Here is a 230,686-nt window from a genome sequence, read left to right as displayed (position 1 = left end):
TAGCCGTGATGGATGGCTATTCAGTTATGGACTATGTTTTCAACCGGAAAAATTCGGGTTTTGGGCTAGATCTAGGAATCAACTGGAAAATTAATCCATACCTCACATTTACAGCCAGTGTGTTGGATTTAGGAGAAATAACCTGGAAAGAATATCTGTACAAACTCAACTTTGACGGCGGTTTGTATGAGATTCAGAACGTTCATCTCGATCCCGACAGGAACGTGCTGATAAAAGAAACCGACGAAGTAAATCTTGTGGACAATATCGATCAGCTATTTGAAATTGCCAACCAGCAAAACCAATATAAAACAAAGATTCCAACGACTTTTTATGCCGGCCTTAACTATAAGCTATCTGAAAGCTTGAGTCTGGGAATTGTTAACCGGTATATTCAGGTTGAGAAAATGGGACACAACAGTTTTTCTGCCTTGGCAAACTATAAACGATCCGATAAATTAACAATTATAGCAGGATTGGGAGTTTACGGAACGTCATTCAAGAATATTCCGATCGGTATTCAATATCGTTGGCGGGCCGCACAATTTTATATCGGAACCGACAATGTTTTGTCGCTATTTGCACCTGACTTCTCGGACTACAGCAGTCTTACTTTTGGTGTCGATTTTAATCTCTTCGGTCCGAAAGTGAAATACAAAAAGGTCAAATACCTTCCTTTCTTTAAACTGAAAAAGCAAAGACGTAAACGGTCAGACGGACTTATTTTTAAGGGATCCTCATAATCGATCAGTCTCTGTCGCGTTCCTTTCTATCTAAAATGTGAAAGAAAAGTTGATCTGGCTGGCTTTATTGACCCTGACAGTGCGTTGTACGCATAAAAATTTTAATTTTGGGATAAGTAAATTTTAATTTCCTCTGCCTAAACAAAGGTTTTACGGGAATTCCCGAGCAGCAAGAGGCATGAAACAACTATTTTAGAATACTTTTAAGTACGGTATGCCATCTCAAAAACTTAGTCTACAGCAAAAATTACTGCAGAAGTTATCACCTCAGCAAATACAGGTGATCAAACTTCTGGAGATCCCTACCGTGCAGTTGGAGCAACGCATAAAAAAGGAGCTGGAAGAAAATCCGGTATTGGAAATGTTGAATGAATCGCCCGATGAAATTGGCGATACACAGGAGGAAAATTCCAACGATCAGGATAATGACGAGTTCTCGCTGGAAGACTACATGGACGAAGATGACATTCCGGAATACAAGCTTGCTGCCAACAATTACTCGAAAGATGACAAACAAATTGATATTCCATTCTCATCAGGAACCAATTTTCACGAGTCAATGCACGAACAGCTGGGATTAGCCAATTTAGATGAAGATAAACGCTTACTGGCCGAATACATCATTGGAAACATTGATGATGACGGTTATCTAAGACGCGATTTACTCTCCATCAGCGACGACCTGGCTTTTAATCTGAATTTGACCGTCGAAGAATCCGTGCTCGAAGAATTGCTAGAAATCATTCAGGAGTTTGATCCGGCTGGTGTAGGAGCCCGTGATTTAAGAGAATGTCTGTTGTTGCAAATTCAACGCAGGAGAGCCAATCCTGCCACAATGTTAGCAGAAAAAATCATTGCCGATAATTTCGACGAATTTACCAAGAAGCACTACGACAAAATTCTTCGGAAATACGAGATTAGTGAAGAAGATTTGAAAGATGCTATTGCCGAAATCCTCAAACTAAATCCGAAACCCGGAGGTTCGTACAGCAATCCGCTCAGTAAATCGAACCAGGTAATTGTACCGGATTTCATCCTTGAAAATCACGATGGCGAATTGCAGTTATCACTTAATCAACGCAATGTTCCCGACCTACGCATGAATGGTCACTATATGGACATGCTACGATCGTACAGCGAAAACCGGAAAAATATTTCGCGCGACCAAAAGGATGCCATGATGTTTGTGAAGCAAAAACTGGACTCCGCTAAATGGTTTATCGACGCCATTCGTCAGCGTCATCAAACGCTACTGGTTACGATGTCTGAAATCATTGACTTCCAAAAAGAATATTTTCAGGATGGTGATGAAACGAAGTTGAAACCGATGATTCTGAAAGACATTGCAGATCGTACCGGGTTGGATATTTCCACCATTTCACGTGTGTCGAACAGCAAATACATTCAGACCAATTTCGGCATTTTCGCCCTGAAATACTTCTTCTCAGAAGGCATGCAGAAAGACACCGGTGAAGAAGTCTCGACGCGGGAAATCAAAAAGATACTGGAAGACTGCATTTCGGCAGAAGACAAGCGAAAACCTTTAACTGACGACAGACTCGCTCAAATACTGAAAGAGAAATCATATCCCATTGCCCGACGAACGGTCGCCAAGTATCGCGAACAACTGGGTATTCCGGTTGCCCGAATGCGCAAAGAATTATAATTTGAATAAGCTTTGAAAACATGATGCAAAAACTCGCGAAGGCAGTTTCCTTTCTATTTCATCCATTGTTAATGCCAACATTGGGTTTCTTACTATTAATGAATACTGGCTTTTACTTCGCCCTAATTTCATTCGAAGCAAAAAGAGTGATTCTGCTGATTGTTGTCATGAGTACTTTTTTGTTGCCGCTGATCAGTATTGGCTTGATGCTTTTTTCACCCCGCTTTAAACTAAACCTCGATAAAAGCTCTGACCGGATTTTTCCCATGCTGAGCACAGCAGTATTTTATTACCTGGGATATTATTTTCTGGGGAAAGTGCCAATCTATCCTATTTATCGCATTGTTTTAGTCTCAAGTATCCTGACCATCGCCATCCTGCTACTCATATCGACCAAATGGAAAATCAGTGCTCATTTAGCCGGAATTGGTGGCTTAATTGGAGCCTTTTTAGCTTTGTCGTTTCGCTTAAATATTGATAGTTCTGTCTTGCTGGCTGCCTTAATTTTAGTTGCCGGGGTAGTTGGAACTGCACGCATTTTGCTGGGAAAGCACAATCCGATTCAGGTCTATGCCGGTTTTTTCCTGGGCTTTGCCATCAATTACCTGATAATAAACTACATTTGATCCTCCCCGCTTAAGATTTCACCGAACCCCCAGCGAATACTGTTTTTACTGAATACCAATCACTTGCGTACTGAAATATTGAACAACCAAACTATTCCCCCACAGTGTAAAGGTTGGTTTGCAAAATAAAAAAGCATGACCGGTAAGAGTCATGCTTCTGTTATAGTGTTACAATTAGTTTGCTATTCAACAAATTTGTATCCTATCCCTTTCAGGGTTTTGATGTGATCGTTCCCAATCTTTTCACGCAGCTTGCGAATATGCACATCTATTGTGCGGTCACCAACCACTACATTATCCCCCCAAACTGAATAATAGATTTCTTCGCGAGTGAAAACTTTGCCAGGTTTTGACACCAGCAACGAAAGCAGTTCGAATTCTTTCCGCGGAAGAACCATTTCTTCACCATTCATTTTAATCAGGTAACGTTCTTTGTCAATCACCAAATCACCAATGGCCACTGTATTTGTATTTTCGATCGGAGCTGCAGCAGTGCTACCATTTCCTCCGGTACGTTTCAACAAAGCCTTCACACGGCTCACCAATACTTTCGGACGAATTGGTTTTGTGATGTAGTCATCAGCTCCTGCTTCGAAACCTGCTATCTGCGAATAATCCTCTCCGCGTGCAGTCAGGAAAGCAATGATGCAACTCTGAAGAGCCGGAATCTTCCGCAGTTCTTCGCATGCTGCAATACCATCCATTTCAGGCATCATAACATCCAAAATAATCAGGTGCGGAATTTTTTTCTCGGCGACTTTAATCGCTTCTGCGCCATTCTGGGCTGTATAAACTGTAAAACCTTCTTTCTCGAGATTATAACTAATGAATTCTAAGATATCGACTTCATCGTCTACCAAGAGGATTTTGTATTTTTCTTCACTCATATCAGGTTTGTATTACAAAGGCTAATGTATTTTTCCAAGGCAATATTTCAGTTGCACTTCAATTTAAATTGAAGTGCAGGAAATTTACCAAAATCATTTGGCTTTTTCAAGTGTGAATGTAAAAGTTGTTCCTTCATCCACTTCCGATTTAACGTTTATTGTTTGTTTATGGGCCTCAATGATGTGTTTCACTATTGATAAACCCAATCCAGTACCGCCTTGTTCACGCGAGCGTGATTTATCGACGCGATAAAATCGTTCAAAAACACGAGGTAAATCATTTTTATCGATACCAATCCCGTTGTCCATTACTTCAATCATCAAATGGTCTTTCAGGTCATAAAAGGTCACCTTTACAAAACCCTTTCTACGTCCGTATTTAATCCCGTTGGCCACCAAGTTCGAAACCACCTCTGTCATCCGCTTTTTGTCGGCGCGAACCAATACAGATTTATCGGGACGCTCAAATAGCAACTGCATTTTGCGTTCGTTGGCCATCATCTGTTCCATCTCAAGCACATCTTCGACCAACTTCACGATATCAAAACTCTCAACTCGCAAACGCAGCACACCTGATTCCAGTTTTGTGATCGATTCCAGATCCTCCACAATCGAGATCATCCGGTCGATACTTTTTTCTGTTCTTTTTAAATACAGCTTGTTAATCTTTGGATCGTCCAAGCCTCCCTCAAGCAGTGTCAGAATATATCCCTGAATATTGAAAATCGGGGTTTTCAACTCGTGCGATACATTTCCCACAAACTCTTTCCGATAGCGCTCCAAATCTTTCAAACGCGTGATTTCCTGCGTTTGATTTTTGGCCCACAATTCCACTTCCTTGTGTACATCGGCAATCTCATTAACATTTTGAGTGTCGTTTTTGGCAGCTTTCCCTTGCAACGGAATCTCCCGAATCACTTTGTAAATCGGTTCAATTTTATCGTTGATGTAGCGAGTCAATAAAAAGACAGTCAAAACATACACTGCCCCCAGCAACCCGACCATCAATATTAACTTCAACCAAAGCGAGCCTGGAAGAACGCCGAGAACCAGTCCTTCAAGAACACATAAACCCGCAACTAATAATGTGAGATAAAGCGATAAACGCTTGATAGGATATGTTTTCATTCAATATTACTTTTCGATTGTTAATTAGGATAAAAAAGATCATACTTGATATCGCCCCTTAAGTCAGTCCACTCAAAATCTGATTCTCAAAAATAAGTCCTTAAGCCTGATATCTAACTGAAATCACAGTCAATTTCACAGAAATTTCAATTTCTATCTAAAATTAGGAGAAAAATTAGTTATTTCGTCTTTAATGATTTATTAATAATTGTTTAATAGTTTTTTAAATTTCTATTTCCACCTACTGAGTTATGAGCGGTTATTTTTGCCCGCGATTCTAATTAAAATCAAAAATGGAACAATTTTATCTAATTCTTGTGGTCGTGTTATTTGCCTTGGCAATCTCCGATTTGATTGTTGGTGTAAGTAACGATGCTGTCAATTTTCTCAATTCCGCTATCGGATCCAAAGCCGCGCCTAAATGGTTGATCTTTGGTGTAGCCAGCTTGGGTGTCCTCGCCGGTTCAGTTTTTTCAAGCGGAATGATGGAAGTCGCTCGTAAAGGGATTTTTCATCCTGATATGTTCATGTTTTCAGAAATCATGATCATCTTTCTGGCCGTGATGATAACTGATGTTATCTTACTGGACATGTTCAATACCTTCGGACTCCCTACGTCCACAACCGTATCAATTGTTTTTGAACTACTTGGCGCGGCTGTTGCTGTTTCATTTGTCAAAATCAAACTCGCAGGACAAAACATTGGTCAACTATCGGAATACATTAACAGTGAAAAGGCATTAGCCATTATTTCCGGGATTTTGATCTCTGTGTTCATCGCATTTATAGTAGGTGCGCTTATTCAATATCTTGCCCGTCTAGTATTTTCTTTCCGTCAACACCGTACGCTAAAATACTACGGCGCCATCTTTGGTGGTTTATCAATTGCCGCGATGACCTACTTCATGATCATCAAAGGTGCCAAAGGAGCTACTTTTATAACCGAAGGAATGTTGGATTACATGAAAACCAACATGTTTGAGATATTGCTGTACAGCTTTATCGGTTGGACAGTTCTCCTTCAACTCCTCACCTGGCTTTTTAAAATTGACATCCCAAAAATGATCGTTCTGGTTGGTACTTTTGGATTGGCCATGGCTTTCGCCGGAAACGACCTGGTTAACTTTATCGGTGTTCCATTAGCTGGCTTCAATTCTTTCAAAGCCTGGATTGCAGGAGGCGCAATCGCTCCAGATGCCTTTTCAATGGAAATGTTGAAAGGAAAAGTAGGCACACCTTCGTATATGCTTCTAATTGCCGGTTTCGTAATGATTATCACGCTGATAACATCAAAGAAAGCGCGCAATGTTGTTGCCACGACGGTTGATCTTTCAAGACAAACTGAAGGTGATGAACGTTTCGGATCATCTGCACTATCGCGTTTAATTGTCCGCAATACTATCCAGATCAACAACAATTTTCGTAAAGTTTTACCTGGAAGCCTGAACAGATTCATCGATTCTCGCTTTGAGCATCCGAAAAATGAACGAATCCTGACCATGGAAGAGGAAGCAGCATTTGATAAGATTCGGGCTGCCATCAACCTGATTGTATCCGGAATTCTGATTTCAATTGGTACCTCCTTGAAATTACCACTTTCGACTACATATGTGACATTCATGGTCGCCATGGGTACCTCTTTATCGGACAGAGCCTGGGGACGTGAAAGTGCCGTATACCGCATATCCGGAGTATTTGCAGTAGTCGGCGGTTGGTTCCTGACTGCTTTAGTCGCTTTTACAGCTTCACTTATTGTTGCCTTGATCATCTCAATAAGCGGAAACTTTATGATTTTCGTCTTCATCGCTCTGGCAATTCTTACAGTTGTTCGCACCCATGTTGTTTTACGTAAAAAAGCAGCTAACAAACTGAACGAAGATGAAGAGCATGTAAACGAAACTGACGAGGCCGATAAGGTGATCGATAAAACCAAGAAACAGGTCCTTAACGCAGTTCTTACGATCAATCAGGTATACTCTGTCGCCACGGAAAGTTTCCTTAATGAAGACCGTAGCCACCTCCGGGAAGCTGTTGATATGAAAGTGACCTTCGATAAAAAGACCAAGAAAATGAAGAATAAAGTTTCTGCAGTAATTGATAAATTACAGCAGAGCGACTCGTTAGATGTTGGTCACTTCTATGTACAATTAGTCGATTACATGCGCGAAGTTTCACATTCACTTACCTATTTGGTTGATCCGCTGTATGAGCATATGGAAAACAACCACAAACCATTTACCGAGGCTCAAGTGAATGAACTTAGCAACTTTCTGATTGACACGACCAACTTTGTAAACCTGACTCTTCATGTAGTTAAAGAAGAGAAATTTGAAGAGTTGGATAACGTCATTAAACAAAGAGATGATTTGATCACTAAATTATCTCAGCTCGAGAAAGCACAAATTAAACGAATCAAGAACAAAGAGGTCAACACACGCAATTCCGTGTTGTTCTTCAACATTGTTTCGGAAACCAAGAACCTGCTGATGCACTATATCAATCTGATCAAGGCACAGCGAGATTTCTTCTCCAACGCCCGCAAATAGCAAAATGATTATAAAGAAAAATCCCGGTTGAAAGCCGGGATTTTTTGTTTTATCAGGTATTGTATTAATCAATCTTTTTAAGGCCAACGGTAAAATGGCGCATAATCGGTGCCTCATGTTCAATCAGGTAACCATGCCGAATAGAATCACGTCTTTCGAAGATGTTTATCAGGGCGGCAGCAACCACATCCATGTGATTGTTTGTGTAGGTACGGCGAGGAATCGCTAAACGCAGAAACTCGGTACTCGGATAGCGGTTTTCATGCGTAACAGGGTCACGATCGGCAAGTAACGTTCCTACTTCAACGCCCCTTATTCCACCTTCCACATACAACTCAACAGCTAAGGTTTGAGCTACGTATTCTTCTTTTGGAACGGCGGGCAAAAACCGCCGGGCATCAACAAACACGGCATGACCACCCAACGGTTGCTGAACCGGCACACCAGCTTCAATCAGCTTATTCCCGAGGTAATGAACCTGTCTGATTCGAGCCTCCAGATAATCGGCCTCAGTAGCTTCATTTAAGCCGACAGCAAGCGCATTCATATCGCGACCGGCCATTCCGCCGTAAGTTAAAAATCCCTCGTACATGATGTTGTAAACCGTAGCCTCATCGTACCAATCTTTTCGTCGCATAGCAAGCAAGCCGCCAATGTTGACGATCCCATCTTTCTTACTGCTCATGGTCATCCCATCAGCGTACGAGTACATTTCGGTCACAATTTCCTTGATTGACTTATCCGCATAGCCTTCTTCCCGCTGTTTGATAAACCAGGCATTCTCAGCAAAACGAGCCGAATCGTACACAACCGGAATTTCATATATATCGGCGAGCTGTTTGACCTGACGCATATTTTCCATCGATACCGGTTGTCCTCCGGAAGTATTGCAAGTAACGGTAACAATAATCATCGGAACTTGCTCCTTCGGATATGAATCCAGCACCAACTGAAGTTTTTCAAGGTCAATATTACCTTTAAACGGATGATTAATCGTTGTATCAAAAGCTTCATTAATGGTGCAATCAATGGCTTTGGCTTTCCGAAATTCGATATGTCCTTTAGTGGTATCAAAATGTGAATTTCCGGGAACGACATTCCCTTTTTTCACCAAAACCGAAAACAGCACATTTTCGGCGGCCCGTCCCTGGTGAACCGGCAAAAAATAATCGAAGCCAAAGATTTGCCTCACCCGGTCCTTTAAGTTGAAAAAAGAGGATGAACCTGCATAACTTTCATCGCCGGTCATCACAGCAGCCCATTGCTGGTCGCTCATAGCTCCGGTTCCGCTGTCTGTCAGCAAGTCAACATAGACCTGCTCACTACGCAGGTTAAACAGGTTATAATCCGCTTCACGAATCCATTTTTCACGTTCTTCACGGGTACTACGGTAGATCGGTTCTACCATTTTTATACGGTAATTCTCTGCAAAAGGAAGTTCCATTTCCAATCGTTTTAAAATTTCTTAAATTCAATTTATTTAAATAAGAAGCTGCAGCAAATAAACATGTACAGCAAAATTTCACTCACCGGAGCGAAACATAAAGGCGTAAGAATTTTAAGCGACTAGAATGGAAATGAATCGCGTTTTTTGATGTTTATATATCGATGTCCGACTAGTGTAGTTTGTACATCAAAAAGGTACATAAATCAATGAATTTGGTGCAAAGGTAATCCTGTTCTGCGTTTTATGCGATGTTATTTGTCAGTTTTTGATTAATTCTCCATGCTTAGAAACCAGGCAACTGTTTTCAAACCAAACGGAAGAACACCCCCGGTATGGTCGGCGCCAGTAATCGTTGTCAATGAAATCATATCGTCATTAACTCCCAACTCCCGAAAATCGGAGATAAAATCATTGGAGATCTCAACCGGGACATATACATCTGCATCGCCATGAAAAAGCATCGTCGGTGTACTCAGATTCCATGCAGAAATACTGTTGGCAGCGAGTGCTGATTCCACAGTCGAAAATTTACTGTCCGAGCTAAACCCACTGATGTAATCGGCTTGAAAAAGCTCATCAATATTATCCGTCAACTCAGCATTAATTGCTCCTCCAGAGGTCACAAAATCGAATAAGCCCGGTATTTTGGGGGCATAAGTCGCTGCAAATAAATCGGAAAGTGGGTTACTAATTAATCCGTGCAACTCATAGGCATGAAGCAGGTAACCAAAATAATAAGGCATGGAATAAGTATCCTGCGCTAAAACATACGAGTTCATTTGGCTCAAATTATAAGGGCCTGCACCACAGGACGCAGCTTTTAGATTAAATCCATCCAAAGGGTTTTGATCCAATTCCTTCAGCAATTGCATGGTGCTCCAACCTCCCTGTGAGTAGCCTGCGATAAACAAATCTCCATTTAGTTTGGGCTCCAATTCCTCTTTTGCCAACAACTCACCAGCCGCCAATATCATATCGGTTAAAGCCGGAAGGGTATTTTCCTTTTCCAGATAGGGATGAAAAACCGCCTCGGAACTACCGAACCCCGGGTAATCGGGGATGACAACAACAAAGCCAAGCGAAGCCATACTTTCTAAAACAACTGTTGTGTTTTCAAGATCGTCAGGATTGAATTTGTAATTTTTAGTTGGAGCCTCACTGTACAAAACATTCGTCCCGTTTTGGAACGACAGAACCGGGTAATTCCCACCAGCAGCAGGAACAGCAACCAAACCGGAAGCAATTAATTCCACCCCGTGAAAAGTCGTTTTATAAGTGATCGTATAAACATTTACACCCGATTTTACCGCAGATGTCAACCCGGCGGCATCAGGGTATTGAGCTGATAAAAGCCCAATTGAAGACTGAATGAAAAGTTGGCTGATACTTGTTCCCAGCTCGTTACTGACAAGCACCTCGTCAGCTATCTGTTCAACGTCTTTACTATCGTTCTTGCATCCGGCAAAACCAACCAAAAGAATAATTAACAGCGACCAGGTTATTTGTTTCAGTGAGTTCATAGGAGCTTATTTGGGACATTAATTCTGACAATTGTTATTTGATGAACCCAAGACTTGCAACTGCATCGCGCAGAAAGTCGCGGGTAAAGTAATCATCGTCTATGAGTTGTCCATTCCAGACGACAATATCTAAATCCATGGTTCTGGGCCCAAATTTTGGAAGTGTCCGGTCCCGCCCCAATCGGTCTTCAACAGATTTGAGGTAAGCCTTAAACTCGATCTGTCCCATTTCCGTTTGAAGCGAAGCAGCACCATTCACAAAATCATCCTGCTCTTCGATTCCAATTGGCTTTGTTGTAACCAAATCAGATACTCGCAGCTCTGCACAATCAGCCTGCAAAATCGCCAGCATCTTCCGGATATTCTCGGTCGGGTTGATATTGGAACCAATGGAAATAATCACAGCATTCAACGACGTGCCTCCATTTCGTATGAAACAGATTCGGCGAAACGCAACGCATGCGGTTTGTCGACCTCAACTTTGGCATAAGTCACGCGATCGTCTTCCATTATCATATTCAGTAAGTTCGAAGTCAACACTTCGAGCAGCTTAAAATGCCCGTCCTGAACATGAGCAATGACTTTCTTAGTAACCAATTTATAATCGTAGATTCCGTTGGGCTCGTCAGATTCCAAAGCTGACTCCGGTACCGGTGCCTCTATTTCCAGGTTAATCACTACATCTTGTTTGTTAACCAATTCGTCCGGATTAAAACCGATGTAAGTGCGTAACAAGAGATTTTTTACACGAATTTTTGCCATATCAAATAATTGGATCGTTGACCTGTTTATTGTTTATTCAACCACACGACTGGTTTTCTTAGACAACATCAAGTTGTAAAGAATGTTCCCTTCGATCAGATTGTTTGCCCCAGATTTTCACCACCATCACAAAAGAGGAGTTGTCCCGTAAGATGATCGTTTTCTAAAATGAAGTCCAAACTTTTCAAAATCGGTTCAATTCCGCTTGGCTTTTGCATGGGTGTCTTCTTCGCTATTAACCATAAGTAAGACTCGTCTTTATCTTCCGGAGGCAAGGTCGCTCCGGGAGCAATGGCATTAACGCGAATATAAGGCGCAAATTCGAAAGCGGCCATTTTGGTTAATTCCCACAGTGCCTTTTTGGAAAGACTATAGGCTGCATAATCCGTTTTAACATTGGTGATACGCGTATCTACAAAGTTAACGACCAATCCTTTACCGATATGCCGGGCAAAATCGCGAATAAGGAGAAAGGGAGCCCGATAGTTAATCATCATCAATCGATCCAATAAGTCGAAGTGCGTTTCAAAAATAGAAGCACCTTCAAAAATCGCAGCGTTATTGACTAACAAATCCAACTGTCCAAAAACCCGAAGGACTTCCGGAATTAAACTTTCAACCGCAAACGGATTTTGCATATTCGACTGAAACAAAACAAATTCCTGCTCCGGATATTCCTTTTGCAATTTAGTAATCAACTTATTGGCAGCTTTCTCAGATGAATTATAGTGCAGGGCAAGATTCCATCCTTTCGAAGCCAGATGGAGGGCAACTTCTCGTCCAACTCGTTTCGCTGATCCGGTAATTAATGCTGTTTGGCTCATTTTCTGAATTTCTGTGGCTATACTGTTCGGGGAACGAAATTAGCAGAACCTTTTGAATTCCGCCAACGATTACTTCTTGTTTGAAGAAGATTCATTCCACTTATTTACACGAAAAAAAGATAACTAATTTCAACTAATTAATAATCATCATTGAATCAGGAATTCTGTTTCGTCAAGAATTCATCACATCAAAGTAACTTAAAAAACATTTTAACAAAGAAATAGGCTTATGTTTGAAACCAAAGAGCTCTGAAATTCGAAATAATAAATAAACCCGTTTATTTAAAACCTGAAGCTATGGAAGAAAAACTAGTCACAATCGCACTTCTTCCTTATTCCAAAGCTGAAATTCTCCGCTCAATGTTGGAATCGGAAGGTATCGAATGTTTTCTTGAAAACATAAATCTGATTCAGGGGGCTGTTGCTTCCGGTGTTAAAGTCCGGATTTATGAAAGGGATATCAAACAAGCCTGGCCTATCGTAGATGAGTTATTAGGAAAAGAAGATAAAGAACAAGCAAAGTCGGAAAACACCGTTTTGGTGCCTGTCGATTTTTCGAACTACTCCTTTAAAGCCGCATTAATGGCCTTTGAAATTGCGAACAAACTGCAATCGAAATTAATATTTTACCACGTTATCCAACAACCCGATTTCTTCAGCATGCCCTATTCGGATGTGATGGCGTTTAACACCGGACTTTATGACCACCTGAAAGAACGCGAGGAATTTGCCGATGAACAATTCAGCCAATTTCTGAATAAACTGACGGATTATATTGGTGCTAAAGTCTGGGAAACGGTTGAATCGGAACACATGATAAAACTGGGCTATCCGGAAGACGATATTCTGTATTTCACCGAAAAACATCCACCACGCCTGATCGTAATGGGAATAAAAGGACCAGAAGAAGACGATCTGGATATCATGGGAAGTACCACAGCGGGAGTTATTTACAAATCGAATGTGCCTGTACTCGTTATTCCCGGAAAAGCGCCGCTCCTGAACCTGGCTTCGATGAAGAAAATCGTCTATGCCACTAATTTTGATGAAAAAGATTTAGTCTCAATCGACAAATTATTGGGTCTTTTGAAGCCCTTCAATGCCAAACTATGCTGTTTACACATTGGCCCAAGCGCAGCCCGCGAATGGGACGAAGCCAAATTGGAAAGTCTCCACAACATGCTCAGTAACAAATATCCCGATACACCAATTGAGTGTATCATCAGGCATGGTTCAAATATCCTAATCGATCTGGAGGAATTTATCGAAGAAAACGATATTGACGTACTTTCGCTGACAACGCATAAGCGAAACTTGATAACACGGATTTTTAATCCAAGCATTGCGCGAAAGATGGTATTTCATGTGAAAACACCGCTTCTGGTTTTTCACTCCTAAAAAAAAGCAAAAAGATCCGGTCGCTGGGCCGGATCTTTCTATATGCTAAAATCTGAATCTCTTATTTAAATGATGCCAGTTTGGCGAGGTACTTACCGATGATATCAAACTCTAAATTTATCACGGTACCTTCTTTGAACGTGTGAAAGTTCGTTTCCTGATAAGTATAAGGAATGATTGCCACCTGGAACGAATTATCTTTCGAGTTCACCACCGTCAAACTCACGCCGTTCACGGTAACTGAACCTTTTTCAACAGTCATATATCCTTGCTGAGCTTTGCTTTTATCAAGCTCATATTCAAAGGTGAAATACCAGCTTCCTTCGGCTTCTTCCACTTTTTTGCAAACAGCAGTCTGGTCAACATGTCCCTGAACAATGTGCCCGTCCAATCGACCATTCATCATCATACTACGCTCCAGGTTTACTTTCGACCCTACTTCCCAATATCCTAAATTGGTTTTCAAAATGGTTTCTTTAATGGCCGTAACCGTATAGGTTTTTGCTTCCTGATCCAGTTTTACCACTGTCAGACAAACGCCGTTGTGCGACACACTTTGGTCAATTTTCAACTCGTTCACGAAAGAACAAGTCAGGGTGAAATGATAGTTCTCCTGTTCCCGTTCGATGGCTTTCACCACACCATATTCTTCAACTATTCCTGAAAACATGCTAATTGGTTTTTAATTTGGGCGAATTTACCGAAAAGCTGTCAATCGCGGAAATATTAACCAGCTTTTAAACCGACGCTCAACAGCTTAGCCGATTGTTGATTTAAAACCGGGAGATTTCCGGTGTTTCGTCTTTTGCTCATAGGCGTAAGCCAGCTTTAGCAATGTTGGTTCACTCCAGGCTCGTCCAAAGAACGAAATACCAATCGGCAAACCCTTCACAAAGCCCATCGGCACGGTTATACTCGGATATCCTGACACAGCGGCCGCATCGCTGCTACCGCCTGTGTAATTGTCGCCGTTAACCCAATCAATTGGCCAGCTTGGCCCATTTGTTGGCGCAATCAGCACATCCAACTGATGTTCGTCCATTAGTTGATCAATCCCCTCTTTCCGTGATTTCTCTTTTGACGTTTTCAGGGCAGACAAATATTCTGGGTCATCCAACCCTTTTGTTTGTTCGGCCTGCTCAAATATCTCCTGCCCAAACCAAGGCATTTCCTGGGCGGCATGTTCCTTATTGAACTGGATTAAATCAGCCAATGTTCTGAAAGATTGATCGGTTCTGCTCTGGAGATAAACAGCCATATCTGCTTTCAATTCCGTCAACAGTACCGTCCATTCTGCCTCTTCCCATTCCGAGCGGGATTTCAACTCCAGTTGATCCACAACCTCGGCACCAACAGCTTTCAAATCGGCCATCGCCTTTTCCATCAAAGCTGTCACATCGGTGTTGGACACAAACATATTTCGCACAACGCCAACCCGAATCCCCTGCAAAACATCTTCATCTAGAAACCGGGTATAGTCAACATAAATTGTTCCCTCCTCCAGGTGAGTTTCCGCATCATTTGTATCCGACCCGGCCAAAGCACCCAGTAAAATGGCAGCTTCCTTCACTGTACGGCACATCGGTCCTGCAGTATCCTGACTGTGAGAAATAGGAATAATCCCGTCACGGCTCCACATTCCCAGTGTTGGCTTAAGCCCTACAATCCCATTAATTCCTGACGGGCAAACGATGGAGCCATCCGTTTCAGTTCCGATTCCAATCGCGCACAAATTAGCAGAAATAGCTGCTCCTGTGCCAGAACTGGAACCGCAAGAGCTGCGATCCAAACAAAAAGGATTCCGTACCTGTCCACCGCGTCCGCTCCACCCGCTCGATGATTTGGTTGAACGAATATTGGCCCATTCACTCAGATTGGTCTTCCCCAACAGTACGGCTCCTGCCTGACGCAGTTTCTTCACAATAAAAGCATCATCGGGAGCAGATGTACCCGCCAAAGCCAATGAACCGGCAGTGGTCATCATTTGATCATCTGTATCAATATTATCTTTTATAACAATCGGGATACCGTGCAACGGCCCGCGAACTTTGCCCTTCTGTCTTTCTATATCCAATTGCTTTGCGATCTCCAAAGCTTCAGGATTCAACTCAATAATCGAACTCAATAAGTGATCGAGCGCTGCAATACGATCCAAATATTGCTGACAAATCGCTACCGAGCTCATTTTACCTTCAGTCATCAGTTGCTGAAACTGATCGATGGTAAATTCATTGAATTCAAAATCAAGGAGTACGCTGACTTCGGAACTTTTTGAGGACGATTTTTCAGATGGGGTACATGCCGACAAACCAACCATAGACAAAGCTGATCCCCCGGCAATTGTGGATTTAACAAAGTTGCGACGTTTCATAGGATTTCATTTTTCAGAATCCCAATTTAGGTAAAGCCCTGTTGTTTTGCAACAAGAAAAAAGGGGCTCGCTGGCCCCTCAATAATATTTATTCGCTAAAAATCAGCGTTTCTGATATTGCTCCTCATAATACAACTGGTAGTCTCCACTGGTCACATTCAGCATCCACGATTCGTTCTCCAGATACCAATCGATGGTTTTCTCCAAGCCTTCTTCAAACTGAAGACTGGGCACCCATCCCAACTCCTTTTGCAACTTGGAGGAGTCTATTGCATAGCGCAAATCATGACCGGCGCGATCTTTCACATAGGTAATTAGTTCAGCTGAAGCTCCCTCTTTGCGCCCGAGTCTGCGATCCAATATTTTACACATTAGTTGAATTAGGTCAATATTGGTCCACTCGTTATGGCCTCCAATATTGTACGTCTCACCGACTTTGCCCTGATGAAAAATCACATCAATGGCACGGGCATGGTCTTCCACCCACAACCAATCCCGGATATTTTCACCCTTTCCATAAACAGGCAGTGCCTTATTGTATCGAATATTGTTGATGAACAAGGGAATCAACTTTTCCGGAAATTGAAACGAACCGTAGTTGTTAGAACAATTTGACACCAACGTTGGTAAGCCGAAAGTATCGCAATAAGCCCGCACAAAATGATCAGAGCTGGCTTTCGATGCCGAATAGGGACTGTGAGGATCATATTTAGTTGATTCGGTAAACATCCCCTCTTTACCCAATGACCCGTAAACTTCGTCGGTTGATATGTGATAGAAGAGTTTTTCTTCAGTGTTGCCTTTCCAAACATCCAGAGCCGCATTCAACAGATTAACCGTTCCAATAACATTGGTGAACACAAATTCGGTTGGGTTAGCAATGGAACGGTCGACGTGAGATTCAGCCGCAAGATGGATCACTCCATCAAACCGGTACTCACGAAACAAACTCAATATTTTGCCGCTATCCACGATATCCGCTTTCACAAACTCATAATTCGGCTTGTCTTCTACATCGCTTAAATTAGCCAGGTTACCGGCATAAGTCAACTTATCGAGATTGACAATTTTATAGTTTGGATATTTATTGACAAACAGGCGAACTACATGAGATCCGATAAATCCGGCGCCACCTGTAATTAGAATAGTCTTCATTAGTTTTACTTGTTATTTTGTATTCAAAATTAGCTCTTTTCAAAATCAATAAAAAAGAGATTGAGTAGTTTGGCCAATTGAATTTAAAAAGTCTCGTCCTTTATTCGAAAATTTTTATTCCACCATTTGAGCAAATGACAAGAATTTCTAACTTACGAACACAAAACTTTCATCTGCATCAATTTCATGGTAAGTAACAAAATTAAACCCGCATTGATTCTTACAACCGGTTCCATTGTTGGGCTATTATTGATCCTTTTAATATCGGTACTGCTCTTATTTTTATTGAACATCGAAATCATTGATAATGCCGTAATCGGGATCCCAACAATCCTCGGCGGGTTCTCAGGGTTGATTATCGCCTACTTATTGATGAAAAACAACCGGCAGAAACGGGAACTTAAAGCCAATGAATTAAAACTACGCACCCTCATTGATCTGTCGTTGGATGGAATTTACCTGGAAAATGAGAAAGGTGAAATACTTGACTGCAATACGATGGGGCATAATATGTTTGGTTACACGCGCGAAGAAATGTTAAAACTCAGCATTCGTGATTTGGTTCCAACTGAATTTGCCGGCCTCCTTCCCGATATTATTCCGGAAGAAATGGCTACCGGCGACGTTTATCTGGAGCGAGAAAATATGAAGAAGGACGGAACCATCTTTCCGACCGAAATCAACACCAAGTTTGTCAACCTAAACGGACAAAGAAGATTAATCGCATATGTGCGCGACATCTCGAGGCAGAAGAACACAGAAGCTATCTTAAAAGACATGATTACCACCAAGGATAAACTTTTCTCCATCATTGGTCACGACCTGAAAGGATCCCTAAATTCTATCCAGGGATTCAGCGAGCTATTAATCAGTGATATTGGGAAACTTCCGAATGAGGACATTCAACAATATCTGCAATTTATCTACCAATCTGCCGACCATGCGAATTCGTTGTTAGCAAACTTGCTAAACTGGGCCTTGATTCAAACTGACCGGATTCATTACTGCCCGCGCCAGCTATCAATCAATTCCATTATCTCCAATGTTTTCAATCAAATCAGTGATCAAGCTGACTCAAAAAACATCCTTTTAAAAAACAATTCCGAAGCGGATTTGAAAGTTATGGCTGACGAAGAAATGCTAAAAACAATTCTCCGCAACTTACTTGCAAATGCAATTAAATACTCCTACCCAGAAGGGAAAATAAGGGTAAAAGCACACAGCAAGAAAAATAAAGTTGTACTCTCGGTTGTCGATCAAGGGACAGGAATGACTTCTGACATCATTGAGAACCTCTTCAACATGAATCAAAGCAAAATCCACCCCGGCACCAATTACGAATGCGGCACTGGGTTAGGATTAATTATCTGTCAGGAATTTGCTGAAAAACACGGTGGACGGATCCATGTTGAATCCAAACCGGGCAAAGGCACTATTTTCTATCTCGAGTTACCTATCAATCAGGAGCTAGAACAATTTCAGGAAACTGCCGGGAATCGATGTTTCGAAACGGAGCATTTTACCACTGACCGGATGACGGAAAGCCAAAACCCAGGCATGTAGTCCCAAACGTCCAATCGGGTTAGTCGTTGATCCGTATTTTTTATCCCCAACAATTGGGTGTTCTAAATCCTTCATGTGCACCCGGATCTGGTTTTTACGACCAGTTTCCAAATTCACTTTCAACAAGGAATAGTTGTCGTTACTCTTCAGGGTCGAATAGTGCGTGATAGCTTCCTGACCACGTTCGGGATCCTGAGTTGAGTAAACAATAAAGACTTTACTCTCGAATAAATACGACTTATGTGTTCCTTCCGGCGGATTAAGTTGACCGTCTATCAAAGCCAGGTAGCTACGTTCGGCAATAGTTTGTTTCCAGGATTCCTGCAAAAGATCCTTCATTTCTTTGCTTTTGGCAAACATCATCAAACCACTGGTTTCGCGGTCGAGGCGATGTACGATGTATATTTTGTTTTTCGAATCCTGAGCCTTCACATAGTCACTAAGTATGCTATACACCGTTTGGCGTTTTTCCTTGTCGGTGGCAATGGTCAGCAATCCGGCATTTTTATTTACGATAATCAAGTCCTTGTCTTCATGAACAACGACAATGCCATTCATCTTGGGGGCCGAAGGACCAGGTTTCCGGCTCAGTGAAACAACATTGCCCGATTTCAACAGGTGGTTGAACTGACTAACAGCAGCACCATTTACCAACACTTGCTTTTTCTTAAGCATGGTTTTAATGTTGTTCCGGTTTTTATGCGGCAGTTGCTCAATCAGAAATTTCATTAATTCCTGATCCTGCTTCACTTTAAACTCAATATTTTGTGGTTTCCCGCTACGTGGTTCTTTACCCTGCCCTTTTGTTACTTTTCTGTCTTTCATTAAATACGATTTGCTTTTGGTCGAGAATCAATAAGCTGACCTAACCGCCACAAAGATAAAGCTATTCTTCATTCTTTTACAGGAAAAAAGAACCGGACTATTTTACTGTAGAAACTCACCCAAAATCACAAAAAAACGGGTTCTGCAAATGCAAAACCCGCGATATTTCTGATTATTTCGGTTGTCTTAATTCATTCAGCAACAAAAAGGCCGACTTTTTATTCAATTCCCCGAACGCGCTTTTCCCAATTCCAAGCCGAGAGCAACGTTTCTTCCAATCCTTTTTCCGATTTCCAACCTAACTCTTCATTGGCATAACTTGTATCAGCCCATATCTTTACAATATCGCCGGCCCGACGGTCAACGATTTTGTAATTCAGTTTCACACCGGTCACTTTTTCAAAACCTTTCACAATCTCCAAAACCGAATAACCATTTCCTGTTCCAAGGTTGAATATTTCGTATCCTTCCTTATTTTTACTTTTCAACAAGCGCTCAATGGCAACAACGTGTGCTTTAGCCAAGTCAACCACATTGATGTAATCGCGAATTGCAGAACCATCCGGAGTATCATAATCGTCACCAAAGACCTTCAGCTCGTCACGCAAGCCAGCAGCCGCCTGGGTAATAAACGGAACCAAATTCTGAGGTACACCTAATGGTAACTCACCAATCAAGGCTGAAGGATGCGCTCCAATCGGGTTAAAATAACGCAGGGCGATTCCTTTCAGTTGCGGGAACGCTTTAATGCTGTCACTTAAAATGTCTTCGTTAACCCGTTTTGTATTTCCATAGGGAGATTCAGCATCTTTACGAGGTGTTTTTTCTGTTACCGGCAATACTTCGGGCTGTCCGTAAACCGTACATGACGATGAAAAAACAATGTTTGCGATGTTGTATTTCAGCTGACAATCCAAAATATTCATCAAGGAAACCAAGTTGTTACGATAGTAATGCAATGGAATTTGAACCGATTCACCAACAGCCTTCGAAGCTGCAAAGTGAATGATCGCAGCTATATCCTTATTCTTGCTAAAAAACTCGTCTGTTTTTGCTGAATCAGCCAGGTTCAATTGTTCAAATTCAGGTTTAACACCGCTAATTTTTTCAATGTTTTCTAAAACATCAATACTTGAATTCGACAAGTCATCAACAATGATCACGTCATAACCTGATTGCTGTAATTCAACGACAGTGTGAGAGCCAATGTAACCAGTTCCGCCGGTTACCAATATTTTTGTTGCCATAATTTGGTTATAAATTTTTGCCCTAAATTAAGCATAAATTGGGTAAGCTAACCTTATTCACCCCATGTAGTTTAGACATTGAAGGTTCAGAAACCCCTCAAAATGTTGAAAACTTTATGTTGTAAGGGCATTAATTTTTCCTTATTTTTGATTTCAAACGCAAAGTACTGTGGAACTATTAGCCTATATCAAAGAATTATTATTGTTGAATGACTGCGTTATCATTCCTGGCTTTGGGGGTTTTGTAACCAACTACAAACAAGCCGGATTGCATGCATCGCAGTTTACGCCTCCGGGGAAATCGGTAAGCTTTAACAAAAAGCTGAATTTCAACGATGGTTTATTCACCAATCATATCGCCTCGGAAGAAGGCTTGAATTATATTGCAGCACGCAAAAAGATCGACCTGATGGTTCAGGAACTGAACTACCGCTTAACCGATGGTGAAGAAATCACCATCACCGGATTGGGTAGTTTAGCTTACGACGAACAACAACATTTGGTCTTTACTCCCAAAGTTGAAGGCAACCTGAATTTGGATGCTTTTGGTTTCGATTCGTTCTCTTACGAAAGCTTGTTTTCTCGCCAAATGGCGCGTAAAGCAATCTCTCAACAAGAACGTCAGGCAGTGGAAGTTCTCTTCCAGAAGCGCAGCCTGAAAAAAGTATTGGTAGCTATTCCTCTGCTTTTTGCCCTGGCTGTTATCCCGCTGAAAAACAACACATCGAACATCCAAAAATCGGATTTGGGTTACATCCGTGAGATGATGACTACAACTCCGGCACCAACAGTGAAGGAAGAAGTTGCAGCTGAGGAAACTATCGAGATTACCAGCGAAGCGATTGAATCCGCTCAACCGAAAGAAGTTGTAAACGAAGGCGAAGCTGCAGCCCGCTATTTTCTGATTGTAGGAAGTTTCCGTAATGAGGAGAATGCCCAAACCTTCATCGGCCAATTGGACAAAGAAGGATACCAGGGAACTGACTTGGGTGTCATTAAAGGTTTACACTACATTTCACTTGGAGGTTACGTCGCAATTGATGACGCACTTTCTGCCAGAACAGATTATTTAAGCCAAGCAGGCTCGGGAGCCTGGATTTATAAAAAGAACTAAAATTAAATATGCCGAAGCCCCTTTCACAGGGGCTTTTTTATGGCCGACAGGTTCATTTATTTTATCAACTTGAAAGCGTGCTCCCACTCATGTCTTAAAAATCCGGGAATACACCACAAAACAGCGAGCATCTCAATTGGTCGGGCAGCCTCTACTCCTCCCATATCTGCAAATTCCCAGCCAAATTGGGTCAAAATAATTTTCACTTCACTTTTTGCTTTCTCATCATTGCCACAGATAAACATTGTCGGCTTTTGTCCTTTAAGCTCCGGGTTGACCATGAGGCCATTACCAACACTATTAAAAGCCTTCACAAAATGAATGCGGCTATATTTCATCTGCAGATGTTCCATCAAAGAAGAATTTTGCGGCGTGAAATAGCGTAAGACGCCATTTTCCGGCGGCTCATTACTTATCGGGTTACAGGTGTCAATCACTGTTTTTTCATGCATATTCGCCGCACCTGCCAAATCAAGCACATACTCGGCAGAGCTCCCTTTCACCGCCAAAACCACAAGATCGCCGAAGCGAGCCGCATCTTGAAATGTACCAACCGAAGCCATGTCTCCCGCCTCAGCTAACCATTCTTTTAGATTATCCGGTTGTCGTGTTCCAACCATTACCTGGTAACCATGTTTCAGGAAACCATTTGCCAAAACCCGGCCTACAACACCGGATCCCAGTATACCTACCCGATTTCTCATCGTTTTAAAGTTTTTAACTATTTGACAAAGAACTACTCAAACGGTTTTACGTTCAATTCTTCATATAAGTTAAACTTCCTTTAATTGAAGATTTGTATCTTCAACTTCAAATTGAAAATCATGCTACAACCCTCGTTTTTAAATCCAGGAGATCGAATACGAATCGTTTCTCCTGCCGGAAAAATAAAGGACGAAAAAGTCCTCCCTTCTGTAAAATCACTTGAATATGAAGGGTTTGAAGTGCTAATAGGCAAACACATGCTGGCTTCCCATTTTCAATTTGCAGGAACTGACCAAGAGCGACTGCAGGATTTACAAGAAGCACTGGATGACCCAAAATGTAAAGCCATCATCTGTTCGCGTGGTGGATACGGGGCTATTCGAATAGCTGGTCAATTGAACTTTAGCCGTTATCGAGAAAATCCGAAATGGCTCGTCGGGTTCAGCGATATTACGGTACTGCATGGATTGTTTCAAAACCAGGGTTTTTGTAGTGTTCACGGGCCAATGCCCGCATATTACAAAAAAAAAGAACATCCAACAGAAAGCTACCATCAACTGATCCGTCTCCTTCGGGGTGAAATCCCGGCCTATGCTTTTGAGAGCCATCCTCTCAACCGAACCGGAAAAGCAGAAGGTGAGTTATGCGGGGGTAATCTTTCAATTGTTTATAGCCTGCTAGGAACAAACCTTGAGGTCAACACGGAAGGAAAAGTCCTGTTCATTGAAGACTTGTCGGAATACCTATACCACCTCGACAGAATGATGCAAAGCCTAAAATTTTCAGGCAAACTAAAAGGACTGAAGGCCTTGTTGGTTGGAAGTTTCACTGAAATGAAAGACAACGACTCTCCATTCGGGCAAAGTGTGGAAGAAATCATCTTAGAAGCCGTTAAAGACTACAACTACCCGGTTTATTTTAACTGTCCTTCGGGTCACATCGACGAAAATATGCCCTTAGTTTTCGGTCACAACTATTCATTAAATCAGCAAGACGAAATAGTCAGGCTGAAGCCGATTCCAAAATAACGAGAAGGCGGCATGCGACTTAGTTGCCAATTTTTTCCAAAAACCGGATGGTCTCACCAAGCCCTTGTTCATATGACGTTGGCGTGAATTTAAAGTAGGTATTGAATTTCGTCGAATCGAAATGGTAATTCATTTCTTGTTGGTAAATCATCTCATAAACTTCGCCAATTGTCTTATTCAGCAAACCTGCCAAGCTTACCATCCAATTCTTCAGAAGCGTATACTTAGGATCTGATTGGTAAGCATCAGCAATTAGCCGCACCCATTCTTCAGCTGTTAAGCCGGGATTGCTGGTGGGCAAATGCCACACCTGGTTACGTGCTTTAGGATCATCAGCCAAAAGTTTGAGTCCCTTGGCACAATCAAGTGTATAAGTAAATGAATGTGGTTGTTTCATACTTCCCATCCATTGCGCTTTCTTACCTTTTTTCAGATTTGCAATCATCATCATGTAAAGCACACTGGATTGTACCGAGTACGGTCCATACAAATCAGCAGCACGGGCAATAATCGCCCGGATATTTCGCTTCATCATTTCCTCTTCCAGCATGAGTGAGATCCGAGCCCTGACTTCGCCCTTCTTACTGCACGGATCGTAGGGTGTCTGTTCGGTCATCTTTCCTTCAACCCGACCATACATGTACACATTATCAAAAAATATCAGAAGTGCATTCTCCTTGATACAAGCTTCGATAACGTGATCCATAATTTTGGGCCACTGCTCTTTCCAAACCTCGTAGCGATAAGGTAAGCCCGCACATAAATACACAACATCTGCCCCCTTTACAGCCTTTACCGTATCGGGAAACGAAAGCAAATCACCTTTGACAGTATCCGCTCCCGGCATGCTGAAACCACTTCGGGAAACCAACTTTACTACCTGATTCTGACGAAGTAGCTCATCGGCCAAACTATTTCCGATAGAGCCACCTGCTCCCAAAATCGTATGTGTTTTCACTTCTGTCCCTGAAATCGAATTGCTATTCCCCATAACGTAAAATCTTCGTGGTTTAAATTTAAAATTAGGCAAAACAGATGTGATACTAATTAAGGTCTAATTAAATTGAATACCGAAATGAATAAATCACCCAGCAATTACAAATATCAAACATCCTTACCTGCAGGCTTTTTTCGCCCCTCAACCCACATATAAATAGTGGGTAATACCAATAAAGTAAGCAAGGTTGAAGTGATCAAACCACCAATAACCACGGTCGCCAACGGTCGTTGAACTTCGGACCCCGGACCGGAGTTGAAAGCCATTGGTATGAAACCCAAACTGGCTACCAAAGCCGTCATCAGAACCGGACGCAGTCGGTCGCCCGACGCTTCGACCACCAGGTTTTTCAACGATCCTGCTTTTTCCTTTCGCAATTCATTGATATGATCGAGCAACACAATACCGTTTAAAACAGCAACCCCAAACAGCGCGACAAAACCAATACTGGCTGATACGGAAAGATACATGCCACGCATCCACAATAGGAAAATGCCACCAGATAAAGCAAATGGCAAGTTGAGTAAAATAATCATTGCGAAACGCATGGCACCAAAATTCAGATACAACAAACCGATGATAATAAACAACGATAAAGGCACAACCAATAACAAATGGTTCATAGCACGGCGTTGGTTCTCGAAGGTGCCACCGTATTCCAGGAAATATCCCGGCGGAACATCGGCTTTTTTATCAATTGCATTTTGCAAATTGGCCACATAAGTACCGATATCAATATTCTTGATGTTGACGCCAACAATCAAACGACGCCATCCGTTTTCGCGTTGAATTTCACGAGGCCCTTCCTGCGCGATAATTTTACTCACCCGCTTAAGGGGAATAAATTGCCCATTGGCCAGATAAACCGGGATTTCCTGTATTTGCTGCAGTTGTTCCCGGATGTCATTCGGATATCGAACCAGTATATCGAATCGGCGCTGCCCCTCATAGACTTGCCCTGCAATTTGGCCGCCAATACCAGCTTCAATTACTTGCTGTACCTCGTCGACATTTAAGCCAAATGAAGCCACAGCCTCCCGGTCTATTTCAATGGTCAGATAAGGCTGACCGATGGGTTGCTCTACAAAATAATTGTCCGTTCCTTTCATGGTCGACGCAATTTTCGAGATCGACTCTCCAACCTGATTCAATTCATCCAAATCTTCACCATAAATTTTCACTGCGAGATCAGATTTTACGCCGCTTGTCAGCTCATCAACCCGCATAGCAATGGGTTGCGTAAAATTATAAGCCAATCCGGGCTCCGTTTTCAGGTAAGGCTCAATTTGGTCGATAATATCTGTTTTTTCAATTCCTTTGCGCCACTCCTTTGGGTCTTTAAGTACCACCCAAACATCGGTTTGATGAACGCCCATCCAGTCGTTAGCCAAATCGGAACGCCCGGTTTTGGGCACCACCGTTTTTATCTCAGGAATATTTGCCATAAGCTGACCAGCCAGCCAATTGGCATTTTCGATCGACTCTTCCAAAGTGACCGATGGCATGCGAACCTGTTCTACTAAAATAGACCCTTCTTCCAACTCAGGAAGAAACTCACTGCCCAAACGAACCATCACCCCAATCGAAAACAGAAATAAAAGAATCGCTGAAGTCACCACCATAAAACGTTTTTCCATATGCCATCCCAGCAGACGCAGGTATCGCGGTTTCAACCAATCGATCAGGTAATTCCTACGGACTTTCACCCCTTTGTGAAAAATTAAAGCTGAAATTGAAGGGATAAAAACCAACGCCAGAAGCAGCGACCCGAATACAGCAGCTGCAACCGTAATCGCCATTGGCCGGTACAGAATACCTTCCATCCCACTGAAAGTCATGATAGGGACATACACCAAAAGGATGATCAGCACCCCAAAAAAGATTGGCCGAACAACTTGTTTGGCTGCCTCAACAATCAGATCATCGGGCTTCTCACCTGTTTTTCTACCTTGCAGACGATGGACGATATTTTCAACCATCACCACCGAGCCATCTACAACCATCCCGAAGTCAATCGCTCCCAAGCTCATCAGGTTAGCAGCCAAACCAAACTCCCGCATACCAATGAAAGCAAACAACATGGACAACGGAATAACCATCGCAACAATCAGCGCTCCCGATATTTCGCCCAGCAACAAAAGCAAAACAACAATCACCAAAAAACCTCCTTCAAGCAGGTTGGTTTTAATGGTTCCGGTTGTGCGATTAATCAGATCCGACTGATCGTAGAACTTTTCAATCTGCACACCTTCCGGCAGATTTTTATTAATGGATTCAATCTTCGACTCAATATCTGCTATTACCTCTCGCCCATTTCCGCCACGCAACATCATCACAATTCCGGTTACAACTTCTCCTTTTCCATCGCGGGTAACACCCCCCTGGCGAATCTGCGTTCCGATTTCCACATCGGCTACATCCTGGATAAATACCGGTGTATTCTCGCGTTTTGCAACAACAATATTCAAAATATCCTCTTTCTTGTTTATCTGACCAAAGCCCCGCACAATGTATTGTTCGCGATTGTGCACCAGGTAATTTCCACCCGAAACCGAATTGTTTTGAGCAATTGCGTCAATAATATCCTGAATGTTGACTTTGTACATCCGCATCTTCCCGGGTTGAATCAAAACATCATATTCCTTCACATAACCGCCGAATGAATTGATTTCGGTTACTCCCTTCACCACTTTCAACTGCGGAGCAATCATCCAATCCTGAAACTCGCGCAACTCTGTTAACGAATAATTTTCACCTTTGACTTCGTACTGATAGATTTCTCCCAACGCAGTCGAAATTGGCCCCAATTGCGGCGCTGATACATCCGCCGGCAAGTCATCGGATATAGACTGCAAACGCTGGCTTACCATTTGCCGGGCAAAATAAATGTCCGTGTTCTCCTGAAATTCGACAGTAACTGCCGACAATCCAAATTGAGAAATGGAACGAACCTCTTTCACATCAGGCAAACCGTTCATCGCTGTTTCAATCGGATAGCTGACCAGTTTCTCAACATCGTAGGGCGAATAGCGACCAGCCTTGGTAATAACCAAAACCTGAACCGGCGTTACGTCGGGCAATGAATTGATAGGAATCTGCATGAGCGAATAAACGCCGGCAGCAGCCATTAACACAACCAACGAAAGTGCAACAAACTTTTGGCGAACAGAAAAGACAATTATTTGGTGTAGCATGATCGGTGGCTTGGATTATTCTTCGGCAATTAATTCGTAACGAGACAACGCTTTCAAACTGAAAACTTGGGAAACAGCGACTTCTTCGTCTTCCTTCATACCCTCTCTGACAATCGCATATTGGTCGCGGATCTCCGCAATGTCGACAAATCGCTTTTCATAGACCGAGGCATCTTTCTTCACGAAAACCACTGCCTTATTTCCATCGTAGGTAATCGCCTTTAGGGGAATCGAGTAGACCCCTCCCGTAGAACGGGACGAGATTTCAAGCCTGACATTTTCACCCGGTTTGGGCCAACTATTTTCAGGAGTGACTTCAACATTTATAACCACAGAGCGATTAGCTTCATCCAATCCCGGATTTATAGAAGAGATATAAGCTGCAATTTTATCCCGATCATCTTCCCGCTGTGAAATCGCAACGGTATCGCCAACATTCACAAAACGAGCCTCTTCAGGACTCAAATAACCTTTAATCAGAACTTTATCCAGATCGATGATTCGCCCTAACTGTTCCAACGCATTGACCGACTGTCCCAAATCAACTTTTAAATGATCGAAACTACCTGAAATCGGGGCGTGTATTTTTAAACTTGGATCAATTTGATCAGTATTGCGAATCGCTGCAATTTCATGATCAGGAACCCCTATTGCCTTTAGCTTAGCAACAGCCGCAATAGAAGCAGTTCTGGCACGATCATAGTCCGACATAGCACGGTCCAATTCAGATTTAGAGCTGATGGTTTGAGCCACCAACTGTTTCATCCGTTCCAGACGGGTTGTTTGAAATTTTTCTTCGGCAATAGCCTGCAGATATTCCGAAACCAAATTACCGAAAACAAGACTTTCAAGTTTAAAGAGCTCTTGCCCTTTTTGAACAGCTTGCCCGTCTCGGATCATAATTGCACTCACCCTGCCATTAATTGGTGTACTAATAACACTCACATGATTTGTTGCCGGAAAGACAACGCCCGATGCCAGCAGACTGTAGTTTTTGATGTCGCTTGAAACCTTTTGTGTTTCGATCTTTAACTCTTTTACTTCTTTGTCTGACAAATGAACAATCAACATCTCCGGCTGATTTCCTGAAACGGACGGAGGGGTTTCATGGATTTCCTCCGATGGTTGCTGACGCTCCTTGCCCGAAGAACAGGAAGCCAGCGCTGTTGCCAGTAAAAAGGCTCCGAACCAAATCGATTTATTGTAAATCATATGCTTTGTGGTTAGTAAACTAGTTCGAGATTCAAATATTTTTCAAGCTGTGTTAGCTGCAGGTAAAAATCATGAAGCGCAGAAAGATATCTTTCTTGATTGTTGAGATAAGTTTGCTGAGCCAAGATGAGATTCATCAGGTCAATTTCGCCTAGTCGATAGGCTTCAATACTCAGTTGTTGCAAGCGAGACGATTTAGCACTCATTGTTTGATTGTATCGATCAATGATTTGTTTACTGGAAGTATAACTGTGCCAGGCATGTTCAATCTGTTCCTTCATCGCTTGCTCGATCCCTTTTTGCTGCCATTCAATCTCTGTTTGTCTGGCTTGGGCCATTTTAATTTTCCCGCTTTGCTCAAAGGGTAACCAAATCGGAATGCTCAAGCCAACTTCGAAACCATTGTACTTAAAACCATCGCCGTAATTTTGCTTATATAAGTTGAAGCGAATATCAGGCAAAATATTGCTTTTCGCTTCGCGTATTTTATTTTGAGTCGCCTCCTGCTCAGCTATCGCGGCTAAATATTCCGGTTGCTCATGCAACACCGATAGCGCGGTAATCTGGTTCACGACCACTTCTTTGTTATTCAATGTATCTGAAAATAGGATGCCATAATTGATTTCAGAAATTTCAAGTCCCATCAAGCGAAACAGACTGTAACGCCCCATATGCAACATGCGCTCGGCTTCATTTTGAAAATTCTCAGCTTCTGCCACCTGCAACTCCGCTTTAGTCAGGTCAATCCCGTTACCCATTCCGGTTTCGAACTTCGTATAGACTGCATTATAGAGTTCATCAGCCAACGCTTTTTGCTGTCGACCAAGCTCTTGTAGATGCAAAGCATAAAGAATGTCAATATACCTGGATTTGACTTCAGCCCGTATTTCATTTTGCTGGGCCTGAACCAGGTAATTCATCGCCTCCGCTTCCTGTTTCAGAGCCTTTAATCGGTAAACCGTAGTCAGCGGAAAATCGATAGTTTGAGAAATTGTCCAGCGACGCTCTTCAAAGGGCTTCGTTGCAGAACTGCTTTTGCCTTCTTCGAAGTAACTGACCTCCGGAGCTTCAACCCCGGTTAACGTCCGCCACTCATTCCTTTTTTGCTCAACGATTGCTCTTGATTGATTAAGGATCGCATTATTGGCAAAAGCCGAGTCCACCGCGGCCCGCATGGTCATCAAATTATCTTGACCAGCAACACAAAAAGGGGCCCACAAAAAAATAAAGGTTAGAATTTTGGTCATATCACAATTTAAAACAAATGTTTGAATTAATTCAACAAACTACCTGATTAAAAGTTCCTCTATAATTTACAACATTTGATTCTTTCATAAAATGCCCTAACTTCCTTTTTTAAATAAAACCAATGACCAAACAAAAAGAATTAGGCGATAAAGGAGAACAAATTGCCCGGGAGTATCTTCAAAAACTAGGTTACAAGATTCTGGCGACTAATTGGCATTTTCATCATTACGAAATCGACATCATTGCTAAAGACGGAGATGAATTGGTAATCGTTGAGGTAAAAGCCAGAACCGGCACAGCCTTTGAACATCCTAGCGAAGCTGTTGGTACCCGAAAAATTCGCTTTTTGATTGAAGCCGCTGAAGCCTATATTTTCAAAACCGATAGCCATTGTGATACGCGATTTGATGTGATTGCCATCATTTTTCAGAACGATGCATACGAATTGGAGCATTATAAGGACGCCTTTTACCCAACCGCCTGAAATAATCTATAATTTTACCCCATGAACATTGAAGAACTTCGAGCGTACTGTATCTCAAAAAAAGGGACAACAGAAGGTTTTCCTTTCGATGAAACTACCCTTGTTTTTAAAGTCATGGGGAAAATGTTTGCTTTGACAGATATTGAAAGCGACCTGAGCGTCAATCTGAAATGTGACCCGGATGAAGCCATTGAATTGCGTGAAAAGTACTCGTGTGTCAGTCCTGGCTATCACATGAGTAAAATTCATTGGAATACGATCCGCATCGATGGATCAGTAAGCGACAAACAAATAGAGGAATGGATTGACGATTCGTACAACCTGATTGTTGCTAAGCTTACGAAAAAACAAAAAGAAGAATTACAAAAGCTATAGATAGAAAATATGATTGAATTTGAATTAACCACGGAATATATCGAATTGATAAAATTACTCAAATTGCTTCACTTGGTAGAATCAGGCGGACAAGCAAAATTATTTGTTGAAGATGGTTTTGTGAAATTGAACGGAGAAACGGAATTCCGAAAACGAGCAAAAATCCGTACCGGAGATATTATTGAGTTTGACGGACAACAAATCCTTGTAAAATAAGTAAGCCGGCAGAGAGACTGCCGGCTTGGAATGCTTGTGCGCTTAAGAGTGGAATGAAAGAGAAAAATAAAACTGGTTTAACTATACGTGGTATATTCTAAAAGCAAGACTAAGGTACTTCAAGGACTGATGTCAGTCAAGTGTATACACCGTCAATTGTACCAATAAGCTATTTCAATAAACGAAGACCATTTTTCAACACATGAATAGGCAATTCCAGTTATCAGGAATTTGCCCATTTTCGGTTCGATATATTGAAAATGCCACTTAAAATTGAAGAAGGACGCATAAATCAAGCGAATACGTCAATATTACAATAAGTATTTGTGTGAAATTCCCAGAGAAAATTAACTGAAAACTCCTGATCAACTCGTACAAAACTCTAATCACAATAACATCAATGGGACAAGAAAAAAGCCGGTAGGAGTCTACCGGCTTGGAATGCTTGTGCGCTTAAGAGTGGAATGAAAGAGAAAAATAAAACTGGTTTAACTATACGTGGTATATTCTAAAAGCATAACAAAGTTAAGTCATCAAACCCATTCAAGTCAAGAGATATTTCCCGGAAGTTACGGAAAAGCAATTCCATTGTTCGAAGTAGCAATTTCAGAAGCTGAAACTATCATTTCAGCTATTAAAATAATTTAGTCATGCACGCGACTTACACCGAAGAGTTATTTCGCAATCCAATCGTGCCTGAAACATTAGAATCCATGCTCTGAAAGCTTCAGCTATGCTTAATGGATTCGCACTGAAATTGCGGAAAGAAAAGACAAGAAAAAAGCCGGTAGGAATCTACCGGCTTGGAATGCTTGTGCGCTTAAGAGTGGAATGAAAGAGAAAAATAAAACTGGTTTAACTATACGTGGTATATTCTAAAAGCATAACAAAGTTAAGTCATCAAACCCATTCAAGTCAAGCGATATTTCCGGGATTGTGTGAAATGTCGATTCCATTGTTCGAAGTAGCAATTTCAGAAGCTGAAACTATCATTTCAGCTATTAACATCTTTTAGTCACTTACTCATTCTGCACTGAACGGTTATTTTACTGTCCAATCGTGTTTGAAGCATTAAAATCCGTGTGCTAAGAGACTCAGCCATGCTCGATGGTTCCCACTAAAATTGCGGAAAGAAAAGACAAGAAAAAAGCCGGTAGGAGTCTACCGGCTTGGAATGCTTGTGCGCTTAAGAGTGGAATGAAAGAGAAAAATAAAACTGGTTTAACTATACGTGGTATATTCTAAAAGCACAACAAAGTTAAGCTATGAAACCCATCCATGTCAAGCTATTTCCAGAAAATTATATGAATGCGCTGTATCAACGTTCAAACTATCACTTTCAAGATATGAACGAATGCTTTGGCAGATCAAAACTTCAAATTAAGACCAATACCAAAGAGCTCCTTAAACTGAACCCGAGGTCCTTTCCGATCAACAACACCATCTCCATTGTCGTCGAACTCGATCTTAATATCGTTATCATAGATCAGGTTTGTATTAAGGTTAGCTGATAGATAGTCATTGATTTTCATGTTAATCTTCACGTCCCAACTGACATCCATATTTTGTGGCTGATCAATATAATTCGAGAAAACATCAAATTTAGAATCCAGAGAAACATTCTTCATAATCTCATATTTCACAGCGGCCTTAAAATAGGCTCCCAGCTCCCATTTGGTTTTACTCCCCGGATCAACACCAAAATCACCAGCCGCCGACAATAAATCATCGGTGACAAGGGTAAGCTTGCCAGTTAGAGGAGAAACAAACAGCGAAAAATGATCGCTGGGTTTATAATCAAGACCCAATGCCAAGGTAAAATACCCCGGTGCCAAAAAGCGGGAAATTGGCGTATCCGTATCAGGATATTTGTACCCCTTCGTAAACTGAGATTTAAAATTAAACAATGCCGAATAAAACATATTTCCTTTGGCCTGATAGCCGAACTTAGAACTCAGGTCAATCTTATCATCCGACTTTACTGTCTTGCTATCTTCTTCCTTTAAAAGACCATAGCCAAGGTCCAACGTATTTTCCCAACTAACTTTATCCTTTTTATAATTACTGAATAAATTAACCAGAAAAGTTCCCGAAGCCGAACTTTTACCACCAGCAACCCAATTCGACAGAGACACCTGGCTAAAATTCGCAGAGACCATTCCCCCTCTCGTCCAAACCTTAACAGTATCAGCAGGAGTTTGTGCTGTCCCCAAAAGAGGCAGCATAAAAACTAAGATCAAAAATTTCTTCATTGTAAGTTATTTATCCAGATGAACATCCATTTGTGGGAAAGGAATGTGCAACCCGTTCTTATCGAATTCCTTATAAACCTTTTCATTCATATCGAAAAATACGCCCCAATAATCTCCGCTCTTCGCCCAAACACGAACAGTAATATTGACCGAACTATCAGCTAAGGCACCCAAAACGATAAAAGGTTCCGGAGTTGTCAGAATACGACCATCCGCTTTAATCAATTTTAAAAGCAATGCTTTAGCATCATCATAGCTATCACCATATGCAATACCAAAGGAAAAATCGACACGACGTGTTGACTCTGCTGAATAGTTAATTAACGAGCCGGTAGACAAGCCGCCATTGGGTATAATAATTGTTTTATTGTCTGGTGTTTTCAGAACGGTAATGAAAATCTGAATTTCAGAAACGACTCCGGCATATCCTTGCGCCTCGATGAAATCGCCAACTTTAAAAGGCTTAAATATTAACAACATAACTCCACCTGCAAAATTCTGAAGCGTTCCGGAAAGTGCCATACCAACTGCCAAACCAGCAGCACCAAGAATAGCAACAAAAGAAGTCATTTGAATCCCCAGCATACTAATGACAGTAATCACCAACATTACTTTCAAAAGAATTCCAGTCAGACTGTTAATAAAACCACGGAGAGAAGGATCCACCTCCTTTTTCTCCATTAATGCTGCCAGTGCCTTAACAATTACCTTGATGACCCAGAGACCAATAATTAAAGCAATTACAGCCGCGATAGCTTTCAAACCATAAGTCAATGCCAGTCCCTTGATGAACTGGGAAAAATTGTCAAACATTTCCATAATAAAAAATTAAATTGATTGTTTTGAATTAGGAACAGAAGTTATGGAATATGGTTCGATTAAGCAATCGAATGAATAAAAAAAAGGGCTATTTCTCACGAAATAACCCTTCTTAACTAACTAAACTAAATATACCCTTTAGGCAATGTTTTCTAATAATTCCAATGAATCTTTTACTTGGTGAAGTTTAATCGCCTGATCGTCTTCAATGGCGATGTTAAACGACTCCTCCAGATAAAATAGAAACAATGTCCAATCTAACTGATCGAACTTCAAGTCTTCCTGAAATGAGGCATCCAGTTCAATATCATCCCTGGACACCCCTGTCTTCCGAAGTACTTTGTACAAGGTTCTTCTAGTTGTCTTATTTTCCATTTTCCTTAATTTTCCGATAATCAAATGGCTAGAATGATTATCAAATTCTGTTCAAAATTAAAAAATCGAACAAATTATTAAACGATTCTAACTTTAAAATATTGAATGCTGATCATCTAAGAGAAAAAACAAAAGTCTCAATTCGACATAAAAACAAACACAACCTGCCTATTAGGTTATTTTTAGCAGTATTTTGAACCATATGATATATAAAGAAGATTTATTCAACTTAATGTCATGTCTGTTTTCACCTTTTGCCGTAATCGTTCTTTAACAAACTGTAAACTTCGAGATCAATAAACGATCTCTGATGCTTCTCGCCATCCCGCTCAACACCCTCAAAAGTAAATCCGAGCCTTTTTGGGATGGCTGAACTACGGTAATTTCCAACACCACACTTTATTTGTATGCGATTCATGTTCATCGAACCAAACAAAAAATCTATTAGCGTTTTAACCGATTTGGTCATAATTCCTTTTCCGGTCATGCTTTCAATGAGCCAGTAACCAATTTCCGTTTTCTGGTTGAGATAATCCGTTTCTTTCAATCCAATTAAACCGGCAAAGCGCGATTTGTACCACACCGTAAAAACTTCATCTTTGGGCTCTCCGGATTCAGCCAAAATAGAGCGAATAAATGACTCCGTGTCTTCCTGCGATCTTGTTTGCTGCACAAACGGTAACCAGGGTGTCAAAAATTTCCGGTTGGAATCAATGGCCTGAAAAACCTGAAATGCATGAGAATACTTTATCTTCTCCAATCGAATCGATCCGTCTACAACCAATACTTGCATAACAATAGTCGTTTCCACAAAAATAGCCTTTTCCGACTGATATATTATTCCAGACCTTTTATCCTTCAATTTTTTCGGCCATACAGAATAATTATATTTGTGACTCATGAAAAATGTCGGAATCTGTATTATATAATCCTCAAAGGTTATTGAATCACAAAGACTCCGGTTTTTCCAATCTCGTTTACGACGAAATGGTTCTTTAAATTGACACGCAGATGATGACAAAAATTTACAGCTCACTCCTTCTTTTCTTGTTCCTTTTTCAGATTTCCTGCGCCGGAGATCAAACTCAAGCAAAAGGAACAAAGGTTGAAATTGACACAAACTACGGGAAAATGGTTTTCCTGCTGTACGATGAAACACCTCAACACCGCGATAACTTTATCAAATTGACGAAGGATGGCTACTACGATGATCTGCTCTTTCACCGGGTTATCCATCATTTCATGATCCAGGGCGGCGACCCAAAATCGAAAAACGCGTCTGCCGGCCAGCGTTTGGGCAATGGCGCTCCTGATTACACTGTTCCGGCTGAAATTCGACCGGAACTAATTCACAAAAAAGGAGCTTTGGCCGCAGCTCGTAAACCAGATAATGTAAACCCGGAGAAACGCTCATCCGGATCACAATTCTATATTGTGCAGGGTGAAGTTTTTACTGAATCAGGTTTGGACTCGCTCGAAATGCAAATGAACTACCGGAACACGCAGCAAATTAACCAGAAGGTTTTTAATGAACACCGGGCAGAACTGGATGAATTGATGAAAACCGGACAGCGAGACAGTTTCAATGTTCGAATTGCAGAACTAAAAGAGCTGGCCAACCAAAAGGTAAACGAAACCGAACCGTTCAAATTTTCGCCCGAACAGCGCCTTGCTTACACAACTGCAGGAGGTTATCCATCGCTGGATGGTAACTACACTGTTTTTGGCGAAATGCTCGAAGGATTTGATGTGTTGGATAAAATTGCGGCAGTCAAAACAGACCGATTTGACCGCCCGGAAGATGATATTAAAATAGAGGTGACGATTTTAAAATGAGGTATTTTCTATTCTTTATAAGCTTTCTATTGATTGGCTCCTTCAATGCTCAGGCACAGATTGAGCACCAGGTCGAAATACAGACGAACCTGGGAAATATGCGCTTTAAGCTGTACAATGATACGCCGAAGCATCGCGATGCATTTTTACAATTGGCTAGAGAAGGTTATTACAATGGAACGCTCTTTTACCGGGTTATTCAGAATTTCCTGATTCAAGGCGGGTCCAAATCATCGCGCAATGCTGAACCGGGAAAACGAATTGGATACGGATCGCCGGAACACACCGTTGATGATGAAATCATTTTGGATCATATTCATAAAAAAGGCGCTTTATGTGCTCCTCGTCAACCCGACGAAGTGAACCCGTTCAAACAATCAGACATTTCACAATTCTATGTCGTAAAAGGTCAGGTACTCACCGAAGGACAACTAGATACGATGGAAATGGCCGTTAACCGACCTATCCAGAAAAAGATCACCAAAGAAGTATTTACACCCGATATCCGGCAAAAACTGAAGCAATTGAAAACAGAGAAAAAAGTAGCAGAATTTCGGGAAATAGCAGACAAAATAAAACAGGATATTGATGCTAAGATGGAGCTTAATCCAGATGTGTTAGTTTTCACCGAAGCCCAACGAAAGGCCTACACAACTGTTGGCGGCTACCCTGACCTGGATGGGAAATATACCATTTTCGGAGAATGTATCTCCGGTTTTGATGTTATTGACAAAATCGCCGCTCTGCAGACAGATGAAAATAATCGTCCGCGGACTGACGTGAAAATAACGGTTAAAATCATTCAATGAAGATTATAAAACACCTCAGCATATTGTGCCTGGCGATCTTGATTACCGCTTGTTCAACCGGTCCTAAAAAGTCATCTGAAGGTCAGGAAAACGCAGTCAAAGAAAAGACGTCGCAAACACCAAGCAATTACCTGGAATTCGTCCCGTCAATCGTTCGCATTGAAACCTTCGACAAATCTCGTTTCCTCGAAAGCGAAACTGCCTTTTTTGTCGACAGCAATCTTATTGTGAGCCGGCTAAGTCCACTTATAGAGGCAACCAATGCAATGGTCATTCCCTGGGATGAAAAAACAAAATACAAGGTTGACGGCTTTGTTGCTGTTGACCGAATTAACGACCTGGTTTTACTCAAAACAAGCCAGGTTATAAGACCGGGAATTCCGCTGGAAAGCAAGATAGCGGTGAAAGATCAAAAAAGTATTTACCTGACCAAGCCAACAGGAAACGCCCTGCCCCTCCACAATGGGAAAGTAGCCAAACACGGAAATGTTAGTGGTTCAATGCGCTACAGCGTGACAAATAAATTCCGTTCGCAAAGTTATGGAACACCTGTCTTTGCCGGTGAAAAATGCATTGGTCTGGGTTATGCCGATGTGATTGATTACGAAAATCGCAACCTGGTCATCCCCTCCGATTTAATTATTGCTTTGCTGCAAAAACAAAACGAAGCGCCGCAACCACTCATTCAACTTAAATCGTCGACCGACAAAGCGACCAGTGAAGCCAATAAGCACATAAAAGGCTTACTGATTGAAACGGACTATGGCAACATCAAAATCCGGTTATACAACAAAACACCCGAATACCGGGATAATTTCATCGCCTTGGTTAACGAAAATTATTACGACAGCCTACTCATCCATCGCGTTATTAAAGGCTTTTGTATTCAAAGCGGAGCTGCCGACACACGCTATGCCGGGAAAACCGATGTTATCGGTTGGAAAGGCCCCGGATATACGCTTCCTGCTCATATCGTCCCGGGCTTGTTTCACCGCAGAGGAGTCATCGGATCGCCACGAAAACCTGACCGCGGAAACAGTAAACGACGCTCCGATGGATCCCAGTTTTACATTGTTACCGGCCGAACCTATTCCGACCTCGAACTGGATGAAATCGCCAAAGAAACAGGCTTCAACTTCACACCGAAACAAAGGCAAGTTTATAAAACAGTGGGCGGTGCACCGCATATCGATGGCTCGTACACGATTTTTGGTGAAGTTACCGAAGGAATGGACATTGCCGACAAAATCTCCGCTGTAGCGGTCGACAGCGAATTTCGCCCATTAGAAGATATTCGGATTCGTCGAATCAGCATCATCAAATAAATAGACATTCGTTTAGTTATTCAATCAGCAATAATTATCTTTGCGCCTTCATTCAACAGCATAAGAAGATGTTAGAAAAAATTAAACAGTTAAAGGAAGAACTTGAAAATATCAGTGTTTCGGCCAAGCAGGAAGTCGAAGACCTTCGCATAAAATATATCAGTAAAAAAGGGTTGCTCAATCAATTGTTTGCTGACTTTAAAAATGTGGAAGCTGATCAAAAGAAAGCTGTTGGACAAGCCATTAACGAGTTAAAAGAATTTGCACAAAACAAAATAAACGAACTCAAAGAGAGTTTCGAAAATGCCGAGCATGCCGGTGGTCAAACCGACTTAAGCATGCCCGCAGAGCCGCTCAGACCGGGTACCCGTCATCCACTGTCGATTGTTCGCAACGAGATCATCGAGATTTTTGCGCGCTTAGGTTTCACTGTAGCCGAAGGACCTGAAATTGAAGATGACTGGCATGTATTTTCAGCCTTAAACTTTCCGCCGGAACATCCCGCACGTGATATGCAGGATACCTTTTTCATTCAAAAAGATCCGGATGTGCTGTTGCGGACTCACACCTCCAGTGTGCAGGTTCGGGTGATGGAAAAAAGTCAGCCGCCAATTCGCGCTATCTTCCCGGGACGTGTATTCCGTAACGAAGCAATTTCAGCACGTGCACACTGTATTTTCCACCAGGTTGAAGGACTTTACGTGGATGAAAACGTGTCGTTTGCCGATCTGAAACAAACGCTGCTTTATTTCTCTCGTGAGCTGTTTGGCGAGAAAACTCAAATCCGTTTACGCCCTTCATACTTCCCTTTTACAGAACCTTCTGCAGAGATGGATGTCAGCTGCTCAATCTGTGGTGGTAAAGGATGTAATGTGTGTAAATACACTGGTTGGCTGGAGATTTTAGGTTGTGGTATGGTTGATCCTAACGTACTCGATTTGTGTGGTATCGACTCGAAAAAATACAGCGGATTTGCCTTTGGAATGGGAATTGAACGTATTACCATGCTGAAGTACGGTATTAAAGACATTCGCCATTTCTTCGAAAATGATGTCCGGTTCCTGCGCCAGTTCGAATCAACCATTTAATTTTCAAGCGACATACCAGATTCCGATATCCTTCCGTTAGAAAACAGTGAAAGAGATATTTCCATTCGAACAATAGCGCGTTATGCTAATTTTTTAGTTTATTTGAGGTGGAATGTTTTATTGTGTGTCTTAAGGTTTAACGGTATGGAACTAATCATGTATATCAGTGCAGCTGTGCTTTACAGCGTATTTGCTGCATACACATCAGCTTACTTTGCAGCTACGCAATACTGGGGGCTAAAGCTGACTTACACAAAATCAACAATTGACAACCTCGTTGCCAACGCCAAAATAAACCATTACATGAGCACCATCAATGTAAATGGCTTACAATCGGCAATTACCACAAAACGGCAGAAATATAAATCGTACTTTCGTTTCTCGTTAAATTTTCCATTATTCATTGTCGGCGCATCGCTTTTTGAATGGTATGTCCCTATTATAGCGTTGATCGGCGTTTTGTTCCTGAAAAACACCTTAAGGCAGTTTTTACCACCTGCAAACTCAACGACCTATTTAAAAAAGATCATTCACGACTTAGAAGATCAGTCACACCAATTTGAAAATAAGCTCCGGATGGAAGACAAAGCCGCATCCGACTTTTTCATTCAGCAACTACGAATTAATCATTCAGCCTAGCAGAATTTCAGTTAAATCGTCTACATCTTCAGCGAAATAGTCGGGTTCGAGTTCTTCCATTTCGCCAGCCTGTCCATAGCCGTAACCCACTGCTATGGTCGAGATCTCATTGGCTTTTCCTCCAACAATATCAAATTTGGTATCGCCAATCATCACAATGTCTTTCGACGGGAATAAGCGGTTTCGATCCATCAGTTTTGTAATCAGTTCGGCTTTGGTTTGCAAATCTTTGCCGCTTGATGCTTCAAAATCATCGAAATATTTATCCAGCTCAAAATGCCGGAGGATGGTCGGGATAAAAACGCTGTTTTTAGATGTCGCCACATAAACCTTCTTGCCTTGGGCAATCAATTCTTCCAGTAAAATATGCAAGCCGGGATAAACCGCTGCTTCAAACAAACCACGTTCGCCATAATAATCACGGAACAAACGTGAACTGACTTCAATCTGATTTTCATTGAACCCCAAAACTTCTTTCATCCCCTGTTGAATTGGCGGTCCAATCAGCCGGTCAATAATCTCTTCCGGCCGATGGTTCAGGCCCATCTGTCTTAACACGTACCGCAGTGCGTTCAATAAACCGGGTTTGGAGTCGATTAACGTTCCGTCAAGGTCGAATATGATGTGTGTGAAATCGGACATATTTAAATCTTTTAGACAAAGAAAGAAGAAAATTAGTCTTTAGTAAAAGACGAATCTTCAAAATATCCATTCAAATTATTCTTCAGCCCGAAAATATAATCGACAATGCCCCCTATTAACCCCCAATAATCTGAATGTCAAGGCGAATAAACAATAACCGCAAGACTATTGTTAAATCAGCCACAACCTTAACTCCGTTTTCGATATGAAAAAATTTAATCCGTTAATGAACATCATCACCATGGACCTGGACGGATATTCCAACAATGAAACCCCATACGATGGAATTGAATACACGCTAAACCATTTGCAACTCACCAAAGAGATTAAGAGCAATATCAGCCTAAAATAATACCCAACAGGACACATGATCTACCTGCATCAACCCTCGATGGCGAAATTTAAAGCCGATTTAGCCGACTTTATCAAAGCACAATTGCAGTAATGTAATTTTCTGGTTACGAAAACAGGATTTTACAGGCATGTGTCAGGAAAGTACAATTTGAAATTTAACTTTACGAACAAACCTTTTTTTAAACGCAATTATTTATGAACGATCATTTTCTCGAAACGATTAAAAAATCAACGGGAGCAGAGGAACTGGGAAAAACAGAGAACATTCAAAATCTCTGGAGTGGGTATGGTAAAATCATTCGTTATCATTTGAAAAATGCGCCAATGAAGTCGGTCATAGTAAAACACGTGCGACTTTTAGATGGAGGTAAAAATCCTCGTGGTTGGAACAGCAATCTGTCTCACGAGCGTAAGTTGAAATCGTACCGGGTTGAAAGCTTTTGGTATGAAAAATACAGTAACAAATGCGACGATCAGTGCCGGGTGGCGAAATGTTTGGCCATTGAAACTTATGATGACGAAGTGTTAATGGTTTTGGAAGACCTGAACGAAGCAGGATTCCCGAAACGAAAAGACCGGACTAGCTGGGCTGAGGTTGAGCTTTGCCTGGATTGGCTGGCAAATTTCCACGCAACTTTCTTAGGTGTTGAGCCCGAAGGACTTTGGGAAACCGGAACGTATTGGCACCTCGAAACACGTCCCGAAGAATTGGATGTGCTCAAAGATATGGAGTTGAAAGGTGCTGCTGAAACCATCGATAAAACATTGAAAGATGCCACTTTCAAAACCCTTGTACACGGCGATGCCAAGTTGGCAAACTTCTGTTTCTCGCCCGATGCAAAAGCTGTAGCAGCAGTCGATTTTCAATACGTTGGCGGCGGCTGTGGGATGAAAGACGTTGCCTATTTTATTGGCAGTTGCATGTTGGAGGAAGATTGCGAGATTCTGGAAAGCCAGATACTGAATACCTACTTCATTGCCTTGCAGCAAGCCCTGAAAAAACAGCAAAAAGAAGTTGACTTTGTAGCACTTGAAAAAGAATGGCGAGCACTGTATCACGTTGCCTGGACCGATTTTCACCGCTTCCTGAAAGGATGGAGCCCCGGTCACTGGAAAATAAACAGCTACAGCGAACGGATCACACGCCAGGTAATTGATAAAATACACCAATAGAAAATATGATGGAACTAACCCCGCACGATCTTCAAAAGCTTTGCGGATCTGCTGTCTCAGCAGCATTGAAAGCTGGCAATCTAATTTCTTCGTACGCCGAGAAAGACTTAGAAGTGAAAAATAAAGGAGTTGGCGACACGCTGGCATCCCAGGTCGTTACTGAAGTCGATGTGATGGCTCAGGATATCATTCTGGGAATGCTCAAAAAAGTCACCAAAGAATACGATTTAGGAACCTTGGGCGAAGAAAGTCCTGACAACCACGAACGGTTCGAAAAAGAGTATTTCTGGGCCATTGACCCAATTGACGGCACACTGGCGTTCATCAATAAAGAAGAAGGCTATTCCACCTCAATCGCCTTGGTTTCAAAATCGGGCGAACCGATTATCGGCGTTATTTTCGACCCGATTAACAAAACCATCTACCAAGCCATAAAGGGACAAGGTGCCTTCATGAGTGGCCGGGAATGGACCGTAGAGTCCGAAGAAGATGCACCCCTTTCCTTTATCAATGGTAAAAGTTTCCTGGAACACCCATTGAAAGAAGCTACGCTGAAAGAAATGGAAGCCATCAGCCAAAAGCTGGGCTACAAAGGGTTGGCCGAGAAATACCAGGGGGGAGCTGCGATGATCTCAAACTGGGTGCTCGAAACCGCACCAGCCTGCTATTTCGCCTATCCCAAAAAAGTGGATGGCGGTGGCAGCATCTGGGACTTTGCAGCCAGCGCCTGCATCTTCAAAGAAGCCGGTGCCTGGGTGAGCGATATCGATGGCAACCCGCTCGACCTGAACCGTCCGGATTCAACCTACCTCAACCATCATGGTGTGCTGTATGCGACGAGTGAAGAATTAGCGAGGGAAATTATTGCAATGGCGAAGAAATTGATCGAGTAGCGAGTCCTGAGATTTGAGACACGAGTAAAAAGATAAAAGTCATCCCGAACTGGTTTCGGGATGACTTTCATCAAAAGATGCTCTAGTATCCCTAAAGTTGGATAGAACGAGAATTATTGGCTATCAAGTATTTTCAACATCGCCAGCACCGGAAATTAAAGTATAAGTTGACATTGGATATCGAATAAGTTCCAATAAAAAGACAAAAATTCATCGAAGCGAGTGCGTAGGCCGTCAAATCGCCCGGGCGAGGGTTCGATTTGACAAGATTTTTGCAAACTTTTCATCGACTGGAAAAGTTTGAGCCCGTCCGGTTAGAGGACAAGAATGGCTAGAGATCCTGCAACTAGTTCAGGATGATGTAAACCAGCACCATCCCGGCCATCATTACAACAGTTGCACTTGTATTCACATAAGAAGTAAACCAAAAGTCGCGACTGGCTATTCGCTTTTGGTTGTGGCCGATGTAAGGTTTCTCCACCAACTTGCCATGGTAAACATTTGGCCCGCCGAAACGGCATTTCAGGATGCCGGCCAAAGCGGCTTCGGGGTAGCCAGCATTGGGGCTGGCGTGTTGGTGTCCGTAGCGGAAGATGTGCGTAAGGCCACTCCAGCTAAAGCTCACCAAAACCATCAGCAAAGCGGTGAGGCGCGCGGGAATCAGGTTCAACAAATCATCCAGGCGGGCGGCAAACCAGCCATAGCTCTTAAAGCGCTCGCTTTTGTAAGCAATCATCGAATCGAGGGTGCTGGCCATTTTAAAAGCGAAAAGCCCGGGAACGCCGCCTAAGGCGTAAAAAAACAAGGGTGCAATCACGCCATCGCTGAGGTTTTCAGCCATTGTTTCCAATACGGCAGTGCGGATCTGTTGCTCGTTCAGTTTGGTTGTGTCGCGACCAACTATGTAGCTTAACTGTTTGCGACCGGCTTCCAATCCATCTTTCTCCAAAGCACGGATCACCAGCCACGACTCGTAAATCAAGCTGCGGTTGGCCAGGCCGAAAAAGACGAAAACCGACGCGACCACGATAAAGGCAGTTGGAAAACTCTTCAACCATCCAAACAAAAGGAACAATAGCATCCAGGTGCCTCCCACCAGTAAAACCGTCGACATCGCACCTTTCAACTTCCGGTAGCTACCCCGGTTCAACCGTTTTTCGAACCAGCTAATCAACCAGCCAAACAATCGGATGGGATGAGGCAGCCAACGCGGATCGCCCAGCAGGCAATCCAAAGCAAAACCAATGAGAAGAGGTAGTATGAGGAGTTCCATTGTAATTCTTTGTCACTATTCGTCCAACTGCATCACCGAATACACATAGTCCATGTTCACATAGCCACGAACGTGATCGGCGAGTTTGTTGTATTGTTCTTCCTTGAACTTCGCGTAGTCGAACTCGGTAACTTCAGCCTTGAGCTTGTTGGCTTTGAGCATTTCTTCAACCACAGCTTTGTTGTCGAGGATGCCGTGCAGGTAGCTGCCCCACAGCTTGGGCGACGCCAGGCAACCATCAGTACTGCCATCATTCAGGGTGCACAAAGGCTGCCCGCCTTTCAGCTCGGTCGTGCCCATGTGGATTTCGTAGCCCGAACAGCTTTCGTCGCGACCGGCAAATCGGAATTCTGTTTGCACCGTGCGCTTTTCCTTCGTCAAGGTTGTAACTACCGGCAGCAGGCCAAGACCCGGAATGGCTTCAATATCGCCTTCCACATGGTGCGGATCACGAATTTCTTCCCCCAAAATCTGGTAACCTCCGCAAATGCCGTATACCCCTTTACCGGCTTCAGCAGCTTGCAGAATGGCTTTGGCCAGTCCGCGTTCGCGCAGGTACATGAGGTCGGAGATGGTATTCTTCGATCCCGGCACGAGCACCAAATCAGCCTTGGCAATTTCTTCCGGATTGGCCGAATAATAGAGGTTCACATCGGGCATGCGCTCCAACATGTTGAAATCGGTGAAATTGCTCATGTGCCGCAGCAAAACCACGGCCACATTCACCTGCCCGTTATCCTGAACACTGCCGCGTTTGTAGTCAATCACCACGCTGTCTTCCTGCTCCACATGGATATCGGTGAAGTAAGGCACCACGCCAATTACCGGAATGCCAGTCAAATCTTCGAGCATTTTACGACCGTCGTGAAAGAGCGCAATATCGCCCCGAAACTTATTGATGAGAATCCCCTTGATCAGCTTTCGCTCGGCTTCGGGCAACAGCTTAATGGTGCCGTAAACACTGCCAAACACGCCTCCCCGATCAATATCGGCGATCAAAATCGTGGGCGAGCCTGTTTCGAGGGCGACCCGCATATTGGTGATGTCTTTGTCCCACAGGTTGACCTCGGAAATGCTTCCCGCACCTTCCATTACAATGGGATTATACTTCGCATCCAGCGAGCGCCAGGCTTTCATGGCCTCAGCAAACAGGAAATCGCGATCGGTTTTCAGGAAATACTCCTGGGCCGTTTGATCGCCCATCGGCTTACCATTGAGCACCACCTGCGCCTTGGTATGACTGGTCGGTTTCAGCAAAATGGGGTTCATGGCGCTGAGGCAGGGAATGCCACAAGCTTCGGCCTGCACCGCCTGTGCACGACCAAGTTCCAGACCCTCGGCACTGGCAAACGAGTTCAGCGACATGTTCTGCGCCTTGAAGGGCGCGGGGCTGTAACCATCCTGTTTGAAGATGCGGCAAAAGGCCGCGTTAATCACCGATTTGCCCACATCGGAGCCGGTACCGACAAAAAGAATGGGTTTGAGTTTATTCATTGTTTCTAGTTCCAAGTTCTAAATTTCAAGTTTCAAACAGTCGTGAGACAATCAATTCGATACATTTTTTTACCCCTAAATCCCCTGAAGGGGACTTGGCTTCGCCTTTTCAAATTACTCTTGGCGCACTCGCCACGCAGTACTTGTTTGGTTCTCCCTTTAGGGAGTCAGAGGATGAAAAACAAGGACGAGCATTAATGACCACTGAATGACCACTAATGACCTCTTCCCACTGATCACTTCCCAACCACTTCTTCAAACCGGATGTGGCTGGTATTGATCACCTGCGCTTCCTCGAAGCTTGTCATTTCCGACAGCACTGCCACCGCGGCTTGCATCATCGGGTACGCCAATGCTGCGCCGGTTCCTTCACCCAAACGAAGGCCGAACGCCAACACCGGATCAGCGTGCATATAGTCGAGCATTTTGCGGTGCCCCTGCTCGTCCGACACGTGCGCAAAAACCGCATAGTCGCGCACCCGTTTGTTCAGCTGCTGAGCCACCAACATGCCCGCCGTGGTAATGAAACCATCGACCAGAATGACCATGCGCCGGGCAGCTGCTTCGAACATTCCACCGGCAATGGTCGCGATCTCGAAACCACCGAAACGCGCCAGGTTTTCGAGCACATTCTCCGACACACCGTGTCTGGCAATGGCCTGCTCAATCACCCGGCCTTTATGCGAAACACCGGCCTGATCGAGACCGGCACCCGGCCCGACACAGTCCTTCACCGGCAGCTGGCAAATAATGGCCATCAAGGCCGAAGCAGGCGTTGTATTCCCGATACCCATTTCGCCAAAACCGATGATATTCGTGCCTTTCGCGTTGAACCCGGCGACGATCTTCCGGCCGTTATTGAACGCCTGCAGGCACTCGTCCATGGTCATCGCCGGCTCGTACAAAAAGTTGCGCGAACCTTTGCGAACCTTGGCATCAATCAGTTTCGGGTGTGGGTTGAAATCGAAATTCACCCCTGCATCCACCACGTGCAAATCCATGCCGCAAACGCGCGATAAAAGGCCGATTCCGCCCCCGCCCTGCAGGAAATTCAGCACCTGTTGCCAGGTAATATCCACCGGACAGGCACTCACGCCCTCGGCACAAATCAGGTGGTCCGACGCCACCGTTAACATCACCGGTTTTTGCAATTCCGGTGTCAGTGTATGTTGAGCGAGCGCCACCTGCATAGCCAGCGATTCGAGCCGGCCAAGCGAGCCAACCGGTTTCGCTTTGTTGTCGAGTTTATGCTGAATGGCCCCGCGTAATCCCTCATCAATTGCGGGGATCTCAAATTCGTTGTGTTGCATTTGGTTTTTGTTGATTTATCCGGAAGAAAGGCTCCGGGCTCCAATCCCGCAGCCCCGCTTCGAAAGTGCTGCCAAAGATACAGTTTTCAGACTGAAACAGGCCCAAAATCCGGCTCGAACACCACTGCGTTAAGCCAATTTAACCAAGCCGAAAAACAAGACAACGGTCATTGTCCGGCCGGCGAAGCGAAAAACTGAAAAAGCAACTCCTTGTTTCACGATAACTTTATCATTTTGCACATTTTCATAAAGTTATCATCCGAATACTTTATCAGATTGTACATTTTTATAAAATAGCGCTTGACCCATTCCTTCAACCGCTCATCTTTCACCGCATGGTTCGTTCAATATTTTATCATTTTTCCCATTTTTATAAAGTATCAGTTGCAATATTTAACCGAAATGCACACATTCCTAAAATTTCGTCGTAACTTAAGGCAAAAACAGCCCATGACGCCTATTGAGTACCCCTTAATCACCCCCGACAACGTCTACAACGGACTTGTTGCGCTTGCCGAAGCATCAAACCATCGCTTCTCCACCATCACGCAAAGTCATCAACCGACCGGCAACAGCTACATGGATTTGTTTGCCGAACAGGTTCGGAAGTACGGGAAACAAAGCTCGAAATGGTACGCCAAACTGATGCAGGCAGACACGCGCCAGTTCGATGGCGCCATCAGGTGCATGTCGGGCATGAGCACGCACGACTGGATTAACGAGTACGTGCGGCTGGTTGCCTGCGATTTACTTGTGCAAACGGATTGGAGCTTTAAGGAGGTCGGCAAAATGATGGGACTGTCGTCGAGTAGTTTCAGCCAGTTTTTCAGGGCTTACCAACACATGCAACCCTGGGAATACCGCAGCCTCAGGAAACATGGCCGCCAATCGAATTACTTTTACGACTAAAAACCGCCCGGCGAACGGCTCACAAAGCTGATTTACCCAGCGAACAACGAAGCCTGATTTTCTCTACCTTTAAACGTACTAACCGAAAAATCACTCATCATGAAACAACTTATCCGCATTTTTGCCGGCGTGCTCACGGCCATGCTGCCGGTTACCGGCGCTGCCATGTTCAGCTTTTTAATTTACAACGAACTGCAATCGGTCGCGGGATTTATCATTGCAGCGGTGCTGCTGCTTGGAGCCATTTGGTTTGGAGTGATTGTTTTTCGGGCCATTTACCGCCAGGGCTTCCTGAAATTCATGACGCCGGTGTTTTCCACACCCGATCTGGACAAGCTGGAACCGGCCGACAAGGTCGAAAAGTAACTAAAGGTTGAATGCAATGACGTCGCCGTAATCCACCTGATTTTTAAAGGCATCGAGCGGGGCTGTTCCGTTGAGCAGACAGTCGAGGGCCCGCAGAATACCACCATGCGCGACCATAGCCACTGCCGTGTAGTTCATCGCTTCCAAATCTTCGAGGAAAGCTGCCGTGCGGTTAATCTGGTCGCGAAACGACTCGCCGCCATGCGTCCGAACCTCCACAAAATCATTGAACCAGGCTTTCGCTTCCGGGCTGTCGCTAAGATCGTTCCAATGCTGCATTTCCCAGTTGCCGAAGTTCAGTTCTTTCAGGCGTTCATCAAACTGAATCGTTTCACGTGGAAACAAATCCGCGGCCAACTGCCGGCAGCGCGTCAGCGGACTGCAAAATACCGCGTCAAAAACCTGTCCGTTAAGCTTCGACTGCACCATTTGCAATTCATCGGGGTAAGTCCCGTTTAAAGGCACGTCCGTCTGCCCGTAACAGATTCCGGCAGCAACAGCAACCCGGGTATGGCGGATAGCGGTAATTTTCATGTGATTGTTATTTGTGCAGCAAATTTAAATATTCAGACAAAAATAAGGTAACAAGGTATGTTAAAGCGTGTCATCTGCATTTTCTACTAAGGTTGAATACAGGGAATAAGGTTAAAAGGCAGGAAACTAAAACCTTATTTTCATTCCATAACCTTAGTAGAAATGGTGACTTCCCTTTATAAAGCCAACCCGCTTACGCCCAGCAAACACAAATAGAACAACACCTCGACGAGCTGTTGCAGGGCTCCCAGGCCATCGCCGGTGTAACCGCCAATTTTGCGCTCGGTGTATTTCTTAAAGAGGAATGTCAGCAACAACGCGGCGGGTAAAGCCACGGCCATGAGCTGCCAGGGCAGGAAAGCCATCGGTACTAAAGCGACAATTATGGCTATGATCAGATCGCTGTTCTTGCCTTTTTTACCGATCGGTTTGCTTTTGCTCGATTCATCGTCGCGCGAGTACCAACTGTTAAAAATGATCAGAACCGGCATCAACCGGCTGAACGCGTGTGCAGCAACCATGGCCATCGGAATCTCATAAACAGGCATGGATTGAAGCGCCAAAAACTTGGTTCCCAACATGCCAATCAATCCAACCGAACCATAAGTTCCGATGCGGCTGTCTTTCATGATGGTGAGGATCTTCTCGCGGGTATAGCCGCCGCCAAAGCCATCGCAAAAATCGGCAAAGCCATCCTCGTGAAAAGCACCGGTCAGGAAGATTGTTGCCAGCATACTTAAAAATACGCTTAGCTGAAGCGGCAGGATCTGCACTAATCCATAGAAAACAGCGGCTCCTGCTCCACCCACAATCCAGCCGATGAGCGGGAAATAGCGTGTTGCCCTGTTTAAACGCTCGGGTGAATACTCCAGTGTAGCCGGAACCGGAATGCGCGTATAAAACATGACGGCTGTGAGAAAGAGTTGGACTTGCTTCTTCATTTAAATCAGATTTTTAGCTGTCAGACCTTAGACACCAGACAAAAACAACAAAAAAGCTATCTATTATCCGACGTCTAAGGTCTCCTTATCTTGCTTTATTCTTTATTCGAAACACCGGCGTCTTCAAAGCTCGACATTTGGTTTAGGAAGTTCACTGCCGACTGGATAACCGGATAGGCTACCGCAGCGCCGGAACCTTCACCCAAACGCATCGCTAAACTCAATACCGGCTCAGCGTCCAAATGCTCCAGGATCATCTGGTGCCCTTGTTCTTCCGAAGCATGGCAGAAAATACAATTCTCACGAACTGACGCGTCAAACTGAATAGCTGTCAATGTCGCAGCAGTCGTAATGAAGCCATCCACCAGGATAATCATTTCCTGTTTCTTGGCCTCAAGCATGGCACCAACCATCATGGCAATTTCGAAACCACCAAAGGTAGCCAAAGTTTCCTCAACAGTTTCCGGCTTATACTTCTCCGAAACGGTTTTCAGCACCGACGTTTTAAAGTCGAGCTTCTCGCCCACCATACCCGCACCGCGCCCGGTACATTGTTCAATCGGCAAGTCCATAAAACGATGCATCAACAGGGATGATGCCGAAGTATTGGCAATTCCCATTTCTCCGAAACCGATCACATTGCAACCGGCAGCAGCTTCTGCTTTCACCAGCTCGGCACCCAGGTTGCGTGCTTCGCGACATTGCTCTACAGTCATAGCCGGTTCATCCAGCATATTTTTGGTTCCCATGGCCACTTTACAGTCAACTACCGGAAGGTCCTTTGGAAAGTAGAAATCGACCCCGGAATCAACCACTTTCAGATCAATCCCGTTCTGCTTGCAGAAAACGTTAATCGCTGCACCGCCCGCGCAGAAGTTCATCACCATTTGCCAGGTTACTTCCTTCGGATAAGGACTCACACCGGCATCGGCCAGGCCGTGGTCGCCGGCAAAGACCAGCATCGCCGGCTTTTTCAATTCGGGAGTCAATGTATTTTGAATAGAACCGATTTGTAAGGCAATCCGTTCCAGTTGGCCCAAGGCGCCGGTTGGCTTTGTTTTCAGGTCAATCTTTTGTTGTAATTGGTCTTTTAGTTTCATAGTTTTAGATTTATAGCCTTCAGATCTTAGAATACAGACAAAAACCGTCTCATGTCTAAAATCGATTGTCTTCTTGTCTCTTATTTTATCTTCACCGGAATACCGGAAACCAGCAAATAAACATCGTTGGCACCCTTGGCGATGTGTTGATTCATCCAGCCTTGCAGGTCGGCAAATTTGCGAGCCGTTTCGTGCTCCGGATGAACCCCCATGCCCAACTCATTGGTCACCACAATCAGGTCCATGTCCTGCTGAATAAACTGCTCCCATTCGGTTTTGGCAGCTTTAAGCGCTTCATCGAGTTTGTAGCCGCTGTCGTGAAAAAAGTTGGTTAGCCATAGCGTGACGCAATCCATCAGCACTACTTTGCCGCTGAAATCGTGTTTCGACAGTTGCTTTTCTTCTTCCACATTCTCCCAGCGCTCATCGCGGTCGCTTTGGTGGCGTTTCACCCGCTCAGCAAAGTCTTCGTCCCAAATGCGGGCCGTAGCCAGGTACACTGGCCGATCGCTTTTCGACTCGGCCATGTGCTGCGCAAAGCTACTCTTGCCCGACCGGGCACCTCCTGTTACGAGTGTTATTGTTGCCATTCTTTGAGTTTCGAGTTTAAAGTTTAAAGTAGTGAGTATTGAGTTAAGAGACGAAGCACTCGCAGTCATCATTTTCAACCACAGAGGACACGGTGTTCATCACAGCGTTCCACAGAGTGTTACTGAGCACTGTGACTGATCACTGATCACTTCTTATCAACCGTGCAGGAGCAAACGTCCTTCACGTAACGCCAGCTAATGGTATCACCGGCTTTCACCGTTTGGCTGATCGCAAGCTTCGGTTTCTCGCCGTTCACGGTGTAGTACCAGGCCTTATCGCCACGGACACCTTCAACACCATTAATACCAGTTACAAATACGTAGTTGGCTACCGGATGAGTTTTAACATTGGCAGCATGTTGCAAGGCTTCGAGGGCTGTCATCGCTTTTGTGCATTCGACTTGAATTGTTTCTGTTTTCTGTTGCTCGCCATAGTTAATCTCAACTGTGATCGATTTTGCTTTTCCGGCCAAGGCTGAAAACGCAATTAGGAAGGTAAAAATCAGGGTTGATAAAATTCTATTCCGTTTCATTTGAATTGGTTTTTGGTATTTTTTTTGAAAAAGGAAAACTACCCCTGGGAAGATGGGGTAGCTTTCGTTCGAGAGTCAAAATATACTAATCGAGGAAGATCACTTCCGATGGGTTTGCACCGACTGTTTCTTCAGCCTTCAGCGTATGATCAGCTGAATAAACGTTCATTTCACCTTTAGTTAATCCACCAGTACTAATCAATACATACACATCACCGTTTTCAGGATCTACTGAGACAGCATTAATACCCGTAACATTACTAATCAGTGGAGTTTCCTCAAACGTTTTGGTCGCTGTATCAAACACCTGTATCCCTCCTACCATGTTCCAATTTGCGTCATAGCCTGCAGCAACGACGTACACTTTAGAATTGTCTTTGCTAACCGCTACGATAGATGCCGAATTTGAGCTAACCGCATCCAGTTTGTACAAGCTTAGTTCGTCGGTATTTGTATCAATAACGCCTAGACCGATCTCTGTGGAAACATCGGAATAGGAGCTCAGCAAAGCCACATAGACATTATCATTTGCATCTTTCACCACGCTTGACGATACTGCTTCTGTCGCGATATAAGAAAATTCTTCGGTACTTAGATTCATCACAGCAATTTGATGACTGTAGTTCAGGGCTGCATATAATTTGCCATTAGCAATGGCGAGACCTTCCGGTCCGCCCGGCAAACTTATTTTTTCAGAAGTCCCAGTAACCATGTTATATTTTAAAATATAGGTGTCCGGCATGTCCGTCCAATCAGGGTTCTCTCCCCAGCACGATACATATAGGTAGTCTCCTTGACTCGCAAAACAGCGGGGACGAACCACATTGGTAGTGATTGTGTCTTGTCCTTGCCAAAGCGAATTATAAACAACGACCCGGTCTGGCTCATTACCTGCGACATACACTTTATCGTCGAGCTCATAAACATCCTGTGGAGCCGAAGTCATCACTGCTCCATTATTTTGAAGCTGATCATAATATTCAGTTACATTACCTTCGTCATCATACTTTGTAATCGAAGCTGCATCGTTCGAATAGAAACCGGCATTTACAACATAGGCACCTTTAACTAACTCGCTTGAGTCGAGCTCGTCATTGTCATCGTCTGAACACGATACTAAAAGAGTCGCAAGTGCCAAAAATGCTGGCAATAATTTCATCAATTTTTTCATGGATAGATATTTTATTTACTTGTTATTTAAAAATTTCAAATCGGTAGCCAGGCTAAACTGGAAACTCCTTCTGGGCATGGCATAGTTCAGCTGATTTTGATAGTCCTTATCCAACAGATTACGAACACTAAAACGAAGATTAAACGATTGTTTCCATAGCTCGATCTTCCGGTTCAGTCCGGCGTTGAGCAAAAAATAAGCATCAAGCACATTCCCTTCAGGATTGTAAACATTGCCTGAATAATCCACCTGTCGGTTGCCTGTATAGGCACAGTCTGTATAAATTCCCCATTGCCGGTAGCTTGCCATTAGAAATACATTTCCGACATGCTCGGGGGTATAGATCAATCGTTGCCCAATCATCGATTTCAACGAATCTTCTTTTATTTCAGTTGGATTGAAGCTGTAATTCAAGCGCAGGTTGAGACGAACCTGGTTCCAGTTCAATTCGTTGTTTGACTGAAATTCGATGCCTTTGCTAACCACCCGCGAGCGGTTTTCAGCTTCAAATTCACTATTGGTTCCTGTTGGACGCCATTCGATCCAGTCGTCGACATCCATATAGAACGCATTCAACTTAACATCCGATTGAAGCCAGGACGAACAGTACTGGTACTGAAAACCTATTTCGTAATTCATTCCCTTTTCCGGATTCAAATCAGGATTACCCTGCGTCCCCCAGAAACGGTCATTAAAAGTCGGAATCCTGTAACTGCTTGCGACATTCCCAGTCACTTTCAAAACCTCCTTATCGGTCATAAAAAGCCTGTATTCGGCTCCAATCGAAGGCGTAAATGGTACCGTAAAATTGCTGACAAACTGCTGCCGTAGATTTAAGGTAAGTTTCATGCGGTTGAACGGACTGTAAAATGCGGAAGCATAGAGATCGGTCCGTTGTTCATACTCAATCACATCAGACGAATACGCATACACGTCGGGTTTAACGTAGACATATTTAAGCCCGACTTTGTATCCTAGCCGAACGTTAAAATCCTGTTTCCCCTCCAGCTCAGCGATTAGTCGGTCAGTGCCGATTTTTTGAGCTGTGCGACCTGCATCGACCTGCATATCGTGAACAAAACCCAGCCCCGCCTTATATTTAAATGCACGTTTGCCGTTTTCATATTCCGACCAAAAGCGAATATGTTTGTTGTCCAGGTCCTCAATTGCCAGATTATCTGCAATCGACGAACTCATTTCCGGTTGCTTTTCGTGCCAGTCGTGTTCCAGCCAAATAGCCGTTTTCAACCATTCTTTTTGGTTAAAACGATAATTAAATTCCTGCAGTAATCCTTTATTTTCAATAACTGCACCACGTTGGGTATAATACCTGTCGTTGGGAGCGTAATAAAAATCGAAATCGTTTTTCCGGGTGAAATAATACAAACGTGTTACCGACTCGAACTTACCGTTTCCGAAGTATAACTTGGTTCCGTACAACTGCTCGCCAAATGAAGCGACTGATGCAGTCGCATGTACACGCTGTCCGTTTGTCCAGTTCGAGAGCAGCCCAAGATATAAGGCTCCACCAATAGATCCTGAGCCATTCACAGCCGATGAAGAACCGTATTGTAAATCGACCCCGTCGAACAGGTAAAGCGGCACACTGTTAAAATTCGACTGCCCCAGCGTTAACGAGTTGATATTGATACCACCGAAATTCACCGATGTGTGATCTGCTGAAGTTCCCCGCAATCGGATCGTTGCCAATCCACCAGCATCGGACCTCAGGTAAACCGGACTAAACCGGGATAACAAATCAGTTAAGCTTCCCGTTTCGGTAATCTCTATTTGTTCGGCCGGAATGGACTCGACTTTAGCACCAGCCTGGTACTTTTTGTAAGGGGCGTAAGTTGCCACTTCGTGTAAGAGCACAGAATCTGCCATTTGCTCTTCCTGAGCTTTTAAGCCGCCTGTTGACAGAGCCAGCAAACCTGCGAATAGAAAAAACCTTCTCATTTCTTTTTCAGAATATGAGCTTAGGATAAAATTGTGAAAAATACCTGATTATACTATTTCACCAGCTTTATTCCCGAAGCTATTGTTAATACTTAAAATGATTAGGCAGGTCTTCTGGCTCACCTCTCTTTCTGATGCCTTCCCGTCTCGTCCCGATAGCTATCGGTATTAAACAGTGGCAGGGGTCTCAGAAAGATTTCTGGAGGTTTACAGCTGCGGGTACAGCTCCGGAATTACACCGGATTCCCTTTTCATCCGGCTTGTGCGAACACAAGCGCTGGAACCAAATCCGTCGCAAAAGTAGAAATTATTTCTGTTGTCCTTCTTATTTTACAGAAAATTCCATCAAAAAAATCAATATCGATTTGAATATCACCAGTCTCCGGAAAGACCGTCTTTTAAGGCCTTGTTGTATACATCCAGATCGAAGCAATACAGATAAGGTGCTTTGTAGGCCACACCGGTGCGGCGTTCAGCCAATCGCTTAACGATTTTGTAGCTCAATATCTTCCGTTGAAAGTTTCGGCGGTCGAGCTCAGTTCCCAAAATGGTTTCGTACAGCTTTTGAAGCTCGGGCATGGTAAATTTTTCGGGCAGCAGGTTGTAGCCAATTGGTTGGTAACGGAGTTGCAAACGCAGTGTCTCCAGAGCTTCATCCAAAATCTGATTATGATCCATCATGAGCTCACCGACCTCGTCGACACTTTTCCATTCGCACTTCTCCGAGTATAAATCCGGTTGTGGTTCTACTTTTGAAAATTCGACTAAGGCATAAAACCCGACCGACAAAAAACGTTGGTTCAGCCATTCAAAATTTTCCAGGCTGATACCAGCTTTCTCCATGTTTTCCTTAACAAATCCGGGGTTTTTCCGTTTCGGATCGCTAAACGTACGAAACTGGGTCAGAAAGATCTTTTCTACACCGGTTCGCTCCTGCAGGATCCGGGTAGCCGCTTCTTCCAGCGTCTCTTCTTTCCCGACAAACCCTCCCGGCAAACTCCATTCACCGAAAAAATTCGATTTGAGCAACAGCACTTTCAACTGGTTTTCGTGAAATCCGAAAACAACGCAGTCGATTGATAAATGAGAAAGGTAAACGGAGGATGGAGAATTTAGATTGATTTCGCTTTTGGTAGTCATGGTAGTCAAATAATTTACCTCAAATTAAGCATTTTCAGCAGAAATCTCAAAGAATGTGTCACAGAAACATCAATCAGCGGTTTCTCATCATTTTCTCACTCACCAGAAAGATGACCGGTTTATTGGAATAGGGATTGATTCGGGTGATGACCGGCGTTTTATAAACCTCTTCAATGGTTTCAAAAGTCAGCACTTTATCGGGATCGCCTTGCAGGAAAATTTTTCCCTCCTGAAACATGATCAGCTGGTTGCAATATTCCGCAGCCAGGTTCAGGTCGTGAATCACCATCAATACGGTCAGGCCCAACTCGTCATTCAGGCGTTGCAACAGGTTTAAAATACGCACCTGGTGGGTAATATCAAGATGCGAAGTGGGCTCGTCGAGCAAAAGCAACTCGGGCTCCTGTGTTAGCGCCCTCGCAATTGCTGCGCGTTGTTGTTCTCCCCCACTCAGCTCTGTCATCAGCTTGTCTTTATGCCGAATGACACCGGTCAGCTCCATGTATTTTCTAGCAATTTCCAAATCGCTTTTTGTTTCGAAAAACTGGAAACGCGAATGATAAGGTAATCGGCCCATGAGCACGTAGTCTTCAACGGTAATTTGCCCGGCATCGACTGTCTGCGTGACAATGGCAATGTTCTGAGCCCGCTTTTGCAGCGAGAGATTTTTCAGGTTTTTACCTTCGAGCAACACTTCACCCGATAGGGTTGAAAGCGCTCCGGTGACTCCCCGAAAAAGGGTTGTCTTTCCCGAGCCATTGGGACCAATAATCCCCGCAAAGGCTCCCCGCGTCAGGCTAAGACTGATATCCGACAAATGAAACGACGGGTAACCACAGGAGAAGTTTTTTATTTCGAAGAAGTTTGCGCTCATACCAATGTCTTTTTACGGCTCATCATGACTATAAATACCACCCCTCCAATAATACCGGTGATGACACCAATCGGCAGCTCGTTAGGCGCAATAATGGTTCGCGCCACCACATCCGAAAGGATCAGAAAGGAGCCTCCCAACAAAAACGAACTGACCAGCAGAATGCGGTAATCGGAACCAAAAACCATCCGCAGCAAATGCGGAATAATCAGCCCGACAAAGCCAATAACGCCGGCCACAGATACGCAAATACCGGCTAGCAAGGAGGCTAATATGAAGAGAATCCGAACAGCAACATTGGTGTTGATACCGAGGTGCAGTGCTTTTTCTTCTCCCAGGCGCAAGGCATTTAAAGCCTGCACAAACAAGTACGACAGCAGTAGAACCACCAAACTTGAAATCAGCGTCAGCCAAATCAGCGAAGTATCCGGCTCGTCCAACGATCCCATGATCCAGAAGATGATCCCGTGAAGGTTTTCACTGGTGCTCACCGACATCAGAAACATCATGGCTGACGAAGCGACAAAGCTCACCATGACTCCCGTCAGCAACATACGCTGAATATCAATTGCTCCACTGCGGGAGCTGATGGTGTACACCAAGAAAATAATCAGAAAAGCCCCGAGAAACCCGGAAAGCGGTAGCACAAAGGAACCAAAGGTGAGATGCAAACCAAACACGATGGTGATGGCCACCCCGAGCGACGCACCACCGGAGATCCCAAGTGTGAAAGGCTCGACCAGCGGATTGCGATATATGCCTTGCAGTATGACACCAGCCAGGCTGAGTGAACCGCCAACAGCCAGTCCCAGTATAATGCGTGGTAACCGCACCTGCCGCACCAGCATGTATTCGATGCTGGTGGGATCGCCCGAGCCGACAATCATTTTCAAAGCGTCGAGCAAACCGATATTCATTTCACCTAAAGTCAGGGAAACAACCATCGAAAACAGCAGTAAAACGCCTAATCCGGCTACAGCCAGCAACCAGGTGAGATATTTCGGGTTATTTTTCAAATTCCAAATTTCAAGTTCCAAATTCCAAAGAAAGCATTTTGCATCCGATTACTAAGTGCTAAAACTCAATTCCTTTCCGGCTGGGAATACCTTGCTGAAAAGGATGTTTCACCATGTTGATATCGCTTACGTAATCAGCTCGCTCAATCAACCCGTCAGTAGCACCCCGACCGGTTAAAACCAGCTCGGTACCTTCCGGCTTTTGGTTGATGAAGTCCAAAAGTACATCTTCTTCCAAGAAACCATCACGAACGGTGATCAGAATTTCATCCATGATCATTAAATCGGGTTTAGCAGTTTGCAGGTAACCAGCTAAAAAAACCAAAGCTTCGCCCACTTGTTTTCGCAGCATTTCGGGAGTCACTTCCTTATTGAAACTTGGATGGCCATCGGTAAATCCCATGACTGTTGCACCAAGCTTTTTCAGGCTGTCAATCTCATGATAACCGTATAATTCGGGGCGCTTCATAAAATGGCAATAGGTTACTTTAAACCCCTGCCCTAACGCGCGGGTGCCCAATCCGACTGCGCAGGTTGTTTTCCCTTTGCCGGTTCCGGTGTATATGTGAACAAGTCCTTTTTTCATGTTTCTTTTTAGTATTGAGATATGAGTCTTGCGTAATGAGACGAAAATGAGCAGCAGTTGACCAGCTCAAACTCATTAATCAAGACTCAAAACTTATTAATTATAAATCAGCCCGATCATTTGTTCCAACGCATCGGTAAAATCGAGTGGTGTGGGGCTGCAGGTTTTTTCCGAATCGAGTACAAATATCTTTTTGTTTTGCACGGCATTCAGGTTCTCGTAGTTCTCCCACTTTTCCTTTTCATCAGCACTCACCGAGCCCATCAGGATCACGAAGATGACGTCGGGATTGCGCACCAGCACACCCTCGCGGGTAATACTTCCGATGGTCAGATCGCCGGCAATATTTTCACAAGCCGAAAAGTCGATAAAATCCTGCATAAAAGTATTGGGAACCACCGTAAACAAAGGATTAGCGCCGATCTGCATAAACACCCGCGGCTTGCTATCCTGTTTTGGTACCGAAGCTATTACTTTGGCCAATCTGGCTTTCGACTCGGCCACCAGTTTTTCCGCCAACTCCTTACGTCCAATCTTTTCGCCCAAACGAAGCAGGTAAGTGCACATTTCCTCATACGATTTCGGGTAAGGGAAATACATGGTCTCAACACCCAGTTTCTCGAAAGTCCGGGTTGTTTCCGGGTTTGTCAGCGAACTGGTCAGTACCAAATCGGGCTTCAACATCATGGCCTTCTCCAGGTTCACTTTCACCGCTGAGGCTACAACTTCAGCATCATCCGAATTTTTCAGGGTGCAATAGTTGGTGCATCCAACCAACAAATCTTCGGCTCCCAACATGTACAAACTTTTGGTGAGCGAGGGTGCCAGCGAGATAATACGATGGGACGTTTGCGCCTGTGAAAATGAGCTAAAAAGAACCAAAAGAAGAGTCAATAAAACGGTCTTTCGGTTTAACTTCTGTAATGATTTTCGATACATAGACGAATCAAAATTAAATGACCCGAAGAAAAGTTGGCGAATGGAATAAGTATTCCAACGATCTTTTTTCCCCGAAGATCCGGTTAATACGTGTTGTTTACGGCAGGTCTTCTGGCTCACCTCTTTGCTGATGCCTTCCCATCCGGCAATTGCAGGACAGTGGCTGGAGTACAACAAAACGTACGAGGTTTACAGCAGCGGGGACTGCTCCGGATTTACACCGGATTCCCTTATTAAGGCAACTTCAGTTAGGAAGCTAGCCACCAAAAACGTAGGCAAAAGTAGGAAAATTAGCTGAGGAATGTCGAATAGCGGTGTTTAATTAAGTGAGCAATCGCAGTGGTCAGTTTCCAGTCCCACGCGACAAGTTACGCTGTGAGTCATTCAACTTCCGAAATTCGGGGTATTTCCAAATCTGTTTGGATTTCCAGAAATGAATTCGGGATGCCCCTCCCAAACAGTCCTTCCATTCCGCTCAAGCCGCCAACCAAATGTCGATTTGATATCCGGTTAATCAAACTGAGAAAACGAAGCGAGCTTGCCCAAACAAACGTTGCTTTATTATCAGCGACTTAAGGATTTCCTCGCGTTTCGGCATACAAATTGGCTTAAAGAAGACAGTTACCACGAAACAATAAACAGCATGAAACAAGTCATCAACATATGTATCGCTTTAGTCCTGTTACTGGCCGTAACAGTGGGAGGGGTGTATTTTCTGCTCCGCGCAGCTTTTTCGAGCCAATACGGCAAGATACACACATGCGAACCAATTGTTGGATCATAAATTTGAATTCGAAAGAATAACGATATCCCTTACCTCGAATAATTGCGTTAACAAGCGAAAAGCCGTACCTGCCACTCAGGTCGGCTTTTCTATTTTAAGCCGACCTGGTTTATGCAGCTTATCGACAGCTGACACAGCTCCTACTTGTTTCGAACGCCCTGATTGACGATGTGAAATAAATCGTCCGCCACCCCAAATTTGAAACCTCCAGGATCACGCGGTCTCCAAGCTCAAATTCCGAAAGATATTGCAGGAAGATATACGCGTAAAACTCGCTAATTTAGGCGCTAAACTAGGCCATTTTAATCCGGGAATAATGCCTATTAGTCCTGAACAAGGCATACTCCTAACCGAAATAGCTCACTTAATCGTAATAATGTGTCAACTACAGACTATACCGGCTCTTTTTCCTGAGTGAATAGACCAACTCCAAATTGGATTAGTATTTTTAACTGTTGGAATCAACTAATAAGCTATACAAATCCTGTTTTAATTGTAACCCTACCAATTGATTCTGTATAAGTAGCATAAAATCTAAAATAGTTGTAACTTGAAGCTTATCACTTGTATACAAACGATTAACAAGATAACCAATGGGAGTAATCAAGAAAAAAGCAGCTGTTGTGAAGACCGAGTTGCTGGATTTAATGCAGCTTAAACTCAAAGAACAAAGTATGAGTAACAAGGAATTGGCTTCCCGACTCCAATTAAGTGTGAGCGCTACACAAAACATGCTTAAAGGTAATAAGATGACTCTGGACCGACTTCACGAGCTTTCGTTAATTCTCGATTTCAATTTCTTTCGGTTTTGGGCCAGCCAACTACAGATCGACCAACCCGAATCTGTCGAAATTGGGCGGATAAAAGAGCTGGAAATTGAAAACCGCACCTTGATGAAACTCATCAAGAGTTAGCCCAAGCTGATTATTCGAATTCGAGCTCGCTTTGACCAACTTTCTCGCGCTTGCGAAAAGCCAGGTTATCGAGAAAAACGATGATGTTTTGTGATTCAGCCTCCTGCACATCGTAGTTTTGGTCGGCATAACGGGTAACAACCTGGTAAGCCGAATATTCTTTCTGAAGCTCAGCAAAGCGGCGAATCTTATCCCAGTTCACATGCGATTTAAAACGGCCCAACTTAAAGCAGGGGTAACCGGGAGTAAAAAAGTAGCAGGAAAGTTGTCCGTCGGGTTCTTCAATAAGATTTAGCCGAAGTTTTTTTTCGGCGCTGAACGTTTGCCAGCGGTGCAAAAATACCAGTGAGCCTGATGCATTGCATTTCGAGTCGAACTCCAGATTCAGCAACATGGGTTCAATAGCCGGTTTTGCCGGTATATCGACCGAAATCCCGATCCAGCCCTTGAAATACTTGTCGATAAATTCCTGGTTATATAAATCTGCGCTAAAACTCATGCTTTTTTTAATTTACCCGATCAACTACACCCAAAAATATCCAATAATTTTGAAAACCTGAACAATTGTAAGAAATGATTTTTGAAGAAAACCGGTTTGGTTGGTTTAAGCACTGGCAGCAACCGCAAGAATAATGAGCAGAAAGATCAGAAGCGCACCCAGATAGACGACCAGACCTGCGATAACCACTTTCCATTTCCGGAGCCTGCAAAAAAACTGGATGAAAACCCAGCAGTACAGCCCGATGGATATTAAGGTAATCAGCCTGTCGAACAGCAAACTATACGATGGGAAAGCGTAATCAAGGGGAATAAACAACAGCTTAACCGCAATGCGTTGTGCCGCAGTAAAGGCATTCAAAACCAAATGTTCGGCCAAATTGTAGCCTTGCTTTCGAAAGTAAACAAAAGATAGCACAGCAAAAAAAGGAACAGTAACCAGCAAACTGATTGAATAATTGTTTTCCATCCAGTTTGTGGCTCGTTCAATTCCCGCAAAGGTATCAGCGACGTTGGCTGTGTCAACCTCGAGGATATGCATCCCCAAATAGTGAATTATAAAGGAATGAACAGTCGCAAGAATCACCACCATCGACAGGGGTTTGTAATGGTGTACCCTTTTCCCTTCAATGAACTCGCGTATGGAATGGCCGGGGCGGGTAAACAATTCTTTCAGGCTAAACAACAAACCGACATCGAAATTCAGCAATCCCTGCTGGATATCACGTCGAATATACTTCATGCCGATCTTGGGCGTATCGACTGCCTGTCCGCAGTGGTTACAGAATTTTCCTTCAAATTGGTTGTGACAATTTTTACAGCTGTGGGGCATCCTGCGTCTCCATTTTTAATCACATCTACCAAATATAGCTGAAATTTGGTTCTCTTCCAGCTCCCCTGGGCTGCCGATTAAAGGTTAATCACCATGTCGGCCACCTTTTGAAGCTCCAGAATATCAATCATGGTGCCTTCGATCCCTACTTCCCGTTTATCCAGCAAATCGAAATGTTTCAGGCAGGTTTTACAGGCCAGCAACCGAACCCCGGCTTCCTCAAGAACTTTCAATTGTTCAATCACCGGCGATCCACTACAAATCAAATGCACTCCCCCATTGTAAAATGCCAGGACCCGGGGTAACTTACTTTCTTCGGCAAGTAAGGTGAAATAGTTTTTCAGTAAAAGCAAGCCAAGCTCTTCGTCGCCTTGCCCCATGCCTTTACTTGTAATTTGGATGAGGGTGTTTTTAAGGGTATTCATCGTAATTTCAGTTTATTCTTCCAGCAAATATATGGACAAAAGTGCGCTCTTAGCTGACAAAAACAAGAAATCCGTACGCACGAAAGCCCGGATTTCCTTCAATATCGTTTGCCGCTGCAATGATAAATTATTCGGCGGCAGCTTTCTTTTGTGTCGCAATTAAGATGATAATCAGCAAGCGGGCTACCAAGAAAGCAAAGATCCCAACCAACGGACCGACCAAAGCCATTTTCAGATGTGTCGCAAACATGCTCGGGCTGATATCGCCTGCAGCCTGAATTTTATCGAAAGCCGCGATCAGGCCAATGGTTCGTCCCAAATAACCCCAAACCAGACAAAACCAGCCGATTGAAACCAGTAATGACTTTGTTTTGGCAAAGTCTGCTTTACCCAGCATTGCCCGGGTAAATAAAATCAACACAACAATTACTAAAATTAAAATCGGATACGAGATTAAAATACCACCGTCGTTTAAGATGTTAAATAAATTAGCCATGACATAGAATTTTGGTTAATACATAATCAAATGTATCTTCGATTTCGGTTCGAAAATTTTATTTGCGACAGACCGACAAAACAAGACTCGTTTCAGCAGTTTTAAAGATATAAAATGAAATCCGGTTCCGGGAATGTTAAAACAGGAATTAAACCGGTTATTGGTCGCTAAAAAACAAACGATTAAGAGAAATTGCGTACTTTGTAGCGATGAATCTTGCCCGATTAATTAAAACCAGGTTTGCGCTGATTCACGTTCTACTGTGGATTTCAGTTTGGTTTTTCTTTGTTTACTTTTTCAGCTACAACAACGACAACACCCGCTACATACTGTGGTTTTCAAGCTTGTTGTTACCGCTGACCATGGGTGTCACTTACTTTATGGTTTATTATTTGATTCCCCGCTATTTGCTAACCCGAAAATACTGGGAATACGGTTTATACAGCTTCTACCTGCTGGTATTTACGTCATACGAAATTGTACTGCTCCTCTACGGTTGCCTGTATTTTCTGCTAAACTTCAACATTAGCAACATGCCGCCCATGAGTAAGAATTTCACCTTTGTCCTTGTGCTGGTTATTTTGGTTGTCGGCTTCGTTAGCTTTGTTTACCTGCTGAATCATAACTTTAAAACGATTTCCAGAAACAAAGAATTGGAGAACAAGATTCTGGCAACAAATCTGCAGCTGAAAGAACAGGAATTGCACTACCTGAAAATGCAGATTCATCCCCATTTTCTGTTCAACACCCTGAATACGATTTACGGTTTTGCATTGAAACAATCGAAACAAACACCCGATATCATTTTAAAGCTGTCGAACCTGCTCGACTATATTTTGTACCAGGTGAATAAACCCAAGGTGAGTTTAAAAGAAGAAGTGCTACATATTCGCGAATACATTGAACTGGAAAAGATTCGTTTTCAGGACAGCCTGTCTGTGAAACTGGAAAGCAGCGAAATTGACGAGAACATACAAGTTGCACCAATGTTGATGATTCCGTTTGTTGAAAATGCATTCAAACACGGGACGCTAAAAGGTGGTTTTCTGCAGATTGAAATACAGGTAAAGCTAACAGGGCACCAACTTGAATTTGCCATTCGGAACAGCTTCAACCAACGGGAAAAAGAAACTGAAAAGAATGGAATTGGCTTGGAGAATATTCGGAAACGGCTGGAACTTCACTACAAAAATAATTACGAACTACATATTGAGCCCGGAGATGAATGGTTTTCAGCACAACTGATCATCTTCAATTTAAACCTAAAAGCCAATGTCTGAACCGATAGCCTGTATCATCGTCGATGATGAACCCGTTGCCCGGGAAATACTGGAAAGCCACCTGTCGCAAATTGAAGCTGTGCATGTAGTTGCCAGTTGCAAAAGCGCCATTGAAGCGTTCAACGTGATCAACTCCAAGCCTGTCGATTTAATTTTCCTCGACATCAATATGCCCGAGATCAATGGTCTTTCGTTCGCCAAGTCAATCAACAAAAACATGAAAATCATCTTTACCACTGCCTACCGAGAATATGCTGTTGATGGATTCGATTTGCAGGCTGTTGATTACTTGCTAAAACCGATTTCGTTCGAACGGCTACTGCAGTCGATCAACAAATACCTGGGAGAAAACACACAGGCAAGAAGCATTGAGCCAGTTGAAATTACAGCCGAAAAAACAGAATCGTTCTTCGTTCGTTCCGACCGGAAGATGATCAAAATCGATTTCACCGAAATCCTGTTCATTGAAAGTTTGAGCGACTATGTAAAGATCCATCTATCGGACAAGACAGTCACTACCCGCGATACGATCGCTAATATTGAATCCAAATTACCGCAAAAGGATTTCCTTCGGACACACCGGTCTTTTATCGTTTCAGTTTCAAAAATTGACTCTTTCACCAATGAGTATATTGAAATAGGACGAAAGCAAATTCCGATTAGCCGCAGCTACAAAAAAGAGATATTGGACAAGTTGGAAAGCTTCTAATAGTCGTGTCTCAGCCGCAAAAAGGCTTCCCGGATCTTGCAGGTTACCGGCCCCGGTTTTCCATCACCAATCACAACATCATCAATCTGAATAATAGGCATGATGTGTTTGGTCGTGCTCGAAACAAAAACTTCATCAGCTGAAAACAGCATCGATAAACTCACATCGGTTTCGGCGTGTAACAGTCCCTTTTCAGCCAATAGCTCGATGACCAATCCACGGGTGACTCCCTTTAATACGCCCTCAGCTGGTGTCAATACAGTATTATCTTTCACCAAGAAAATATTACCCCGGGAAGTCTCCTGAATATTGATTCCATCATGTAGCAAAACATCTACCACCTGCTTGTTTTCCTCTTGATCCATCCAATACTGACTTGCCAGGTAATTGGTCGATTTCGCCTCGGGCATAAAACGCCGGTGTTTTTTGAGGATCAACTGTGCCCCGTTGGTGTATAATTTGGGATCATACATCGGCATATCAATCGGAAACACGTAGAGGCTCGCTTTTTTAGTGCCTTCAAAAGCTATATCGTGAGGCAGAGCAAAGGCCTTGATGTAGCTATGCTCTATCTTATTTCGTTGAATCAGCTGATTGACAATCTCCTGCAGGTCATTGTCAAAATCAGTGTACAATTTCAGTAGTTCCATGCTCCGCCTGAAACGGACCAGATGACGCTCTCCATAAAAAGGACGGTGATTGATAATCTCAAAAAACTCAAATGCACCATAGCCTCTGTTAACAGATAAGCTGGTAATGGGAACCGCAATTTTGTCGATCTCCTCGTAACTGCCGTTGTTAAATCCGATCATAGTCTTTGGTTTTATACAGCAATTTACGACTGAATTTTGAAAATACGTAGTAAATCAAGGTTTTTGAAAAACGGCATCGAAATTTTCTACCAATTTACCGTTATGAATGCCATGCAATTTCACCGACATGGTGTTTGTGCCAGTAAAATTCACCCAAATCTGTTCTACATACATCTTCCCTTCAACCACACCTTGATATTGAACATACAACGAATTTGCTTCGGTCCAATAACCAACATGGTCGTGTGCCGTTCCCGTATTATCAATGCTGTACATGTGTACCTGGTTCAAATTAGGATCGTAGCCCACCAGGTTTTCGCCCAGCATCGTGAAATCCTCACCTACAAACTTTTCATGGGCAACAACGCCAGTGTTATCATTTACCAATTCACAGTAAAACGTGTATTCACCCGTCATTTGATCTTCACCCACCGTCATTTTTGGATTTTTACAGATCCATTCTCCTTCAAATTGAATGAAATTTTTCTGTGCTTCAGGCATTTCCTGGGCAAAGGAAGCCAGGCCAAAAGCAAAAGATACCAGAATGCCCAATACTTGTTTTCTCATGATTTTACTCCTTCCATTGATTTGTATTCTAACTTAAACTGAACCTAGTCGGAGTGATTAAAGGATAGGAATTTTTGATCTATTGCTAATTACGAATGCCCAAAAGGTATCGTTACAAATCAAGAAAACAGCTTTTCGACAACGACATTTTAACACACAAAAAAAGCACCCCGTTTTCGGGAGTGCCTTTCCATAATGAAACATGCATCAATATTATTTTTGTTTCAACAAATCTCTGATTTCAGTCAATAGAAGCTCTTCTTTGCTTGGAGCAGGTGGAGCTGCAGGTTTGGCTTCCTCTTTCCTTTTCATGCTATTCATCGCTTTAATCATCATAAAAATGGCAAAGGCGATAATAAGGAAATCGACCGTTGTTTGAATAAAATTACCATACATGATGGAAGCTCCTTTAGTGACCACTTCGCCGGCATCATTTAATACATCGTCACGCAATACAAATTTCAATACTTTAAAGTCGGTTCCACCCAAAAGTACGCCAATTGGAGGCATCAACACATCGTTGACAAACGAAGCGACAATTTTACCAAAAGCACCGCCAATGATAATACCAACAGCCATGTCGACAACATTACCTTTCATGGCAAAGGTTTTAAATTCCTTCATCAAACTCATAACAATAGATTTAGATAGTGATTACCAGTGTTTTAATTATAATCAAGTTAACACAAATCGACAAGAATATCAATCCCCCAAATTTTCTTTTGATAGCTTGAATTTCGGGTCACCCTTTCCCAAAATCAGTCCGTTTCGGCATCGTAGTCCATCGCCGGTTTTATCGTACATTTACCGAAAGAAAAAATATCAGCATTGTGAGCCAAAAGATACTTTTTGTCAATCCTCCTTTTACGCAGTTAAATACGCCTTATCCGGCAACAGCTTATTTAAAAGGATTTCTGAATACCCGGTCTATTCGGTCCAATCAGTGTGATTTAGGCATTGAAGTTATTCTGTCCTTATTTTCGTCGGACGGGTTGCGTTCCCTTTTTCAAAAGATTGAGACTTTAAAGCCCGAACTATCTGAAAACAGCCAGCGCATTTATAATATGCGTGACGACTATATCCGGACAATAGATGAGGTCATCCGCTTTTTGCAGGAAAAAAACAGGATTCTTGCCCACGCCATCAGCGACCGCACTTTCCTTCCCGAAGCTTCCCGTTTTTCGCAAACTGAAGACCTTGACTGGGCTTTTGGAACCATGGGAATACAGGATAAAGCCAAACACCTGGCAACGCTCTATTTAGAAGACCTTTCAGATTTGATTATTGAAGCTGTTGATCCACATTTTGGTTTTAGCCGCTATGCAGAGCGACTGGGGCGATCGGCCAATTCGTTTGATGAGCTCAACGAATCGCTTTTGGCTCCGGATAATTTCATTGATGAAATTCTGATCGACTTGCTCCGTGCGAAAGTTGAATTGTACCAACCAACAGTGATCGCTTTGTCAGTTCCGTTTCCCGGAAACTTGTACAGTGCTTTTAAGTGTGGCCAATGGATCAAAAAAAACCATCCTGAAATTAAAATCGTGATGGGTGGCGGATTTCCCAATACAGAGCTTCGATCGTTAACCGATTCGCGGGTTTTCGACTATCTCGATTTCATTACGCTTGATGATGGCGAAGCTCCTTTGCTTCTCTTGCTCGAACATCTGGAAGGAAAGCGGGAAGCAGACCAGCTAAAACGAACCTTTATCTGCGAAAACGGACAAGTGATTTACAAGGATAGTGCTGTTGAAAGAGATATTTCACAAGCTGACACGGGAACTCCCGACTATCGTGATTTGCAGTTGGACTGCTACTTGTCGGTTATCGAAATAGCCAACCCGATGCACCGGCTTTGGAGCGATGGACGTTGGAACAAACTCACCCTGGCACACGGTTGCTACTGGGGCCGATGTACCTTCTGTGACACCTCGCTCGATTACATCAAACGTTACGAGCCAAGCACGGTCAAGCAACTTTGCGACCGAATGGAAGAACTCATTCGTCAAACCGGCGAAATCGGCTTTCATTTTGTTGATGAAGCAGCTCCTCCTGCCCTCATGCGTTCGTTAGCTTTGGAGATCATCCGAAGGAAACTGACCGTGGTTTGGTGGACGAATATCCGGTTCGAGAAAAGTTTCACTTACGATTTGTGCGTTTTACTGAAAGAATCAGGATGCATCGCGGTTTCCGGAGGATTGGAAGTTGCTTCAGACCGATTGCTCGGCATGATCAACAAAGGGGTTAGCCTGACAAAAGTTGCCCGGGTAACCGACAATTTTACCCGATCCGGAATAATGGTTCATGCCTACCTGATGTATGGTTTTCCAACTCAGTCAGCCCAGGAAACGATCGATTCGATGGATGTGGTTCGACAACTGTTTGAAGCAGGTGTCATTCAATCCGGGTTTTGGCACCAGTTTGCCATGACAGCCCACAGCCCGGTAGGCCTTCACCCCGAAAAATTTAAAGTTGCACGGGAGTCCACTGAAACAGGAAGCTTTGCCAACAACGATTTGGTACACATTGACCCGATTGGATGCAAGCACGAACTATTCAGTGACGGTTTACGGAAATCGCTTTTCAACTACATGCACGACATTGGTTTTGACTTGCCCCTTCAGGATTGGTTCGATTTTAAAGTTCCGCGCACAACTGTCGCTCCGGATTTCATTCAGCAAGCCATCGATACCCAAGAGTTTGAAAAACCAAGCTCGTCGGCCAGTATTTATTGGCTGGGCGGACAAGGCAGTGCCAAATATTTCACCAAAAAGAAGAAAAACAAGCAGTTTGAAATGGCCGAACTGACTTTCTCGAACCGAACAAATGATCTGGTCGTTCACTTGAAACAGGAAGAGGGAAAGTGGTTAATGGCAGAATTAGCCGGTTTTTCGGTCAACCATGCCAGTCCAAAAACATTCAGCCAACTGGAAACCGAGTTTGAGGAACAGACCGGCGGAGATTTTATGCTCTTCTGGAACAGCCCTTCAGTTAAAAACATACGGAAAAATGGTTTGATTCTGCTTTAACTGAATCAAAAACGATGGAATGCAACAACACAACTATTCCATAAATGTTACTTGTAGGTTTTTTACCGAAGAACTTTAAACCTGTCGTTCCCGGTTTTTCCTCCAACTCAAAATTTAGCTTATCTTTGTCGCCTTGAATAAATTTTCGTGTAATGACTGATTTTAAACGTACTTTAATCACATCGGCCCTGCCCTACGCCAACGGCCCGGTTCACATTGGCCATTTGGCCGGAGTCTATGTTCCCGCTGACATTTACGCACGCTACCTGCGTTTGAAAAATCAGGATGTGCTGTTCATCGGCGGATCAGATGAACATGGAGTTCCAATCACCCTAAAAGCTAAAAATGAAGGTGTTACTCCCCAGGATATTGTAGATAAGTATCACGGCATCATTAAAGAATCATTTGCCAAATTCGGAATTTCGTTCGACGTATATTCTCGCACGAGTGCTCCTGTTCATCACGAAACAGCATCCGAATTCTTCAAAACACTATACAACAAAGGCAAGTTTGTTGAGCAAACTTCCGAACAATATTACGACGAGGAAAACAAGCAATTCCTGGCCGACCGCTACATTGTAGGTACTTGCCCGAAATGCTCGTTCGAAAATGCTTACGGCGACCAATGCGAGAGCTGCGGTACTTCGCTCAGCCCAACCGAACTCATCAGCCCAAAATCGATGATTAGCGGAAACACCCCGGTGTTGAAAGAAACCAAACACTGGTACCTGCCACTCGATGAGTACGAGCCCTGGTTAAAAGAATGGATTCTGGAAGGCCACAAAGAATGGAAAAGTAACGTTTACGGGCAATGTAAAAGCTGGATCGACAGTGGCCTGCAACCTCGCGCTGTAACACGCGACCTGAATTGGGGGGTGCCTGTTCCGGTAAAAGGTGGTGAAGGTAAAGTGTTGTACGTTTGGTTCGACGCGCCAATCGGTTATATTTCGGCTACGAAAGAACTGACTCCGGATTGGGAAAAATACTGGAAAGATGAAGAGTGTAAAATGGTACACTTCATCGGAAAAGACAATATCGTATTTCACTGCATCATTTTCCCGGCCATGTTAAAGGCTGAAGGAAGCTACATTCTGCCCGAAAACGTTCCGGCTAATGAGTTCCTGAATCTCGAAGGTGATAAAATATCAACTTCACGTAACTGGGCCGTTTGGTTGCACGAATATTTGGAAGAATTCCCCGGCAAAGAAGATGTGCTGAAATACACATTAACTGCTAACGCGCCGGAAACAAAAGATAACGACTTCACCTGGAAAGACTACCAGGCCCGCAATAATAACGAGTTGGTTGCTGTGTTAGGTAACTTCGTTAACCGCGCACTGGTGCTGACTCAAAAATATTATAACGGCGAAATTCCTGCTTTAGGCGAAACCAACGAAGTTGACCAAGCCGCCTTGGCTGAAATTGCCAAACTGAAGGCTGATGTGGAAAAAAGTATCGAAAGCTATCGTTTCCGCGAAGCATTGAAATTAGCCATGGATTTAGCTCGTCTGGGTAATAAGTACCTGGCCGACGAAGAGCCGTGGAAAGTCGTTAAAACGGACCCGGAACGTGTAAAAACGGTTATGAATATCTGTTTGCAGATTACCGCTAACCTGACCATCATGCTGGAACCCTTCCTGCCATTCAGTATGACCAAACTGCGTGGATTCATCAATTTGGAAAAACTGGATTGGAGCGAACTGGGACGAACTGATTTGTTGCCTGCAGGTCATTTGACAAATAAACCGGAATTGCTGTTTGAAAAGATTGAAGATGAAACCATTGAGGCACAGGTACAGAAGTTACTGGCTACAAAAAAGGCCAATCAAGCTGCTGAAGCCGTGGCCAAGCCGGCCAAAGAAAACTGCACCTTCGACGATTTCATGAAAATGGATATTCGAACAGCCACAATTCTGGAGGCTGAACCGGTTGCTAAAACCAAAAAGCTGATGAAAATTCTGCTGGATACCGGCATTGACAAGCGTACCGTCGTCTCAGGCATTGCAGAATATTATAAAGCGGAAGAAATCATTGGCAAGCAAGTATCGGTACTGGTAAATCTGGAGCCTCGCAAATTGCGTGGAATCGAGTCTCAGGGCATGATTTTGATGGCTGAAGATGCCGATGGTAGTCTGAAGTTTATTTCTCCGGAAATCAAGGTTAAAAACGGGTCTGAGATCCGATAAAATGAAATAAGACAGTCGTTGCCAACTCTTGTTGGTGACGCTTCTGTAAATTGCAGTACTGCTCTGCAGATCGGCAATTTACTCTACATATACGAAACCGCTTTTGTACGCAAGAGCGGTTTTTTTTATACAAAAAAAAGGCTCGTTTGGTAAAACGAACCCTTTTCACTAATAAACCAACTAAACCTAAACTAAACCTGAATCTATCTGCGTAGATAATATTTTTATCAATTTTGTAACAAGTTCGACGTTCTCTCTCTTCATCTCTTTAAATCTCTGTACCTTTTCTCTCGACCTCATCTTTTCTACTTGAACATCGAACTATAACACCAAAACAACAAGTTGATTAGAAAGGTTCAAGCTTTGTAAAAAAATACTTATTCTTTTTCTCTTTTCTTGTTGAAGATGGTTTTGAGAGACGATATTTATGTTTCATTATTGACTATAATAGTTAAACAAAATAGACTGGAACTTGTTTTCTTATCAACCATTTAATTGAGTAAACATGATCAAATTTCGTTACCACTCCGGCATTTATACATTAGAAACAGAACAACGACTACCCATTTCATTAGCGGAAGCCTGGGCGTTTTTCTCATCACCTGAAAACCTCTGTAAGATGACGCCGGCTCACATGAAATTTGAAATAAGCTCAGGCAGACCGGATTCCATGTACAAAGGACAGATGATCACTTATAAATTATCGCCGCTTCCCGGCATAAAAACAAATTGGGTAACAGAAATTACGGAATCTGTACCTCCTTCCTTTTTTGTTGATGAACAACGATTTGGCCCCTACCTAATGTGGCATCACGAGCATTTTTTTCAGCAAGAAACTGATGGTATTCTAATGAAGGATAAAGTATCCTACAAACTTCCATTTGGCCTTTTAGGGCACCTGGCACATTCTTTTTTTGTGAAAAGACAGCTGAAACAGATATTCGAATTCAGAACGAAAACACTCGAGAGCTTATTCATCAGCGCAACCCGCTGATCTGTTAAAACAAAATCAATTTCTCTGTGCCGCAGCAAAACAATCTCAACATAATTGTAATTTAAAATCCATTGTTGTAACTTAGTTAAAAGCTAACTTTTTAAATCAAAATATTATGTTTGAAGGAGGTGCAGGTCACATTGCCGACATGATTTCCCGCTTAAAGGCAAACAGGAATCCAGTCAGGAAAAGGAAGCATTTTGGAGAAAATGAAGAAGGTTTTATTCATTTTGGATCGCATTTAGAGTTGAAATACAAAGAAGGATCTGAAGCCGATAAGCAACGAATTATGAAACAAATCAAAGCAGACCTCAAACGACAAAGCCGGCTCGAAAAAAGTATGTTGGTTCTTTCAATCGTACTGTTTATTGTCGCCTTCGGATGGTTTGCCCGAAATTTCATTTAATAACGATCGTTTTAGCATTGACAAACTCGCGAATTCCCAACAACGATAATTCCCGACCGTAACCACTTTCCTTCACTCCACCGAACGGTAACCGGGGATCAGACTTCACAAAATCATTGATAAAAACACAACCCGCTTCAAGGCCCTTTTCGGCCAGTAGTTTCGCATTTTCCGTGTTTTGGGTAAAGATGGCCCCTCCAAGTCCAAAAACGGTATCATTCGCTACAGAAATAGCCTCATCGTGGCTTTTAACACGGAAAAGCGCTGCTACCGGTCCAAACAACTCTTCGTGATAAGCAGGCATTCCTTTTTGAACATTCTCGAGTACGGTTGCCGGATAAAAGGCAGCTTCTCCGTCCGGAATATACCCTCCGCAAAGCAACTTGGCTCCCAATTGGATGCTTTTTACTACCTGTTCATGCAATTCATCCCGTAAATCGAGCCTTGCCATTGGACCGATGGAAGTCGTTTCATCCTTCGGATTTCCATACCTTGCCGATTCCATGTGTCGTAAAAGCTCAGCTTTAAAGGCCTCATAAACCGAATCCATAACGATAAATCGCTTCGCACCAATACAGCTTTGACCGGCGTTCAGCAAACGACCGGCAGCACACAAGCGTGCCGCTTCTTGCACATCTGCATCTTCCAAAATAAGGTACGGATCGCTGCCTCCCAACTCTAGTACTGTTTTTTTCAATACCGCACCTGCTGCTGCAGCTACCGATTTTCCAGCTGGAGTACTTCCGGTTAAGGTCACCGCTTTCACCTTCGTATTGCCAATAATAGCTTTGACCTCAGATCCGCCAACTAAAATAGTCCGAAAAACATTTTCAGGGAAGCCTGCTTCCTCCACCAGTTGCTCAATGGCCAAAGCACATCCCGGAACATTGCTGGCATGTTTCAGTAATCCGGTATTTCCAGCCATCAGCGTTGGCGCCAAAAAACGGAAAACCTGCCAAAAAGGAAAGTTCCAGGGCATCACAGCTAAAACAGTTCCAATTGGTTGGTAACTGACAAATGCCTGGCTTGATTCAGTTTGGATAGACTCGCTAGCCAGAAATTCTGGAGCATGTTCGGCGTAATACCGGCAAACCCAGGCACATTTCCGAACTTCAGCCAGAGACTCTTTTTTCAATTTTCCCATTTCTGAGGTGATGATATCCGAAAGCCAATCTTCCTTTTCCAACAACAATTCGCCCAGCCTGAACAAGAAAGCTGACCGCTCTGAACAATCACTTGCCCGCCAACTTTTATAGGCTAAATCAACCTGATTGATGATCTGATTAACTTCTTTCTCGTTGTGCTTGGGGTAGATTCCGCATATCTTTCCTGTAAATGGATTAATGGCTTTCATGATGTCTTCATTTTCTATTGTATATCAAATTTAGCAGTATTAAAGCATAAAAAAAGGATCTGCAGTGTGCAAATCCTTATCTGTTTTTATTTCTGTTATGGTCTTAAGGCTAGAACCGGTAAATCTGTCAATTCCTCAATCTTCACCGTGCGCCCTTCCTCTATGCTTTTGCGGGCAGCAATTCCAATTAAAATTGACATGGCTCCATCACGGGTTCCGGCCGAATGTCTGTAGGGATCTGCCATATTCGGATCCTTAAAAATCTTATCCTGAAGCCGAACATCTCCACCACCATGGCCGCCGCGCACTTTGGGTACTTTAACCAACTTGTAATCCTCCCAATTCTTCATCACCATTATTTCATCGTATTCCTCGGGGTGTTCGTTCCTATTTTGACTCATTTCTGCTGCATGTAACTGTGACTGACTGACCATTTCAGCTGTTTCCCATGGAATACCCTCCCATGAATCGATACGCCCGTCCATCCCGTTAAAAGCGATCCGCCAACCTTCATAGGGAGAATAGGTGGTCAACGAGTAGCTAACCTGCACATTGTTGGCATACTTGATTTGTACAGCCATCTTATCGTAAATATCAATGCGGTTGCGCCACAGGCAATTATCGCGAATGTAACCATCGTACTTTTCATTCTTCACATACAAATCTACCATGCGCTGTTCGCCCATAATATCCCAATAAAATTTACATTGATCGGTATAAGCACACGATCTGCAATTAGCACCACGATAGGCGTTGTTATGGCCGTAATGCTCCAACGAGCCGAAAGCTACCACCTCCATCGGGTCCGAGTCAATCCACCAGTTCAACAAATCAAAATGATGGGTAGCTTTGTGTAGCAGCAATGTTCCGCCTTTATCCCTTTCGCCGTGCCATCTACGGAAGTACGACGCTCCGTGATAAGTATTTAGGTACCAGTGAAAGTCAACCGAAGTTAAATGTCCAGCCTCCTGTTGAACCAGCAACTCCTTTAATTTGGTAAATTGAAGTCCGTAACGATAATTAAAACCAACAATAACCTTCCTCCCAGTTCTGCGTTCTGCATCTAAAATAGCCTGACATTTTACTTCGTCAGTAGTCATTGGCTTTTCAGTGATCACATTGCACCCCATTTCAAGTCCCTTAATTATAAACTGATGGTGTGTTGCATCTACCGTAGTAACAATGATGTAATCTGGTTTTGTTTGATTGATCATCGCCTCAAAATCTGTAAATACCAGGCAGTCGATTCCCATGTATTCTTTGGCGTATTCCAACCTCCCCGGATTATGATCGAATAAGGCAACAAACTCCGTTTCGCCCGGGTAACGTTCAACAATAGCCTTTCCCCAAAAACTGGTGCCCCTGATACCTGTTCCAGCCAATGCGAGTTTTAATTTTGAATCGGCTCCGGCGGCAAAACTTTGTATTGGATTAGTTAAAAGAGTTCCGGCGGTTATGGCACCGGCGGCATTCAAAAATTGACGACGATTTAGACTATTCATGCGTTTAGTTTTAATGGTTTTTTAGCAGACAATCAATTTACCACCAACTTTTTGAATAGCAAACAAGTTATGCCTCCAAACATATATTCGCAGACAATTCGAAGGGCAAAATAAAAAAGGAGCCCAAATTTGGACTCCTTCAATTTATAATCAGTCAATACGTTTATTCGACAATACGAATTTCGGTGGTCAGATCGAGCGCTGCTTTATAAACCGCGCTAACTCCGCAATACTTTTCTTCCGACAAGCTCACCGCTTTTTCCAGTTTATCCATCGGCAAATTTGCACCTTTAAACTGATAAATCACTTTCATTTTGGTATACTTCTTCGGATGATCATCTGCAACATCTCCTTCTACAATTACATTGAAACCTTCCGGCTCTATTTTCATCTTTTTCAGGATCATAATAACATCCATTCCTGTACATCCGGCCAATGCAGCGAGCATCAATTTTTTAGGTCGCGGACCCAAATTATCACCCCCGGATTCTTCAGCAGCATCAAACACCAATTTGTGTCCATCAATATCTGTATCAAAGGCCATATTTTGTTTCCAGGCTAAATCAAGAAAGTGTTTCATAACAAACTAGTTTATATTGTTTTTTGAACTATTTTTGTCCTATAATTGTATACATTTCAAATATCCAACTATCTAAATAATTTGTTTCACAAATATAAGGTATCATTGTATATTTAGTCTCATTTTAAACCGAATATTTATTCAAAATTAATTCAACAGGGTAAATGAAAAGTTCTTTAAAAAGACCAAGCGAAGAAGAATGTGATTTATCTGGATTCCAATTATTTAAAAAGCTTACTGAGCAGGAATTTGTGCATCTTAATTACGACAAAACCTGTTCGTTGTATAAAAAAGGAAGCATTATATACCGGGAGGGAAGTCGGTTAACCGGCTTCTATTGTGTGACCCGCGGAATTCTGAAAATATATAAAACCGGTATTGACGGAAAAGAACAGATTATCCGTTTTGCCAAAAAAGGTGAGATTGTTGCTTACCGGTCTTTACTAAGCCAGGAATTGGCTTGTACTACGTCAAAAGTGATCGAAGAGGCGGTATTGTGCCACATCCCCTATCAAACTTTACTGTTTTTAATTCAAAACAACTGGGAATTCTCGCACCACATGTTGCAAATCGTCTGTAAAGAGTTGCGCGAAGCAAACGACTACATTACAGATATTGCCCAAAAAACTGTCCGGGAAAGACTGGCCGAGGTTCTTATTTTATTGAAAGAAAACTTCGAATTGGACAATTCAAATACGCTTCAAATCTCCTTGACCAGAGAAGAGCTGGCTAATATTGTTGGCACAGCTACTGAAAGTGTCATTCGGTTATTGTCGGAATTTAAACATGATAATTTGATTGAGCTTCAAGGGCGAAAAATCAAATTACTGGATGTAAATACGTTAACGAAAGTTGCCAACTTATAATGAAAGACCCGCTTATGGCGGGTTTTCTTTTACCTAATATTGGCTGATCCACTCTTCCGGATCGAGCTTTTGACTTTCTTTCCAGATTTGAAATTTCATGACTGTTGTATTTCCATCGGACTGATCGGTGAAAATCGTCCCAATTTCCTGCTTCAGAGCAATTTTTTCACCCGACTTGACCGTCACCTCCCGAAGATTGGAATAAACGCTTAAAAAGCTCCCATGTCGAATTATCACAGCCATATTACCGCCTGAAATAGCAAAGACCCGACTCACTTCTCCTCCGAACACCGCACGAGCTTTCGCCCCAACATTTGTGCTAATGTCAATTCCATTACTTCGTACTTTTATTTGCTTGAGAACCGGATGAGCATGTACTCCGAAATGCTCAGTAATTATCCCCCGTTCAACAGGCCATGGCATACGACCTTTGTTCTTTTCGAAATCAGCTGCGATTAATTTCTGTTCGGGAGTCAAGCTAAAACCGGATTTATCGGCTGTCTTCCGGGCTTCTTCTTCCAGAATTTTCTGAATCTGCCGATTCAGTTCATCCTGAATTTTTTGCTGTTCCCTGATATTTCGTTTTAGATCTTTTTGCTTTTTTTGAAGCGTCGCAACAAAATCGTTTTGTTGCCCCCGTTCTTTTTCAAGCAACCTGAATTCCTCAAGCTTACCGTTTAGAAGCTCCGTTTTGAGCTTTTTTCTCTCTGAAAGTTTGGCCAGATTCTCATCCATTACTCCAGACACCAAATGAATAATCTCAGCCTGAGAACGCCTGTATTTGGCATATTGTCGCAAGTAAAGCCAACGTTTATAAGCTTGGTTCATACTTTCTGCTGAAAACAGAAAAATAAGCATGTCGTAGCTATTTTTATTCTTTTGCGCAAAACGAATCATAGAGGCATATTCCTTTTTTAACCTCTTCAAATCGGATTGCAGCATCCCAATAATCTCATTGTTATTTGAAATACTCCAATCGACCAATCCAATTTCCTGATTGATGCTTTCGATAATTTCGTTCCGGTAACTGATTTGTGAATTCAGCAATTGTAGTTTGGAAAGGGAAGACTGTTCACTTTTTCGAGCCTCTTCCAACAAGGAACTGGTTAAACGAATTTGTGTTTCTGCATTCGATTTTTTGGCTCGCAGTTCTGAAACGGACTGGCCGTTTAAGGTCAGGATAAACAATAACAGGCACAAGCTCAATAGCATTCGTTTCATACCAATGGGATCAATTCGTCAGCTTATACTTTTCCGGAATTTTAAAGTTAATAGTCTGATCCGGATCGAGCGAGAATTTACTCAACTTAATTTTCATTTTCAAGTCATTTTCCAGACTTTTTAAATGAATGTCAATGCTTCCGGGATAAAGCTGCTTTTCTACAGCTGTGAAATTGTCAAAATTAACGGTAACTTTTCTGCCTTCCGTCACGTCATCCATCACAATCTTTCTCACTTTAAAGCTCTTCGGGTCAACATACAGGTATTGTACAATAAAGCTTTCCTCATCCAATTTTTTCAGGTAACGGTCCACTTTATCATCCTTTCCTTTCCGGCTGATTTTTTCAAGTTTCCGGTTTTTGAGCGATTGAAGAACGTAAAGTCCGCTATCGGCATACGAAACAAACTCCTTGAAATCCTTATCCTTTTCATCTTTTCGATATGAAAACACATCATTCGTCAATATGGACTGAACAACCTGAAAATCAACCGCAGCTCCCAACATTTTTTCCATATAGGAGTAGTCACCCAAAAAGTAGTCTTTTTGCAGGTAATTGATCATCTTAACACTATCGGGAGTCAACAAAATTCTGGCGACCGGCAGATTCAATTTACTGATGGTAACTTGAATGTGATCGTCGATTTTAGAGGAAAGTGTTGCCCGAAAAGAGGTTTTATTATCAGGGGTTTCGTAAACGCAAGCGATACGTTTAATATCCAATCCCTCGTATTCGAAGGAGTTCTCCTCAACATTTTTGATTAAACGATTGGTGCTTATTGGCTTGAGTTTCTCAAAGCTGGTAATGGTTTTAGTGGTCTTACATGAAGCAAAAACCAACAGGACCAAAAGAATTAAAAGCTGTTGGGTATTTATGATCGACTTTTTCACTATTCTTCCTGACTTTCGATGTAGCGTGATTCTTTAATTTTTTGCTCCAAAACGCTGGTTCCGTCACCGAGGCTTTGTGCTTTTTTCCACTCTTCTAAAGCTTTTCCCTTTTCGCCCAACATGTATAGGATATCGCCGTAATGCTCGACTAAAACAGCGTTTTCACTTCCACCGTTTTCCAAAGCGTTTTCGATGTAGAATTTCGCTAAACTGTAATCTTTTCGTTTAAACAACACCCAGGCATGGGTATCCAAATAAGTTGGATTAGTTGGATTGGCCTGAACGACCTTGTTACTGAAACGTTCCGCTTTATCTAAATTTCGCCCTTGAACAGAAAGGTAGTAGGCATAATTATTCATAGCCATGAAGTTCTCAGGATCTAATTTGATCACTTCTTCGTAGGCTTGCAGCGCTTCATCAATATTTTTCAATTTGTAATTCGCTTCAGCCTTATAAATAGCCAATTGAATTTTTAAGCTCACATTCTCACCAGCATAGCTTTCGCCTTCTTCAACCACTTTCAGGGCTTCTTCGTATTTCTCGGTTTGAAGCGCACTCACTGCATTTAGCGCATACAATGCTGCCTGATTCGGAAATAGTTCAATCGCTTCTTTACTATCTGTATACAAACGATCCCATTCTTGTAAATCGTTACTAATCAACAAATATTGCCACCAAATTTCGAAGCTACTCTTATCTTTTTCGATGTATTTTTGCAAATAATCGCGCGCTTCAGCAAGTTTGTTTTGACGAACTAAATGATCGGCATAAATAGCGAACATGCGGTTATCGTCAGGATATTTTTCATGCAGAATATCCAACAATTCATCAATCTGCTCATCAGTCCAATCAGAACTATCAGCCTGCGATGTTTGCATCATGTAATACTGGATTTTGGTATCAGCATCCAGTTCATCGTTTTGGAAAGCCAGCTTAACGTGATCAAAAGCCTTTTCAAAATCACCTTCTTCGACGAAATAACCAGCCAGCGAAAAATGGACAAAACCATTTTCGGGGTCTATTTCCAAAATCTTATTGTAATATTTCAGCGCGTTTTCTTTATCGCCCTGACTTTGATACAATTCAGCCATTAAACCATAATACTGAGGTTCGTTGGGATTTGACTCAATTAAGCGGTTTATTTCATCAAAAGCTTTGTCAGTTTTGCCCAGTTTCAGGTACATATTCTGTTTGGCAACCGCAATCTGGTCGTTTAAACCAATTTGCTTTTCCAACTTGTCATAGGCATCAATCGCTTCCTGATAATTTTCAGCCATGCCTAATAAAACGGCCTTGCTATATTGAAATTCCAGGTTATCAGGTTCCAACTCACTTAGCTGGTCATATAGTGCAGCAGCTTCGCTGTATTGGCGTCTCTGCTGGTAAACCTGGGCTAATGAAAGCTTATACCATTTGTTGTTTGGATTGATTGAATTGGCTTTTTCGAGCAACAAAGCCGCACTTGTAAGATCTTTATTGGCGTAATGCATCGTACCCATTTCGTACATGGCTACTGCTGATTGAGGATCTATTTCAAGACATCGTGAAAAAATGGAAACAGCATTCGACGCATTTCCCAATTTTTTTTGCTTAATACCTTCGATAAACAGATACTCGAACTCATTTTGTTGGTCCTCAGAAAGTAACGTTTCCTGACTTTTCTTTTGTACCTCCGTTTGAGCTACAACCTGCTGCTTACTGGTAGCGCAAGATGCCAGGAATAAACCAAGCAATGCAAAATATCTAAACTTCTTTATGTTCATTCTTTCCCTTTACGGTCGCTGACCTGGTTGTTGTTATTCTTCAGCTAATGACCAAATAAAATGACTAGAAATGCGGCAATTTAGTTTTTACCTGTATGTCCAAAACCTCCTGCTCCACGATCGGTTTCAGCCAGTATTTCCACATCATCCCAACTAATCGTTTCATGTTTCGCAATTACCATTTGGCAAATTCGCTCCCCATGTTCAATCGTAAAATCTTCTTGAGATAAATTAATCAAAATCACGCCTATTTCGCCACGATAATCAGCATCGATCGTCCCGGGCGAGTTGAGCACGGTAATACCTTTTTTCAAAGCTAATCCGCTTCTTGGTCTAACCTGCGCTTCATAACCTTCGGGTAATTCAATAAACAAACCTGTTGGAATTAAGCCTCTTTCTAAAGGTTTTAAAACAACCGATTCACTCAAATTAGCCCTCAAATCCATTCCTGCAGATAGTGGAGTACTGTAGCTTGGCAATGCGTTCGTGGATTTGTTAATGATTTTGATTTGCATATATCTATCTTTTAGGGTCTACGACCTGCTATTATTTTTTACAATCTCCAAATATAGGTAATTATCCGTGAGCCGATATCTTTGTTTCAATCTATTAACACTATTTAATCAATCTTCGACATAGAGTAACTGCTCCATTATTTTATCCGAAATAAATAGCCCTTCCGTACTCAATCGGTACGATCCTGCTTCAACTTTTAAATGCTTAGTCTCCATAAACTGTTGCGCTTCATTTTTAAAATGAAGCTGAAAACGGCTTTCAAAATTCTGTTCCAAATAATTACTAGAAATTCCCCAAATAGTACGAAGAGAAGTAATTACATAGTCGTTGTATTGATCTTGATCACTTAAAATTTCATTTTCCCAGTAAGGACTATTCAACTCGAATGCCTGTAAATATTTTCGAAGTGATGATACGTTCCACCGCCTGGTTTTTAAGTCGAAAGAGTGAGCTGAAGGCCCAAATCCCAAATAGCTTCTTCGTTCCCAGTAAGCTCTATTGTGCCGGGAATAGAGCCCTGATTTGGCAAAATTTGAAATTTCGTAATGCTCAAAATCAGCCCTTTCCAATTCCTGCTTCAGTATTTTAAACTGATCAAAACTCAAGTCATCCGGCAATTCTTTAATCTTCCCGGTTTTCAAATAGTCGTAGAAAACTGTGCCTTCGTGGTAAGTGAGATGATAAGCTGAAATATGCTGCACATTCAGGCTGATTGCCTTTTCAACATTCTGCTGCCATGCTTCCAGTGTTTGTTCGGGCAAACCGTAAATTAAATCGATGCTGATGTTTGAAAAACCGGCTTCCTGAGCCGCTTTAACAGCCGAAATTGCCTGGTTGCCGTTATGCCGACGGTTCATGCTTTTCAAATCACGATCGTTAAAAGACTGCGTTCCGATACTGAGCCGGTTGACAGGGCTTGCTTTCAGTTCGTTCAAAAATTGGGCTGAAAGATCATCCGGATTACATTCCATGGTTATTTCAACCTGTTCGGAAACAGAATAATTGGCAAATATCTTTTCTAAAATTTGCCGTATTTCCGACACTTTCAGAACCGATGGCGTACCTCCACCAAAGTATATGCTTTCAATTTTTTCTCCTGAAAGTTCATCTTTACGGGCTTCAATTTCCAATTTCAGCGCAGTCAAAAAATCAGGACGAGAGGCAAAATCTGTCGATTTATAAAAATCGCAGTAATGACATTTCGTTTTGCAAAAAGGAATATGAATATAAATTCCAGCCATTTCGGGTATTAAATCAAATCGTGAAAATTAAACAAAAAATCAACTGACCAAGTATTTAGCAAAAACAGCTAGTCATAAAAATGGAAGTACCTGTAATAGCTGAAACTCAATTAAACTGACTATTTTACAGCTTAATTACATCCTCATGTCCTTTCATATCGGCGATAATCTTCGCGATACTGGTGTTCGAATAAAACTCCATTAATTCGCTTCGTACCTCGCTAAAACGATTGTGTACGGCACATGGTTTACCTTCTGCATGATGTGTAGAGCAAGGCTCGAGGCTAATCAGACAGTTCCGGAAAAAATCTTCTCCATCGATTGTTTTCACAATGTCGTAAAGCGTGATTTCTTCAGCTGGTTTGCCCAATCCAAAACCTCCATTCGGACCTTTTGTTGATGAAAGAATCTTTTGTTTCACCAGATTTTGGAGGATTTTACCCAAAAAGGGTGTTGGAATTTCAAGATCACCGGCAATCTTCTTGATACCGATTTTTTCTCCGTTTTCGCTGAATTTCCCAAGATAAATTAGCGCCCGAACAGCATATTTACACGTATTTGAAAGCATATTATAAGGTTTTAAGGTAACAGTCTTTTTCTATTTATATCCAATTAGTTTTTATTCTTTTGAGCCGACTTCCATTGCTGGCTAAACGATTTATCAGCAAACTTTGGAAGCTGTTTTTGGTCCCCCAAAGCGTTCTTTCCCAAACCGGAAAGCGCATTTTTCACTTTTCCGCCAACAGCATCCAACCGGCTTCGTTTCGAGAAAGCAAACTCATATGCTTTCATGCCTTTATCCCAGGCAAACGAACCATTTCCCTGATCAACAGCATCACGACGGTTATATAGCAACAAGTTATGAAGCGGTATTTTTACCGGGCAAACTTCGGTACACTTTCCGCAAACCGAACAAGCCGAACTTAAATGGTTATAATCGGCCATTCCTTTAAAAAATGGTGTAATCACCGAGCCAATAGGTCCGCTATACGTTGAAGCATAGGTGTACCCACCAATATTTTTATAGATCGGGCAGGCATTTAAACAAGCGCCGCAACGAATACATTTCAAGGATAAATACTGCTCTTTCTGCTGGTATATTTCGCTTCTTTTATTGTCTAACAGGATGACATACATTTTCTCGGGTCCGTCTTTTTCGCCTTTTTGCTTTGGCCCCGAAACAATTGAATTGTAAACCGTGATTTGCTGACCTGTTCCGTGTGCTGCAAGCAGCGGCCACATTAAACCCAGATCATTCATTTTGGGCACGATTTTCTCGATACCTGCCAAAACGATATGGACTTTCGGAAAAGAGAAAGTCATCATGGCATTCCCTTCATTTTCTGTCAGTGCAATGCCTCCGATATCGGCAATCAGAAAATTAGCACCAGTCACCCCAACATCAGCCTTGACAAAATTTTCGCGCAACTTATTACGCACATAAGCCGTCAGGTATTCCGGTGTACTTTTTTCGGGTGTATCAAATTTTTCATGAAAAAGCTCCGCGATATCTTCCTTTGATTTATGCATGCAAGGCGTTACAATATGATACGGCTTTTCGCCGGCCAACTGAACGATATATTCACCCAAATCGGTTTCCAATGAATGCACACCCGCCTCTTCAACATGCTCGTTAAAATCAACCTCTTCAGTGGTCATCGATTTACTTTTGACCAACAGTTTGGCATCATTCTCCTGCAATATGCTGACAATAGCCTGAATCGCTTCGGAGCTATCTTCGGCCCAAATCACATTTGCTCCGCGGTCTGTTATATTTTGTTCAAAGTCGACCAGGTATTTACCGAGGTTATCAATAGCCTTGCCTTTGATAAAAGAGCCGCGTTCTTTAGCCAGTTCGAGGTTTGAATAACGCTTTTTGCCTTTATCTACCGCCGAATCATAGCGAGCAATATTGAATTTTATGGTTGCCCGATGTTTTTTATCAAAAGCAATCTTATCAGAATCGTGCAGGAATTTTGTTTTTACTTCTGCCATGACTTAGAACTTCCAGTTTAATAAATTGATATCCTACCGACTGAAACAGGGGACTGTTCGACCTTCAAATTTGCTTTCAATTTAAACAAGCTTAACGATTACCTTTCAGCGATATACCAATTAAAATATCCAGTATTGAAAAATTTGTCTGCTTTTAGCAAACAGCTCCCTGTTTGAAGGCCCTTAACTAACGATCTGATTCGGACAAAATATTTTGACTGAATCGTTCACATGTCGCGGGTTATTCATTGAGATCCTGTCGTGCTAACGCAAATCTACCGACAAAAATAATACTAAAAAGTATTTATATGCGATTATTTAATTAAGAAACTTTCTAAATTCCTTATTTTCCAACAGAAAGACAACAATTAGGAAGATACTGAACAGAACAAAGTTTGCCAGGTACGACAAAAACACGGTGTCGATCTTAATTACGACCGAAAGTGCATAAATGACCAACGCCAGCAAAAAGTATAAGCCTATACGCTTAATCGGGTAGTTGACCGGAAAGTGTTTTTGTCCGACAAAATAGGAGAGAGCTGCCATGACGACAAAACAAATCAGCACGGCAAATGCCGACGCCATATAGCCGTAAACCGGAATAAAAATAATGTTGACGACTAAACTGATCGCAGCGCCTATCAATGCGAAATAGGCACCGTACCGGGTCTTGTCGGTCAACTTGTACCACAGCGACAGGGTGTAGTAAATTCCCAGGAACAGGTTAGCCATCAAAACGATCGGCACTACTTTCAAGCCTGAAAAATAGGATTCGTCCAGGATGTTGAGCGCCTTGAAAAGATCGATAAATAAGCTGATACCTAAGAAAATGAGCAAGCCGAATATGACGAAGTATTTCAATATTAAAGCATAGCCACGTTTGTTGTTTTCCGACTTCACCTGCGAAAAGAAGAACGGCTCGAACGCATAACGGAAAGCCTGGATGAACATATTCATCAGCACCGCCAGCTTATAGTTGGCTCCGTAAATACCAAGTTGTTCCATCGGCCCCTGGTTGTCGGGAATGAGCTTCGGAATTAAAATCTTATCGATATTTTGGTTCACCATACCGGCCAAACCAACCACCAAAATAGGGAAGGAGTACCAGATCATTTCCTTCAATAACAAGCGGCTAACGCGCAATTTGATGCGAAGGTCGGGTAAAAGCATCAGCAGGGTGATTCCGCTGGCAATCAGGTTCGAAATAAACACATAGCCCACGCCAATTTCTTCGTTATAAACCAGCCGGACGATACTGTCGGGGTTGCCCTTCAACAAAGCCGGACAAACACTGAGGAAGAAAATATTGAAAAAGATATTGGCGAAAATATTGACCAGTTTCAGAAACGCAAACTTAATGGGCCGCGACTCAATACGCAGTTTGGCAAACGGAATAGACGTAAACGCGTCGAAAGCCATGATGAGCGCAATCCACCGAATATATTCGGGGTGGCTTTCGTATTCCATCCAGCGTGCAATGTTGTCGGAAAAGGTGTACACCATCAACAAAAAACTCAGCGAAGTGACGAATAAGGAGATCAACGAGCTCGAATACACCAGGTTTTTATCTTCGGCCCGCGACGCAAACCGGAAGTACCCGGTTTCCATACCATAAGTGAGCAACACCAGCAAAAAGGCCATATACGAGTACAGGTTGGCCACAATGCCGTACTCGGCTGCCAAAAATATGTGCGAATAGTAGGGTACCAACCACCAGTTCAGGAAACGGCCTACAATACTGCTGACACCATAAATGGCGGTATCGCCAACTAATTTTTTTAATGAGCTCAAGGGGCTGAAATTTTTTGGTAAAGATAGCTATTCGCACTAATTGGGTTTAAAAGTGCCCAAAAACTTTCTTTGCCGGCCAGCCACAATCCCGATGCGGCTGCCTTTCGGATACACCATCAATCGGTGAGAAATTCTGCAGCCTGGGTTTCCGCTAAAAACCGGCGAAGGGCAAAAAAACCATTCTTTTCTACTCAATCTACAGATTAAACCAAAGTCAACCGCCAGCTTTTAATCAATCTACGGGTTGAACGAAGGCCAGCCGTCAACTTTAAATCAAGCTACAGATTGAAGCAAAGTGAATCGTCCACTTCAACTCCATCGGCAGATTAAACCAAAGCAAGCCATCAACTTCGACCCCATCGGCAAATTAAACGAAAGTCGACCGTCAACTTTAACCCAATCCACAGATTGAACGCAAGCAAACCGTTAACTTTCATTCAACCCACAGATCGAAAAAAAACGGTCGCTCCACTGCATCCAACTAAATTCGGAACAAAATAAATACTGACTGTTCCGGGAAACCAAGCGCACAATATAAAATAGCAGCTGAAAAACATGTCTTTAGTTCGAATGTTTTTAAATATTACATAATTCAATTTACTAAAATGTTGTAATTTGAAGATCGAAACCAAAACCCTTTAAAACCCAACAAAATGATAAAAGAAATTTTCTACTCGTACTTTAGCCTTGCCAGGTTGCACGCGCTGGCTAAAAAAATCAAAGAATTACTCGCGACGAAATTTCCCGATCAGCTGATGATCGCGGCGGTTCTCGCCCCGCTCGAAGCCCGCATGGCGGTTGCGCTGCAGGCTATTGGAAGCAGTACCAAAAACCCGCTGACCAAAGATGTCAGACAGGCCGATAAAGACCGCGACGACAGTTATATATCGCTGAAAAACCATGTCAGGGCCGGTTTGCGCCGCCGAAATGCCGACTACCGTACAGCCTGCGAAGCCTTGTGGGTGGTGTTCGAAAAAAACAACAGCAAACTGTACCAACTGGCCGACGAAGATGAAACATCGGCCATAGACAGCCTCGTAGCCGATTTAAAAACCGCCGAAAACCAGGCGCATCTGGCCACCATTAACGCCGTTGGCTGGCTGGCCGAACTGGATGCCGACAACCTGGCCTTTAGCGATGCCAGCGCGAACCGAAGTGCAGCCCGCTCGACCGACAACACCGTTGACGACAAAAAGGCTTTTGCCGACCTCAAAGCGTCGCTGGAACTGCTTCCGAGTGTGCTCACCAGCCTGTGCCTGATGAACGATCCGGCGGGCATTCAGGAAGCCGTTGCCGAAATCAACCAGTATATTTCCGAAGACAATGCCGCGGCGAAACAAAGCTCGCCAAGGGACACCATAACCGAAGGGGTTTAATTTGTAGTAAGTAGTTTTAGAGTGATTAGTTTGAAGAGCCGGTGCAGCCCGGCTTTTTTTATGTCCGAAACCGCCCGTCATTCGCGAAACTTTAAAAAGAATGGGTTTCGATTGCCAAGCTTTTGTGTATTTTTACGCTTTCCCAAAAAATTTGACTAGAATGAGATTTAAAGTTTTTGTACTTGTAAGTGTTTGTTTGCTTGTGGTTACCGGAATTTCGTGCAGCAATACCTCCAAAAAATCGAGACCGCCGGTTTCTAAAATTGACATTCTTCCGAAAAGGCAAAAATTAGCGTTGGGCGATACCGTTCAGGTCGCGATAAAAGTTGACCCGAAAAACGGCGAACTGGCCAAAGCCGAACTCTACTTCGACAATCAACTGCTGACAACATCCGAAAACGAGGAGTTCAGCTATCCTGCGCTTCCGCTAAACAGCCTGGGAAAACACCAACTGAAAGTGATAGCCACCAAAACCGACGGGGTTGAAGGGATTAGTTTCCGAACCTACGAAGTCGTTTCAAACAGCACTCCCGAGCTCTATTCGTACGAAATCGTTCATACCTATCCGCACAACACCGAGCATTTTACCCAAGGGCTGGAAGTACACGAAAACAAGTTTTACGAAAGCACCGGTCAAAACGGAAAGTCAGGCATTTATCTTTTCAACTTACAAAATGGAGATGTGTTGAAGGAATATAAAATGGAAGAGAAATATTTCGGCGAAGGGATCACAATCGTTAACGATAAGATTTACCAACTGACTTACAAAGCCCAAAAAGGCTTCGTGTACGACTTAAACTCCTTTGCCCGGGTCGACAGCTTTACCTACACCACTCCCGAAGGATGGGGCTTGACACACGACGGCGAATACCTGATTAAAACCGATGGATCGGAATTCCTGGATTTTTTGGATCCGGAGACCTTCAGCGTTTTAAAGCGAATAGCAGTTTACGACAACAATGGTGCAGTTACCAACCTGAATGAACTGGAATATTACGACGGTTATGTGTACGCCAATATTTGGCAAACCAACTTTGCCGTAAAGATTGATCCGGTGACTGGTAAAGTTGCTGCGAAGATCGATTTTTCGGGTTTGATGTCGGTCATGTACAACCCTGCAAAACCAATTGATGTCCTGAACGGAATTGCCTTTAACAAAGCGAATGGCAAAATGTATGTAACCGGTAAACTCTGGCCCAGCCTCTTCGAAGTAAAGCTGGTAAAAGCCGACTAAAACGCTGTCCGAAAACAGGAGGGAAGTGCTTCTGTTCATTCATCAGCCGTGCTGTTTTCCTTTCCGGTGTAACAATCATTTAATCAAATATTGTCGCCAACAGCGATTTAGGGGTCGGTTGTTCGATGTGAATTTCATAAATTTGTTAGGAACACATCATCCGAACCAATTAATATCGCCCCATGAAAGCACTCCTTACAACTTTCATCACAGTTTTACTTTTCGCTTCTCCGTACGTATTGCAGGCACAAACGAATTCGCCGGCCGGTGACAGCAACGGTAGCAATGACTCCACCATTGTGAAAGAACGCCGTTCGTATAAAGCCGCTGAAATTGCTTACGAAATAGAAAATATCAACCGGGATATCAAGGAGGGATACAAGAAAATTGAATCTTACCAGCAGATTTCAGAAATAGATTCAACATTCAGCAACTTATGTTCACGCATCGAAATCGAATATCGTGAGTTCAATAATTTCGATCAACAAAACCTATCGAAGTTTTTCCTCATCAATAAAAAACGGGTCTGGTCGAGTTACAGATCTCAGCTCAATAGCTGGCAGGTGGAGCTGGCAAACCGCCTCCAGTATCTGATGGAGATTTCCGATAAAGTCAGGAGAAAGGAAAGTCTATGGACGGAAACATCCAATATATCAGTTAGCAAGAAACTTCCCCAGGAAATAACTACGAGAATACTAAATACGATAGATAAGCTACAGGAACTACAGACAAACCTTTATGAAGCGGTCGAACAAATCGCTGTGCTCGATTCGCGGGTTATTGACCAGACAATTGAGGTAGACGAATATATTGGAACGATTGAGGAACTCCATAAAAGCTACCGCAAAAGCCTCTTAAAAGCAACCCAACCGCTTATTTGGAACATAAAACTGAAAGACACTTTTGACGGAACAATAAGCGCACGCCTGCAGAAAGCCTGGTACGAAAACTCGAAATCGATAAAAGACAGTCTTCCTGCTTTTAAGGAATACTTCGATAATTTTATCATCTGGATTATAATCATTATCCTGTCGATTACCAGTTTGCGCTATCTGTATTTCAAGCAAAATCCATCCAAACGCTCATCGGAAAAAACCAATATCAATGAACTTGTCATTTGGCACCCGGCTGTATCCGTTTTTTATTTAAGCTTATTCATTTTCTTTCTGCTGTTTAAGAATATCCCTTTAGCATTGTCCGGATTTGTTTCCCTGACAATGTTAGTTATCACCTATTTTCTCCTCCGTTCCTATATTAATGCACCTGCCAGAAGATTGATCTTAACCTTCATTCCTTTGCTAGCTGTCAACATTGGTGAAATTGTTTTCTGGTATTTTGGAAACTACGCCCGCCTGTATTTGTTTTTTGAAGCCGGATTGGGAATCGTGTTGATTTCGTACTTCATGAGCCCGGATTTTACAAAGAAAATAGCACAAGGATTCAGGTATAAAGTACTGCTCAACCTGCTCCGGTATCCTGTTTTCATTTTGTACGGTACCGGGTTTATTTTGAATGTTTTAGGTTATCAAAACCTAGCCATATTCTTGTTAAAAATAGGCACTCATATATCATATGCCATTATCATCATCGTTGGTGCCTGGGAGATAACAAAAAGCAGTTTGTATACTTTATTCGAAGTATTAACCCGTTTTGAAAAATATGAATCTCACGAATACTTTCCCATGTTTAAAAAAAGGCTGCTTTTATTATTGAGCCTGTTTTTTGCCCTGGTCGGATTTCATACATTACTCTTAATTTTGGAAATGGACACCCCGTTCTACAACAATTTAGAGCGATTCATGGGTACTGAAAGGAATGTCGGCAGCTTTATTTTTACCTACCAAGCTATTTTTCAGTTTGCAATAATCATGTTAATCACCTGGGCGATCGTGACCATTATCAAAATCGCATTTAGCGAAGGTAATTTCAAACGGACACAAAGATTGCGAGGTGTTCCCGCCGCCATTTCCATTACCCTGAGGTTAGTTATTGCACTAGGTGGATTTCTGTTTGCGCTCTCTGTGGCCGGCGTCGATCTAACGAAAATCAGCATCATGCTGGGAGCTTTTAGTGTAGGTATCGGATTCGGTTTGCAAAACATCGTTAATAATTTTATTTCAGGCTTGATTTTAATTTACGAACGCCCGATACAAGCGGGAGATACCATTGAAATAAATACCTTAATGGGAGAGGTGAAAAAAATAGGAATACGCAGCAGCAGAGTAAGAACTTTTGATGGGGCAGAAGTGATTGTTCCAAATGCTATTTTGGTATCTGATCAACTCATTAATTGGACTTTGTCTGACGAAAAACGACGAATTGAAATTGTTATTGGTGTGAAGTACGGTACAGACCCCGAAGAAGTAATCCGAATTTTAAAAGGAGTTGCGAACGACCACGAACTTGTTTCAAAATTTCCGGAACCCCAAGTTCTCTTCAACGAGTTCGCGGATAGCGCTCTTAATTTCAGGTTGCTTTGCTGGGTATTGTTCCAAAATGGAATTAAAGTTAAAAGTGAATTATCTGTCGCAATCGATAAAGTATTCAAAGAGAACAGAATTGAAATTCCCTTTCCACAACTCGATTTGCATGTCCTTGATATACCTGCAGATAAAACTCAACAATCGGATAAAAAACTACCTGAAAAAGAATAAATTATATTCGAATTCCCTAAAAAAGTGTCGAATCGCTACCGGGTTTAAATACGCCCAAATGTTTATAGGCTAAATCAGTAACTTCACGACCTCTGGGAGTTCTTTTGATAAACCCTTCTTTAATCAGAAACGGTTCGTAGACTTCCTCTATCGTTCCACTATCCTCGCCTACAGCTGTAGCAATCGTACTTATACCAACAGGTCCTCCTTTAAATTTATCGATGATGGTGCGAAGGATCTTATTATCCATCTCGTCCAGACCGTGCGTATCAATATTTAGTGCTTCCAACGAAAATCGGGTGATTTCCATATCAATTCGGCCGTTTCCTTTCACTTGGGCAAAGTCGCGTACACGCCGCAGTAAAGCATTGACGATACGGGGAGTACCACGGCTCCGGGACGCTATTTCGATAGCAGCACGCTCATCAATTTCGACAGATAAAATATCAGCGGAGCGCTTCACAATTCCCGTTAAAATTTTCAGATCGTAGTACTCAAAATGCGACTTGATACCAAAACGGGCGCGAAGAGGACTTGTGAGCAAACCTGATCGTGTCGTCGCACCAACGAGGGTAAAGGGATTTAATTCGAGCTGAATTGAGCGTGCTGAGGGGCCCTTATCGATCATTATATCGATTTTATAGTCCTCCATAGCCGAATACAAATATTCTTCGACTATGGGGCTTAAACGGTGTATTTCGTCGATGAACAAAACATCTCTGTCTTCGAGGTTGGTCAAAAGCCCGGCTAAATCGCCTGGTTTATCCAATACAGGACCAGATGTAAGTTTCAAGCTTACGCCTAACTCGTTTGCAATAATATTCGACAGGGTAGTCTTTCCGAGTCCGGGAGGGCCGAAAAGAAGAACATGGTCTAAGGCTTCACCACGCATTTTAGCTGCCTGAACAAAGACTTTCAGATTTTCGACAACCTGATCCTGTCCCTTAAAGTCGTGAAACGACAGGGGACGAAGACGTTTATCGACGTCATTGTCTCGTTCAGAAAAAGATTGGTTGTGTAAATCAATGGGATCCGCCATAAAATTATTCCTTCGCTTTAAAGAACAAATATAATTTTATTTCGGATCGGGATAAAACGAACTTACACAGCATTAATTCTAAGTTCGCTAAAAATATGCGCAAGTTTCTCAACATCAAATGGTTTAGCCATAAACTCATTCATTCCGTAAGAAAGACATTTTTCGCGATCATTGTCCATTGTATTGGCTGTTACAGCAATAATAGGAGTTTTATCTGCGATGTTGTTCGTGTCTTCGTATTCACGGATTTTTAAAGTAGCTTCTAAACCATCCATTACAGGCATCATGATATCCATCAGGATAACATCAAACTTCTGTGTTTTAAAAACTTCCAACGCTTCCAGTCCATTATTAGCAATCTCCACGGTATGGTTATACTTTTTTAAACTGAAAGTTACAATCCTCTGATTCAACACATTATCCTCCACTAGCAATATGGATAGCTTCTCATTCATTCACGTACCAGTTAAACCGTTTCAAAATTAATCCGTTTTCAAACCAAAAGGAAACCCTACTAACAAAACTTATTTCTATTATTATATTTCTTTATTCTTTAAAAAGAAGAATATTAATAATGATAGCCTGTTAATTCCTTTGATAAAATATTCCAATTGTTCTTGCTTTTTTCAGTCTTCGGTATTTCTCTTGTTTTGTTAACGGCAAATTAACAGTTCTATTTTCTGATAGTCAATGATTTTTAATAGTAATTAACAATTGTTGATTAAATAAAAGTATTGATTTTATTAATCGTTTGAAACGCTTTTGGCTGTTCAATAACTATGGATTCTTTCTACAAAATTAGATTTTGTGTTTTCAATAATTCATCTCGATTAAAATTAATTTAGGATTTAGGAAATAATTTGGTAACATTTTTCTGTTTTTATTTCAACAGTTATTCCTGAGTAATTAACAATTTTTCCCTGTATTTTTACCTTGTAATTTAGTATTTTAAGAATCATGATTAACAACTATAGTTTGCTTGTTGAAAAACTTAGAAAGTACAGCCAAAAGTATTTCTTACTTCAGCTGTTTAAGGGACTTTTGTTGTTAATATCTATAATAACTATTTATATATCAGTAGTTTTATTTATTGAGTTGCAAGTTTATACTAGCAGTTTATGGCGAATTGTTTTTATGACTGGGTTAATATCGTTATTCTGTTATATTGGATTTAGATATCTTTTTATATCTCTTTTATATTTTTCGGGACTCAAGCGATTTACCTTAAATCAGGAGGCGGAACTCGTAAGCAGTCATTTTCCGGAATTAAAGGACCATCTGATCAACGTTGTGGAGTTAGGACAAATGGATGAGGATGATCAACTGATTATTTCAAGTATTGATCAGAAAATTAAGTCTTTATCACCCTTTGAGTTTCGTAATTATTTCAATTTTAAGTTGATTAAGGGTAACGTTAGCGTTCTTGTAGTGTCAATTGTTTTATTTTTTGTTGTTGGAATGTCTTTTCCTGGTCTGGTTTCCAAGGCTGGTTTCCGGTTGGTTCATTTTAATCAGGTGTTTGTGAAGCCTGCTCCATTTCAGTTCGTAATCGGAGGCAAGTCTGCACGGGTAAAAAGGGGTGGAGTTGTAACGCTATCGGTATATTGTGTTGGCGAGAAGTTGCCGGATAATTTGTATGTTAATATCGGTGGTAATAATTTTTTGATGAGCCATGAAGATTCCTTGTTTACTTACACCTTCGATAATGTACAAAGTTCGTTTCCGGTTTATTTTACTGATTTACGATATGCTTCGGACTACTTTCAAATTGAGGTGATTCCGGATCCCATTCTTCTAACATATAAAGTACAGGTAGATGTTCCGGATTACACGAATTTGCCTGATCTGGAATTCAAAGATGTTGGTGATTTAAAGGTACCTGTTGGCAGCAAGGTAAGATGGGAATTCATAACAGCCGATACTGATTCGTTAGAACTCTCTATGGAAGGAAATTTCATTTCAGGTGTGAAAGAGGGAGACGAGTTTTCTGTTGAATGTATTGTGTTGAATGATAAGTCATATAGCGTTATTTTGGATAATGAGTTTGTGCATCGAAAGGAACTCATTGCGTTTGATATAGAGGTAATTCCTGACCTTTTCCCTGAAATTAAAGTTGTTCAAATTCAGGATTCGGTCTCTTTGAATCGGTTTTACTTTAAAGGTCAAATTGCTGACGATTACGGATTTAAAGATTTGGTTTTCAACATTAAAAATACAGAGCTCGACAGTGCTTCAGTGATTCCGGTCATTCCATCGCTAAATGTGCAGGAGTTTTTCTATTATATAGATTTTAAAGACTTTGATGGATTAGGTGAATCTTTTAGTTATTATTTTACTGTTCGCGATAACGACGCCGTACATCGATTTAAGCAAAGCACATCTGAGGTTTTTAATTTTCAACTGCTGGACAGACAAAAGTTAGCAGAAGTTAACGAAGAGTATTTGAATGATCTAGAAAATCTGTTCGATGACAGCAAATCAATAACAGAGGACATAAAAAGGGATTTAGAAGAACTTAAGTATCGAAGTATTTCAGATAATCTGAGTGATTGGGATAAGCAGCAGTTTATTCAAAATATTTTGAAGAAGCGCGAGAAGCTTCAGGAGTCGTTGGATCAGTTAGGGCAGATGAATACTCAGAAAAATAATTTGAATAATTCATTTGGCGATCAACAGGAAGAGTTGATGGATAAGCAAAAGCAAATTGAGCAATTGATGAATGAGTTAATGACTGACGAGTTGCAAGAATTATTCGATGAGTTTAATGAGTTATCTAAGAATTTTGATCAGGAGCGGTTGAATGAGATGATGGACAAAATGGCTTTTCCCATGGATGATTTGTCCAAACAGTTGGATCGGAATTTGGAGATGTTAAAGCGGCTTAAAGTTGAGCAAAGGTTAGAAGATATTGTTAATCAGTTGGATAATCTCGCTGAAAATGAGGGAAGTAATTTAAAGCTTCTAGAAAGAGATGAATTCGATGAGTTGGATATGAGTGAACAGCATAATAGCGAGCAAGTTAAAGATATTTCAGAAGATATTGATGAGGTTCTTGAGTTGAATAAACAATTGGAAAAACCAATGAATCTGTTTCCGGTTAACGAAGAGTTAAATCAAATCAAAAATCAATTTGAAAAGATTAAGGAGAGCATCAGTCGCAAACAGAGAAAGAAAGTAGCGGATCAAATATCTGAAAATAAGTCATTAATACAGAATTTGGCTTTTGCTGTGAAGCAAATGTTGAATAGTAGCCAGGCGCAACAGAAGGGCGAAGACATCGCCAATTTAAAACAAATTCTTAAGAATTTAATTTATGTATCACTAGATCAGGAAGAAATCTTAAATTTGACACGTGACCTCAATATTAGTGATCCGTTGCTAAACGATGTTCAAGAGAGGCAAGATCTTATTCTTGAACAATCGAAGCAAATAGAAGATTCACTATATGCTCTTGCCAAAAGGACTCCGGCTATTGATTCTAAAATTAGTAGTGAGCTGATGAAAGTTGACTATTCTATTCATCAATCGATTGATGATTTAAAGGAAGGATCAACCGGAACTGTTCTTAAATTTCAGCAAAATACTATGACAGCATTAAATGAACTTTCTTTGTTCTTAAGCGAGGCATTGGAAAACTTAGAAAAGGCAATGGCTAATTCGATGCCCGGTGATCAGGAATGTGATAAACCCGGGAAGGGCGGGAAAAGTTCGATGCAGAAATTGAAGGACACGCAACAGTCTTTGAAGGATCAGTTGCAGCGTATGATTGAGAGTTTGAAAAATGGCGAAAAAGGGCACTTGAATGAACAGATAGGGAAATCTCTGCTTCAGCAGGAAAAGATGAAACAGATGATTGGTGATCTTTTAATGGATGAGGGAGTTGGAAGTTCTGCAAAAGAACAACTTAGAGCGATTGATCAGCTTATTGAACAAAATAGAGTCGATTTAATTCAAAAAAATCTGACTGATAACATGGTTACTCGTCAAAATTTGATTCTGGATCGCTTGTTAAAAGCGGAAAAAGCGGACATGGAACGTGATGTTGATGATCAACGGGAATCGAAGACCGCGCAACAGATTTTTTACAGTAACCCTGATATGTTTTTAGAGTATAAAAACAAAGAGAAAAATAAGGAGCAGGAAATCTTATACAATAATTTTCGCCTTCGAAGTTTCTACGAACAGAAATTTCGAAATTATATGAATCAGGTAAATAAGTAAGTTTGAAAAAGTCGATACGCATACCTTCAAATTTTATCTATCTCAAAGAAGTAGAAGATTTCATTGATGATGTTTTGGGCGCTTGTAAGTTGAGCTCGAAGCAGGTTGCTTTTATTACACTGGGTGTTTGTGAATCGGTGAATAATGCCATTAATCACGGAAATAAATTAGACGAAAATAAATACGTTTCTTTGTTTGCTGAAATTACTAATGAGGCTGCTTTGTTCGAAGTGCATGACGAAGGGAATGGCTTCGATTATACAAAGGTTCCTGACCCAACCGCAAATGAAAACATCAAACTTGAGGGTGGGAGAGGGCTTTTCATTATTCACAATTTAGTAGATGAAGTTAATTTCAAAAATAATGGATCTGTTATCCAATTAAAATTTAAACTCGATCGTGCCCATACTCTTTTATCATGAGGATGTAAAACCTCTAAAATTACCAAGAAGAAAAGTTAAATCTTGGATTTCTTCCGTCATTAGCTCAGAAAATAAGATTACCGGATCTGTCAACTACATTTTTTGTAGTGACGAGTATCTGCTTCAGGTTAACCGCGAATATCTAGATCATGATTATTATACCGATATTATTACCTTTGACTATGTAGAAGATGATAAAATATCAGGTGATATTTTTGTCAGTGTAGACCGTGTCTCAGAGAACGCTACCAGGTTTCAGGTCTCCTTTCAAGAAGAGTTGAGGCGTATTTTAGTTCATGGAGTTTTACACTTGTTAGGATATCCAGATAAACAACCGGACGAGAAAATCGTTATGACTCAAAAAGAAGATCAATATTTGGCGATTTTCTAACCTTTTCTAATCTAACCTTTTCTATTAATTTTGTGGCTCTAAAATTTAGTCAGATGTTACCATTATATGATGTCATTGTTGTAGGGGGAGGCCATGCCGGATGTGAAGCTGCAGCAGCAGCGGCCAATTTGGGATCGAGAACTTTGCTCATAACAATGGATATGGGTAAGTACGCCCAGATGTCCTGTAATCCCGCAATTGGTGGAATTGCTAAGGGACAAATTGTACGCGAAATAGATGCGTTAGGAGGTTATACCGGTGTTATCACCGATCGCACATCGATACAATTTCGCATGCTAAACAGGTCTAAAGGACCTGCCATGTGGAGTCCTCGTTCGCAAAGCGACCGGATGCGGTTTTCAGAAGAGTGGCGTAGCGAGCTTGAAAAGATTGACAACCTCGATTTGTGGCAGGATGCTGTTATTCATCTTTTATTGGAGGATGGAAAAGTGACAGGCGTTCGCACAAAGATAGGTGTAGAGTTTCTAGCCAAGACGGTTGTTTTAACCAATGGAACCTTTTTGAACGGCTTGATGCACGTTGGGCGATCGCAAATGGAAGGTGGTAGGATAGGGGAGTCTGCCTCTTATTTTATCAGCGATCAGTTGGCCGAAGCTGGGTTTGTAACTGGTCGGTTAAAGACCGGAACTCCCGTTAGAATTGACGGTAGAACGATCGATTTTTCTAAATTGGAGGAACAAGAAGGCGACAAAGGATACTATAAATTTTCCTATTTGCCGCACGAAAAGTCTGATTTGAAACAACGCAGTTGTTGGATTACTTATACCAATGAATCAGTTCACAAAGCACTGGAAGTTGGCTTTGAAGACTCTCCAATGTACAACGGAACGATCAAAGGGGCAGGTCCTCGGTATTGTCCAAGTATTGAATCGAAAATCGTAACCTTTGCCGAGAAATTACAACATCAATTGTTTTTGGAGCCGGAAGGTCAGTCGACAATTGAGTATTATTTGAATGGTTTTTCATCATCACTTCCTTGGGATGTTCAATATAAAGCGTTGCGTTTGATTTCCGGATTAGAAAATGCTAAGATATTTAGGCCCGGTTACGCGATCGAATATGATTATTTTGACCCGACACAATTGTATCATACACTAGAGACAAAGCTTATTTCTAACCTGTATTTTGCTGGTCAAATTAATGGAACAACAGGGTACGAGGAAGCGGCTGCCCAAGGTTTAGTTGCCGGTATTAATGCACATCAAAAGTCGAATGGGAAACCCGATTTCGTATTGAATAGGGATGAAGCTTACATTGGTGTTTTGGTTGATGATTTGGTTACAAAGGGTGTTGATGAACCTTACCGGATGTTTACTTCCAGAGCAGAATATCGGATTCTTTTGCGGCAGGATGATGCCGATTCCAGGTTAACTCCAAAAGGATTTGAGCTTGGTTTGGCTACTCAAGAACGAATGGATTTGCTTCGTGAGAAAACAAATTATCGTGATCAGGTTGTTGATTTTGTTTCTAATTTTTCGATCAAGCCACAGTTTATAAATGCACTTTTAGAGGGGAAAAATACGAGTCCATTGAAGCAAGGTGTGAAGTTGAAAGATGTTATTTCTCGACCTCAAATTTCTATTTTCGATGTTATCGAGCCTGTCACTCCATTCAAGAATTTTTTGAAGAACATACCCGAAAACAGGTATGAAGAAATACTCGAATCTGCCGAAATTTTGATCAAATATTCGGGCTATATTGAACGTGAAAAGCAGATCGCGGATAAGTTCAAAAGGCTTGAAAATATTAATATTGAAGACAAGTTTGACTACGAAAGTATACACACAATTTCTACAGAGGCTCGTCAGAAATTGACGAAAATCAAACCTCAAACAATTGGACAAGCAAGTCGTATTTCGGGCGTCAGTCCTGCCGACATTAATGTTCTTTTAATCATGCTAGGAAGGTAGTGTTCCACGTGGAACACGGTAAAAATATAATTATGGATCTTAAAAAGTATATCCGCGAAATTCCGGATTACCCTGAAAAGGGGATTAATTTTAAGGATATTACCACACTGTTGAAAGATGAAATGGCTTTCAAAACGGTAGTTGATGAAGTGAGTTCTTATTTTAATGGCCGGGGAATAACAAAGATTGTATCGTTGGAATCTCGTGGATTTATTGTTGGCGAGGCTGTAGCTTATTGTTTGAATGCAGGTTTTGTTCCCGCTCGAAAGAAGGGGAAATTGCCGTCTGAAACGATTCATGAATCATACGAATTGGAGTATGGAACAGACACAATAGAGATGCATTTGGATGCCCTTTCTGAAGATGATGTGGTGTTGATTCATGACGATTTATTGGCGACCGGAGGCACTGCTTTAGCTGCTTTGAAATTGGTTCAACAGATGAATGTGAAGCAAGTTTATTTCTCATTTATTTGCGATTTGAAATTTATCGAAAACGGTAATAAGAAGATTTTATCAGAATATGAAACGCATAGTTTAGTGGAATATTAATTTATATTTTTGTCCTTTAGAGGATCGTATTAAATAGGCTTGTGATTAATTTTACAAGCTATTTTTATTTATTATAAAATCGAAATCGATTGAAATATTCAAGTGCAAATGATCGGATTGATGAGTTGAAAAAACTGGTTTCTGTGTTGCCGGATCAACCAGGAATTTATCAGTATTTTGATAATTCGGGTAAGATTATTTACGTAGGGAAGGCTAAAAATTTAAAGAAAAGAGTCTCTTCGTATTTTTCCAAAAATCACGATAATCGGAAAACGGCATTGCTTGTTCGGAATATTTACGACATCAAACACATGGTTGTTGAAACGGAACAGGATGCCCTTTTATTGGAAAATAACCTCATCAAAAAATATCAGCCACGGTATAATATTCGCTTGAAAGATGATAAAACCTATCCCTGGATTGTCATCAAAAATGAAGCGTTTCCAAGGGTGTTTCAAACCCGGAATGTTATTCGTGATGGCTCGGTTTATTTTGGACCTTACACTTCTGTAATTGCTGTTCGGACTTTGCTTGATTTATTTCGCCGCTTATATAAACTCAGAACGTGTGGTTTGAATCTCCAGAAAGAAAACATTAATGCCGGGAAGTATAAAGTTTGCCTCGAATATCATATTGGGAATTGTCTGGGGCCTTGCGAAGGTTTCCAGAATGAGAGTGATTATTTAAAATATATCGATGAAATTAAGGATATTTTGAAAGGAAATATTTCCGGGGTTATCAAATATCTTCGGGAAATGATGAAGGACTTCGCAGCAAATTATCAGTTTGAAGAAGCAAACCAGGTGAAAGAAAAATTGGAAAGTCTGGAGAAATTTCAAAATAAATCGACTGTTGTTAGTGCTACAATTACAGATGTTGATGTGTTCGGGATAGAAGTTGTTGAGAAATCAGCTTTTGTAAATTACCTGAAAGTAATCAATGGGGCGATCATTCAAACTTATACGATGGAGGTAAAAAAAGCCCTCGATGAATCGGCGGAAGAATTGTTGGAATATGCAATTGTCGATATTCGGCAGAAGATTTTCAGTAATGCGAAAGAATTGCTCGTTCCGTTTAAAACTACTATTTCGCTTGAAGGGGTTGATTTTAGAGTTCCTATTCGTGGAGACAAAAAGAAGTTGATGGATTTATCGATTCGAAATGCTAAGTATTTTCGACTTGAAAAGGAAAAGCAGTTTGCACTTTCAAAGCCGGCTCAAAGTACAAATCGAATTTTAGAGACGATAAAAAAGGATCTTCAATTAAAGGAATTGCCGGTTCAAATTGAATGTTTCGATAACTCGAATTTACAGGGAACAAATCCGGTTGCAGCCTGTGTTGTTTTTAAGAATGCAAAACCCGCAAAAAAGGAATACCGGCATTTTAATATCAAAACCGTAGAGGGGCCAAATGATTTTGCTTCGATGGAAGAAATAGTTTACCGGAGGTATAAACGACAGGTTGAAGAAAATAAGCCCTTGCCGCAATTAATTATTATCGATGGGGGAAAGGGGCAATTGGGTGCAGCATTGGAAGCGCTCGGTAAATTAAAGCTTCGGGGTAAAATTCCGATTATAGGAATTGCAAAAAAATTGGAAGAGATTTTCTTCCCGGGAGATTCGGTACCGTTGTACCTCGATAAGAATTCAGAAACTTTAAAAGTAATTCAGCAGGCAAGAGATGAAGCTCATCGATTCGGGATTGCTTTTCATCGGCAGAAGCGTTCGAAGAATTTTATTCAATCTGAACTTGACAATATTCCAGGAATTGGTGAAAAGACGATTCAACACCTTTTGCGTAAATTTAAGAGCCTCGAGAATCTAAAAAAACAGACCTACGATACAGTGTCTGCAGAAATAGGCGATTCTCGTGCCACTAAAATATTCGATTATTTTAAGATAAAGACTTGAAATAGAATTGATTTTACATGAAAAAGCCCGCCTAAAACGGGTTTCTTTTATGGAAGCATCTAGCTTAATTTCTGTACTTTTCATCTGATTGGAGTAAGCCGAGGTAAGAATAGTAGCGGCTTTCAGCAATTTCATTTTCGATGACCGCTTTTTTTACTTCGCAACCCGGTTCGTGTGTGTGAGTGCAATTGTAGTACTGGCATTTTTCCAATCGCTCAAAAATTTCGGGGAAGTAGTGGCCAATTTCTTCTTTTTCCATATCGAGCATTCCAAAACCTTTGATCCCTGGAGTATCGATTATGTAACCGCCAAAACTCAATTCAAACATTTCGGAAAATGTAGTAGTGTGCATACCCGATAAGTGGTACTCCGAAATTTCTTTTGTTTTTAAATTAACTCTCGGTTCAATTTTATTGATCAACGAAGATTTACCAACTCCTGAATGACCAGAGAAAACATTTATTTTTCCGGTCATCCAACTTTTCAAGGTATCTAGTCCGATGTTTTTCTTAGTCGATGTTTTTAGACAACGGTATCCAATGTTTTGGTAGGTTTCAATTAAATCATCTAAATGTGCAATCTGCTCTTTGTTGAACCTATCTATCTTATTGAAAATCAAAGTACAAGGTATTCTGTAGGCTTCTGCTGAAGCTAAAAACCGATCAACAAAAGTTGTTGTGGTGATTGGGTAGTTAATGGTAACGACAAGAAAGGCTTGGTCGATGTTTGCTGCAATAATATGAGATTGTTTCGATAGGTTGGGCGCTTTGCGGACAATATAGTTCTTTCTGTCAGCAATTTCAGTGATCAAACCGACAGCTTTATTGGTATCATCCTCGTCTTGTTCATCAAGGCGGAACTGAACATGATCTCCGACAGCAATTGGATTGGTACTTTTAATATCTTTGATGCGAAAATTCCCTTTGATCTTGCAATCAATAATTTGGCCGGATTCCGATTTGACACTGTACCAACTACCGGTTGATTTTATGACGATGCCTTTATTCACTGGGTTTTCTGAGTTAATTGTTTCTGTTATTTTTGAAAAGATTTATCAAAATTACGAAAATTTGTGAAACGTATTCTATCCTATAACGTTAATGGCATTCGTGCTGCAATAAAGAAAGATTTTTTAACCTGGCTTGAAGCTGAAGATCCGGATGTTATTTGTTTGCAGGAAACCAAGGCGAAGGCCGGGCAAATGAGTGAGTCTGAATTTGAATCGTTAGGTTATCATTTTTATAGCTTCTCTGCAGTGAAGCCGGGCTACAGCAGCGTGGCTATTTTGAGTAAAGAACCTGCCTTGCATGTCGAAAAGGGAATTGGTAATGAGAAGTACGATCGTGAGGGGAGAGTGATTCGAGCCGATTTTAGCGATTTTTCGGTTATTAGCGCCTATTTCCCTTCGGGAACAACCGGAGGTCCCAGACAGGTCTATAAAATGGATTTTTTGGCCGATTTTACAGCGTACTTGAATGAGTTGCGTGAAAGCTTGCCAAAACTGGTTATTTCGGGCGATTATAACATTTGTCGTTTGTGGATTGATATCCATAATCCGGAAAAGCAACAAAACACCTCTGGTTTTCTTCCTGAAGAAAGGGAGTGGTTCCAGCAGTTTGTCGATTTCGGCTATATTGACAGCTTCAGGGAAATTGTTTCGGATCCGGATCATTATTCGTGGTGGAGTTATCGGGCAGGATCAAGAGAGAGAAATAAAGGTTGGCGAATCGACTATAACATGGTTACCGAACCATTGAAAGATAAAATTAATTCAGCTGGGATATTACCTAAAGTGGTTCATTCAGACCACTGTCCGGTATGGCTTGAGTTGGACGTTTAAAAGATTGGATGAAAAAGGGAATTGTTCTTCTTGTACTTATAGTTGCAGGGAGGTTGCTTCATGCGCAGTCAGCACCGGAATTGTCAGAATTAAATTACGATCCTAACTATGTAGAATCGTATTACGATGATTTAATTGTTCGCTTGTATTCAGCGGATAAGGGAAATCATGCGATGATCACAAATGGATTTAATGATTTAAACCTGGTATATCGTTCAAACGATCACTTTAAACTCGGAGCTGGCGTAAATTATAAATGGTTTGGACTCAAAATCGGTGCTGAGTTACCCGTTAGTTATACCGACGAAGACAAATACGGGCAATCTTCCAGCTTCGGCCTGCAGTCGTATTTAATTTCTCGAGCGTTTATTGTGGATGTTCTCGCTCTAAGAACCCGTGGTTATTATTTGTCGTTGAATGGGAAAAATGCCAGCGATTTGTCGTCAGATGGTCGTTTGTACCAGGTTCGCGGCGATGTTCAAACAGACAATCTCGGGGCCAATTTTACGTTCGTTTTAAACCACAATCGTTTTTCGTACAAGGCGGCGTTTAATCAGACTGACTTACAATTAAGAAGTGCAGGATCCATTATTTTTGGAGGCAGTGTCGGTTATTACCGGATTGGTGGCGATGTTAATTTGATTTCAGATGACTTGGGTGAAGAATATTTTCCCGGTTTTATGGGTTTGTATGATTTTCAATCCTATTCTGTTTATGGAAGTGCGGGCTACGCCTATTCGTTGGTTCCTTTTCGAAGGGCTATTTTAACCGGATCGGCTTCTGCTCAGTTCGGATATCGCTATAATGAGTTAGGATTTAGTGAAGGAGATAGTGAAATTCAGAGTAAGCCGGGTATTGGGGCGTCAATCCGGGTTGCCGGAGGCTATCATTTTTCCGGATTCTATTTAGGAGCGACTTATATTCAGAATCAATTTAATTCCGATATCAATTTTAACAGCTTACAAATCTCTAACGGAACAAGTTTTCTGGAGTTTACACTCAGTAAGCGCTTTTCCCTGTAAAAGAATTAGTTTTCACTTTTCTGTTATTCCCAATCCAGAATAATTTTCCCACAGTTTCCCTCTTCCATAATATCAAAGGCAGCCTGAAAATTATCGGCTTTCATACGGTGTGTAATTACCGGAGAGATATCCAGGCCGGTAGTCAGCATCATCTCCATGTGATACCAGGTTTCGTACATTTCACGCCCATAGATTCCTTTTAGTGTCAGTCCTTTAAAAATCAGTTTACTCCAGTTTATTTGTGTTTTCTGTGGAAGTAATCCAAGAAGCGATATTTTACCACCATTGTACATATTTTCGACCATATCGTTAAACGCAATCGGGGAACCACTGCATTCGAGGCCAATGTCGAAACCCGCGACCATACCCAGCGATCCCATGGCCTCCCGGATATTTTCTTTCATCGGATCGATAACCAGCGTTGCGCCCATTTTCCGGGCCAATTTGCGGCGATAGGGAGACAAATCTGTTCCAACTATGTTACGGGCTCCTGCGAAGCGGCAGACGGCCGTAGCCATGGCTCCAATCGGGCCTCCGATTCCGGTGATCAATACATCTTCACCCAAAAGCGGGAAGGAGAGGGCAGTATGTGTAGCATTTCCCAACGGATCCATGATGGATAGGATTTCATTGGGTATTCGACTGTCGATTTTTAAAACGTTTTTGGCAGGAACCGAAATGTACTCAGCAAACCCACCATCACGCTGAACGCCAATCCCTAAAGTGTGATCGCAAATGTGCTGGCGACCGCGTCGGCAATTGCGGCAAAAACCACAAGAAATATGTCCCTCGACCGTTACTCGTTCACCTACTTGAACCCGGTCGACTTCGGAGCCGGTTTCAACAACTTCTCCCATGTATTCGTGTCCAATAATAACCGGAGGTTTAATGGTGTTTTGGGCCCATTCGTCCCATTTGTAAATGTGCAGGTCGGTGCCACAAACAGCGGCTTTTTTCACCTTAATGAGTACATCGTTCGGACCAACAAATGGCATGGGAACATCTTCCAACCAAAGGCCGCGTTCTGCTTTACTTTTTACAATTGCCTTCATCAGTAAACGGTTTGTGTTGTGTTCAGTTAGTGGAACTCACATGCTAACGGGTTTTGATGTTGGATTTTACTGTCCTTTTAGAAAGCTCGTTTCATGAAAAATCCCTTTAAATTACTCGCAAGTTAGAGCAATTTAAAGGGATAATACAGAATGAAAATCATGTTTCGACGACTACTTTTCGTAGCTTTTCGGGTCGAGAGCAGCGGGAGACCATTGCTTGTAGAAGCCGAGAACTTTGTCTTTATCATAGCCTCCGTCAGCTTCCAGATAGCCCGAATTTTGGATGTGGATTCTGTTTCCTTTACTGTCAAGAACCACAAAAACAGGGAAGCCAAAGCGTTGCGGATATCCAAGTTTTTCAAGTACTTCTTCGTTCTTATTTTCTTTGCTGTAATTCACCTTCACAACTACAAAATTGTCTGCAATATATTCGCTGATTTCCGGATCTTCAGCCGTGAATTGATGATACCGGCGGCACCAAACACACCAATTCCCTCCGATTTGCAGAAAAACATGTTTTCCCTCGACTGAAGCTTGTTTTACGGCAGCGTCTATTTCGACTTGGGCATCGGCCTTCGGATTGTAGATAGGGGCAACTTGAGCTTCAACACCGAGGGCAATTGATATGAGCAAAAGGATCAGTAATTTCTTCATGATTTTAAATTATGCTATACGGTTATTATTGTTGTTTTCGAAACAGGTGAATGATTAATCAACTTTACTCATAATCAGTTTCCCATGCTGAATTCCTTTGATGGCAATAAGCTGATCGGATAGCTCGGTTAATTTGAAAGAAGGACCCCGAACAGCGACTATTTCCATACAATTTTCGGGATTGATGTGAAAGATTTGAGAGGAAAGAATGATTTCCGTATTCTCGGCTTCAATGTCCTGAATTTTGGAGCGAATCTCTTTCTTTTTCGTGTTGTAAACCAAGGTGATGGCTCCGGCTACCAGGTTGTCGCACTTCCATTTTTTTTCCACAAGGTTTTTTTCCACGAGGAAACGGATGGCTTGCGAACGATTCGCGAAATTGTTTTCTTTCACATATTCGTCCAATGCTTTCAGCAAATCTTCTTCCAATGAAACACCGAATCGGGATACAGGCATGATGTTATTTTAAGCAGTTCATACGCAACAACTACAGGCAAAAGTAAGCTTTTTGCAGTAGCATAAAAGTGACAAATGAGCATGAAAAAACCCCTGCGACTAATCGCAAGGGTTGTTATATTTTGTTGCAGACTTATTTCAGCTCCCAGCTGAAGCCATCTTTCGTGTCCTTAATTACAAATCCAATGTTGGTCAGTTCGTTGCGAATTTTGTCGGCTGTAGCCCAATCTTTGTTTGCTTTTGCATCCTGGCGCAACTGCAATAACAAATCAATAGCTGAATCAAAAGCCTCCATATTGGCGCCACTCTCTTCGCCCGGCTTTTTCAAACCAAATAAGTCGAAAACGAAGGTTGAATAAAATGCTTTCAGGTCTTCCAGATCCTGAGCCGAAATACTTGCTTTTCCATCTGCAATCGAGTTGATCATTTTCACACCATCAAACAAGTGAGCGATGGTAATTGGAGTGTTTAGATCGTCGTTCATGGCCACGTAGCACTTTGCTGTCAACTCAGCGATGTTCACTGTGGATGAATCGCCGGAATTCAGCTTTTCAAGCGTTTCTGTTGCTTTTAACAGACGTTCCATGCCTTTTTCTGCAGCTTGCAAGGCTTCGTTCGAGAAATCAAGCGTACTGCGGTAATGCGCCATCAGCATGAAGAAGCGGATGGTCATCGGATCGTAAGCTTTGTCCAAAAGCGGATGATCGCCGCTGAAAAACTCGTCCAGCGAAATGGCATTCCCCAACGATTTTCCCATCTTTTGTCCGTTCAGGGTAATCATGTTATTGTGCATCCAATAGCGAACGGAATCTTTGCCATAGGCTGCTTTTGACTGTGCAATTTCAGCCTCGTGGTGCGGGAAAGTCAAGTCCATTCCTCCACCGTGAATATCGAATGTTTCACCGAGATATTTACAGCTCATCGCAGTACATTCAAGATGCCATCCGGGGAAACCGTCGCTCCATTTTGATGGCCAACGCATGATATGTTCCGGTGTCGCTTTTTTCCAAATCGCAAAATCGAGTGGTGAATGCTTTTCATCCTGGCCGTCCAATTCGCGGGTGCTGCTTTGCAAATCTTCAATTTTGCGCCCCGATAATTCACCGTAGGGATAAGATTTGGCATATTTTTCAACATCGAAATAGACGGATCCGGCGCTTTCGTAAGCAAAGCCGGCTGCCAGAATCTTCTCCACCACTTCAATTTGCTCAATGATATGTCCGGTTGCCCGTGGCTCAATGCTCGGAGGAAGCACATTCAGCTTCTCCATATTTTTGTGGTAGTCGTTGGTATAAATCTGAACCACTTCCATTGGTTCCAATTCTTCCAAACGAGCTTTTTTGGCAATCTTGTCTTCCCCTTGGTCGGCATCGTTGGCTAAGTGGCCGACATCAGTAATGTTGCGCACATAGCGAACTTTGTAGCCAATGTGTTTCAAATAGCGAAATAAGAGGTCGTAAGTTACAGCCGGCCGCGCATGTCCCAAGTGTGCCTTACCGTAAACAGTAGGGCCGCACACGTACAACCCAACTTTACCTGGATGCAGGGGGGTAAAAACCTCCTTTTTACGGGATAATGTATTATAAATCTGCAGTTGATTTTCCATCTAATAGAGAAATTTTTGCAAAGGTAGAAATTTCTCGAAAATTATTCCGATTCTGTGTTCCACCATGGATTTTTGTGCTTATTCATTTCAACCATCTTTTCCGGGACAACCCATTCGTCAAACTGTTCGGCTGTCAGTAAGTTCAGCGAAATGGCTGCTTGCTTTAAACTGGTATTTTCAGCATACGCTTTCTTGGCTATCTTGGCTGCGTTTTCGTAACCTATGTGCGTATTGAGTGCGGTAACCAGCATGAGTGAATGTTCTACATGTTGGTTAATGCGTTCGGTGTTGGCTTTAATGCCTGTTACACAGTGTGCTGTGAACCTTCTGCAGGCATCGGCGAGAAGCGTTGCAGACTGTAAAAATGTATTGATCATCAACGGTTTGTAAACATTTAGTTCGAAAAAGCCATTGGAACCGGCAATACTCATGGTCGTATCGTTTCCCATCACCTGTACGCAAACCATGGTTATCGCTTCAGCCTGGGTCGGGTTGACCTTTCCGGGCATGATTGATGAACCGGGCTCATTGGCTGGCAGAATTAGTTCCCCGATTCCGGAGCGCGGACCTGAAGCCATTAAACGGATGTCGTTGGCAATTTTCAGAAGACTTACAGCTATTTGTTTCAGTGCACCATGTGATTCCACCAACGCATCGTGTGCTGCCAGGGCTTCAAATTTGTTGCGGGCCGAAGTAAATGGCAATTCCGTCAGCTCGGCGATCTTTTCAGCTACTGTCCATGAATATCCGTCCGGAGTGTTCAGTCCGGTTCCGACAGCTGTTCCGCCCAAAGCAAGTTCAAAGAGATGGGGCAGCGTATTTTTCAGGGCGACTATTCCGTGTTCAATTTGAGACACATAGCCTGAGAACTCCTGGCCCAGGGTTAGCGGAGTAGCGTCCATCCAATGTGTTCGGCCAATTTTCACGATGTTCATCATCTCCTGCGATTTTGCTTCCAGCGCTTCGCGCAATTCATCAAGTGCCGGAATGGTATGATCAAGCAGTTTTGTGCAGGCCGCAATGTGCATGGCTGTTGGAAACGTATCGTTGGACGACTGCGATTTGTTGACATCGTCGTTGGGATGAATGGCAGGTTTTCCTTCACCCAGTTTGTTGCCGGCCAATACATGCGCGCGGTTCGAGATCACCTCGTTCACATTCATATTAGTTTGTGTACCTGAACCGGTTTGCCACACCACCAACGGAAATTGGTCGTCCAGTTTACCGGACGAAATTTCATCGCAAACCGCGGCAATAGCATCTCTTTTCGATTCGGAAAGTACCCCCAGTTCATGGTTGGTAATCGCAGCGGCTTTTTTCAAAATGGCATAGGCATGGATAACCTCCAGCGGCATGCTCGCCGGTTTCCCGATTGGAAAATTTTGAATGGAACGTTGGGTTTGAGCACCCCAATATTTGTCGGCGGGAACCTTTATTTCACCTAAAGTATCCCTTTCAATTCTTTCATTCATTTCAACGGAACTTTAACGATTTTAATCCTTTAGACAACTAAGATGTGCAAATGTTTGCAGATGCGAATCATCCATGTTTTGAAATATTTTTCGGGCTTGCATCTTCGATTCAATTTAAACCTACATTTGCCGGCAGTTATTTGATGTATTAAATGAATGGGTTAACGCCTTTAAAACAGCGGCACTTGCTGAGGAATCAGGAAGAATATCAGGTGAAATACAACTATTTGAAGTTCCCATCGCCCGATGAAGCTGCAAACGCGATGAACGAACGGCAGGCAATTTTGTCGGCTATCGGCGATCGCGTTCAATGGGGATTTCATCAAAGTAAAGTTGATGTGACGAAGCTTTCGCGTGGCTGCCAATTGTGCGGCGAAGGGGAGTGGTCGTGTTTATTCATCAACAATCTGTGTAACGGAAAGTGCTTTTACTGTCCGACGCAGCAAACCGATTTGGCCCGGCCGGAGACGAATACGCTCGTATTTGATGAGCCGGAAGCCTATGTCGAATATATCCGTGAGTTCGGGTTTAAAGGCGTGAGTATTTCCGGCGGAGAACCGCTGATTTCCTTTGAGAAAAGTCTTGCGTTTGTGCAAGCCGTTAAGGCTGCTTTTGGCGACGAGGTGTATGTTTGGCTGTACACCAACGGCATTTTGCTGACCCCCGAAAAGGTTGAAGCTTTTAAACAAGCCGGCTTGAACGAGATGCGTTTCGATATTGGCGCTACCGAATACAAGACAGATAAGCTGAAACTGGCTGTGGGACAAATTCCCGTTGTGACCGTTGAGATTCCAGCTGTTCCGCAGGAAGAAGAATTACTGAAAGCAAAGATTCGCGAGTTGAAAGATTTGGGGCTAAGTCACCTGAATTTTCACCAGATGCGGTTGACTCCCTACAATTTTAATGAGTTGATTGAGTACGATTACACCTACACGCATGGCGAAAAGGTAACAGTGATTGACTCGGAACTGACCGCTTTGAGACTCATTCAATTTACCCTGGACGAAGGCATTGATTTGCCAATCAACTACTGCTCGTTTGTGTATAAAAACCGCCATCAGAAGTCGGCTAACCGGAAGAAGCACGCACCGATTGTGATTTACCCGTGGGAGCAGATGACCGAAAACGGATTCATTCGAAACCTGTTCACGAAGATCAGTCCCGATCAAAAGGAAATCGTTTTAAACGCTTTCGACACTGAAATTGCCGCCGGGAAAGCCAATTTCAACGCTTATTCGGGGCGGCTTGATTTTCACGTGGAACAATTTGAGAAAATAAAAGAACTGGAATTACCTGTTTGGCTTGCGTATCATGTCAGTCATATTTTTCCGCAGGCAACCGGAATGAATGATTTCGAAACCATTTATCTGAATGGTGAGAAAGAAGTGGTGGTCGAAAGAACAGCTGCTGCTTTGCCGCTTTTGCTTGATGCCGGGCATTTAGCGCTTCTGGATCAGGTGCTGGAAGGGAAAGGAAAGTATGCCGAGCTGATGGATGCAGGGCTTCAGCAAATAATGACTTACGAGTTTATACCGGAAGGTTTGGGCGACTATTTTTAAAAGATAAAGGCCGGTTTTTGACCGGCCTTCCTGCATTATATGTTGCGAAGCTTAAAATTTCATGCTAACACCAATGGCGGAATCAAAGCCGGTACCGCCACCAATTTCGAGGTTAACGCCCCACTTTTCACTCCAGTAGTAACGTCCGCCAATTTGCAATCCCAGGTTCAGATCAACGCCGTTACCACTTAAAACACCCAGGTTGGCTCCCAGGTAAAAGTCCCAGTTTGAAGGGATTTCCATCAACCGGTTCCAGTGATAGTCAACACGACCGAGGGCCGCGAAACGGGTGTCGTCATCCAAAACCAGTTTAATCACAGGACCCGCAGTCCAGTCGTTGTGGAAAGCAAAGTCGACTCCGGCATAAACCGGCAGACCATGATCGCTGGCTCCCAGACCAAAATTAAGTTGTTTTTCTCCTTTTGACAGCGGGGCCGAACCTTGAGCGAAAACCGTTCCCGTTAGCAACACCAGAGCAATAATTAAAATTCTCGTTTTCATAGTAATCTGTTATTTAATAATTGAATTTAGAATGATCAGCATGCGTTAAAACCGGAGTTTTTGATCATGTTACACGGAGAGCTTTTCAAGCTAAATACACCGGCTAAAAGAACGGACGCCGGGATGATTTAGTTTATACAAAGGTACAAATATTTTTCAGAGACGGTTTTGGATCCTTTGCTGCAGCTAACCGGTAACAGCTGTTAAGTCTTTCTGATTGGCAGGTTGCAGGTAGTTGACAAGCTTTTCGGCCAGTTGGTAATGTTTGGAACACAATTGTTCGTCAAACCTTTCCAGATTGAACAGATTAGCGCAACCGGCATCGCAAAACAGCTGTTTCATAGTCGGGTTGTCTTTCAGGTCGGAATGGTAAAAGGTACTTAGACGATCTATGTTCCAATAGTGCATGTCGATTTTCGACAGTCCGCTCAGTTTATTCAGTCTTTCGCCTTCGGGTGTGTCGTTTCCGGTCAAAAACAGGAAGGTTATAACGACCAGGGCGTCGTCTACAATCCGGGATACCCAGTAGCCCATTTTCCCTAAGAAGGTCTGGTATTCCACCAGGTAGTAGCCAGCACAGCGGACAACTTTTGGGTCAATAAAACTGTCGAGCATAAAAATGAAAAGGTCATCGAAGTTGATGATATCGATTCGTTCTCTCAAGCGTTCGAGGGCGTGCGACTGGACGTAGACCGGCAGGGTTTCTTCCAGATCGAAAGGGATATTTTCGAACAGGGACCGGTTAACTTTAGACCATGCCGGTTCTTGCATTGGCGTATAAATTCCCAGGCGGAAGGTCGGACGCATTTGTTGCTTTAATTTGAAGTAGCGTATTTTTTGTTTGCGATGTTTTACGGTGAATTTAAGCCGGTTTCTTCTGCGGCTCAGTTCATGCTCGCCCACGAGCTCCATAAAAACAGCTACCAGGCTGTTGGGTGGGCTCGACTTGCATAAGCTGAGTGTTTGGCAGTTTTGGTTGATTTTTTCCCGAAATTGTTTTTCAGTTTTAGGAATATCGATATGGCCATCCAATAGACAGCATATTTGCTTCTCGGTTTCTCCCTTCCTGACCTGCAGCCAGCTCTTCACATCAAACAGCACCGGGAGATACGTGTAAAACCTGTAAGCCGGGATTTCAACGCCACCTTCTTTTAGTGACATGGTCGTATGGTGCATGATCCTGTCCAACTCCTGGCGGATTATTTTGAAGTGGTTTTTGCAAAGTCCGGGAGCATCTTCGGGCTGTAGTTGTATGGGAAAGTGTCGAAGGTCATAGACTACTTTTTTCATAGACGGATTAAGAAGGTCGACCACTTCGGCGCAGTCGCAAAGGGCCAGTATTTCTTTCATATTGCGGAAATACACGTTCATCCGGGTTTGCTCGTCTTGTTGGCGCGGCGGATGTTGCTTTGCTTTTTTCTTTTTTCGGTTTGCCATGGGCGGTAGTTAAATGGATGCTGTTAACGACTTGGGCTTGCCTTGTTTGGCGGGTTGCAGAAGCTGTGACAGGGCGAGTGTACTGTGGTGCCTGTCCGGATGGGCCGTACTGGATGGGGTAATCTGGAACAGACTGTGGCACCCGGCACTGCTCACCAGCGACTTCGGTTTGTGTTCGCTCGTTAAGCTCGACTGGCTAAACGTGCTTAGGCGGTCGGTGTTCCACTGCGACATATCGACCTGGTGACGTTCGCACAGTTGGTGAGCCCGGTCTCCCTCGGGCGTACCGTGATCGCTCAACAGCAGAAAGGTCTTAATCAGTATTTTGTCGTCGACGATGGCCGAAACCAGGTAGCCAGCTTTCTGCCCGGAAATCGACAATTCGATCAGTGTCTTCTGCTTATACCGAAAGGCTTTTTGCGATTTCAGGGCCAAAATCAGGTACAGGTAAAAGTATTTGCGGTCAATGATGTCGAGCCGCTGAATCATGCGGTTCGTTGCATGAATCTGGATGTAGACCGGTAGCTTGATTTCATCCGAATACGGACTGTTTTCAAATAACGACTGGTTTAGATGAAGCCAGTTCATCTGCTTGTTTCGGCACGACAAGCCGATGCGGAAAGCCGGTCGGACAATGTCGCCCAGTTTAAACTTTTGTTGTTCGCTGTAACATTCCTCTACCACGAAGGCCAGTCCGGCGAAGTTCCGGTCGGCCAGCCCGTTCTGAATGACCGGTGTGATGGAGATCAGGCGCGTCTCCGGCCAGGAGTAGATTAACCCGCAGTACAGGCACAGCTCGTTTAAAGCAGCTTTGGCAGACTTGTAGGCTTGTTTGAGCTGAAATTTTTCACCGATCATCCGGCTAATCTCGTCGGCGTTCCGAAACGATGTTTGCCGGCATCGGCGATCGAGCTGCATCAGACAGGCCACATGCCTGAAAAAACGGGCGATGCTAACCTGCTGACCGCTGTCGCCCAGGCTAACAGTGGTCTCGTTCAGCTCCCGGTGTAAGCTGCTTTGGAGCTTCGAAAATTCGTCGTCACCCATCTTCAGGCTTCTTCCGCGTCTAATTTCAGCAGGACCGGGAATTTGCCGAAGAAGTTCCGTTTTCAGCGGCTGCGGAACCAGGTAAAGCAGGTGGGGGCATTGTGCGCCGTTCAGTATTTCCTGTAACCGTTGTTCGGTAGCGGTTGTGCCTGCCTTCGATACCAGCTTTCGCGTCGTCGGTCTGCGGGAGGATTTCTTTATTGGGGCTGCCATCATTTGGCTGGGTTAAGTTGGGTTGAGAAACGGTAAACGTATCTTCCGGCAGGTGGAAGCGGTGAGCAGAAGCCGCGGATTTAGCGGCTGTACGAACTGTTTGGAAGCCTGTATTGACGATGTCGACGGCTGTATAAAGGGCTGTTACGCCTGTAAAGCCTTCCGTTATGCCTGTACGAACAGTTGTTACGCCTGTATAGGCTTCCGTTACGGCTGTGTAGCCTCCCGGAGATTCTGTATAGACACTTGCAACGGCTGTATGACGTCTCGGAGCGTCTGTATTGATCTTGGTGACGTCTGGAGAAGGCTTTGTATTGTCTGTAGACGGTCTTGTGAAACGAGCAGTGATCCTGGTTACCGCATCGGTTTCAGCAGGGCGACCAGTCGTTTGTACATGATGCCTTTGACACCCTCTTTCGATCTGTAATATTGCTTGACGCTTTTACTAAGGGGGACAATACCGTTTTGCGGATTATACATCGCCTGGTTTCGCAGCTCCCGGGCGTTGTTCAGGGCGGCATCGGTATTGGCTGTTGCGTTATTTTTGACCTGCAGATCGGCGCTCAGGGTATCGAGGGCCGTGGTGCTCAACGTCGGGTCGTTGGTCGCGTAGAGGCTGATTTTTTTCAGCATCGACAGGAACGAATCGAAATATTCTTTCAGGTGTTCGAATCCTTGCGTCGAATTCGCGGCATACCCTTTAATCTTATCATAAAAGGTTTTCATATCGGCAATGGTCAGGGCATCAACTCCAAGCATAGGCAGCAGGTCGTTCACCCGCGTAACGCGTTTCTCCATGTCGGCATAAACGGTCTGCCGGTCATTGACGGCAAAAGTGTAGTCGGCCAGGCAGCTTCGAACAGCCGACAGTGTAGCAGCCACCGGAGCCACATTGGCTTCCAGGTTCAGCATACTCAGTTTGTCTATAGGGGGATTGTAATCAGCCGTCTCGGTTTTCAATTCGGCAATCATTTGTTCATAAAGAGATAGATTTTTTTCGTGTCCTGTTTCTGAGGTGGTCATAATTTCATGTTTTAATAATCAGATTGTTACATAAAATTAAAGAGTTGACAGATGGAAGTCAATACTTTGTCAAATGCTATTGAAATATAATCACCGGCGGACAGGGCTGTATCCCTTATAAAGCTAGGGATAATGCATATGTATAATAAGCATAATTTATTGTCATTCTAAATAGTACAAGCGTTAATTGAGCTTTAAAAAGCGAATCAATTGGTGTGTTTGTTTTGAAAATTAGGGCTTTTGCCATTACATTTGAGCTCAATTATTTAAACTCAGGAAATTCGGCTTGTTGCGCAAGCTGTATCTGAAACTTATTTTACCTATGAATACACGACATACAACTATTTTATCGCTTTTCAAGTTAAGTTACCGCCACTATGCGAATAGTTGTATGCGCTGACTGGCGCGTGTATCCGATTTCCCGGGCGCTGAACTTGCCCGTAAAACTTCCTGTAATTTTAAACTAAAACACGAAAATACCGTTCAATGAACGGTTGCGGGTTCATTCTAAAAATGAATTGATCATACTATGTTATTTGAAGCAAGAACATTTCGGAATAGCTTTCCAAAGGATCGCTTTCAATCGTTTGTCGTAGAATATTTGGAGTCTGATGTCTGGGTGGGGGTAGATCCTGAATCATACCGGGCCGACATGGAGGTCGAAGTCCTTCAGGTGTTGACGAAAGCGGTTGATGAGCTGAAGGCTTACGTGGAAGAAAATCCCCTGTTTAGGAAGAGTTTGAAAGCGTGCGCTGTTGCCGAAACAGCACCGGAAGCGATCCGTAAATTGGCTCATTCGGCCGAACTGGGAGCTGTTGGACCACTGGCTGCCCGAAGTGGTTTGCTCAATGAATTGATTGGTCAGGCACTGCTCGAAAAGTTCGAAATTGGCGAATTGATTGTAGAAAATGGCGGTGATTTGTATTTAAAGCTTCGAGATTCGCTGATTGTGAGTATTTTTGCCGACGATTTGGAAGATTCGGGCCTGATGGGCCTCGAAGTGATGCCTGAACAAACGCCCCTTGGCATTGGAACCGGTTTGGGAACCAAAGGTCATCCGATTAACCACGGAAAGGCTGATGCCGTGATGATCATGGCCAAAAACGGAGCCGACGCCGGAGCTTTGGCCGTTGGAGTTGGTAACCGGGTGAAAAAGTTGAGCGATCTGGAAAAAGTGCTGAAACACCTGAAACTAATGCCTGAAGTGACGGCTGCTGTTTTAATTGTGGAAGACCAGATTGCGGTTCATGGTGATAACGAATTGAAATTGATTTCTTAAGATGACACAAAAAAAAGACATACGTGAAGAACTGAAACACCGCGTGCTGGTACTCGACGGAGCCATGGGAACCATGATCCAGAAGTACAAGCTGACCGAGGAAGATTTCAGAACCGAAGATTTTGCTGAATTAACCAATGAGTTGTTCGGGAATAACGACTTGTTGTCGATTACGCGTCCGGACATCGTAAAAAGCATACACGCAGCATTTTTGGATGCGGGATCAGATATTATTGAAACGAACACTTTCAATGCCACCAGCATCTCGCAGTCTGATTATCACACCGAAAAATGGGTGTACGAAATCAATAAGCAATCGGCGAAGCTGGCCAGCGATATAGCCGAAGAGTTTACAGCTAAAAATCCGGATAAACCGCGCTATGTAGCCGGTGCATTAGGACCAACCAATAAAACACTTTCCTTGTCTCCCGACGTCAACGACCCGGGTTACCGCGCCACAACCTTCGATTTGGTGAAGGAATCGTACCGCGAACAGGTGAAAGGGCTGCTCGACGGAGGAGTGGATCTGCTTTTGGTAGAAACCATCTTCGATACCTTGAATGCAAAAGCCGCCTTGTTTGCCATCGAGGAAGTGTTGGAGGAACGTGGATTGCGCTTGCCGGTGATGGTTTCGGGTACAATTACCGATGCCAGCGGACGGACTTTATCGGGACAAACCGTAGAGGCTTTCCTGAACTCGGTACGCCACATCGACCTGTTAAGCATTGGGTTGAACTGCTCGCTGGGTGCCAAAGATATGCGTCCGTATTTGGAAGAAATGTCGAAGAAGGCGCCTTTCTACATCAGCGCCTATCCAAATGCCGGGCTGCCAAACCAGTTTGGCGAGTACGACGAAACGCCCGAAGAAATGGCTGGCCAGGTCAAAGATTTCCTCGATCACCACTTCGTGAACATCATTGGTGGTTGTTGCGGTACCACGCCCGATCACATCCGCAAATTTGCGGGAGTTGCAGCGGCTGCCGAGCCTCATGTGAAACAAAAGAATGACGAATTAACCCGTCTTAGCGGACTGGAACCGGTAACCATTACGCCCGAAACAAACTTTGTGAATATTGGTGAGCGTTGTAATGTGTCGGGTTCGCGCAAATTTGCCCGCCTGATCCGGGAAGAAAAATATGAAGAAGCATTGGCTGTTGCCCGCGAACAAGTGGAAGACGGTGCCCAGGTGATCGATGTCAACCTGGACGATGCCATGCTTGATGCCCACAAGGAAATGGTGACGTTCCTGAATTTGCTGATGGCCGAGCCGGATATTGCCAAGCTGCCGGTGATGGTGGATTCCTCGAAATGGGATGTGATTGAAGCCGGGCTGAAATGTTTGCAGGGAAAAGCCATTGTGAACTCTATCAGCATGAAAGAAGGCGAGGCTGAGTTTTTGGACCATGCCTCGAAAATCAAACGTTACGGAGCCGCTGTTGTGGTCATGGCTTTTGATGAAACAGGGCAGGCTGACAGCTTCGAGCGACGGGTTGAAATTTGCACCCGTGCCTACAAGCTGCTGACTGAAAAGATCGGTTTTCCGGCTGAAGATATCATCTTCGACCCGAACATTCTGACCATCGGTACCGGGATGGAAGAGCACAACAACTATGCAGTCGATTTCATTGAATCGGTGCGCTGGATCAAAGCCAATCTGCCACATGCCAAGACCAGTGGTGGTGTGAGTAACGTGTCTTTCTCGTTCCGCGGAAACAATGTAGTGCGTGAAGCCATTCACTCCGTATTCCTGTTCCACGCCATTAAAGCCGGTTTGGATATGGGGATTGTGAATCCTGGGATGTTGCAGATTTACGATGAAATTCCCAAAGATTTACTCGAATATATTGAGGATTTGGTGATGAACCGCCGCCCCGATGCGACCGAGCGTTTGCTCGACTTTGCGCAAACGCTGAAAGCTGAAGAAGGCAAAGTGGTGCGCAAGGACGAATGGCGTGAATTGCCCTTGGTGAAACGCCTGGAGCATGCGCTCGTCAAAGGTTTGCCCGATCATATTGAAGAAGACTTGGACGAAGCGATTCCGCTTTACAGCCCCACGCTAAACATCATCGAAGGTCCGTTGATGGACGGGATGAATGTGGTTGGTGACTTGTTTGGATCCGGGAAAATGTTCCTCCCCCAGGTGATTAAATCAGCCCGGGTGATGAAGAAAGCGGTGGCTCACTTGCTGCCTTACATTGAAGCGGATAAAGCGAAATTCAAGAACCAGCAGAGCAGTCAGAAAAAGATTTTGATGGCTACAGTGAAAGGCGATGTGCACGACATTGGTAAAAATATCGTGGGTGTTGTGTTGGCCTGTAATAACTATGAGGTGATCGACCTTGGTGTGATGGTTCCAACCGAGAAGATTCTGGAAACAGCCATCAAAGAAAAGGTTGATGTGATTGGCTTGAGTGGTTTGATTACGCCATCGCTCGAAATCATGGTGAATGTTGCTGCTGAAATGGAACGTCGGGGATTTACCTTACCGCTGATGATTGGTGGTGCAACGACGTCTAAAATACACGCTGCGGTCAAAATTGCTCCGCAGTATTCTCATCCGGCTGTGTATGTGAAAGATGCCAGTCGTACGGTGAATGTCGTGGCTAATTTGGTATCCGGTAATCAGGAATACATTCAAGGCATTAAGGATGAATATGCTCAAATCAGGGAGTTTCACGGGCAGCGGAAAAAGAAGGAATATTTAACGCTGGAAGAAGCCCGTGCCAACAAATTCACACCCGATTGGAGCAAGAATGAGATTTATAAACCGAAGCAAACGGGATTGGTTGAGTTGATTGACTTCCCGATTGAAGAGCTTCGCAAGTATATCGACTGGAATTTCTTCTTCTTCGTGTGGGAGTTGAAAGGTCGTTTCCCTGAAATTTTGGACGACAAAGTTCAGGGCGAACAAGCACGTAAAGTTTACGAAGATGCGCAGATCATGCTTGATGAAATCATTGAGAAGAAGATGTTGCAAGCGAACGGCGTTTACGGGTTGTGGCCGGCTCAGGCCGATGGTGATGACATCGTGCTTTACAACGACGAAGACTGCGGTGATGAACTGGGGCGTTTCTATCACCTGCGTCAGCAAGAGAAGAAAAAGCCTGGTGTGCCCAACTTCTGTTTGTCAGATTTTGTAGCTCCCAAAGAGCTTGGGAAAACGGATTATTGCGGTGGATTCGCTGTTACAGCAGGCATTGGTATCGAAAAGTGGATGGCTGAATATAAAGCCGATCATGACGATTATAAAGCCATCATGCTCGAAGCACTGGCCGACCGGTTAGCGGAAGCTTTTGCCGAGCTTTTGCATGAAAAAGTTCGCCGCGAATATTGGGCTTATGCTCCGGACGAAGATCTGACGTGGGATGATATATTGAAAGTTCGTTACCAGGGAATTCGCCCGGCGATGGGCTATCCTGCTTGTCCGGAACACCACGAAAAGGAAAACCTGTTCAACTTGTTGGGAGCAGAGAAAATCGGCATCAAGCTAACTGAACACTACGCCATGTACCCGACAGCTGCGGTTTGTGGTCAGTACTTTGCTCACCCGGAATCGCGGTATTTCAGCCTGGAGAAAATAGGCAAAGACCAGGTGGAAGATTACGCGAAACGGAAAGACGTTTCGGTTGATTTGGTGGAGCAGTTCCTGCCGGTAAATATCAATTATAAAGGAGTTTAATAGATAAAAATTTAGAGATAATGAATAGTTCAACTAAAAAAGCGGTAATCGCTTTTGTTCTTGGAATGGTGCTTATGTTTGTACTTGATATGTTTTTTCACTTCAATAATTCGGTTGAAAAACAAATTCAGCGAGAAAGTAGTAAAACACAAAAGAAGATCGAGAGTATTTTTAAGTAAACCACGGTAGCTCCGCTACTTCCACATGCAAGACTGACCAATGAAAGTTATTGACATCATAAATCAAAGCAATAAGACTGTATTTTCATTTGAATTGCTTCCTCCGTTAAAGGGAAACGATGCCGGAAATATTTATCGGACCATTGAAAGTTTAATTGATTACAATCCGAAGTACATCAATATCACAACACATCGTGATGAAATGATTTACAAGGAAATGCCCGATGGATCGATTAAGAAACAAGTGGTTCGCAAGCGGCCGGGAACGGTTGCTATTGCTGCGGCTATTCAGCACAAATACGGTATTCCGGTGGTTCCGCATATTTTGTGTGGAGGATTTACCAAAAGCGAAACCGAGCACGTGCTGATTGACCTGAATTTCATGGGAATTGAGAATGTGCTGGCATTACGCGGTGATGGATTGAAAACCGATAGCGTATTTCGTCCCGACCCGAATGGACATAGCAATGCTGACGAACTTGTGAAGCAAATTGTCGATTTGGGGAAAGGAAAATACCTGGATCCGGATTTGAAAAACACAACACCGTTGGAGTTTTGTATTGGTGTGGCCGGTTATCCGGAAAAGCATTTTGAAGCACCGAATTTCGACACCGATTTGACTTATTTGAAACAAAAGGTTGATGCCGGTGCCGAGTACATCGTCACACAGATGTTCTTCGATAATCAGGTTTATTTCGATTTTGTGAATCAATGCCGCGAGGCTGGAATTCATGTGCCGATCATTCCGGGAATCAAGCCGATCAGCAATGTGAATCATCTGACGATTTTGCCTAAGATTTTCAGTATCGACTTGCCGCAGGATTTGGTGAAGGAACTGAAAAAATGTAAAAATAACGACGATGCCAAAGTTGTTGGAACCGAATGGGCGATTCAGCAGTCGAAAGAATTGGTGGCTAATAAAGTGCCCAGTTTGCACTTGTACACCATGGGGATGTCGGATAATGCCCGTAAAATTGTTGAAGCTGTTTTTTAGAAAAATAAGTTGAAAAGATATTTTTGAATCCGGGAGCGCATGTTTCCGGATTTTTTGTTTGCCAATACATCATTCTTCTTTCAGTATCCGTTCAATCCGGCGATCTGGAATCAGCCAAATCAGGGCAACCAGAACATAGCCTGCACCGGCCGCCCAACCCGAAACAAAACTCATGGCAATGGAAATAAGGTAAACAACAGGTGAGATTTTGCCTTTAATATCCCGGCCGATGGCCTTTTTAAGCAGGGAGCCTTCACCTTGATTTCGAATGATTCGCCGTTGCAGCAGGAAGTAGGCCAAAGCAGCCATGAGCAGAATGATGCCGTACAATGCCATTGGCATGGCTTTAAATTTGTTTTCTCCCAGCCAACCGGTGACAAACGGAATAAGCGAAAGCCAGAACAGTAAGTGCAGGTTAGCCCAAAGTACGTCACCGCTCACGTGTTTCACCGTTTGCAGCATGTGGTGGTGATTATTCCAGTAAATTCCGATGTAGATAAAACTGAGAACATAGCTCAGGAAGATCGGGATGAGTGGTTTTAGGTCGCTCAGTTCATGTCCGTGTGGAACTTTAATTTCCAGTACCATAATGGTGATGATGATGGCCAAAACGCCATCGCTAAATGCTTCCAGTCGTCCTTTATTCATATTGTCAGGAGTTAAATAATTCAGGGGCAACAATTGTGTAACAATCATCACCCCTGAGTTTCTGCGGGAGGGTATTGTTTTTTTAATCAACCGCGTTGACAAAGGCCATGGCTTCGTCCATTTGTGAAACGTCGAAATAGCGCTCCAAACGGCCTTCTTTAGCTCGTTGAAAGAACAGGTTGTCGATCGGGACAAAAGCTTTTAGTATTTTCGAGTGGGCTACAATTGCCATGTGCCCGATACGCTTGTAATTGCGCAGTGCCCAAATGACGTCTTCCATAAATGCCTTCGTTTGAATGTGGCTGATTTTCATTTCGTCCAGTTTCACCAGTACGTTCACTTGTTTGTAACCTTGTTCCAGTTTTTCATTGAAAAATTTTTGGCAAATTTTCTCGTCAGTTTCCGTGAAACTGTCAATTACTTCGATGGCTAGCACGTTGTTGTCGAAAGTTTTAATTTGTTCGAGCATGGCATCCTAATTTTAAATTGCGTTCTTGCTTTTGTTTCTTTTTAACGAGTCGAAATGCTGATTGTTAGTTAATGAAGCTCAATGTTTGGTTAAGTATTGTTAAGCTGTTGCAAAACTGAATTCTTTCCAAAAATCCTTACCTTGCCTGAAAATCAACAGCTATGGAAAATCTACCCAATATTCAGCAAGATAATTTGCGTTCGTACCTCAATCGGGAAGATATTATTTTGGACACCATTGCCCAGATTATGAAGGATTTTGGGCTATTTGGGGTTGAAATTGAATATTCGGGGTCTATCGACGATGCTTACGAAAAGTTACACCGCCAATTGGTTTCGCAGATCGATCATCTCATGAATGCCAACTCTGATTTATTGATGTCTATTCTTTACCAGGTAGATATCAGCCAGCGCGATATTGATCGCACGGAAGCTGACTTTCCGCATTATAACCAGGTTGAGGTTATCGCTCATCAGATTATTTTTCGCGATCTGAAAAAGGTCCTTTACCGGCGTTATTTCAGTGGCCAATAAAGTAAGAGAGGGCACAGCGGAAGAAAGGGAAGCGCCACAGCAACAGGCCTTATGTTGTTAAAATGAACGGCTTCATAAAATGATTTGCGCATAAATTCGTTAGATTTAAAGCAGTAATCCGGATGACCGTGAAAAAACTCTTGTTTGCGCTTATTACAGTTTCTAGCTTTTTCAATCTTTTTGCTCAAGATCATGAAGGTTGTATACGCTCCACCGAAGGTTCCGAATTTTGGTTTGGCTTTATGGAAGGTCGAAACTACAATCAGAACGGTCATAAATTGCAGATTACTGTAACATCAAGTTATGATGCCAACTTCACGGTTACCTACGGACCTTCCGAGATTTCTCTCGGTAACTTTTCTGTTTCCGCCAATACTTCATACCCGGTTAATGTTCCATGGCCAGTTTTGGAAGCATTGGGATCTGAGACTATTCAAAACAGAGGTATTCATTTGGTTTCAGATCGTCCGGTGAATGTTTATGCCCTAAACTGGGATAACCGGTCATCCGATGTCGCAGTTATTTACCCAATTGAGTCAATCGGGCAGGATTACTATGCGATGTGTTACGAGCCTCATGTTGATGAAAATGGAGATGGTACTTATAATAATGGTCGGAACAGTGAATTTCTAATTATAGGTACGGAAGATAATACCGATGTGATGATTACCCCTTCCGCTGAAACAGCAGGCGGAAATCCGGCCGGAGTTAAGTTCAGTGTCACATTGAATAGAGGGCAAAGTTACCAGGTTCAGTCGTTGAATCGTGAACTTGTAAACCAAGGTGATCTCACGGGGAGTTTCATCCAGTCGACTAAACCAGTTGCTGTTTATGCAGGTAATCTGGCAACTTCTGTTCCGAATGTAGATCCAATTGAGGCTTGGGATCACCTGTATGAGCAGATGCCGCCGCTTTATTCCTGGGGACTGGAGTATTTTACGGTTCCTTTGATGGGGCGCGAAGCAGATCGTTTCCGTATTTTGGCATCAGAAGATGAAACAACAGTTGACCTCGAGGAATATGGATCATTTTTGTTGAACAGGGGTGAGTTTAAAGAGGTTGAACTGGATGCGAATCAGGCTTCCCGCATTTTAGCTGATAAGCCGATTATGGTCGCTCAGTTTAGCCAGTCGCACTCGGTAGACGGAAAGACTGGTGACCCTTCCATGATTATATTGAGTTCCAAGTCGCAAAGTAAAAACAAGGTGACTTTCGAAGCTTACGACCAATCTACGATTAGTGCCCATTATATCAACATTGTTTCTCCAACCGATCAGGTTGCCAACCTGCATTTGGACGGAAAGCCAATAGCGCTAACCGGCTATACTTTCAATCCTTTCCCAGGAACGTATTACTCTTATGCACAAATGATACTTCCAGGAGGAACCCATACATTGGAGAATATTGATCCGAATGAAGGGTTTTTAGCTTATGTCTATGGTTTTGGAAATTTGGAGTCTTTCGGTTATCCGGTTGGTTTCAACCTGAATATTGTGCTTGATTTAGGTGGAAGTATCAATTTTAGCGGAGATACACTCTTGCTATGCCCGGGCGATACACTGACTCTTGATGCCGGACCTTACTTTGATACTTACGCTTGGACAACCACAGAGGAGACTCAGTCTATCCGGGTGACAGAAGAGGGCTGGTATAAAGTAACCACAACAGTAGAAGGGTGTACGGGCTCTTTGCACGATTCAGTATTCGTTTTGAAACCTAGTCTTGATTTAAATATCACGCCGGATGATTTATCGAAATGTTCTCCGTGGGAGTTTAATTTGCAAGCAAACTCATTGGATGCTGCTTCTTTTTTGTGGCAGAGTATCGAGGGAGATAGTCTGAGCACAGATCCCAGTTTAACGGTGGATTCAACCGCGATGTACCGGATAACAGTATGGAATGAATATGGTTGTTCTGTTACAGATACTGCAGATGTGATTGTCTTCGGAAAGCCACCAGTAACCATATTGGCTGATAGTTTGGTTTGCGGCGATCTGGAAACGACTATTAGAGCCGATTTGGGTAACTATCCTGATTCGTTGTGGATGACCGATCCGGGAGGCTTTGAATGGGGTGCTATCAGTAATGGAGTTACGTTTGGTGACGAGACTGATTCTGTTGCCGTGATGTCGGTCAATTCGATAGGAACGTTTGAGGTTTTTTACGTATTAACAACCAAAGATGGCTGTGTAAGCGGTGATACCATTCAAATCGTATTCGCCGACGGGGTAAATGCTGAGATACAAGCCGATCGTTTTTATGATTGTTCACCGGCTACCATTACCCTGAATGCTGTTACGGGAGAACCCGGAAATTACGACTACCTCTGGCAGTCGCTTGAAGGGAAGAACCTGGGAACCTTAAATACGCTTGATGTTGATTCAACTGCCCGTTTCCGCCTTACCACGATTAACGAGTTTGGCTGTGTGGATGAAGATACGGCCAGTGTGATTATCTTTGGTAACCCGCCGGTAACCATTGCGGCTGACTCTGTGATTTGCGGGATGTTAAGTGCTTTGGTTGAAGCTGATCTTTCTAATTACCCGGATACGCTTTGGCAAAATGGTGGACATTTTGAGTGGACATCAAATGGACTGACAAAACGAAATGAATCGGTTTCGCAGGCTGTATTCGATGCACCCGATTATGGTGTTTACGATGTGTATTATACAATAACGACTAACGATGGATGCGTGAGTGGCGATACCATTCAAATTGAATTTAAAGAGCCTCCTGTGGCTGATTTCAGCTTTGATTTTAAACCTTACTGTAAGAGTTATACCGATACGATTCGCTTTACCGGTTCTGCTTCCGATCAGGCAATCTTTAAATGGGACTTTAAATATGCACAGGTAGTCAATCTAATTTCGGATCGGGAAGTGGTTTTGCTGGTTCACGAAAATACTGGACAGAGACCTTCCATCAGCTTAATTGTGGAAGACGGTCCTTGTCGTGATACGCTTTATAGAGAAGAGCCTGGAAGCTTTGCGGCTGATCGTGTGTTGACTGTAGATTTCAACGCTGATCCGACTGTGGGGTGTGATTCACTTCAAACTTTATTGACAGTTACAGATCCGGGAGGGTTGGGTAGTATTCGCTGGTCAACGGATGCGGGGGTTTTCACTGGTGATTCTTTGGAATTGACTTTCACCAATGCCGGTAATTACAGTGTTTCGCTGATTGCCGACGCAGAGGAGAGCGGATGTACCTCCGAGCTGACAAAAGATGCTTTGGTGGAGGTTAAGCCTTCGCCAATTGCTGATTTTGATATTGATCGGCCGGTTGTTTCTCCGGATAATCCGCTGGTTACCTTTTATAATAATTCCGATAATTCCGATAGCTACTTGTGGATTTTTGGAGATGGTGAAAATTCGATAGATTATGCGCCACAACATGAATATAACGAAGTTGGCAGCTACATTGCTTGGCTTGTTGCCAGCTCCAACCTTGGCTGTAAAGATTCAACATCATCTCAGATTCAGGTTGTGTTTAACCGGTTTAACGCGCCAAACGCCTTCCGCCCGGATAGCGATATTCCCGAGAACCGCGTATTTATGCCTTACGGTTTAGGCTTGAATGGCACAAACTTCACCTTACAGATTTACGATCGTTGGGGGCAGGTTATTTTCGAAACTACTTCGGCGGCAAATCCATGGGACGGACTGGATAAAGGTGGTCAGGAAGCGCCAATGGGAAATTACATTTGGATGGCAACCTACAGCGATGTTGAGGGGCGGGAACATCGGCAGAAAGGACAGATCTTACTTATCCGGTAGCTTTTATTGGCCGCCGAAACGTTCTTCGTAAGGCACAAAGAAGGGGAGTCGTCCGCCATCGCGGCGTTTATTCAGCACAAAAGCCAGCGAAATTTCACTCGTTCCACCTGTTTGTCCGGCCAATCCCGAAACGGTCCAGTCGTAGCTGTAAGTGAGCTGCATCCATGGTGTTGTGTAACCAACCAGTAAAATCACAGCATCGTATTTGATTCCAAAATTTTGCCGAAACCAGGCACCCCCTGTAAAGCCGTTTTTGGTCGCAAACATCCCGTAGTTAACTTGCTCCGATACGCCTTGTTTTTGAAGGATGAGCTGAGGCGAAATATCAAACTTTTTGTGTAAATGTCCATGTCTGAAAACCGGTAAGCGTGCTCCGGCGTGCAGGCTGTATTTGCGTGGTAATTTTCTGTCGTAGCTGTTATCTTCCGAAAAAGACAAATCCGGTTCGGTAAGGTGATGGATGGTCAGACCGCCAAATACCTTCTTGCTATAGATCAAGAGTCCGAAGGAATAATCGAGGTACGAAAATTTGGGATCGGTAAATACTTCAGCCGAGCTACCGGGAATACCTCCGTTGTTCTCCATATTGTCGGCAAAAACCAACTCGTTTGTTTTTAGGGTGTTTTCAGCATAACCAACCTGAATGCCGCCGTGGAAAAAATAGTCTTCATTCAGCCGAACCTTGACCGAATAGGCCACATTTAACTGAAAAGAATTGAGCATTTGACTGGCTTGGGCATCGTTCAGCAAATAAACGCCCAAGCCGCCTTGCAGCTTCTTAACGGGTGCGTCGAAAGCAGCGCTGTATGAGGTGTAGGCGCCGTCAAACTGTTGCCACTGGTTTCGGTATTGCAAAGCGATTCGGGGAGCGCCAATGGTCCCGGCAAATGCAGGATTTAGGTAGAGGGGATTGGTATAATATTGCGAAAAGGATACATCCTGACCATAGCTTACAGCCGTGCCCATCAACCAGAGTAACAGTGTCAGGTTGAATATGTACAACAAACCAGTTATCCCCCTTTTGCGCATGGTTTAAAAGTAATTAAAATCCGATAAATCCTTCTGATCGTGCGGAATAAATCAATTTTGTTTCGATTGATATTTTCCCGGTTTCGAACCAGCTTTGGACTTGAATTTTTTCATTCACTCATTCTATATAACCGAAATTTCCGGCAGAAATTGTTTTGGGTTCGAAACTTCAGACGGTCGGACCAATTCTTCATAATGATTGTGAATTATTGCAAATGAATTCTAAATACGGCCTCTAAATGTAAGTTAGTCAGTAAAATGGTTTGAATTTTGTATTTAAGGGACTGTCTCAGTTAAAGAGACGAACAAGTTTTTTTGAAACAAACATTGACTTAATTTTTAAAGTATGATTAAAACCACCGTGCATCGGGTTTTAGTTCCGGTTACTCTGGACGATCAAGGAAAAAGCGCGATCAGGCGAGCACTCCAAATTCATGAGAAATTCCAAACAAATATTACGTTTTTATATGTTGTACCGGACGAATCTGTCATTACCGATTGGTTTCGGCCGGTAAAAAAGCAGTCAAACTTAAGAGAACATCGCAGGCAATTCAAAGCCTTTGTGACGGATGAGTTTGACGGCAAGTTTCCGTCGTTTGTGCGGTTGAAAGTTCGCGCTGGGTCTATCACTAAATGTGTGGTTCGCTTGCTCAATCACATCAGGTACGACCTGGTAATTCTGAATAAAAAACTGGAGCAGTCTCCAAAATCAGAGTCCACGTGGACCAATGGGATCAAGTTGATTGTGGGCGAAGCACTTTGCCCGGTCTTAACCTACGATGGCGATGAGAAACCCTTCGACTTCAAGACGATCATGTTCCCGGTTGATATCTTTCAGCCACACAAGCACAAACTGGCCTGGGCCGTTCGGTTGGCGAAAGTATTTAACGCTAAGGTTCATGTGGTTTCGGCGCTGAAAGCGAATCTGGACGAAGAAGAAAGCCGCATCTCCAAAAAGATGAAATATATACGCTTTACCCTCGAAGAAGCAGGTATTTCGACGGTATCAACATTGTTGCGGGAAGACAGCGGAAAACAACTTTGTGATCTTATTCCGGAGTTTATTGATGAAACAAATCCGGATTTGACCTTGATTATGACACACCAGGAGAATATTTTCGATTTTAATTACATCGGGCGGTTGGCATCCGAAGTCCTGTTAAAAACGAAAGCTCCTGTATTCAGTATCACTCCTAAAAAGGAGACGATCGTAGCAACTCTTAGACAATAAAAAAGCCGGTTTATCCGGCTTTTTTATGCAGTGTATATCGTGTCTAGAAGAGCTTTTTGAACCCGATCAGGCTTTTTACTTCTTTCAGTGTTGCCTGAGCAGACTCACGGGCTTTTTCAGCGCCCATTTTAGCCACTTTAGCTAAGTAAGCATCATCTTCAAGGATCTCCGTGATTCGGTCGCGGATAGGTGTGGTGAAAGCAACAATGTCTTCAGCCAACTGCTTTTTCAGATCGCCGTAACGGATACTGCAATCGCTATAAGCATCATCAAACTGTTTGACCACGGCGGGGTCGCTCATGATGTTCATCAAGGTGAACAGGTTTTGAATAGGCTCCGGTTTGGGTGAATTGGGTTCTGTTGGGCCGGCATCGGTTACCGCCCGCATCACTTTTTTGCGGATCGACTTTGGATCTTCGAACAAGGCGATTGCATTGCCTTCCGATTTACCCATCTTTCCGCTGCCATCCAATCCCGGAATTTTAATCATATCGCCACCATCAAAGGTAAATGGACGGGGAATTGGGAAAACTTCCTGGTTGTACATGCGGTTGAAACGACCGGCAAATTTACGGGCCATCTCCAGGTTTTGCTCCTGGTCTTTGCCAACAGGTACATACTGGGCTTTATGAATAATGATATCGGCAGCCATTAGCACCGGGTAGGTGAGCAGGCCGGCATTCACATTTTCGGGTTGTTTGCGTGCTTTTTCCTTGAATGATGTTGTACGCTCCAGTTCGCCCAAATAGGCATTCATATTCAGGAAGGTGTACAATTCACTGATTTCAGGAACATCACTTTGAATGAATATGGTTGCTTTTTCAGGATCGATGCCGCAAGCCAGGTATTCGGCCAGCACTTGTTTCACACCGCTTTGCAGGTCTCCCGGCGTTGGGTGAGTGGTTAACGAGTGTATATCGGCAATAAAGAAATAGCAGTTATAATCTTCCTGCATTTTCAAAAAGCTGCGTACAGCTCCGAAATAGTTCCCCAGGTGCAGGTTTCCGGTTGGCCTGATGCCACTAACAACAATTGGTTTATTCATTCTTTTGCAAGTGATAGAATTTTAAAAATTCCGCTGGCAGTCCTTCTTTTAAATGGATTTTACAACGGCTTTGAACGAATTGAAAAGAGGTTTTAACAATTCGATCTGCAAAATTAACCTGATTCCTTGAAACACAAAATTTTATTTTAACGATTGACAGTTACCTGACACCGGGCTTTGGGTGGGATGCACGTTTATCTGAATTCCGGGAAACGGTGCTATATTCTTCATATTTTCCCCGTTGTTGCTTTCCCCATTTCTCAAAATAATCGCTAGCTTTAGAATTCAAATCAAAATAAAATGTACCAATCACCCTTATACGGAAAAGAACATGCCTGGCGCAACGTGAAAATGGAAGTGCGTGATGTCGTTCTTGGTTCCTGAAGTGGGGTGAGAAAAGGGATTTGTTGTGTGTCGGCAAATCCCTTTTTGCATGAATACGAACTTTAAACCAATTACTAATCATGGCTAGACAAAAGAAGATTTTTTTGGATGAGGCTGACATGCCCAAACAATGGTATAACCTGGCACCCGACCTGCCAACCCCTTTAAATCCGCCGTTGGGCCCCGATGGAAAGCCGATTAGCCCGGATATGCTGGCGCCGGTTTTCCCGATGAATTTGATTGAACAGGAAGTGAGCCAGGAACGCTGGATTGATATTCCGGAAGAAATCCGGCAACATTTATTCCGTTGGCGTCCAAGTCCGCTGATTCGTGCTTACGAGTTGGAGGAAGCGCTCGGAACCCCCGCTAAAATTTATTACAAGAATGAAGGTGTTTCGCCCGCCGGAAGTCATAAACCCAACACTGCCATTCCACAAGCCTGGTACAACAAGCAGTTTGGTATTAAAAAGCTGACCACCGAAACCGGAGCCGGACAGTGGGGATCGGCCTTGTCGTTTGCCTGTTCGATTATTGGCGGCATCGAATGTAAGGTGTTTATGGTTCGCGTAAGCTTCGACCAAAAGCCTTTCCGGAAAATGATGATGAATACCTGGGGAGGGCAGTGCGTAGCTAGTCCAAGTACCGAGACGCAGGCGGGACGCGATATTTTGGCGCAGTTTCCCGATACCCCCGGATCGTTGGGGATCGCCATTTCGGAGGCTATTGAAGCGGCCGTTTCCGACACCACCGGACAAACCCGCTACTCGTTGGGCTCGGTGTTGAACCACGTGATGTTGCACCAGTCCATTATTGGTTTGGAAGCCAAGAAACAGCTGGCTAAAGTGGGTATCGACAAGCCGGATATTGTGATTGGCTGCTGCGGGGGCGGTAGTAATTTTGCCGGCCTTTCATTCCCGTTCATCTACGATAAAATTAACGGGGCCGACATTCAGGTCATCGGTGCCGAACCCTTTTCGTGCCCAACGCTGACCAAAGCACCGTTTATATACGACAATGGCGATGTGGCTCAAATGACCCCGCTGATGGCTATGCATAGTTTGGGACACACCTTTGTTCCGGCGCCGATTCATGCCGGTGGTTTGCGTTATCACGGCATGGCTCCGTTGGTCAGTGCTGCTTTGCGCGACGGGTTGATGGAAGCTCAGGCCATTCACCAAAGTGAGTGTTTCGAGGCGGGATTGTTGTTCTCAAAAACCGAAGGAATTATCCCGGCACCCGAAACCACGCATGCCATTGCGGCGACCATTCGCGAGGCAAGAAAGGCCAAAGAAGAAGGCAAGGAGAAAACGATTCTCTTCAACTTTAGCGGCCATGGTTTGATGGACCTGGTGGGTTATGACAAGTACCTCGGCGGCGAGTTGCACGATTACGAATACCCGGATGCGGAAATCGCGCTGAACCTCGAAAAACTGAAAGGTTATCCGCTACCCAAATAAACGGATGCATTTAGTGACTGGCTGACTTCAAGTCACCCGGTCACTAAATTGGGGCATCCCGAGTTTATCAAGGAACTTTTAACAGCAAGAGTAGGAGTTCCTGAAACCTCGTCAGACAGCCGGGCTGGAAGTTCAGGATGACTTTATCAACAAAAGCGCCCCTCGTTCATGTAATCTGGCGAGGGGCTTTTATTCGGTCGTTTTAGTTTGATTATGTGGTTAACTTCCAGTTTTCTGTGCCTTCTATTCAAAAAGATCTGTTAAATTGAATGGGTTTAAGAATCAAGATAATTTGCTGATGGACATAGATGATTTAGTCGAAACAATTAAGAAGAAAACAAACCCGATGGTGGCACTAGAAATCGACAGAATAATTTCGAGCGGGAATACTGGCAGTGAAATTTTGTATCAGTTAGGTCATTTTTTAGAAAATGGGATCGATGAGGTTTCCGGAAAAATTATCGAAAACGAAATAGGTATCTTTCGCTCATACTGTGCTAATAATGGTATCATCTATGAATAGGCATTCAGGTTGAATTTTCTTTGTTCCGTTTCTTTTCATTTAAAGAAAAGTCACACACCTCCGGACGGTGAATCTCTGAAAGCCGCTGTTGATGCGTCCCCTGAGTAGGTTTGACCGTCCCCGGTAACTTTTCTCCCGTCCCGGATGAGTTTGACGCGGTCATGACTAGTTTTTCTGATCCCCTGAGCAACTTTGAGTGGCCCCTGAGTAATTTAACCCATCCCCGCTGGAATTTGAGCGTCCTCTGGGTGTTTTGATCCGCTTCACGAGGATGATCGAGCGTCCCCCGAGCAATTTCTCGCCGCTCAGGAGCAGGGTTGGCCCTCCCCGGAGGTGGTTGACCTGTCCCCGGACAATTTGCCGGAATAGCGTCTGGCTTTTCAAGTGGGACATTTTTCGCCTCAATTCAAATCAAATCAGACCATCCGGTATTTTTGATTAACTTTGGCGCTGACAATTTTAACAAGGAAATGGAATCAACAAGACAACAAAAGATAAGTCGGTTGCTGCAAAAGGAGTTGGCTGATATTTTTCAAAAAGAAAGTCGCACGATGTTCATGGGCAAAATGATTAGTGTGACCACAGTGCGCGTAACACCCGATTTAGGTATGGCCAAGTCGTACCTGAGTATTTTTCCTGCTGAAGGAATTCGCGAGGTTTTAAAGGAAATCCGGATTGCAAACCCGAAAATACGCTTCCTGCTTGGCCGCCGTGTAGGAAAACAAATTCGTGTGATTCCGCAACTGGAATTCTACATTGATGACAGCCTCGATTACATCGAAAAAATTGACGACCTCCTGAAATCATAGCACTTAGTCGCAGTTTTCAGTCTTTGTTGCCGCCAGGCAACCTGGAACTCGAAACTTGAAACTCGAAACTGAATTATGCAATACGATCCGATTAAACGTTCGCTGGGCAAGGTGTTCAACCAAACTCCGGCGCTAAGAAAACTGTTTTACCGCCTCCTCGATTTGTTGTTGTTACGAAGCTGGCATGTCCGCAAGGAACTGAAGAACCTTCAATTGTCGGCCGATTGCGCTATTCTCGACGCCGGTTCTGGTTTCGGGCAATACACCTACCGCATGAGCCGGTTGTTCCCGAAATCGAACATTCTGGCAGTTGACGTAAAAGAAGAGCAAATCGCTGATTGCAATCGTTTCTTTCAGCAGATTAATCAGGCTGACCGGGTTCGTTTTGAAGAAGCAGACCTGACCAAATTTGTGCAGGCTGAGCAATTCAACCTGGTTCTTTCGATTGATGTAATGGAACACATTGAAGAGGATGTTCAGGTTTTCAAAAACTTTTATAAATCGCTGAAGCCGGGTGGGGTGGTGCTCATTTCAACACCATCGGATCAGGGGGGATCGGATGCGCACGACCACGATCATGAAGAAGGTGGTGTGCATGGTTTCATCGACGAACACGTGCGCGACGGCTACAACATTGGCGAGATTGAAACGAAACTGAAATCGGCCGGATTCTCGAGGGTTGAGGCACGCTATTCGTATGGCAATCCCGGTAAAATCAGCTGGCGGCTTTCCATGAAATACCCCATTCAACTGTTGGGCGTGAGCAAGCTGTTTTTCATCCTGTTGCCTTTCTATTACCTTGTTGCGTTCCCAATTTCAGCCCTGCTGAACTATTTCGATGTGAAAGGAACACACACCAGCGGCACCGGATTGATCGTTAAAGCTTTCAAATAATTGAAACTGGCATTTCAAATAGCGCGTCGTTACCTGGTTTCTAAGAAATCAGTGAATGTGATCAACCTCATTTCGGCCTTATCGGTTGTTGGTGTGGCGGTTGGTACCCTTGCGCTAATTGTGGTGCTTTCTGCGTTCAACGGAATCGACAATTTTATTCAAGGCATGCTTTCCAGCTTCGATCCCGACCTGAAAATTATGGTGGTCGAAGGAAAGAGCTTTTCGCTGGATAGCCCGGAGATCAGGCAACTGAAAGCGATTGAAGGCATTGAGTCGTTTATGCAGGTGGTTGAAGACAATGCGTTGTTGCAATACGACGACCGCCAGAAATATGGCATTGTGAAGGGTGTTGAGGCTGATTACGCTGATTTTTCGGGCATGGACACGATGGTGATTGACGGCCAATTCACCCTGAACCAGGATAACCACATGTTTACCGTAATTGGTCAAGGCGTGGCTGTTGATTTAGGAGTGAGTTTGAATTTCGTGAACCCAATTCATGTGTATTATCCCAAGCGCGAGTCGAAAAACAGCCTGATACTTGAGAATGCCTTTAACCACGATTTTCTGTTTACAACCGGCGTTTTTTCGGTCCAACAGGAAATTGATGCCCAATATATTTTGGTCCCGATTGAATTTGCCCGCGAGATTTTTGAGCTTGATGGCCGTGTTACTTCGTTGGAATTAAAATTGAAGCCCGGCTTTGATGTTGCTGACATTCAGTCGCAGGTTAAACAACTGCTGGGCGGTGGCTACAAAGTGCAGGATCGGTACGAACAGCACGAGTTTTTGTACCGGGTGATGAAATCGGAAAAGTGGACCAGTTTTCTGATCCTGAGTTTTATTCTGATCATTGCTTCGTTCAACTTGCTGGGCTCGTTGACCATGATTATTCTCGATAAAAAAGACGATATCTACATTTTCGAAAGTATGGGGGCTAATCAAAGCCTGGTTCGCCGGATCTTTTTGCTCCAGGGTTGGATGATTTCGATTACAGGCGCTTTGGCTGGTGTTTTAGCCGGCATCGGCCTGGTATGGGCGCAAACCCGTTTCGAGCTCTTAAAACTGCCCGGAGGTGGTGCATTTGCCATTTCAGCCTACCCGGTAAAGCTGCAGACTTTCGATGTGTTGGCTACCTTGCTGATCGTTCTGGCCATTGGTTTCGTGGCGGCCTGGTACCCCGTACGATCGATTAAGAGCTAACTGTTCATGTTGTCGACCTGACTTGTTTCGGGATCTACAAAAAAAGACCCCGAAGTGAATTCGGGGTGACAGGTATCAAATGTTGTTTTTTGCTATTTCAACAAGAAGTCAAAATCATCGCCGGGATTAAGTTCGTAAGGTTCCAGCCCTTGCATAAATATACGTGCCGACCGGTTACCGATTAAATCCAGCTTTTCATTTTCCAGCTTCAACAATGTTCCTTCACGCAGACCTACAACATAAGTCAACGGGTTGATCTCGGTGAACTCGTTGATTCGTTGTTCGCGTGTTTCGCCGGCATGTCCGTCCGGGTTGGCATCCAGGTAGTGTGGGTTAATCTGGAAGGGTACAAGTCCGGTTGTGTTGAAACTTGTCGGGTCGATGATGGGCATGTCGTTGGTTGTACGCAGGGTGGGGCAGGCTACATTTGAACCGGCACTCCATCCAATATAGGGTGTTCCGCTTTGTACATTCCGGCGGATCGCCATCATCAGGTTCTGATCGTGCAGCATACGCACCAGTTGCCAGGTATTTCCACCGCCAACAACAATCGCTTCCGCTTCTTCAATCGCTTTTTGCGGGTTGTCGAAATGGTGAATGCCCACCACACTGTGTCCAACGCGCTGAAAGGCTTCATTCACTTTGGCCTCGTATTCATCGAAGCTGAAAGTCACCGCGGCAAACGGAATAAACAAAGCCTTAACCGGTTTATCACCTAAAAAATTCTGAATATATGGTATCGGGAAGCCCAGGTAATCTTCACCGGGCAAAGTCGAATTGCTGCTCAATAAAAGTTTCATATCAGGAACGTTTTCTGTTTAGCGCTAAAATAAAACATTTAAAGCGAAGTGAACAGGAAAATAATCAGGATTTGGGCGGTTAAAAAGTGACGAAGGCTAAACCGACTGAAAAAGGGTAAAGCTCAGGTCCTCTATTGTCCTTAAACAGTGGTTGAAGGTCGTAAGTGGCAAACAGGTTAATCCAGCGATAACCCATGCGCACGGTTCCGGAAAAGCGGAAATCTCTCAGGTAGAAATCGTCTGTTTCTTTGATCTTCTTACGTTGATTGCCTTCGGAATATTTTACTTTGGTGTGTGTGTCTAGGCGAAGACTGGTAATTACACCGGTTGAAAAATAGATGCGGTTATCGTAATGACCAATCGGAACCTGGAACTCAATCAACAGGGGAGCGGTGAGGTAAACAGAAGCGAATTTTGACTTCAGTTCCTGTTCGTGCTGCAGTTTTATTGGCTCAATTCGGTCAGGCCCCTTCCGCAGACTGTAGTTCGTTGACAACCGGTAAGATTGAATATCGACCCCAACGCCGGTAACCAGACCAATAAAGTTCCGGTTGCGCTGCAAACGCATCGAAATTTGAATCAGGTTGATACTTAGACAATTTGATTGCCAAAGTTCGGGTTCCATAAACCCTTGATCTTCCTCGGCATACATGGAGTAATCTGCTTTGTCAAAGCCGTTGAAGCTGAAAAATATTCCGGCCCAGTTTCCTTTAAACCGTTCTTCCCAGAAATTGAATCCTTCCGGTTGATAGATATCCACGATCGTCGGACGGGCAATGGAGTCCGTTGCGGTAGCTATCGAATCAGTCGCAATTTTTTCCGGTTCCTGCGCCGATAAGGTATTCAGCGCTGAAACGAATAATAGAACGATTAAAAGCAGGTAGCTTTTCTTCACTGGATTTAATTTTAGGGATTCAAGTGTTTCTACAAATGTAAAAATCAATTTTGTTTTTAGCAGACATTTCGGGTTGGTCATTAACCGAAGTTAATTCATCTAAATGAAAAAAGACCTGTTTTGAGCAGGTCTTTTTACTGTGTGTCTGACTATTGTCGCTTAAAAGTTGATGAGACTAATTCCAATGGTAAACGGAAACATTTCCGGTCCTCTGTCTTCGCGGAACAAGGTTGAGAAGCTGTAAGTGGCGTATAGAGAAAAGTCGCGAAGGCCGATTCGAGCAATAGCCGAATATTTAAACGGATTGATGTTGAAACTGCCGTGATCTTTGTCTTTGGAATGGTCGTTTTTCACTTTTGAATGGGAGCCGATATTTAAGGCGCCGACCATACCACCGCTAATAAACAAGCTGTTTGAGTGATCATTCACGGGAATCTGGAATTCGAGCATGATTGGTAACGTCAGGTACGAAGCAGTTAGTTTCGACTTTTTGAAGTTGTTTTCCTCAATGTTCAACGGATGAATCAAGCCGTCATCCATTTTGTTAATGGTTATTGAGTTGTCAAACTTGTAGTTGTTCCACTGTAAGCCCAGACCCGAGACAATACCAACTCGATCTTCTTTCAGACTGATGTTGTACTCTACAAAGTTAAGGTTCACCTCAAGGGAGGCTGCCTGGCGCAATTCCATAAACTCGGACGGTACACCAATTGGGAGTTCGTTTCCGGGTTGTTTGTACAAGCTGTAGTCGGTATTTGCCAAGCCGTTTACCCCGATATCGAATCCGGACCAGTGCCCGTTAAATTTCTTTTTGTGTTTTCCCCAAGTGCAACTGCCATCATCGTCATCCTTCTCCATATTCACGTAAGTGCGGGTTTTGCCCTCTATAATTTCAATGTTGCGGCGACCAACGCGAATGGTTGTTGTGTCGCTGAAATAGTTGTCCTGGATGTTGATTTTATCGTTGAGGATACTGACCTCGGTTTTAGTAGGTTCTTCATTCACTGTAACGATGTTTTTCTTCAACACCTTAACGTTGGTGGTGTCTTGCGCCTGAATTTGCACAGCAATAAGAGCGAGTGCTGCCAGTAGGTATAACTTTTTCATAGGATTGGATTTTTACAATTTGTTTTCTCATTGCTGAATCGTCTTTTGTTTTCTTTCAGCCCTATGACGGGCAGCTGTTGCGGAATGTTACAGGCTCAGCGATTTTTTTTGAAAGGAATGGAAAAAGCAATCAAGCGACTCTCGAATTTGATCTCTTCAACTTTCCCTTTTGCGTTGCGTTCAACTTCGAATCGGTCGTTCGAAATGTTCTGGGCGGCACGCAACCCGGCATTGGTCAGGTTATTGATGGTGAAGCTTTCTCCTTTTGGAGCATCGATCAGTTTGTAAGCCAGGAATTCGTCGACGCTCAGTGTTTCCCGACTTGGGAATTGATTTCTAGTGGTAATATAAACTTCCGAAACCACCACCTTTTGAAGATCCAAATGGGCGTTTAGCGGTTGCATTTTATTCGGAATATCCTCACGCACGGCAATTAATGTTCGGTCGTCAATCGACGGGCTATCAGTTTGAAGGGCATTGGGTTTTTCGCGGACGATCGGTTTTGTTTCCGGCACATCGGCAACTGCCATATTCTCAGTTTGTGCGGGTTCTTCAATTTCCGGTTTGGCAGTTACTTCCTGACTGTCCTCGTTTTGTGTTTCGTGTGAAGGTGTAATTTGTTGGGCGATTGGAGCTTCCGGAATCACTTGGTTTTTCCTGGGAATCAAAGCCCAAACGGAGAAGAACAAGAGTAAAAGTGCCGCGATTCGCATGGGCCACAGGTAAATTGGCTTTGGTCTGTGGAGCATCTTTTCTTTCTCCGGAAACCGGATAGCCAGGTCGGGCTGAAGCTTTATCTTTTGAAGAAGCTGCAAGTCCTTCAGTTTTGCGTCATCAGTTGCTAAGTCATCCAGGAATTGCTGTTCTTCCTGCTCATTTAAATCGCCTTCAATGAAAGCTACGGATTGGAAATCGGCCGTTTCAACGTCATCGGTTTTGTACAATTTGGTTTTGTTTGCAAAGATGCCTGGCTCGGCATGAAGTTTAATCCCGGAAACAGCTTTTAGTTCCTCGGCCAGGTCGGGATTACCTTTCAGAAAATCCAAAAACTCATCCACCAAATCGTTGGGGAGGTTCCCATCGATGTAGTCAATAAAGTAGCTTTCGTAATTTGACCGGTTAATCATCATCTTTCAAACTAAAACATCCATTTTCCCAATATAATTCTTCAAAAACACCCGGGCACGGTAAATATAAACCTTTACCTGCGATTCGTTGAGTGTTGTAATCTCCGCTATTTCTTTGTAGGAATAACCTTCATAGTCGCGCAAAAGCAGTACAGAACGCTGATCGTTTGGAAGTAAAAGAATAGCCTTGCTCAGGATTTCATGCAAGTCGGAATACTGTTCAAAGTGAACATCTTCCGATCGAACTTCGTCCATCAGGCTCAGGCGGCGGTCTTTTCTTACCAGGTCAATCAAACGATGGTAAGCCGTTGAGTAGAGGTAAGCTTTCAGCTTATCGCCGGACACATTGCTACGATGAATCCAGAGCTTCTCGAAGCTGTCCTGAACAATATCGCGGGCTTTTTCTTCGTCGCGAATATTTTTCAAAACAAATCGAAAAACACCATCAGCGTGCTGCTTCACGGCAATGTTATACTCTTCAACGGTCATGGGGTTTTCTGTACATTTCCCCATATGACGAGCGAGATGTTATTTTGTTACAGCTAAAAGTTGTGTGAGCGAACGATTTTCCTCCGAAAGTTCGATGGCTTTTTGCAATGTTTTGTCGATTTGTTGAATAATCGGGTAGAATCCATCATCGCCGATAATGTTCCGGGTGATGTATGCCATGAGTTGATATTCAATGATTTTGCCAGATATTTTTAAGTCTGAAGTGCTGCGTTTAACACCTTCTCCCTCAGCATAAGCGATAAACTGATCCAACACTTTTTCTTTTTGCAAATATTGAACGAATTGTTCCGGGGTTGAAAGTTTAGCGAGTTCTACCCGGTGCTTATCGCTGTAATCGAAAGCGAAATGATAAACCAGTGCTTTCTGGGTAATTTTCGAATAATAGTCAGAATAACCAGTCGTGTCCATTGGCACAAAATAGTCGGGCATGATGCCACCACCACCGTAAACGGTTCGTCCGCCTTTGGTTTCATATTTCAAGGTGTCAGAAAACTGAATACTGTCGGCTACTTCTAATTCACCGTGTACTGCGCGGTTCATGATGTCGTGATAATATTCATCGGTTCCCTCACTGTAAGGTTTTTGAATGCAGCGTCCACTTGGTGTATAGTAACGGGCAACAGTCAGTCGCAAAGCAGAACCGTCGTTAAAAGGAATTTGCTCTTGCACCAACCCTTTTCCAAACGAACGGCGTCCAACGATAACGCCTTTGTCGTTATCCTGCAATGCACCGGCGAAAATTTCACTTGCTGAAGCTGAATATTCGTCCATCAATACAAACACACGTTTATCTTTCCAATGGGCTTTTCCGGTTGCCGAATATGTTTTCCGTGCTTGCGAATGTCCTTCTGTGTAAACAATCAAATCTCCCTCGTCCAGAAATTCATTGACCATCTTAACCGTTGCCATCAAATATCCTCCGGGGTTTCCACGTAAATCGACAATGATTTGCTTGGCACCTTCACCGGTTATTTTACTGACAGCCTCCATAAATTCGGCGACGGTCTTCTCAGCAAAACGGCTCACTTTAACATAGCCGGTACTATCATTAATCATGTAGCTAACATCAACACTGATGATTGGAATGTCGCCACGGGTAATGTCGTAACGCATTAAATCTTTGATTCCTTTTCGCTTGATTCCCACATTAACCTGTGTGCCTTTTTCTCCGCGAAGCAGGTTTAAGACGGTTTCATTTTTTACACCATTACCGGCGATAAGAGAGTCATTTACTATGACAATGCGGTCGCCCGGTTGGATCCCCAACTTAGATGAAGGGCCTCCGGAAATAACATCAACAACCTGAACGGTATCGTTGTGGATGGAAAATTGAACGCCAATGCCGCCGAAATTCCCTTGCATTTCTTCGTTAACCTCCTGCATATCACGAGCAGGAATGTAGGTTGAATGGGGATCTAGATTTTTGAGCAGAACGGGAATGGCATCTTCTACCATTTGGTCGGTACCAACCGAGTCGACATAAGCATTGGCGATTAAGTCGACAATGGTACTCAGTTTATCGGGTTTGGGTGCAGCAAAGTTCTGGAATCCACCGTGGCTGGACTGACTGGTTAGATGGTTGCCCAAAAATATTCCCACAATGACTGATACTGCTATCAATAAAGGTAAGTAGATGCTAATCCGTTTCTTCATGTTTTCGTTTTCTAATCTTTTTTTTAATCTTCAATTTCCACCTGAACGACTTCAATATTTGCTCTTTTAAGTAGTTCAATGCCATCTTCAAGCCTGTAGTTATCCGTAAAAACAACACGCTTGATGCCTGCCTGAATAATTATTTTTGAGCATTCCATACACGGCGAGGAAGTAACATACATGGTTGCGCCATCACTGCTATTGCCCGATTTGGCAACTTTGGTGATTGCATTCGCTTCAGCATGCAAAACGTATGGCTTGGTTTTATTGTTTTCGTCTTCGCAGATATTTTCAAATCCCGAGGGAGTTCCATTATAACCATCGGAAATGATCATCTGATCTTTTACTAAAATGGCGCCAACCTGGCGGCGTTTGCAATAGGAATTCTGAGCCCAAATATTGGCCATCTTGAGGTATCGCTTGTCGAGGAGGTATTGTTTTTTGTCCATTTCTTTTTTTCTGAATTTTCAAAAGTAATAAATGCGATTACTTTTGAGCTATTCTTTAACACTAAAAAACGCCCATCCTTATTAAGAAATGAGCGTTTTTCTATTCTTGGAATGGAAAGATAATCAGACGTGCATAAATTTTTCGACCAGATTCAGTAAATCTTTTGATCGGATCGGTTTGGCCAGGTAGTCGTCGCAACCGGCATCGAGTGCTTTAGCGCGGTCTTCGGCCATAGCAAAAGCTGTTTGCGCTATAACCGGAATGGCTGGATTCATTGATTTTATATGCCTGGTTGCTTCGTAGCCATTCATCTCGGGCATTTGCAAATCCATAAGAATTAAGTCAAAGTCCTGATGTTCTTTAAACAACTCAACAGCTTCCCGCCCGTTTTTGGCCCAAACAATATCTGCTTTGATTTTACTGAGTACAGCATTCAAATACAGAAAGTTTGACTCCACATCCTCTGCAATCAATATTTTGAGTGAATCAACAACAATCATGTATTTCTTTTTTATCGTGATTAACAAAGATATTGCATCTGAAACTTAAATGCTATACCCACTCACCATAATTTGATATAAAATAAAAAAGGCATCCGAAAGGATGCCTTTGTACCCGGGGCGGGAATCGAACCCGCACTCCGTTGCCAGAACTGGATTTTGAATCCAGCGCGTCTACCAATTCCGCCACCCGGGCTTGTTGGCACTGGTGGTTTTTGTTTTCCGATGTCTCGGGGTAACCACCCGTTGCTGAATTAGCGATGCAAAAATAATGGAAAAATCGTTCGCTCAAAGCAATATCTCTAAAAACTTTTTGTGTTCAATTTGACCGGACTTGCGCGCATCAATAAAATATTCTGAAATTCAATGAGATGTACGATTTGAGCGATGCTTTCCGTTTCGGATTTTTATTTCTCTTTTGGTACCAAATTCATGAATTTGCGGGCTGAACAGGTTCTTTTTTCTTTATCAAATAACCATAAACAAGCAGAGCCAGAGCTGAAATCATACCGATTCCGACAAACACAAACCAAATGTAATGGGCGTGAGCTGTTGCTTGTCGGTAAGCTTCTGCCGACTCAAACAGTTTGGGATCGGGACAATATTTGTCCAGCAGGTATCCTCCCAGTCCAAAGGCAAATAAGTACGAGAAGAACGAATGTAAATGGCTAAATCCAAGATAAAGGCCTTCTTCACCCTTAGGTGATTGCAATGAAAAATATTCCAGGTAACGGGGTGAAATAAAACATTCGGCAATGGCCTGGGAAGCAATTCCAACAATCATCATAAAAGCAACCGGGTGCAATCCGAGGATGAAGTCTTTGCCGATCAGGGTGCCGAAAGACATGATGAGAGCCGATAAAGGAATGATCAGCATCCCAATTGTCATCGATCGAAGGGCAGTATACTTCTTCATAAACGATGTGACAATATTGACCATCAGGAAGACGATCAGCGGGTTCACGTTGGCATACCAGCCGGGTGAAGCTTCCTGGCCAATCATGCGGATGACGTACTTGGGCATGGTGGCGTACATCTGACTTTGGATCATCCAAAAACCACTGATGATTAGAATCAGAACCAGTAGTTTCACATTACTGACGACTTTGACCAGGCCGGTACCAATTTCGCGAAATGATTTGCCTTGTCCTTCTGTTTTAGCAGATTTATAAAGAAAGAAAACAGCAATCAGAGCCAAGGCAGTCATGGTTGCCGAAAAGAAGTTGAGATAAACGAGTCCTTGGTCGCCCAAACTTTTTCGCAGCGGATCGACGACGGTTTTACCAATGAATGCCCCGATGTTGACCATCATATAGAAAATGGCATAACCGCGGGCCCTGGTTTCGGAGGTTGTTTCGCGAGCCACGGTACCTGAAATGACTGATTTAATAAACGAGCCACCAATAACGATTAAAACCATGACCGGCACAATTGACCACCGCAGAATGCTTTCGTTGAGCCCGTTGAAGCTTGTCTCCATGCCATAGCTCACTAGTCCGGCACTTTGCAGCATTGTGGGTAAGATTCCGAGTCCGGCATAACCAATTGTCAATAGACTGAAGGCAATGATAATCGCGCTTCTAAATCCGATTTTATCGGCATATGCGCCAACAAAGGTGGGTAACAAGTACAAAGTAGCCGAGAAAACACCGCTGATCCAGCCAGCTTCGATATCGGAAAAGCCCCAAACATTAGACAGGTAAATGGTGATAACGATAAAAATAGCGTAGTAGGCTAAACGCTCAAGCAGTTCAACTGAGTTGGCCACCCAGAATGGCCGGCTAAACCGAACAGGCAATTTTTGTTCTTTCATAGGTATTTCGTTTCAGGATTTCTACAAATATAGAATGTTTACTTATGTTGAAAAATATAGTAACAGAGGCTTCGTTTTAATGGTTTTAAGCCATCTTTGAATTTTGCACCCTATTTCCCCTGAAAGATGAAGGCAGCAACCGATCTCGAATTATTTTCAAAATTGAAACAAGACGATGAAAAAGCTTTTAGCGAGCTTTTTAATCGTTACTATTCGGGGCTTTGCCTGTTCGCTTATGGACTTTTGGACGATGATCAGAAAACCAGGGAATTGGTACAGGAGGTTTTTGTTCAACTTTGGGAAAAACGACAGCAAATTTGGGTACACACTTCCGTGAAAAGCTATCTGTTTCGGGCCGTAAAAAACCAGTTGATAAACTGGATCAATCATAAAAAGGTTGAGCAAAAATACCTGGACAAATTGGCGTCTGACGAGAAGGATAGTCAAGTTGATCAGTATTTTGTTGAAGTTGACTTACATCAAAAAATTGAAGCGAGTATCGAATCCCTTCCACCCAAACGCAAAGAAATATTCAAGCTTAGCCGCGAGGATGAACTAACGTACCGCGAAATTGCGGATCGCCTGGGGATATCCGTGAAAACGGTTGAAACGCAAATGGGATTGGCATTGAAACATTTGCGAGAGGATCTCAAAGAGTATCGCCATTTGTTGATTGGGATCAGCCTTTTTCGGAAATATTTTTGATTTTCCTTAGGGGTGTTGCCGGTGGTTCCCTGTCATAACTGCAAATGGGAACAGATAAGAACGATATCAACAAAAAATGGGCAGCCTTGGCCAAACAGTTGTTTGATGAACGGACTGCCGAAAAGTCCAATCTTGAATTGACGGATTGGGAGCCGGATGAATTGAATGATATCCGGGAAACTGCTCGTCAAATCGACCTTCATTTTAAGCAGAAAAGATTTTCACCAGAACAGGATTTACCGAAGGTTGAAGCCGCTATTCATCAAAATTCCGAAACTAAAGTTTTCAGACTAAGTTCGGTTTGGAGAAGGATCGCTGCCGTCATTCTGGTCGGCTTGCTGGTTGGCTCAGTTGCTTATTGGGCCAGTGAGGCTGGTTGGCTGAACGCACAGGAAGAAGTTGCAGCGGTTGACAATTACGGACTGACCAAAATCGAATTGGCTGATGGCTCGATGGTTACTTTGAATTACGGTAGTCATCTTTCTTATCCCGATCATTTTACTGGAAAGTACCGGGAAGTCGAGTTGGATGGAGAAGGCTTTTTTGAAGTTCTGCCCAATCCGGATCAGCCGTTTATTATTCATGCGGGGAAAGCCGATATTCAGGTTTTGGGAACTTCATTTAATGTGAATGCCTACCCGCAAACGGGTGAAGTTTCTGTGGTGGTAAAAACCGGACGTGTTCAGGTTTCATCCAGCGAAATAGCATCGACAGATGATGATGTGATTCTAACTCCCGGCGAAAAAGGTGTTTTGAATGATGATTCGCCGCAATTTCAACGAATTCAGAATGATGATCTGAATTACCTGGCCTGGAAAACACATTCATTCATTTTTAATAAAACAAGCCTCAAAGACGTCATAGAACAATTGAACAAAGTTTACAGGGTGGAGATCGCGACAGCTGATCCGGAAATGGAAAAGCTGTTGCTGACTGCCCGATTTGATGACCGGCCTGTCCGGTTTATTTTAGAGGTCATTGCGATGACTCACAAGCTGGAATTAGATCAAATCGACGAAAGCAATTATCTCTTACAGAAAAATTAAAAACTGAAAACCAATAAGCTATGAAAACGAAAAGATGGAGTGGGAGATTGGCTGCTGTGCTGGCGATCATCCTGTTGATGTTCGCTTCGTTGACAGCTTCAGCCCAAGATGACAAACCTAGAAAATCGATACTGGATCAGAATATCAGTATTGTCGCTGAAGAGGAATCGCTTTCGAATGTCATTCAGCGGATCTGTGAGTATTTCAACCTGGATTACTCGTACAATTCGAAACTGGTTGAAGGCAAAAAAGTGAGTTTGAACATTTCGAATGTGCCGATTCGGTATGTGCTGGAAAAGTTGATGAAGGACTATTACCTCATTTTCGAAATAGAGGATAATATTCTGGTGGTGCGCGATTATGTACCGCTCAAGGAATCGCTTGACTATGAACGGAAAATTCGCTACACGCCGGGTAAAAATCGCTTCGAATTCATCAATAAAAAGGATAAAAGTCTGACGATTGATTTCAAAACAGCCAGTAATCTCATCATCATTCCGGTTATCATTAATGACTCTGATACGCTGAACTTTATTTTGGATACTGGTGTTCGGATTCCGATTATTACGGAATTGCCTTTTGTTGATAAATTGAGTCTGAATTATATGCAGCCGGTTTCTATTTCCGGCTTGGGAGAAGGTGAGAGCATGACTGCTTATCGTTCAGGAAATAATACGATGAAGATCGGTAGCGGGCTGGTTTCGTACAACCAGGAAGTGCATATGGTGATTGATGATGATTTCCAGATTTCACAGATTTTGGGACTGCCTGTTCACGGACTGATTGGATTCGATTTGTTTAAAGATTTTGTTGTTGAGATTGATTACGATAATCATAAGTTGACGCTGATTAAACCGAAATATTACAGGGACCGGGTGATTAACCGCGACATTGTTATGCCAATTCACTTTGAGCACAATAAGCCCTACGTTCGGACGACCATTGTGACCGATAAAAACGAATATGTACCTGTTAAGTTGCTGGTTGATACGGGGGCCAGCGATGCCATTTGGTTGTCAACAAAATCGGATAACCGCATTGGGTTACCGGTTAATAATATTGAAGCATTCTTGGGGCGGGGATTGAACGGCGACTTATATGGGAAAAAAGGCCGTATCGGCGGTATTTGGGTTGGACCACTGATTTTGGACGAGCCCATTGTGTCATTCCCCGAGGCGGAATTAGTTGATCAGATTATAACCGATGATCGAAACGGAACGCTTGGTGCTGAGATTCTTCGTCGTTTTTATGTTACTATCGACTATCCGGGCAGCCAAATTAAGCTGAGACCAACGAGCAAAGTCAATGAAGATTTCAATTACAACATGAGCGGGCTTGAAATTTCCAATCCGTTTCCGGGAATGCCTATCTTCCAAATTGATATGGTGCGGGCTGGTTCACCAGGTGAACGTGCCGGTTTGAAAGAAAATGATCAAATTTTATCGGTAAATCGTTCTCATCATAAAAGTTTATCTTTAAATGATATAAATTTGATCCTGATGAGTAAGGAAGACCGGAAAATAAATATGACCGTTCTTCGGGAGGGGCAGGAAATTGAAACAACCTTTTATCTGGAGAAAGTCTTTTAATGCGGAAATACCGGCAAATATTCAGCTTCTTGATCTTTTGGTATGTGGCTATTAGCGCTGCGGCTCAAGATCAGGAAGCTGTTTTTTTGTCGAAAAGCATTAGTCTGAACGTTGAAAATGAGCATTTGGATCGGGTGCTCGATCGGATTTCAAAGCTTGCCGGAATTAACTTTTCGTACGATCCTACTTTGTTGGATACAGAGCTTCCGGTAACGGTTTCTTATGTTGATAAGCCATTGGAATTTGTATTGACTGATTTGCTGGGCCGTGAGTTCACTTTTCAGGAGCTCGGAAATCAACTTATCATCCGAATGCGCGAAGCAAACCAGGAATCAGCATCATTATTGGATGGTTACCGAATTGTGCGCGGTGTAATCCGCGATCAGGAGTTCAATGAGGCGATTCCTTATGCTAGTATTTCAATTTTGAATAAGGCATTTGGAACGATATCAAATACAGAAGGTCGGTTTGAACTGAAAATTCCGCCTAAGTACCAGCACGAGGATTTGGTGTTTTCCTGTTTGGGCTACCGCAGGGAACTGATTCAATTGGATAGCCTAAAAGACGAAGACCTTTTAATGGAGCTTCAACCCGTCAATATTCGCTTGAAAGAGATTAAAGTCCGGGCCATAAAGCCGCTTTGGGTGTTGGAGCAAATGGTCGGTCATATCGGTGAAAATTACCCGGATGGAAGTAGGTTGATGACTGCTTTTTATCGGGAAGTGCTGACTCAGGATGACGTTTATATTAATGTTTCCGAAGCGGTCATTCAATTGTTGAAAGCCTCGTACAGCATGCCTTTTCGCGACGATAAAATTCGTTTTTTGAAAGGGCGTAAAAGTCCGGATGTTGAAACGTTCCAGTGGGTCGATTTCAAGATGCAGGGAGGTCCGTATTACACCACCCAGCTGGATGTGGTCAAAACGATGGATTCTTTCTTAGATGAAGATTATCGGTCGAATTACAAGTATGAAGCCGGGAGTATGATTGACTATTTGGGGAGACCGGCCTACGTAATTTATTTCTCGCCCTTGGGAAAGAACGATTTTCTGACCTATTCGGGCAAGCTGTTTATCGATCAGGAAACCTTCGCTTTGGTTCACGCTGAGTTCAGTTTGTCGAAAAGTGGTATCCGGATTGCCAGGGAACAGCTGATCCGGAAAAAGCCGAAAGGTTTTAATGTTCGGGCGCTAAATCTGGATTACCAGGTCAGTTACCGGCAAAACGAAGGCTTGTGGTATCTAAACACGGCTCAGTCATCGGTCAGTTTTCGCGTGCGCAGCCGGAGCGATCAGGTCAATTCTGTTTTTCACAGTGTTTCCGATTTACTGGTGACAAGCCATAAACCCACTCGTTTGCGGCGTTTCCCAAAAGAGGAGCAGCTGAATGCTTCTGATATTTTTACCGAGATGATTACCGATTATGATCCCGATTTCTGGGGGAATTACAACATTATAGCGCCTACCGACGATTTGCGTAAAGCAATTAAATCGCTGACCGTTGTAGGGAAAAACAACCAACCCAACTAACTCATATAGCCATGAAACAACTGCTAACCGTCTTTTTTTGTTCGTTGACTTTGTTCTGCTTTTCGCAGGATCAAGATTCCTTTGAGATGATCCACAAGATGCTGAATAATCATTTCAAACAATATCCTTCAGAAAACATTTTTGTGCAAACCGATCGTGATTTATATCGTGCCGGCGACATCGTCTGGTTCACCGGTTTTGCTCGTAACCCAGCTTTAAATGGTTTAGGAACCGTTAGTGACAACTTGGTTGTGGTCGTTTACGACGAGGCCGGAGAGCCGATTAATGAAGATAAGTATAAAATGGTTGGAGGTCTGTGTCGCGGTGATTTTGATTTGCCCAAGGACATCGACCCCGGTCGGTATGTGCTGGCAGCCTACAGCGGAGGTACAATATTCCCCAATGAGGTGTTTATGAAGCTGATTTATGTCGATCAATTCAATTCAAACAGCTTATTGGTTAAGACTGAAGAGAACGTGAAAACACTGGTTCCCGGTAGACTGAATGAACTACTTTTTGTGGTTTCCGAGATGGACGGAAAGGCTTTTGAGGGGAAAGTGAACTACCAGTTGATGAACGGCAGCGAGCTTATTATTGACGGCAAAGTAAAAGCCGATGAAAACGGTCTTGTCAGGCTAAATATTGATGTTCCTGATCGGCAATTCGACCAGCCGTTGACTTTGACTTTATTGGATGGAAGAGCTGAGGTTTATTCATCGATGTTTCATATTGAAAGTGAGAAAATTAGTCTGCAGTTTTCTGCTGAAGGAGGCAACTTTATTGCCGGGATAAGACAAAATATCGCTTTCCGGGCAACAAATACCTTGGGGCAAGCTGTCTCCCTTAAGGCTGCTTTGCAGGAAAAAACTTCCGAAGATCAGATCATGCAAGTTAATACCCTGGCTCCGGGCTTAGGTATTTTTCCGTTGACAGCGAAAGTTGGGAAAACGTATCAACTAAAAGTTACGGAAGGGGCCGGAAAAGGGCAGGTGTTCGACCTACCTGAATATAAGGCTGAAGGTGTTTCATTGGCAGTAGGGCGGATGGACGAAGGATTTATATACAGCACGGTGAATTTGGTTGGAATGTCCTCCAAAGACTTGATTTTTGCTGCCTTTAGAGGTGGAACGATGATTTGGGGAGCCGAGTTGACAGTTGATGGTGGGCTGAGTCTGAAGGTTCCCAAAGACGGATTCTCTCATGGAATTTGTCAACTAATGATTTTTGATCAACAGCTGAAGCCGCTTGCCGATCGGTTAATTTATGTCGAAAAAGAAGGGGATTTGGCGATTGATGCAGTGTTGGCGCAGAATCCGATTGAGCGAAATACAGCTGAAGGTTTAAAGATCGGATTGTTGGATGAAAATGAATCGACGCTGGCGGGAGTAGCAACGATCAGTGTTTGCCCGAAGGCATTGTTATCACTGGATGCACCCTCAATTGAAAGTCAGCTGATGGTTAATGGCTGGTTGGAGAGTCCGATTTCAAGCGTCAAACAGCTTGTCCGAAGTGGGAAATTGAGCGAGTCATCAATCAACTATTTGCTCATTGGTAATCAGTTTCGCAATAGTGACTGGAAAAGTATTCAGCAATCGCAGAAAACCGTTAAACAAGCAGAGGGCATCAGTCGGGTCCGATTGGAAGAGGACTTGCCGAAACAGGTTGAAAGTTTCCTGAATCAGCATGTTTTTGATCGCAAACCGGAATTTACAGTCGAATTTTTTACCGAAAATCCAACATTATTTCAAAAGGTAAAACCCAAGCGGACAATCGCTGCACAGGGAAACTCATACAAACAATTCTTGAGCTCAGGCTCGTCCGTATTGGATGCGATTGAGATGATCAAGCCTTTCACGATGGACGGAGATAAGATTATTTTCCCGGGAGGAAACAACTCATTGATTGCACAGGATGGCGCGTTGATCGTCATCGATGGACAGAAAATGGGAACAAGTGCTTCAGTGTTGGCGTCTATTTCACCCCACGATGTGGAATCGATAGATATTTCTACCCGTCCAATCGATATTCAGCAATATACGGGTTTGAATTCAGTTGGTCTGATTGATATTAAAACGAAAAGAGGAGAATGGGTGGATGAGGCCGAGGAGGAGCCAATCAAGCAATATGAGGGAGGAAACCGCATTTCGCGTGACTTTACCGAAACTATCGTGAGTATGGACGATAATCAATCCCTAACGCTCTTTTGGGAGCCGGCAATGGGTGTCGACGAGCTGGTTAATCAGCAACTTCCCGCAAGTAAAACTAAAGGAACCTTTGTTGTGCAGGTTTTGGCTATAGATAATCAGGGTCGCGTCGCGTCCAAATCAATAGAGTTGGATGTGAAATAACACTTTCAATCAGGAGTACGAAGTAAGTTCGCTCAAATTCCGGGGGCACTTAGTTCGTATTCACTGGTGATTTTTTTAAAGCAATTGATCCAGTAGTTCGTCAACTTGTAAACCTTCTCGCTGAAGTTCTTCTTTCATAATTTGAAAGGACGGTTCCAGCGCTTCGAGCGCATGACTTTTTCCGCGCAACAGCTCGGTTAATTTAAAGGCCAGTTCACCGGAAATATTGCCTTCCCATTCTGACTGGTCGATTTTCCCTTTTACAATTTGCAGCATCACTTTGAGTTCGCCACCCGAAAATTTCACGGTGTTGCGGTATTTGTATTTGGGCGAATAACCGTAAATCCAGTCCCATTGGCAATATTTTTCGTCGCGCAAAACTTGAACGGCTGCTTTGTCTTTGTCTGTTAATTCAGTATATTGATAGTCGGGGAAACTTTGGGCAATGGTTTTGAACATGAAGTTGCTGAATTCGTCCACATTCATGGGGTTCTGCAAATAGTCGGCAATATTGGTTACTTCGCTCCTGTTCGACTGCACAGCCTTATCTTCAAAACGCGAAAGATCAACTTTGAGGGCCTTTTTTAGTCGCTTCAACTGACTGTTAAATAGTAGCGTGCCGTGATGCAAAACCCGCTTTCGGAACACGTGTTGCGCATTTCCCGATATCTTTTTCCCATCCAAAACCAAGTCGTCACGTTTACTGCTGGTTATTTCCAATCCCAGCTTCTCCAAGGCCTCTTTTACCGGTTGCAGGAAGATCTTGTAATTCACCTCTTCAATTTTTTCCACTTTCCGCATGAAGGTGAAGTTGAGGTTTCCGGGATCGTGAAATACAGTTCCCCCTCCGGATAAACGCCGGGCAACTTTGATATTCTTTTCTTTCACATAGCGGTGATTGATCTCAGCCAGTGCGTTCTGATGTTTCCCTACAACGATGGAGCTTTCGCTACTCCAAAGCATGAAGATATCTTCCTCAAAATTTTTCAGTAAATATTCTTCCGTTGCCAGGTTGAAATAAGGGTCCGGATTATTCAGGTGGAAACAAAGTACGGTCATTTGGATAATCTTGTAAGCATTCCCGTTGTTTGGGAATTTTAATTTTGATGCAAATATAGCCCATGGCTGTCAAAAACACTTCAATTTAGAACTGAAGGATGACTCCAATTGTCGGTAAAACTGTGCCGGATTCGTCTTTGATCCGTTTCAATTGATAGCGGGTTCCGTTATCGGTTGTGATAAACTGACCGTTAGCATCTTCTTCACGAACTAAAATATCCTGGTTTTCATTTTTAAAACTGTAGAAATTTTGGAAGTCGATGTAGAACTTTGCGGTCATTTTTTTGAGGTAGTAAGCTTTGTCGATACGAAGGTCGAGTTGATGAAAAGCTTTGAACCGCCGGGTATTCCATTGATTGGTGTCCAGGTAGGGGCCATTGTTGGCATTCCAGGCTTCCACGAGGCTTGAGCGGTCCATGTCGTATGGCGTGTAGGGTAGTCCTCCCACAAAGCGCCAACGTGCTCCAATCTGCCAGTTTCGTTTCAGTTTTTTGGTTGAGGTTACGACAAGCACATGTCGGCTGTCCCAGCTTGATGGAATGAGTTGCCCATTTTTATCCTTAAATTCGCTGCGTACGTAGGTGTACGACAGGTTGAAACTAAACTTGCCAGGCAGCGAATACCGACTTTGTAGTTCTGCTCCGTAGGCCCGTCCCCAGGATATTGAACGGACTTCTTCGTTGCCGATTACGCCAAAATCAGCACCCAGATTTGCCAGGCTGATGGAGTCGTTCACCGAAAATGGGTAGTCGCTGTATTTCTTCCAAAATCCTTCGAGACTCAGAAAAAGGTTGCTTTTGGGTTGGAACGAAAGTCCGGCGATGTAGTGGTCAGCCTGAATGTATTTTAGGCCATTGTTTTTGTTCAGGTAGATGTTGTTTTCCTGGTAGCCCATTGCCGTGTAGGGTGGGAGCTGGTAATACCGACCGGTGTTAAAGTTGATGCTCCATCGGGAATCGAGTTTCCACGAAGCCGAAAGTCGCGGCGAAAGCTGATCGAATGGTGATTTCATGTCGCTTGAGTAATTGTCCGCATCAAGCCGCAAACCCAAACTCAGGCTTAATCGATCATTCAGAAATGTTTGGCTGGCTTGGGCAAAGAGTCCCCATTTGATGAAATCCAGTTTCGTATCGTAATCTACCTGAAGCGGACCGTCGTCATAATAGCGGGTTTGTAACGTCTGGTTGGTGTAATGTACAAAATCGATATTGGCACCAAAATTTATTTTTGTCTGTCCCGAGCGAATCGAATTTTCATAGCGAATCTTGTTTTCTGCTTCCTGTGAATGGTAGTCCAGCGTTTTGTTGCTTTCAGAGCTTTCGTCGTTGTCCAGGTATTTTTCAGCTTCATTATTCAAATGATTGCGGCTGAAAACGAGTGTCTGATAGCCATTTTCGTGATAACGTTTGTAAACGGCCCCAATAGTATAGCTCCACTGTCGGTTGGTTGGGATGGATGCTAAAATGTATTTCTGCTGTTCGTCCGGATTTTCAATATCTGTGTTCAGGGTCGTAATATCAAAGGCTCCCAGACCGATGATTGAAATCTCGTTTTTACGGTCAATTCGGGTTTTTACTTTAAACTGAACATCGTTAAAGGTCGGCAGGAAGGGCATATCCAATAGTCCGAAAAGTAACTGTAAATAGGATCGCCGTGCTGAAAAAATATAGCTGGTTTTTTCTCCAATTGGGCCGTCGATGGTCGCGCTAACTTCGGAGGCACCGACCGATGCTTGGCCCCTGAATTTGTCGTTGTTGCCATCAACCAGCGAGAACTCAAAAACTCCGCTGAGCGCGTTTCCCCTGTTAGCCGGGAAAGCTCCGGAGTAATATTCAACTTCACGCAGCAAGTCGGCGTTAATAATCCCAACCGGACCACCCGATGCACCTTGTGTGGCAAAGTGGTTGATGTTGGGAACTTCGACGCCATCGAGAAAGAATCGGCTCTCGGCCGGTCCACCACCTCGAATGATGATGTCGTTTCGAAAGGAAGGAGTCGATTGCACTCCGGCAAATGATTGGATAACCTTGGAAATATCGCGATTGGCACCCGGACTGTTCTCGATTTCCGAAATACTGATCGTTTTTAGCGAAACCGGGCTTTCTTCAGTGGTTCTGTATGGCGATGCCGAAACGGTTATTTCATTTAATTCGGTGTTGGTTCGTTCCATGCCAATTTCAACATGGGCTGTTTTGGCATTGCTGATTTCCAGTTCAGAAGAGATTGCATTTTTGTACCCAATAAGCGAAACTTCAATTCGAATAAAACCCGGTTGCAAGCCCGATATTTCGAAAGTTCCGTCTTCTGAGCTTGTTGTGCCAATAGTTGTTCCGGAAATGATAATGTTGGAGAAAGGCAGACTTTGGTTGCTGTTTAGATCGTAAATCCGCCCATGAACGCTCCCTTGCTGGCTCATGGCCATAAAAGGGGCGAGAAGCAATGTGACTATTAGCCAAATCTTGTTGGTTTTGTTTTGACTTCTCGCAATATATTTCGGTTTCTTTTTACCGGTAGTTCGTGAATATCTGGTGACTTTTCTTTTCATCCTTATCTTTGATCTTCTGAGTTTGAAGTTTGCATTCTGTTTAAAATGATAATTGATTCCTTAAACAAAAGGACACGGTGCTTGTTCGAGTAACGGCTTTAAAATAACAAATAACTAATTATGCGAGTAGTCATTCAACGAGTTTCATCGGCTTCAGTAACAATTGGAGGCCAAATTAAATCAGCAATTCAGAGCGGACTATTGATTTTGCTGGGTGTAGAGGATGCTGATACGGATGCAGATATAGACTGGTTGGTAAAGAAGATTTGCCAATTGCGCATATTTGATGATGCGGGAGGTGTTATGAATGAATCGTTGGAGGATGTGGGTGGTGACGCCTTGGTCGTGAGTCAGTTTACGCTGCATGCCAATACTAAAAAGGGAAACCGGCCATCGTATATTCGGGCTTCGCGACCCGAATTCGCCGTGCCGATGTATGAACAGTTTTTGCTTGCCTTGGAGAGTAAGCTGGGGAAACCGGTTGGTAGTGGGGAGTTTGGTGCTGACATGAAGGTTAAGCTATTAAATGACGGTCCGGTTACAATAATCATTGACTCGCAGAATAAGGATTTCTAGGCCTTTTCTACTGCCAACGTAAAAGTTTCAATTTTTGCCGGTTAATTTGTGTTGGATTGCGTGTTTAGAAAAACAACAAATAGGGAGGTAACCTTAAACTAGGATTCCGTAACTTCGTATAACAAAACGAACATATTGATGGGCGAAAAAGAAGAAGATCAAAAATCGGTGACGATACCGGAAGCACAACAGTTAGTTGATAATTGGATTAAAACAATTGGTGTGCGCTATTTCAGCGAGTTGACCAACATGGCTATTTTGACAGAAGAAGTGGGAGAGTTGGCTCGTATTATGGCTCGGACTTATGGTGATCAGTCTTTTAAAAAATCGGATTTGGGGAAGGATTTGGGTGAAGAGATGGCCGATGTGCTTTGGGTGTTGATTTGCCTGGCCAACCAAACCGGTGTTGATCTGAATGAGGCTTTTTTGAAAAGTATGGATAAGAAAACGCAGCGGGATAAAACCCGTCATCAAAATAATTCGAAACTTAAATCATAAAAAGATGACAATTCAGGCTGAAATGGCTGCTTTGAAAGCAAATGCCAAAACTTATAACAACAGCGAAATGCAGCAATTGGCATTTTCATGCATCGACCTGACCACTCTTAATTCAACAGACACTGTTAGCCATGTGAAAGCATTTGCCGGGCGGGTGAATGATTTTACAAACGATTACCCGACACTACCCAATGTGGCGGCGATTTGTGTGTATCCGAATATGGTGCCCAGTGTAAAAGAAGTGTTGAATGTTGAAGGGGTTAATATTGCCGCAGTGGCAGGTGGTTTTCCGGCGAGCATGACATTTATTGAAGTTAAGGTGAAGGAGGCACGGATGGCGGTTGATCTGGGAGCTGATGAAATTGACATCGTACTTCCACTGTGGGCTTTTTTAGACGGTAATAAGCTCAATTGTCAGGAAGAAATTGTCACCGTTAAAGAAGCGATCGGTGATGCTCATTTAAAGGTGATTTTGGAAAGTGGTGCCTTGGCTGAGCCAGAAAAAATCTATCATGCTGCGATGCTTGCCATGGAGGCCGGAGCTGATTTTATAAAAACATCAACCGGTAAAATGAACCCGGCAGCGACACCGGAGGCTGCTGTTGTGATATGCCGCGCAATCAAAGATTTCTGGATGAAGACCGGTCGGAAAGTTGGTTTTAAACCTGCCGGAGGAATTTCCACAACTGAAGATGCACTGCTTTATTTGACGATTGTGAAAGAAATTCTGGGTGCTGAATGGTTGAATCCGGAATTGTTCCGGATTGGTGCCAGCCGGTTAGCAAATAACTTGCTAAGTGACATGTTCGGTGAGGAAATCAAATACTTCTAAATTCAAAATAATACCATACTAAGGCGTCATTCGATGAGTTTGATGCCTTTTTTGTTCTTGCGACTTTTGGAAGACAATTCAGCTTGGCTGCGTAGATAAATTACAGTCAACAATCGACTTTAATTTCAGTGATTAAGCAGAATCCTCAAAAAATTAATTTAATTTGTAATTGTGGCAGTTAGATAGTGAATTATGGGCGAAATGAATGATATCTTTCAGAAAATAGGCACAACTCAAACGTTAAGTCAGAAGATTGAGCGAAATATTGAGCGTGCTATTCGGGAGAAAAAACTTCCGATAGGATCGAAATTACCCTCGGAGAGGGAGTTGTGTGAAATGTTTGCTGTGAGTCGAACTGCCCTGCGAGAAGCACTTCGTCGCTTGAGTGCCCGTGGTCTCATTGAAATCCGCAAAGGCAGTGGGATGATCGTGAAAAAGATCAATATGAAAGACGCGATCGATTCTCTGAACCTCTATTACGATCTCAAATTCGACATGGATCTGATCACACAGATCATCGAGTTGAGATTAGCCTTTGAGCCGGAAATTGCAAAGATGGCAGCGATGAATCGCACGGATGACGATTTAAAAAGCCTGGAATCCAATTTGATCGAGTTTGCAGCCTGTGATTCCGACAACACGCAGTTAGAGTCTGATTTGGACAATAAATTTCACTTGACTGTTGCTCGGGCCACTGGTAATCCTTTTGTTATTGTGACCATGGAGCCAGTGCATAATTTGTTGCCCCGGATGCGTAATTTTATTTATGCCAATATTGAGGGAGAAAAGGAAATTACCCTTGGGTATCACAAAGAAATTGTCAATGCGATCCGGGAGAAAGATGCCGACCGTGCCTACGAAAAAATGCAGGCACATATTGGTCGTAACATGCAGGTCTATAATAAATTTCTAAAAAATTCCTGAATTAGTTTTTGTCGTATGCTTCCAATACCTTGTTCACCGAGCCGTGAATAAGCAGCAGTCGTCTTGATTTATCCTCGTCAAAACCCAGTTCTTCCATTATCATGCGGGTGCCGCGTTGAACCAGCTTTTCGTTCGTGAGCTGCATGTTGACCATTCGGTTGCCTTTTACGCGTCCCAGTTTGATCATGAGTGTGGTGGTGATCATGTTCAGGATCAGCTTTTGTGATGTGCCGGATTTCATACGGGTGCTACCCGAAACAAACTCCGGACCGACAATTGCCTCGATGGCAACATCGGCATTATCTGCCAGTTCGCTGTTTGGGTTATTGGTAATACATCCGGTGAGAATTCCATTTTTCCGGGCTTCGCGCAGCGCGCCGATAACGTATGGTGTTCGCCCCGAAGCAGCAATGCCGACAACTGTGTCCAACTCGTTTATATTGAACGATTGGAGATCTTTCCAACCCAACTCTTCATTGTCTTCCGCGGCTTCTACTGCCTTTCGAATTGCCTGGTCTCCGCCAGCAATCAGTCCAATAACAATATCGTAACCAACTCCGTACGTCGGTGGAATTTCCGACGCGTCCAGAATTCCTAGCCGACCACTGGTACCCGCTCCAACATAAAATAACCTGCCTCCTTTTTTGACACGCTCAACAATTTGAAGGACTAGCTCCTCAATTTGCGGAATCGTTTGATGAACCGCAGGCAATACTTTTCGGTCTTCGTCGTGAATGCATTCTAATAATTCTCTCACCGACTTTTCTTCCAAATTGTTGTAAAGTGAATCTGATTCTGTAATGCTTTCTTTGGTCATAAATATGTGATTCATTTCGTTATCTGGCTTTTTTGATTTCAGCTCAGTCTGTCCTTTTGTTTTTAACGTCAATACCTTAAAAAGGTACTATATCTTGTTATAACGCTATTTTGAGTTGAGGTTTCAGTTTTAGCAAAAACAGATGTTTCCCTCTTTCTCTGACAGGTATTTTAGTGCTTGAATTTTGAGCGCAGCTTTTGTCGAATTGTTTTACGCTGGAACCTAGGGCAAATATATTCTATTTCTGTTATAAACAGGCAGGGTGTAACATGTATTACATGTAAAGTTTTGTAATTTTTTAATGTTAAGTTAAGAGGGCGTTATTGATTGCTGTGGGCTTCTTTATTTCGCTTAAATGTTAGTTGCGCGCTCTAAATGTATAGGATATGGCGATAATTTTGGCTTTTTATTGTTTGTGAATCGGGAGTGTTTAATGCTTCATCCGATAACTGCATGTTTTATATCGAAAAGACCATATTTGTCTTATAGTCGATTCTTTCTGGTTTTAAGTATTAAATATTGATTCTTTTTGTTTGCATTGGTTTGTTGGTACTCCTGAATTTATATATTTGTGAGATGTCATACAAATATAATTATTGAACCATTTTGGATTGGCGTTTAATATGTCAATTTGATTCAAATAGATATCTTCGTTGCTTGCCAGTTTGGTTTTGCAACTTGGCTTGACCTGTATTTGTGTCTTAGTGTGATTTTCTAATATAATTTCGAAATGAGTACATTATTAATTGCGATCATTATCCTCTCTTTTTTTGCAGTATTAATGGGGGTTTCCTGGTTTACTTCGCGGAATGCTGATGGAGAAACCTTTTTTACCGGTAACAGGAGATCGCCATGGTATTTAGTTGCTTTTGGGATGATCGGCTCCACTATTTCCGGAGTTACTTTTATTTCGGTGCCGGGAGAAGTTGGAAGTTCCGCCTGGACTTATTTTCAGTTTTTATTAGGAAATTTTGTTGGCTATTGGGTTATTGCTCTGGTTCTCATTCCATTGTATTACCGACTGAATCTCATTTCAATATACACATATCTTGACCAGCGATTTGGACTCCGATCATATAAGACTGGTGCCTTCTTTTTTCTGGTTTCACAAACGATTGGAGCTTCCTTCCGGCTTTATTTGGCAGCTGGTGTATTACAGATAGCTTTTTTTAATGATTTTGGAATCCCATTTTCGTTGACAGTATTGATTACTTTATTTCTAATCTGGATCTACACCTATAGGGCAGGTATTAAGACTGTTGTGTGGACCGATTCATTGCAGACTGTTTTCATTTTAGGAGCGGTTGGAATTACCATATGGGTTATTTTGAAACAGCTTGATCTTAATTTTGGAGAAATGGTCACGGTTGTCGATAAGCATCCTTACAGTCAAATATTCGATTGGGACTGGAGGTCGAAAACTAATTTCTTCAAGCAGTTTATTGCCGGTGTTGGTATCGTTTTGACAATGAATGGTCTGGATCAGAACATGATGCAGAAAAACCTGACTTGTAAGACCCAAAGGGATGCACAGAAGAATGTTTTTTGGTTCAGTTTTGCCTTTATTATTGCAAATATCTTCTTTTTATCGCTCGGTGTGATGTTGTATTATTATGCGGAACAAACCGGAGTTGATTTACCAGCCCGAACTGATGATCTTTTTCCGCTGCTTGCAATGAAATACTTCGGACCGTTCGCCGGAGCCTTATTCTTGTTGGGAATACTTTCTGCGGCTTATTCGAGTGCCGATTCTGCGTTAACGGCCTTGACAACTTCGTTTTGTGTTGACTTTTTGAATTTAGATACTTCGGCATCAAAGAGCAAGAGGACGCGAATACTTGTTCATGTTGGTTTCTCTTTTTTGATGTTCTTGGTGATTATCGTTTTCAGAATCATTAATAACGAAAGTGTCGTTTCGGCTGTATTCCGGGTTGCAGGCTATACTTACGGTCCATTGCTTGGCCTGTTTTCCTTTGGGATATTAACTAAAAAGCAGGTGAAAGACCGTTTCGTTCCGATATTGGGTTTGGGCTCACCTTTGTTAACCTATGTAATAAATGCCTATTCTGAAACCTGGTTTTGGGGCTACAAGTTCGGTTTCGAGTTATTGTTGCTGAACGGGTTAATCATGTTTGTCGGCCTTTGGTTGTTGTCCGAGAAGAACGGCAAATCTAATTAAAAGACTCCAGTGTCATGGATTGTTCCCAGTAATGCTTTTTGTGATGCTCCCGTAACAGAAGGAAGATTTCCATATTGATTTTTCATCCGTCGCATAGCAAGCCAGGCAAAGGCTATCGATTCGACCCATTGAGGCGGAACGGCAAGTTCGTCGGTTGATACAACCCGCATATAGTTTAGGTTAAACGAAATGCGTTCCAATAAAAATGAGTTGTAGGCGCCACCTCCACAGGCATAAACAACATCGGTTTCTTTGCCTGATTCAATAATTGACTTTGCGATCGTTTGGGCCGTTAGTTCCAGGAGGGTCGCCTGAACATCTGATTCAGAATAACTTTCAATGGCTTTCAGATGGTTCTCGAGCCAATTTAAATTGAATAATTCCCGGCCTGTCGTTTTAGGAGCTGGTTGCTGAAAGTAGTTTTCAGCCAGCAGGTTTGTCAATAATTCAGGGACGATGGTTCCTGATCTGGCCCAAGTTCCGTCGTTGTCGAACTTTTCACCTTTAATTTTTTGAGTCCAGCTGTCCATGAGGCAATTTGCAGGGCCTGTGTCAAAGCCCAAAACATCGTCATCATTTTCGGCTAGCAACGTGATGTTCGCGATTCCTCCCAGGTTTAAGATACACCTTTTCTCATGCGTCGAGTTTAAGTAGGCTTGGTGAAAGGCTGGAGCCAAGGGGGCGCCTCCTCCGCCGAAAGCCATATCCATGCGGCGGAAATCAGTAATCGTTTTTATGCCCGTTTTTGCAGCGATCAAATTGCCGTCACCCAATTGCATCGTAAATCGGTGTTTGGTCTCGGGCGAATGAAATACTGTTTGTCCGTGGCAGCCAATAGCGGTAATCTGAGATTGACTGATTGCTGCTTTCTTGAGTAAGTTATTTACAGCATCGGCATAGCATAGTGCCAGGTAGTGGTCCATCTCTCCGATTTTTTGAAGATCAGTTAGATAAGTGCAAATCAGTTGGTCCAGTTCTTTTTTTAAATCGTCAGGGAATGCTTGGGAGTGACTTTCAATTTTATGTATTTGCTGGTTTTTAAAACTAACCAGGATTGCATCGATGCCGTCCAAGCTGGTTCCTGACATGATACCGATATAATATTCCATAGCTTATTTTTTCTTGTGATATACGAATTTATAAATAATTTGTCATACATGTATCGATTTCAGTTTAAATTGAAGTTTGATTTTGTAATTTTATTGAAAGCTTTCATGTCAAAATGCTTGCTATTTTAAGTAACCTCATTGTTGGTGATATATAATATTGTGTCGGGGTGATAAAATGGTTCTGTTAATTAATTTTTAAAAAAACGAATGATTTTGCAAAAGAGCGATCATGTATAGTTGTAAGATGTAATACAAATTGTTAATATTGGAGAAGTATTACGAGTTTTACATTCTAAAACCAGAAGTCCTATGTTGAAAAAAGTCTTATTATTCGTTTTTTTTATGGCGTTTATCATAAACGTCTTTGCTCAGGAGAAAGTTGTTTCCGGGGTAATAAAAGCCAGTTCTGACGGTAGTACTTTGCCGGGTGTTAATGTGATTGTAAAAGGAACTGTAAAAGGAACTGTAACAGATATTGATGGGAAATACACCATTAAGGTATCTGGATCTGATGCTATTTTGGTGTTTTCCTTTATTGGAATGAAGACACAGGAAGTTAAAGTGACCCAGCAAAACCACGTTGATGTTACAATGGCTGCTGATGCTTTAGGCCTGGAAGAGGTGGTCGTTACCGGAGCAGGTGCTTTGACCAAAAAGAAGCAGTTGGGTAATGCTATTTCTACAATCCCCGCCATCGACATTCAGGAGTCAGGTGCAATAAGTGTTGGAAGCGCACTCTCCGGAAAATTGGCAGGCGCACAGGTGATGCAAAACTCGGGGAATCCATCCGGAGGTATTTCTGTTCGCCTAAGAGGCTCCAGTACTGTGTTGGGGAGTTCTGATCCTTTGTATATTATTGATGGTGTGATTGTAAATAATGAGTCGCGTGAGTTGATTGACTTAGGTGGGTATACGCAGAACAGACTTGTTGATATTGAACCACAGGATATTGAGCGGATTGAAGTTATTAAAGGAGCGGCAGCTGCTGCGATCTATGGATCGAGAGCGAGTAACGGTGTTGTGCAGATTTGGACCAAGCGCGGAAAATCAGAGGATGTATCTATCAATGTTGTGTCGTCGCTAAGTGTTAGTGAAGTTCGCAAACAATTGCCTTATAACAACGTGAATCTAGTTTGGGATGGAGACGAGGCTGTTGCTACCAATCCGGATGGCAGTGCGGTTCAGCGCTACGATTATCAAGACCTAATTTTTAGGACCGCCGTGGGTACTAAAAACTATCTTTCAATCTCAAGAGCGATTGGTGATACGAAATATTTCTTTTCAGCTTCGCATTTCAATAACGAAGGAGTGGTTAACGGAACGAACTTCAAAAGATCAACTGCTCGCCTGCGAATCGATGATCAGTTGTTTCCCTGGATGAATGTAAGTATTGGTACAAATGTTTCATATAACACAAGCCAGAACCAGTTTAATAATGAGGACTTTAATTATGGTCTGTTGACGAGTCTTTTGTTTGCTGACAATACCACCGATATGCGCCCTACCGATGGGGTATATCCAAGTTTTGGTTGGATTACAAACATACAGGAAGCGATAGATCTGGTAGATGCAGAGCAGATTAACAAACGTGTGATTTCTGATTTTAGACTCGCTTTGACGCCTTTTAAAGGGTTCTCTTTAGACTATACGATGGGCTGCGACTACAGTAATTCGCTTGGTAAATTGTATGTGCCTGTAGGTTTCAATACGACTCCGCAGGGTGTGTCGAAAAAGCAAAGTTTGGATGAGATTAAGATCAACAATGATATCAATGCACGTTACCTGTTCAACATTACTGATGATCTGGTGTCCACGACATCGGCAGGTTACAGCTTGCAGTATGAACGCTATCAGATTCTTTCATTATCGGCAGAGAACCTGATTCCTGCTGTTGAATCTTCAAATGCAGGAACAGTGACCGGTAGAAATGACTATAAAGCAGAAAAGTCAATTCGTGGCTATTACTTGCAGCAGACGCTGGGCTTCCGCGATAAGTTATTCCTGACTGGTGCGATTCGTGTCGATGAGTCTTCTGTTTTTGGAGATGATGAGAGAAGACAAACTTATCCGAAACTTAGTGGGTCCTACGTGATGTCGGATAACGATTTTTGGAAAGAAAGTGGCTTTGGGCATATTATGAACACGTTTAAAGTTCGTTCATCCTGGGGTCAAGCGGGGAACATGACAGCGATTGAAGCCTATGACAGATACACCAATTACAATACTGCTTCAATCAATGGGACTACCGGTTTGATTAAGCCAGGTACGCTTGGAAACGAAAATATAAAGCCAGAAAGACAAACAGAGTTTGAGGTTGGTACCGACATGGAATTTCTGGGTGGACGTTTAGGTCTTGAGATGACATACTACAAACAGGATATCGAAGATCTTCTGTTGGAAAGAACTTTGTCACCATCGACGGGAGCTGAGTTTCGGGTAGAAAACGTAGGTACCATGACCAATAAGGGTTTTGAACTGTTGGTGAAGGCTGGTTTGATTCAAAAGAAATCGTTCAGCTGGGACTTGACTGCAACATTCAGTACCAATAAAAACGAAGTGAATGGAATTGAAGGTGATATTATCACCTATGCATGGGGCGAATCTGCAGCGAAAAACGGTTATCCCCTGGGCGTGTTTTACGGTTACTATTATGCCCGCGATGATGATGGAAATATTCTGTTGACTCCTGATGGCTTGCCTCAGCGAGAAAAAGGGCACTATGAAAACAATGAAGCGGTAGCTGATCGCGATAGTGACGGACAGCCTACCGGAGAGAACTTGAAAAAAGTGATTGGTGATCCTAACCCGGATTTTATTGCTTCGCTCATCAATGAAGTTAAGTATAAGAATTGGTCTTTCCGGGTACAATTTGATGCCGTTCAGGGCTACGATGTAATCAGCTGGGATAAACGTATTTTGAACCGTTTCAACGGTGGTGACGGATATGCCAAAGAGCTGTTGGGCGAACGACCAAAAGGCTGGGGGGTTGCCGAATACAGTATTTATGATTCCTTTATTGAAGATGGATCATTTGTCAAACTGCGTGAACTGTCTGTTGGGTATCGCATTAAACCCCAGGTTGACTGGTGTGAATCGATCAAACTCAGTTTGACCGGTCGCAACTTGTTCTCTTTCGACAACTACTACGGGATGGATCCTGAAGTAAATAGGGAAGGACAATCGAATGTTGTAAGAGGTAACGATATGGCTAGCGTACCAATTCCAAGAACAATAATTTTTGGTGTAAATGTTAACTTTTAATCCCCTTGAGAATCATGAAAAAAAGACTTAGAAATATATTACTTGGCTTGTTGGTTGTAGCAACAGTGGCTTGCGACAGTGAATTTTCGAATCCTAACGAGCCGAACGAGGAAAATGCTTACAGCAGTCTTGCAGGTTTTTATGCCGTTTGTGTTGGCTTGAGAACACATTACTCAGTGAGCTCTTTGCGTTATGCTGTGTATGTGCCGGGGATAACTACCCGGGAGATCGGTACGACAAGTACTTACCAAACGCCGATGGACCTTGCCTATGGTGGAACGTCGCTGACAAATATTAATACCGGAGTTGGGAGTTTATGGTCGGCCTTGCTGAAAGATAAAGGGCAAGCTGAAGACATCATCGGAAAGATTGATAACATTACGATGGCAGAAGAAACCAGAAACGGAATTTTAGCTTTTGCCAACTACTTTAAAGCGTTAACGCTTTGTAATTTGTATCAAAACTTCGAGCAATTTCCATTGATGAACTCTGCAGATGGTGATGCTGAGTTTGCCACTGCGAGTGAAGGACTTGCAAAAATGGTGAGTTTGTTGCTTGAAGCGCAGGATTTAGTACAGGCAGGAGTTTCCAGCGACTTTGCATCCAATGTTTTGGGGAACATTGAACTTGACAATTGTATCGAAGCTTTGCTGTCACGGGTTTACCTGTATCAGGGCGATTATACAAGTTGTATTGCTGTGGCCGGAGGAATTGATTTGACATCGATGTCAACCTTTGCGTATGATAATGAAAACTATAACCCGGTGTATGCCTTTGCTGTTGATGGATCACCGTATCTGCTTCCAAAAGACAATTTTGGGTTGACAGGCGATTACCTTCCTGCAGATGGTGACGGTCGATATGACTTTTACCTGGCAGCGCCGGATACGGTGGAACTGGAAGAACTTGGAGGGGCAGCATTGAAGCAGATTAACGGATTTTTTAGTACCTACAGTTCTGAAATTCCGGTTTATCTTCCAGGTGAAATCTTATTGAATATTGCTGAAGCATACGCCAGATCCAGCGATTTATCGAATGCTGTAACTTATGTCAATGCGGTAGTTACTAAAACTGATGATGCTTATGGATTGAATGCGTCATTGGCTGATCAAACTGCCTATTTAAGCAGCTTGTCACAGAGCGAGCTTTTGGAAGAAATTTACAAACAACGATGCATTGAGCTGTTTTTCACCGGTCAACGACTAGTGGATAGCCGGCGCTTTCATCCGGATTTGGATTTCAACCACTCGTCTGATTTGACCAGTGAGCGGAACAGGGATTACTATCCCTATCCTCAAGAGGAAAGAGATAACAATCCGAATTGTCCGGATGATCCTGAAATTTAAAAAATGAACTAAACAGAAAGCCCGGAGCCAAATTTGGTCCCGGGTATTTCTGTTTTAACTTTAAGGAATGCGCATCAATAATCTTTTCCCCAAAATACTACTTCTAATACTCGTCATTGGTATGTCGGCCAATGATAGTAGAGCGATAGCCGTGAAAAATCAGGATGATTTTGGATGGAAGGAGAATGGTGCTAATGATTTCGATAGCGTTCAGGAAAAGGTTCTAAGACAAGTAACAGCCAAAGGAGATGTGGTTCTGCTGAAGAACGACTCTCTTGTTCCTGTCATGCAACTTGGTGATAACAAGATTGCTTATGTCAATTGGTCTGATTCTGCTAGTGATCCATTTCTTAACATGCTTCAAAAATATACCCGTATTGCAGAGATAGCTATTGATCCTCAAATGCTGGCATTGGAAGGCTATGATTCGATTCAAAAGAATCTGGCTGGGATTGATTTGTTGATTGTGAAAATTGGTGATTTGAATGGAACTGTTGGAGCTCTTAAAAAGTCAAAGTTGGAGCAAATAGCCAAGTTGGTGCCGATTGTTTCTTTTGTTCTGGGACAAACAGATCAGGATCTTTCGGGTTGTTCTGATGCTCTGTTGTATAGTTCGTCGACTGATTCGATTGAGCAAACCACTGCTGCACAGATCGTGTTTGGAGGTATTTCTGCCAGTGGTCGGCTGGCTCATGCGTTGCCGGGCTACGGCAAAAACAGTGGATTAGATACACCGCCAGCGCGTCGGTTCGAGTACACAATACCTGAAATGGCGGGCGTCGACGGAGATTATCTAACCCGTGTAATTGATTCGGCGGCTAATGCTGCTATTGCCGAACATGCTTTTCCTGGTTGTCAGGTTTTAGTTGCGAAAAATCGTAAAATTATTTACCACCAATCATTTGGCTATCACACCTATTTTCAGCGAATAAAAGTCAAAAATGACGATGTATATGATCTGGCTTCAGTAACTAAAATCGCCGGTACTTTGCCTGCAGTCATGCAATTTGTTGACCAGGGTAAAATTAAGCTTGATAGCAATTTTTCAGATTATTGGGGTGATTTTAAGAATTCAAATAAAGCACAAATGAAAGTGCGCGATATTTTTGCTCATCAATCGGGTTTGCAAGCGTGGATTCCCTATTGGAGAAGCACGGTTGATTCAACCGGGAACTTCTTACCGGGAATATTCAATACACAACCAAACGATACTTTTTCGGTGCAGGTTGGCAGGCATCTCTATTTGAATAAAAATTACCGGAAAGTGATGTTTCGGCAGATCGTGGATTCGCCGGTTTCGACAGAAAAGAAATACGTTTATTCGGGTTTGCCGTTTTACATTTTGCCCCAGATTATTCAAAATATAACGGGTGTGGCTTACCCCGACTATGTGCAACAAACATTCTATCGTCCTTTGGGAGCGTATAGTCTTACCTTTAACGCGTTTCAGGTTTTTCCGTTGGATCGTATTGTGCCGACAGAGTATGATGACTATTTTCGATTCGGCTTATTGCATGGTTTTGTTGATGACGAAGGGGCTGCGATGATGGGCGGAGTTTCAGGAAATGCCGGTCTCTTTTCAACAGCGAATGATTTGGCCAAACTAATGCAAATGTATTTGCAGATGGGAACCTATGGTGGCGAGCGGTATATCTCAGAGGAAACAATGAAGGAATTTACACGTTGTCAGTTCCCAGAGAATGATAATCGCAGAGGCTTGGTGTTCGATAGGCCCGAGTTAGGCAATGACAGCTTGGATATTGCAACTTGTTATCCAGCTTATTCAGCGAGTTCAGAAAGTTTTGGGCATTCAGGCTATACCGGGACTTTTGTGTGGTGTGATCCTAAGTACCAGTTGGTCTATATTTTCTTTTCAAACCGGGTATACCCAACGCGAAAGAATACAAAAATTTACGATACACATGTCCGTATGCAAATCCATCAGGCCATTTATGATTCGATCAAAAGTTTTGACGATAAATACAGTAAACTATGAAAACGACACAACGCTACCTGGCGCTTGATGTGCTTCGGGGAATAACTATTGTTGCGATGATTACAGTTAACAATCCCGGGAGTTGGGCGCATGTTTACCCGCCGCTATTGCACTCGGAGTGGAATGGTTGCACACCAACCGACTTGGTTTTTCCTTTTTTCCTTTTTGTTGTGGGTGTTTCCATGTTCTTTTCCTTTTCGAAATATGGAAATGTTTTGAACCGCGATTCTTTTGTGCGGGTTCTAAAACGAACGGTACTGATTTTTGCGATTGGTCTCTTTTTGAATTCATTTCCCCAATGGCTAAAGGATTTTTCGCATTTGCGTATTATGGGCGTATTGCAGCGAATCGCGCTTGTTTATGGTTTTGCTTCCCTGATTGTGTTGTCGGTTAAGAAGAATTATCTACCCTACATCTTGGTATTCATTCTGCTAAGCTACTGGGGGATTATTTTTTTCTTCGGAGGGACTGATCCGTACAGCCTCGAAGGCAATATAACCATTCCTTTTGATTCGATGATTTTTGGTGCTGATCACCTGTATAAAGGCTTTGGAATTCCTTTTGATCCGGAAGGACTGTTAGGTACGTATCCCGCAATAGGTACGGCTGTGTTGGGCTATATGGCAGGAGCAGTGATCCAAAAAACGGATAAAGACAAAGTTCCTGTGAAACTGGCGATTTGGGGCCTGGTCGGCCTGGTTGTCGGTTTTGTATGGGGGCAATTTTTCCCAATCAATAAGCCGCTTTGGACAAGTTCATATGTAATCTACGCAGCTGGTTGGGCTTCGCTGGTGTTAGCCATTCTCATTTGGGTCATTGATCTGAAATCGATAAAAAAATGGACCTCGTTTTTTGTGGTTTTCGGCATGAATCCCTTGTTCATATTTGCGCTCTCCGGTTTGTGGACAATATCAATCATCCGGTTGATTAAGTTCGAAAATGGAGCTGGTGAAATGCTTAATGGCTACAGTTGGCTCTATCGATCAGTTTTTGAGCCCCTTGGAGGCCCATTGAATGGGTCTTTGTTGTTTGCGCTGGCCCATGTTGTTTTCTTTTGGGTGATAGGCTATGTGTTGTACCGTAAAAAGATCTTTATCAAAGTTTAAATCAAATAGCTGATAATTATAACCGAATTCTCCCTCCGGTGTATTGGTAGTAAAGTGAGACATTATGAAAAGATATATTTTTTTAGCAATAGGGTTGATTGTGCTCTTTAACTCAAGTTACGCGCAATTTGAGGTGGATGGTTCGGGTCAGGAGCAGTGGGTGGATTCTGTTTTCCAATCCCTGACACCAGATCAGCGGATTGCTCAGTTGATTTGGGTGAATGCTTATGCGAACGAAAATATTGCCGATCAACTTCGTGTTGCTGACTTAATCAGGAAGTACAATTTAGGAGGAGTGATTTTCTTTACCGGTGAGCCGGTTAAGCAGGCGGGGTTGACTAATCTTTATCAGTCAATTGCTAAGACTCCTTTATTTATTGCAATGGATGCTGAGTGGGGCGTCGGTATGCGCCTTCACGGGGTAATTCCTTTCCCTTACAACATGATGATGGGTGCTTCAAACAATCCTGAATTGATCCGGCAGGTTACGAATGAGATGGCGTATCAGATGAAGCGACTTGGGGTGCAGGTAAGTTTTGGCCCTGATGCGGATATCAATACACAACCTTTGAACCCGATTATTGGGATGCGGTCTTTTGGTGAGTCACCTCAGAAGGTTGCCGACTATAGCAGTGCCTATGTGAACGGATTGCAGGAGAATCACATCATCGCAGTTGCCAAGCATTTTCCCGGACATGGGGATACGCAGACGGATTCTCATTTGACCTTGCCGCTGGTCCCTTATTCGCGCGAACGTTTGGATTCGGTAGAACTTTATCCATTTAAGCACTTGGTTGAGAGGGGTGTAACGGGAATAATGTCGGCTCATCTGCATGTTCCACATTTGGATGACCAGGAGGGGATTCCTTCCAGTTTGTCGATTAAAATTATTGATGGGATTTTACGGAGGGAGTGGGGCTACAACGGTTTGGTTGTGACCGATGCCATGAATATGGGGGGAGCAAAAGCTTATGGACAGCCAGGAGAGCTGGAAGCTTTGGCATTGAAAGCAGGGAATGATGTGATTGAGTTTCCAAAGGATGTTGATGTCGCGATTGCCGGAATTAAAAAGGCGCTTGAGGATGGAACGCTTAGTTGGGCGGAGATTAATGAAAAGTGCCTCCGGGTGCTGAATGCTAAATATTGGGCAGGGTTGCATAACATTGAACCGGTTAACACGAAAGACTTGCTAGCAGACCTGAATCGGCCTGAGGCTGAGTTAGTCAAACGACAAATGATTGAAGCCTCACTGACTTTGTTGGAAAATGAAAATGAGATCCTTCCGTTGCAAGGGCTGGATACATTGAGAATTGCCGCTGTGGCTGTTGGGCGGACAAAGCCAACGCCATTCCAGAACATGCTGTCAAAATATACCCAAACGGATAATTTCTTTCTTCCTGAACGATTTACAGCTGCTGATCTGGATGAATTAAAGACTAAGCTGGCTGACTACAACCTGGTGATTGCCGGAATTCACTTATACGAAAGTAAAAGACGTCATTCGATGCAGGTTGGGAATTTGCAAAAAATAAAGCCCGAACGTCCTTATGGATTGACAGATGAAACGGAGAATTTGCTGAACTACCTGGCAGTAGACAAGCAGTCGGTTGAGGTATTTTTCAGCAGTCCCTATGCGTTAGCAGAAGTGAAAGATTTTAAAGCTCCTGCCGGTTTGATTATGGCTTACCAAAACGATTCGCTTGTGCAGGAACTAGCCGCTCAACAAGTATTCGGAGGAATCGGCGCTTCAGGGAAGCTTCCTGTTAGCCTGGGGGATTATTATAAAATCGGCGATGGAATAGAGATTGATCAGGCTGTGCGAATGAAATATACAATTCCGGAAGAAGTAGGGATGAATAGCGAAAAATTGAACCACCGGATTGATTCGCTTATTGCTGATGCGATTGGCAAAAAAGCAACGCCGGGGTGCAGTGTCTTGGCGGCCAAAGACGGTAAAATAGTCTTCAGAAAGACATACGGATTTCATACCTACGATCAACGCATTCCTGTTTCGGAGGACGATTTGTATGATTTAGCATCGGTGACAAAAGTTTCGGGAGCAACACCTGCAATTTTGAAATTAACCGATGAAGGAAAAATCGATATTAACGGTAAGTTTTCCGATGAATGGAAAGATTGGAAGAAAGGCCTGTTTCATCGATCAAACAAGCAGGACCTGGGATGGCGCGAGATACTGGCTCATCAAGCCGGATTGGTGCCTTATCTCAATTACTGGAAAGAAACGGTGAAGGATGGTGAATTAATAAATCGATGGTATTCGGTTCAGGAAACAGGCGATTACCAGCTTGAAGTAGTACCCGGTCTTTACCTAAAAAATAAGTTTAAGAAGCAGATATGCAAAGATATTCGTCTTTCAAAATTGAATCCTTCGGGCAAATATGTTTACAGCGGACTGTGCTTCTTGTTGATTCCGCAGATGACTGAGAATTTGTCAGGCGAGAGCTATGTCGATTTTCTGGATGAAAATTACTATAATCCATTGGGGGCATACAAGATTACCTACAATCCACTTCGAAAGTTTCCCCGTGATCAAATTGTTCCGACTGAATACGATCCCTATTACCGCAAGCAACAGATTCAGGGAACGGTGCACGATGAAGCCGCTGCTGTACTGGGCGGAGTTTCGGGAAATGCCGGACTTTTCGCCAATGCCAACGACCTGGCAAAGCTGATTGAAATGTATATGCAAATGGGCTCCTATGGAGGCAAACAGTATCTTAGTGAGTCAACAATGAAGGAGTTTTCAAAAGTTCAGTTTCCGGAGAGTAACAATCGCCGGGGCTTGGGCTTCGACAAGCCATTGGTGAACAACAGCGAAGTTGATCAGGCGCACAGTTATCCCTGCCCGGGGGCGAGCCCGGAAAGCTTTGGACATTCAGGTTTTACCGGAACATTTGTTTGGGCCGATCCGACTCATCAGCTGATTTACATCTTTCTAAGTAACCGGGTGTATCCTACCAGGGAGGATAATCTATTAGGAAAGCTCAATGTCAGAACCAATGTCCTTCAGGTGTTTTACGACGAGATTCAGAAATAACCTGTATGACAACAGGATGTGTGTGAAGTCCTGAACATTAAGGCGGGTATTTTGGTTATAGTATCTTTAATTTAGGCAAATAGTGACTGGATCAGTCAGATTTCATACTTCTGTTAATATTTTCCATAAAATTTGTAATACATATTACAAAATCCTTGTTTTGATGATTTGAAAAATTAAATTTGATATTTATTAGTGGTATTACTAATGCCAATGTTGAAATCAATGTATTAATTCAGCCATATTGATATCAAATCGGACTTTACTATAGCAAAAATACATTACCCATACTTACAATTTTCTCAGACTAGTACCTACCCCGGTTCTGGTCAATAGTTCTAACCAAAACAAATAGTTGTCTCATGAAAAAAAGATTGATTTTTCTCTTCCTTTCGTGTTTGGTTGCTGTAATGGCAACAGCACAGGACCGAACGATATCCGGATTCGTTCAGGAAAAGGCTACACAAGACCCTCTGCCGGGAGTTACCGTGCAGGAAAAGGGAACTACGAACGGTACAATTACCGATATCGATGGTAAGTTTACCATAGCTGTTAAGCCGGGAGCTGTTTTGTTGATTTCGTTCATTGGAATGGATTCGCAGGAAATAGCTGTTGGTAACGCCACGAATCTCCAAATCCAGCTCGAACCTTCAATGGAGCAGGTCAACGAAGTCGTTGTTACAGCAATGGGCATAAAAAAAGAAACCAAAGCTTTGGGTTATGCCGTTCAGGAAGTGAAAGGAGCTGAGTTGGTTAAAGTGAAGGAGCCCAACCTGGTCAATTCGCTGAATGGCAAAATTGCCGGGGTGAACGTCACCAACTCAGGTGGTGCGCCGGGATCTTCATCGCAAATCATTATCCGGGGTGGAACATCGTTGACGGGCGATAACCAACCCTTGTTTGTGGTTGATGGTATTCCGGTTGACAACTCTGCTGTTGGCGGCGATTCCGGAACAGGTGGTTTAAGCGCAACTTCAACCTATACAGCCAACCGCGGGATGGACTTAAATTCAGATGATATTGAGTCTATTTCGGTATTGAAAGGACCTGCCGCTGCCGCCCTTTATGGCTTGAAGGCTGCTGCCGGTGCTGTTATCATTACAACAAAAAAGGGGAAAAGCGGAGTACCCGAAGTTACCGTTAGTTCGAAAGTAAGATTGGATGTTGTGAACCGTTATCCGGAGCAACAAACCATGTACGGGCAGGGGAATGGCGGTGTTTCTGATACCGGTACTGCCAGTTCTTGGGGTGCGGCAGTTTCAGGGCAAACCTACGACAATATGAAAGAATTTTTTGAACCGGCCTGGTCATACGACGTAACCGGAAGTGTTTCTGGTGGAAATGAAAATGGAACTTACTTCATCTCGATGAATCGTTCTGACCAAAACGGGATTGTTCCAACAACCGATTATTCGAAAAACTCGTTTCGTTTTAACGGTGAGCAGAAAAAAGGCTGGTTTACTATTGGCATGAATACAAACTATGTGTATTCTCAAACCACCAAAACACTTACAGGTGATGGCTTGTACGGTTCTTCCGGTTCGGGGGCTATGATTAGTTTGTACAACTGGCCGGTGAATAATAATATGCAGAATTGGCAACAAGGTGGGAATCGTGTCCCGTTGCTGCCTGATGCTGATCCAAGCGAAGACGTTGACAATCCTTACTGGACGGTTAACAAAAACCCGATTACTGATGATCTGCATCGATTTATTGGATCGGGTTATGCGACAATAGATCCGACAGATTGGTTGACTGCGACCTATCGTTTAGGTGTTGACCACTACAATATGAGTACGCGAAGCATTGTTTATCCGGGCTCAGCAGTTGCTGATCCGTATGATGCAGGTGTGGTGACTGAGACGCAACGCGAGAACAATATTCTCACATCAAACTTTACGATTTCGGCCACTAAAAAGGTGAGCGATTTCAACCTGGGATTAATGCTTGGGCATAACTACGAGCAGACAACCTACTACAGGAACAAACAGCAGGCAATCGGTTTGTTGAGTGATTTCATCAGTATCAATAATGCTGACGAAGACAACAAGAGCTTTTCAAATTACCGTTCAACAAAACGCTTGTATAGTATCTTTGGTGAGTTCTCGGCCGACTACAAAGGAATTGCTTATTTGAGTGTAACAGGGCGTAACGACTGGTCTTCCACTTTGGCTCCTGAAAACCGTTCTTTCTTCTACCCCTCGGTTAGTGGTAGTTTCATTGTATCGCAGTTCTTTTCTGACGAGTTGAAAGAAACCTTATCCTTCGCCAAACTGCGTGCATCGTGGTCTCAAGTCGGTAAAGATGCTCCTGTTTATCAAACCGCGACTTATCTCGATCCGCCTGTTTCGTCTATTGGCGGGGGCTATAAAAACAGCTATACAGGTGGTAATCCGAATTTGAAGCCGGAAACAACTGAATCGACGGAGTATGGTCTGGATATGCGCTTCCTGAAAGGGCGTATAGGCGTCGATTTTACCTATTATGATACACGAAGTAAAGACCAGATTATCTCGCCACGTGTGAGTATGGCTACCGGATATATCTTCCAGTACGTGAACTTTGGTACGGTTATTAATAAAGGGGTTGAAGTTACTTTGACCGGCAAACCGTTACAATCTAAAAACTGGAGATGGGATACAGCTCTGAATATTTCGCATAACAATGGTACGGTTACCGATCTTCCTGATGGCATTACACTGCTTTATGTAACTGATGTGCAAATTGGACCGGCAAAGTCAGCTTCTATTGGCGAGGGTGATTTCCTTGGCCTGACTGGTCAGCGTTGGCAAACGGATGACGCTGGAACCCTGATTCTGGATTCGGACACCGGACAACCAATTACATCAACGGATGCGACTAATATCGTGGGTAATCGTGAGCCGGATTTACTGCTTGGTTTGAATAACAGCATTACCTACAAAAACTGGAACCTGTCGTTCTTGTTTGACATCCGTCGCGGAGGTGATGTTTATAATGCTACCGAATATGCGATGGTTTATTCAGGTACAAGTAAAGAAACCGAAAAACGTGGTCAAACACAGGAGTTCAGTGGTGTTACGGTCGATTCTAATACGGGTGAATATGTTGATGTGACAAGCACAGTTGAGTTGAGTCAAGACTATTATCAGAATACGTATACAGCCGATGCATCGCACTTTATTACCAGTGTGAACTGGGTTCGTTTGCGTTCAGCATCCTTAACTTACTCGTTACCAAAATCATTCTGTCAGAAGCTTGGTTTTGTGAAATCAGCCGATCTTTCACTATCAGGAACAAACCTGTTGTTGGTTACCAATTATGACGGAATGGATCCTGAAGTTAGTGCCGGAGGTTCCGGTGTATTAGGGGCTGGTTCTACTGCAATCGATTATGCAGGTGTGCCGGCAACATCAAGTGTCGCATTCGGTGTAAATATTAAGTTTTAAAGCATTTAACTATGAAAAAGATAACGACAATATTCATCATACTTTTGGGCCTGATCGTTAGCTCGTGCGATTATGATCTGGATATCAATACCTCACCCAATAATTCGCAGGTAGCATCACCTGAGCTTCGCCTACCTTACATTTTAACTGAAGCTTGTGATTTTTACGGAAGTCATGGGACACGGGTTGCTGCAATTTGTCAGCAAATGGGCTATGTGTACAGTCCCAGTGCGCGCTATTACCAGTTGGAAAATTGGCAATTTGCCAACAATGCCGATGCTTGGGTTTGGCAATGTTGGTATGGTTATGCCTGGGTAAACATCGATGAAATGGTTCAGGATGCTGAAGATATGGGGGCCTGGCATTATGTTGGTGTTGGAAAGATTCTCGAGGCTTTTGGTAACGGTGCGTTGGTCGATGCCTACGGATATATTGCTTATCAGGATGGATTAAGCGGTAACATCCAGCCGGATTACGATGATGCCGAGTATGTTTACAGTCAGGTTTTGCCGTTGGTCGATGAAGGTATAGCAGATTTACAGAAAGCACAGAATGACGGAGCACCTGATTTGTCAGCAGGTGATATCATGTACAACGGAGACGTTGACAAATGGATCAAATTCGGATACGGAGTAAAAGCTCGCTTAATGAGCCACTTGTCGAAGAAGAGTGTCGGAACGGGATTGCTGGATTATAATCCCGATGCGATTTTGGATCTTCTGCAGATGTCGTTTACATCCAACGACGACGATGCCGAATATAAATATGAGGAAAGCGATATTTCGGCGCGAAGAGCGATTCAGTATTCAAATATGTCGTCAAGTTATAAGCCTGGAAAACTTTGGATCGACTATTTGCTGAACACTGTTGAGGGCAGCGGAAATAGTTGGAATAGCGGTGTTGAAGATCCACGTGCCGAGAAGTTGATTCCCCGGATTTTGGAAGGTGATAATACCGGTCAATATTCCTTTGGGATTGATTTAACGATCGCTAATACAGACCCGCAATCATCGGATGTGAATTATGTGGGTCTTCGTTCTACTGATGAAAACCAACTCTTCTACACGCAGCAATCTTCGTCTTATTTCTTGATGACTTACGCTGAAGCGAAGTTTATCGAAGCCGAAGTTTATTTCCGCGAAGGTGATAAAGCCAATGCATTGACTGCTTATCAGGCAGCCATCGCGGCTAATATGGATAAGCTGGGAGTTGCCGCAACTGACCGTGATGCCTTTTTGGCAAGTGAAGCCGTGGCGCAAACAGCTGCCGACCTGACCTTGAGCCACATCATGATTCAGAAATATATCACGCTTACATACAGTCCTGAGGTTTGGACCGATATGCGTCGCTGTGATTACTGTATCGGCTCGGATGGCACTTATAACCTGGAGGAAGGTGTTTACAAAGGTTTCAAGCGTCCTGAGTTTGCGTACGAGACAGCTTTTCCAACAGAAACAGATTACATCCGCCGTTATCAGATGGCCTATTACGAGCGATATTATAACGCCGCGAAGGTGACTGATTTAGGTGTTTTCGAAAACAGCTATATGACAGAGCCTGTTTGGTGGGATATCGCAAATTAGTTTTGAGATCATAAAAAGAGGACAGTTGCGCTCTGCATGCTGTCCTTTTCTTAATTTTATAGAATGATATACTGGGGGTATTCATGAAAAATTTAATTCATTCGCTTTTTACAATATTCTTGTTGGTGACCTTTGCATCCTGCGAAACCGACGTTCAGCCGGGGAAGGTGGAACGGGTCACCCGGGAAATAGTCGATAAGTTTGCGCCGGACAAGCGGGTTGCCATTTTTGAGCTTGTTTCGGAAAAACAGGCTGATGGTAATTTGGTACTTAAAGGCGAAACGAACTTGCCGGAAGCTCACGATTTGCTGATTGATACGTTGACTTCTTTAAACATTGAAGTCGTTGATTCGGTCCGAATTTTGCCTGATGAAGCACTGGGTGGCAAGCATTGGGGATTAGTCACATTGTCGGTGATACCGATGCGGGGAAACCCGGCATATTCTGCTGAAATGGTATCGCAAACGATTTTGGGAACACCAGTAAAATTACTGGATAAAAGAGGGGGATGGTATCGCATTCAAACGCCTGATTTGTATATCGGATGGGTCAGTGGAAGTGGTCTGGTCCCGATGACAGCAGATCAAATAGCTGATTGGAAAAGGGCCAATCGGTATGTTTTTGCTGCAATAAATGGTTGGGTACTGGCCGAGCCAAGTTCAGCGGCAGAAACGGTTTCGGATCTTGTTTTGGGGAGTCTTTTTGAAGTTAATAAAACGGTGAATGGATATTTGCAGGTTCAGTTTCCCGATAAGCGGGGAGGCTATGTGAAAGCATCAGAATGCCTTCCTTTGAAAGAATGGGAATCTATTCAGCCTGAGGCCGGAGCAGTAATTGCAACAGCGAGAAAACTTCTTGGAAGCCCGTACCTTTGGGGAGGAACGTCGACCAAAGGGGTTGATTGCTCCGGATTCGTAAAGACTGCTTATTTGTCGCAAGGGGTCATGTTGGCTCGCGATGCCTCGCAGCAGGCTCAATTTGGCGAGGCACTTGATATCACCGACTTTCAATTCGAACCTGGCGATTTGCTGTTCTTTGGAAGAAGTAAAGATCACATTACACATGTGGGATTGTATATCGGTGATGGTCACTTTATTCATTCGTCGGGACGGGTGAAGATTAACAGCTTTAACCCGGATGATGAAAATTATGATCCGCGACGCAAAGTAGAATTGGTTGCTGCCCGCCGCGTGTTGAATTCATTGAACAACGGGCAGATTATACCCATCAAAGAACATTCCTGGTACAACTAGGCAAGAACGAACAAGTATGATTCAAAATAAACAAAGAAAGCTTGTCAAAAGCGGGATGAAACTACGGCTTAAACCATACGACTTGCAGTTGAGGCATGCCTTTACGCTTGCTGAGAGCTCGCGAACAATAACTCCATCGATGCTAATTGAAATTGAGTTTGACGGAATTGTTGGCTATGGAGAAGCCTCCATGCCGCCTTATTTGGGTGAGAGTTATGAAACGGCAACACGATTCCTCGAATCACTCGATTTAGGGCAGTTCAGCGATCCTTTCCGTTTGGATGAGATACTTGAATATGTTGACGGTGTTGCCACCGGAAATTGCGCTGCAAAGGCTTCGGTGGATATTGCGTTGCATGATTTATTGGGGAAAATTATGCAAAAGCCCTGGTATAAAATCTGGGGATTTAAAGCTGAGGATACACCGGATAGCTCGTTAACAATCGGTATCGATTCGGACGATGTGGTTCGGCAAAAGGTGAAGGAGGCCGAAGGGTTTAACATTCTGAAAGTGAAGCTTGGTCGCGAAAGTGATAAGCAAATGATTGAGACAATTCGGTCTATGACGGATGTGCCTTTGAGTGTCGATATTAACCAGGGGTGGAAAGACCGTGTTCAGGCACTTGAAACAACCTGGTGGTTGGAGGAAATGGGGGTTATTTTTGTAGAACAACCGATGCCAAAGGAACTGGTCGATGATATTGCCTGGTTGACGCAAAAAAGTCCGTTGCCGATTATTGCCGACGAGGGCATTCAGCGCTTGAAAGACTTGAAAAGGGTACAAGGTGTTTATTCCGGTATCAATATTAAACTGATGAAATGTACCGGTATGCGCGAGGCACATAAGATGCTGACGCTTGCACGGGCGCTCGATATGAAAGTCATGATTGGCTGTATGACTGAAACATCATGTGCTGTTACGGCTGCGGCTCAGCTCGCACCCAAAGTAGATTGGGCCGATTTGGACGGTAACCTGTTAATTTCGAATGATCCGTTTACCGGGATGCAAATAACTGACGGAAAAGTCAGTTTGATTGACCAACCCGGGATAGGGATTAAACTGCGATAAGTTCCGATTTTTGGTTTTTGACAAAAGGTATTGCGTATGCTGATGTACGTGATACCTTATTTTTTTCTGGTCGTAACGTAGTTGACCAATTCGACCAGAGATGAACGTGCTTCAGTATCCGGGAATTCCATGATCTTAGTCAGCGCTCTGTCGCGGTAAATATTCATTTGTTCAGTGGCGTAATCCAGACCGCCACGGTCAACAACCAGATTGACCAGCTCTTGTACTTTGGCCGTGTTTTTATGCTTGCGCTTCACTTCGTGCAGAATCCGGCGGCGTTCTTTTTCGTCTGACTCGCCAAGCACATAAAGTAAAGGCATGGTGATTTTCTTTTCTTTGATGTCGTTTCCGGTTGGCTTACCCAGAATTCCTTTGGCTTGGTAATCGAAAATATCGTCTTTAATCTGGAAGGCGATTCCAACATCGATACCAATTTCAAACATGCGCTCCACGATGCATTCGTCTTCGGTTACCGAAGCAGCTCCAATGGCTAAGCTGGTGGCGATCAGCGACGCAGTTTTCTTTTTGATAATCTCGAAATAGGTGTCATAGTCGATGTCCAGCTTCCGGCTCTTGCGCATTTGTAAAATTTCACCTTCGCTCATGTCTTTTACCGAGCGGCTGATGAGTTGCAGAAAACTGTAATTTTTATTGTCAATATTCAGCAATAAACCTTTTGCCAGAATGTAATCGCCAACTAAAACAGCGAGTTTGTTTTTCCACAAAGCATTGATTGAGAAGCTTCCGCGACGTTCGTATGATTCGTCTACAACATCGTCGTGCACCAACGTAGCCGTGTGTAACAGTTCGATTGATGAAGCGGCCATGTGGGTGGTTTCGTTAAATCCACCATTCATCTTGGCTGCCAGAAAAACGAACATCGGGCGCATTTGCTTGCCCTTTTTGCGTAGAATGTATTGTATGATAAGCGAGAGAAGAGGGATATCACTTTGGACGGTGGATTTAAAGTAATCCTCGAATTCATCCAGTTCTTTTGCTATCGGTTTTCTAATGATATCCAGTGATCCCATGCTCCTTTTTTTACCTCTGGTCAAAAATAGTAAATTAAACGGGTTTTTAATTTTTTAGGCTTTTCTTCTTCAACTTCGAATGTGATTTCCTTTATGGTTAATTAAATTGATTATTTTTAAGCCATAAATCCCAACTTGATTCTTAACTGAATTTAAAATCTTTCAAAAATATCATTTTAGCCTAACTGTTTCTTTTAGAAGTAATAATATATTTATATATTTGCATTTGTCTCAGAATTATTAGCCATGATGAAAATTCAAGAATTAGATGCAGACCGTTTAGATATGGCTGCAAACATGTTAAAAGCAATTGCCCATCCGATGCGTATCGCTATTTTGAAGCATTTGGAAGCCGGGAAAAGATTAACCGTAACGGAGATCCACGAATTACTGGGGATCGAGCAATCAACAACATCCCACCATTTGGGGATTTTGAAGGATAAAGGTGTGCTTTGTTCTCGTCGTGAGGGAAAAAATACCTTTTATTATCTGAAGCATGACACCTTGAGCCAGATTGTTGATTGTCTGCAACGTTGTACCTGCGGAGAGTAAATTTATTCCAATAATATAGGATTGTAAAGCCGTCTATTTTGACGGCTTTTTTTATTTATTGAAGGGAAGTTCATAATTTCGGTCATTATTTATGCTGTCGATCATTTACCCGAACATCGAACGGAATTTACTGTTTGTGTATCGGAAATCAGATCGTATTAAATTTTCAATCATGTCAGACACTGCCACTCCGGATAAACGTTTGTTTTTACTTGATGCTTACGCACTAATTTATCGTTCGTACTTTGCGTTCATCCGAAATCCGCGTTATAATTCAAAAGGCTTGAATACATCGGCCATGTTGGGGTTTACAAACACCCTGGAAATGTTGCTAAGTAAAGAGAAACCAACTCATGTAGCTGTGGTGTTCGATGTGCATGCGCCAACTTTCAGGCATAAAATGTATGAGCCCTATAAGGCAAATCGTGAAGAAATGCCGGAAGACTTGCGTAAAGCGATTCCGTGGGTTCGTAAAATTATTGAAGCCTATAATATTCCGATATTGGAGAAAGAAGGATTTGAAGCGGACGATGTAATCGGGACCTTGGCTAAAAAAGCGGAGCAAGAAGGATACACAACCTATATGATGACTCCGGATAAGGACTATGCGCAGCTGGTGTCCGATAATATTCTCATGTACAAACCCGGACGCGGAGGCAACGAGGTTGAAATTTGGGGAACAAATGAAGTTAAAGAGAATTTCGAAATTGAAACGCCTGATCAGGTGATCGATATTTTAGGGTTGATGGGCGATACGGCAGACAATATTCCGGGCTGTCCCGGAATTGGTCCCAAAACAGCGATGAAACTGATCGGCAAGTATGGATCGATCGACAATCTTTACGCCAATATTGATGATTTAAAAGGGAAGCAAAAAGAAAACCTGCAGCAAAACGAAGAGCAGGTGCGTTTGTCGCGGGAATTGGTGGTCATCATTCAGGATGTGCCGGTTGAGTTTGACGAAGCCAGCTTGACCATGGCTGATCCGGATTGGGCTGCTTTGAAGGAAATTTTCACCGAACTGGAGTTTCGTTCGATGGTGCAAAAGATGGAGCCGGCGAAAGCTGCCGTTGCTGATGCTGCTTTTGAGCAAGGCACCTTGTTTGGTGCTCCGGAGACTGCTCCTGAACTTGCACCTGCCACAGATCTGGCAAACATTGAGAACACGCAGCACGAGTATTACCTGGTTGAAAATGCCATGCAACGTGCTAGCCTGAAAGCAGAGTTATCGGTTCAGGAAGAGTTTTGCTTCGACACTGAAACAACGGGTCTCGACACCAGTAAAGCTGAGTTGGTGTGTTTATCGTTCGCATTCCGCAAGGGAGAAGCCTTTTGTGTGACGCTTCCTGAAAAACGGGAAGAAGCGCTGAAAGTTTTGGAAGAGTTTCGTTTGATTTTTGAAGATGAAAATATTCGCAAGATTGGTCAAAACATTAAGTACGATATTTTAATGTTGAAACAGTATGGCATGGAGGTGAAAGGGCCGCTGTACGATACCATGATTGCACATTACCTCATTCAACCCGAGCTGCGGCACAACCTCGACTATTTGTGCGAAACTTATTTGGGTTACCGGAAGGTAGAGACCGAAGAGTTGATAGGCAAGAAAGGTAAAAACCAGAAGACCATGCGACACGTCCCGGTTGAAAAGCTGCGCGATTATGCGTGCGAGGACGCGGACCTCACGCTTCAGCTTAAACTGGCCATTGACGGGGATTTGGATAAAACCGGTGTCCGGTCGGTTTTCGAGGAAATTGAGATGCCACTAATCCCGGTTTTGGCGGATATGGAAGTGGCGGGCGTTACGCTGAACACAAAAGCACTGGACGAATATGCCGAAGTGTTGCGCAAACAGTTGATTGAGCTGGAAGCTGAGATTAAGGAGTTGGCCGGTGAAGATTTCAACCTTTCCTCGCCAAAGCAGTTGGGGCCGATTTTATTTGAGAAGCTGAAGATTGATTCGAAAGCTAAAATGACTAAAACCAAGCAGTATTCAACGTCGGAAGACGTGTTGATTAAGCTGGTTGATAAGCACCCGATTGTGGGGAAAATACTCGATTTTCGCGGGTTGAAGAAATTACTTTCTACCTATGTTGAGGCGCTTCCGCAGTTGGTCGATGCCAAAACAGGTAAGATTCATACGACCTATAACCAAACGATTGCGGCAACAGGACGATTGAGTTCGACAAACCCGAACCTGCAAAACATCCCGATTCGAGATGAAAACGGCCGGGAAATTCGGCGCGCTTTCACGGCATCGGATGACGAGCATTTGTTTTTGTCGGCCGACTACTCACAAATTGAATTGCGCATTATGGCCGCTCTGAGCAAGGATGAGCACATGCTGGAAGCATTCCGCAACAAGCAGGATATTCACGCGGCCACGGCTGCCAAAATTTATAAAGTTCCGCTGGAGGAAGTGACCTCGGATATGCGGCGCAAAGCCAAAACGGCGAACTTCGGTATCATTTACGGTATTTCCGCTTTTGGCTTGTCCGAGCGGCTCAACATTCCGCGGACGGAGGCCAAACAGCTTATTGATGGCTATTTTGAGAACTTTTCGCGCGTGAAGGAATACATGGATGAGTGTATCCAGGTTGCCCGCGATAAAGGCTATGTGGAGACCATCAGGGGCCGTCGCCGCTATCTGAAAGATATCAACTCGGCCAATGCGGTTGTGCGCGGTGTTGCTGAACGAAATGCCATCAACGCGCCAATCCAGGGATCGGCAGCCGATATCATTAAGCTCGCCATGATCAACATTTGGAAAGAGCTGAACAGGAATAAACTAGAGGCTAAAATGTTGCTACAGGTGCATGATGAATTGAACTTCGACGTTCCCAAAAGCGAGCTGGAACAAGTAAAGCAAATCGTCAAAGAGCAGATGGAGCACGCCGTTGAGGTTGGTTTACCACTCGATGTTGAAATGAATGCCGGTCAAAACTGGCTGGAAGCGCATTAGCAGGTGCAGCGGTTTTCAACCGCTGACTTTTGCATGGCAGTTTTGCTATGGCGCGGTTGGAAACGGCATCAGCCGAAAGAGTCGAACTATTTTCCGTTGATTTTTTCGCCCTGCTCAAAAATTTCCGGCCCTGCCGGTTTTTTTCAGGCCCTGTTGCCCGGGCGGGCCGTCCTGTCGGTGGGGCGGGTAACCCTGCTGATAATTCGACCTCCCTGCCGGTTGGGTGGTCTTCCCTGTTGGTTCGTCGGGTGTCCTGCCGGGCAGGGAAGCAAAAAAAGCGACAGGACTGTGTGACCTTCCGGCAGGACCGAAATAAAACCGGCAGGACGGGTCTGATCATAGCAGGACAGTGTTTATTTGGGCAGGGGCCGGAATTTTTCAGCAGGGCTGCCTGCTTGTTGGCAGGGACGGATTTAATGCGATTGGGAGCCGCATCACCCGAAGCCAAAAAAGCAGCACCCATTGCTGTGTACTGCTTTTCAGAATAAAACAAAAACCCGTGATTTTACTTCACCCCTGACTTCTTCAAAATATACTCCAGCGGGCAAAATTTAGTGATGGACGACTGTAATAGGTTTAACCCCACAAAACCTGTAAAAAACAGCCAGTTTATATTCACATAAATAGCCAGCAGGATGCTGATCAGGACAAATATGCCTGCAACAGCGCGAATAATTCTTTCTACCATATCTTTTCTTTTTTATTTAATTATTGCTTAGACAAATTTCTCGACTCCAACGATATAAGCATTGATCGGGCTCATGCCCTGGATACTGTTGTTGAAATCGTCGACACGCTTTAGCAGGTCATCGGCTTTGTCGGTCGCCAAAAAGCTAAAGGAAACCATGTAATTGTACGGATTTTTAGTCGATCCAAACCAGTTTGAATAGTCGGAGGTTCCATCGGCGTTTTTCATGAACCCTTCAACATCCATCTCACTGTAGGCATTAACATGGATTGACTTAAAGATCTGCTCCAGCTCATCGCGATAAGCTTTTACACATTGAATGATTACAAATTTCATCATAGTTCTTCAGTTTTGTCAGTTTTATTTTCGTTAACCGGGTATTTCTTTTTCTCTGTCATGTAGTAAATCAGCGGTACGATGATCAGCGTCAGGAATGTTGAGGCGATACTACCACCCATGAGCGAGATCGCCAGACCTTGGAAAATGGGGTCGAACAGGATGACTACGGCACCAATAACCACGGTTCCGGCTGTGAGCAGGATTGGTGTTGTCCGCACGGCTCCGGCTTCAATCACAGCTTCCTTCAGGGGAATTCCGTCGGCCAGTCTCAGGTTGATGAAGTCGATGAGCAGGATGGCGTTTCGAACCATAATCCCCGCGAGCGCAATCAACCCGATCATGGATGTTGCAGTGAAGAATGCGCCCATGATCCAGTGACCGATGAGGATGCCGACCAGCGACAGGGGGATGGAGATCATCATGACAAACGGCACTTTGAAATTCTGGAACCAACCGATGATCAGCAAGTAGATGACCAGCAGTACCACGGCGAACGCTGTTCCAAGATCGCGGAAAACTTCGTAGGTAATTTGCCACTCGCCGTCCCATTTCAGGCTGTAGTTATCTTGCGTGAACGGCTGTTGGGTGTATTCTTCCGCCAGGGAATATCCCTCCGGCAATTTGATTCGATCCAGGTGTTCCGACATATTCAGGATGGCATAAACCGGGCTTTCCAGTTTTCCGGCAACATCGGCGGTTACGTAAACCACGCGACGTTGGTTTTTACGGTAAATGCTTTTGTCCTGCAGTCCTTTTTCAATTTCAACAACATCGCCCAAGGCAACCATTTGACCGGTTTTACTCATGATGTTGATGTTCTTCAATTCATTTAATCCGGAGCGGTCGGCCTCACCCAGGCGTAGTTTGATGCCAATTTGTTCGTACTCTTTTTCCTGGTACAGCTGGGTTACTTCGTTCCCGCCCAGGGCCATTGCCAGGCTTTGTGTAATTTGTTGGGTTGAAAGTCCCAGCAATGCAGCTTTCTCTTTCAGTACATTGAATTTGTACTCCACCTGGTCGTCTTCCATGTGCCAGTCAATATCAACCACATCAGCAGTTTCTGCAAAAATGCCTTTAACCTGTTTGGCAATATTCATTTGGGTGGCGTAGTCCGGGCCATAAACTTCGGCCACTAAAGTCGACATAACCGGTGGGCCGGGTGGAACTTCCACGACCTTCACATTGGCATGGTATTTCCCGGCAATTTCCTGCAGCCCGGGACGCAGTGCCTTGGCAATATCATGACTTTGCAGTTTGCGATCACCCTTATCGGTGAGGTTCACCTGGATGTCGGCCACGTTTGAACCCTGGCGCAGGTCGTAGTGGCGAACCAACCCGTTAAAATTCATTGGTGAAGCCGTTCCGACGTAGCTCTGATAATTCAGCACATTGTCTTGTGTAGCAATGTAAGCAGCCAGTTCTTTGGTAACCGCAGCAGTGCGCTCCAGTGTTGTTCCTTCGGGCATGTCTACAATGACCTGGAATTCATTTTTATTGTCGAAGGGTAACATTTTTACCGCGACTTGCTTGAAATACACCAGTGTCATTGATGCAAGCAACAGAAAAGTTACACTGCTAATGAAGATCCATCGTTTTGTGGACGATTCCAGCATGGGAGTGATGGTTTTCGAATAAAGCTTGTAGATTATGGAATCTTCCATGCGGAATTCCTTCTCGCCTGCACCTGTGTCGTCATGTTTTAACAAACGATAGGCGAGGTATGGCGTGATTGTCAGCGCTACCAGCAGCGAGAAAATCATGGCAATGGAAGCACCAATTGGCATTGGGCTCATGTATGGGCCCATCAATCCGCTAACGAAAACCATCGGTAGCACGGCTGCAATTACGGTAAAGGTTGCCAGGATCGTTGGGTTACCTACTTCGTCGATAGAGCGCAGCGCTGCCTGGATGAACGGTAATTTCTTCATCTTAAAGTGCCGGTGCATATTCTCGGCAATAATGATCGAGTCGTCGACCACAATCCCGGTTACGAATACCAGTGCAAACAGCGTGATCCGGTTCAGGGTGTAATCCATGAAGTAATAACTGAACATGGTGAGCGCGAAGGTGATCGGAACCGAGAGGAAAACCACCAGACCACCTCTCCAGCCCATGGCCAGCATCACCACAAAGGTTACCGAAATGATCGCGCCTGCCAGGTGCATCAACAGTTCCGACACTTTGTGTGAAGCTGTTTCGCCATAGTTGCGGGTCACCGTAACGTTTACGTCCTCTGGAATGAGGTCTTTTTTCAGGATATCTAATTTTTGCAGGATCTCGTCTGATACGCGCATCGCATCGGCTCCGCGGCGTTTGGCAATTGAGATCGTCACTGCCGGATATTCTCCGGGATATTGTTTTTTGGCTTCGTCCATGTGGGCGTAACCGAATTCTACATATTGTGCGGGCTCTTGGGGGCCGTCCAGAATTTCAGCAACTTGTTTCAGGTACACCGGGTGATCTTTGTATACGCTGACAACCAGATTTTCGACATCTTCCGTTGTTTTCAGGAATTCACCGGCCTGAACCAGGTATTCTGTATCGTTTTTGTTGAAAGCTCCGGCTTGAAACTGGCCGTTAGCCAGTTGAATTTGTTGCGCAATCATCAGCGCGTCAACGTGAGCAGCTGCCATTTTCTCGTTGTCCAACACTACCCTGATTTCGCGGGAGCGGCCACCAATTACTTTGGTTTCGGAAACATCAGTTACCTGTTCAATCTCGTTGTTCAGTTCCTGAGCCATGCGTTTCAGCTGGTAGTCGTCGTAGTTTTCACTCCAAAGGGTCAGTCCCAGCACAGGAACATCATCGATGGAACGGGTTTTGACCAATGGCAGGGAAGTTCCGGCAGGCATTTGATCCATGTGTTTCATGATCTCGTTGTACATTTTTACCAACGAACGTTCCACATCTTCACCCACGTAAAACTGAACAATCAGCATGGCCTGGCCGGGCATTGACGTTGAATAGACATATTCAACTCCCGGAATATTGGCCACCACTTTTTCAAGTGGCTGCATGACACGCGATTCAATTTCCTGGGCGCTGGCGCCGGGATAGCGGAAAAAGATGTCGGCAATCGGTACATCAATCTGAGGTTCTTCTTCCCTCGGTGTGAGGTATGAGCTGTACATCCCGATTGCCAGAAAGGCAATCATCAAAAGGGGAGTCAGCTTTGAATTTATGAATAGTTTGGCGATTCCGCCTGCAAATCCTGTCTTCATGATTTTTTCGCTTATTGGGTTACTACCAGTGCTCCGTCAACCAATTTTCCTTCGCTTGAAAGGATGTATTTTTCGCCATCGGTTAATCCGGAAAGGATCTCGATGGAATCACCGTGTGATTTGCCGGTACGAACCCAGCGCAGCAGTGATGTTCCTGCCTGGCTGACGGTGTAAAGGCCAACCAGCTGTCCGCGGGTAACTAAACTGCTTTGCGGAATGAGAACCATTGGTTGTGTTCCTTGTTCGTAATTAACAGTGGCAAACATGCCGGTGTAAAATTGTTTGGCTTCAGAGGAGGAAGTGTTCAGCAGGATTTTCGCTTCGAACTGGCTTCCGGTATTGGTTGACGATGGGTTTATTTCAGAAATGGTACCTTGTACTTCCAATCCGGGAACAGAAGAAAACTGAACTTTCACCGGGGCATTTAATTGCAGTTGGGCAATTTCGTTTTCCGGAATGCGGGCAAAAACCTTCCATTGGTTCGGGCTTTCGATGCTCAATAAAGGCATTCCCGGGTTGGCCATATCTCCATCCTGAACAAATTTACCGGTGATCACACCGTTATATGGAGCGCGTATGGCAGCGTAGCGCAAAGATTCCTGAACTTCCTGGTCCATTTGGTTGACAGCTTCTACCCGGGCTTTTGCCATTTGGTAGCGGGAGCGAATGTCGTCCATTTCTTTTTCAGACGCACTGTTGCTTTTATAAAGAGCTTCGAAACGTTTCAGATCCTTTTCAGCACTTTCATAAGCCGTTGTTGCTTCAACTTTGTTGGCTTCAACCTGTGCTTGTTTGGCCAGAATATCCTGGTTACGGATTTGAATTAACAGGTCCCCGGCTTTTACTTGCTGGCCGGGTTTTACGTACACTTTCTGCACTTGGCCCATTATGCGTGTGCTTAGGTTCGACTGCTTGTCAGCTTGTAGTTTGCCTGAGAAGCTGTAGATAACCGGGTAGTCGGTTAATTGTGCCGTTGCAATGGTCGCTTTAATCGTATGTTCCGGAGCTTTCTTTTCATTTTCCTTGCTACCGCATGAGCTAAGGGCGAAAGTCACTGCTGTTACAGCCAGCAGCATAAGCTTGGTTTTATTCAAGAGTGTTTTCATTGTTATCATGGCTTTTTATTCGTTAATATCTTTTTCAAGGAGTAATTCTAATTCAAAAACGGATTGTTGGTAATTGTAGATAGACTGGATGTATTCAAGATTTTTCTGAGATGAAAGCGCTTCGGCCATCAACAGCTCGGTTGTTTTTTCCAATCCCTGTTTGAAACGATCGCTGCGAATGCGATACGACTCTGCCGCTTGTTCCTTGGCTAGTTTCCCCGATTGAACCTGTTGGTATTTGAGTTCCATGGTTCGCTTAGCACGGTTTAACTGAATTTGGCTTTGAGACAGGTAATCTTCATAATTGTAACGGGCTTCCTGAAGCTGTGCTTTGGCGTGTTGAGCGCTACCAATGTTTTTGTAGCCTCCGAAAAGGGTCCAGCTTAGCGTGGCGCCTACCATATAATTGTTGGCTGCAGTTCCAAGAAGTTTACTGTCATTCCATTCGTAACTTCCGAAAGCATTGACCCGAGGGACGAATTTCATTTTTTCAGATTTCAGCATGTTCTCCGCACCCTGAATCTGCTTTTCAATAGCCAGAACGTCGGTGCGGGTTTCTAAAGATGTTTCAGAAGCTTGCCAGGCAGCTAATGCAGGCGACAGTATCATGGAGTCAGTTGTTTCAATTGTTGTATTTAAGTCCATGCCTAACAGGTGGGACAGGTATTCGTTGGCTGATTGCAGGTTGTTTTGAGCCTCGCTCAGTTGATTTTTCCGCTCATCTAACCGGACCATTGCCTCCAGTACGTCGGCATGTTTAACGAAGCCTTGGCTTTCGCTATCCTGAGTTAACTTTAGGGCGCTTTCGGCCACTTTAACTGATGTTTGTAATACATCAACTGCGTTTTGTGCCAGCTCCAGCATATAATAAGCCTTTTTCACTTGGTAACGAATATTTGTTTTAATTCGTTCTGTTTGAAGGCTCATCGCTTCGTACTGGTTTTTTGCAGCCTTACGGGCGTAAATACCATCGAGATTCAACAAAGGCTGCTGAACTTCCAGTCTTGTGTTGAAGTTTTCGATTCGATCCGGGTCATTCAGTTTAGCGGGATCAAAATCGGCTTGAGTGACAATTTCTTGTTTCAGCTTGTAACCGAAAGAGGCCAGCGGATCATTTGTTGTAACACCCGAGGCGTTTACAGATAATCCTGGAAGGAAAACAGAATTGGTCATCCGGTAGTTACCCCGGGCTGCCAGTTCTCGTGCTTCAGCACTCTTGGCGGAAAGGTTATTTTCTTCTGCAAGTTGAAGAGCGTCCTGTAAGCTCAGCGACTGCTTTACTTGACTACTGGCCAATAGGGGAAAGGCCAGCGCAATTAGAAGTAAAAGGTGATCGATTTTTTGCATATCTGATTTTCTGTTTTAATTTCTTGGGACAAATATATCTAAATATGCAGAAATATGGATACATGTATGTCATCGGTATTATCTAACTGATAATAGATTTTCCCTATATCTGATATAATAGACTGTAAATGATGTAGGTGTGTTTTGATACAGTTTTGCTAATTGAGCAAAAGTTAAGAATAGTTTAGGAGGAAGTCAAGATGGATGAGTGTTAAAACTCATAATTTTGAAAGATTGCCGGGTAATTCTGCTTGAATTTGTCCAAAGAAGAAGATTTCTTAACGGATTTGAATGCTTTATGAGGGTTGGTAAAAGAATTGGCGAAATAAGACCAGAAGCCTTTCATTTTCATCAACAGCTGCCCTTTATCAGAAAAATGTTGCTGGTAGGTTTCAAATATGAGTTCATGAAATTCCAGCCTCAGCCGTTTTTTTTCTTCCGGGCTGATCTCTTTTCCATTCAATTCACCAATTAAAAATGGGTTGGATAAAACTCCGCGACCGATCATCCATTGGTTCTGATCGGGGACCATCTTCCGGATTTCGTCCAAATCATCGATACTATTGATATCACCATTATAGATAATGGGGCGGTTCATTACCTGAACAAATGGGGCAAACAATGATCGGTTGGCTTCTGCTTTATAAAGTTGATCCGCCGTTCGTGGATGGAAGATCAGCTGAGTGAATGGGTAAACTTTTAATATTTCAATTAGTTGAAAGATGCTTTGTTCATCGGTCATTCCTGCCCGAAACTTGAGGGAAACTTCAAACTCGAAGTCGGAAAAAAGGGCGTCCAAAATTCGCTTTAGCTCATCTGGCTTTTCAAGCAATGCGGCTCCTCGCCCCCGGTTGGTAGCCATCGGGTAGGGACATCCCAGGTTTAGATTCAACTTTTGGTAACCATGGTCCTTAACCAGGCTGGCCAGCTGTTTCATCTCAACCTCATCGGAGCAAAGAATTTGCGGGATTACGGGGACTCCTGAATTATTTTCCGGAAGCAGATCGCGCATTTGGCTGTTTCTGATTTTGTGGCCGGAAGCGAAACTGATGTACGGAATATAATAGGTATCGATATCGCCAAATAGTTGGTGATAGCACTTCCGGTAAACGTAATCGGTGAAACCCTGTAACGGAGCTAAATAAAATAGGTCGTTTGAAGCCATAGCGTTTAAAAATAAATAGAGGACAAAGTTAATCATTGATCTGTTTTACGTCACTAATTCATTATTTTTGCAGAGAATTATACACAGAGCAAGGAATGACAGAAGTTTTACTGCCGGAAGTTAGTCTGAAAAATACCATTTCAACTCCTTTGGTGCAAGCAGATTCTACCCTGAATAGTCAGGATGAATCGTCTTTGCTGTCAGTGAAACCGGTGGTGTCTGATTCAACGAAGAAGGCAGATACAGCAGCCATCAAAGTGAAACAAGCTGTTTTATTGCCGTCCAAAACTTATCGTATACGTCCTTCTGAGATGAAGCCGATTGAAATGCTTCACCCGGTTGATTCAATTCAGGTACAATTAACAACGACCACAGTTCCTCCAGGTTTGGTTTTGCCGGAACGAAAAATGATAGACCGGAAGGCTGATTGGATGGTGGGCGTGTTGATCGTGGTTTTTGCACTTTTTGCGACCGTTCGTTTGTTTTTTGGGAAGTACCTGGTGCAGTTGTTTCACGCCGCTGTGAATTATGCAACGGCATCGCGTTTGTTTCGGGAGCGGTCGATTAGTGTGACGCATGCCGCCTTTCGCTTGGACCTGATCTTTTTTCTGACCGCCAGTTTGTTTTTGTATCAGATTTTTGGCTCAAAAATAGATTTTGTTGTTGAGCATAATTTGCTGAAATACTTGCTGTTGTTTTCCGGAACCGTGCTTTATATGACGGGCAAACAATTTTTATATTCTGTTCAGGGGAGGGTCAGTGAAGCCAACTCGGAGACCCAGGAGATTCTTTATAACATGAATCTTTATAACCGTATTTTAGGACTAGGTCTGATTCCTATTACGCTTATTCTGGCATTTTCGAGGCTTCAAAACCCGCAAATTGTTATCGGTTTGGGTGTTGGAATAGCTCTGGTATGTTATATTTTATTGGTATTTCGGGGTATGAAAATTTTAGTGAGGAAAGATTTTCCTTTATTTTATTTGATTTTGTACCTTTGTACCCTTGAAATTTTACCATTATTCTTTATCTACAAATTGGTGTTGGTATAAGTTGGTATATAAATTTTTTAAAAGTAAGATATCTTGAAAATCAAGAAAATTTTAGTTTCGCAACCAAAGCCTGAAACTGCAAAATCTCCTTATTTCGATTTAGCGGAAAAGATGAGTTTACAGGTTGACTTTAGACCTTTTATTCAGGTAGAAGGTGTTTCGTCTAAAGAATTCAGGCAGACAAGGATCCAGATTTTGGATCACACGGCAGTTATTTTTACCAGCCGTACTGCAATTGATCACTTCTTCAGAATTTGCCAGGATTTACGGGTTACCGTTCCTGATACCATGAAATATTTTTGTATTTCGGAAGCGACAGCTTTCTATTTGCAGAAATACATTGTTTACCGTAAAAGAAAAATCTTTTATGGAAGCGGTATTTTCTCAGATTTGGTGGAACTGATGAAGAAGCACAAGGATGATAATTACCTTGTTCCTCTCTCTCACATTCACAAACAAGAAATCCCACAGTTACTTGATAAAGGTGGTTACAAGTATACAAAAGCCATTCTTTACCGTACCGTGAGCAGCGATTTATCTGATTTGAAAGATGTGAACTACGACATTCTGGTATTTTTTAGTCCTTCAGGTATTAAATCATTAAAACAGAATTTCCCGGATTTCGAACAAAACAACACAAAAATTGCCTGTTTCGGCCCAACCACAGCAAATGCAGTGCGCGATGCAGGTTTACGTTTGGATATTGAAGCTCCAACTTCAAAAGCTCCGTCAATGACGATGGCTTTGGAGCAATTTATCAAGGAACACAACAAAGTGAAGTAGTCATTCATTATTGATACAGTAGGAATGAAAGGGGAATTTGATTCCCCTTTTTTATTGTACTTTAGTTCTTCTAAATGAGCGAATTCAGCCTATCAAAAAACGACCGGCTTCGTAGTCGGAAATCTATCGGTGAACTTTTTGCTGAAGGAGAATCGTTTTTTATTTTTCCGCTTAAAGTGGTTTATCGGAAACTTAAGTTTGACGATGAAACCCCGGTGAAAGCTGCTTTTTCGGTTTCAAAGCGAAACTTTAAGAGGGCTGTAAAACGCAATTACCTGAAACGGTTGATGCGTGAAACTTACCGGTTGAATAAGGGAGAGTTGGCAAGTCTTTTGAATGAAAAAGGGGAGCAGTTGGGGGTGATGTTTATCTTCGCTGCCAAAGAAGAGAAAGACTTTCAGGTTGTTGAGAAAGGCATGCTAAAATCGCTTGAAAAGCTAAAGTCGCTCCTTTCCTGATCACAAAAAAAGGACCACCATTCGGCAGTCCTTCCTTGTTGTTTATTTCTTATTTTGCTTATTCAGCATCCATAATTTCAGTCTGCATCCGAACCGAATCTTCGTGAATTAGTTGGAAAAGAATTTGTACAAACGTGCGGTTTAAATTCATGTTTTCACCGGCAGCGATTCGTTTGTTCATCAACTCAGTCCAACGGCTCATTTGCAAGGCGGTTACGTTGTTGTCTCTCTTATACTGGCCAATCTGGCGAACAACTTCCATGCGCGATGATAAGATTTCCAGCAGTTCCGTATCCAGCGAGTCGATCCGGTTCCGCAACATCTCCAGTTGATCTTCAAACTGTTTGTTGTCCACTTTCTCGTTACGGATTACCAACTTATCCAGTAATTTGAACAGATCGGTTGGTGTGAGTTGTTGTGCTGCGTCACTCAGCGCACACGACGGATCGCGGTGCGATTCAATCATCAACCCGTCCATGCCCATGTCGAAGGCTTTTTGTGAAACCTCCTGCAGGTATTCACGTTTTCCGGCAATGTGGCTCGGGTCGCAAATAACAGGTAGGTTCGGCATCAGGCGGCGCAGCTCGATGAAGGATTGCCAGTTGGGGTAGTTGCGGTATTTTGTTTCGCGGAAAGGTGTGAACCCGCGGTGGATACCAACCAATTTGGTGATACCTGATTTCGACAATCGCTCAATCGCACCCATCCATAATTGTGTATCGGGGTTTACCGGATTCTTTACCATCACAACGGCATCAGTACCTTTCAACACGTCAGCAATTTCCTGTACAACAAACGGACTGGCTGTAGAACGGGCACCAATCCAAAGCACGTCCAATCCCGCTTTCAATGCTTCTTCGGTGTGTTGCGCGTTGGCCACTTCGGTACCAACCAGCAAGCCGGTTTCCTGTTTTACCTGTTTTAACCATTCCAAACCGATGGAGCCAATTCCTTCAAAGCTTCCCGGGCGAGTACGAGGTTTCCATACACCACCACGGTAAACAAATACACGTGGATCTTTGGCCAGCTGACGAGCTGTGTCCATGGCTTGTTCTTCAGTTTCGAGGCTGCAAGGGCCTGCAATCAATAGAGGGTTGTTCAGCTTAGGTAACCACTCTTTAATTGGTTTAATGTCAATTTCTACTCCCATCTTACTTGGTATAAAGTTTAATAATTTTTTCTTCGTTCTTAATTAGTGATGGATTGGCTCCACCCAGTACCTCCCGGATTTTGGTGGCGTTTTCCATCAGTTGGTACATCTGTTTCTCGTCCTTTTGAATGCTCTCCTTAAATTCTTTCAGATGCTTTATATACGTATCGAGCGACTCAATGATATACTTTTTATTATCCTGAAAAATTGGTCCCCACATGGACGGAGTACTCTTTGCCAGGCGGACAGTTGAGTTGAAACCTCCACTTGCCAGATCGAAAATGATGTGGCGGTTTTCTTTGGCCATGGCCGCATTGGCCAACGCGTAAGCGACAACGTGGGGAAGGTGTGAAATGTAAGCGGTACTGTGGTCTTGTTCGTCGGCCGACATGTAGGCAATGTTCATACCCAGGGTTTGAAACATTTTTTCGACCAGTGCCAGGTGCTGAGGACCGCTTTTTTCCTGGTCGCAGATAATAGCGATTTTACCTTCGAACAGACCTTCGAGCGCAGCTGAAGGACCTGAGTTTTCAGTTCCCGACATTGGGTGTGCTGCGATGTAGTTCCGGCGTTTCGGATGATTTTCAACCACATCGACAATGCGCTGTTTGGTCGATCCTAAATCGGTGACTGTTGTTCCGGGCTGAATTTGGTCCAGCACTTGAGGTAGAATCTCGCGAATTCTGTTAACCGGAATGGCGATAATAACCAGATCGGCTTTTGAGGTTGCTTCAGTCAAGGGAAGAATCTCATCGACCAGCTGTATTTGCAAGGCCTCTTTGGCATGTGCTTCGTTGGCATCAACGCCAATAAGGTGCGTCGCGAAATGCGTCTTCCGCAAGTCGCGGGCAACCGATCCTCCGATTAATCCAAGTCCTACAATGCTTACATTCATGATAGTTTATTTCAAAAAAAAAGTCCCGAGTTAACTCGGGACCTTCTAGTATTTTTATTCTCTGCTTTATGACAATACAATTACTGTTCGACCCCGTTGTTTGAAGTGAAATAATAAAACCAGTAATAAAATGTATTAGCTAAAAGCATCTGTTTGTGTCTAATTTGCTGACAAAGATAGAGATTTATTTTAAAATCAAAATTTATGAGCGTTTTTGTTTCTAATTTTTAAACAAAGGAGCGTTTTTTCAACTATTTCCTCAAATCTACGGAGTCCGGAAAAGGCCCGGGGGTACCGGCGATACTACCTTTTGGGTCGAGCTTTGCAGCTTTTGGCTCCTTCGTGGTTTCTGGTTGGTATTTCGTCGGGCTTCGCCCTGTCCCTGTCTTCTCCGGTAAATCTCCTGTCGTCTTTGGCAGGCTTACCAGCGGCTTTTTTGCTGCGGCCGTCGTTGCTGGTAAGAAGTTCGTCGCATTTAGCCATGTTGCCGGCAACTTTTCCTGTATTCTCATCCTGTCTTTCGAGCCGGCTGTCGTCTTTTTCAATGTCTTTAGCATCTTTTTCAATGTTTCGGTCGTCTCTAGCAGTGTTTCAGTCGTGTTTTTCGACCATTCCGTCAAATCTCTACAGGCCGAAAAAGAAACGAGATAAAATGATTGTCAGGGACTAATCGTGGATGATTTTTCGGGAAATTAGCTGGCCGCTTTCAAATTGAAGGTTCACCAGGTAAATGCCGGACCGGAAGGAGGAGAGGTCGATTTCGGCGTTGAAACTTCTTGTGCTGCCGTCTATTTGGCGCTGAATGAGCTTTTGCCCCGTATTGCTGAAGAGGCTCAACAGGATGGTGCCGGGCACTTGTTGCAGGTTTCCCTGGATCGTGAGTTGGTTTTTCACGGGGTTGGGGAAGAAAATGACTTCGCCGGGGGAGATTTTGATCGTCGCCACAGCGGTTCCGGGATCCTGGATCAGCAGGTCGTCGATGGCCCATCCCCAGCCGTTTGCGAAGGGGTCGGAGAACAGGCGGAAGCGAATATAAACTGTTTGTCCGGCGCTGAAATTGCCATTCTGTGTTAACGAAATCGTTCTGGAAATGTACAACGCTTTGTCGCCGGTTGCGGTCGAGTTGTCGCCCTCAATGGCAGAATTATATCGCGTTAGCCACGAGGTGTTCGCGCTGGAATCATAACCATCAAGGAGCGGCAGCCAGTTGGTTGCGCCGTCGAGCGAGGCTTCTGCAATTACGTAGTCATAGAAACCTTCATCACCGTAAACAGAACCTGTTTCACCCGGTTCAACCAAAACGACTTCGTTGAACGACATTTCACCGTTTTCTTCCAGTACAATCGGGTGTTTCAGGATGGTCGTAAAATCGTAGGAAGCATCATTCTGCCCGGGGCTGGAGTAGGGATGGGAACTGTTGAGGTTGCCATTATCAAATCCTTCGGGGGTGGCGGTATAAAAGTCGGTGCTTATAAAATCGCGGTCCGACGTGTTGAAATTATTGGCGTATGTTGAAACCGGATCGTAAAACCCTTCAACCGACACAACGAAATAGCCTTTGGCCGGCAGCGTGTCGGTCAGGGACTGCGATGATGAATCGGTTGCAATCAGTCGGTAACGGATCGAATCGCCGTCGGTCAGCCCTTCAAAGCTGATTGCCGTTGAATATTCTCCGTTCGATTCGGTCAGTGGAGACGATTGGAAGGGCTGGTTGTTTGCAGCATACTCGATTTGAACTCCGGCTAGCCCGATATTATCTGTAGCTAGTGCATGGATGGTCAGAAGCGGGTCATTTTCCATTAAAATCTTAACCGGTTCGTGTGATAAGCCTGGCGGGGTTTGGTCAACGCCAATCAGCACATTGAAATACGCAAGAGGAGCCAATGCGGGGAGACGGTAAGTTCTTCCGTCCTCGTCATTTGCGGCGATGTAGTACTTAATTTCTGCTTCCCCGGAAACAGGAATTTGTGCCGAAAAGAAATCGGTTGATTCTTCCCAATTCATGGAGACCGTGTCAGCAACTGAAAAATCGGCGTCTGTGTAGATTAGTTTCACACTGGTGCTGTCGAGGCCCTTATCGCTCACTACCCGTGCGTCGACTTGCAGCGGACTGGCAGTATCTTCGGTGTCGGCCAGTTCGTTATGCTGAATACTGGTATAAACCCAGCCCATCTCGCTAAACATAGCCAAGGTTGCTTTCCCCGGATCGTGGATCGCTTCTCCACGGCCGATGTTCGGCGTCATCAACGAGTTTTCATTGCCGGGAAAATAGGTGTTTTCGTTTAAATGATAGAGGCTCGAACCTTCGTCGTAGGTCACCGGAGCGTAGAGTTTGGGATAGGTATCGTTAAGCTGTGATTTTGCCCATTCGCTGTGAAACTCGATGTATCCGGATTCAAATTCATCCAAAAGTTCGGCTGAATAATTGGGGAATAACGTTTGGTCAACCAATTTTGCCCCTTGCAGGTTGACCATGTAATCATCAAAAATTCCCGGGTGATCGCTTATCCAGCCATAGGCTCCCAAACCTGCTGTGGTTTCGTAGCAGAGGCCCGTAAATCCCAGTCCGTGGGTGATTTCGTGAAGGACAACCGATACGAAATCATATTTGTCAGTCGGCGTATTTCCGTCAGTTCCAAAATACCAGTTGTCATTAATGCTGTTAAATTGGGCGGTGATGTCAAATTCGGTGGAGAGATTGAGTTCTTTGCCGGCTAATTTTTCGGCCAAAGGAATGGGGTAATAGTAGTCCTGAAAAGGAGCGCCATCAAAATTCTCCAGGTAGTCAGTGGGAGAACAACTTCCCAAAACACTTGTTTCCAATGGTGTCCAGCGGGCCAGCATGTTAATGGTAACAGGTGACGCAATCAGACCTTCCCAAATGCTGACTGCATAAGCAAAAGCGTCTTTCGCTTCGGTTGAAAAACCGACATAGGTGACGTTAATTGTCGCGTTCGTTAATTGAGCCGATTTAAGCTTACTCTTGGCTGGAGCAGGAACAAAGACCTTGTGCACTTCATCGGAAGCATAGCATACCGGCGTATGGATATGAATCTTTGGCGATCGACTTTTCTTCTGCCCGTTTACCGAGACAGAAAGAATGAGCCCGAATATGCACGAGAGTAATAACTTCATCTGTTTCTGTTGAATTGCGTTGACCAATTTATAATTTATATAGCGATTTTTACTTATTTTGCTTAGCAAACAGAAAAATCAACCATGATAAAATCCCTTTGTTCTATTTTCCTCTTAAGTTTAGTAACTGTTTTTTCATTTGGTCAGGAGGCTGCGCCGGATTTCACACAAGTGTATCGGCCTCAGTTTCACTTTACAGCTCCGGAAAATTTCGTTGGAAGCCCGTCAGCAACTGTTTATGCTGATAGTTTATATCACCTGTTTTACGAGTACAGTCCGGTTGGAAATACGCCGGTTTATTTGAATCTGGGACATGCTGTCAGCAGCGATCTGTTGCACTGGGAAGTCAAGCCTTTAGCCTTGGAACCCGATGAGAATACGCGCGACCTGTACCGTTGTACGATTCGATGCGGTAGCGCTTTGGTTGATCAGCAGAATGTACTGGGCGAGAAGGATGGAGACACAGAAACCTTGGTGTTGTTCTACTCCAGTTTCGAATGTGGTGTTCGAATGGCCTATAGCACAGATGGTGGAACAAAATGGACAAAATATGCGAAAAACCCATTAATTCCATACAATAAAATAGAGAATGCCCGCAGTCCAAAAGTATTTTGGTATGAGCCGACAGAAAGCTATGTGATGGTTTTGGCGCGTAATCCGGAGGACTCGGATATCGGAGAAGGATTCTCCTTTTACACTTCGGATAATTTGATCGATTGGGATTACCAGAGTCACATTGTAGGCCCAAAAGGACGGCCCGATTTGTTTGAGTTGCCGGTAAACAACCGGCCTGACGAAATGCAATGGGTATTGACTGATTCCGTCGGTGCGTATGTTATTGGCGATTTCGACGGGAAAAGTTTTACCGCTTTAACCAGTTTGATGAAAACTGAATATGGAACATATGCCGAACCGGCTACCTGGCAGGTTCCCGGAGAGGACGGAGAAACGCGGATTATCCAGATCGCTTCAATCTCGAATAAAGAAATAGAAGGGATGCCTTTTGCCGGAAAACTGTCTTTCCCGGCAGAGTTGGGAATTCGCAAATACACCGAGGGTATGCGTCTGGTAAAGGAACCGGTAAAAGAGATTCACCGCTTGCAGGATAAACCAATCTCCTTGAGCAAAAAGAATATTATTCCCGGATTGGATAAAAACCCAATTAAGCGCATTAAAGGGGATTGTTTTCATTTGGTTGGTACTTTCGAGTTAAAAACGGTCAGCAGCTTCGGTTTTGTCATTCGGTCGGGCAAAGGGAGTGATGGCACAGAAATTCGTTACGATGCTACTCGCAACTTGTTGTCTTGCTTGGGGAAATCTGCTCCCCTGGACCCGGAAGACGGTAAAATAAAATTGGATGTTCTGGTTGACCGTTCTTCGATAGAGGTCTTCGGGAATGACGGTAAAGCCGTTATATCAGGAGAGTTTTTACCCGGTCCGGATGCCAGCGATTACATTTTGTACAACACCGGAGGGGAATTGTATGTCGATAAGCTGGATATATTCCCGATTCAAGCTGTTTATCCTAAGAAATAATTGACTGTTTGTTTAATCACTTGATAAAGATCAGGGAACAAGCTGTTACATATTGAAGAATTTTTGAGTGGATCGCAAATATTTGCGATCCGCTTTTTTTATATCCTTATAAATAGTTTTAACTTCATTCGCAAATATTTAAGTTCTCACCATGAAGAAAAAGAAAACGAAGAATCGGTCAAAATCTTCAACTTTCAATAAAAAAAATCTTAAAAACGCGATATTAACGGTATTCTACGATAATCCTCAAAAATCATTTAATTACAAGCAGCTTGCGGCAGAGTTAGGGGTGAGAGACCCTGAGGTTAGACGCTTGGTTAGTGTTGTTTTGGATGAGCTTTCGGAAGATAATACCATTGAACAGGTTTTTCGCGGAAAATATAAAGTGAAGTCGGGAGGTGGACAGATTTGCGGAAAAGTTGAGTTGCAACCTCAAGGATTCGGCCTCATTATCTCGGAAGAGATTGATCAACCGGTGATGGTTTCACAACGTAACCTAAATCATGCCATGGAGGGCGATAAAGTACGTGTTACCATGTACGCCCGAAGGAAGAAACATCAATTGGAGGGCGAAGTAATTGAGATTATAGAACGGGCAAAAACGACTTTCGTTGGGACTATTGAGCGTTCCCGAAATTTCGCTTTTCTCATACCTGTTGGAAAAGTTGGTTTCGACCTGTTTATTCCGAATGATAAACTGAAAGGTGCTGTTGGCGGGCAAAAAGCCGTCGCTCGAATAACGGAGTGGCCGACAAGAGCTAAAAATCCGTTTGGTGAAGTTATTGAGGTGCTCGGAAATGCCGGTGAAAATGAAACAGAAATGCATGCCATTCTCGCCGAATTTGACTTACCAATTCGTTTCCCTGAGAATGTGTTGAAAGCTGCAGAAAAAATTTCCCTGGAGATCCCGGAAGAGGAGATAGAAAAACGGCGCGATATGCGCGATGTGACAACTTTTACCATTGACCCGGAAGATGCGAAAGATTTTGATGATGCGCTTTCGGTGCGGAAACTCAAAGACGATCTTTGGGAAGTTGGGGTACACATTGCTGATGTGAGCCATTATGTACGTCCGAATACCATTTTGGACGATGAAGCCTATTCCCGCGCGACCTCCGTTTACCTGGTCGACCGGGTAGTGCCGATGTTGCCTGAAAAGCTTTCGAACGGAGTGTGTTCGTTGCGCCCCAATGAGGACAAACTGTGTTTCTCTGCCGTGTTTAAAGTGAATGGGGAAGGAGAAGTGCTGAAAGAATGGTTTGGGCGCACGGTTATTCATTCGAACAGACGGTTTACTTATGAAGAAGCTCAGGCAATTATTGAAACCGGCGAGGGTGATTTAAAAGAAGAGGTTTTGACCTTGCAGGATCTGGCGGTTAAGTTGCGTCAAAAGCGCTTTAAAGAAGGATCGTTGGCCTTTGACCGGATCGAAGTTAAGTTTGAAATTGATGAGAAAGGGAAGCCGCTCTCGGTGTTTTTCAAAGAATCGAAAGAAAGTAATAAGTTGATTGAAGAGTTTATGTTGCTGGCCAATAAAAAAGTGGCCGAACATATCGGTAAAGTGAAAGCCGCTAAGACCTTTGTATACCGGATTCACGATAAACCTGATCCCGAAAAGCTGGATAACTTTAACCACTTTATTAAGAAATTTGGCTACGGCATTCAGACGACCTCGTCCAAAACGATATCCAACTCAATGAATGCTCTGATGGCCCAGGTAAAGGGTAAAAGTGAGCAGAATGTTGTCGAGACGCTCGCTATTCGCTCGATGGCAAAAGCCGCTTACTCCACCCGGAATATTGGGCATTACGGGCTGGGGTTTGAGTACTACAGCCATTTTACCTCACCAATCCGCCGCTATCCCGATGTGATGGTGCATCGCCTTCTGGAGCGCTATCTTGACGGTGGCCGGTCAGCTAACGCGACCAAGTTTGAAGACTATTGTAAGCATTCGTCGGAGATGGAAAACCGGGCAGCCAGTGCCGAGCGGAGTTCGATCAAGTACAAGCAAGTGGAGTTTATGAAAGATAAAATCGGACAAACCTTTCCTGGCGTAATTTCCGGGATTACCGACTGGGGCTTGTATGTTGAGCTCGAAAATAAATGTGAAGGAATGGTTCCGATGCGTGAGCTGGATGACGATTTTTACACCTTCGATGAAAAGAATTACTGTTTGGTTGGTAACCACAGTAAGAAGACTTATCAGCTGGGCGAATCTGTTTGGGTCGAAATTATGCGGGCAAATTTGGAGAAAAAACAACTTGATTTTAAGTTGGTTAAAAACCCGAAGTAGGGTCGTGTTGATTTTTGGTAGAAAATATTCGAAAATTTCAACTATCTTTACGCATTACAAATTTAGAATATCCTGTTATGGTTATGAACCTCGAAAATGGTGTTAATAAAAAGGACGCCAACCGGGAAACAATCCTGAAGATTGCCCAGGAGATTTTTAGTAAATACGGCTACAAGAAAACAACGTTGGATGACATTGCCAATGCGGTTCGAAAAGGAAAGAGTTCCTTGTATTATTATTTTAGCAGTAAAGAAGACTTGTTTCAGGCCGTGATTATCAAAGAGGTTGATATCTTGAAACGAGAGCTTGAGAAAGTGGTGATGCGCAACACTGATCCGGTTGAGAAACTTCGGGAGTATATTCTAACCAAGCTGACAACTTTTAGAGGGTTGGCAAATTTCTACCATGCGTTGGAAAATGATGTCACAGCTATCGAGTTTATCGACAACATCAAGAATAAATATAACCAGGAAGAAATCCGGATGATTAAACGGATTTTGATCGAAGGAGTGCGTAAGAACACCTTTGAGGTGTATGATTTCACCTTGGCAGCCATTGGGATCACAACGGCCATTAAAGGGCTGGAAATGCCGCTTACCGCTGGTGATTACGGAACAACGAACCTGGAAAAAGGAGTTGACAATATTTTAAAGATACTCTGCTTCGGTATTGTGAAACGGAGCTAAAAAAAGAGGAGCGAAACGCTCCTCTTTTTCATTTACCTCTTTTGTGAATTAAAATGTTCTCTCGCTAAGGATTTTACCGGCGGCATCGAACTTTTTCCAGGTGCCTGATTTTTCACCATTGGCATAGTTCATTTCGTAGATTAAATTGCCTTGGTCATCCCATACTTTCCACTCGCCGTTTTTTTGTCCGTCTTTATAATTAGCTAAACCAACCTGAACTTCATTTTCGTTATACGTTACCCACGTACCGTCCATCTCATTTTTCTTGTAATGGCGAATCTCGTTGAGCTTACCGCTCTCAAAATAAACCTTCATTTCACCATCTTTCTTTCCGTTTTTCAGGAATAAACTGAATTTCGTGTTTCCATTCTCAAAGGTGCCGATATAGCTACCGGTATAAGGTTTTGAATCGAAATAGTAAATACCGTCTTTTTCAACAACTTCCTGGGCGCTTACGCCTATCACGGTCGCTAAAATTAGTCCAATAAGTAAGAATATCCTTTTCATATCTTTCTCCTCCAGTTATTTGTTTGTTTTTCAATGTTAAGCCAAAGTTAAGTCGATTGTAAACTATTAAGAAACGATTACGATTAAATTTCACAATTTGAGTTAAAATTTAATCCCTTATGTAAAATATAAGTTTGTTTATATGAAAAAGCCGTTCCTGCTCTCAGAAACGGCTGTAATCTTAAGTATATAGAAATCCTGCAAAAACTAGTTTGAAGATTTCAAGCTAATCATCACTTGATTTTCTGAGGGGTTTACAGAAACGTCTTCCATGCATTTCTTTTCGTATGAAACGTAGGTCGCTGTAACTTTATAAGTTCCTGGTTTAATGTTTTCGAACGCATAGTTTCCGTCGAAATCAGTGTAAGCAACTTTGTTAGTTCCTTCCAGTTGTACTTTCACACCAACCAAAGCTTCGTTGGTTGTTTGATCAATCACTGAGCCATTAAGCATTGTAGTCGCATTTGCGTTTGCTTCAACAGCTTCTTTGTCTTTTTTTTCACCGGCCATTGCAACAGACACTGCAAAAACCATTAACATGCTTAAAACTAAATTTTTCATGATCTGCTATTTTTATAACTACAAAACTAGGCCATGCAAATTACGGCGTAGTTACATAAGGATTAAAATTTAGTTAAAGAGAATTTGCAGCTGTTTGCTCGTCTTTTAGGTTTAAAAAACCCCGGATTCAGCAAGCTGAATACACGGGGTTAAGTTACATGCGAGTAACTGGTGTTACTATTTTAGAGAATTTTGATTCGTTCCATTAATAGAATGAATAGCTTAATTTCAGTTCGAATGTCCTTCCGGGACTCAATTTAGAATAGAATTGATCTTTCGCTCCGAAGTTTTTGTAGATCGCCTCTTTGTCCGAGTTTAAAAGGTTTTCAATTTTGAAGCCTAACTTCCACTGTTGATCTTTACCAAATGCTTTAGAAGTGTTAAAATTCAAACTATGGAAAGGAACGTTATAAACATCCGGGCGGTCGGTGATCCCAACGATCATAAGACTCTCACCTTGTACATTGTAGTACAAGCCGGCATTTAATCCTTTTCCAAAACCTTCTTCACTACCATCAAATGAAATACCTGCGTTGACGATATAAGGCGCCTGTCCGGCCATATCTCTGTAGCGACTGATACTTTCCCCTTCGCGAGCATATTCAACACGTGAGTCATATTCGGTATCACTCAATTTAATTCGGGAGTGGGTATAAGTAAAGTTTGCCTGGAAACTCATATTTTTAAGCGATTCTCCAAAGAACTCTAATTTATGACGCAGTTCAAGTTCTGCACCGATTACAGTTCCGTCTCCAACGTTTCTGGGCTGGAATGATCCCGGCTGAATGGAGTACTGCACAATCTCAATTGGGTTTTTAAAGCTCTTGTAAAAAGCACCGACTGAAACGGTTTGTCCGCCCGGCTTAAACATTTCCCAGCGTAAGTCAATATTATGAATGTCCGTTTTGGTCAGGTTACCGTCCCAGTAGACAATTCCTTTCGTTTCGTTGTAGTCGCGGAACATACCACCAAAGAAATTTCTACCGCTGATCGGGTCAAAAATTTGCGCGTAAGACAGTTCTTTAAACGATGGGCGTGCAATTGTTTTGGCATACGAAAATCGTAAGTTTTGCTCGTCATTTAGGCTGTAAATCAGGTTTGCTGTTGGGAAGAAGTCCAGGTTGTCGAGTACTTTCTCATCATTGAATTCAATGGCATCCTGCTGTGTTTTACCGGTGTAATGTTGAACGTATTGCTCGGCACGTACACCAATAATCGATTTCAGCTTTGTAAGAGGATTGAACTCCAGAGAGGTGTAACCACCAATATTGGTAACGTTGGCATCGTAGCTATTGTAATTTGTCGGGATAAACGGCGCTTCGTAGGTGGTACCGGCACTTACTTTTCCATTGTAAGGCCACAGGTTTTCGGGAGCAAATAGCTCATTGGGATCACCGGTTAAAGGTATATTACCCCGAATATTGATGTTGAAGTCGCGAATGGCAAAAGCACGATCCTTGTAGGTGTACGCACCTCCGAATTTCCATTTGGCATCCTCGTTTTTTATTTTGAGACTTTTGGTAAAATGTAGAACGCCGGCAAAGCTTTTTTCTTCCAATTCTCTCCAAATGCGTTCCGGGAATCCGGATTCAGTTCCGATTGTATAGTTACCGTTTTCGACAAGATAGCGGGTAAAACGGATATCCGGTTCGTCGATTTTTGATAAAGTTGGCGATAGTTTCCATTCAATTTCCCACCCTTTGTCGTAGTAGTTATATTTACCTGACAGCAAGACATTGGTCAGTGCCCGTTGGCTGTATTCGATGTTGTGTTGAATACCTGAAATGGTTGTACCGTAGTTGTTTTTTTCATAGTTGAAGATTGCCGCTTGTGATTCACCATTTTGCAGGTGCAGGAAGTTAAGGCGGTATTTGGCTTTCGTTGATTTTAACGCCAAACCGGCAAGTGCACTCCATAGTACGGTGTTTACACCGTAATCACCCTGCGTCAACTCGCGGGTTTCCATTTCATTCACTGTAACATCGCTTGATAAGCCATAACGGCCATATTCAGCTCCCTCGTAATAATCCGTATTGTTTTTATAAGAGGCTGAAAGCAGGTACCCCAAATCATACTTACCCAATTTCAGTTGATTGCCGAGCGAGGTGCTAAGACTGATATCCATCAGACTACGCTCGCGGGCTGCTGCCATTGTGGGGTTGAAAGAAGAGAGAATTTCTTTATAGCGGGTTGCAGAACTTTCGTTAACGATTGCATCGGTCAGGAAGGGAATGTTGTCGGTTGCCGGGATGTCGCGTGTGCCGTCGTCAATACCAAGCCAATCTGTTTTACCTCCAGGTGCACTCACAAAATCTTTGTTAAAGCTTGACCCTGGGTTATAGCCTGCACTCACCGAAAAGTTTCCGTTTTTGCGTACCGGGAAATCTTTAATATTGATGTCGATCACCCCGCCGGTAAAGTCGGCTGGTAAGTCAGCACTAAAAGTCTTGTTTACAACCAGATTTTCAACGATGCTGGTTGGGAAAATATCCATCTGAATCGTGTTACGATCCGGATCTAACCCGGGAATGTCTAAGCCGTTTAAGAGTGTCTTGGTGTAACGGTCACCGAGTCCGCGGACGAATACATACTTTCCGCCTTCAACGGAGACTCCGGTAACGCGTTTCATAGAAGCTGCCGCGTCGGAATCGCCAATTTTTTGTAATGCTGAAGCAGAAATTCCATCCAGAAGGTTGGCTGATTTTTTTTTCATCGTCAACATGGCGGTTTCTGTATTTCTTAATGCTTTTGCTGTCACAACTGCTTCACCAATTTCGACAGTTGCTTCGCTTAGTTTGATGTCGTCCAGGACAGTCGCTTTGTCGGGAGATATGACAACATCTTTGATGCTCAGAGTTTCGTAAGAAATAAACGATACTCTGACTTGGTAGGTTCCAGCTTCAATGCTGAGGTTGAATTTACCATCTAAATCTGTAATTGTTCCTTTTGTAGTTCCTTCAGCAAAAATGGTTACCCCCGGAAGAAATTCGCCGGTTTTACCATCGTAAACAGTTCCTCGCAAGTAACCGTTTTGACCGAATAAGATCGTTGTACAGAATAAGAAGATGATAGTAACAGACAATTTTGTAACTCGCATGATTTCTATTGTTGTTCTATTTTTTGAAAAATGAGAACTCACAGACAAAAGCCTGTGAGTTCTATTCTTAGAGTATTGTGTTCGGATAAGATCCTTTGTTATTAATATGCACTGCTAACAGCAGCCCAGGTCCAGTCGGCGAAAACAGTTAAGTCAGCACCAACAGTGTTTGCTCCTTCAGCAACTTCAGTTGTAATGGCATCAGAACCACCTTTGAATGCATCAGTTAAAGCAACACCGGTAGGTAAGGTTACTTCGAAGTTTGAACTTGCAAAACCTAAAGTGTTAGCAGAATAAAGATCGTACTCTTCAACGTCTTGACCAGCAGCCAAATCATAGAAGTAGATGTTCGACATATTCACGTCAGTTGTTGCATCAAAGTCAATCAAACCTTGAGCGTCTTCTACTTTACAAGTAACGTTTGTGATTGTGTGACCAGCACCTTGGTATGTTCCTTCAGGACCGTCTAACTCGAAACATTCATCTCCTGGGTTGATAACCAATGCGTTGTTGATAACACCAGAGAATGATTGGTCAGTATCCAGAGCGTCGTCACCAACGTTCCAGCAAACCACATTTGTAACAGTTGGTTTTCCACCGAAGAATTCGATACCATCATCTTGGTTAGATACGATTTCGATGTTTTCGATCGTTGTACCTGATCCAACACCACCAAGTGTTAAACCGTTGATTTCGTTTCCTTCACCAATGTTTGCACCACCGTGGCGGATAGAAACATATTGGATCACACCTGAATTGTCAGTGTCGTCATCGCCACCATACAATCCGTTCGTATCGGTTGCAGGAATACCTTCGATCTGAGCTTCAGTACCTGTGCTAACCGAAACTTTTGCGTTTCCAAGAACGATTAAACCACCCCATAAACCGTTTAAGGTTGGGTCAAGGTTCGGGCTTGCAATTTCGCCTGGCATAAGGTTGTCGGCAACAGAGGTAAAGATAATTGGTGATGCAGCAGTACCTTCAGCCATGATTTTTGAACCACGGGCGATGATCAATGCAGTTGCGTTAGCTCCTGTTCCGGCAGCACCTTTGATAACAACACCTGGCTCAATTGTCAAAACGGCACCGTTAGTTACAACGATACGGCTATTCAGATTATAGACATTTCCAGTTTCCCATGTCGTATTTTCTGTAATGTTTGCGTCGATATCAAATTGAGTTTGAACTGCTTCAACAGTCAAGATAGCAGTCGCTTCATCAATGTTTCCTTGAGCATCGGTAACAGTCAATGCAACTGCTCCTGCTCCTTCAGTACTTGATGCAACAAAGCTAACAACAATTGTTCCTGATGTAGCAGAGGCTGTACCGTCGGTTGTAACGCTGGCTGTACCGTTTGTTGCTGATACTGCTGATGATTTAAATCCTGCAGCAGCAGAATAGGCGAATTCTAAAGTTGTAGTTTCACCGGCAACTACAGAGCTGCTTGCTGGCGCATTAACAGCTGGCGCATCATACGTAGGATCATCTTCGCTACTACATGAAGTAAATAATGTTACACCTAAAAACAGGGACATTAAAAATAGTAAGTTCAACTTTTTCATTTTCTTAAATAATTATGGTTTTATAATCCGATTGAATTTCTCTTAATTGAAGTCCTTAATTGTGCTTAATCGTTTTTTAATGCAGAATGAACCTGCTTTCTTCTACTCAAAGAGACATTGGGAGTCAGCGCTATTTCTTTTCTCTTTTTTCAAATCTCGTATTCTTGTGTTATTGACTTTTCAACGCCGCTAAATACGACTCTTTATGTTGCAGTATGATTACAATACATTTACTCTTGCATTACATCTTTGTTTGTAAGTAGTTGATATATAGTGGCATTAATAAAGGATTGCATATTTATTACATAAAAAAAGCCCCGATGAAATAAATCACCGGGGCTTTTGTGGAATATTGTAATGCTTATTTTAACTTTTCGAGAGCGAAAACAGGAACTCAAGTCCTCCTTCTGGACGGTTTCTGACAGATATTTCGCCTTTGTGCAGGCTAACAGCATTTTTAACGATTGCAAGCCCTAAGCCGGTACCTCCTGTTTCACGGGTACGTCCTTCTTCGATGCGGTAGAAACGCTCGAAAATACGGGTTAAATGCTCTTCAGGGACACCTTTCCCGCTATCGGAATAGCTGAAGAAATAGTATTTCTCGTCTTCCAGGTATTGCCTGATTTTAATGGTCACTTTCGGCCCGGCGTAGTTGATACTGTTTTCAATGAAGTTTTGAAAAATGGACGACAGCAGACTGTCGTTTCCGTAGACACTTACTTTATCGTTAATATCGATTTCCAGTTGATTGCCATTTTTCGTGAGTCGCGATTCCAGGTTTTCAACAACGTCATTGATTAAGGGGCGAAGTTTGACTTGCTTAAACTCGAACAGGTCGCCGGCATCTTCAATATTATTGAGCAGAGAAATATCGTTTAGCAGTTCATTCAGGCGCTCGCTTTGCTTAAAGGCGCGTTCGATGAAATAGTGCATTTTCTCTTTTGGAATATTGTTGTTCGACAAGATTGTTTCGAGGTAACCTTTGATAGATGCTAACGGTGTCTTTAACTCATGAGCGATATTCGAGGTTAGTTGCTGTTTCAGCAAACGGCGTTTTTCAGGGCGGGTAATATCTTCAATCAAAACCTCGAAGCTTTGGTCGGCGAAAATGATTCCCTGTACCCGGAAATAGGTTTCGTTTTTCTCCACAGTAATCTGAACGTGCGGAGGGTTTTTCGGATTGATCGTCAACCCCGGTTTTAGGTGTTCTTCAATTTTCTCAATCAATTCTCCAAACTCAGGAATTTCGAACAGCGATTCAGCCGAAATGGTCGAGTGCTCTGAGATGACATTGATGTATTGAATGAAGTGACTGTTGGCTAAGATCTTTTCTTTGTTGATGGTGAAAAATGCGATTCCTTCGTTTAGTGCGTAAAGGTGATTGAACAGGCGTTCTTTTTCCGCACTCAGGTCATCTTTTGCCCGTTTCAGTCGGTTATAAATCCGGACAATCTGGAGCTGAATATCGCCAAATTCGGAGTCAGGAAATTTAAAGTTCGGGTCGATGTCTTCTTCCTTCCCGGCTCGTACCGCAAAATCGCGCAACTTGGTGATAAACTCACCCAGGCGCTTAGTGACCAGGTAAAGCATGAGCCACATCAGCAGGAACAAAGCGATCATGAAAAAGATAAACACCCGTGAGGCTTTCAGGAAATTCTGAATCTTGATGTTGTAAACAGCCGCGCATCGGATAAAGTAGTGATCGTAGTTACGGGCGTAGTAATAAAAGTCCTGTCCGGTGGTTGCCGAGTGCCGAATATTCGCTCCCCGTTCATTATAAAGTGCTTTTTGAACTTCGGGGCGATGGAGGTGATTCTCCATGGCCGAATATTCTTCAACAAAGCTATCGAACAGCACAACTCCTTTGGGATTAATTACGGTTACCCTGATTTCTGGATCCGGAATCATGTATACGATGGAGTCCAATTCCTCAAAATCCCCGGTTTTTTCCAACTTGTTATGTTCGATAAACTGGTTTGTCATCTGGGCTACATTGTCCAACGTATTCTCCAGTTGGCCCGTCCGGTATTCCTTTTCCCGGCTATACTGAAAAGTCAGAATAGACAGGGTGAAAATTGTAAAAGCACTGAAAAAGTAAATAAAAATGCGCTGTTGATATGTTCGTTGTTTTAGCACGGCTAAAATGTTTTAAATGTTGTTAAGCAATGATCTATTTTTCAAAGCAGTATCCGTAACCGGAGCGGCCTACGATCTGGCTTCCGTAGAGGCCTATTTTTTTGCGTAACCGGGCAATGTTTACATCGACATTTCGCTCTGTTACAATAACGTCGTTGCTCCATATGCGATCCAGAATTTCCTGCCGGCTAATAAATTTACCTTTATTCCGAAGCAGCAAAATCAGAATCTCGAACTCTTTTCTTGTCAGGCTGACGGATTCGTTATCGATTGTTACTGTTTTCCGGTCGATATCTACTTTCATGGTGTCGCATTCCAGGGTGGTAGATGGTTGTTCGGTTGTTCTTCCCCTTTTCAGGATAGCTTTAATACGAACAATGACTTCCTTGATTGAAAACGGCTTGATAATGTAGTCGTCGCCTCCAACGTTGAAGCCTGTCAGCAGGTCATTTTCGGAGGTTTTTGCGGTCAGGAAAATGATTGGCACATCCAGTTGATGTTCTTTTCTGACCAAATCAGCCATTTTATAACCGGACATTCCGCCCATCATAACATCCAGCAGGATGAGATGATACGTTTCCAGAGGTTTGGTTAAGGCTTCTTCAGCTGAAGCAGCTACATCAATTTGAAATCCTTCGCTGGATAGGTTAAATTGAAGAATTTCCCGTAAATCCTGCTCGTCGTCGACAATTAATATTTTTGGTATAAAATCCATTTTACTCTTCAATATTGTGGTGTCTTATATCTTTTCCTTCGATTGAATAAATGGCGGCTTCTGCAATGTTTGTCGCATAGTCTCCAATTCGTTCAATATTGCTCATCATTTCTTTCATGGTGATCATACTGGTCAGCAGATTTTTATTGGTTTCTGCGTTGTTGGCTTTTTTGACCAATTTCTTCAGTAGTTTCCCGTTAACCTCATCCATGATGTCGTCGTTCTTAATCGTCCAAATCGCTAATTCGCGATCATCGTTTGAGAATGCCCAAAGGGACTTGCGCACCATTTCGACACTGTGGATAGCGGTATTCGTAAACACTTCATGAAACGAATTGTATAAATCAGGATCTTTGATCTTTTTGATGAAGTTGGAAAAATTGATCACGCGGTCGCCAATACGTTCCAGGTTGATCAGGATCCGGTAGCACGACATCAGTTTCCGGAGCTCGGATGCGACCGGATTTTGCAGGACGATGGTGTTGACGATTTTATCGCTCAGCTTAACCTCCATCTTGTTAATGTCGCTTTCATTCTTGACAAGAAAGGTCAAAACTTCATCTGAAACAGTTAAATCACCCGAGGTGATGATTTGTTCCATAAAGTCCAATTGTTCTAAGACAATGTTGGCCAGTTTTTCAAAATCATCTAAAATGCTTTGAATTGCCTCGTCTTTTTTTATGGTCATGATCGAAATTTTTTAAGTTTAATGAATGGAGATTAACCGAACTTTCCGGTTAAGTATTGCTCTGTTCTCGGGTCTTTCGGATTGGTAAACATATTTTTTGTTTTTCCGTATTCCACTAACTCACCAAGATACATAAATAATGAGTAATCTGAAATGCGGGCTGCTTGTGTCATGTTGTGGGTGACCAGGATGATGGTGTAGCTTTCTTTGAGCTTCACTAAAAGGTCTTCGATTTTTGACGTTGCAATTGGGTCGAGTGCCGAAGTCGGTTCGTCCATCAGGATAATTTCAGGTCCGAAGGCCAGTGCCCGTGCAATACACAAGCGTTGTTGCTGCCCACCGGAAAGGAATGTTCCCTTTTTGTGAAGCGAATCTTTTACTTCGTCCCAAAGCGCTACATCGCGCAACGAACGTTCAACGATCTCATCCTTTTCTTTCTTTTTCAGTCGGATGCCATTCAGCTTGTAACCGGCAATAACATTTTCGTAAATGCTCATGGTCGGGAACGGGTTGGGACGCTGAAAGACCATCCCCATTTCGCGGCGCAGCTTGATGGTTGACATGTCGTAAATATTATCGTCATGAATCAACACTTTGCCTTCGGTGGTGATATTGTCATACAGTTCATGCATACGGTTGAGCGCCCGTAGCAGGGTACTTTTTCCGCAACCCGATGGTCCCATGATTGCTGTAACCGTATTCTTTTTAATCTCGACCGAGACATTCTTTACCGCCTTGTTTTTGTCGTACCAAATGGAAAGGTTGTCAATCGACAGGGCCGGATTCTTTATATCAGCAATTGTATCTGTCATCTTTTTGTGTCCGTTTTTATCTTCGTTTGCCAGCAATCTGCTTCGATATGATATTTAGTAAGAGAACCATAATCATCAACATCAGAGACGAGCTCCAAATGAGGTCGATCATGTTCGGGTCGTTATAAAATTCCCAGATCAGCAGCGGCATCGCGCTGGTGGGTTTGGTGATGTTCGTGTTAATCATGGAGCTCCCCAGGGCAGTGAGCATCAACGGTGCTGTTTCGCCTAAAACCCTCGAGATACCCAGTAAAATACCAGTTAGCATTCCACTAAAACCGGTGGGGATGAGTACCCGGAATATGACTTTATGGTAGGGGGTTCCGAGCGCCAAGGCAGCTTCTTTTAAACTGTCGGGAATCATTTTCAAGGTTTCCTCGGTCGAGCGGACAATCATGGGCAACATCATAATGGCCAATGAGGCGCTACCTGCCAAAGCTGAATATCCGTTGGTGATATGTTTCACCACCCACAAATAGGAAATCAAACCTAAAACGATGGATGGCACACCCTGTAGAATATCGGAGATATTGCGGGTGAAATTTGCCATGCGTTTTCCGGGGTTTTCGTACAGGTAAACACCTGTAATAACTCCCAGGGGAATCGCGATAATCGCAGCCATGGCGACCATAATCAATGAGCCAATAATCCCGTTGGCAATTCCACCGGGAATCCGTTCGCCGTTGGCGATCGCTGTCATGGCCGAGTAGGTATCGGGCGTATTCTGAATCAGGAAGTCGAGGCTGATTTGCCGGTAGCCTTTCATGATCAGTTCCCCAATAATCAAAATGATTGGTGAAATGGTGATCAGTGAAAGGAGAATGACGAGGCCGAGAACAATTTTGTCCTTCAATATTCGTCTTTTCGAAATATCCTGAATCTGTATGTTTTTTGCGGCGTTCACGTTTTCGTCTGTTGTGTTTGCTTGTTTGTCTGTTTCCGGCTTACCTGGTCATTCGTTTAATGATCAGTTTTCCCAAGGCATTTACAATTCCGGTGATGAGGAAAAGTAGCAGCCCGATGGCAATCAGGGAGCTCAATTTTAATCCGTCGGCTTCGCCAAACTGGTTGGCAATAACACTGGCCATGGAGTTTCCGGTTCCGAAAAGGCTGTCGGGTACTTTGTTGGAGTTACCAATAAGCATGGTCACGGCCATGGTTTCACCCAACGCACGACCAAAGGATAAAATGTAACCGGCAATAATTCCGGAATGGGCATTGGGGATGGTAACCGTTTGGATAACCTCTAAACGGGTAGCTCCTAGTGAATATGCGGCTTCTTTCAAATCGTTCGGGACCATCGCAATGATCTCGTTACTTAACGATGTGGCATAAGGAATAATCATGATGGCGAGGATGACGCTGGAAGTGAAAACGCCAAACCCCTGGTTGCCGATTCCGAGATCGATCATCAAGGGGCGCAGGACGTAAAAACCCCACAAACCATACACGATAGATGGAATCCCTGCTAACAAATCAACCAGCATGTTTAGGATGCGGGCGACACGGGTTCCTTTGAAATATTCTCCCAGAAACAAGGACGTTGAAAAGGAGAGGGGCAAGCTGATCAGCAAAGCCAGAATCGATGTAATCATCGTACCGGCGATGAATGGCAGTGCGCCGTAATTCTCTCTCCCGCTTGTCGGATCCCAATTGTTGGAGAATATAAACTTCCATCCGAAAGTTTTGATTGCAGGAATGGACCCCTCAATTAATGAGTAGACCATTCCTGCAGCCACTATGACAATAATGAATGAGACCAGGGATAAAACTATTCGTGTGATTCTATCACTATTCATCTTAAAGTATTCAAGTTTCAAATTCCGGTTTAACGCCGGGTAGTTTGCGGTACTGATATTCGTATGTCGATTCGTGTACCCGCTACCCTTAGCTCATTCATGGTGTATTATTCGATTGGTTTACCGCCGAATGTTACGGTGCTCAGAATAGCTTTTGCTTTTTCAACTGCTAATGCGGGAAGCGGAGCGTAATGTACTTTCGCTGCTTCGTCCTGAGCTTTTGGGCTCATTAACCATTTCAGCAGGTCAACAGTTTGTTTGGCTTGTGCTTCTGTGCGACCATTGTAGTTTTGTTCCTTGTAAAGGATGATCCAGGTAAATCCGCTGATTGGATATGAATCCGGATCAGAAGAGTTGGTCAACATGATGCGGGTATCGTTAGGAATGTCGCCTTTTGCAGCAGCACTGATACTTTCGATACTAGGCAAAACGTAGGCACCGCTGCTGTTTTCAACTTTCGCCATTGAGATTTTTTGAGCGAAAGCGAATTCAGATCCGATGTAACCGATAGCTCCTTCAGTTTGGCTGATGGTTCCGGCAACTCCCGGGTTACCTTTAGCGCCCATACCAACCGGCCAGTTCAACGATTTTCCAACACCTACCTGGCTAGCCCACTTCTCGCTGATTTTGGTCATGAAGTCAGAGAAAATTTGAGTAGTACCACTACCGTCTGAACGATGCACAACAGTGATGTCCATGCCCGGCAATGTTGTTCCTTCGTTGTTGGCTTTAATTGCTGCATCATCCCATTTGGTGATCTCACCCATGAAGATTTTTTCCAACAAGGCGTTTGATAATTTCAGAGAATCCACTCCCGGAATGTTGAAGGCAATGACAACAGCTCCCATACAAGTAGGGATGTGCAATACTTCACCCGGCATTTCTGCCAGTTTATCGTCAGACAAAAAGCCATCGGTAGCACCGAAGTCAACAACCTGGTCTTTCAGGCTGCGGATGCCACCACCGGAACCGATACCACCGTAGGTAACCTGTGCTCCTGTTTCATCACCATACTTTTTGAAAACCATGTTGTAAAATGGAAGCGGGAAGGTTGCTCCTGCTGCCGTCAGGTTGACACTACTTTTTTCACCTTCAGCCGATTTTTTTGCTGAGTTTGAACAGCTGCTCAACAATGCGGCCGCTAAAACGAAGGTCAATAATTTTCTCATGATAATTTTCTATTAGAATTTAATTTCGCAATTCAATAAAAGTCCTGTTGTGAATGGCTGACCATCTTCTGCAGGGCTCCATCCGGTTAGCGTTGGTGCAAGGCGAACTCCTTTTACCGGGTTGTATTCCATACCCGCAATGAAAAGGCTTCCGTCGTATTTCACACCTCCGTCGCCGGCTGTATTCCAGTCGTCTTTCGACATGCGTTGGTCGTAACGGCCAAATACTGAGACTTTCTTAGATGGTTTATACTTGAAATAAGTTGAAATACCGCTTTGGTCTTCTCCGGCAACAAACGATGTGTTGTTTCTTTGGTTGTATTCAAAACCAATCGAGAATTGTTCGGTTGCGTATCCGGCAAAAAGTGCCAGAGTGCTCATTGTTTCGTCTTTGCTGATGAAATCGTAATAAGCACGAAGGGTCATCTTTTCAACCGGGTGAACGGTTGCTCCGAATCCAACACGCAGTGCACTGTCTTTTTGCATGCTTTTGTAGCCTTCGCCGTTGGCAATAAATACATCGGCGCTGATCGCTTTGTTGAATTTGTAGGCTGCTTTAACCCCGAGGTCGCGGCTTGAGCTGTACTTATATAAGTCTTGGAAAGATTTGGAAACATAGCGATATCCCCAATAGTTTTCCTGTAAGTTAAATGCGTTGGCTGTGATTACACCGAAATCAACGGTGAAACCTTTGTCGCTGTATTCGAGGTAAGCGTTACGGGCGAAAGCTGTAAAATCCAGACTCCCTCCGTCTTTTGGATTTTCAATGTCGAAACAAGCTTTGGCTGATAATGTAGTGCTGAATTGGTACTTGTAGCCAAGTTCCAAACGAGTGAGGTTAAAACCTGAGGCAGATTCTCCGTCAGAGATTGTGGTGTAAAAGTTTGTGAAAACCGCTCCGTACATCTTACCTTCTGGTTTAAATTCTTCTGATGTCTGTGACATACCAATTAGACCCATGCATAGCATGGCAAATGTTAACAATACTTTGCTTTTCATATATACTTAAGATTGAATTATACTTAAATCCCTTTGACAGAATTCGGAAGCAAATCAAGATCTATTTCGTTACAGGTGGATTACTAAAAGATTACAAAACGATTAATTTCGTTGTTGTTACGTGTTTTGTTGCTGAATTGTTTGCGTGTAATGGCCGTAAATACAGCTTTTTACATGTTGTTGCAAAAATGTTTCATTGCTGAAATATTTGTAAGAAAAATTGCATAATCCGGTTCTTTAAATGAACCGTGTTTCACCTTGTAACAATTTTGTAACAGGTTTTTGGGTCCAAAATCTTGCTTCAGATCATGGAATGTCCCGAACGGGAAGGTTGCCTTCGCAAAACAAGAAAAAGACAAAAAAGTATTTTATCAGGCAGCGCCACGCATTTTCCCTCCGTATTCTTTAATAGAAACGATCGTTCCCTGAGAAACGCTTTTTAGCATTTCTCTTAAAACTTCATTTATGAACGCTTAAAAATTGATGTTATGAAAACGATTATGCGATATTTTAAAAATTGGCCTGTTCCAATGCTGCTTTTTTGTTTTGTACTGTTTGTCGGCTTTTTTACCGCGTGTAGTAAAGATGATGATGACGACATGGGGTCAACAACAACAGTTAGTTATACCGGGACTTTTGAGAAATCGAGTGATGCGGTTACGACTTCAGCAACCGGATCGGTATCGGGCACTTTTAACGCAACGACCATGATGTTGTCTTATTCAGCGAACTGGAGCGGGTTGGGATCGAATGCTGCGGCCATGCACTTTCACGATGCCGGGCCGATTCTGGAGGAAATTACCGGCTTTCCTGATGCAACGTCAGGATCGGTTAGCGGAACAATATCCTTAACTACAGCTCAGGCCAGCGATTTAGGCGCCGGTAAAATTTACATTCAGATACATACAAGCGGTTATCCTTCCGGTGAAATTCTTGCCACATTCGAGAGGAAGAGTTCCGGCGGCGGTGGATCCGGAGGTGGCGGAGGCTATTAACCTGAAAACAAAACATCGATGAAAAAATCAAAATTATTGCTGATTGGCATTGTGATCTTCCTGGCAGGCTGTTCGAATTCGGCTTCCGAATTTGAGTCTGAAATTGACGGTAACCCGAGTAATGAATGTACTCCCGAATTTCCGGGAATGGATGTGACCTACAATAATTATGTGGCTGGTGTTTTAAACATGTATTGCATCGAATGTCATCATACGGGAAATTCACAGGGGCCCGGAGATTTTTCAACTTACAGTGGCGTTTTGCCTTACGTTGATAAATTCTTCGTCCGGGTGATACCGGACAATGCCGACATGCCTCAGGGGAATGCACCGTTGCCAAAGGCAGTTCGTGATTCTCTAAATGTATGGATTAGGAACTGTGCTCCTCAAAACTAAGAAAGGAGGTTTACTGATGAAACTGTTACTGCTCTTCTGTCTGGCGTTTTTGTCAAGCGGCGTTGCTCCGGCACAAATCCTGAAGTCGACCGATGTTAAACTGAGTTTTTTCTCGGAGGCTCCCATTGAGGATATTTATGCCGTCAGCAACCAGGGGCTTTCGGCTTTGAATCTCCAATCAGGGGTGGTCTATTTCAACGTGTCGATTCGCAGTTTTGAGTTTGAAAAGAAACTGATGCAGGAGCATTTCAATGAGAACTACCTCGAGAGTGAAAAGTTTCCTTATGCCGAGTTCAAGGGAAAATTCGGAGAAAACATTGATCCTGATTTTTCAGGTAGCCAGGCGGTCACGGTCCGCGGTGAACTGACGATTCATGGTGTGACAAAAAGTTACCTTGTGAAAGGAAAAATAAACTCCGCTGACGGAAAGTTGGTCGCGACGGCCGATTTTCCGGTGGCGCTGGCCGATCACAGGGTAAAGATACCGCGCATCCTGATTAAGAACATCGCTGAGGTGGTAAAGGTTACGGTCTCTGCCACTTACGATACAACAGCCGGTGTTGCAGGCGAAAGCACTGCATCACCATAATAGTAATCGAAATGAGCGTACAGGATGCCATGATAGCTAAACAAGTTTTTAATACCGGGCCGCAAGTATGGGTATTAATTAGGGAAGAACAGAGCGTTGGTCCGGTGTTGTTTGATGTCCGATTCTGCTTTGGCTCAGGAGTACTTACGAAGTAAAACCTGCCGAAGTGGAATTGGCTTTAAATCGATATCCTATGAAAAAAGTATTGACATTGTTCTTTTGCTGCTTTTGGTCCTTATTGTTACCGGCTCAGGTTGACCTGGCCGATTTGTTTAATGATTCAATAGTGAGCGAGCAGGCGCTTCCGGTGCTTGCGACCTTCAAATCGCCTCGTGTAATTAATGCCCAATCGGTGGAGACCGTGCACAAGCACGATCTGGTGTTTTTGGTTTTGCATCGGTTTGGCGATTTGGCTGGCGGTAACGGTGGTGCTGAGACTTTTTTCGGTCTTGATAACTCGTCCGATATCCAGATTGGTTTCGACTACGGATTAACCGATAGTTGGTCAATTGGCTTGGGTCGCGTAAAAGGTGCGCCTAATGGTGTTAATACTTTTCAACGACAGCTGTTTTATTTGAACAGTAAATATCGCTTGTTACGGCAAACCACTGATGAACGGTTTCCGTTGTCGATCGCTTTGTTTGGCAATAGTGTGCTGTCGGGGATGAAGAAAATGGATTTATCAACCTCGGACGCCAATTTTCAGGAGTCGGGAGATCGGTGGAGTTTTGTGGCTCAGCTGATTCTGGCCCGGAAATTTAGTCCTGACTTTTCACTGGAAATTTTGCCAACCTATATTCACCGTAATCTGGTGACCTACATGGAGCAGAATGACCTGTTTGCACTGGGAATCGCCTTGCGGATGAAAGTCAGCCGGCGGATGGCTGTGGTGGTTGATTATTTCCACAATTTCCGCTCGCAGGAGAGCGAGGATTATTTCAAGCAGGAGAAAAGTTTCCGCTTCTATAATCCGTTGGGGGTTGGGCTCGAGATTGAAACCGGTGGACACGTCTTCAATATGAGCTTCACGAACTCGACTGCGATCCTCGAAAATCAGTTTATTCCGAGCACAAGCAGCTCGTGGGGCAAGGGGGAGTTTCGCTGGGGCTTTAGTATTTCACGAACATTCTCGCTGGACAAGTCCAGGCGCGATGCGGGTTATTGAAAACACAGCAGGTTGATCGCTTGACGATCAATTTTTGAATCTTAATCGGAGATTGTATGTATAAAAATAGAACCTAAGTTAACTTGTATATTGAGTTGTATTATCAGAACCGTTTTTGCATGGTAGAAAAGGAACTGCAGCATTTGATCCAGGGTTGTAAAAAGCAAGATCGCCAAAGTCAGAAATTGTTGTACCAAGTTCTGCATGGCTTTGCTATGGGGGTTTGTTTGCGGTATGCCCACAACGAACACGAAGCGTCGGAGGTGCTGAATGACGGTTTCTTTAAAGCGTTCACCAACATTGAACGCTACGATGATAAGCTTCCTTTTAAACCCTGGTTGCGGAAAATAATGTACCATGCAGCCATCGATTACTACCGGGCCGGGCTGAAATGGGCGAACAGGGAAGATCTGGAGAAATTGAATCCGGTGATGTATGAGGCGTCGGTCGAGCAAAAGCTGAGCTACGATGATTTGCTCAATATGGTACAGCGACTGCCGCCGACTTACCGAATGGTTTTTAACTTGTATGCCATCGATGGTTATTCGCACGAGGAGATTGGCGGGATGCTGGGAATCGGAACCGGAACATCCAGGTCGAACCTGTATAAGGCACGATTGAAGTTGCAACAGATGCTTTCGCAACCGCAGTCATTGATTGTTTTGCTGATTTGGAAGTACAAAACGGAAGCATTCAAACGATTAGCTGTAAATGAAATGCTTCACTCAAAATTCGGCCGTTTATGAAGGAAGAGGAAGGCGGACATATTGATCAATTGTTTCGGGAAGGCCTGGGGAGTGAGGACCACCAGATTCCTTTTCGCGAAAGCGCCTGGGAAGCACTGGAGCACCGGCTAAAGCTGCACGAAAAACGCAGACGAATCGTCTACTGGTTGAGGCCTTTGAGTGGTGTTGCTGCACTCTTGTTGCTGGCTTTTGCCGGTTGGTGGTTGTGGCCCGAAAAAGAGCAGACGCTACCCCGGCAGGTAACTGTCGTGCAGGAGGCTGAAAAACCGGAAGCCGGTCAGGTTGAGGAGCCCGCGCAGGCTGAAACAACGACTGCTATAGCTGACGTTCAGAAGGCTGAAACATCCGGGGGGCAGCAAACAAGGCCAGTCATTGCCGTTTCGCCGGTTGAGCAGAAAGAGCTTCCAATAGCAAAAACTACCGGCGGATCAGGTCGGGGAGCGATGAGTCCGCTTGCATCACGCGGGGACTGGTCGCCGTTCGCAGCAAACACGGCAGCAGCATCAGCGTCGAAGTTGGACCCGGTCGCGTCATTTAAGCCTGTTATTCCTCCTTCCAAAACAGTGAAAAAGCCTATCCCGCTCAAACTGGAGGATGAACCGGAACGGAATACCATGGCCATTACCGTATTGGCAGCACCGGCCTACAACGGCGTTGACAAGCTGAATCAAGCGAAAATCGGTGGCGATTTTGGCGTCCTGTTTTCTGTCGCTGTCAGCAAAAGATGGGCTGTGAGCACCGGGGCAATTTATGCCTTGAAACTTTACGAGACGGACGGCGACAGTTATCATCCGGCCCAGGATGATGGGTATAGTTACGATCCGATGTCGGTGAATGCTGATTGCCGGGTATTGGACATTCCGCTGAACATTGATTACAAATTGCTGATTCTCCCGAAAACCTCGTTCAGCCTGGGTACCGGCGTATCGACTTATTTCATGCTCAGCGAAAAATACAGCTATCAATATGCTTACGGGCCGGAACAAAAAGACGCGGTAAGTCTTAAAAACAACAGCATCCACTGGGTGAGTGTGTTAAACCTGCAGGCGAGTCTGGAGCGTCAGCTTAGTTCCCAAATCAGTATTAGCTTACGGCCGTATTTAAAAGTTCCTTTCCAGGACATTGGCTATGGCCGGGTTCGGTTGCAGTCGTTTGGTATCGCCCTTGGAACCAGCTTCAATTTTTAGCAAAAAAAGAAAGCCCGACCTGAATTGGCCGGGCTCGGTATCGTTGTTTGCGGTAAGCGGATTAAATTCCAAAACTTTGTTTGATGTCGATCACATAGTCGAGTTTCTCCCAAGTGAATAATTCCACTTCTTTTTCGATTTTACCCCAATAAGGCGATTCGAATACCTTCGTTACGGTTTGCGGTGTCCGTCCCATGTGTCCGTAAGCTGCTGTTTCGCGGTAAATCGGGTTGCGCAGTTTCAGGCGTTGTTCGATGGCTGCCGGACGCAGGTCGAACAATTCTTCTACTTTGCGGGCGATCGCGCCATCGTCTGTTTTTACATTGGCTGTACCGTAAGTATTCACATAAACACCAACGGGTTGAGCGACACCAATAGCGTAAGCCAATTGTACCAACACTTCGTCGGCAACACCGGCAGCTACCAGGTTTTTCGCAATGTGGCGGGATGCATAAGCAGCCGAACGGTCAACTTTCGAAGGGTCTTTACCCGAGAAAGCACCACCACCGTGCGCGCCTTTACCACCGTAAGTGTCAACAATGATTTTACGGCCGGTTAGTCCGGTATCGCCGTGTGGTCCGCCGATCACGAATTTACCGGTTGGGTTCACATGGTATTTAATGTCGGTGCCAAACAGCACCTGAACACGCTCCGGCAATTGCGCAATCACGCGAGGCATCAGGATGTTGATCACATCGTCCTTGATTTTAGCCAACATCGGCTCGTCGGCGTCAAACTCATCGTGTTGGGTTGAAACCACAATGGCTTCGACGCGTTTGGGCGAATTGTCGTCGTTATATTCAATGGTTACCTGCGACTTGGAATCGGGGCGCAGGTAGGTCATTACTTTTTCTTCGCGGCGAATGGCCGCCAGTTCTTTCAAAATGCGGTGCGACAGTTCCAACGGCAAAGGCATATAGTCTTCGGTGTCTTTGCAGGCATAGCCAAACATCATTCCCTGGTCTCCGGCTCCCTGGTCCATCTTGTCGGTCTTATCCACTCCGCGGTTGATGTCGTCGCTTTGTTCGTGAATGGCAGTCAATACCCCGCACGAGTCACCGTCGAAACGGTACGCAGCTTTGGTATAGCCAATTTCGTTAATCACTTTACGGGCGGCTTCCTGCACATCCACGTAAGTTTTCGATTTTACTTCGCCGGCCAACACAACCTGTCCGGTGGTTACCAACGTTTCAATGGCTACTTTTGAGTTCGGGTCAAATGCCAGAAATTCATCCAGCAGGGCATCAGAAATTTGGTCCGACACTTTATCCGGGTGTCCTTCCGATACCGATTCGCTTGTAAATAGATAGCTCATATTCGTTTAAACTATTAAGATTTGCCTGCTTGTGTAAGCCGGGCAAACGATTGATTGAACAATGGTTGTTGTGGATGAAAGCGATTGAAAGGAAAGCCAAAAAGGTTAAAGCGACTGCTTTAGCATTTTTTTATGTGGTTGCAATCAATCTCAAATTTGTCCACAAATACGGCGGCAAATGTAATATCTTTTTTTGGTTTGCCAAACAACTGGAAATCATATTCGAACCCCGCGGCTGGTGTTGACGCGGCCCCGCTTCCGGCAGCAAGCCGTTGCCCGGTCGGTCTCATCCGCTCTGCAGCAACCGGCCGGTTGACCCCGCCTTTCGCAGCCTCTGTAGCTTTGAGGAAATGGTGGCGAAAGATGAGGAAATGGTTACGAAAGTTGAGGATAACATCGCGAGAACGGAGCTACAGGTTGAGAAAGAAGCGGGGAAGGTTGAACGAGGCGAGGGCAAGGTTGAGTAAGTTGCGGAAAAGGCTGAGACCGGTGAGCAAAAGCCTGCCAGGCTTGCGGAAGACCTTGGCCGGGGCGGGGAAATACCTGCCAAAGACGCGACGAAGATCGCGAACGAAGCGGAAGAGCTTACCCGAGGCGATGGTGACAGCGCGAAGCTTGCCGGTAAGCCTGCGAGAAACGACGGTGTGCTTAAAACGCCCGCTTGCCGGCTGCATCCGGGCTCTTTCAGTCGCTTTCGGGCTGTTTTCCCGTATTTCCAGGCGGGGGAAATGCTTACCAGAGCGGAGGAAGTACTTACCAGAGACGTGGAAATGTTTACCAGCGCCATTTTACCTGCGTTTAACCTCCAAACCGCTTATTTAGACCGAAGTCGAATAAATACCAAGGGTAAAGATATTTTATGAAAAGTGTTAACTTGGGTGGATGCGATAAGGTGCTCTTATACGGCCTAAATTCAGGTATAAGAACACCTTTTAGCACGATATAAGCGAAATAAACGCAATAGCGTTTCCTAAAACGTTGTACACCATAAGACAGACCTGCAAATGACGACACAGGAGTTTAGAAAGCAAATTGGAAAATATCTCGGAACTAAGATTCGTGAATTCGGATTTAAAGGCTCTGGATTCAATTATATAATGGACTCTGAAAGTTTCGTTTTTACAATTGGTTTGCAAGCAAATAGATATGGTGGAAGTTTTTGTGTTGAATTAGGAGTTCACCCGAAAGAAATAACAAACAATGGATTTGAGGATTTAGATTTTAATAAGCTTAAGTACTATAACTGTGAATTTAGGACAAGATTAGCAAAAGAAGGAAAAGGTGATAAGTGGTGGAATTATACTGATTCAGAATCAAAAAACTTTGAAATCATAGATGATGTAATTCATTATATTTCAAAATATGCTTTACCAATAATAAATGGATTCAAAAATGATACTGGATTATTGGAAAAGGTTAAAATATCTGACATAAAGAATCGATTTATACCGATACCGGACTTTAAAGGTGGATTAACACCTATGACAACAGATATCAGATTGGCTTGGGCTTTGGCAGTAATTATTGAAAAATCTAATCCTAAAAAATCATTGGAATTTGCTAAATACGCATTGAAGCATGACAAATCTCCAAGTACATTTTTTGGCACAAAGGATTTGAAAAGGATAATTGAATCTTATCAGGACAGTTTCGAGAAAGACTTGCCGATAAAAGAGATGGACAATGACAAACCAAGTTTTTGGACAAAGATTACAGATAGATTTAAGAAATAGATTAATTACGGTGTACAACAATGTGTATAATTCATAAGGGTTTCAGTGGTTTTCGAGCGGTGTCACCCGCATCAATTTTGGGTGGTAAATTGATAAGTTTGAATCCCGCAATCCCTTACGAAATCATACACTCAACGTTAGCGAGCATGGCCAAACCTCAGTTAAAATGAGAATCTTAACAATAATACTTTTACTATTTTCCTTGACAATTGTGTGTCAAGAAAATGTCTATATAGAAGACTTCAAAGTTTTTCAACATCAATTCTATACAGACAGTTCTTTTCAAATTTCCAGAATAATTTTCCCTTTAAATGGGACAGAAATGGGTGGTGGCGATTACATTCCCTCCGACATTGCAGACTCATTAGGAATTGAAGTTAAAATCAGAACAAAATGGGAAAAAGATGAATTTGTTTTAATGCTCCATTCGGTTGTCAAGTATGGTGACAATTATTTTAGTGAATTAAATGAAAAAGAAAATTTAATTGAAGAAAAACTATACTTAGATCATAGTGGATATTACGAATTAAGAACCTTTAAATTGATTAATAATAAATGGTTTTTAATTAAATATGTCCTTCACAATTTTTAAATTAACACGCTCGCTAACATTTTGGCATATTGCATGGCGGGTGGCCGGGGGTGCGTGGCTTTGCATCCCGCGTCAGGTCTTCCTTCGGTCGACACTGACCCTCGCCGCAATCGCCACGCAACATCCAATTTTCCGTTAGCAAACATTTGAAAATGAAAAAGCAACTAATGCAAATATTGTTAATCGGGTTCCTATTTGGTTGTTCGACTTCCCCAGTGAAAAATCGATTGGAATCAAAAGTTCTATATGCTTTCCATTTGGATTCTTTGGTAAAACAGGAGACTTACAACTTTAATATATTAAACAAAGACACAATTCTGGTTTATAAATACATCGACAAATTGGATTCAACAAAAAACATGACTTTCAGATTCAACAAATACACAGAAGTTTTATCGTTTGGACCATTTGACTTTAAAAAAGCAAAAGAAAACTTCTATTCTAACTCAAAGTTGTCTTCATCTAACTTTGACTTGTATGACTTAAAAGAACCGGTTGTGGACGGTAATGGACCGATGCTGTTTAATGAAAAATATGGAGTTTTAAATGTTGACAATACTTCTTGGACTTATCAATATTTATTCTTGCCCGACGGACAAGGAAATCTTGATTTGTCGAAGCAGATTATAGAAAAATTAAAAAAATAAAAACGTTTGCTAACATTTTGCAAATTGCATTGCGGGTGCAGTGGTGTGCGTTGTCTCTGCTCCTTTCTTGACCGTCATGTCCTGTCGGACACTGACGCTCTTCGAAATCCGCAACGACAACTTGGTGTGCCGAGAAGCAGAACATCGGCTAATTCATCGTTCTGCATGCTGTAAATAAGATGGAGGAGTCCGGTAGTAACCGGATGAACCTCCGGTGTCGTCTTGCAGGAGGGGGCATCAAACCACCCAAAGGTGCTTAGGTAAAGAGCCTAGGTACTGAGCGTTTGGGAAAAGGGTATGTCATGAGCGTATTCAGGTATGGGTATAAGAGCTAAACGAAAGTGAACCGCTGATGAGGAGTCGGGAAGTGGCCACATTCTGTCAAAAGCTGTAGCGCATGTTATGCAGTGATAAGCACAGCGGGCACCTGTTTACTGGCTGTGCGGCAGGCGTCTTTCAGGCGGTAGGACTTATACTTGGGCTTATTTACGGAACTCGGGAACCAGTCACATTGATGGTAAGCGAAAGGCACAACAGGCACAACCTGGAGGC

General features: G+C 43.3%; 197 protein-coding genes, 1 tRNA gene and 2 riboswitches (1 of these 200 cut by a window edge). Of the genes, 88 read left to right on the top strand and 110 right to left on the bottom strand.

What is annotated here, in order from left to right:
* From GJV22_RS15275 to GJV22_RS15265, 3 genes are all read left to right on the top strand, one after another.
* Positions 1-743, top strand: partial view of a DUF5723 family protein gene (locus tag GJV22_RS15275; RefSeq protein WP_163715667.1) — the 3' portion only. It extends 724 nt beyond the left edge of the window; 743 of the gene's 1,467 nt are visible here — the last part of the coding sequence; its start codon lies beyond the left edge, outside the window; it ends in the stop codon at positions 741-743.
* Between the two features lie 214 nt (positions 744-957).
* A complete protein-coding gene (gene rpoN / locus GJV22_RS15270; protein WP_163715665.1) occupies positions 958-2,409 on the top strand; it encodes an RNA polymerase factor sigma-54 in 1,452 nt (483 codons plus the stop codon).
* Between the two features lie 20 nt (positions 2,410-2,429).
* The gene (locus tag GJV22_RS15265; protein WP_163715662.1) at positions 2,430-3,035 is read left to right on the top strand and encodes a phosphatase PAP2 family protein; all 606 of its coding nucleotides are present in this window, start codon (positions 2,430-2,432) and stop codon (positions 3,033-3,035) included.
* A gap of 182 nt (positions 3,036-3,217) precedes the next feature.
* Here the strand turns inward: GJV22_RS15265 and GJV22_RS15260 are convergent, their stop codons facing one another.
* Complete coding sequence (locus GJV22_RS15260; protein WP_163715659.1) at positions 3,218-3,922, bottom strand: response regulator transcription factor; 705 nt, start codon at positions 3,920-3,922, stop codon at positions 3,218-3,220.
* 93 nt (positions 3,923-4,015) lie between these two features.
* Complete coding sequence (locus GJV22_RS15255; RefSeq protein WP_163715656.1) at positions 4,016-5,050, bottom strand: sensor histidine kinase; 1,035 nt, start codon at positions 5,048-5,050, stop codon at positions 4,016-4,018.
* A gap of 293 nt (positions 5,051-5,343) precedes the next feature.
* Here GJV22_RS15255 and GJV22_RS15250 point away from each other — a divergent pair, with 293 nt between their 5' ends.
* A complete protein-coding gene (locus tag GJV22_RS15250; RefSeq protein WP_163715653.1) occupies positions 5,344-7,596 on the top strand; it encodes an inorganic phosphate transporter in 2,253 nt (750 codons plus the stop codon).
* Positions 7,597-7,660: 64 nt separating this feature from the next.
* On the opposite strand, the gene GJV22_RS15245 is transcribed toward GJV22_RS15250, so the two are convergent.
* The 5 genes from GJV22_RS15245 to GJV22_RS15225 form a co-directional block, all read right to left on the bottom strand.
* Positions 7,661-9,040 carry a tryptophanase gene (locus GJV22_RS15245; protein ID WP_163715651.1) on the bottom strand — a complete coding sequence of 460 codons (1,380 nt, stop codon included), beginning with the start codon at positions 9,038-9,040 and terminating at the stop codon, positions 7,661-7,663.
* 272 nt (positions 9,041-9,312) lie between these two features.
* Positions 9,313-10,563 (bottom strand): alpha/beta hydrolase family protein, encoded by a 1,251-nt coding sequence (locus GJV22_RS15240; protein WP_163715648.1) that lies wholly within the window; start codon positions 10,561-10,563, stop codon positions 9,313-9,315.
* A 34-nt stretch (positions 10,564-10,597) separates the two neighbouring features.
* Complete coding sequence (gene folK, locus GJV22_RS15235) at positions 10,598-10,966, bottom strand: 2-amino-4-hydroxy-6-hydroxymethyldihydropteridine diphosphokinase (protein ID WP_238480355.1); 369 nt, start codon at positions 10,964-10,966, stop codon at positions 10,598-10,600.
* A 5-nt stretch (positions 10,967-10,971) separates the two neighbouring features.
* A complete protein-coding gene (locus GJV22_RS15230) occupies positions 10,972-11,325 on the bottom strand; it encodes a dihydroneopterin aldolase (RefSeq protein WP_163715642.1) in 354 nt (117 codons plus the stop codon).
* 95 nt (positions 11,326-11,420) lie between these two features.
* On the bottom strand, positions 11,421-12,149 hold the full coding sequence (locus tag GJV22_RS15225; protein WP_163715638.1) for an SDR family NAD(P)-dependent oxidoreductase: 729 nt from the start codon (positions 12,147-12,149) through the stop codon (positions 11,421-11,423).
* Positions 12,150-12,446: 297 nt separating this feature from the next.
* Here GJV22_RS15225 and GJV22_RS15220 point away from each other — a divergent pair, with 297 nt between their 5' ends.
* Positions 12,447-13,547: a universal stress protein gene (locus GJV22_RS15220; RefSeq protein ID WP_163715634.1), complete on the top strand. Its 1,101-nt coding sequence runs from the start codon at positions 12,447-12,449 to the stop codon at positions 13,545-13,547.
* Positions 13,548-13,608: 61 nt separating this feature from the next.
* On the opposite strand, the gene GJV22_RS15215 is transcribed toward GJV22_RS15220, so the two are convergent.
* The 3 genes from GJV22_RS15215 to rfbB all read right to left on the bottom strand — a co-directional run bounded on the left by GJV22_RS15215 (position 13,609) and on the right by rfbB (position 17,073).
* On the bottom strand, positions 13,609-14,217 hold the full coding sequence (locus GJV22_RS15215; RefSeq protein WP_163715631.1) for a riboflavin synthase: 609 nt from the start codon (positions 14,215-14,217) through the stop codon (positions 13,609-13,611).
* Between the two features lie 87 nt (positions 14,218-14,304).
* Complete coding sequence (locus GJV22_RS15210) at positions 14,305-15,918, bottom strand: amidase (RefSeq protein ID WP_163715629.1); 1,614 nt, start codon at positions 15,916-15,918, stop codon at positions 14,305-14,307.
* Between the two features lie 102 nt (positions 15,919-16,020).
* The gene (rfbB, locus tag GJV22_RS15205) at positions 16,021-17,073 is read right to left on the bottom strand and encodes a dTDP-glucose 4,6-dehydratase (RefSeq protein WP_163715626.1); all 1,053 of its coding nucleotides are present in this window, start codon (positions 17,071-17,073) and stop codon (positions 16,021-16,023) included.
* Between the two features lie 186 nt (positions 17,074-17,259).
* On the opposite strand from rfbB, the gene GJV22_RS15200 reads away from it, so the two are divergent.
* The gene (locus GJV22_RS15200; protein ID WP_163715623.1) at positions 17,260-18,636 is read left to right on the top strand and encodes a PAS domain-containing sensor histidine kinase; all 1,377 of its coding nucleotides are present in this window, start codon (positions 17,260-17,262) and stop codon (positions 18,634-18,636) included.
* Here GJV22_RS15200 and GJV22_RS15195 read toward each other — a convergent pair.
* Together GJV22_RS15195 and galE are read right to left on the bottom strand one after the other, a co-directional pair.
* Positions 18,541-19,461, bottom strand: coding sequence for an RluA family pseudouridine synthase (locus GJV22_RS15195; RefSeq protein WP_163715621.1), 921 nt, complete (start codon positions 19,459-19,461; stop codon positions 18,541-18,543). The two genes, GJV22_RS15200 and GJV22_RS15195, sit on opposite strands and share 96 nt — an antisense overlap.
* Before the next feature lie 218 nt (positions 19,462-19,679).
* On the bottom strand, positions 19,680-20,708 hold the full coding sequence (gene galE, locus GJV22_RS15190) for a UDP-glucose 4-epimerase GalE (protein WP_163715619.1): 1,029 nt from the start codon (positions 20,706-20,708) through the stop codon (positions 19,680-19,682).
* A 169-nt stretch (positions 20,709-20,877) separates the two neighbouring features.
* Here galE and GJV22_RS15185 point away from each other — a divergent pair, with 169 nt between their 5' ends.
* Positions 20,878-21,822 carry an HU domain-containing protein gene (locus GJV22_RS15185; protein WP_163715615.1) on the top strand — a complete coding sequence of 315 codons (945 nt, stop codon included), beginning with the start codon at positions 20,878-20,880 and terminating at the stop codon, positions 21,820-21,822.
* A 56-nt stretch (positions 21,823-21,878) separates the two neighbouring features.
* Here the strand turns inward: GJV22_RS15185 and GJV22_RS15180 are convergent, their stop codons facing one another.
* Positions 21,879-22,526 (bottom strand): NADPH-dependent F420 reductase, encoded by a 648-nt coding sequence (locus GJV22_RS15180; RefSeq protein ID WP_163715613.1) that lies wholly within the window; start codon positions 22,524-22,526, stop codon positions 21,879-21,881.
* A gap of 120 nt (positions 22,527-22,646) precedes the next feature.
* On the opposite strand from GJV22_RS15180, the gene GJV22_RS15175 reads away from it, so the two are divergent.
* Positions 22,647-23,555 carry a S66 peptidase family protein gene (locus GJV22_RS15175; RefSeq protein WP_163715610.1) on the top strand — a complete coding sequence of 303 codons (909 nt, stop codon included), beginning with the start codon at positions 22,647-22,649 and terminating at the stop codon, positions 23,553-23,555.
* 19 nt (positions 23,556-23,574) lie between these two features.
* Here GJV22_RS15175 and GJV22_RS15170 read toward each other — a convergent pair whose 3' ends face one another.
* The 4 genes from GJV22_RS15170 to GJV22_RS15155 form a co-directional block, all read right to left on the bottom strand.
* On the bottom strand, positions 23,575-24,546 hold the full coding sequence (locus GJV22_RS15170) for an NAD-dependent epimerase/dehydratase family protein (protein ID WP_163715608.1): 972 nt from the start codon (positions 24,544-24,546) through the stop codon (positions 23,575-23,577).
* A 113-nt stretch (positions 24,547-24,659) separates the two neighbouring features.
* Positions 24,660-27,746, bottom strand: a complete 3,087-nt coding sequence (locus tag GJV22_RS15165; RefSeq protein ID WP_163715603.1) for an efflux RND transporter permease subunit — start codon at positions 27,744-27,746, stop codon at positions 24,660-24,662.
* Between the two features lie 15 nt (positions 27,747-27,761).
* Positions 27,762-28,958: an efflux RND transporter periplasmic adaptor subunit gene (locus GJV22_RS15160; protein ID WP_163715601.1), complete on the bottom strand. Its 1,197-nt coding sequence runs from the start codon at positions 28,956-28,958 to the stop codon at positions 27,762-27,764.
* A gap of 11 nt (positions 28,959-28,969) precedes the next feature.
* The gene (locus GJV22_RS15155) at positions 28,970-30,205 is read right to left on the bottom strand and encodes a TolC family protein (protein ID WP_163715598.1); all 1,236 of its coding nucleotides are present in this window, start codon (positions 30,203-30,205) and stop codon (positions 28,970-28,972) included.
* Between the two features lie 122 nt (positions 30,206-30,327).
* Between GJV22_RS15155 and GJV22_RS15150 the strand changes: the two genes are divergently transcribed.
* Genes GJV22_RS15150 through GJV22_RS15140 form a run of 3 tightly spaced genes read left to right on the top strand, consistent with a single transcriptional unit; the run spans position 30,328 to position 31,281 of the window.
* Complete coding sequence (locus GJV22_RS15150) at positions 30,328-30,690, top strand: YraN family protein (protein ID WP_163715595.1); 363 nt, start codon at positions 30,328-30,330, stop codon at positions 30,688-30,690.
* Positions 30,691-30,711: 21 nt separating this feature from the next.
* Positions 30,712-31,065, top strand: a complete 354-nt coding sequence (locus GJV22_RS15145) for an MmcQ/YjbR family DNA-binding protein (RefSeq protein ID WP_163715593.1) — start codon at positions 30,712-30,714, stop codon at positions 31,063-31,065.
* A gap of 9 nt (positions 31,066-31,074) precedes the next feature.
* The gene (locus tag GJV22_RS15140; protein ID WP_163715590.1) at positions 31,075-31,281 is read left to right on the top strand and encodes an RNA-binding S4 domain-containing protein; all 207 of its coding nucleotides are present in this window, start codon (positions 31,075-31,077) and stop codon (positions 31,279-31,281) included.
* A 1,367-nt stretch (positions 31,282-32,648) separates the two neighbouring features.
* Here the strand turns inward: GJV22_RS15140 and GJV22_RS15135 are convergent.
* The 4 genes from GJV22_RS15135 to GJV22_RS15120 form a co-directional block, all read right to left on the bottom strand.
* Positions 32,649-33,533 carry a DUF3078 domain-containing protein gene (locus GJV22_RS15135; protein WP_163715587.1) on the bottom strand — a complete coding sequence of 295 codons (885 nt, stop codon included), beginning with the start codon at positions 33,531-33,533 and terminating at the stop codon, positions 32,649-32,651.
* A 6-nt stretch (positions 33,534-33,539) separates the two neighbouring features.
* Complete coding sequence (locus tag GJV22_RS15130; protein ID WP_163715584.1) at positions 33,540-34,352, bottom strand: mechanosensitive ion channel family protein; 813 nt, start codon at positions 34,350-34,352, stop codon at positions 33,540-33,542.
* 138 nt (positions 34,353-34,490) lie between these two features.
* Positions 34,491-34,727 (bottom strand): phosphopantetheine-binding protein, encoded by a 237-nt coding sequence (locus GJV22_RS15125; protein WP_163715581.1) that lies wholly within the window; start codon positions 34,725-34,727, stop codon positions 34,491-34,493.
* A gap of 247 nt (positions 34,728-34,974) precedes the next feature.
* Entirely contained in the window at positions 34,975-35,538 is a 564-nt protein-coding gene (locus tag GJV22_RS15120) for a GNAT family N-acetyltransferase (protein WP_238480345.1), read from the bottom strand.
* Positions 35,539-35,738: 200 nt separating this feature from the next.
* Here GJV22_RS15120 and GJV22_RS15115 point away from each other — a divergent pair, with 200 nt between their 5' ends.
* From GJV22_RS15115 to GJV22_RS15095, 5 genes are all read left to right on the top strand, one after another.
* Complete coding sequence (locus tag GJV22_RS15115) at positions 35,739-36,563, top strand: peptidylprolyl isomerase (RefSeq protein WP_163715578.1); 825 nt, start codon at positions 35,739-35,741, stop codon at positions 36,561-36,563.
* Positions 36,560-37,372, top strand: coding sequence for a peptidylprolyl isomerase (locus GJV22_RS15110; protein ID WP_163715576.1), 813 nt, complete (start codon positions 36,560-36,562; stop codon positions 37,370-37,372). The genes GJV22_RS15115 and GJV22_RS15110 overlap by 4 nt, the downstream gene beginning before the upstream one ends.
* On the top strand, positions 37,369-38,697 hold the full coding sequence (locus GJV22_RS15105; RefSeq protein ID WP_163715572.1) for a peptidylprolyl isomerase: 1,329 nt from the start codon (positions 37,369-37,371) through the stop codon (positions 38,695-38,697). The genes GJV22_RS15110 and GJV22_RS15105 overlap by 4 nt, the downstream gene beginning before the upstream one ends.
* Before the next feature lie 68 nt (positions 38,698-38,765).
* Positions 38,766-39,785 (top strand): phenylalanine--tRNA ligase subunit alpha, encoded by a 1,020-nt coding sequence (gene pheS, locus GJV22_RS15100; RefSeq protein ID WP_163715569.1) that lies wholly within the window; start codon positions 38,766-38,768, stop codon positions 39,783-39,785.
* Between the two features lie 144 nt (positions 39,786-39,929).
* The gene (locus GJV22_RS15095; protein WP_163715566.1) at positions 39,930-40,424 is read left to right on the top strand and encodes a hypothetical protein; all 495 of its coding nucleotides are present in this window, start codon (positions 39,930-39,932) and stop codon (positions 40,422-40,424) included.
* On the opposite strand, the gene GJV22_RS15090 is transcribed toward GJV22_RS15095, so the two are convergent.
* On the bottom strand, positions 40,416-41,066 hold the full coding sequence (locus tag GJV22_RS15090; RefSeq protein ID WP_163715563.1) for an HAD hydrolase-like protein: 651 nt from the start codon (positions 41,064-41,066) through the stop codon (positions 40,416-40,418). The two genes, GJV22_RS15095 and GJV22_RS15090, sit on opposite strands and share 9 nt — an antisense overlap.
* Positions 41,067-41,271: 205 nt before the next feature.
* Between GJV22_RS15090 and GJV22_RS15085 the strand changes: the two genes are divergently transcribed.
* From GJV22_RS15085 to GJV22_RS15075, 3 genes are all read left to right on the top strand, one after another.
* Positions 41,272-41,418, top strand: a complete 147-nt coding sequence (locus GJV22_RS15085; RefSeq protein ID WP_163715560.1) for a hypothetical protein — start codon at positions 41,272-41,274, stop codon at positions 41,416-41,418.
* A 197-nt stretch (positions 41,419-41,615) separates the two neighbouring features.
* A complete protein-coding gene (locus GJV22_RS15080) occupies positions 41,616-42,593 on the top strand; it encodes an oxidoreductase family protein (protein ID WP_163715556.1) in 978 nt (325 codons plus the stop codon).
* A gap of 5 nt (positions 42,594-42,598) precedes the next feature.
* Positions 42,599-43,486 (top strand): 3'(2'),5'-bisphosphate nucleotidase CysQ family protein, encoded by an 888-nt coding sequence (locus tag GJV22_RS15075; protein ID WP_205461902.1) that lies wholly within the window; start codon positions 42,599-42,601, stop codon positions 43,484-43,486.
* A 346-nt stretch (positions 43,487-43,832) separates the two neighbouring features.
* Here the strand turns inward: GJV22_RS15075 and cbiB are convergent, their stop codons facing one another.
* From cbiB to cobT (GJV22_RS15060), 3 genes are all read right to left on the bottom strand, one after another.
* Positions 43,833-44,759, bottom strand: a complete 927-nt coding sequence (gene cbiB, locus GJV22_RS15070) for an adenosylcobinamide-phosphate synthase CbiB (protein WP_163715551.1) — start codon at positions 44,757-44,759, stop codon at positions 43,833-43,835.
* Between the two features lie 15 nt (positions 44,760-44,774).
* Positions 44,775-46,253 carry a cobyric acid synthase gene (locus tag GJV22_RS15065; RefSeq protein WP_163715547.1) on the bottom strand — a complete coding sequence of 493 codons (1,479 nt, stop codon included), beginning with the start codon at positions 46,251-46,253 and terminating at the stop codon, positions 44,775-44,777.
* A gap of 236 nt (positions 46,254-46,489) precedes the next feature.
* On the bottom strand, positions 46,490-47,563 hold the full coding sequence (cobT, locus tag GJV22_RS15060) for a nicotinate-nucleotide--dimethylbenzimidazole phosphoribosyltransferase (protein WP_163715544.1): 1,074 nt from the start codon (positions 47,561-47,563) through the stop codon (positions 46,490-46,492).
* A 450-nt stretch (positions 47,564-48,013) separates the two neighbouring features.
* Here cobT (GJV22_RS15060) and GJV22_RS15055 point away from each other — a divergent pair, with 450 nt between their 5' ends.
* Positions 48,014-48,472 (top strand): helix-turn-helix domain-containing protein, encoded by a 459-nt coding sequence (locus GJV22_RS15055; protein WP_163715541.1) that lies wholly within the window; start codon positions 48,014-48,016, stop codon positions 48,470-48,472.
* 99 nt (positions 48,473-48,571) lie between these two features.
* Positions 48,572-48,838: a hypothetical protein gene (locus GJV22_RS15050; RefSeq protein ID WP_163715538.1), complete on the top strand. Its 267-nt coding sequence runs from the start codon at positions 48,572-48,574 to the stop codon at positions 48,836-48,838.
* Here the strand turns inward: GJV22_RS15050 and cobC are convergent, their stop codons facing one another.
* The 12 genes from cobC to GJV22_RS14990 all read right to left on the bottom strand — a co-directional run bounded on the left by cobC (position 48,839) and on the right by GJV22_RS14990 (position 60,221).
* The gene (cobC, locus tag GJV22_RS15045) at positions 48,839-49,372 is read right to left on the bottom strand and encodes an alpha-ribazole phosphatase (RefSeq protein ID WP_163715535.1); all 534 of its coding nucleotides are present in this window, start codon (positions 49,370-49,372) and stop codon (positions 48,839-48,841) included. It lies immediately after the preceding gene.
* 176 nt (positions 49,373-49,548) lie between these two features.
* On the bottom strand, positions 49,549-50,313 hold the full coding sequence (locus GJV22_RS15040) for an adenosylcobinamide-GDP ribazoletransferase (protein WP_163715532.1): 765 nt from the start codon (positions 50,311-50,313) through the stop codon (positions 49,549-49,551).
* Between the two features lie 95 nt (positions 50,314-50,408).
* The gene (gene cobT, locus GJV22_RS15035; protein WP_163715529.1) at positions 50,409-51,413 is read right to left on the bottom strand and encodes a nicotinate-nucleotide--dimethylbenzimidazole phosphoribosyltransferase; all 1,005 of its coding nucleotides are present in this window, start codon (positions 51,411-51,413) and stop codon (positions 50,409-50,411) included.
* A gap of 80 nt (positions 51,414-51,493) precedes the next feature.
* The gene (gene cobU, locus GJV22_RS15030; protein WP_163715524.1) at positions 51,494-52,003 is read right to left on the bottom strand and encodes a bifunctional adenosylcobinamide kinase/adenosylcobinamide-phosphate guanylyltransferase; all 510 of its coding nucleotides are present in this window, start codon (positions 52,001-52,003) and stop codon (positions 51,494-51,496) included.
* Positions 52,004-52,149: 146 nt separating this feature from the next.
* A complete protein-coding gene (locus GJV22_RS15025; RefSeq protein ID WP_163715522.1) occupies positions 52,150-52,536 on the bottom strand; it encodes a DUF4430 domain-containing protein in 387 nt (128 codons plus the stop codon).
* An 85-nt stretch (positions 52,537-52,621) separates the two neighbouring features.
* A complete protein-coding gene (locus tag GJV22_RS15020; RefSeq protein WP_163715520.1) occupies positions 52,622-53,707 on the bottom strand; it encodes a hypothetical protein in 1,086 nt (361 codons plus the stop codon).
* Between the two features lie 15 nt (positions 53,708-53,722).
* Positions 53,723-55,666 (bottom strand): TonB-dependent receptor, encoded by a 1,944-nt coding sequence (locus tag GJV22_RS15015; RefSeq protein ID WP_163715516.1) that lies wholly within the window; start codon positions 55,664-55,666, stop codon positions 53,723-53,725.
* An 87-nt stretch (positions 55,667-55,753) separates the two neighbouring features.
* A riboswitch (cobalamin riboswitch) is annotated at positions 55,754-55,969 on the bottom strand.
* A gap of 69 nt (positions 55,970-56,038) precedes the next feature.
* Positions 56,039-56,806, bottom strand: a complete 768-nt coding sequence (locus GJV22_RS15010) for an NUDIX hydrolase (RefSeq protein WP_163715513.1) — start codon at positions 56,804-56,806, stop codon at positions 56,039-56,041.
* Between the two features lie 73 nt (positions 56,807-56,879).
* Positions 56,880-57,680: an ABC transporter ATP-binding protein gene (locus GJV22_RS15005; protein ID WP_163715511.1), complete on the bottom strand. Its 801-nt coding sequence runs from the start codon at positions 57,678-57,680 to the stop codon at positions 56,880-56,882.
* A complete protein-coding gene (locus GJV22_RS15000; protein ID WP_205461901.1) occupies positions 57,677-58,717 on the bottom strand; it encodes a FecCD family ABC transporter permease in 1,041 nt (346 codons plus the stop codon). Before GJV22_RS15000 ends, GJV22_RS15005 begins: the two co-directional genes overlap by 4 nt.
* Positions 58,718-58,754: 37 nt before the next feature.
* Positions 58,755-59,282 carry a cob(I)yrinic acid a,c-diamide adenosyltransferase gene (locus GJV22_RS14995; RefSeq protein WP_163715508.1) on the bottom strand — a complete coding sequence of 176 codons (528 nt, stop codon included), beginning with the start codon at positions 59,280-59,282 and terminating at the stop codon, positions 58,755-58,757.
* 96 nt (positions 59,283-59,378) lie between these two features.
* Positions 59,379-60,221 (bottom strand): ABC transporter substrate-binding protein, encoded by an 843-nt coding sequence (locus GJV22_RS14990; protein ID WP_163715505.1) that lies wholly within the window; start codon positions 60,219-60,221, stop codon positions 59,379-59,381.
* An 84-nt stretch (positions 60,222-60,305) separates the two neighbouring features.
* A riboswitch (cobalamin riboswitch) is annotated at positions 60,306-60,501 on the bottom strand.
* Positions 60,502-61,598: 1,097 nt separating this feature from the next.
* On the opposite strand from GJV22_RS14990, the gene GJV22_RS14985 reads away from it, so the two are divergent.
* A complete protein-coding gene (locus tag GJV22_RS14985) occupies positions 61,599-61,919 on the top strand; it encodes a hypothetical protein (RefSeq protein WP_163715502.1) in 321 nt (106 codons plus the stop codon).
* 10 nt (positions 61,920-61,929) lie between these two features.
* On the opposite strand, the gene GJV22_RS14980 is transcribed toward GJV22_RS14985, so the two are convergent.
* The 4 genes from GJV22_RS14980 to GJV22_RS14965 all read right to left on the bottom strand — a co-directional run bounded on the left by GJV22_RS14980 (position 61,930) and on the right by GJV22_RS14965 (position 64,170).
* Positions 61,930-62,418 (bottom strand): hypothetical protein, encoded by a 489-nt coding sequence (locus tag GJV22_RS14980; protein WP_163715499.1) that lies wholly within the window; start codon positions 62,416-62,418, stop codon positions 61,930-61,932.
* A 105-nt stretch (positions 62,419-62,523) separates the two neighbouring features.
* The gene (locus GJV22_RS14975) at positions 62,524-63,249 is read right to left on the bottom strand and encodes a DUF3667 domain-containing protein (RefSeq protein WP_163715496.1); all 726 of its coding nucleotides are present in this window, start codon (positions 63,247-63,249) and stop codon (positions 62,524-62,526) included.
* 77 nt (positions 63,250-63,326) lie between these two features.
* A complete protein-coding gene (locus tag GJV22_RS14970) occupies positions 63,327-63,674 on the bottom strand; it encodes a DsrE family protein (protein ID WP_163715493.1) in 348 nt (115 codons plus the stop codon).
* A gap of 127 nt (positions 63,675-63,801) precedes the next feature.
* A complete protein-coding gene (locus GJV22_RS14965) occupies positions 63,802-64,170 on the bottom strand; it encodes a MotA/TolQ/ExbB proton channel family protein (RefSeq protein ID WP_163715489.1) in 369 nt (122 codons plus the stop codon).
* 209 nt (positions 64,171-64,379) lie between these two features.
* Here GJV22_RS14965 and GJV22_RS14960 point away from each other — a divergent pair, with 209 nt between their 5' ends.
* Positions 64,380-65,450: a sensor histidine kinase gene (locus GJV22_RS14960; RefSeq protein ID WP_163715486.1), complete on the top strand. Its 1,071-nt coding sequence runs from the start codon at positions 64,380-64,382 to the stop codon at positions 65,448-65,450.
* Entirely contained in the window at positions 65,443-66,159 is a 717-nt protein-coding gene (locus GJV22_RS14955) for a LytR/AlgR family response regulator transcription factor (RefSeq protein ID WP_163715482.1), read from the top strand. Before GJV22_RS14960 ends, GJV22_RS14955 begins: the two co-directional genes overlap by 8 nt.
* On the opposite strand, the gene GJV22_RS14950 is transcribed toward GJV22_RS14955, so the two are convergent.
* From GJV22_RS14950 to mscL, 3 genes are all read right to left on the bottom strand, one after another.
* Positions 66,156-66,971: an aminotransferase class IV gene (locus GJV22_RS14950; protein WP_163715480.1), complete on the bottom strand. Its 816-nt coding sequence runs from the start codon at positions 66,969-66,971 to the stop codon at positions 66,156-66,158. The genes GJV22_RS14955 and GJV22_RS14950 overlap by 4 nt on opposite strands.
* Positions 66,972-67,025: 54 nt before the next feature.
* On the bottom strand, positions 67,026-67,538 hold the full coding sequence (locus GJV22_RS14945; RefSeq protein WP_163715475.1) for a hypothetical protein: 513 nt from the start codon (positions 67,536-67,538) through the stop codon (positions 67,026-67,028).
* 213 nt (positions 67,539-67,751) lie between these two features.
* Positions 67,752-68,171 carry a large-conductance mechanosensitive channel protein MscL gene (mscL, locus tag GJV22_RS14940; protein ID WP_163715471.1) on the bottom strand — a complete coding sequence of 140 codons (420 nt, stop codon included), beginning with the start codon at positions 68,169-68,171 and terminating at the stop codon, positions 67,752-67,754.
* 197 nt (positions 68,172-68,368) lie between these two features.
* Between mscL and GJV22_RS14935 the strand changes: the two genes are divergently transcribed.
* The 4 genes from GJV22_RS14935 to GJV22_RS14920 all read left to right on the top strand — a co-directional run bounded on the left by GJV22_RS14935 (position 68,369) and on the right by GJV22_RS14920 (position 74,153).
* Entirely contained in the window at positions 68,369-70,567 is a 2,199-nt protein-coding gene (locus GJV22_RS14935; protein WP_163715467.1) for a B12-binding domain-containing radical SAM protein, read from the top strand.
* A 152-nt stretch (positions 70,568-70,719) separates the two neighbouring features.
* Entirely contained in the window at positions 70,720-72,753 is a 2,034-nt protein-coding gene (metG, locus tag GJV22_RS14930) for a methionine--tRNA ligase (protein WP_163715462.1), read from the top strand.
* Between the two features lie 505 nt (positions 72,754-73,258).
* Positions 73,259-73,747 carry an SRPBCC family protein gene (locus tag GJV22_RS14925; protein WP_163715460.1) on the top strand — a complete coding sequence of 163 codons (489 nt, stop codon included), beginning with the start codon at positions 73,259-73,261 and terminating at the stop codon, positions 73,745-73,747.
* 115 nt (positions 73,748-73,862) lie between these two features.
* Positions 73,863-74,153: a hypothetical protein gene (locus GJV22_RS14920; RefSeq protein ID WP_163715457.1), complete on the top strand. Its 291-nt coding sequence runs from the start codon at positions 73,863-73,865 to the stop codon at positions 74,151-74,153.
* On the opposite strand, the gene GJV22_RS14915 is transcribed toward GJV22_RS14920, so the two are convergent.
* The 3 genes from GJV22_RS14915 to GJV22_RS14905 form a co-directional block, all read right to left on the bottom strand.
* Complete coding sequence (locus tag GJV22_RS14915; RefSeq protein WP_163715454.1) at positions 74,146-75,507, bottom strand: NAD-dependent succinate-semialdehyde dehydrogenase; 1,362 nt, start codon at positions 75,505-75,507, stop codon at positions 74,146-74,148. The genes GJV22_RS14920 and GJV22_RS14915 overlap by 8 nt on opposite strands.
* 95 nt (positions 75,508-75,602) lie before the next feature.
* On the bottom strand, positions 75,603-77,009 hold the full coding sequence (locus tag GJV22_RS14910; protein ID WP_163715451.1) for a Gfo/Idh/MocA family protein: 1,407 nt from the start codon (positions 77,007-77,009) through the stop codon (positions 75,603-75,605).
* A 163-nt stretch (positions 77,010-77,172) separates the two neighbouring features.
* Positions 77,173-77,589 (bottom strand): OsmC family protein, encoded by a 417-nt coding sequence (locus GJV22_RS14905; RefSeq protein ID WP_163715448.1) that lies wholly within the window; start codon positions 77,587-77,589, stop codon positions 77,173-77,175.
* Between the two features lie 164 nt (positions 77,590-77,753).
* Between GJV22_RS14905 and GJV22_RS14900 the strand changes: the two genes are divergently transcribed.
* Positions 77,754-78,455 (top strand): Crp/Fnr family transcriptional regulator, encoded by a 702-nt coding sequence (locus tag GJV22_RS14900; RefSeq protein ID WP_163715444.1) that lies wholly within the window; start codon positions 77,754-77,756, stop codon positions 78,453-78,455.
* Positions 78,456-78,488: 33 nt separating this feature from the next.
* Here the strand turns inward: GJV22_RS14900 and GJV22_RS14895 are convergent, their stop codons facing one another.
* From GJV22_RS14895 to GJV22_RS14860, 8 genes are all read right to left on the bottom strand, one after another.
* Positions 78,489-79,676 (bottom strand): murein hydrolase activator EnvC family protein, encoded by a 1,188-nt coding sequence (locus GJV22_RS14895; RefSeq protein ID WP_163715441.1) that lies wholly within the window; start codon positions 79,674-79,676, stop codon positions 78,489-78,491.
* Positions 79,677-79,686: 10 nt separating this feature from the next.
* Positions 79,687-80,565, bottom strand: a complete 879-nt coding sequence (locus GJV22_RS14890; RefSeq protein WP_163715439.1) for a DUF4292 domain-containing protein — start codon at positions 80,563-80,565, stop codon at positions 79,687-79,689.
* Positions 80,565-82,328 (bottom strand): tetratricopeptide repeat protein, encoded by a 1,764-nt coding sequence (locus tag GJV22_RS14885; protein WP_163715435.1) that lies wholly within the window; start codon positions 82,326-82,328, stop codon positions 80,565-80,567. Before GJV22_RS14885 ends, GJV22_RS14890 begins: the two co-directional genes overlap by 1 nt.
* 80 nt (positions 82,329-82,408) lie before the next feature.
* Complete coding sequence (gene dut, locus GJV22_RS14880; protein ID WP_163715432.1) at positions 82,409-82,843, bottom strand: dUTP diphosphatase; 435 nt, start codon at positions 82,841-82,843, stop codon at positions 82,409-82,411.
* A gap of 108 nt (positions 82,844-82,951) precedes the next feature.
* On the bottom strand, positions 82,952-84,085 hold the full coding sequence (gene hemW / locus GJV22_RS14875; RefSeq protein WP_163715431.1) for a radical SAM family heme chaperone HemW: 1,134 nt from the start codon (positions 84,083-84,085) through the stop codon (positions 82,952-82,954).
* A 124-nt stretch (positions 84,086-84,209) separates the two neighbouring features.
* Positions 84,210-84,653 (bottom strand): RrF2 family transcriptional regulator, encoded by a 444-nt coding sequence (locus tag GJV22_RS14870; RefSeq protein ID WP_163715428.1) that lies wholly within the window; start codon positions 84,651-84,653, stop codon positions 84,210-84,212.
* A gap of 44 nt (positions 84,654-84,697) precedes the next feature.
* Entirely contained in the window at positions 84,698-86,080 is a 1,383-nt protein-coding gene (locus tag GJV22_RS14865; RefSeq protein WP_163715425.1) for a lactate utilization protein B, read from the bottom strand.
* A gap of 318 nt (positions 86,081-86,398) precedes the next feature.
* A complete protein-coding gene (locus tag GJV22_RS14860) occupies positions 86,399-87,871 on the bottom strand; it encodes a lipopolysaccharide biosynthesis protein (RefSeq protein WP_163715422.1) in 1,473 nt (490 codons plus the stop codon).
* A 653-nt stretch (positions 87,872-88,524) separates the two neighbouring features.
* On the opposite strand from GJV22_RS14860, the gene GJV22_RS14855 reads away from it, so the two are divergent.
* The 3 genes from GJV22_RS14855 (at position 88,525) to GJV22_RS14845 (ending at position 93,135) form a co-directional block, all read left to right on the top strand.
* Positions 88,525-89,247, top strand: a complete 723-nt coding sequence (locus tag GJV22_RS14855) for a DUF6261 family protein (protein ID WP_163715419.1) — start codon at positions 88,525-88,527, stop codon at positions 89,245-89,247.
* A gap of 160 nt (positions 89,248-89,407) precedes the next feature.
* A complete protein-coding gene (locus GJV22_RS14850; RefSeq protein WP_163715415.1) occupies positions 89,408-90,481 on the top strand; it encodes a glutaminyl-peptide cyclotransferase in 1,074 nt (357 codons plus the stop codon).
* A 182-nt stretch (positions 90,482-90,663) separates the two neighbouring features.
* On the top strand, positions 90,664-93,135 hold the full coding sequence (locus GJV22_RS14845) for a mechanosensitive ion channel family protein (protein ID WP_163715412.1): 2,472 nt from the start codon (positions 90,664-90,666) through the stop codon (positions 93,133-93,135).
* Between the two features lie 16 nt (positions 93,136-93,151).
* On the opposite strand, the gene ruvB is transcribed toward GJV22_RS14845, so the two are convergent.
* Positions 93,152-94,174, bottom strand: coding sequence for a Holliday junction branch migration DNA helicase RuvB (ruvB, locus tag GJV22_RS14840; RefSeq protein ID WP_163715408.1), 1,023 nt, complete (start codon positions 94,172-94,174; stop codon positions 93,152-93,154).
* 62 nt (positions 94,175-94,236) lie between these two features.
* Positions 94,237-94,629, bottom strand: a complete 393-nt coding sequence (locus GJV22_RS14835) for a response regulator (RefSeq protein ID WP_163715406.1) — start codon at positions 94,627-94,629, stop codon at positions 94,237-94,239.
* 502 nt (positions 94,630-95,131) lie between these two features.
* Between GJV22_RS14835 and GJV22_RS14830 the strand changes: the two genes are divergently transcribed.
* The 6 genes from GJV22_RS14830 (at position 95,132) to uvrC (ending at position 103,600) form a co-directional block, all read left to right on the top strand.
* Positions 95,132-98,395: a DUF4175 family protein gene (locus GJV22_RS14830; RefSeq protein WP_163715402.1), complete on the top strand. Its 3,264-nt coding sequence runs from the start codon at positions 95,132-95,134 to the stop codon at positions 98,393-98,395.
* A gap of 2 nt (positions 98,396-98,397) precedes the next feature.
* Complete coding sequence (locus tag GJV22_RS14825) at positions 98,398-98,817, top strand: ATP-binding protein (protein WP_163715399.1); 420 nt, start codon at positions 98,398-98,400, stop codon at positions 98,815-98,817.
* Positions 98,795-99,208: an rRNA maturation RNase YbeY gene (gene ybeY, locus GJV22_RS14820; RefSeq protein ID WP_163715396.1), complete on the top strand. Its 414-nt coding sequence runs from the start codon at positions 98,795-98,797 to the stop codon at positions 99,206-99,208. The genes GJV22_RS14825 and ybeY overlap by 23 nt, the downstream gene beginning before the upstream one ends.
* Before the next feature lie 53 nt (positions 99,209-99,261).
* Positions 99,262-101,139 (top strand): tRNA uridine-5-carboxymethylaminomethyl(34) synthesis enzyme MnmG, encoded by a 1,878-nt coding sequence (gene mnmG / locus GJV22_RS14815; protein WP_163715393.1) that lies wholly within the window; start codon positions 99,262-99,264, stop codon positions 101,137-101,139.
* Between the two features lie 32 nt (positions 101,140-101,171).
* Positions 101,172-101,690 (top strand): adenine phosphoribosyltransferase, encoded by a 519-nt coding sequence (locus GJV22_RS14810; protein WP_163715390.1) that lies wholly within the window; start codon positions 101,172-101,174, stop codon positions 101,688-101,690.
* 89 nt (positions 101,691-101,779) lie between these two features.
* Complete coding sequence (gene uvrC, locus GJV22_RS14805) at positions 101,780-103,600, top strand: excinuclease ABC subunit UvrC (protein ID WP_205461900.1); 1,821 nt, start codon at positions 101,780-101,782, stop codon at positions 103,598-103,600.
* A gap of 64 nt (positions 103,601-103,664) precedes the next feature.
* Here the strand turns inward: uvrC and rsgA are convergent, their stop codons facing one another.
* Positions 103,665-104,609 carry a ribosome small subunit-dependent GTPase A gene (rsgA, locus tag GJV22_RS14800; protein ID WP_163715387.1) on the bottom strand — a complete coding sequence of 315 codons (945 nt, stop codon included), beginning with the start codon at positions 104,607-104,609 and terminating at the stop codon, positions 103,665-103,667.
* Positions 104,610-104,672: 63 nt separating this feature from the next.
* On the opposite strand from rsgA, the gene GJV22_RS14795 reads away from it, so the two are divergent.
* Positions 104,673-105,440, top strand: a complete 768-nt coding sequence (locus GJV22_RS14795) for an exodeoxyribonuclease III (protein WP_163715385.1) — start codon at positions 104,673-104,675, stop codon at positions 105,438-105,440.
* Positions 105,441-105,448: 8 nt separating this feature from the next.
* Entirely contained in the window at positions 105,449-106,462 is a 1,014-nt protein-coding gene (locus GJV22_RS14790) for a DUF4421 family protein (protein WP_163715382.1), read from the top strand.
* 23 nt (positions 106,463-106,485) lie between these two features.
* Here GJV22_RS14790 and tdh read toward each other — a convergent pair whose 3' ends face one another.
* The 5 genes from tdh to fumC all read right to left on the bottom strand — a co-directional run bounded on the left by tdh (position 106,486) and on the right by fumC (position 111,702).
* Positions 106,486-107,514, bottom strand: a complete 1,029-nt coding sequence (gene tdh, locus GJV22_RS14785) for an L-threonine 3-dehydrogenase (protein ID WP_163715379.1) — start codon at positions 107,512-107,514, stop codon at positions 106,486-106,488.
* Positions 107,515-107,685: 171 nt separating this feature from the next.
* Entirely contained in the window at positions 107,686-108,168 is a 483-nt protein-coding gene (locus tag GJV22_RS14780) for a thioredoxin family protein (protein WP_163715375.1), read from the bottom strand.
* Positions 108,169-108,222: 54 nt separating this feature from the next.
* Positions 108,223-108,624, bottom strand: coding sequence for a nickel-responsive transcriptional regulator NikR (gene nikR / locus GJV22_RS14775; RefSeq protein ID WP_163715371.1), 402 nt, complete (start codon positions 108,622-108,624; stop codon positions 108,223-108,225).
* 133 nt (positions 108,625-108,757) lie between these two features.
* Entirely contained in the window at positions 108,758-110,230 is a 1,473-nt protein-coding gene (gene cysS / locus GJV22_RS14770; protein WP_163715368.1) for a cysteine--tRNA ligase, read from the bottom strand.
* 41 nt (positions 110,231-110,271) lie between these two features.
* Positions 110,272-111,702, bottom strand: coding sequence for a class II fumarate hydratase (gene fumC / locus GJV22_RS14765; RefSeq protein ID WP_163715365.1), 1,431 nt, complete (start codon positions 111,700-111,702; stop codon positions 110,272-110,274).
* Between the two features lie 185 nt (positions 111,703-111,887).
* On the opposite strand from fumC, the gene GJV22_RS14760 reads away from it, so the two are divergent.
* Positions 111,888-113,261 (top strand): radical SAM protein, encoded by a 1,374-nt coding sequence (locus GJV22_RS14760; protein ID WP_163715362.1) that lies wholly within the window; start codon positions 111,888-111,890, stop codon positions 113,259-113,261.
* Positions 113,262-113,312: 51 nt separating this feature from the next.
* Here GJV22_RS14760 and GJV22_RS14755 read toward each other — a convergent pair whose 3' ends face one another.
* The 4 genes from GJV22_RS14755 to GJV22_RS14740 form a co-directional block, all read right to left on the bottom strand.
* Entirely contained in the window at positions 113,313-113,762 is a 450-nt protein-coding gene (locus GJV22_RS14755) for a hypothetical protein (RefSeq protein ID WP_163715360.1), read from the bottom strand.
* 186 nt (positions 113,763-113,948) lie between these two features.
* The gene (locus GJV22_RS14750) at positions 113,949-115,199 is read right to left on the bottom strand and encodes a hypothetical protein (protein WP_163715357.1); all 1,251 of its coding nucleotides are present in this window, start codon (positions 115,197-115,199) and stop codon (positions 113,949-113,951) included.
* Positions 115,200-115,208: 9 nt separating this feature from the next.
* On the bottom strand, positions 115,209-116,462 hold the full coding sequence (locus GJV22_RS14745) for a hypothetical protein (RefSeq protein WP_205461899.1): 1,254 nt from the start codon (positions 116,460-116,462) through the stop codon (positions 115,209-115,211).
* Between the two features lie 351 nt (positions 116,463-116,813).
* Positions 116,814-117,482, bottom strand: a complete 669-nt coding sequence (locus GJV22_RS14740; protein ID WP_163715351.1) for a hypothetical protein — start codon at positions 117,480-117,482, stop codon at positions 116,814-116,816.
* A 529-nt stretch (positions 117,483-118,011) separates the two neighbouring features.
* Here GJV22_RS14740 and GJV22_RS14735 point away from each other — a divergent pair.
* The 3 genes from GJV22_RS14735 to metF all read left to right on the top strand — a co-directional run bounded on the left by GJV22_RS14735 (position 118,012) and on the right by metF (position 123,613).
* On the top strand, positions 118,012-118,761 hold the full coding sequence (locus tag GJV22_RS14735) for a UPF0280 family protein (protein ID WP_163715347.1): 750 nt from the start codon (positions 118,012-118,014) through the stop codon (positions 118,759-118,761).
* 1 nt (position 118,762) lies between these two features.
* Positions 118,763-122,440 carry a methionine synthase gene (gene metH, locus GJV22_RS14730; RefSeq protein WP_163715344.1) on the top strand — a complete coding sequence of 1,226 codons (3,678 nt, stop codon included), beginning with the start codon at positions 118,763-118,765 and terminating at the stop codon, positions 122,438-122,440.
* Between the two features lie 219 nt (positions 122,441-122,659).
* Complete coding sequence (gene metF / locus GJV22_RS14725) at positions 122,660-123,613, top strand: methylenetetrahydrofolate reductase [NAD(P)H] (RefSeq protein WP_163715341.1); 954 nt, start codon at positions 122,660-122,662, stop codon at positions 123,611-123,613.
* A gap of 69 nt (positions 123,614-123,682) precedes the next feature.
* On the opposite strand, the gene GJV22_RS14720 is transcribed toward metF, so the two are convergent.
* The gene (locus GJV22_RS14720) at positions 123,683-124,261 is read right to left on the bottom strand and encodes a TMEM175 family protein (RefSeq protein ID WP_163715338.1); all 579 of its coding nucleotides are present in this window, start codon (positions 124,259-124,261) and stop codon (positions 123,683-123,685) included.
* Between the two features lie 82 nt (positions 124,262-124,343).
* A complete protein-coding gene (locus tag GJV22_RS14715; RefSeq protein WP_163715335.1) occupies positions 124,344-124,730 on the bottom strand; it encodes a SpoIIAA family protein in 387 nt (128 codons plus the stop codon).
* A gap of 161 nt (positions 124,731-124,891) precedes the next feature.
* On the opposite strand from GJV22_RS14715, the gene GJV22_RS14710 reads away from it, so the two are divergent.
* Complete coding sequence (locus GJV22_RS14710) at positions 124,892-125,263, top strand: hypothetical protein (protein WP_163715333.1); 372 nt, start codon at positions 124,892-124,894, stop codon at positions 125,261-125,263.
* Positions 125,264-125,505: 242 nt separating this feature from the next.
* Positions 125,506-129,039, top strand: a complete 3,534-nt coding sequence (locus tag GJV22_RS14705; protein ID WP_163715330.1) for a T9SS type B sorting domain-containing protein — start codon at positions 125,506-125,508, stop codon at positions 129,037-129,039.
* A 3-nt stretch (positions 129,040-129,042) separates the two neighbouring features.
* On the opposite strand, the gene GJV22_RS14700 is transcribed toward GJV22_RS14705, so the two are convergent.
* Positions 129,043-130,068 (bottom strand): PorP/SprF family type IX secretion system membrane protein, encoded by a 1,026-nt coding sequence (locus GJV22_RS14700; RefSeq protein WP_163715325.1) that lies wholly within the window; start codon positions 130,066-130,068, stop codon positions 129,043-129,045.
* A gap of 346 nt (positions 130,069-130,414) precedes the next feature.
* Here GJV22_RS14700 and GJV22_RS14695 point away from each other — a divergent pair, with 346 nt between their 5' ends.
* Complete coding sequence (locus tag GJV22_RS14695) at positions 130,415-131,299, top strand: universal stress protein (RefSeq protein ID WP_163715322.1); 885 nt, start codon at positions 130,415-130,417, stop codon at positions 131,297-131,299.
* Positions 131,300-131,342: 43 nt separating this feature from the next.
* Here GJV22_RS14695 and trpS read toward each other — a convergent pair whose 3' ends face one another.
* On the bottom strand, positions 131,343-132,344 hold the full coding sequence (trpS, locus tag GJV22_RS14690) for a tryptophan--tRNA ligase (RefSeq protein ID WP_163715320.1): 1,002 nt from the start codon (positions 132,342-132,344) through the stop codon (positions 131,343-131,345).
* Positions 132,345-132,808: 464 nt separating this feature from the next.
* On the opposite strand from trpS, the gene GJV22_RS14685 reads away from it, so the two are divergent.
* From GJV22_RS14685 to GJV22_RS14665, 5 genes are all read left to right on the top strand, one after another.
* On the top strand, positions 132,809-134,185 hold the full coding sequence (locus GJV22_RS14685) for a TrpB-like pyridoxal phosphate-dependent enzyme (RefSeq protein WP_163715316.1): 1,377 nt from the start codon (positions 132,809-132,811) through the stop codon (positions 134,183-134,185).
* A 298-nt stretch (positions 134,186-134,483) separates the two neighbouring features.
* Positions 134,484-134,708: a hypothetical protein gene (locus GJV22_RS14680; RefSeq protein ID WP_163715312.1), complete on the top strand. Its 225-nt coding sequence runs from the start codon at positions 134,484-134,486 to the stop codon at positions 134,706-134,708.
* Between the two features lie 470 nt (positions 134,709-135,178).
* Positions 135,179-135,517 (top strand): 30S ribosome-binding factor RbfA, encoded by a 339-nt coding sequence (gene rbfA / locus GJV22_RS14675; protein WP_163715308.1) that lies wholly within the window; start codon positions 135,179-135,181, stop codon positions 135,515-135,517.
* Between the two features lie 75 nt (positions 135,518-135,592).
* Positions 135,593-136,411 (top strand): class I SAM-dependent methyltransferase, encoded by an 819-nt coding sequence (locus GJV22_RS14670; protein ID WP_163715305.1) that lies wholly within the window; start codon positions 135,593-135,595, stop codon positions 136,409-136,411.
* A complete protein-coding gene (locus tag GJV22_RS14665) occupies positions 136,412-137,614 on the top strand; it encodes an ABC transporter permease (RefSeq protein ID WP_163715302.1) in 1,203 nt (400 codons plus the stop codon). It abuts the gene before it with no gap.
* A gap of 92 nt (positions 137,615-137,706) precedes the next feature.
* Here GJV22_RS14665 and pepE read toward each other — a convergent pair whose 3' ends face one another.
* The 10 genes from pepE to GJV22_RS14615 all read right to left on the bottom strand — a co-directional run bounded on the left by pepE (position 137,707) and on the right by GJV22_RS14615 (position 146,469).
* Complete coding sequence (pepE, locus tag GJV22_RS14660; protein WP_163715298.1) at positions 137,707-138,414, bottom strand: dipeptidase PepE; 708 nt, start codon at positions 138,412-138,414, stop codon at positions 137,707-137,709.
* A gap of 79 nt (positions 138,415-138,493) precedes the next feature.
* Positions 138,494-139,309 carry an outer membrane beta-barrel protein gene (locus GJV22_RS14655; protein ID WP_163715295.1) on the bottom strand — a complete coding sequence of 272 codons (816 nt, stop codon included), beginning with the start codon at positions 139,307-139,309 and terminating at the stop codon, positions 138,494-138,496.
* Between the two features lie 159 nt (positions 139,310-139,468).
* Positions 139,469-140,416: an outer membrane beta-barrel protein gene (locus tag GJV22_RS14650; protein WP_163715292.1), complete on the bottom strand. Its 948-nt coding sequence runs from the start codon at positions 140,414-140,416 to the stop codon at positions 139,469-139,471.
* 95 nt (positions 140,417-140,511) lie between these two features.
* Positions 140,512-141,546, bottom strand: a complete 1,035-nt coding sequence (locus GJV22_RS14645; RefSeq protein ID WP_163715289.1) for a hypothetical protein — start codon at positions 141,544-141,546, stop codon at positions 140,512-140,514.
* A 3-nt stretch (positions 141,547-141,549) separates the two neighbouring features.
* Positions 141,550-142,056 (bottom strand): RNA polymerase sigma factor, encoded by a 507-nt coding sequence (locus GJV22_RS14640; protein WP_238480344.1) that lies wholly within the window; start codon positions 142,054-142,056, stop codon positions 141,550-141,552.
* Positions 142,057-142,071: 15 nt separating this feature from the next.
* A complete protein-coding gene (locus GJV22_RS14635; protein WP_163715286.1) occupies positions 142,072-143,706 on the bottom strand; it encodes a S41 family peptidase in 1,635 nt (544 codons plus the stop codon).
* 23 nt (positions 143,707-143,729) lie between these two features.
* Entirely contained in the window at positions 143,730-144,155 is a 426-nt protein-coding gene (locus GJV22_RS14630; protein ID WP_163715284.1) for a deoxycytidylate deaminase, read from the bottom strand.
* A gap of 123 nt (positions 144,156-144,278) precedes the next feature.
* Entirely contained in the window at positions 144,279-144,656 is a 378-nt protein-coding gene (locus GJV22_RS14625) for a response regulator (RefSeq protein ID WP_163715280.1), read from the bottom strand.
* Between the two features lie 112 nt (positions 144,657-144,768).
* A tRNA-Leu gene (locus GJV22_RS14620) sits at positions 144,769-144,852 on the bottom strand.
* 234 nt (positions 144,853-145,086) lie between these two features.
* Complete coding sequence (locus tag GJV22_RS14615; protein ID WP_163715277.1) at positions 145,087-146,469, bottom strand: MFS transporter; 1,383 nt, start codon at positions 146,467-146,469, stop codon at positions 145,087-145,089.
* A gap of 126 nt (positions 146,470-146,595) precedes the next feature.
* On the opposite strand from GJV22_RS14615, the gene GJV22_RS14610 reads away from it, so the two are divergent.
* From GJV22_RS14610 to GJV22_RS14590, 5 genes are read left to right on the top strand one after another with little or no spacing between them, the layout of a single operon-like run.
* Positions 146,596-147,174, top strand: a complete 579-nt coding sequence (locus GJV22_RS14610; protein WP_163715274.1) for an RNA polymerase sigma-70 factor — start codon at positions 146,596-146,598, stop codon at positions 147,172-147,174.
* 44 nt (positions 147,175-147,218) lie between these two features.
* Positions 147,219-148,220, top strand: a complete 1,002-nt coding sequence (locus tag GJV22_RS14605; protein ID WP_163715270.1) for a FecR family protein — start codon at positions 147,219-147,221, stop codon at positions 148,218-148,220.
* 20 nt (positions 148,221-148,240) lie between these two features.
* Positions 148,241-149,809, top strand: a complete 1,569-nt coding sequence (locus GJV22_RS14600) for an aspartyl protease family protein (protein ID WP_163715267.1) — start codon at positions 148,241-148,243, stop codon at positions 149,807-149,809.
* Entirely contained in the window at positions 149,809-151,338 is a 1,530-nt protein-coding gene (locus GJV22_RS14595) for a carboxypeptidase-like regulatory domain-containing protein (RefSeq protein WP_205461898.1), read from the top strand. Before GJV22_RS14600 ends, GJV22_RS14595 begins: the two co-directional genes overlap by 1 nt.
* 11 nt (positions 151,339-151,349) lie before the next feature.
* The gene (locus tag GJV22_RS14590; protein WP_163715261.1) at positions 151,350-153,686 is read left to right on the top strand and encodes an MG2 domain-containing protein; all 2,337 of its coding nucleotides are present in this window, start codon (positions 151,350-151,352) and stop codon (positions 153,684-153,686) included.
* Between the two features lie 75 nt (positions 153,687-153,761).
* On the opposite strand, the gene GJV22_RS14585 is transcribed toward GJV22_RS14590, so the two are convergent.
* Both GJV22_RS14585 and GJV22_RS14580 read right to left on the bottom strand, forming a co-directional pair.
* Positions 153,762-154,745, bottom strand: a complete 984-nt coding sequence (locus GJV22_RS14585) for a lipoate--protein ligase (protein ID WP_163715259.1) — start codon at positions 154,743-154,745, stop codon at positions 153,762-153,764.
* An 85-nt stretch (positions 154,746-154,830) separates the two neighbouring features.
* Positions 154,831-157,290: a TonB-dependent receptor gene (locus GJV22_RS14580; RefSeq protein WP_163715256.1), complete on the bottom strand. Its 2,460-nt coding sequence runs from the start codon at positions 157,288-157,290 to the stop codon at positions 154,831-154,833.
* 120 nt (positions 157,291-157,410) lie between these two features.
* Here GJV22_RS14580 and dtd point away from each other — a divergent pair, with 120 nt between their 5' ends.
* The 4 genes from dtd to GJV22_RS14560 all read left to right on the top strand — a co-directional run bounded on the left by dtd (position 157,411) and on the right by GJV22_RS14560 (position 160,120).
* Entirely contained in the window at positions 157,411-157,866 is a 456-nt protein-coding gene (gene dtd / locus GJV22_RS14575) for a D-aminoacyl-tRNA deacylase (RefSeq protein ID WP_163715253.1), read from the top strand.
* A 138-nt stretch (positions 157,867-158,004) separates the two neighbouring features.
* Positions 158,005-158,364: a nucleotide pyrophosphohydrolase gene (locus GJV22_RS14570; protein WP_205461897.1), complete on the top strand. Its 360-nt coding sequence runs from the start codon at positions 158,005-158,007 to the stop codon at positions 158,362-158,364.
* 4 nt (positions 158,365-158,368) lie between these two features.
* A complete protein-coding gene (deoC, locus tag GJV22_RS14565; protein ID WP_163715250.1) occupies positions 158,369-159,196 on the top strand; it encodes a deoxyribose-phosphate aldolase in 828 nt (275 codons plus the stop codon).
* A gap of 192 nt (positions 159,197-159,388) precedes the next feature.
* The gene (locus tag GJV22_RS14560) at positions 159,389-160,120 is read left to right on the top strand and encodes a FadR/GntR family transcriptional regulator (RefSeq protein ID WP_238480343.1); all 732 of its coding nucleotides are present in this window, start codon (positions 159,389-159,391) and stop codon (positions 160,118-160,120) included.
* A 1-nt stretch (position 160,121) separates the two neighbouring features.
* Here the strand turns inward: GJV22_RS14560 and murQ are convergent, their stop codons facing one another.
* Positions 160,122-160,952, bottom strand: a complete 831-nt coding sequence (gene murQ / locus GJV22_RS14555; RefSeq protein WP_238480342.1) for an N-acetylmuramic acid 6-phosphate etherase — start codon at positions 160,950-160,952, stop codon at positions 160,122-160,124.
* Positions 160,953-161,667: 715 nt separating this feature from the next.
* Between murQ and GJV22_RS14550 the strand changes: the two genes are divergently transcribed.
* Positions 161,668-163,116 (top strand): sodium:solute symporter, encoded by a 1,449-nt coding sequence (locus tag GJV22_RS14550; RefSeq protein WP_163715244.1) that lies wholly within the window; start codon positions 161,668-161,670, stop codon positions 163,114-163,116.
* Here GJV22_RS14550 and GJV22_RS14545 read toward each other — a convergent pair.
* Complete coding sequence (locus tag GJV22_RS14545; protein WP_163715240.1) at positions 163,113-164,225, bottom strand: anhydro-N-acetylmuramic acid kinase; 1,113 nt, start codon at positions 164,223-164,225, stop codon at positions 163,113-163,115. The two genes, GJV22_RS14550 and GJV22_RS14545, sit on opposite strands and share 4 nt — an antisense overlap.
* A 309-nt stretch (positions 164,226-164,534) precedes the next feature.
* Here GJV22_RS14545 and GJV22_RS14540 point away from each other — a divergent pair, with 309 nt between their 5' ends.
* From GJV22_RS14540 to GJV22_RS14500, 9 genes are all read left to right on the top strand, one after another.
* Positions 164,535-167,486: a SusC/RagA family TonB-linked outer membrane protein gene (locus GJV22_RS14540; RefSeq protein ID WP_163715237.1), complete on the top strand. Its 2,952-nt coding sequence runs from the start codon at positions 164,535-164,537 to the stop codon at positions 167,484-167,486.
* A gap of 14 nt (positions 167,487-167,500) precedes the next feature.
* Positions 167,501-168,832 (top strand): RagB/SusD family nutrient uptake outer membrane protein, encoded by a 1,332-nt coding sequence (locus tag GJV22_RS14535; protein WP_163715234.1) that lies wholly within the window; start codon positions 167,501-167,503, stop codon positions 168,830-168,832.
* A gap of 67 nt (positions 168,833-168,899) precedes the next feature.
* Complete coding sequence (locus GJV22_RS14530; RefSeq protein WP_163715232.1) at positions 168,900-170,828, top strand: serine hydrolase domain-containing protein; 1,929 nt, start codon at positions 168,900-168,902, stop codon at positions 170,826-170,828.
* Positions 170,825-171,934, top strand: coding sequence for an acyltransferase family protein (locus tag GJV22_RS14525; protein ID WP_163715228.1), 1,110 nt, complete (start codon positions 170,825-170,827; stop codon positions 171,932-171,934). The genes GJV22_RS14530 and GJV22_RS14525 overlap by 4 nt, the downstream gene beginning before the upstream one ends.
* 64 nt (positions 171,935-171,998) lie before the next feature.
* The gene (locus tag GJV22_RS14520) at positions 171,999-174,992 is read left to right on the top strand and encodes a glycoside hydrolase family 3 N-terminal domain-containing protein (RefSeq protein WP_163715225.1); all 2,994 of its coding nucleotides are present in this window, start codon (positions 171,999-172,001) and stop codon (positions 174,990-174,992) included.
* A gap of 362 nt (positions 174,993-175,354) precedes the next feature.
* Positions 175,355-178,420 carry a SusC/RagA family TonB-linked outer membrane protein gene (locus tag GJV22_RS14515; RefSeq protein ID WP_163715222.1) on the top strand — a complete coding sequence of 1,022 codons (3,066 nt, stop codon included), beginning with the start codon at positions 175,355-175,357 and terminating at the stop codon, positions 178,418-178,420.
* 11 nt (positions 178,421-178,431) lie between these two features.
* Complete coding sequence (locus GJV22_RS14510) at positions 178,432-180,003, top strand: SusD/RagB family nutrient-binding outer membrane lipoprotein (RefSeq protein WP_163715220.1); 1,572 nt, start codon at positions 178,432-178,434, stop codon at positions 180,001-180,003.
* Between the two features lie 83 nt (positions 180,004-180,086).
* On the top strand, positions 180,087-181,256 hold the full coding sequence (locus GJV22_RS14505) for a C40 family peptidase (RefSeq protein WP_163715217.1): 1,170 nt from the start codon (positions 180,087-180,089) through the stop codon (positions 181,254-181,256).
* Between the two features lie 55 nt (positions 181,257-181,311).
* Positions 181,312-182,325 carry a dipeptide epimerase gene (locus tag GJV22_RS14500; RefSeq protein WP_238480341.1) on the top strand — a complete coding sequence of 338 codons (1,014 nt, stop codon included), beginning with the start codon at positions 181,312-181,314 and terminating at the stop codon, positions 182,323-182,325.
* 56 nt (positions 182,326-182,381) lie between these two features.
* Here GJV22_RS14500 and GJV22_RS14495 read toward each other — a convergent pair whose 3' ends face one another.
* A complete protein-coding gene (locus GJV22_RS14495; RefSeq protein ID WP_163715209.1) occupies positions 182,382-183,356 on the bottom strand; it encodes a polyprenyl synthetase family protein in 975 nt (324 codons plus the stop codon).
* A gap of 246 nt (positions 183,357-183,602) precedes the next feature.
* Between GJV22_RS14495 and GJV22_RS14490 the strand changes: the two genes are divergently transcribed.
* On the top strand, positions 183,603-183,908 hold the full coding sequence (locus GJV22_RS14490; RefSeq protein ID WP_163715206.1) for an ArsR/SmtB family transcription factor: 306 nt from the start codon (positions 183,603-183,605) through the stop codon (positions 183,906-183,908).
* Between the two features lie 172 nt (positions 183,909-184,080).
* A complete protein-coding gene (gene polA, locus GJV22_RS14485) occupies positions 184,081-186,870 on the top strand; it encodes a DNA polymerase I (RefSeq protein WP_163715203.1) in 2,790 nt (929 codons plus the stop codon).
* Positions 186,871-187,375: 505 nt separating this feature from the next.
* Here polA and GJV22_RS14480 read toward each other — a convergent pair.
* The 6 genes from GJV22_RS14480 to GJV22_RS14455 form a co-directional block, all read right to left on the bottom strand.
* Positions 187,376-187,558, bottom strand: coding sequence for a YgaP family membrane protein (locus GJV22_RS14480; RefSeq protein ID WP_163715200.1), 183 nt, complete (start codon positions 187,556-187,558; stop codon positions 187,376-187,378).
* A gap of 27 nt (positions 187,559-187,585) precedes the next feature.
* Entirely contained in the window at positions 187,586-187,897 is a 312-nt protein-coding gene (locus tag GJV22_RS14475) for a hypothetical protein (RefSeq protein ID WP_163715196.1), read from the bottom strand.
* Entirely contained in the window at positions 187,894-191,118 is a 3,225-nt protein-coding gene (locus GJV22_RS14470) for an efflux RND transporter permease subunit (protein WP_163715193.1), read from the bottom strand. The genes GJV22_RS14475 and GJV22_RS14470 overlap by 4 nt, the downstream gene beginning before the upstream one ends.
* A gap of 11 nt (positions 191,119-191,129) precedes the next feature.
* Positions 191,130-192,224 (bottom strand): efflux RND transporter periplasmic adaptor subunit, encoded by a 1,095-nt coding sequence (locus GJV22_RS14465; RefSeq protein ID WP_163715190.1) that lies wholly within the window; start codon positions 192,222-192,224, stop codon positions 191,130-191,132.
* A 15-nt stretch (positions 192,225-192,239) separates the two neighbouring features.
* Entirely contained in the window at positions 192,240-193,571 is a 1,332-nt protein-coding gene (locus tag GJV22_RS14460) for a TolC family protein (RefSeq protein ID WP_163715187.1), read from the bottom strand.
* A gap of 211 nt (positions 193,572-193,782) precedes the next feature.
* Positions 193,783-194,772 carry a tRNA dihydrouridine synthase gene (locus GJV22_RS14455; RefSeq protein ID WP_163715184.1) on the bottom strand — a complete coding sequence of 330 codons (990 nt, stop codon included), beginning with the start codon at positions 194,770-194,772 and terminating at the stop codon, positions 193,783-193,785.
* A gap of 59 nt (positions 194,773-194,831) precedes the next feature.
* Here GJV22_RS14455 and GJV22_RS14450 point away from each other — a divergent pair, with 59 nt between their 5' ends.
* From GJV22_RS14450 to rnpA, 3 genes are all read left to right on the top strand, one after another.
* Positions 194,832-195,788: a DUF4271 domain-containing protein gene (locus tag GJV22_RS14450; protein ID WP_163715181.1), complete on the top strand. Its 957-nt coding sequence runs from the start codon at positions 194,832-194,834 to the stop codon at positions 195,786-195,788.
* A gap of 33 nt (positions 195,789-195,821) precedes the next feature.
* Positions 195,822-196,571, top strand: coding sequence for a uroporphyrinogen-III synthase (locus tag GJV22_RS14445; protein ID WP_163715178.1), 750 nt, complete (start codon positions 195,822-195,824; stop codon positions 196,569-196,571).
* Positions 196,572-196,645: 74 nt separating this feature from the next.
* Complete coding sequence (gene rnpA, locus GJV22_RS14440) at positions 196,646-197,029, top strand: ribonuclease P protein component (protein ID WP_163715175.1); 384 nt, start codon at positions 196,646-196,648, stop codon at positions 197,027-197,029.
* Positions 197,030-197,087: 58 nt separating this feature from the next.
* Here rnpA and GJV22_RS14435 read toward each other — a convergent pair whose 3' ends face one another.
* From GJV22_RS14435 to GJV22_RS14420, 4 genes are all read right to left on the bottom strand, one after another.
* Positions 197,088-198,179 carry a chorismate mutase gene (locus GJV22_RS14435; RefSeq protein WP_163715172.1) on the bottom strand — a complete coding sequence of 364 codons (1,092 nt, stop codon included), beginning with the start codon at positions 198,177-198,179 and terminating at the stop codon, positions 197,088-197,090.
* Position 198,180: 1 nt separating this feature from the next.
* Positions 198,181-199,074 carry a prephenate dehydrogenase gene (locus tag GJV22_RS14430; protein ID WP_163715168.1) on the bottom strand — a complete coding sequence of 298 codons (894 nt, stop codon included), beginning with the start codon at positions 199,072-199,074 and terminating at the stop codon, positions 198,181-198,183.
* A gap of 251 nt (positions 199,075-199,325) precedes the next feature.
* A complete protein-coding gene (locus GJV22_RS14425) occupies positions 199,326-199,631 on the bottom strand; it encodes a hypothetical protein (RefSeq protein ID WP_163715165.1) in 306 nt (101 codons plus the stop codon).
* Positions 199,632-199,740: 109 nt separating this feature from the next.
* Positions 199,741-202,209: a T9SS type A sorting domain-containing protein gene (locus GJV22_RS14420; protein WP_163715162.1), complete on the bottom strand. Its 2,469-nt coding sequence runs from the start codon at positions 202,207-202,209 to the stop codon at positions 199,741-199,743.
* Positions 202,210-202,293: 84 nt separating this feature from the next.
* Here GJV22_RS14420 and GJV22_RS14415 point away from each other — a divergent pair, with 84 nt between their 5' ends.
* The 3 genes from GJV22_RS14415 (at position 202,294) to GJV22_RS14405 (ending at position 206,724) form a co-directional block, all read left to right on the top strand.
* Positions 202,294-203,745, top strand: a complete 1,452-nt coding sequence (locus GJV22_RS14415) for a glycoside hydrolase family 32 protein (RefSeq protein ID WP_163715160.1) — start codon at positions 202,294-202,296, stop codon at positions 203,743-203,745.
* Between the two features lie 151 nt (positions 203,746-203,896).
* A complete protein-coding gene (gene rnr / locus GJV22_RS14410) occupies positions 203,897-206,038 on the top strand; it encodes a ribonuclease R (RefSeq protein WP_163715157.1) in 2,142 nt (713 codons plus the stop codon).
* A 77-nt stretch (positions 206,039-206,115) separates the two neighbouring features.
* Positions 206,116-206,724 (top strand): TetR/AcrR family transcriptional regulator, encoded by a 609-nt coding sequence (locus tag GJV22_RS14405; RefSeq protein ID WP_163715154.1) that lies wholly within the window; start codon positions 206,116-206,118, stop codon positions 206,722-206,724.
* A gap of 48 nt (positions 206,725-206,772) precedes the next feature.
* Here the strand turns inward: GJV22_RS14405 and GJV22_RS14400 are convergent, their stop codons facing one another.
* The 12 genes from GJV22_RS14400 to GJV22_RS14345 all read right to left on the bottom strand — a co-directional run bounded on the left by GJV22_RS14400 (position 206,773) and on the right by GJV22_RS14345 (position 220,769).
* The gene (locus GJV22_RS14400) at positions 206,773-207,231 is read right to left on the bottom strand and encodes a toxin-antitoxin system YwqK family antitoxin (protein ID WP_163715150.1); all 459 of its coding nucleotides are present in this window, start codon (positions 207,229-207,231) and stop codon (positions 206,773-206,775) included.
* 207 nt (positions 207,232-207,438) lie between these two features.
* The gene (locus GJV22_RS14395; protein ID WP_163715147.1) at positions 207,439-207,792 is read right to left on the bottom strand and encodes a carboxypeptidase-like regulatory domain-containing protein; all 354 of its coding nucleotides are present in this window, start codon (positions 207,790-207,792) and stop codon (positions 207,439-207,441) included.
* 205 nt (positions 207,793-207,997) lie between these two features.
* Complete coding sequence (locus GJV22_RS14390; RefSeq protein ID WP_163715144.1) at positions 207,998-210,889, bottom strand: TonB-dependent receptor; 2,892 nt, start codon at positions 210,887-210,889, stop codon at positions 207,998-208,000.
* Between the two features lie 101 nt (positions 210,890-210,990).
* A complete protein-coding gene (locus GJV22_RS14385; protein WP_163715141.1) occupies positions 210,991-212,451 on the bottom strand; it encodes a hypothetical protein in 1,461 nt (486 codons plus the stop codon).
* Between the two features lie 366 nt (positions 212,452-212,817).
* Positions 212,818-214,587 (bottom strand): sensor histidine kinase, encoded by a 1,770-nt coding sequence (locus tag GJV22_RS14380; RefSeq protein ID WP_163715138.1) that lies wholly within the window; start codon positions 214,585-214,587, stop codon positions 212,818-212,820.
* Positions 214,588-214,621: 34 nt separating this feature from the next.
* Complete coding sequence (locus GJV22_RS14375; RefSeq protein WP_163715135.1) at positions 214,622-215,302, bottom strand: response regulator transcription factor; 681 nt, start codon at positions 215,300-215,302, stop codon at positions 214,622-214,624.
* 1 nt (position 215,303) lies between these two features.
* The gene (locus GJV22_RS14370) at positions 215,304-215,990 is read right to left on the bottom strand and encodes a phosphate signaling complex PhoU family protein (RefSeq protein ID WP_163715132.1); all 687 of its coding nucleotides are present in this window, start codon (positions 215,988-215,990) and stop codon (positions 215,304-215,306) included.
* A 32-nt stretch (positions 215,991-216,022) separates the two neighbouring features.
* On the bottom strand, positions 216,023-216,802 hold the full coding sequence (gene pstB, locus GJV22_RS14365; RefSeq protein WP_238480340.1) for a phosphate ABC transporter ATP-binding protein PstB: 780 nt from the start codon (positions 216,800-216,802) through the stop codon (positions 216,023-216,025).
* A gap of 16 nt (positions 216,803-216,818) precedes the next feature.
* Complete coding sequence (gene pstA / locus GJV22_RS14360; protein WP_205461896.1) at positions 216,819-217,655, bottom strand: phosphate ABC transporter permease PstA; 837 nt, start codon at positions 217,653-217,655, stop codon at positions 216,819-216,821.
* A 91-nt stretch (positions 217,656-217,746) separates the two neighbouring features.
* Positions 217,747-218,601 (bottom strand): phosphate ABC transporter permease subunit PstC, encoded by an 855-nt coding sequence (gene pstC / locus GJV22_RS14355; RefSeq protein WP_163715130.1) that lies wholly within the window; start codon positions 218,599-218,601, stop codon positions 217,747-217,749.
* Positions 218,602-218,708: 107 nt separating this feature from the next.
* Positions 218,709-219,770: a phosphate ABC transporter substrate-binding protein PstS gene (gene pstS / locus GJV22_RS14350; protein WP_163715125.1), complete on the bottom strand. Its 1,062-nt coding sequence runs from the start codon at positions 219,768-219,770 to the stop codon at positions 218,709-218,711.
* A gap of 12 nt (positions 219,771-219,782) precedes the next feature.
* Complete coding sequence (locus tag GJV22_RS14345) at positions 219,783-220,769, bottom strand: hypothetical protein (RefSeq protein WP_163715122.1); 987 nt, start codon at positions 220,767-220,769, stop codon at positions 219,783-219,785.
* A gap of 488 nt (positions 220,770-221,257) precedes the next feature.
* Between GJV22_RS14345 and GJV22_RS14340 the strand changes: the two genes are divergently transcribed.
* From GJV22_RS14340 to GJV22_RS14315, 6 genes are all read left to right on the top strand, one after another.
* Positions 221,258-221,764 (top strand): CHRD domain-containing protein, encoded by a 507-nt coding sequence (locus GJV22_RS14340; RefSeq protein WP_163715119.1) that lies wholly within the window; start codon positions 221,258-221,260, stop codon positions 221,762-221,764.
* A gap of 18 nt (positions 221,765-221,782) precedes the next feature.
* Positions 221,783-222,160 (top strand): lipoprotein, encoded by a 378-nt coding sequence (locus tag GJV22_RS14335; protein WP_163715116.1) that lies wholly within the window; start codon positions 221,783-221,785, stop codon positions 222,158-222,160.
* Between the two features lie 16 nt (positions 222,161-222,176).
* On the top strand, positions 222,177-222,749 hold the full coding sequence (locus tag GJV22_RS14330) for a YceI family protein (protein ID WP_163715113.1): 573 nt from the start codon (positions 222,177-222,179) through the stop codon (positions 222,747-222,749).
* Positions 222,750-222,942: 193 nt separating this feature from the next.
* The gene (locus tag GJV22_RS14325) at positions 222,943-223,914 is read left to right on the top strand and encodes a DUF5777 family beta-barrel protein (protein ID WP_163715110.1); all 972 of its coding nucleotides are present in this window, start codon (positions 222,943-222,945) and stop codon (positions 223,912-223,914) included.
* 119 nt (positions 223,915-224,033) lie between these two features.
* Positions 224,034-224,660 carry an RNA polymerase sigma factor gene (locus tag GJV22_RS14320; RefSeq protein ID WP_163715107.1) on the top strand — a complete coding sequence of 209 codons (627 nt, stop codon included), beginning with the start codon at positions 224,034-224,036 and terminating at the stop codon, positions 224,658-224,660.
* A complete protein-coding gene (locus tag GJV22_RS14315; protein ID WP_163715104.1) occupies positions 224,657-225,847 on the top strand; it encodes a porin family protein in 1,191 nt (396 codons plus the stop codon). The genes GJV22_RS14320 and GJV22_RS14315 overlap by 4 nt, the downstream gene beginning before the upstream one ends.
* A gap of 61 nt (positions 225,848-225,908) precedes the next feature.
* Here GJV22_RS14315 and metK read toward each other — a convergent pair whose 3' ends face one another.
* The gene (gene metK / locus GJV22_RS14310; RefSeq protein ID WP_163715101.1) at positions 225,909-227,162 is read right to left on the bottom strand and encodes a methionine adenosyltransferase; all 1,254 of its coding nucleotides are present in this window, start codon (positions 227,160-227,162) and stop codon (positions 225,909-225,911) included.
* 410 nt (positions 227,163-227,572) lie between these two features.
* Entirely contained in the window at positions 227,573-227,836 is a 264-nt protein-coding gene (locus GJV22_RS14305; protein ID WP_163715098.1) for an ATP-grasp domain-containing protein, read from the bottom strand.
* A gap of 330 nt (positions 227,837-228,166) precedes the next feature.
* Here GJV22_RS14305 and GJV22_RS14300 point away from each other — a divergent pair, with 330 nt between their 5' ends.
* From GJV22_RS14300 to GJV22_RS14290, 3 genes are all read left to right on the top strand, one after another.
* Positions 228,167-228,895: a DUF4304 domain-containing protein gene (locus GJV22_RS14300; RefSeq protein WP_163715095.1), complete on the top strand. Its 729-nt coding sequence runs from the start codon at positions 228,167-228,169 to the stop codon at positions 228,893-228,895.
* Between the two features lie 166 nt (positions 228,896-229,061).
* Positions 229,062-229,487 (top strand): hypothetical protein, encoded by a 426-nt coding sequence (locus tag GJV22_RS14295; protein WP_163715092.1) that lies wholly within the window; start codon positions 229,062-229,064, stop codon positions 229,485-229,487.
* A 152-nt stretch (positions 229,488-229,639) separates the two neighbouring features.
* On the top strand, positions 229,640-230,134 hold the full coding sequence (locus GJV22_RS14290; protein WP_163715089.1) for a hypothetical protein: 495 nt from the start codon (positions 229,640-229,642) through the stop codon (positions 230,132-230,134).
* The last annotated feature ends 552 nt before the right edge of the window (positions 230,135-230,686 follow it).

Origin of the sequence: Mangrovibacterium lignilyticum (assembly GCF_010882175.1) — a bacterium.
GTDB lineage: Bacteria > Bacteroidota > Bacteroidia > Bacteroidales > Prolixibacteraceae > Mangrovibacterium > Mangrovibacterium lignilyticum.
Note: the sequence above shows the minus strand (reverse complement) of the source record. Positions and strands in the feature narration are given on the sequence as shown.

Excerpts from the sequence above, each read along its gene's own strand:
- GJV22_RS14315 (WP_163715104.1), top strand. The coding sequence starts at position 224,657 with ATGAAGGAAGAGGAAGGCGGACATATTGATCAATTGTTTCGGGAAGGC.
- pheS (WP_163715569.1), top strand. The coding sequence starts at position 38,766 with ATGTTAGAAAAAATTAAACAGTTAAAGGAAGAACTTGAAAATATCAGT.
- GJV22_RS15115 (WP_163715578.1), top strand. The coding sequence starts at position 35,739 with ATGATGACAAAAATTTACAGCTCACTCCTTCTTTTCTTGTTCCTTTTT.
- rpoN (WP_163715665.1), top strand. The coding sequence starts at position 958 with ATGCCATCTCAAAAACTTAGTCTACAGCAAAAATTACTGCAGAAGTTA.
- GJV22_RS14505 (WP_163715217.1), top strand. The coding sequence starts at position 180,087 with ATGAAAAATTTAATTCATTCGCTTTTTACAATATTCTTGTTGGTGACC.
- GJV22_RS14845 (WP_163715412.1), top strand. The coding sequence starts at position 90,664 with ATGAAAGCACTCCTTACAACTTTCATCACAGTTTTACTTTTCGCTTCT.
- murQ (WP_238480342.1), bottom strand. The coding sequence starts at position 160,952 with ATGAATCACATATTTATGACCAAAGAAAGCATTACAGAATCAGATTCA.
- GJV22_RS14885 (WP_163715435.1), bottom strand. The coding sequence starts at position 82,328 with ATGAACATAAAGAAGTTTAGATATTTTGCATTGCTTGGTTTATTCCTG.
- GJV22_RS14395 (WP_163715147.1), bottom strand. The coding sequence starts at position 207,792 with ATGAAAAATTTAGTTTTAAGCATGTTAATGGTTTTTGCAGTGTCTGTT.
- GJV22_RS14300 (WP_163715095.1), top strand. The coding sequence starts at position 228,167 with ATGACGACACAGGAGTTTAGAAAGCAAATTGGAAAATATCTCGGAACT.
- cobU (WP_163715524.1), bottom strand. The coding sequence starts at position 52,003 with ATGGCAACAATAACACTCGTAACAGGAGGTGCCCGGTCGGGCAAGAGT.
- GJV22_RS15020 (WP_163715520.1), bottom strand. The coding sequence starts at position 53,707 with ATGAAAAAATTGATGAAATTATTGCCAGCATTTTTGGCACTTGCGACT.
- cobT (WP_163715529.1), bottom strand. The coding sequence starts at position 51,413 with ATGAAACTAAAAGACCAATTACAACAAAAGATTGACCTGAAAACAAAG.
- rnpA (WP_163715175.1), top strand. The coding sequence starts at position 196,646 with ATGAGCGAATTCAGCCTATCAAAAAACGACCGGCTTCGTAGTCGGAAA.
- GJV22_RS14635 (WP_163715286.1), bottom strand. The coding sequence starts at position 143,706 with ATGAAGAAACGGATTAGCATCTACTTACCTTTATTGATAGCAGTATCA.
- GJV22_RS14645 (WP_163715289.1), bottom strand. The coding sequence starts at position 141,546 with ATGATGATTAACCGGTCAAATTACGAAAGCTACTTTATTGACTACATC.
- GJV22_RS14545 (WP_163715240.1), bottom strand. The coding sequence starts at position 164,225 with ATGGAATATTATATCGGTATCATGTCAGGAACCAGCTTGGACGGCATC.
- GJV22_RS14480 (WP_163715200.1), bottom strand. The coding sequence starts at position 187,558 with ATGGTAGAAAGAATTATTCGCGCTGTTGCAGGCATATTTGTCCTGATC.
- dut (WP_163715432.1), bottom strand. The coding sequence starts at position 82,843 with ATGCAAATCAAAATCATTAACAAATCCACGAACGCATTGCCAAGCTAC.
- GJV22_RS15055 (WP_163715541.1), top strand. The coding sequence starts at position 48,014 with ATGACGCCTATTGAGTACCCCTTAATCACCCCCGACAACGTCTACAAC.
- GJV22_RS14335 (WP_163715116.1), top strand. The coding sequence starts at position 221,783 with ATGAAAAAATCAAAATTATTGCTGATTGGCATTGTGATCTTCCTGGCA.
- GJV22_RS14855 (WP_163715419.1), top strand. The coding sequence starts at position 88,525 with ATGATAAAAGAAATTTTCTACTCGTACTTTAGCCTTGCCAGGTTGCAC.
- rnr (WP_163715157.1), top strand. The coding sequence starts at position 203,897 with ATGAAGAAAAAGAAAACGAAGAATCGGTCAAAATCTTCAACTTTCAAT.
- GJV22_RS15175 (WP_163715610.1), top strand. The coding sequence starts at position 22,647 with ATGCTACAACCCTCGTTTTTAAATCCAGGAGATCGAATACGAATCGTT.
- GJV22_RS15225 (WP_163715638.1), bottom strand. The coding sequence starts at position 12,149 with ATGAGCCAAACAGCATTAATTACCGGATCAGCGAAACGAGTTGGACGA.
- GJV22_RS14695 (WP_163715322.1), top strand. The coding sequence starts at position 130,415 with ATGATTAAAACCACCGTGCATCGGGTTTTAGTTCCGGTTACTCTGGAC.
- GJV22_RS15210 (WP_163715629.1), bottom strand. The coding sequence starts at position 15,918 with ATGAAACGTCGCAACTTTGTTAAATCCACAATTGCCGGGGGATCAGCT.
- GJV22_RS15250 (WP_163715653.1), top strand. The coding sequence starts at position 5,344 with ATGGAACAATTTTATCTAATTCTTGTGGTCGTGTTATTTGCCTTGGCA.
- GJV22_RS14715 (WP_163715335.1), bottom strand. The coding sequence starts at position 124,730 with ATGCTCGAACAAATTAAAACTTTCGACAACAACGTGCTAGCCATCGAA.
- GJV22_RS14835 (WP_163715406.1), bottom strand. The coding sequence starts at position 94,629 with ATGAATGAGAAGCTATCCATATTGCTAGTGGAGGATAATGTGTTGAAT.
- GJV22_RS14580 (WP_163715256.1), bottom strand. The coding sequence starts at position 157,290 with ATGAAAAGAAAAGTCACCAGATATTCACGAACTACCGGTAAAAAGAAA.
- GJV22_RS15025 (WP_163715522.1), bottom strand. The coding sequence starts at position 52,536 with ATGAAACGGAATAGAATTTTATCAACCCTGATTTTTACCTTCCTAATT.
- GJV22_RS14435 (WP_163715172.1), bottom strand. The coding sequence starts at position 198,179 with ATGGGAGTAGAAATTGACATTAAACCAATTAAAGAGTGGTTACCTAAG.
- GJV22_RS14625 (WP_163715280.1), bottom strand. The coding sequence starts at position 144,656 with ATGATTGTTGTTGATTCACTCAAAATATTGATTGCAGAGGATGTGGAG.
- GJV22_RS14525 (WP_163715228.1), top strand. The coding sequence starts at position 170,825 with ATGAAAACGACACAACGCTACCTGGCGCTTGATGTGCTTCGGGGAATA.
- GJV22_RS14510 (WP_163715220.1), top strand. The coding sequence starts at position 178,432 with ATGAAAAAGATAACGACAATATTCATCATACTTTTGGGCCTGATCGTT.
- trpS (WP_163715320.1), bottom strand. The coding sequence starts at position 132,344 with ATGAATAAACCAATTGTTGTTAGTGGCATCAGGCCAACCGGAAACCTG.
- GJV22_RS14720 (WP_163715338.1), bottom strand. The coding sequence starts at position 124,261 with ATGAATAAAGGACGACTGGAAGCATTTAGCGATGGCGTTTTGGCCATC.
- cobT (WP_163715544.1), bottom strand. The coding sequence starts at position 47,563 with ATGCAACACAACGAATTTGAGATCCCCGCAATTGATGAGGGATTACGC.
- GJV22_RS14605 (WP_163715270.1), top strand. The coding sequence starts at position 147,219 with ATGGGAACAGATAAGAACGATATCAACAAAAAATGGGCAGCCTTGGCC.
- GJV22_RS14925 (WP_163715460.1), top strand. The coding sequence starts at position 73,259 with ATGATCAAATTTCGTTACCACTCCGGCATTTATACATTAGAAACAGAA.
- GJV22_RS15105 (WP_163715572.1), top strand. The coding sequence starts at position 37,369 with ATGAAGATTATAAAACACCTCAGCATATTGTGCCTGGCGATCTTGATT.
- metK (WP_163715101.1), bottom strand. The coding sequence starts at position 227,162 with ATGAGCTATCTATTTACAAGCGAATCGGTATCGGAAGGACACCCGGAT.
- GJV22_RS15015 (WP_163715516.1), bottom strand. The coding sequence starts at position 55,666 with ATGAGAAGGTTTTTTCTATTCGCAGGTTTGCTGGCTCTGTCAACAGGC.
- GJV22_RS14685 (WP_163715316.1), top strand. The coding sequence starts at position 132,809 with ATGGCTAGACAAAAGAAGATTTTTTTGGATGAGGCTGACATGCCCAAA.
- GJV22_RS14650 (WP_163715292.1), bottom strand. The coding sequence starts at position 140,416 with ATGAAAAAGTTATACCTACTGGCAGCACTCGCTCTTATTGCTGTGCAA.
- GJV22_RS15040 (WP_163715532.1), bottom strand. The coding sequence starts at position 50,313 with ATGAAGAAGCAAGTCCAACTCTTTCTCACAGCCGTCATGTTTTATACG.
- metH (WP_163715344.1), top strand. The coding sequence starts at position 118,763 with ATGACACAAAAAAAAGACATACGTGAAGAACTGAAACACCGCGTGCTG.
- GJV22_RS14870 (WP_163715428.1), bottom strand. The coding sequence starts at position 84,653 with ATGCTTTCAAATACGTGTAAATATGCTGTTCGGGCGCTAATTTATCTT.
- rbfA (WP_163715308.1), top strand. The coding sequence starts at position 135,179 with ATGGAATCAACAAGACAACAAAAGATAAGTCGGTTGCTGCAAAAGGAG.
- GJV22_RS15130 (WP_163715584.1), bottom strand. The coding sequence starts at position 34,352 with ATGGAAATGTTTGACAATTTTTCCCAGTTCATCAAGGGACTGGCATTG.
- GJV22_RS14790 (WP_163715382.1), top strand. The coding sequence starts at position 105,449 with ATGAAAAAGGGAATTGTTCTTCTTGTACTTATAGTTGCAGGGAGGTTG.
- mnmG (WP_163715393.1), top strand. The coding sequence starts at position 99,262 with ATGTTACCATTATATGATGTCATTGTTGTAGGGGGAGGCCATGCCGGA.
- GJV22_RS14400 (WP_163715150.1), bottom strand. The coding sequence starts at position 207,231 with ATGAAAAGGATATTCTTACTTATTGGACTAATTTTAGCGACCGTGATA.
- GJV22_RS15085 (WP_163715560.1), top strand. The coding sequence starts at position 41,272 with ATGAAAAAATTTAATCCGTTAATGAACATCATCACCATGGACCTGGAC.
- GJV22_RS14405 (WP_163715154.1), top strand. The coding sequence starts at position 206,116 with ATGGTTATGAACCTCGAAAATGGTGTTAATAAAAAGGACGCCAACCGG.
- GJV22_RS14640 (WP_238480344.1), bottom strand. The coding sequence starts at position 142,056 with ATGGGGAAATGTACAGAAAACCCCATGACCGTTGAAGAGTATAACATT.
- GJV22_RS15125 (WP_163715581.1), bottom strand. The coding sequence starts at position 34,727 with ATGGAAAATAAGACAACTAGAAGAACCTTGTACAAAGTACTTCGGAAG.
- tdh (WP_163715379.1), bottom strand. The coding sequence starts at position 107,514 with ATGAAGGCAATTGTAAAAAGTAAAGCAGAACGCGGCCTTTGGTTGGAA.
- GJV22_RS14850 (WP_163715415.1), top strand. The coding sequence starts at position 89,408 with ATGAGATTTAAAGTTTTTGTACTTGTAAGTGTTTGTTTGCTTGTGGTT.
- GJV22_RS15110 (WP_163715576.1), top strand. The coding sequence starts at position 36,560 with ATGAGGTATTTTCTATTCTTTATAAGCTTTCTATTGATTGGCTCCTTC.
- GJV22_RS14345 (WP_163715122.1), bottom strand. The coding sequence starts at position 220,769 with ATGAAAAGCAAAGTATTGTTAACATTTGCCATGCTATGCATGGGTCTA.
- pepE (WP_163715298.1), bottom strand. The coding sequence starts at position 138,414 with ATGAAACTTTTATTGAGCAGCAATTCGACTTTGCCCGGTGAAGATTAC.
- GJV22_RS14980 (WP_163715499.1), bottom strand. The coding sequence starts at position 62,418 with ATGAGTTTTAGCGCAGATTTATATAACCAGGAATTTATCGACAAGTAT.
- GJV22_RS14955 (WP_163715482.1), top strand. The coding sequence starts at position 65,443 with ATGTCTGAACCGATAGCCTGTATCATCGTCGATGATGAACCCGTTGCC.
- GJV22_RS14610 (WP_163715274.1), top strand. The coding sequence starts at position 146,596 with ATGAAGGCAGCAACCGATCTCGAATTATTTTCAAAATTGAAACAAGAC.
- GJV22_RS15150 (WP_163715595.1), top strand. The coding sequence starts at position 30,328 with ATGACCAAACAAAAAGAATTAGGCGATAAAGGAGAACAAATTGCCCGG.
- GJV22_RS14755 (WP_163715360.1), bottom strand. The coding sequence starts at position 113,762 with ATGAAAACGAGAATTTTAATTATTGCTCTGGTGTTGCTAACGGGAACG.
- GJV22_RS15165 (WP_163715603.1), bottom strand. The coding sequence starts at position 27,746 with ATGCTACACCAAATAATTGTCTTTTCTGTTCGCCAAAAGTTTGTTGCA.
- GJV22_RS14375 (WP_163715135.1), bottom strand. The coding sequence starts at position 215,302 with ATGGATTTTATACCAAAAATATTAATTGTCGACGACGAGCAGGATTTA.
- hemW (WP_163715431.1), bottom strand. The coding sequence starts at position 84,085 with ATGGCTGGAATTTATATTCATATTCCTTTTTGCAAAACGAAATGTCAT.
- GJV22_RS15140 (WP_163715590.1), top strand. The coding sequence starts at position 31,075 with ATGATTGAATTTGAATTAACCACGGAATATATCGAATTGATAAAATTA.
- pstC (WP_163715130.1), bottom strand. The coding sequence starts at position 218,601 with ATGAATAGTGATAGAATCACACGAATAGTTTTATCCCTGGTCTCATTC.
- GJV22_RS14895 (WP_163715441.1), bottom strand. The coding sequence starts at position 79,676 with ATGAAACGAATGCTATTGAGCTTGTGCCTGTTATTGTTTATCCTGACC.
- GJV22_RS14990 (WP_163715505.1), bottom strand. The coding sequence starts at position 60,221 with ATGTATCGAAAATCATTACAGAAGTTAAACCGAAAGACCGTTTTATTG.
- GJV22_RS15005 (WP_163715511.1), bottom strand. The coding sequence starts at position 57,680 with ATGAGCGCAAACTTCTTCGAAATAAAAAACTTCTCCTGTGGTTACCCG.
- GJV22_RS14865 (WP_163715425.1), bottom strand. The coding sequence starts at position 86,080 with ATGGCAGAAGTAAAAACAAAATTCCTGCACGATTCTGATAAGATTGCT.
- GJV22_RS14585 (WP_163715259.1), bottom strand. The coding sequence starts at position 154,745 with ATGACCGTACTTTGTTTCCACCTGAATAATCCGGACCCTTATTTCAAC.
- GJV22_RS14700 (WP_163715325.1), bottom strand. The coding sequence starts at position 130,068 with ATGCGCAAAAGGGGGATAACTGGTTTGTTGTACATATTCAACCTGACA.
- GJV22_RS14305 (WP_163715098.1), bottom strand. The coding sequence starts at position 227,836 with ATGCAGCCGGCAAGCGGGCGTTTTAAGCACACCGTCGTTTCTCGCAGG.
- GJV22_RS14470 (WP_163715193.1), bottom strand. The coding sequence starts at position 191,118 with ATGAAGACAGGATTTGCAGGCGGAATCGCCAAACTATTCATAAATTCA.
- GJV22_RS15135 (WP_163715587.1), bottom strand. The coding sequence starts at position 33,533 with ATGAAGAAATTTTTGATCTTAGTTTTTATGCTGCCTCTTTTGGGGACA.
- GJV22_RS14740 (WP_163715351.1), bottom strand. The coding sequence starts at position 117,482 with ATGACCACCTCAGAAACAGGACACGAAAAAAATCTATCTCTTTATGAA.
- GJV22_RS14670 (WP_163715305.1), top strand. The coding sequence starts at position 135,593 with ATGCAATACGATCCGATTAAACGTTCGCTGGGCAAGGTGTTCAACCAA.
- GJV22_RS14340 (WP_163715119.1), top strand. The coding sequence starts at position 221,258 with ATGAAAACGATTATGCGATATTTTAAAAATTGGCCTGTTCCAATGCTG.
- GJV22_RS15090 (WP_163715563.1), bottom strand. The coding sequence starts at position 41,066 with ATGTCCGATTTCACACACATCATATTCGACCTTGACGGAACGTTAATC.
- GJV22_RS14550 (WP_163715244.1), top strand. The coding sequence starts at position 161,668 with ATGAGTACATTATTAATTGCGATCATTATCCTCTCTTTTTTTGCAGTA.
- pstS (WP_163715125.1), bottom strand. The coding sequence starts at position 219,770 with ATGAGAAAATTATTGACCTTCGTTTTAGCGGCCGCATTGTTGAGCAGC.
- polA (WP_163715203.1), top strand. The coding sequence starts at position 184,081 with ATGTCAGACACTGCCACTCCGGATAAACGTTTGTTTTTACTTGATGCT.
- GJV22_RS14460 (WP_163715187.1), bottom strand. The coding sequence starts at position 193,571 with ATGCAAAAAATCGATCACCTTTTACTTCTAATTGCGCTGGCCTTTCCC.
- GJV22_RS15260 (WP_163715659.1), bottom strand. The coding sequence starts at position 3,922 with ATGAGTGAAGAAAAATACAAAATCCTCTTGGTAGACGATGAAGTCGAT.
- mscL (WP_163715471.1), bottom strand. The coding sequence starts at position 68,171 with ATGAGTTTGATGAAGGAATTTAAAACCTTTGCCATGAAAGGTAATGTT.
- GJV22_RS14330 (WP_163715113.1), top strand. The coding sequence starts at position 222,177 with ATGAAACTGTTACTGCTCTTCTGTCTGGCGTTTTTGTCAAGCGGCGTT.
- GJV22_RS14520 (WP_163715225.1), top strand. The coding sequence starts at position 171,999 with ATGAAAAGATATATTTTTTTAGCAATAGGGTTGATTGTGCTCTTTAAC.
- GJV22_RS15195 (WP_163715621.1), bottom strand. The coding sequence starts at position 19,461 with ATGAAAGACAGAAAAGTAACAAAAGGGCAGGGTAAAGAACCACGTAGC.
- GJV22_RS15215 (WP_163715631.1), bottom strand. The coding sequence starts at position 14,217 with ATGTTTTCAGGAATAGTTGAAGAATATGGTGTGGTGAAAGCCATCGAA.
- GJV22_RS14455 (WP_163715184.1), bottom strand. The coding sequence starts at position 194,772 with ATGATTAACTTTGTCCTCTATTTATTTTTAAACGCTATGGCTTCAAAC.
- pstB (WP_238480340.1), bottom strand. The coding sequence starts at position 216,802 with ATGACAGATACAATTGCTGATATAAAGAATCCGGCCCTGTCGATTGAC.
- dtd (WP_163715253.1), top strand. The coding sequence starts at position 157,411 with ATGCGAGTAGTCATTCAACGAGTTTCATCGGCTTCAGTAACAATTGGA.
- GJV22_RS15010 (WP_163715513.1), bottom strand. The coding sequence starts at position 56,806 with ATGACTACCAAAAGCGAAATCAATCTAAATTCTCCATCCTCCGTTTAC.
- GJV22_RS15075 (WP_205461902.1), top strand. The coding sequence starts at position 42,599 with ATGATGGAACTAACCCCGCACGATCTTCAAAAGCTTTGCGGATCTGCT.
- GJV22_RS14810 (WP_163715390.1), top strand. The coding sequence starts at position 101,172 with ATGGATCTTAAAAAGTATATCCGCGAAATTCCGGATTACCCTGAAAAG.
- GJV22_RS14560 (WP_238480343.1), top strand. The coding sequence starts at position 159,389 with ATGGGCGAAATGAATGATATCTTTCAGAAAATAGGCACAACTCAAACG.
- deoC (WP_163715250.1), top strand. The coding sequence starts at position 158,369 with ATGACAATTCAGGCTGAAATGGCTGCTTTGAAAGCAAATGCCAAAACT.
- GJV22_RS14705 (WP_163715330.1), top strand. The coding sequence starts at position 125,506 with ATGGAAGGTCGAAACTACAATCAGAACGGTCATAAATTGCAGATTACT.
- GJV22_RS15155 (WP_163715598.1), bottom strand. The coding sequence starts at position 30,205 with ATGACCAAAATTCTAACCTTTATTTTTTTGTGGGCCCCTTTTTGTGTT.
- cysS (WP_163715368.1), bottom strand. The coding sequence starts at position 110,230 with ATGGAAAATCAACTGCAGATTTATAATACATTATCCCGTAAAAAGGAG.
- GJV22_RS15050 (WP_163715538.1), top strand. The coding sequence starts at position 48,572 with ATGAAACAACTTATCCGCATTTTTGCCGGCGTGCTCACGGCCATGCTG.
- metF (WP_163715341.1), top strand. The coding sequence starts at position 122,660 with ATGAAAGTTATTGACATCATAAATCAAAGCAATAAGACTGTATTTTCA.
- GJV22_RS14415 (WP_163715160.1), top strand. The coding sequence starts at position 202,294 with ATGATAAAATCCCTTTGTTCTATTTTCCTCTTAAGTTTAGTAACTGTT.
- GJV22_RS14750 (WP_163715357.1), bottom strand. The coding sequence starts at position 115,199 with ATGGCAAACCGAAAAAAGAAAAAAGCAAAGCAACATCCGCCGCGCCAA.
- GJV22_RS14680 (WP_163715312.1), top strand. The coding sequence starts at position 134,484 with ATGGACATAGATGATTTAGTCGAAACAATTAAGAAGAAAACAAACCCG.
- GJV22_RS15220 (WP_163715634.1), top strand. The coding sequence starts at position 12,447 with ATGGAAGAAAAACTAGTCACAATCGCACTTCTTCCTTATTCCAAAGCT.
- GJV22_RS14325 (WP_163715110.1), top strand. The coding sequence starts at position 222,943 with ATGAAAAAAGTATTGACATTGTTCTTTTGCTGCTTTTGGTCCTTATTG.
- GJV22_RS14540 (WP_163715237.1), top strand. The coding sequence starts at position 164,535 with ATGTTGAAAAAAGTCTTATTATTCGTTTTTTTTATGGCGTTTATCATA.
- GJV22_RS14475 (WP_163715196.1), bottom strand. The coding sequence starts at position 187,897 with ATGATGAAATTTGTAATCATTCAATGTGTAAAAGCTTATCGCGATGAG.
- GJV22_RS14830 (WP_163715402.1), top strand. The coding sequence starts at position 95,132 with ATGATTAACAACTATAGTTTGCTTGTTGAAAAACTTAGAAAGTACAGC.
- GJV22_RS14965 (WP_163715489.1), bottom strand. The coding sequence starts at position 64,170 with ATGGCTAATTTATTTAACATCTTAAACGACGGTGGTATTTTAATCTCG.
- GJV22_RS14905 (WP_163715448.1), bottom strand. The coding sequence starts at position 77,589 with ATGAAACACTTTCTTGATTTAGCCTGGAAACAAAATATGGCCTTTGAT.
- GJV22_RS15255 (WP_163715656.1), bottom strand. The coding sequence starts at position 5,050 with ATGAAAACATATCCTATCAAGCGTTTATCGCTTTATCTCACATTATTA.
- GJV22_RS15095 (WP_163715566.1), top strand. The coding sequence starts at position 39,930 with ATGGAACTAATCATGTATATCAGTGCAGCTGTGCTTTACAGCGTATTT.
- metG (WP_163715462.1), top strand. The coding sequence starts at position 70,720 with ATGACTGATTTTAAACGTACTTTAATCACATCGGCCCTGCCCTACGCC.
- GJV22_RS14320 (WP_163715107.1), top strand. The coding sequence starts at position 224,034 with ATGGTAGAAAAGGAACTGCAGCATTTGATCCAGGGTTGTAAAAAGCAA.
- GJV22_RS14450 (WP_163715181.1), top strand. The coding sequence starts at position 194,832 with ATGACAGAAGTTTTACTGCCGGAAGTTAGTCTGAAAAATACCATTTCA.
- GJV22_RS14745 (WP_205461899.1), bottom strand. The coding sequence starts at position 116,462 with ATGATGGCAGCCCCAATAAAGAAATCCTCCCGCAGACCGACGACGCGA.
- GJV22_RS14995 (WP_163715508.1), bottom strand. The coding sequence starts at position 59,282 with ATGAAAAAAGGACTTGTTCACATATACACCGGAACCGGCAAAGGGAAA.
- GJV22_RS15080 (WP_163715556.1), top strand. The coding sequence starts at position 41,616 with ATGAACGATCATTTTCTCGAAACGATTAAAAAATCAACGGGAGCAGAG.
- GJV22_RS14390 (WP_163715144.1), bottom strand. The coding sequence starts at position 210,889 with ATGCGAGTTACAAAATTGTCTGTTACTATCATCTTCTTATTCTGTACA.
- GJV22_RS15200 (WP_163715623.1), top strand. The coding sequence starts at position 17,260 with ATGGTAAGTAACAAAATTAAACCCGCATTGATTCTTACAACCGGTTCC.
- GJV22_RS14970 (WP_163715493.1), bottom strand. The coding sequence starts at position 63,674 with ATGAATACCCTTAAAAACACCCTCATCCAAATTACAAGTAAAGGCATG.
- GJV22_RS14915 (WP_163715454.1), bottom strand. The coding sequence starts at position 75,507 with ATGAAAGCCATTAATCCATTTACAGGAAAGATATGCGGAATCTACCCC.
- GJV22_RS14590 (WP_163715261.1), top strand. The coding sequence starts at position 151,350 with ATGAAACAACTGCTAACCGTCTTTTTTTGTTCGTTGACTTTGTTCTGC.
- GJV22_RS15160 (WP_163715601.1), bottom strand. The coding sequence starts at position 28,958 with ATGATTTACAATAAATCGATTTGGTTCGGAGCCTTTTTACTGGCAACA.
- galE (WP_163715619.1), bottom strand. The coding sequence starts at position 20,708 with ATGGCAACAAAAATATTGGTAACCGGCGGAACTGGTTACATTGGCTCT.
- GJV22_RS14535 (WP_163715234.1), top strand. The coding sequence starts at position 167,501 with ATGAAAAAAAGACTTAGAAATATATTACTTGGCTTGTTGGTTGTAGCA.
- GJV22_RS14290 (WP_163715089.1), top strand. The coding sequence starts at position 229,640 with ATGAAAAAGCAACTAATGCAAATATTGTTAATCGGGTTCCTATTTGGT.
- GJV22_RS14430 (WP_163715168.1), bottom strand. The coding sequence starts at position 199,074 with ATGAATGTAAGCATTGTAGGACTTGGATTAATCGGAGGATCGGTTGCC.
- GJV22_RS14780 (WP_163715375.1), bottom strand. The coding sequence starts at position 108,168 with ATGAAGAAATTACTGATCCTTTTGCTCATATCAATTGCCCTCGGTGTT.
- GJV22_RS14710 (WP_163715333.1), top strand. The coding sequence starts at position 124,892 with ATGGAAAATCTACCCAATATTCAGCAAGATAATTTGCGTTCGTACCTC.
- GJV22_RS14600 (WP_163715267.1), top strand. The coding sequence starts at position 148,241 with ATGAAAACGAAAAGATGGAGTGGGAGATTGGCTGCTGTGCTGGCGATC.
- GJV22_RS14465 (WP_163715190.1), bottom strand. The coding sequence starts at position 192,224 with ATGAAAACACTCTTGAATAAAACCAAGCTTATGCTGCTGGCTGTAACA.
- ruvB (WP_163715408.1), bottom strand. The coding sequence starts at position 94,174 with ATGGCGGATCCCATTGATTTACACAACCAATCTTTTTCTGAACGAGAC.
- GJV22_RS14530 (WP_163715232.1), top strand. The coding sequence starts at position 168,900 with ATGCGCATCAATAATCTTTTCCCCAAAATACTACTTCTAATACTCGTC.
- cobC (WP_163715535.1), bottom strand. The coding sequence starts at position 49,372 with ATGAAAATTACCGCTATCCGCCATACCCGGGTTGCTGTTGCTGCCGGA.
- GJV22_RS15230 (WP_163715642.1), bottom strand. The coding sequence starts at position 11,325 with ATGGCAAAAATTCGTGTAAAAAATCTCTTGTTACGCACTTACATCGGT.
- GJV22_RS15265 (WP_163715662.1), top strand. The coding sequence starts at position 2,430 with ATGATGCAAAAACTCGCGAAGGCAGTTTCCTTTCTATTTCATCCATTG.
- GJV22_RS14630 (WP_163715284.1), bottom strand. The coding sequence starts at position 144,155 with ATGGACAAAAAACAATACCTCCTCGACAAGCGATACCTCAAGATGGCC.
- GJV22_RS14920 (WP_163715457.1), top strand. The coding sequence starts at position 73,863 with ATGTTTGAAGGAGGTGCAGGTCACATTGCCGACATGATTTCCCGCTTA.
- GJV22_RS14595 (WP_205461898.1), top strand. The coding sequence starts at position 149,809 with ATGCGGAAATACCGGCAAATATTCAGCTTCTTGATCTTTTGGTATGTG.
- GJV22_RS14385 (WP_163715141.1), bottom strand. The coding sequence starts at position 212,451 with ATGAAAAAGTTGAACTTACTATTTTTAATGTCCCTGTTTTTAGGTGTA.
- GJV22_RS14370 (WP_163715132.1), bottom strand. The coding sequence starts at position 215,990 with ATGACCATAAAAAAAGACGAGGCAATTCAAAGCATTTTAGATGATTTT.
- cbiB (WP_163715551.1), bottom strand. The coding sequence starts at position 44,759 with ATGGAACTCCTCATACTACCTCTTCTCATTGGTTTTGCTTTGGATTGC.
- GJV22_RS14570 (WP_205461897.1), top strand. The coding sequence starts at position 158,005 with ATGGGCGAAAAAGAAGAAGATCAAAAATCGGTGACGATACCGGAAGCA.
- GJV22_RS14295 (WP_163715092.1), top strand. The coding sequence starts at position 229,062 with ATGAGAATCTTAACAATAATACTTTTACTATTTTCCTTGACAATTGTG.
- GJV22_RS14500 (WP_238480341.1), top strand. The coding sequence starts at position 181,312 with ATGAAACTACGGCTTAAACCATACGACTTGCAGTTGAGGCATGCCTTT.
- GJV22_RS14615 (WP_163715277.1), bottom strand. The coding sequence starts at position 146,469 with ATGAAAGAACAAAAATTGCCTGTTCGGTTTAGCCGGCCATTCTGGGTG.
- GJV22_RS14945 (WP_163715475.1), bottom strand. The coding sequence starts at position 67,538 with ATGAGAAAACAAGTATTGGGCATTCTGGTATCTTTTGCTTTTGGCCTG.
- GJV22_RS14420 (WP_163715162.1), bottom strand. The coding sequence starts at position 202,209 with ATGAAGTTATTACTCTCGTGCATATTCGGGCTCATTCTTTCTGTCTCG.
- GJV22_RS14960 (WP_163715486.1), top strand. The coding sequence starts at position 64,380 with ATGAATCTTGCCCGATTAATTAAAACCAGGTTTGCGCTGATTCACGTT.
- GJV22_RS15065 (WP_163715547.1), bottom strand. The coding sequence starts at position 46,253 with ATGAATAAACTCAAACCCATTCTTTTTGTCGGTACCGGCTCCGATGTG.
- GJV22_RS14950 (WP_163715480.1), bottom strand. The coding sequence starts at position 66,971 with ATGATCGGATTTAACAACGGCAGTTACGAGGAGATCGACAAAATTGCG.
- GJV22_RS14975 (WP_163715496.1), bottom strand. The coding sequence starts at position 63,249 with ATGCCCCACAGCTGTAAAAATTGTCACAACCAATTTGAAGGAAAATTC.
- GJV22_RS14910 (WP_163715451.1), bottom strand. The coding sequence starts at position 77,009 with ATGAATAGTCTAAATCGTCGTCAATTTTTGAATGCCGCCGGTGCCATA.
- GJV22_RS15240 (WP_163715648.1), bottom strand. The coding sequence starts at position 10,563 with ATGAACTCACTGAAACAAATAACCTGGTCGCTGTTAATTATTCTTTTG.
- GJV22_RS15170 (WP_163715608.1), bottom strand. The coding sequence starts at position 24,546 with ATGGGGAATAGCAATTCGATTTCAGGGACAGAAGTGAAAACACATACG.
- GJV22_RS15180 (WP_163715613.1), bottom strand. The coding sequence starts at position 22,526 with ATGAGAAATCGGGTAGGTATACTGGGATCCGGTGTTGTAGGCCGGGTT.
- GJV22_RS14495 (WP_163715209.1), bottom strand. The coding sequence starts at position 183,356 with ATGGGATCACTGGATATCATTAGAAAACCGATAGCAAAAGAACTGGAT.
- GJV22_RS14515 (WP_163715222.1), top strand. The coding sequence starts at position 175,355 with ATGAAAAAAAGATTGATTTTTCTCTTCCTTTCGTGTTTGGTTGCTGTA.
- GJV22_RS14985 (WP_163715502.1), top strand. The coding sequence starts at position 61,599 with ATGGGAGTAATCAAGAAAAAAGCAGCTGTTGTGAAGACCGAGTTGCTG.
- GJV22_RS15145 (WP_163715593.1), top strand. The coding sequence starts at position 30,712 with ATGAACATTGAAGAACTTCGAGCGTACTGTATCTCAAAAAAAGGGACA.
- GJV22_RS14425 (WP_163715165.1), bottom strand. The coding sequence starts at position 199,631 with ATGCTAAAGACATTGAAAAAGACGACAGCCGGCTCGAAAGACAGGATG.
- GJV22_RS15245 (WP_163715651.1), bottom strand. The coding sequence starts at position 9,040 with ATGGAACTTCCTTTTGCAGAGAATTACCGTATAAAAATGGTAGAACCG.
- GJV22_RS14735 (WP_163715347.1), top strand. The coding sequence starts at position 118,012 with ATGTTATTTGAAGCAAGAACATTTCGGAATAGCTTTCCAAAGGATCGC.
- GJV22_RS14490 (WP_163715206.1), top strand. The coding sequence starts at position 183,603 with ATGATGAAAATTCAAGAATTAGATGCAGACCGTTTAGATATGGCTGCA.
- nikR (WP_163715371.1), bottom strand. The coding sequence starts at position 108,624 with ATGCCTGTATCCCGATTCGGTGTTTCATTGGAAGAAGATTTGCTGAAA.
- fumC (WP_163715365.1), bottom strand. The coding sequence starts at position 111,702 with ATGAATGAAAGAATTGAAAGGGATACTTTAGGTGAAATAAAGGTTCCC.
- rfbB (WP_163715626.1), bottom strand. The coding sequence starts at position 17,073 with ATGAAGACTATTCTAATTACAGGTGGCGCCGGATTTATCGGATCTCAT.
- GJV22_RS14900 (WP_163715444.1), top strand. The coding sequence starts at position 77,754 with ATGAAAAGTTCTTTAAAAAGACCAAGCGAAGAAGAATGTGATTTATCT.